At 51.8% G+C, this 230,686-nt stretch carries 185 protein-coding genes, 3 tRNA genes, 1 pseudogene, 1 riboswitch and 3 other annotated features (2 of these 193 only partly in view); of the genes and pseudogenes, 31 read left to right on the plus strand and 158 right to left on the minus strand.

What is annotated here, in order from left to right; translation table 11 throughout:
* Together P157_RS0111080 and P157_RS0111085 are read right to left on the minus strand one after the other, a co-directional pair.
* Positions 1–1,147 carry the start of a phosphoribosylformylglycinamidine synthase gene (locus P157_RS0111080; RefSeq protein ID WP_026761047.1) on the minus strand. Its footprint begins 2,633 nt before the window's first position, so the window shows 1,147 of its 3,780 coding nt (coding positions 1–1,147); its start codon is at positions 1,145–1,147; its stop codon lies off the left edge, out of view.
* 103 nt (positions 1,148–1,250) lie between these two features.
* The gene (locus P157_RS0111085; protein ID WP_026761048.1) at positions 1,251–1,727 is read right to left on the minus strand and encodes a YhcH/YjgK/YiaL family protein; all 477 of its coding nucleotides are present in this window, start codon (positions 1,725–1,727) and stop codon (positions 1,251–1,253) included.
* A gap of 279 nt (positions 1,728–2,006) precedes the next feature.
* On the opposite strand from P157_RS0111085, the gene P157_RS0111090 reads away from it, so the two are divergent.
* From P157_RS0111090 to trxA, 4 genes are all read left to right on the plus strand, one after another.
* Positions 2,007–2,486 carry an Lrp/AsnC family transcriptional regulator gene (locus P157_RS0111090; RefSeq protein ID WP_026761049.1) on the plus strand — a complete coding sequence of 160 codons (480 nt, stop codon included), beginning with the start codon at positions 2,007–2,009 and terminating at the stop codon, positions 2,484–2,486.
* A gap of 11 nt (positions 2,487–2,497) precedes the next feature.
* Positions 2,498–3,670: an aminotransferase class I/II-fold pyridoxal phosphate-dependent enzyme gene (locus P157_RS0111095; protein WP_026761050.1), complete on the plus strand. Its 1,173-nt coding sequence runs from the start codon at positions 2,498–2,500 to the stop codon at positions 3,668–3,670.
* 69 nt (positions 3,671–3,739) lie between these two features.
* Positions 3,740–3,816, plus strand: a tRNA-Pro gene (locus P157_RS0111100).
* Between the two features lie 164 nt (positions 3,817–3,980).
* Positions 3,981–4,289: a thioredoxin gene (gene trxA, locus P157_RS0111105; RefSeq protein WP_026761051.1), complete on the plus strand. Its 309-nt coding sequence runs from the start codon at positions 3,981–3,983 to the stop codon at positions 4,287–4,289.
* 63 nt (positions 4,290–4,352) lie between these two features.
* Here the strand turns inward: trxA and P157_RS0111110 are convergent, their stop codons facing one another.
* From P157_RS0111110 to ispE, 5 genes are all read right to left on the minus strand, one after another.
* Positions 4,353–5,045 carry a Crp/Fnr family transcriptional regulator gene (locus P157_RS0111110; protein WP_230578480.1) on the minus strand — a complete coding sequence of 231 codons (693 nt, stop codon included), beginning with the start codon at positions 5,043–5,045 and terminating at the stop codon, positions 4,353–4,355.
* A 79-nt stretch (positions 5,046–5,124) separates the two neighbouring features.
* Positions 5,125–6,072 (minus strand): ribose-phosphate diphosphokinase, encoded by a 948-nt coding sequence (locus P157_RS0111115; RefSeq protein ID WP_026761053.1) that lies wholly within the window; start codon positions 6,070–6,072, stop codon positions 5,125–5,127.
* 148 nt (positions 6,073–6,220) lie between these two features.
* Positions 6,221–7,585 (minus strand): bifunctional UDP-N-acetylglucosamine diphosphorylase/glucosamine-1-phosphate N-acetyltransferase GlmU, encoded by a 1,365-nt coding sequence (gene glmU, locus P157_RS0111120; protein WP_026761054.1) that lies wholly within the window; start codon positions 7,583–7,585, stop codon positions 6,221–6,223.
* Positions 7,586–7,616: 31 nt separating this feature from the next.
* Positions 7,617–8,330, minus strand: a complete 714-nt coding sequence (locus tag P157_RS0111125) for a GntR family transcriptional regulator (RefSeq protein WP_026761055.1) — start codon at positions 8,328–8,330, stop codon at positions 7,617–7,619.
* A gap of 25 nt (positions 8,331–8,355) precedes the next feature.
* A complete protein-coding gene (gene ispE / locus P157_RS0111130) occupies positions 8,356–9,225 on the minus strand; it encodes a 4-(cytidine 5'-diphospho)-2-C-methyl-D-erythritol kinase (protein ID WP_026761056.1) in 870 nt (289 codons plus the stop codon).
* A gap of 148 nt (positions 9,226–9,373) precedes the next feature.
* On the opposite strand from ispE, the gene speD reads away from it, so the two are divergent.
* Positions 9,374–9,838, plus strand: a complete 465-nt coding sequence (speD, locus tag P157_RS0111135) for an adenosylmethionine decarboxylase (protein WP_026761057.1) — start codon at positions 9,374–9,376, stop codon at positions 9,836–9,838.
* A 43-nt stretch (positions 9,839–9,881) separates the two neighbouring features.
* Here the strand turns inward: speD and P157_RS0111140 are convergent, their stop codons facing one another.
* The 14 genes from P157_RS0111140 to glmM form a co-directional block, all read right to left on the minus strand.
* Positions 9,882–10,841 carry a TIGR01212 family radical SAM protein gene (locus P157_RS0111140; RefSeq protein ID WP_026761058.1) on the minus strand — a complete coding sequence of 320 codons (960 nt, stop codon included), beginning with the start codon at positions 10,839–10,841 and terminating at the stop codon, positions 9,882–9,884.
* 31 nt (positions 10,842–10,872) lie between these two features.
* Positions 10,873–12,684 carry a B12-binding domain-containing radical SAM protein gene (locus tag P157_RS14510; protein ID WP_037368341.1) on the minus strand — a complete coding sequence of 604 codons (1,812 nt, stop codon included), beginning with the start codon at positions 12,682–12,684 and terminating at the stop codon, positions 10,873–10,875.
* Positions 12,685–13,408: 724 nt separating this feature from the next.
* On the minus strand, positions 13,409–14,857 hold the full coding sequence (pepD, locus tag P157_RS0111150; protein ID WP_026761059.1) for a beta-Ala-His dipeptidase: 1,449 nt from the start codon (positions 14,855–14,857) through the stop codon (positions 13,409–13,411).
* 91 nt (positions 14,858–14,948) lie between these two features.
* Positions 14,949–15,512 (minus strand): cell division protein SepF, encoded by a 564-nt coding sequence (locus P157_RS0111155; protein ID WP_026761060.1) that lies wholly within the window; start codon positions 15,510–15,512, stop codon positions 14,949–14,951.
* Positions 15,513–15,645: 133 nt separating this feature from the next.
* The gene (locus P157_RS0111160; protein WP_026761061.1) at positions 15,646–16,275 is read right to left on the minus strand and encodes a redox-sensing transcriptional repressor Rex; all 630 of its coding nucleotides are present in this window, start codon (positions 16,273–16,275) and stop codon (positions 15,646–15,648) included.
* Positions 16,238–17,947 (minus strand): O-antigen ligase family protein, encoded by a 1,710-nt coding sequence (locus tag P157_RS0111165; RefSeq protein ID WP_026761062.1) that lies wholly within the window; start codon positions 17,945–17,947, stop codon positions 16,238–16,240. Before P157_RS0111165 ends, P157_RS0111160 begins: the two co-directional genes overlap by 38 nt.
* A complete protein-coding gene (locus P157_RS0111170; protein WP_026761063.1) occupies positions 17,944–19,257 on the minus strand; it encodes a bifunctional folylpolyglutamate synthase/dihydrofolate synthase in 1,314 nt (437 codons plus the stop codon). Before P157_RS0111170 ends, P157_RS0111165 begins: the two co-directional genes overlap by 4 nt.
* Positions 19,258–19,275: 18 nt before the next feature.
* Complete coding sequence (locus P157_RS0111175; RefSeq protein WP_026761064.1) at positions 19,276–21,942, minus strand: valine--tRNA ligase; 2,667 nt, start codon at positions 21,940–21,942, stop codon at positions 19,276–19,278.
* 49 nt (positions 21,943–21,991) lie between these two features.
* Positions 21,992–22,226, minus strand: a binding site (T-box leader).
* A 200-nt stretch (positions 22,227–22,426) separates the two neighbouring features.
* Positions 22,427–22,585: a hypothetical protein gene (locus tag P157_RS15585; protein ID WP_155266749.1), complete on the minus strand. Its 159-nt coding sequence runs from the start codon at positions 22,583–22,585 to the stop codon at positions 22,427–22,429.
* 192 nt (positions 22,586–22,777) lie between these two features.
* A complete protein-coding gene (locus P157_RS0111185) occupies positions 22,778–24,664 on the minus strand; it encodes a glutamine synthetase (RefSeq protein WP_026761065.1) in 1,887 nt (628 codons plus the stop codon).
* Between the two features lie 170 nt (positions 24,665–24,834).
* Positions 24,835–25,965, minus strand: coding sequence for a sodium ion-translocating decarboxylase subunit beta (locus tag P157_RS0111190; RefSeq protein WP_026761066.1), 1,131 nt, complete (start codon positions 25,963–25,965; stop codon positions 24,835–24,837).
* A gap of 21 nt (positions 25,966–25,986) precedes the next feature.
* Positions 25,987–26,340, minus strand: a complete 354-nt coding sequence (locus P157_RS0111195; protein ID WP_026761067.1) for an OadG family protein — start codon at positions 26,338–26,340, stop codon at positions 25,987–25,989.
* A 149-nt stretch (positions 26,341–26,489) separates the two neighbouring features.
* Positions 26,490–27,266, minus strand: coding sequence for a sirohydrochlorin cobaltochelatase (locus P157_RS0111200; protein WP_026761068.1), 777 nt, complete (start codon positions 27,264–27,266; stop codon positions 26,490–26,492).
* Between the two features lies 1 nt (position 27,267).
* Entirely contained in the window at positions 27,268–28,617 is a 1,350-nt protein-coding gene (gene glmM / locus P157_RS0111205) for a phosphoglucosamine mutase (protein ID WP_026761069.1), read from the minus strand.
* Between the two features lie 166 nt (positions 28,618–28,783).
* Between glmM and P157_RS0111210 the strand changes: the two genes are divergently transcribed.
* Together P157_RS0111210 and P157_RS0111215 are read left to right on the plus strand one after the other, a co-directional pair.
* Positions 28,784–29,038 carry a DUF4160 domain-containing protein gene (locus tag P157_RS0111210; protein WP_026761070.1) on the plus strand — a complete coding sequence of 85 codons (255 nt, stop codon included), beginning with the start codon at positions 28,784–28,786 and terminating at the stop codon, positions 29,036–29,038.
* Between the two features lie 13 nt (positions 29,039–29,051).
* The gene (locus P157_RS0111215; RefSeq protein ID WP_026761071.1) at positions 29,052–29,309 is read left to right on the plus strand and encodes a DUF2442 domain-containing protein; all 258 of its coding nucleotides are present in this window, start codon (positions 29,052–29,054) and stop codon (positions 29,307–29,309) included.
* A 110-nt stretch (positions 29,310–29,419) separates the two neighbouring features.
* Here the strand turns inward: P157_RS0111215 and P157_RS0111220 are convergent, their stop codons facing one another.
* The 27 genes and pseudogenes from P157_RS0111220 to P157_RS0111355 all read right to left on the minus strand — a co-directional run bounded on the left by P157_RS0111220 (position 29,420) and on the right by P157_RS0111355 (position 68,610).
* Positions 29,420–33,253 carry a PolC-type DNA polymerase III gene (locus P157_RS0111220; RefSeq protein ID WP_026761072.1) on the minus strand — a complete coding sequence of 1,278 codons (3,834 nt, stop codon included), beginning with the start codon at positions 33,251–33,253 and terminating at the stop codon, positions 29,420–29,422.
* A 98-nt stretch (positions 33,254–33,351) separates the two neighbouring features.
* On the minus strand, positions 33,352–33,963 hold the full coding sequence (locus P157_RS0111225) for a lytic transglycosylase domain-containing protein (RefSeq protein ID WP_026761073.1): 612 nt from the start codon (positions 33,961–33,963) through the stop codon (positions 33,352–33,354).
* Complete coding sequence (gene coaE / locus P157_RS0111230) at positions 33,947–34,555, minus strand: dephospho-CoA kinase (RefSeq protein WP_026761074.1); 609 nt, start codon at positions 34,553–34,555, stop codon at positions 33,947–33,949. Before coaE ends, P157_RS0111225 begins: the two co-directional genes overlap by 17 nt.
* Complete coding sequence (gene mutM, locus P157_RS0111235; protein WP_026761075.1) at positions 34,555–35,385, minus strand: bifunctional DNA-formamidopyrimidine glycosylase/DNA-(apurinic or apyrimidinic site) lyase; 831 nt, start codon at positions 35,383–35,385, stop codon at positions 34,555–34,557. The genes coaE and mutM overlap by 1 nt, the downstream gene beginning before the upstream one ends.
* A 1-nt stretch (position 35,386) precedes the next feature.
* Entirely contained in the window at positions 35,387–37,993 is a 2,607-nt protein-coding gene (gene polA / locus P157_RS14515; protein ID WP_037368344.1) for a DNA polymerase I, read from the minus strand.
* Between the two features lie 30 nt (positions 37,994–38,023).
* Positions 38,024–39,325, minus strand: coding sequence for a L,D-transpeptidase family protein (locus tag P157_RS0111250; protein WP_026761076.1), 1,302 nt, complete (start codon positions 39,323–39,325; stop codon positions 38,024–38,026).
* 154 nt (positions 39,326–39,479) lie between these two features.
* Positions 39,480–40,511, minus strand: a complete 1,032-nt coding sequence (locus P157_RS0111255) for a LacI family DNA-binding transcriptional regulator (RefSeq protein ID WP_026761077.1) — start codon at positions 40,509–40,511, stop codon at positions 39,480–39,482.
* A 21-nt stretch (positions 40,512–40,532) separates the two neighbouring features.
* Complete coding sequence (galT, locus tag P157_RS0111260; protein ID WP_026761078.1) at positions 40,533–42,038, minus strand: UDP-glucose--hexose-1-phosphate uridylyltransferase; 1,506 nt, start codon at positions 42,036–42,038, stop codon at positions 40,533–40,535.
* Between the two features lie 14 nt (positions 42,039–42,052).
* A complete protein-coding gene (gene galE, locus P157_RS0111265) occupies positions 42,053–43,042 on the minus strand; it encodes a UDP-glucose 4-epimerase GalE (RefSeq protein ID WP_026761079.1) in 990 nt (329 codons plus the stop codon).
* A gap of 80 nt (positions 43,043–43,122) precedes the next feature.
* Positions 43,123–44,316, minus strand: a complete 1,194-nt coding sequence (locus P157_RS0111270; protein WP_026761080.1) for a galactokinase — start codon at positions 44,314–44,316, stop codon at positions 43,123–43,125.
* A 177-nt stretch (positions 44,317–44,493) separates the two neighbouring features.
* Positions 44,494–45,930: a glycoside-pentoside-hexuronide (GPH):cation symporter gene (locus P157_RS0111275; protein WP_230578481.1), complete on the minus strand. Its 1,437-nt coding sequence runs from the start codon at positions 45,928–45,930 to the stop codon at positions 44,494–44,496.
* Between the two features lie 18 nt (positions 45,931–45,948).
* Positions 45,949–46,548, minus strand: a complete 600-nt coding sequence (locus P157_RS0111280; protein ID WP_026761082.1) for an AAA family ATPase — start codon at positions 46,546–46,548, stop codon at positions 45,949–45,951.
* 825 nt (positions 46,549–47,373) lie between these two features.
* Positions 47,374–49,623, minus strand: coding sequence for an alpha-galactosidase (locus tag P157_RS0111285; RefSeq protein WP_026761083.1), 2,250 nt, complete (start codon positions 49,621–49,623; stop codon positions 47,374–47,376).
* Positions 49,624–49,635: 12 nt separating this feature from the next.
* Positions 49,636–52,773: a glycoside hydrolase family 2 TIM barrel-domain containing protein gene (locus P157_RS0111290; protein ID WP_026761084.1), complete on the minus strand. Its 3,138-nt coding sequence runs from the start codon at positions 52,771–52,773 to the stop codon at positions 49,636–49,638.
* 287 nt (positions 52,774–53,060) lie between these two features.
* Positions 53,061–55,628 (minus strand): heavy metal translocating P-type ATPase, encoded by a 2,568-nt coding sequence (locus tag P157_RS0111295; protein ID WP_026761085.1) that lies wholly within the window; start codon positions 55,626–55,628, stop codon positions 53,061–53,063.
* 7 nt (positions 55,629–55,635) lie between these two features.
* Positions 55,636–55,956 (minus strand): metal-sensing transcriptional repressor, encoded by a 321-nt coding sequence (locus P157_RS0111300; protein WP_037368346.1) that lies wholly within the window; start codon positions 55,954–55,956, stop codon positions 55,636–55,638.
* 183 nt (positions 55,957–56,139) lie between these two features.
* The gene (locus P157_RS0111305) at positions 56,140–56,658 is read right to left on the minus strand and encodes a phosphatase PAP2 family protein (RefSeq protein WP_026761087.1); all 519 of its coding nucleotides are present in this window, start codon (positions 56,656–56,658) and stop codon (positions 56,140–56,142) included.
* Positions 56,659–56,766: 108 nt separating this feature from the next.
* Positions 56,767–58,410 carry a cation:dicarboxylate symporter family transporter gene (locus tag P157_RS0111310; RefSeq protein WP_026761088.1) on the minus strand — a complete coding sequence of 548 codons (1,644 nt, stop codon included), beginning with the start codon at positions 58,408–58,410 and terminating at the stop codon, positions 56,767–56,769.
* An 11-nt stretch (positions 58,411–58,421) separates the two neighbouring features.
* Positions 58,422–59,624 carry an anti-sigma factor antagonist gene (locus P157_RS14975; RefSeq protein WP_051598607.1) on the minus strand — a complete coding sequence of 401 codons (1,203 nt, stop codon included), beginning with the start codon at positions 59,622–59,624 and terminating at the stop codon, positions 58,422–58,424.
* Between the two features lies 1 nt (position 59,625).
* Positions 59,626–61,830, minus strand: coding sequence for a SpoIIE family protein phosphatase (locus P157_RS14980; RefSeq protein WP_051598608.1), 2,205 nt, complete (start codon positions 61,828–61,830; stop codon positions 59,626–59,628).
* A gap of 12 nt (positions 61,831–61,842) precedes the next feature.
* Positions 61,843–62,139: an STAS domain-containing protein gene (locus P157_RS0111325; RefSeq protein ID WP_026761089.1), complete on the minus strand. Its 297-nt coding sequence runs from the start codon at positions 62,137–62,139 to the stop codon at positions 61,843–61,845.
* A 301-nt stretch (positions 62,140–62,440) separates the two neighbouring features.
* Complete coding sequence (locus tag P157_RS0111330) at positions 62,441–64,003, minus strand: methyl-accepting chemotaxis protein (RefSeq protein ID WP_026761090.1); 1,563 nt, start codon at positions 64,001–64,003, stop codon at positions 62,441–62,443.
* Positions 64,004–64,132: 129 nt separating this feature from the next.
* A complete protein-coding gene (locus P157_RS0111335; protein WP_230578482.1) occupies positions 64,133–66,406 on the minus strand; it encodes a molybdopterin-dependent oxidoreductase in 2,274 nt (757 codons plus the stop codon).
* A 12-nt stretch (positions 66,407–66,418) separates the two neighbouring features.
* Positions 66,419–66,946, minus strand: coding sequence for a cytochrome c3 family protein (locus P157_RS0111340; RefSeq protein WP_026761092.1), 528 nt, complete (start codon positions 66,944–66,946; stop codon positions 66,419–66,421).
* A gap of 27 nt (positions 66,947–66,973) precedes the next feature.
* Positions 66,974–67,720, minus strand: coding sequence for a 4Fe-4S binding protein (locus P157_RS0111345; RefSeq protein ID WP_080695482.1), 747 nt, complete (start codon positions 67,718–67,720; stop codon positions 66,974–66,976).
* An 84-nt stretch (positions 67,721–67,804) separates the two neighbouring features.
* Positions 67,805–68,287, minus strand: a pseudogene (locus P157_RS0111350) (4Fe-4S dicluster domain-containing protein); the annotation flags it as partial.
* 92 nt (positions 68,288–68,379) lie between these two features.
* Positions 68,380–68,610: a chaperone NapD gene (locus P157_RS0111355; RefSeq protein WP_196243121.1), complete on the minus strand. Its 231-nt coding sequence runs from the start codon at positions 68,608–68,610 to the stop codon at positions 68,380–68,382.
* Between the two features lie 184 nt (positions 68,611–68,794).
* Between P157_RS0111355 and P157_RS0111360 the strand changes: the two genes are divergently transcribed.
* On the plus strand, positions 68,795–69,181 hold the full coding sequence (locus P157_RS0111360; protein WP_026761096.1) for a methylglyoxal synthase: 387 nt from the start codon (positions 68,795–68,797) through the stop codon (positions 69,179–69,181).
* Positions 69,182–69,237: 56 nt separating this feature from the next.
* On the opposite strand, the gene P157_RS0111365 is transcribed toward P157_RS0111360, so the two are convergent.
* Complete coding sequence (locus P157_RS0111365; RefSeq protein ID WP_196243122.1) at positions 69,238–69,456, minus strand: hypothetical protein; 219 nt, start codon at positions 69,454–69,456, stop codon at positions 69,238–69,240.
* Between the two features lie 144 nt (positions 69,457–69,600).
* On the opposite strand from P157_RS0111365, the gene P157_RS0111370 reads away from it, so the two are divergent.
* From P157_RS0111370 to P157_RS0111380, 3 genes are all read left to right on the plus strand, one after another.
* Positions 69,601–70,293, plus strand: a complete 693-nt coding sequence (locus tag P157_RS0111370) for a response regulator transcription factor (protein WP_026761098.1) — start codon at positions 69,601–69,603, stop codon at positions 70,291–70,293.
* The gene (locus P157_RS15770; RefSeq protein WP_051598609.1) at positions 70,290–71,822 is read left to right on the plus strand and encodes a sensor histidine kinase; all 1,533 of its coding nucleotides are present in this window, start codon (positions 70,290–70,292) and stop codon (positions 71,820–71,822) included. Before P157_RS0111370 ends, P157_RS15770 begins: the two co-directional genes overlap by 4 nt.
* A 143-nt stretch (positions 71,823–71,965) precedes the next feature.
* Complete coding sequence (locus P157_RS0111380) at positions 71,966–72,703, plus strand: DUF134 domain-containing protein (protein ID WP_026761099.1); 738 nt, start codon at positions 71,966–71,968, stop codon at positions 72,701–72,703.
* A gap of 75 nt (positions 72,704–72,778) precedes the next feature.
* Here P157_RS0111380 and P157_RS0111385 read toward each other — a convergent pair whose 3' ends face one another.
* The 3 genes from P157_RS0111385 to P157_RS0111395 all read right to left on the minus strand — a co-directional run bounded on the left by P157_RS0111385 (position 72,779) and on the right by P157_RS0111395 (position 77,784).
* Positions 72,779–73,726, minus strand: coding sequence for a hypothetical protein (locus P157_RS0111385; protein WP_026761100.1), 948 nt, complete (start codon positions 73,724–73,726; stop codon positions 72,779–72,781).
* 105 nt (positions 73,727–73,831) lie between these two features.
* Entirely contained in the window at positions 73,832–76,747 is a 2,916-nt protein-coding gene (locus P157_RS0111390) for an insulinase family protein (protein WP_026761101.1), read from the minus strand.
* Positions 76,748–76,803: 56 nt separating this feature from the next.
* Positions 76,804–77,784 (minus strand): bifunctional heptose 7-phosphate kinase/heptose 1-phosphate adenyltransferase, encoded by a 981-nt coding sequence (locus P157_RS0111395; protein ID WP_026761102.1) that lies wholly within the window; start codon positions 77,782–77,784, stop codon positions 76,804–76,806.
* A gap of 162 nt (positions 77,785–77,946) precedes the next feature.
* Here P157_RS0111395 and P157_RS0111400 point away from each other — a divergent pair, with 162 nt between their 5' ends.
* On the plus strand, positions 77,947–78,300 hold the full coding sequence (locus P157_RS0111400; protein WP_014424653.1) for an ASCH domain-containing protein: 354 nt from the start codon (positions 77,947–77,949) through the stop codon (positions 78,298–78,300).
* 47 nt (positions 78,301–78,347) lie between these two features.
* On the opposite strand, the gene P157_RS15590 is transcribed toward P157_RS0111400, so the two are convergent.
* The 21 genes from P157_RS15590 to ylqF all read right to left on the minus strand — a co-directional run bounded on the left by P157_RS15590 (position 78,348) and on the right by ylqF (position 99,732).
* Positions 78,348–78,506 carry a FeoB-associated Cys-rich membrane protein gene (locus P157_RS15590; RefSeq protein WP_155266750.1) on the minus strand — a complete coding sequence of 53 codons (159 nt, stop codon included), beginning with the start codon at positions 78,504–78,506 and terminating at the stop codon, positions 78,348–78,350.
* 14 nt (positions 78,507–78,520) lie between these two features.
* Positions 78,521–80,416, minus strand: a complete 1,896-nt coding sequence (gene feoB / locus P157_RS0111410) for a ferrous iron transport protein B (protein ID WP_026761103.1) — start codon at positions 80,414–80,416, stop codon at positions 78,521–78,523.
* A gap of 47 nt (positions 80,417–80,463) precedes the next feature.
* Positions 80,464–80,688, minus strand: a complete 225-nt coding sequence (locus P157_RS0111415; RefSeq protein WP_026761104.1) for a FeoA family protein — start codon at positions 80,686–80,688, stop codon at positions 80,464–80,466.
* A 200-nt stretch (positions 80,689–80,888) separates the two neighbouring features.
* Positions 80,889–81,668 carry an ABC transporter ATP-binding protein gene (locus tag P157_RS0111420; protein WP_026761105.1) on the minus strand — a complete coding sequence of 260 codons (780 nt, stop codon included), beginning with the start codon at positions 81,666–81,668 and terminating at the stop codon, positions 80,889–80,891.
* Positions 81,669–81,670: 2 nt separating this feature from the next.
* Complete coding sequence (locus tag P157_RS0111425) at positions 81,671–82,624, minus strand: FecCD family ABC transporter permease (protein ID WP_155266772.1); 954 nt, start codon at positions 82,622–82,624, stop codon at positions 81,671–81,673.
* A 57-nt stretch (positions 82,625–82,681) separates the two neighbouring features.
* Positions 82,682–83,629, minus strand: a complete 948-nt coding sequence (locus tag P157_RS0111430) for an ABC transporter substrate-binding protein (protein ID WP_026761107.1) — start codon at positions 83,627–83,629, stop codon at positions 82,682–82,684.
* A 14-nt stretch (positions 83,630–83,643) separates the two neighbouring features.
* Positions 83,644–84,345, minus strand: coding sequence for a precorrin-2 C(20)-methyltransferase (gene cobI, locus P157_RS0111435; protein WP_026761108.1), 702 nt, complete (start codon positions 84,343–84,345; stop codon positions 83,644–83,646).
* A 167-nt stretch (positions 84,346–84,512) separates the two neighbouring features.
* On the minus strand, positions 84,513–85,505 hold the full coding sequence (locus P157_RS0111440) for a sirohydrochlorin cobaltochelatase (RefSeq protein ID WP_026761109.1): 993 nt from the start codon (positions 85,503–85,505) through the stop codon (positions 84,513–84,515).
* 138 nt (positions 85,506–85,643) lie between these two features.
* A riboswitch (cobalamin riboswitch) is annotated at positions 85,644–85,839 on the minus strand.
* Between the two features lie 83 nt (positions 85,840–85,922).
* Positions 85,923–86,666: an ABC transporter permease gene (locus P157_RS0111445; RefSeq protein WP_037368349.1), complete on the minus strand. Its 744-nt coding sequence runs from the start codon at positions 86,664–86,666 to the stop codon at positions 85,923–85,925.
* A 2-nt stretch (positions 86,667–86,668) separates the two neighbouring features.
* Positions 86,669–87,547: an ABC transporter ATP-binding protein gene (locus P157_RS0111450; RefSeq protein ID WP_026761111.1), complete on the minus strand. Its 879-nt coding sequence runs from the start codon at positions 87,545–87,547 to the stop codon at positions 86,669–86,671.
* A gap of 82 nt (positions 87,548–87,629) precedes the next feature.
* A complete protein-coding gene (locus tag P157_RS14985) occupies positions 87,630–89,657 on the minus strand; it encodes a PAS domain-containing sensor histidine kinase (RefSeq protein WP_051598610.1) in 2,028 nt (675 codons plus the stop codon).
* Positions 89,658–89,734: 77 nt separating this feature from the next.
* Positions 89,735–91,051 (minus strand): YjiH family protein, encoded by a 1,317-nt coding sequence (locus tag P157_RS0111460; protein WP_051598611.1) that lies wholly within the window; start codon positions 91,049–91,051, stop codon positions 89,735–89,737.
* Between the two features lie 178 nt (positions 91,052–91,229).
* Positions 91,230–91,973 carry a PrsW family glutamic-type intramembrane protease gene (locus tag P157_RS0111465; RefSeq protein ID WP_026761113.1) on the minus strand — a complete coding sequence of 248 codons (744 nt, stop codon included), beginning with the start codon at positions 91,971–91,973 and terminating at the stop codon, positions 91,230–91,232.
* A gap of 213 nt (positions 91,974–92,186) precedes the next feature.
* A tRNA-Thr gene (locus P157_RS0111470) sits at positions 92,187–92,262 on the minus strand.
* 104 nt (positions 92,263–92,366) lie between these two features.
* Positions 92,367–93,521, minus strand: coding sequence for an exodeoxyribonuclease VII large subunit (locus P157_RS0111475; protein ID WP_026761114.1), 1,155 nt, complete (start codon positions 93,519–93,521; stop codon positions 92,367–92,369).
* A 96-nt stretch (positions 93,522–93,617) separates the two neighbouring features.
* Positions 93,618–95,141 carry a YifB family Mg chelatase-like AAA ATPase gene (locus tag P157_RS0111480; RefSeq protein ID WP_026761115.1) on the minus strand — a complete coding sequence of 508 codons (1,524 nt, stop codon included), beginning with the start codon at positions 95,139–95,141 and terminating at the stop codon, positions 93,618–93,620.
* A gap of 12 nt (positions 95,142–95,153) precedes the next feature.
* Positions 95,154–95,519 carry a YraN family protein gene (locus P157_RS0111485; RefSeq protein WP_026761116.1) on the minus strand — a complete coding sequence of 122 codons (366 nt, stop codon included), beginning with the start codon at positions 95,517–95,519 and terminating at the stop codon, positions 95,154–95,156.
* Between the two features lie 24 nt (positions 95,520–95,543).
* Positions 95,544–95,876 (minus strand): EscU/YscU/HrcU family type III secretion system export apparatus switch protein, encoded by a 333-nt coding sequence (locus P157_RS0111490; protein WP_026761117.1) that lies wholly within the window; start codon positions 95,874–95,876, stop codon positions 95,544–95,546.
* Between the two features lie 83 nt (positions 95,877–95,959).
* Positions 95,960–98,008 carry a hypothetical protein gene (locus tag P157_RS0111495; protein WP_155266751.1) on the minus strand — a complete coding sequence of 683 codons (2,049 nt, stop codon included), beginning with the start codon at positions 98,006–98,008 and terminating at the stop codon, positions 95,960–95,962.
* A 37-nt stretch (positions 98,009–98,045) separates the two neighbouring features.
* Complete coding sequence (locus P157_RS0111500; RefSeq protein ID WP_230578483.1) at positions 98,046–98,864, minus strand: ribonuclease HII; 819 nt, start codon at positions 98,862–98,864, stop codon at positions 98,046–98,048.
* Complete coding sequence (gene ylqF, locus P157_RS0111505) at positions 98,827–99,732, minus strand: ribosome biogenesis GTPase YlqF (RefSeq protein WP_026761120.1); 906 nt, start codon at positions 99,730–99,732, stop codon at positions 98,827–98,829. Before ylqF ends, P157_RS0111500 begins: the two co-directional genes overlap by 38 nt.
* Before the next feature lie 162 nt (positions 99,733–99,894).
* Between ylqF and P157_RS0111510 the strand changes: the two genes are divergently transcribed.
* Together P157_RS0111510 and P157_RS0111515 are read left to right on the plus strand one after the other, a co-directional pair.
* A tRNA-Ala gene (locus tag P157_RS0111510) sits at positions 99,895–99,970 on the plus strand.
* A gap of 438 nt (positions 99,971–100,408) precedes the next feature.
* Positions 100,409–101,917, plus strand: a complete 1,509-nt coding sequence (locus P157_RS0111515) for an IMP dehydrogenase (protein WP_026761121.1) — start codon at positions 100,409–100,411, stop codon at positions 101,915–101,917.
* A gap of 63 nt (positions 101,918–101,980) precedes the next feature.
* On the opposite strand, the gene ftsY is transcribed toward P157_RS0111515, so the two are convergent.
* Positions 101,981–102,898, minus strand: coding sequence for a signal recognition particle-docking protein FtsY (gene ftsY / locus P157_RS0111520; RefSeq protein ID WP_026761122.1), 918 nt, complete (start codon positions 102,896–102,898; stop codon positions 101,981–101,983).
* 10 nt (positions 102,899–102,908) lie between these two features.
* The gene (gene smc / locus P157_RS0111525) at positions 102,909–106,454 is read right to left on the minus strand and encodes a chromosome segregation protein SMC (RefSeq protein ID WP_026761123.1); all 3,546 of its coding nucleotides are present in this window, start codon (positions 106,452–106,454) and stop codon (positions 102,909–102,911) included.
* Between the two features lie 133 nt (positions 106,455–106,587).
* Here smc and P157_RS0111530 point away from each other — a divergent pair, with 133 nt between their 5' ends.
* Complete coding sequence (locus P157_RS0111530; protein WP_026761124.1) at positions 106,588–107,208, plus strand: flavin reductase; 621 nt, start codon at positions 106,588–106,590, stop codon at positions 107,206–107,208.
* A 678-nt stretch (positions 107,209–107,886) separates the two neighbouring features.
* On the opposite strand, the gene bioD is transcribed toward P157_RS0111530, so the two are convergent.
* The 4 genes from bioD to thrS all read right to left on the minus strand — a co-directional run bounded on the left by bioD (position 107,887) and on the right by thrS (position 112,614).
* The gene (bioD, locus tag P157_RS0111535; RefSeq protein ID WP_026761125.1) at positions 107,887–108,573 is read right to left on the minus strand and encodes a dethiobiotin synthase; all 687 of its coding nucleotides are present in this window, start codon (positions 108,571–108,573) and stop codon (positions 107,887–107,889) included.
* A complete protein-coding gene (locus tag P157_RS14540; RefSeq protein ID WP_037368352.1) occupies positions 108,570–109,160 on the minus strand; it encodes a biotin transporter BioY in 591 nt (196 codons plus the stop codon). The genes bioD and P157_RS14540 overlap by 4 nt, the downstream gene beginning before the upstream one ends.
* A 27-nt stretch (positions 109,161–109,187) precedes the next feature.
* Positions 109,188–110,390: an adenosylmethionine--8-amino-7-oxononanoate transaminase gene (gene bioA, locus P157_RS0111545; RefSeq protein WP_026761126.1), complete on the minus strand. Its 1,203-nt coding sequence runs from the start codon at positions 110,388–110,390 to the stop codon at positions 109,188–109,190.
* A gap of 304 nt (positions 110,391–110,694) precedes the next feature.
* Entirely contained in the window at positions 110,695–112,614 is a 1,920-nt protein-coding gene (thrS, locus tag P157_RS0111550; RefSeq protein WP_026761127.1) for a threonine--tRNA ligase, read from the minus strand.
* Between the two features lie 430 nt (positions 112,615–113,044).
* Here thrS and P157_RS0111555 point away from each other — a divergent pair, with 430 nt between their 5' ends.
* Together P157_RS0111555 and P157_RS0111560 are read left to right on the plus strand one after the other, a co-directional pair.
* Complete coding sequence (locus P157_RS0111555) at positions 113,045–113,425, plus strand: PH domain-containing protein (protein ID WP_026761128.1); 381 nt, start codon at positions 113,045–113,047, stop codon at positions 113,423–113,425.
* 36 nt (positions 113,426–113,461) lie between these two features.
* Positions 113,462–114,253 carry a VWA domain-containing protein gene (locus P157_RS0111560; protein ID WP_051598613.1) on the plus strand — a complete coding sequence of 264 codons (792 nt, stop codon included), beginning with the start codon at positions 113,462–113,464 and terminating at the stop codon, positions 114,251–114,253.
* 105 nt (positions 114,254–114,358) lie between these two features.
* Here P157_RS0111560 and P157_RS0111565 read toward each other — a convergent pair whose 3' ends face one another.
* The 6 genes from P157_RS0111565 to P157_RS0111590 all read right to left on the minus strand — a co-directional run bounded on the left by P157_RS0111565 (position 114,359) and on the right by P157_RS0111590 (position 119,619).
* A complete protein-coding gene (locus P157_RS0111565; RefSeq protein ID WP_026761130.1) occupies positions 114,359–115,255 on the minus strand; it encodes a prephenate dehydrogenase in 897 nt (298 codons plus the stop codon).
* Positions 115,256–116,269: a 3-deoxy-7-phosphoheptulonate synthase gene (gene aroF, locus P157_RS0111570; RefSeq protein WP_026761131.1), complete on the minus strand. Its 1,014-nt coding sequence runs from the start codon at positions 116,267–116,269 to the stop codon at positions 115,256–115,258.
* Between the two features lie 60 nt (positions 116,270–116,329).
* Positions 116,330–116,573 (minus strand) — a binding site (T-box leader).
* 93 nt (positions 116,574–116,666) lie between these two features.
* The gene (locus tag P157_RS0111575; protein WP_026761132.1) at positions 116,667–117,119 is read right to left on the minus strand and encodes an N-acetyltransferase; all 453 of its coding nucleotides are present in this window, start codon (positions 117,117–117,119) and stop codon (positions 116,667–116,669) included.
* Between the two features lie 68 nt (positions 117,120–117,187).
* Entirely contained in the window at positions 117,188–117,835 is a 648-nt protein-coding gene (nth, locus tag P157_RS0111580; protein ID WP_026761133.1) for an endonuclease III, read from the minus strand.
* A gap of 128 nt (positions 117,836–117,963) precedes the next feature.
* The gene (locus P157_RS0111585) at positions 117,964–119,325 is read right to left on the minus strand and encodes a PFL family protein (protein WP_026761134.1); all 1,362 of its coding nucleotides are present in this window, start codon (positions 119,323–119,325) and stop codon (positions 117,964–117,966) included.
* A gap of 24 nt (positions 119,326–119,349) precedes the next feature.
* Positions 119,350–119,619 (minus strand): ACT domain-containing protein, encoded by a 270-nt coding sequence (locus P157_RS0111590; RefSeq protein ID WP_014424149.1) that lies wholly within the window; start codon positions 119,617–119,619, stop codon positions 119,350–119,352.
* A gap of 430 nt (positions 119,620–120,049) precedes the next feature.
* Between P157_RS0111590 and P157_RS0111595 the strand changes: the two genes are divergently transcribed.
* Together P157_RS0111595 and P157_RS0111600 are read left to right on the plus strand one after the other, a co-directional pair.
* Entirely contained in the window at positions 120,050–121,438 is a 1,389-nt protein-coding gene (locus P157_RS0111595) for a pyruvate carboxylase subunit B (protein WP_026761135.1), read from the plus strand.
* 152 nt (positions 121,439–121,590) lie between these two features.
* Complete coding sequence (locus P157_RS0111600; protein ID WP_026761136.1) at positions 121,591–122,826, plus strand: LL-diaminopimelate aminotransferase; 1,236 nt, start codon at positions 121,591–121,593, stop codon at positions 122,824–122,826.
* A 66-nt stretch (positions 122,827–122,892) separates the two neighbouring features.
* Here P157_RS0111600 and P157_RS0111605 read toward each other — a convergent pair whose 3' ends face one another.
* The 4 genes from P157_RS0111605 to pheS all read right to left on the minus strand — a co-directional run bounded on the left by P157_RS0111605 (position 122,893) and on the right by pheS (position 128,466).
* On the minus strand, positions 122,893–124,614 hold the full coding sequence (locus P157_RS0111605) for a methyl-accepting chemotaxis protein (RefSeq protein ID WP_026761137.1): 1,722 nt from the start codon (positions 124,612–124,614) through the stop codon (positions 122,893–122,895).
* 104 nt (positions 124,615–124,718) lie between these two features.
* Positions 124,719–124,982 (minus strand): cell division protein ZapA, encoded by a 264-nt coding sequence (locus tag P157_RS0111610; RefSeq protein ID WP_026761138.1) that lies wholly within the window; start codon positions 124,980–124,982, stop codon positions 124,719–124,721.
* Between the two features lie 12 nt (positions 124,983–124,994).
* Positions 124,995–127,424, minus strand: a complete 2,430-nt coding sequence (gene pheT / locus P157_RS0111615; RefSeq protein WP_026761139.1) for a phenylalanine--tRNA ligase subunit beta — start codon at positions 127,422–127,424, stop codon at positions 124,995–124,997.
* A 16-nt stretch (positions 127,425–127,440) separates the two neighbouring features.
* Complete coding sequence (pheS, locus tag P157_RS0111620; protein ID WP_026761140.1) at positions 127,441–128,466, minus strand: phenylalanine--tRNA ligase subunit alpha; 1,026 nt, start codon at positions 128,464–128,466, stop codon at positions 127,441–127,443.
* 63 nt (positions 128,467–128,529) lie between these two features.
* Positions 128,530–128,724: a binding site (T-box leader), on the minus strand.
* A 153-nt stretch (positions 128,725–128,877) separates the two neighbouring features.
* On the opposite strand from pheS, the gene P157_RS0111630 reads away from it, so the two are divergent.
* Positions 128,878–130,827 (plus strand): peptidase U32 family protein, encoded by a 1,950-nt coding sequence (locus P157_RS0111630; protein ID WP_026761141.1) that lies wholly within the window; start codon positions 128,878–128,880, stop codon positions 130,825–130,827.
* Between the two features lie 25 nt (positions 130,828–130,852).
* A complete protein-coding gene (locus P157_RS0111635) occupies positions 130,853–132,151 on the plus strand; it encodes an aspartate aminotransferase family protein (RefSeq protein WP_026761142.1) in 1,299 nt (432 codons plus the stop codon).
* Positions 132,152–132,261: 110 nt separating this feature from the next.
* Here P157_RS0111635 and P157_RS0111640 read toward each other — a convergent pair whose 3' ends face one another.
* Positions 132,262–132,528, minus strand: coding sequence for a hypothetical protein (locus P157_RS0111640; protein ID WP_051598614.1), 267 nt, complete (start codon positions 132,526–132,528; stop codon positions 132,262–132,264).
* Between the two features lie 95 nt (positions 132,529–132,623).
* Positions 132,624–133,340: a hypothetical protein gene (locus P157_RS14545; RefSeq protein ID WP_051598615.1), complete on the minus strand. Its 717-nt coding sequence runs from the start codon at positions 133,338–133,340 to the stop codon at positions 132,624–132,626.
* A gap of 179 nt (positions 133,341–133,519) precedes the next feature.
* Here P157_RS14545 and P157_RS15315 point away from each other — a divergent pair.
* A protein-coding gene (locus P157_RS15315) for an IS3 family transposase (RefSeq protein WP_155266752.1) occupies positions 133,520–134,919 on the plus strand; the annotation gives its coding sequence in 2 pieces (ribosomal slippage) (positions 133,520–133,988 and positions 133,988–134,919; 1,401 coding nt in all).
* Positions 134,920–135,093: 174 nt separating this feature from the next.
* On the plus strand, positions 135,094–135,300 hold the full coding sequence (locus P157_RS0111660; protein ID WP_026761146.1) for a hypothetical protein: 207 nt from the start codon (positions 135,094–135,096) through the stop codon (positions 135,298–135,300).
* A 53-nt stretch (positions 135,301–135,353) separates the two neighbouring features.
* On the opposite strand, the gene P157_RS0111665 is transcribed toward P157_RS0111660, so the two are convergent.
* The 9 genes from P157_RS0111665 to P157_RS0111705 all read right to left on the minus strand — a co-directional run bounded on the left by P157_RS0111665 (position 135,354) and on the right by P157_RS0111705 (position 143,578).
* Positions 135,354–136,652, minus strand: coding sequence for a DUF445 domain-containing protein (locus tag P157_RS0111665; protein WP_026761147.1), 1,299 nt, complete (start codon positions 136,650–136,652; stop codon positions 135,354–135,356).
* Positions 136,649–137,884: a DUF445 domain-containing protein gene (locus P157_RS0111670; protein WP_026761148.1), complete on the minus strand. Its 1,236-nt coding sequence runs from the start codon at positions 137,882–137,884 to the stop codon at positions 136,649–136,651. Before P157_RS0111670 ends, P157_RS0111665 begins: the two co-directional genes overlap by 4 nt.
* 1 nt (position 137,885) lies before the next feature.
* Positions 137,886–138,764: a UTP--glucose-1-phosphate uridylyltransferase GalU gene (gene galU, locus P157_RS0111675; RefSeq protein WP_026761149.1), complete on the minus strand. Its 879-nt coding sequence runs from the start codon at positions 138,762–138,764 to the stop codon at positions 137,886–137,888.
* 145 nt (positions 138,765–138,909) lie between these two features.
* Positions 138,910–139,263, minus strand: a complete 354-nt coding sequence (rplT, locus tag P157_RS0111680; protein WP_014424100.1) for a 50S ribosomal protein L20 — start codon at positions 139,261–139,263, stop codon at positions 138,910–138,912.
* A 50-nt stretch (positions 139,264–139,313) separates the two neighbouring features.
* Positions 139,314–139,511: a 50S ribosomal protein L35 gene (gene rpmI / locus P157_RS0111685; protein WP_026761150.1), complete on the minus strand. Its 198-nt coding sequence runs from the start codon at positions 139,509–139,511 to the stop codon at positions 139,314–139,316.
* A 31-nt stretch (positions 139,512–139,542) separates the two neighbouring features.
* Positions 139,543–140,094, minus strand: a complete 552-nt coding sequence (gene infC, locus P157_RS0111690) for a translation initiation factor IF-3 (RefSeq protein WP_037355992.1) — start codon at positions 140,092–140,094, stop codon at positions 139,543–139,545.
* A 182-nt stretch (positions 140,095–140,276) separates the two neighbouring features.
* Entirely contained in the window at positions 140,277–141,032 is a 756-nt protein-coding gene (locus P157_RS0111695; protein ID WP_026761152.1) for a response regulator transcription factor, read from the minus strand.
* A gap of 5 nt (positions 141,033–141,037) precedes the next feature.
* A complete protein-coding gene (locus P157_RS0111700; protein ID WP_026761153.1) occupies positions 141,038–142,570 on the minus strand; it encodes a sensor histidine kinase in 1,533 nt (510 codons plus the stop codon).
* Positions 142,571–142,573: 3 nt separating this feature from the next.
* Positions 142,574–143,578, minus strand: coding sequence for an extracellular solute-binding protein (locus P157_RS0111705; protein WP_037368355.1), 1,005 nt, complete (start codon positions 143,576–143,578; stop codon positions 142,574–142,576).
* A gap of 169 nt (positions 143,579–143,747) precedes the next feature.
* Here P157_RS0111705 and P157_RS0111710 point away from each other — a divergent pair, with 169 nt between their 5' ends.
* Positions 143,748–144,839 carry a haloacid dehalogenase-like hydrolase gene (locus P157_RS0111710; RefSeq protein WP_026761155.1) on the plus strand — a complete coding sequence of 364 codons (1,092 nt, stop codon included), beginning with the start codon at positions 143,748–143,750 and terminating at the stop codon, positions 144,837–144,839.
* A gap of 162 nt (positions 144,840–145,001) precedes the next feature.
* On the opposite strand, the gene P157_RS0111715 is transcribed toward P157_RS0111710, so the two are convergent.
* The 9 genes from P157_RS0111715 to P157_RS0111760 all read right to left on the minus strand — a co-directional run bounded on the left by P157_RS0111715 (position 145,002) and on the right by P157_RS0111760 (position 156,661).
* Positions 145,002–145,856, minus strand: coding sequence for a shikimate dehydrogenase (locus P157_RS0111715; protein ID WP_026761156.1), 855 nt, complete (start codon positions 145,854–145,856; stop codon positions 145,002–145,004).
* Entirely contained in the window at positions 145,856–147,313 is a 1,458-nt protein-coding gene (locus P157_RS0111720; RefSeq protein ID WP_026761157.1) for a nicotinate phosphoribosyltransferase, read from the minus strand. Before P157_RS0111720 ends, P157_RS0111715 begins: the two co-directional genes overlap by 1 nt.
* A 133-nt stretch (positions 147,314–147,446) precedes the next feature.
* Positions 147,447–149,921: a leucine--tRNA ligase gene (gene leuS / locus P157_RS0111725; RefSeq protein WP_026761158.1), complete on the minus strand. Its 2,475-nt coding sequence runs from the start codon at positions 149,919–149,921 to the stop codon at positions 147,447–147,449.
* A 72-nt stretch (positions 149,922–149,993) separates the two neighbouring features.
* Positions 149,994–150,923 carry a YitT family protein gene (locus tag P157_RS0111730; RefSeq protein ID WP_026761159.1) on the minus strand — a complete coding sequence of 310 codons (930 nt, stop codon included), beginning with the start codon at positions 150,921–150,923 and terminating at the stop codon, positions 149,994–149,996.
* Positions 150,924–150,948: 25 nt separating this feature from the next.
* Positions 150,949–151,752 (minus strand): Nif3-like dinuclear metal center hexameric protein, encoded by an 804-nt coding sequence (locus P157_RS0111735; protein WP_026761160.1) that lies wholly within the window; start codon positions 151,750–151,752, stop codon positions 150,949–150,951.
* Positions 151,746–152,435: a tRNA (adenine(22)-N(1))-methyltransferase gene (locus P157_RS0111740; protein WP_026761161.1), complete on the minus strand. Its 690-nt coding sequence runs from the start codon at positions 152,433–152,435 to the stop codon at positions 151,746–151,748. The genes P157_RS0111735 and P157_RS0111740 overlap by 7 nt, the downstream gene beginning before the upstream one ends.
* A gap of 69 nt (positions 152,436–152,504) precedes the next feature.
* Positions 152,505–153,647 carry an RNA polymerase sigma factor RpoD gene (gene rpoD, locus P157_RS0111745; RefSeq protein WP_026761162.1) on the minus strand — a complete coding sequence of 381 codons (1,143 nt, stop codon included), beginning with the start codon at positions 153,645–153,647 and terminating at the stop codon, positions 152,505–152,507.
* 41 nt (positions 153,648–153,688) lie between these two features.
* Positions 153,689–155,491 (minus strand): DNA primase, encoded by a 1,803-nt coding sequence (gene dnaG, locus P157_RS0111750; protein WP_026761163.1) that lies wholly within the window; start codon positions 155,489–155,491, stop codon positions 153,689–153,691.
* Between the two features lie 153 nt (positions 155,492–155,644).
* Complete coding sequence (locus P157_RS0111760; RefSeq protein WP_026761164.1) at positions 155,645–156,661, minus strand: deoxyguanosinetriphosphate triphosphohydrolase; 1,017 nt, start codon at positions 156,659–156,661, stop codon at positions 155,645–155,647.
* A gap of 122 nt (positions 156,662–156,783) precedes the next feature.
* Here P157_RS0111760 and P157_RS0111765 point away from each other — a divergent pair, with 122 nt between their 5' ends.
* Positions 156,784–157,320, plus strand: coding sequence for an LptA/OstA family protein (locus P157_RS0111765; RefSeq protein WP_026761165.1), 537 nt, complete (start codon positions 156,784–156,786; stop codon positions 157,318–157,320).
* 268 nt (positions 157,321–157,588) lie between these two features.
* Here the strand turns inward: P157_RS0111765 and P157_RS0111770 are convergent, their stop codons facing one another.
* The gene (locus P157_RS0111770; protein WP_026761166.1) at positions 157,589–159,004 is read right to left on the minus strand and encodes an alanine/glycine:cation symporter family protein; all 1,416 of its coding nucleotides are present in this window, start codon (positions 159,002–159,004) and stop codon (positions 157,589–157,591) included.
* Positions 159,005–159,221: 217 nt separating this feature from the next.
* Here P157_RS0111770 and P157_RS14550 point away from each other — a divergent pair, with 217 nt between their 5' ends.
* Positions 159,222–160,442 carry an HAD family hydrolase gene (locus P157_RS14550; protein WP_051598617.1) on the plus strand — a complete coding sequence of 407 codons (1,221 nt, stop codon included), beginning with the start codon at positions 159,222–159,224 and terminating at the stop codon, positions 160,440–160,442.
* 180 nt (positions 160,443–160,622) lie between these two features.
* Here P157_RS14550 and P157_RS0111780 read toward each other — a convergent pair whose 3' ends face one another.
* The 6 genes from P157_RS0111780 to rny all read right to left on the minus strand — a co-directional run bounded on the left by P157_RS0111780 (position 160,623) and on the right by rny (position 165,699).
* A complete protein-coding gene (locus P157_RS0111780; protein WP_026761167.1) occupies positions 160,623–161,456 on the minus strand; it encodes an Asp23/Gls24 family envelope stress response protein in 834 nt (277 codons plus the stop codon).
* Positions 161,457–161,471: 15 nt separating this feature from the next.
* The gene (locus P157_RS0111785) at positions 161,472–162,308 is read right to left on the minus strand and encodes a PHP domain-containing protein (protein ID WP_026761168.1); all 837 of its coding nucleotides are present in this window, start codon (positions 162,306–162,308) and stop codon (positions 161,472–161,474) included.
* Between the two features lie 32 nt (positions 162,309–162,340).
* The gene (locus tag P157_RS0111790) at positions 162,341–162,601 is read right to left on the minus strand and encodes a stage V sporulation protein S (protein WP_014423788.1); all 261 of its coding nucleotides are present in this window, start codon (positions 162,599–162,601) and stop codon (positions 162,341–162,343) included.
* 144 nt (positions 162,602–162,745) lie between these two features.
* Positions 162,746–163,525, minus strand: a complete 780-nt coding sequence (locus P157_RS0111795) for a TIGR00282 family metallophosphoesterase (protein WP_026761169.1) — start codon at positions 163,523–163,525, stop codon at positions 162,746–162,748.
* 12 nt (positions 163,526–163,537) lie between these two features.
* A complete protein-coding gene (locus P157_RS0111800) occupies positions 163,538–164,080 on the minus strand; it encodes a hypothetical protein (protein WP_026761170.1) in 543 nt (180 codons plus the stop codon).
* 71 nt (positions 164,081–164,151) lie between these two features.
* Positions 164,152–165,699 (minus strand): ribonuclease Y, encoded by a 1,548-nt coding sequence (gene rny / locus P157_RS0111805; RefSeq protein WP_026761171.1) that lies wholly within the window; start codon positions 165,697–165,699, stop codon positions 164,152–164,154.
* A 174-nt stretch (positions 165,700–165,873) separates the two neighbouring features.
* On the opposite strand from rny, the gene P157_RS0111810 reads away from it, so the two are divergent.
* The gene (locus P157_RS0111810) at positions 165,874–166,164 is read left to right on the plus strand and encodes a hypothetical protein (RefSeq protein ID WP_026761172.1); all 291 of its coding nucleotides are present in this window, start codon (positions 165,874–165,876) and stop codon (positions 166,162–166,164) included.
* Between the two features lie 87 nt (positions 166,165–166,251).
* Here P157_RS0111810 and P157_RS14555 read toward each other — a convergent pair whose 3' ends face one another.
* Positions 166,252–167,277, minus strand: a complete 1,026-nt coding sequence (locus tag P157_RS14555) for a nucleoside/nucleotide kinase family protein (RefSeq protein WP_230578484.1) — start codon at positions 167,275–167,277, stop codon at positions 166,252–166,254.
* A gap of 178 nt (positions 167,278–167,455) precedes the next feature.
* Between P157_RS14555 and P157_RS0111820 the strand changes: the two genes are divergently transcribed.
* Positions 167,456–168,529 carry a M48 family metallopeptidase gene (locus P157_RS0111820; RefSeq protein WP_026761173.1) on the plus strand — a complete coding sequence of 358 codons (1,074 nt, stop codon included), beginning with the start codon at positions 167,456–167,458 and terminating at the stop codon, positions 168,527–168,529.
* A 17-nt stretch (positions 168,530–168,546) separates the two neighbouring features.
* A complete protein-coding gene (locus tag P157_RS0111825) occupies positions 168,547–169,602 on the plus strand; it encodes an AI-2E family transporter (RefSeq protein ID WP_026761174.1) in 1,056 nt (351 codons plus the stop codon).
* A 63-nt stretch (positions 169,603–169,665) separates the two neighbouring features.
* Here the strand turns inward: P157_RS0111825 and P157_RS0111830 are convergent, their stop codons facing one another.
* From P157_RS0111830 to thiT, 4 genes are all read right to left on the minus strand, one after another.
* Positions 169,666–170,157, minus strand: a complete 492-nt coding sequence (locus tag P157_RS0111830) for a hypothetical protein (RefSeq protein WP_026761175.1) — start codon at positions 170,155–170,157, stop codon at positions 169,666–169,668.
* Between the two features lie 144 nt (positions 170,158–170,301).
* Positions 170,302–172,266, minus strand: coding sequence for a molecular chaperone HtpG (gene htpG, locus P157_RS0111835; RefSeq protein ID WP_026761176.1), 1,965 nt, complete (start codon positions 172,264–172,266; stop codon positions 170,302–170,304).
* Between the two features lie 193 nt (positions 172,267–172,459).
* Entirely contained in the window at positions 172,460–173,029 is a 570-nt protein-coding gene (locus P157_RS0111840) for a flavodoxin family protein (RefSeq protein ID WP_026761177.1), read from the minus strand.
* A gap of 710 nt (positions 173,030–173,739) precedes the next feature.
* On the minus strand, positions 173,740–174,348 hold the full coding sequence (thiT, locus tag P157_RS0111850; RefSeq protein WP_037368357.1) for an energy-coupled thiamine transporter ThiT: 609 nt from the start codon (positions 174,346–174,348) through the stop codon (positions 173,740–173,742).
* A 225-nt stretch (positions 174,349–174,573) separates the two neighbouring features.
* Between thiT and P157_RS15320 the strand changes: the two genes are divergently transcribed.
* Positions 174,574–175,575, plus strand: coding sequence for an endo alpha-1,4 polygalactosaminidase (locus tag P157_RS15320; RefSeq protein ID WP_051598618.1), 1,002 nt, complete (start codon positions 174,574–174,576; stop codon positions 175,573–175,575).
* Positions 175,576–175,632: 57 nt separating this feature from the next.
* Here the strand turns inward: P157_RS15320 and P157_RS0111860 are convergent, their stop codons facing one another.
* The 28 genes from P157_RS0111860 to trpD all read right to left on the minus strand — a co-directional run bounded on the left by P157_RS0111860 (position 175,633) and on the right by trpD (position 214,816).
* Positions 175,633–177,849: a hypothetical protein gene (locus tag P157_RS0111860; protein WP_026761180.1), complete on the minus strand. Its 2,217-nt coding sequence runs from the start codon at positions 177,847–177,849 to the stop codon at positions 175,633–175,635.
* The gene (gene pelG, locus P157_RS14565; RefSeq protein ID WP_051598619.1) at positions 177,833–179,326 is read right to left on the minus strand and encodes an exopolysaccharide Pel transporter PelG; all 1,494 of its coding nucleotides are present in this window, start codon (positions 179,324–179,326) and stop codon (positions 177,833–177,835) included. The genes P157_RS0111860 and pelG overlap by 17 nt, the downstream gene beginning before the upstream one ends.
* 6 nt (positions 179,327–179,332) lie before the next feature.
* Entirely contained in the window at positions 179,333–180,757 is a 1,425-nt protein-coding gene (gene pelF, locus P157_RS0111870) for a GT4 family glycosyltransferase PelF (protein WP_026761181.1), read from the minus strand.
* Positions 180,754–182,580: a DUF2194 domain-containing protein gene (locus tag P157_RS0111875; RefSeq protein ID WP_026761182.1), complete on the minus strand. Its 1,827-nt coding sequence runs from the start codon at positions 182,578–182,580 to the stop codon at positions 180,754–180,756. The genes pelF and P157_RS0111875 overlap by 4 nt, the downstream gene beginning before the upstream one ends.
* Positions 182,573–183,484, minus strand: coding sequence for a hypothetical protein (locus P157_RS14570; RefSeq protein WP_051598620.1), 912 nt, complete (start codon positions 183,482–183,484; stop codon positions 182,573–182,575). Before P157_RS14570 ends, P157_RS0111875 begins: the two co-directional genes overlap by 8 nt.
* Complete coding sequence (locus tag P157_RS15325) at positions 183,484–185,586, minus strand: NAD-dependent epimerase/dehydratase family protein (RefSeq protein ID WP_051598621.1); 2,103 nt, start codon at positions 185,584–185,586, stop codon at positions 183,484–183,486. Before P157_RS15325 ends, P157_RS14570 begins: the two co-directional genes overlap by 1 nt.
* A gap of 20 nt (positions 185,587–185,606) precedes the next feature.
* Complete coding sequence (gene holA / locus P157_RS0111890; RefSeq protein ID WP_026761183.1) at positions 185,607–186,650, minus strand: DNA polymerase III subunit delta; 1,044 nt, start codon at positions 186,648–186,650, stop codon at positions 185,607–185,609.
* Between the two features lie 127 nt (positions 186,651–186,777).
* On the minus strand, positions 186,778–188,127 hold the full coding sequence (gene gdhA, locus P157_RS0111895; RefSeq protein ID WP_026761184.1) for an NADP-specific glutamate dehydrogenase: 1,350 nt from the start codon (positions 188,125–188,127) through the stop codon (positions 186,778–186,780).
* A gap of 146 nt (positions 188,128–188,273) precedes the next feature.
* Positions 188,274–190,862, minus strand: a complete 2,589-nt coding sequence (locus tag P157_RS0111900; protein ID WP_026761185.1) for a 3'-5' exonuclease — start codon at positions 190,860–190,862, stop codon at positions 188,274–188,276.
* Positions 190,855–191,049 carry a hypothetical protein gene (locus P157_RS0111905; RefSeq protein WP_026761186.1) on the minus strand — a complete coding sequence of 65 codons (195 nt, stop codon included), beginning with the start codon at positions 191,047–191,049 and terminating at the stop codon, positions 190,855–190,857. Before P157_RS0111905 ends, P157_RS0111900 begins: the two co-directional genes overlap by 8 nt.
* 119 nt (positions 191,050–191,168) lie before the next feature.
* Positions 191,169–193,559, minus strand: a complete 2,391-nt coding sequence (locus P157_RS0111910; protein ID WP_026761187.1) for a DNA internalization-related competence protein ComEC/Rec2 — start codon at positions 193,557–193,559, stop codon at positions 191,169–191,171.
* Between the two features lie 16 nt (positions 193,560–193,575).
* Positions 193,576–194,169, minus strand: coding sequence for a helix-hairpin-helix domain-containing protein (locus tag P157_RS0111915; protein ID WP_026761188.1), 594 nt, complete (start codon positions 194,167–194,169; stop codon positions 193,576–193,578).
* Positions 194,170–194,282: 113 nt separating this feature from the next.
* Positions 194,283–194,636, minus strand: a complete 354-nt coding sequence (locus P157_RS0111920) for a hypothetical protein (RefSeq protein ID WP_026761189.1) — start codon at positions 194,634–194,636, stop codon at positions 194,283–194,285.
* Positions 194,637–194,838: 202 nt separating this feature from the next.
* Positions 194,839–196,425: a phosphoglycerate dehydrogenase gene (gene serA, locus P157_RS0111925; RefSeq protein ID WP_026761190.1), complete on the minus strand. Its 1,587-nt coding sequence runs from the start codon at positions 196,423–196,425 to the stop codon at positions 194,839–194,841.
* A 135-nt stretch (positions 196,426–196,560) separates the two neighbouring features.
* Positions 196,561–198,702 carry a SpoIIE family protein phosphatase gene (locus tag P157_RS14995; protein WP_196243123.1) on the minus strand — a complete coding sequence of 714 codons (2,142 nt, stop codon included), beginning with the start codon at positions 198,700–198,702 and terminating at the stop codon, positions 196,561–196,563.
* Positions 198,703–198,740: 38 nt separating this feature from the next.
* Positions 198,741–200,876, minus strand: a complete 2,136-nt coding sequence (locus tag P157_RS0111935; RefSeq protein ID WP_026761191.1) for a SpoIIE family protein phosphatase — start codon at positions 200,874–200,876, stop codon at positions 198,741–198,743.
* A 40-nt stretch (positions 200,877–200,916) separates the two neighbouring features.
* Complete coding sequence (locus P157_RS0111940; RefSeq protein ID WP_026761192.1) at positions 200,917–201,246, minus strand: STAS domain-containing protein; 330 nt, start codon at positions 201,244–201,246, stop codon at positions 200,917–200,919.
* 67 nt (positions 201,247–201,313) lie between these two features.
* Positions 201,314–201,541: a hypothetical protein gene (locus P157_RS0111945; RefSeq protein ID WP_026761193.1), complete on the minus strand. Its 228-nt coding sequence runs from the start codon at positions 201,539–201,541 to the stop codon at positions 201,314–201,316.
* Between the two features lie 84 nt (positions 201,542–201,625).
* Positions 201,626–202,180, minus strand: coding sequence for an RNA polymerase sigma factor (locus P157_RS15000; protein ID WP_026761194.1), 555 nt, complete (start codon positions 202,178–202,180; stop codon positions 201,626–201,628).
* Entirely contained in the window at positions 202,177–203,538 is a 1,362-nt protein-coding gene (locus P157_RS14590; RefSeq protein WP_051598623.1) for a TolC family protein, read from the minus strand. Before P157_RS14590 ends, P157_RS15000 begins: the two co-directional genes overlap by 4 nt.
* Positions 203,539–203,584: 46 nt before the next feature.
* A complete protein-coding gene (locus P157_RS14595; RefSeq protein WP_051598624.1) occupies positions 203,585–206,347 on the minus strand; it encodes an NHLP bacteriocin export ABC transporter permease/ATPase subunit in 2,763 nt (920 codons plus the stop codon).
* Between the two features lie 14 nt (positions 206,348–206,361).
* The gene (locus P157_RS0111965; RefSeq protein WP_051598625.1) at positions 206,362–208,593 is read right to left on the minus strand and encodes an NHLP family bacteriocin export ABC transporter peptidase/permease/ATPase subunit; all 2,232 of its coding nucleotides are present in this window, start codon (positions 208,591–208,593) and stop codon (positions 206,362–206,364) included.
* Positions 208,594–208,597: 4 nt separating this feature from the next.
* Positions 208,598–209,614 carry an HlyD family secretion protein gene (locus P157_RS0111970; protein ID WP_026761196.1) on the minus strand — a complete coding sequence of 339 codons (1,017 nt, stop codon included), beginning with the start codon at positions 209,612–209,614 and terminating at the stop codon, positions 208,598–208,600.
* Complete coding sequence (locus tag P157_RS0111980) at positions 209,614–210,783, minus strand: efflux RND transporter periplasmic adaptor subunit (RefSeq protein WP_196243124.1); 1,170 nt, start codon at positions 210,781–210,783, stop codon at positions 209,614–209,616. The genes P157_RS0111970 and P157_RS0111980 overlap by 1 nt, the downstream gene beginning before the upstream one ends.
* A 245-nt stretch (positions 210,784–211,028) precedes the next feature.
* Positions 211,029–211,802: a tryptophan synthase subunit alpha gene (gene trpA / locus P157_RS0111985; protein ID WP_026761198.1), complete on the minus strand. Its 774-nt coding sequence runs from the start codon at positions 211,800–211,802 to the stop codon at positions 211,029–211,031.
* On the minus strand, positions 211,795–212,985 hold the full coding sequence (gene trpB / locus P157_RS0111990) for a tryptophan synthase subunit beta (RefSeq protein ID WP_026761199.1): 1,191 nt from the start codon (positions 212,983–212,985) through the stop codon (positions 211,795–211,797). The genes trpA and trpB overlap by 8 nt, the downstream gene beginning before the upstream one ends.
* A complete protein-coding gene (trpC, locus tag P157_RS0111995) occupies positions 212,982–213,788 on the minus strand; it encodes an indole-3-glycerol phosphate synthase TrpC (protein WP_026761200.1) in 807 nt (268 codons plus the stop codon). The genes trpB and trpC overlap by 4 nt, the downstream gene beginning before the upstream one ends.
* Positions 213,785–214,816 carry an anthranilate phosphoribosyltransferase gene (gene trpD, locus P157_RS0112000; RefSeq protein WP_026761201.1) on the minus strand — a complete coding sequence of 344 codons (1,032 nt, stop codon included), beginning with the start codon at positions 214,814–214,816 and terminating at the stop codon, positions 213,785–213,787. The genes trpC and trpD overlap by 4 nt, the downstream gene beginning before the upstream one ends.
* 569 nt (positions 214,817–215,385) lie before the next feature.
* Between trpD and serC the strand changes: the two genes are divergently transcribed.
* Positions 215,386–216,477: a 3-phosphoserine/phosphohydroxythreonine transaminase gene (gene serC, locus P157_RS0112005; RefSeq protein ID WP_026761202.1), complete on the plus strand. Its 1,092-nt coding sequence runs from the start codon at positions 215,386–215,388 to the stop codon at positions 216,475–216,477.
* A 719-nt stretch (positions 216,478–217,196) separates the two neighbouring features.
* Here the strand turns inward: serC and P157_RS14600 are convergent.
* The 9 genes from P157_RS14600 to P157_RS0112050 all read right to left on the minus strand — a co-directional run.
* Positions 217,197–218,726: a bifunctional metallophosphatase/5'-nucleotidase gene (locus P157_RS14600; RefSeq protein ID WP_037368840.1), complete on the minus strand. Its 1,530-nt coding sequence runs from the start codon at positions 218,724–218,726 to the stop codon at positions 217,197–217,199.
* Positions 218,727–219,311, minus strand: coding sequence for a class I SAM-dependent methyltransferase (locus P157_RS0112015; RefSeq protein WP_196243125.1), 585 nt, complete (start codon positions 219,309–219,311; stop codon positions 218,727–218,729). It lies immediately after the preceding gene.
* A gap of 337 nt (positions 219,312–219,648) precedes the next feature.
* The gene (uvrA, locus tag P157_RS0112020; protein WP_026761204.1) at positions 219,649–222,477 is read right to left on the minus strand and encodes an excinuclease ABC subunit UvrA; all 2,829 of its coding nucleotides are present in this window, start codon (positions 222,475–222,477) and stop codon (positions 219,649–219,651) included.
* A complete protein-coding gene (gene uvrB, locus P157_RS0112025; RefSeq protein ID WP_026761205.1) occupies positions 222,477–224,519 on the minus strand; it encodes an excinuclease ABC subunit UvrB in 2,043 nt (680 codons plus the stop codon). Before uvrB ends, uvrA begins: the two co-directional genes overlap by 1 nt.
* A gap of 108 nt (positions 224,520–224,627) precedes the next feature.
* Positions 224,628–225,704 carry an HD-GYP domain-containing protein gene (locus P157_RS0112030; RefSeq protein WP_026761206.1) on the minus strand — a complete coding sequence of 359 codons (1,077 nt, stop codon included), beginning with the start codon at positions 225,702–225,704 and terminating at the stop codon, positions 224,628–224,630.
* A 279-nt stretch (positions 225,705–225,983) separates the two neighbouring features.
* Positions 225,984–227,987: a transketolase gene (tkt, locus tag P157_RS0112035; RefSeq protein WP_026761207.1), complete on the minus strand. Its 2,004-nt coding sequence runs from the start codon at positions 227,985–227,987 to the stop codon at positions 225,984–225,986.
* Positions 227,988–228,147: 160 nt separating this feature from the next.
* Positions 228,148–228,510 carry a chorismate mutase gene (aroH, locus tag P157_RS0112040; RefSeq protein WP_026761208.1) on the minus strand — a complete coding sequence of 121 codons (363 nt, stop codon included), beginning with the start codon at positions 228,508–228,510 and terminating at the stop codon, positions 228,148–228,150.
* Between the two features lie 12 nt (positions 228,511–228,522).
* Positions 228,523–230,121, minus strand: coding sequence for an ABC1 kinase family protein (locus P157_RS0112045; RefSeq protein ID WP_026761209.1), 1,599 nt, complete (start codon positions 230,119–230,121; stop codon positions 228,523–228,525).
* Positions 230,122–230,161: 40 nt separating this feature from the next.
* On the minus strand, positions 230,162–230,686 hold the final stretch of the coding sequence (locus P157_RS0112050; protein WP_026761210.1) for an ABC-F family ATP-binding cassette domain-containing protein. 1,098 nt of this gene lie beyond the right edge of the window; the window shows 525 of its 1,623 coding nt (coding positions 1,099–1,623); its start codon lies off the right edge, out of view — the gene reads right to left on this strand; it ends in the stop codon at positions 230,162–230,164.

Consider the following 230,686-nt stretch of genomic DNA (forward strand, 5'->3'; position numbering starts at 1 on the left):
GGGGCAGCTTGCCCGGCAGGGTGTCTTTGAGCAGGCGGCGCGGGTCAGCAGCACCGGTGACGCGCATGGCCTGATAAACATAGGAACGGCCGGACAGCGGGTCGCGGATAGCACCGCCCAGACAGGTAGCAGCACCGCCGAACGGCTCGATTTCCGTAGGATGGTTGTGGGTTTCATTCTTGAACATCACCAACCAGTCTTCTTTTTTGCCGTCGATATCTGCTTCCACCACGATGGAGCAGGCATTGATTTCCTCGGATTTATCCAAATCTGCCAGCTTGCCGTCCTTGCGCAGGGCCTTCATGCCGATAACCGCAATATCCATCAACGTCACATCACGGTTTTCCCCAGCATAGAGTTCTTCCCTGTCCTGCAAGTATTTCGTATAAGCCTTGGCAATGCTCGGCGTATAATAGCCTTTAGCAATCTGCACTTCATCCACCGCCGTAGTAAAGGTGGTATGACGGCAGTGGTCGGACCAATATGTATCAATTACTCTAAGTTCTGTAATGGTAGGAGGACGCTTTTCCGTATCCCGGAAGTAAATCTGACAGAACGCCATATCCGCCAGACTCATAGCAAAGCCCTTGGACTGCCAAAAATCCTGCAAAGCTTCGGCATCCAGATTGTTGAAGTTTTCCAACACTTCAACATCAGCAGGCTCCTCGTATTCACTAATCAGGGATTCCGGCTTCTCAAGGCTGGCCTCACGGCTTTCCACCTTGTTGATGCAGTAATCCTTTATTTTGCCAAAGGTTTCTCTGTCCACATCACCGACAATGACGATAACCTTGGCCACCCGGATTTCCGGGCGTTCCTTCTGGGTAATCAGCTGCACGCACTGGGCTGCCGAGTCCGCCGTCTGGTCATACTGCCCCGGTAAAAATTCCACCGCAAAGACCCGGGAATTGGGGAACTTGGGCAATTTTTCCTCATAGACAACATCTACCGGCGGTTCGGAGAAAACGACATTTTTCACCGCAGCGTATTCCTCATCGCTAAGGCCTTCAATGTCATAACGCCGGATAATGCGGACGGCCTTCAGCTCGTCCAGGCGAAATGTCTCCTTGAGGTCATCGCACAGCTGCTGGGCAGGAATATCAAAATACCCCTGTCGTTTTTCTACGAAAATTCTTCTCACAGTCATGAATCTTCTTTTCCTCCAGACACTAAATAGAATAAATACATAAAGCTATATAGACAAACAGGCATAGAGACACCTACGCAAATAGGGTCTCTATGCCTGTATATCACAAACTGTCAATGGCGACTTTCACAACTACCTTGGTTACCTTGCCCGGCGCGTCCTCCACGACCGACGCCTGCGGACGGTGTACGTCCTCAGGATAAAGCACGGCAAAGCAGCCCGGCGAGAGCACAATGCTGCTATCGGGAACCAGGGCTTTATAGAAGGTTACATCCCGCTCCGCATCATAGGGAGCTTCTTCTTCCAAATCGGGGCTTAAGGGGCACCAGCCCATAAACTCCTCGCCTTCCGCTATAAACTGAATGTCCACGAATTTTCGATGGGTCTCCGGCTTACAATCTTTCTCCGGACGCGTCGTATAGCGCTGCACATTAGCAAAACACTTATCCCCTGCAATAGGATATTTGCCATCTGCCATCTGGGTGAAATCATGCTCACGCAAATAGTCAAGCGCCTTTTGGATAATCGCCGGATAATCTACATGATTTTCGTCCAATGTATCCATACTGCCGATAATCATTTCGTAACCCTCTCCTGTCGTACATTCTGTAAAAAACAACCGTTCATACACATTTTACCTAAAACTACTGTATTATGCAAGGAAACATCCTCACATTTCTAAAAAAAAGCTAGGGAACATTGCAACTCATTTGTTTGCCGAGGCTGGACAGAATGTAATTATCCCTTGTTCGCCATGCGGCAATATGATATAATTGTTGCGTGTGAAAATCTGGTAAGCAGTCCTCGTCCATTGCCGGACGAGGATTTTCCTGTATTTAGTGTGGAAAGGGGTTTATATATGCGAGAACTTTTGGAACTTTTGGAGCATGATGCGCGCCGTCCTGTAGGAGAGCTGGCAGCCATGCTCAAACGCAGCGAATACGAAGTCGAAAAAAACATCAAGGATTTGGAGAAGAACAAAATCATTCTCTCCTATAACACCCTGATCAACTGGGAAAAATTCGGTGACGACACCGTGACCGCCATTATCGAAATCAATTTGACACCCCAACGGGAAGTCGGCTTTGACGCCATTGCCGAACGCATATACCGCTTCGACGAAGTACGCACGGTATATCTCATGAGCGGCAGCTTTGACCTGCTGGTTATCATCGAAGGCAAGTCCCTTAACGACGTAGCAAACTTCGTAGCAACCCGTTTGGCTACCATTGAGGGGGTTACGGCTACCCGCAGCCACTTCATGCTGAAACCCTACAAAAAAGACGGCGTCATCATCAATGATGAAGAACGCGACCGCAGATTGGTGGTGTCTCCCTGATGGCTGATAACATGAATTGGCAGCAGCGCCTTTCTCCGGGAGTAAACGCCATTGCGCCTTCGGGCATCCGCAAGTTCTTTGACATCGCCGCCCAGATGGACGATGTAATTTCTCTGGGCGTAGGCGAGCCGGACTTTGTAACGCCCTGGTCCATCCGTGAAAGCTGTGTCTATGGTCTGGAGCAGGGCTACACCTCCTACACTGCCAACCGGGGCATGCCGGAGCTGCGTCAGGAAATCGTCAATCTCTTCAAGCGCCGCTACAATGTGGACTACGACGCCAACACCGATGTGCTGGTGACGGTAGGCGTCAGTGAAGCACTGGATATTGCCATGCGTGCCGTGCTGGCTCCCGGTGATGAAGTGCTGATTCCTGAGCCTTGCTACGTTTCCTATCAGGCCTGCACCATTCTGGCCGGTGGTGTGCCGGTAGCCGTGCCTGCCAAAATCGAAAACGAATTCCGCATCACGCCGGAAGAACTCGAAGAACATGTCACCGACAAGACCAAGGTACTCTTGATTGGCTACCCCAACAACCCCACCGGGGCCATTATGACTCGCAAGGATTTGGAAGCCGTGGCCGACTTTGCCGAAAAGCATGACCTCATTGTCATCTCGGATGAAATCTACGGCGATTTGACCTATGGCGGCGAAGAGCATGTCTGCTTCTCCTCCCTGCCCCGCATGAAGGACCGCACCATTCTCTTAAACGGCTTCTCCAAGGCCTATGCCATGACGGGCTGGCGCATTGGTTATGCCCTGGGCAATCCCACGGTCATTGCCGCTATGACGAAAATCCATCAGTACACCATGCTCTGCGCTCCCATCACGGCACAGGTCGCTGCCGTAGAAGCCCTGCGCCATGGCGAAAAGTACATGAAGAAGATGGTTGCCGAATACGATAGACGCCGCCGTCTTATCTACGATGGACTGACCAAGATGGGTTTGGAATGCTTTGAGCCGAAAGGTGCGTTCTACATTTTCCCGTCCATCAAGTCCACTGGCTACACCTCCGACGAGTTTGCCGAAAAGCTCCTGACCACGGAACATGTGGCGCTTGTGCCCGGCAGCGCCTTCGGTGCCTGCGGTGAAGGTCATGTGCGCTGCTCTTATGCCACGGCCATCGACAAGATTTCCGAGGCTCTGAGCCGCATTGAAAACTTCCTCAAGAACCATCGCAAGTAAGACTGTGAAAAATTTATAAAAAAGTGTTGACAAGAAGCTGTTATATCCGTATAATATTTCTTGTGACTGCGGGATGTGGCACAGTTTGGTAGCGCGCTTCGTTCGGGACGAAGAGGCCGCAGGTTCGAATCCTGTCATCCCGACCATTGAGATTTTAAGCCAGTGACTTTTTGTTGCTGGCTTTTTTGCTATGAAAATTTCCTGCATATTTTTATCAGCCGTGTTCGTGAGTCGGTTACATAAAAATTGACATGTCAACTGCTATAATAAGAGCACAAAGAAAAACTTAGCAGCATTAGGAGGAAACACTATGGCAACGACAGTTATTACCAAAGATAATTTCCAAAGCGAGGTATTGGATTATTCCGGCACGGTTCTCATCGACTTCTGGGCTGACTGGTGCGGCCCCTGCCGCATGCTCTCCCCTGTCATCGACGAGGTATCAGCGGAAAATCCTGCCATCAAGGTCGGCAAGGTCAATGTGGACGCGGAACAGGAACTGGCTGCCCAGTTCGGCATCATGAGCATTCCCACCCTGCTGGTCTTTAAGAACGGCCAGAAAAGCGGCGAGTCCGTGGGCCTGATTCCCAAGGAACAGGTCGAAAAACTCATCGGCTAAGGAGCACAGACAAAAAGCCCGGAGTATCTTTTCACCAAAGATGCTCCGGGCTTTTCCATTTCTCTATTCTTCTTTTTCTCCGGCCAGGTCAGACAGGGCTTCCCTGTCGATGATTTTGATGCAGCCCCGGGAGTTCTTGATGAAGCCCTCCTGGTTGAAGTACTTCACCAGACGGCTCACCACTTCGCGTGCAGTGCCCATATAGCGGGCAATCTGCTCATGGGTCAGATGGATTTCATCCGCGCCATTTTTCGCGCTTTCCTCCAGCAGGAAGATAGCCAGCCTGCGGTCAGCGGAGAAGAACAGCACCTGCTGCATCTTCCAGAGCATATCCGACAGACGGCTCGTAGCCATCTGATAGCCATAACAGCGCACGTTGATATTGCCGTCAGACAGTTTGCGGAACGTCGGCGATTTTATAAGCAGTGCCTCCGTATCCTCCTCTGCATCTACGTGGACATCAAAGGTCAATGATTCGAGCACACAGGGCGCCGACAGGATCCCCACATCATCCGCAAAGAGCCGGTACAGTGTCACCTCACGGCCGTCCTCGGACATGGTATAAACTCGCAGCTGGCCCTTTTTCAGCAAATGCACGCCAATGCAGTCCAAGGTTCCCTGATGGACATGCGTTCCCTTGGGATAATGTACCAGCTGAGTGCCCTCCATCAGGAGTTCCTTTTCAGCCGCCGACAACTGCGCCCAAAAATCAAAGTGCTGAATAAATAAATCCATCATGGATGATTCTGAAGCCAAGCTAATCCCCTCCCCTAATCGTAAAAAAAGCCCCCCAAAAGGGGGGCTTTCACTTGCTTCTTCCCAATCCCTGTAAGACTTAACGGAAGAGCTGGCTTACAGAGCGATGGCTCTGAATACGCATGATTACATCACCGATAGCATCTGCCAGAGACAGGGTAACAATCTTGTCGGACTGTTTTTCCGGCGGCAGCGGAATGGTGTTGGTAATCACCAGCTTTTCAATGCAGGATTCGTTGATGCGCTGTACAGCAGGGTCGCTCAGGATAGCATGGGAGCAGGAAGCGAACACGCGCTTTGCACCACGTTTTTCCAGGGCCTTGGCACCTTCGCAGAGGGAACCTGCCGTATCAACAATATCGTCAATGATGATGGCCGTCTTGCCTTCCACATCACCGATGAGATTCATAACCTCAGCACAGCCCGGTTTCGGACGGCGCTTTTCAATGATGGCGATGGGAGCCTGCAGGTGGTCAGCGAGAACGCGGGCACGGGTTACACCGCCCAGGTCTGGGGAAACCACCACGACATCTTCCAGCTTCTGCGAGCGGAAGTAGTTGGCAATAACGGGAGCTGCTGCCAGATGATCCACGGGGATATCAAAGAAGCCCTGAATCTGGCCAGCATGGAGGTCAACGGTAACAACACGGGTAACACCAGCAGTCGTCATGAGGTTAGCAACCAGTTTTGCGGAAATGGGCTCACGGCCGCGGGTCTTGCGGTCCTGACGGGCATAAGCGTAGTAAGGAACAACTGCCGTTACGCTATGAGCGGATGCACGCTTGCAGGCATCTGCCATAATCAGGAGTTCCATCAGGTTGTCGTTTACCGGGTAAGACGTCGGCTGAATGATGAAAATATCCTTGCCGCGGATGCTTTCGCTGATCATAACCTGCGTCTCACCATTGTTGAAATGACCGACATATGCATCGCAAAGATTTACACCGATGTGGTCAGCAATCTCTTTTGCCAGCTCCGGGTTAGCGTTACCGGTCAGGATGCATAAGTTTCCAGTGTCTAAAGCCATTTTGTAAAAATCCTCCAAATCTTTCTTTTCCTACAAATTAACTCATCTCGGGGAAGTGACATGCGTCACTCTCTATCTACAACAGTATAACACTGATTGTATGTAACATAAAGCCTTATTTATGATTGTTTGCACAATTCATTAGGAATTATTTGCGCTTGTCCACCCAGCCTTCGATATTCGTCTGGCGGGCACGGGCAATAGCCAAATTGTTGCTGGGCACTTTCTTGGTAATGGTGGAACCGGCACCGATATATGCACCATCCTCTACTTCCACGGGCGCTACCAGATTGGAGTTGCAGCCAACGAAGACATCGTTGCCAATCTTCGTGCGGAACTTGGTCTTGCCATCATAGTTGACCGTAATCGTACCGCAGCCCATGTTGACGCCAGAGCCCATGTCCGTGTCGCCGATATAGGACAGATGCGGCAGCTTGGAGCCTTCGCCAATCACGGAGTTCTTGACTTCCACGAAGTTGCCCATCTTGACACCAGCCATCAGGTGGGAATCCGGACGGATGTGATTGAACTGGCCGAGAATTACGCCATCATCAATCACACAGTCATGGTAGTAGCCAAACTGACCCATAACCTTGTTGCCCATCTTGACATTCTGCAGACGGACGCAGGGGCCCACTTCGCAGTCTTCACCGATTACCGTATTGCCTTCAATCCAGGTCTGCGGATAGATAACCGTATCGCGGCCAATTTTTACATCCGCATCCACATAGGTGGTATCGGGGTCCATAATCGTAACACCTTCCGCCATGAGTTCTTCATTCTTGCGGCGGCGCAGGATTTTTTCGGCACCGGAGAGCTGCAGGCGGGAGTTGATGCCCAGCGTGGATTCATAATCGTCAGCTGCTACAGCCCAAATCTTTTCGCCCTGCTTCTGGAGAATTTCCAGTACGTCCGGCAGGTAGTATTCGCCCTGGGCGTTGTCATTGGTAACCTGTTTCAGGGAGTCAAAGAGCGCACGGGCATCAAAGCAGTAGATGCCGGAATTTACTTCCTTGACTGCGCGTTCTGCTTCCGTGGCGTCCTTATGCTCCACAATCTTGAGCACGCTGCCGTCTTCGGCACGAATGATGCGGCCATAGCCCGTAGCATCCGGCATGATGGCCGTCAGCACCGTAGCCTTGGCCTGGGCTTTCACATGGGATTCGTAGAGGTTCTTGAGCAAATCCCCGGTCAAAAGCGGCGTATCGCCGCAGAGAACCATAACTGTGCCCTGCTCGTCCTTTAAGAGCTCTGCCGTCTGGAGTACAGCATGCCCCGTGCCCAGCTGTTCCTTCTGCTCGGCAAACTCGATTTCACTGCCCAGAGCCTGGCGCACTTCTTCACCGCCAAAGCCCGTGACCACAATATTGCGCTTGGCACCGGCAGCCTTGGCGGCATCGATGACATGCTGCACCATGGACTTGCCTGCAGCCTTGTGCAGAACCTTCGGGAGTTTGGATTTCATACGGGTGCCCTTGCCGGCGGCAAGGATTACAGTTACTAAATCAGACATTTTATCTGTGTCTCCTTAAAATTTATTTCTTTTATTTTTTCGCTTTTTTTGCCTTGGACTTTTTTTCGCGTTCGAGTGCTTCCATGGCTTTTAAGAGAGTCTTCTCCGAATTTTCCATATGGCGCTCTGCTGCCTTGCTGGCCGCCTTGCGGTCACCATTGGCAATGGCTTCCACAATCAGGCGATGTTCATCCAGAGTTTCCTCCAGACGGCCGGGATAGGACATGGACAGCGTGCGGAAACGGGTGAGCTGGTCACGCAGATTGGAGATAATCCCCACCAACCGCTCATTGCGGGCCGCATGATACATGAGGTCATGGAACTCAATATCCGTTTCCACGATTTTTTCGATATTGCCTTCTTTGATATAACCGCCGATAATCACCAGCAGACGCTGCAAGTGCTCAAGTTCATCATCGGTAATATGGTCAGCAGCCAGCCCATTGGACAGGGATTCGAGTGCCGTGCGGATTTCAAAAATCTCATTGATATCCCGGATGGACATGCTGGCCACATAGGTTCCCCGGCGGGGCATCATCACCACATAGCCCTCAAGTTCGAGCTTGCGAATGGCTTCCCGCACCGGAGTACGGCTGACACCTAATTCCTCAGCCAGCTGGATTTCCATAATTCGCTCACCGGGCTTCAGCACACCATTGCGAATGGCCTCCCGGAGGGATTCGCACACCACTTCCCGCAAAGGCTGGTAGCTGTCAAGCTTTATCGGGGCTAATCTGTTTGTCATATAGGCCTACCTCTTTTGCAAAAAATTACGCTTTCCTTCGGTTCATCTGAAATGTACGGGTGACAAAGACATCCGCATTGGTATTCTGCCGCAGGACGTTGGCAATGGCTTCTGCCTGTTCCCGGTTGCGGGCCAGACCAAATACGGTAGGGCCGCTACCGGACATCATGCTGGCCATGGCGCCCTTGTCGAGCATCATCTGCTTGTAGTCTGCTATCACGTCATACTTCTTTATAGTAACACTTTCCAGCACATTACACAATAACCCGGCCACGGCTTTTCGGTTGCCGCGGGCAATGGCTTTCTTGATGGCCTCGTTGTCCGGATGGCGCTCGGCCCCCTGCTCATCATAATTCTGATAAGCCCAGGCCGTGGACACGGAGATGCGGGGCTTGGCGAGCACCACCCAGGTCTCCGGCATATCGGCAAGGCGCGTCAAAACTTCCCCGCGTCCCGTGGCCAGCATCGTGCCGCCCATCAGGCAGAAGGGAATATCCGAACCGAGCCTTGCGCCCAATTCGCAAAGTCTTGCCTCGCTCATCTGCAAATTGTAAAGCTCATTCATGCCCTTGAGCACCGCTGCCGCGTCGGCGCTGCCTCCGGCCAGGCCTGCCGCAATGGGAATGCGCTTGGTAAGCTCCATGCGCACGCCCCCCGTAAGGCCGTATTCCTGACGTACAAGTTCCGCCGCCCGCCAGGCCAGATTCTTTTCGTCCGCCTTAAGCCAGGGCACGTTGATGGACAGCGCAATCTCCCCATCCGTCTTTTCCATGGTCAAAGTGTCGTGCAGGCCAATGGACTGCATAACCATGGCCACTTCGTGAAAACCATCCGGACGCTTGCCCAAAATATCCAGCGTCAAATTTATCTTGGCATTTGCTTCTACTGTTACCATCTGCACACTCCCATTCAATCAGCTTCTAATAGAATAACAATTTTTCACCCATAACGCAAGAAATCCCCCACCTCTAGGCAGGAAAATTTGACGAACTGTCTAATTATCAATTATAATATAGTTTATGACGTAAAAAGGAGAAGACAATATGAAAATCTTAGCCCGCCATTTGACCGCGGATTTATTTAATTGCCAGAACCACCAGTTAGACGATAACGAACTCATTTTAGATATGCTCAAAAAAATTCTGCAGGATTTGGAATTGCAGCTGATGAGCTTCTCCGCTGAAGCATTGGACAACGGCCACAATGCTTTGATGCTGACTCTCGCTGACGGTCACATCACCCTGCACGTTTATCCCGAAATGAAATATGTCGCTTTGGATGTCTTCCTCTGCCAGGAAAATGCCGAGCCGGATAAATTAGGGCAGGCCATCCGCGCCTTCTTTAAGCCCGACAAAACCAAGACCACTGTCTTAAAGCGTGGCGACTTCGGTGCTCCTAAGGAAATCAAACCCAAGGTGAAAACAAAAGTTGCGCCCCTGCGCAAGATTCATAACACCGGCGCCAAGGTCATCCGCATCCTGGCCCGCCGCAACAACAACCAGCAGTAAAAAACAGCGTGTACGCTCACCACGAGCAGTACACGCTGTTTTTTTAACAAAATTTACGCACGGCCTTGCCGTTCAGATAATCGCAGAGCCGTCCCTGATAGCGCCCCTCCTGCCGCATCACGTTGATGATATGGTCGCGGATTTTCCACCAGCCCGTGTGCCAGTTGGAAAAGAGCGTGTTCTCCTCCGGCGCCCGGCCGATAATCCGCTGCAGGACAATCTCCGGCGACAGATGTTCCAAAAACTTTATGACCCTATCCTCATACTCCGGCAGGGTAATCATTTTGATTTTGCCCGCTTCATAGTCTTTGGCCATGGCTGTGCCCTTGACGATGTAGAGGGCATGCAGCTTCACCTGGTCAACGCCTAAAGCCGACAAAATCTTGGCATCCTCAATCACGTCCAGCTCATCATCCCAGGGAAGATTGAGAATCAGATGGACGCAGGACTGCAGGCCGAATTTCTTAATGCGCAAAATGGCATCGATAAGTTCAGCCAACGTATGACCGCGGTTAATCTCCACAAGTGTGTGAACATTGGTACTCTGCAGCCCCAGTTCCACGCAAATGTCAATATTGTGCTTCTCCTTCTGTGCCTGCAGAACTGCCAGATGCTCGTCACTTACACAGTCGGGACGGGTGGCAATATAAACCGCCACTACATCCTCCGGCGCCCCGGCTTCATCCACCCAGGCCGCCAATTTTTCCGGCGTGGTGTAGGTGTTGCTGAAATTCTGCAGATAGGGAATAAACTTCTTCGCCTTGTACTTCGGCACAATATGCGCCCTGTTGGCCTCCATCTGCTCCGTAATCGTCATCGACGCGGGCAGGTTCTCATAGCCCGTGCCAATCTCCCCGCAAAACGTACAGCCTGCCCCGCCATTTCCACAAGTGCCGTCCCGATTCGGACAGGTCACAGGCAGTGCTATCGGCAGTTTATAGACCTTCTCGCCGTAGCGGTCTTTTAGATAATCGGAAAATGCCCGATATATTGTCTGTTCCATTTATAGCCTTTCAAATATCTTATATGCTTTCTTATACACCATCTTGTGCCGATGAACCAATTTCCAGCTCAATCCGCTGGCATACTGGCTCATCGGCGGTATAGTCAAACAACAGGGCGGTCGGTTGACAAGTCAGTTTTTGACATGTCAAATCTTGACTTATCAACATCATGTTATAGGCAAAGACCTCAATATGGTATTTCTTATTCACATCCCGCCAGTTGGTGAATTCGTAATCCGGCAGATAGGCCCGCACGCGGCTCGGGGCGCCCTTCCAGAAGTCGGCGGTGATATCCTGATACTGCAGGCGGTTCCAGTTGAGGTTTTCGGGGCGGATTTTACCGCCGTCGGAGAGCAGGGCATCATAGCGCAGTAAATTATCCATAAGCTCTGCTGACAGTTCATACGCCGCTAACGCAAAATCCCGCAGATAGCCGTAGAGATTTTTCGTACTATGGCCGATTTTATGGAAGCCCTGCTCCTCCCACCAGTCAGTAAACTTCTGCCAAAAGACAAAAGCATCGCCCTGCTCACATTCCCTGATGAGATAGTTTGCCGTCTGACGGCAGCGCCCTGCATTGTAATAGAGTTCAAAGACCTGTTCAAAACTGTGGAACCAACGGATTTCACCATAGCTCAAAGCATCACTTCGCAGCACTTCATAGGGCGCCATAGGCATATAGCGGTAATGATAGGGCTGAACCAAGTTCATCATCGCGGCCCCTTTGAGGAATTTCAAAAAGCCCAGCTGCAGCATATCCGTCTGCAAAGCATAAACATCATTAAAGGATTTACGGAAGGATTCCATGCCTTCACCTGGCAGGCCGATAATCAAGTCCACATGCAGGTGCATATTGTGAAAGCCCATTATCCTTTTGATATGGTCAGCAATATCCTGCCAATGATTTACGCGGGAAACAGCTTTTAGCGTCGCTGGATTGGTAGACTGAATGCCGATTTCGAGCTGCACACGTCCTTTGGGCAGCTGCGCAAGCACCTGCATGACTTCTTCATCCAGATAATCAATCGCTACCTCAAAATGGAAGTTCGTGCGGCAGTCAGCCGGCAGCTTGAGCAGATACTGCAGGATAGGCAAAAAATGGGATTTCTTGGCATTAAACGTGCGGTCAACGAATTTCACCTGCCGCACATCATGGGCAACAAAGAAATCCAGTTCCTTAAACACCCGCTCTAACGGCAAAAAGCGCACGCCCGCCGTGGCACAGGACAGGCAATAGGCACAGGAAAAAGGACAGCCGCGGCTAGTTTCATAGTAGAGAATCCGCTCCTTGATATCTGCCATTTCCTCTGCCCGATAGGCAAAAGGCACCTTGCCCGCAAAGTCAGCCACCGTCACATCCTGCCCCTCATTGATTTGACCTGACAAACTGCGCCAGGCAATGCCAGGAATATTTGACATATCAAGCTGACTGTTGACTTTTGACTGGTCAAAAGCGGCCGTCTGGAGCTGCTCTACCAGCTTCGGCAAAGCCTCCTCTCCTTCCCCACGGCAGACAAAATCCACCATGGGAAAATCCGTCATAAAATCTGTTACGCCATAGGAAACCTCTGGCCCACCACAGATAATGATGGTGTCCGGCAAGGCCGCAGGCAGAAGTTTTAACAGCGATTTTACCAGCTCAATATTCCAGATATAACAGGAAATCCCGAGCACCTTCGGCTGGGCACTATAAATTTCCCCAAGCATCGCGAGCAGCTGATGATTGATGGTCAGCTCCATGATTTCCGACCCCGGCACCGCCTCGCGCAGATAGCGGACAGATAACGATGTATGGGAATACTTGGCGTTAAGAGCCAGCCAAAGAATTTTATTTTCGTCCATGTACAAGTCTCCTAATTGAATAAAGATGCTGTGAAATTGCAGTTTGTTTGTTAGTTCGTGGTAAAGGTATCTTGTTCATACGTAGTTTGGGACGGACGGGGAAGTAATTTTTCTGTTTTCCGCTAAACGACCCCTTCGCAAAGTAGAGCTGTCCAGTTACTCGCGCTGGGCAGGCCAACGGCGCTGCTTTCAGCGTATTTGCTTAGCTGGGGACTACATGGGGCCGGCCTTCACTTCGTTCAGGCAGTCGCTCCCTACAGAAAAATCACTCCCCCGTCCGTCCCAAGTTACGCCCTATACTATTGCCACGAACTCGTCTCTCCCGTAACAAGAACATCGATGTACTTGACGCTTATCAGCGAGAAAAATACATTTAATGCAGATGCAACTTAGGGCGGAGGTGGTGATGCTTTTCGCCGTGGAACGACTGTCCGAACGCAGTGAGGACTGGCCCACAAACGGCATAGACTAAATACTGCGTTGAACATACGCGCCGCCGGTCTTGCCCGGCGCAGGTAACTAAAAAGCCCATACATTTACTTGTGGGTCATTCAGTGCAACGGCGAAAAGTATTACCACCTCCGCCCAAACTGAGCTGTAACAAATTAGTTCAATCTCGTAATAACATCGATAAACTGCAATTTGCAAAAAGTGCGTTGATAATTTATGTCAACGCACTTTCTGCTAGGTAAAGGGATATTTCACAGCCCCTTCTTATGTTCTCTTACATTTTTGCAATCTCGTGCAGGGTTTCCACAATCAAATCCACCTGTGGTTTTACGGTTTCGAGCAGCAGGCGTTCCTTCGGGCTATGGATATCCATGGTCGTTACGCCGATGGACACCATATCAAGCTGCGGATTCTTGCGGAAATGCCAGCCACATTCAAGGCCTGCGTGAATGGTTTCCACCTTCATATCTTTGCCATTCTGCTTCTTGAAGGTATCGGCCATGATTTTAGCCAGCTTGCTGTCCTTGTTTTCCTTCCAGCCCGGGGACTGCGTGCCGATATGCGCCGTAAAGCCGGTGAGTGCGCCCCATTCTTCAGCCATAAAGCGGAATTCGTCGAGCTTCTGGTCTACAGCAGAACGCGGGAAGTACTGCACCTTGACTTCCGTATCCGTGGTTTCGACTACGCCAAGGTTGGCAGACGTTTCCACAAGGCCCGGAATCACCGTGGACATCGCAAAAGTTCCCGTATGCAGAATCGTCATCAGGCGAATCAGGCGGGTCATGTCACCTGCATTCATTACGTGTTCCGGCATATCTACGTTTTTCAGTTCAAAACGGGCATTGGGGTCAACACTGCCATACATCTTATTAAAGCGTTCGAGCTGATCATTGAGCACTTTTTCGATAGCCGCCTTGTCCAAATCCGTCACGATGGTCATACGGGCATCGTCGGGGATAGCATTGCGAGCCTTGCCGCCGTTAAATGCTGCCAGTTCCACTTCGCCTTCAGCGGAAAGTGCCGCCAGCGTCATGGCCAGCGTGCGGATGGCATTGCCGCGACCGTCACCAATGCGCTCGCCGGAGTGGCCGCCCAAAAGGCCCTTAACTTCAATCTGCCAAGCCGACGTCATTTCCGGCTTCACCCATTTGATTTCGCGAGAGAAATCGAGGTTAACACTGCCGGCACTCCCCACCGTCAGTTCATCATAATTTTCCGAATCGCAGTTAATCAGGAACTTGGCATCCTGCAGATGTTTCGCATCGAGATGAATCGCACCTGTCATGCCCTGCTCTTCGTCTACCGTCACAATCATGCGCAGCGGGCCATGGTCCTTGGCATTTTTCATGATGTAGATGGCTTCGGCCACACCAATACCATCATCCGCGCCAAGACTCGTGCCGTCAGCGCGCAGGAATTTTTCATCCCGCACGAGCTTGATGGCATCCTTAAGCGGGTCAAAAGCTACGCCTTCAGCGGCCACGCAAACCATGTCCATATGGCCCTGCAAAATGGTCAGCGGCGCATTTTCAAAGCCTGCGCAGGCCGGCTTATCGGCAATGATATTATTCTTCTCGTCCTGGGTTACAGCAAAGCCCAGCTCCGTCAGATATTTTTTCAGAAAATCGCTGACAGCCTGTTCGTGCCCGGACTTGCGGGGAATTGCCGCCAGTTTTTCGAATTCGCTTAATACGCCTTCCAGTATTTCATTATTCTGTGCCATACTATCTCCATCCTTTACAAAACAAATAGACCAGACAATCCCCGAAGAGACTGCCTGGTCTAACTAAATCAAAATTATCTGCGGGCAGCTGTCAATCCGTAAGTGCCATGGTCATGGCCTCTGCCACATCCACCCCATTGGGCACATAAAGCATAATCTGATTTGAAACGCGTTTTGCCGAGCCATCCAAAACATAGCAAACGCCGTTTACGAAATCACAAATGCGACGCTGTTCCAGCGCTTCAATCTGCTCATAATTGACCACGCAAGCCTTGCCAGCTTTAAGGTCATCGGCAATGGCCGTCACCTGTTCAAAATTGCGCGGTGCATAAATCTGCATCTTGAGCTGTGGCTGTTTCGTGGTATGTACCGTCAGCTGAGGCTGGGATTTTTTCTGCCGGAAGGCACCTTTTTCATTCCCCAAAGCTGGACGCTCCACCCGAATGGAATCACCATTGGATACCTTGTACTCCGCAGCGTAGCTGGCACTGGCCATGCTGCTTCTGCGGCTGGACTTCATAGCAGATTTCTGTTTCTTCTTCTCTGCCAGTTCCTCTTCCATTTCATCCATCTCTTCTTCGTACTCATCATTTAAAGGCATGATGACATCAACCAAGCCCGAAAATTTGTCAGCAATCTTTGCAAATGGCCCCATTTTCAATCGTCCTTCCAGTAGTAATTCAATTTATCAATAATTTCACTGATTCCTAATCCCATTTTACTTTTCTTATGATAACACAGTTCCACAGAAAAAGCAAAACTCCTGCAATAAAATTTTCATATTTTTTTCATTGACGGGTGATGTGATAGGAAAGACTGCTGAGGCCAACGGACAAGTCTTCGTTGACGATATGCATCCCTGCAGGCACTTCCATCTTGATGGGGGCAAAATTCCAAATTCCCTTGACCCCCGCAGAAACCAGTTTATCAGCCACGCCCTGGGCAAAGGCTGCCGGCACGGCGATAATGCCGATATGAATCTGCCGCTCCTTTACAATCTGTTCCAGATTGGCAATGTCCTCCACCTTCACATGATTCACAGTGGTACCAATGACCTCCGGGTCCTCATCAAAGAGCGCCACGAGGTTAAAGCCCAAAGTCACAAAGTTATGGAAGTTGGCCAGCGCTGCACCCAAATGGCCAATGCCGATAATGGCAATGTTCCAATGGTTGTCCAGCCCTAAAATGCCACCCACATTGCGCTTGAGTTCGTTGACGAAATAGCCTACGCCCTTCTTGCCAAACTGGCCAAAGGAGGCCAGGTCTTTGCGAATCTGCTCCGGGGTAATCCCCAGGCGGCGGCCCAGTTCATCGGAGGAAATAATATCCAAGCCCTCGTCCTGAGCTAGCCGCAGGGTGCGAAAATACAAAGGCAGGCGGTCAATGGTCGCCTTTGATATGGTTGTCGGACTTTTCATCTGTTCCCGCCTCCTCTTTTTCGATAATTTCTTCAGCTTCTGCTCCGTCCGTTTCCGTGGATTCTTCCGGGGCAGCTTCTGCTTCTGTTTCTGTTTCTTTTTCAGCGCTTACCGGTTCGCCTTCTTGTTCTTCTGGCTGCACTTCCGACTGCACTTTCGGCAATTCTTCTGCTTTCAGCTCAGTTTCCAAAAACGCCGGTACTTCCCGGGTTGCATCCGCTTCTTTCTCCGCTTCCGCGGCGCCTTCTGCGTCCTTTTCCCGCTTGAGCTCAGCCACGGCTGCAATAAAGGCCAGCATGAGCCAGAGGAACATGGAAGAAGGAATGTTAAAGAGCAAATGGTCCGTCAAGCCGTTCAGCGCAATGGAGATTAACGCCAGCCCCAGACCTGCCGAAGCGCCTGCCAGCAGCCGCCAATCCGGCCACTCGATAAAGTCCTGCCAGATGGGCGTTTCCGTTTTTTCTTCCTCCACCTGCACGCTGTCGGCCACTTTTTTAAGTTCCACATCCGCGGCCGCATCCTCATTATAATCGAAGGGTGTCGGCGCCGGAATCACCGGCTGCGGTGCAGCGAACTTCTGCCGCAGTGCCGTAAACAGGGAACCAAAGAACAGCCACATAAAGGCCAGCATTCCCGGCACGCCGATTTCTGCCGCATAGTTCAAGTACATATTATGGGCATGGACGATACGGATATCGGCCCCCTGCAGATAGAAATCGTATTCGGGGTACACCATCCAGTAGGCGCCCCAGCCAATTCCCAGGAATGGATGGTCCTGAATCATGGCCACGGTGCTTTCCCAGAAGGCCAGCCGCATTTCCGAAGAGGTGTCCACCTTGGTGAACACAGAGGTCAGGCGCTCATAGAGCACAGGGTCAGCCACCAGCAGCAGCACAGCCACGCCAACGCAGGCTGCCAGTACCCGCCAGTCCTTAAGCATACCATAGACGGCAAAAATCACGGCAATAACGAGGCACGCTCCGCGGGCATAGGTCATGGCCAGACAGGCCGCACCTGCCGCCAGCAGCACGCCCAGCACAATGCGCTTCTGTTTGGTTCCGGCCTTGATGAACAGGCCAAAAGCCAGACAGATGATAATATCCAGATACCCGGCCAGAATGTTGGGATTTTCCCAAGTGGAAAACACGCGCTTCCGCAATTCGGGGAAGGCGTCGCCGTCCACCCACTTCATGGCGCTGATATCAATGCCGAAGATGAACTGATAGAAGCCGTAGAGCAGGACGAACACCGCCGCCATCCCAATGACCAGCAGCAGTTCCTTCACCTGCCGGACGCTGCGCACATTCTGTCCTACGACAAAGTAGGTCAGAACATACACGCCCACCAGATTGTACCAATTGTAGAAACTAAAGCCCTTGTCCGGCGAAACCATAATGGAAACGCCGCTCAAGAACACAAAGAGGGCCACAGGCACATCAAAGGGCAGCTGGCGGAACTTAAAATCATCATCCGTGCGAAAATGCAGTACCGTCAACACCGTTGCAATCAGCAAAGCGGCGGTAGCTGCCGGCGGGTGCAGGGCCAGCAGAAAAGCCTCTGCCAGCACGAAATTCCAGGACCATTTGGCAAACCGTCCCCGCCATTTCGCTCTGGATGCCTCCCTCCGCTTGGCTTTCACCATTTCCATTTCCGGGGAAATATTCTTGCTCATGCTTCTCCCCCCTTCTTATCCATCAGGAGCTTGCGCAGGCCGCCCACAAGATAAAGGGAGCCGGCCATAATCAGGAGCTTTTCTCCATTGGCCAGTTCAAGGGCCCGGTTCATGGCTTCATTATTATCGGCAATGGCCTCCACATGCTGCACATGAGCCGCCACCTTCCCCGCCAAAATCTGCGGGTCAGATGCCCTGTCCGAATGCGGTACTGTAACCACCACGGTATCATTGGGACGCAGCAGGATATCGAGCATGGTGTCGATATCCTTGTCCTTCAGAATGCCCAGCAGCAGTACGCGCTCCGGCGCAGGGAAATACAAATCAAGGCTTTCCCGCAGCGCCGTCATGCCAGCGGGATTATGGGCGCCATCGATGATGATTTTCTGCCCATTGTAGTCCGCCTGTTCAAAACGCGCAGGCCAGCTCACGAGCGTCAAGGCATCGTCAATGGTCTTATTCGTAATGCGGCTGTCCAAATTGGAAATGAGTTTAGCGGCCATCACCGCTACGGCTGCATTTTCAATCTGATGTTTGCCCAAAAGATGCAGGGTATAGGGTTCCTTCACCGCTCCCAACAGACCAGAGGAGAATTCCAGCCGCTGGAAATTGCCTTCGTAGCTGATAAAGTCAGCGCTGAAGTCCTCCCCTGCCACAAAGATATCGGCGTTTTTCTCCTCCGCCTGCTGACGGATAATATCGAGGGCAACACCCTGCGCTGCGGTGACCACCGGCACATCATCTTTGATGATGCCCGCCTTATGGTGGGCCACACCTTCCAAGGTGCCGCCGCAACGGTCAGCATGCTCCAAGGTCACGTTGGTAATAACGGAAACCTCGGGAACAACGACATTGGTGGAATCCAGAAGCCCCCCAAGTCCCACTTCAATAACGGCATATTCTACATGCTTAATCGCAAAGTAGAAGAAAGCCAGTGCGGTGAGCACCTCAAACTGGGTTGGACATTCCTCCCCGTCTGCAATCATCTTGTCGATATAGACCTTGATGGAACTCAGGCAATCGGCAAATTCCTGCTCACTGATGGCCTGACCGTCCACCCTTATCCGCTCCGTATAGGACACGAGATGCGGGGAACTGTAAAAGCCCGTATGGATGCCCGAATGGCGCAGGATGCCCGCCAGCATGGCGGACACCGAACCTTTGCCATTGGTGCCGGTTACATGAATCGTGCGATACCGTTCCTGCGGCAGTTCCAAACGCGCCAGCAGTTTTTGAATGCGTTCCAGACCGAGTTTAATACCAAATATATTGAGACTTTCTAAATATGCCAGCGATTCCTGATAATTCATATAGGGTTCTCCTAACGATTATTTCAGTTTGGCCAAATCCTGCATACGGCCTTCCACAGATTTTTTCTTTTCTTCATAACCAGCCAGTTTTTCCTTCTCACCGGCTACCACATCAGCAGGAGCCTTGGCGAGGAAGCCTTCGTTGCCCAGTTTCTTGGCCAGGCGGCTGATTTCCTTGTCGAGTTTTTCCAGTTCCTTCGTGAGACGGGCCGTTTCCTTATCCACATCAATCAGGCCCTTGAGCGGCAGGAATACTTCCACGCCGTTTACCATACCGGCCATGGCATTTTCCGGCTTGTCGGCACCGGCAGGCAGAATGGTAATCGGGTCAGAAGATGCCAGCTTGTCGAGATAGCTCTGATTTTCCGTAAATACGGCACGCAGGGATTCATCCGTGAAGTTCAGAATCAATTCGCTCTTTTTGCTCGGAGCCGCGCCAACTTCCGCACGCATATTGCGGACGGTCTTGATGGTTTCCATGATGGCCGTCATATCGGCTTCGATTTCGTCGCTGATGCACGCAGCCATAACATCCGGCCAGCTGGTTTCCATAATGCTCTTGAGCGCATCATCATGGGGAACCTTCTGCCAGATTTCTTCCGTGAGGAACGGCATGAACGGATGCAGCAGGCGCAGCGTGCCTTCGAGCACCGTGGAGAGCACATACAGTGCCGTATTACGGGCACGGACATTTTCCTTGTCGTAAAGGCGTGCCTTCGTAAGCTCGATATACCAGTCGCAGAACTCATTCCAGATGAATTCATAAATCATGCGGCCAGCTTCGCCGAGCTCAAACTTGTCCAGATTTTCCGTAACGTCACGCACCGTACGGGCATAACGAGACAGAATCCACTTATCGGACAGCGTATAATCTTCCTCAGCCGGCTTGAAGCTCTTATCAAAACCTTCGAGATTCATGAGCATATAGCGGGAAGCGTTCCAAATCTTGTTGGCAAAGTTGCGGGCGCCTTCCACACGTTCCCAGTAGAAACGCATATCGTTGCCCGGCGTGTTGCCCGTAATGAGCATGAAACGCAGGGTATCGGCACCGTATTTTTCGATAACTTCTACCGGGTCAATGCCGTTGCCCAAAGACTTACTCATCTTGCGGCCCTGGCTGTCGCGAACCAAACCGTGGATAAATACATGATGGAACGGAATATCCTTGCCGAATTCCAGGCCCATCATAACCATGCGGGCTACCCAGAAGAAGATGATGTCATAACCGGTTACGAGCGTAGCCGTCGGATAGAAATGTTTGAGTTCTTCCGTCTCGTTCGGCCAGCCCATGGTTTCAAACGGCCAGAGGCCGGAGCTGAACCAGGTGTCGAGTACATCTTCGTCCTGATGGATATGCTTGCTGTGGCAATGCGGGCATTCCGTCAAATCCGTACGGGAAACGCTGGTTTCACCGCAGTCATCGCAGTACCAGGCAGGGATACGATGGCCCCACCAAAGCTGACGGGAGATACACCAGTCGCGGATGTTTTCGAGCCACTGCAGATAAATCTTGCTGAAACGTTCCGGCACAAACTTGATGCGGCCGTCCTTAACAGCTTCCATAGCCGGCTTGGCAAGGCTTTCCATCTTGACAAACCACTGCTTGGATACCATCGGTTCAATCGTGCTATGGCAGCGGGAGCAATGACCAACAGCGTGTTCATGTTCTTCAACGGACACGAGTACGCCGAGTTCTTCGAGCTCTTTGACGAGCGCCTTGCGGCATTCGTAGCGGTCCATGCCGTTGTACTTACCAGCGCCCTCGCCCATCGTGCCATCGTTGTTGATGACCTTAATCTGTTCGAGGTTGTGACGCTGACCCATTTCAAAGTCGTTGGGGTCATGAGCCGGCGTAACCTTAACGGCACCAGTACCGAATTCCTTATCGACATATTCATCGGCAAACAGCGGAATGCGGCGGTTCACAATCGGCAGAATCAAGGTCTTGCCCACGATATCCTTATAGCGTTCATCTTCCGGATGTACCGCTACACCCGTATCACCGAACATCGTTTCGGGGCGGGTCGTGGCGATTTCCACATAGCGTTCCTCACCCTCTACCTGATAGCGCAGATGCCAGAGATGGCCGTTTTCATTTTCATGTTCCACTTCGATATCGGAAATCGCCGTGTTGCAGTTTGGGCACCAGTTGGTAATGCGCGTGCCCTGATAGATAAGGCCCTTGTCGTAGAGGCTTACGAACACCTCGCGGACAGCCGCCGAGCAGCCTTCGTCCATCGTAAAGCGCTGGCGGTCCCAGTCACAGGAGGAACCCAAAGAGCGCAGCTGGGACATGATGCGGTTGCCATACTGTTCCTTCCAGTCCCAAACGCGTTCGAGGAACTTTTCGCGGCCCAGTTCATAGCGGTTCGTGCCCTCTTCGCGCAGGGAAGCCTCAACCTTGGCCTGCGTAGCGATACCGGCATGGTCACAGCCCGGAATCCAAACGGCATTGTAGCCCTGCATGCGGCGGAAACGAATCAAGATATCCTGCAGCGTGTTGTCAAGCGCATGCCCCATGTGCAGCTGCCCCGTGACATTCGGCGGCGGGATAACCATGCTGTACGGCTTCTTGCTCTTGTCCACTTCGGCGTGGAAGAGTTTGTTATCCTCCCAGAACTTATACCATTTCTTTTCAAACGACTGCGGGTCGTAAACCTTCGGAATGTTGTTTTCCTGCGTCATTTCTTCGCTCATCATTATCCTCCTCAATAAACTAAAAAGCGCCTTCGCCCCAAAGGACGAAAGCGCATACTTTCGTGGTACCACCAATGTTTTCTGACCCGTCAATTTGACATGTCAACTTGACAAGTCAGCTCTAAGCCTTAACGCGGCCAGACGTCTGCACCTACTCCATTCAGCACAGAAGCTCCTAAGCGACCTTCAAACCTGCCATGGGGAAACTTCCACCAACCGTTTCCTCTCTATGCCACAGCTGCAGCCCTACTCCTCTTAGTCATTGCCCTGCTATATTTCTAATACGGCGTTAATTCTACCACAAAATCAAGCACTTGACAATGACCCACCAACAATTTGCTCAATCAGCCTGGATTTCTGCTTTCTTAACGCAAAGACAACGTCAAAGTCTCCATCTTCCCCGCTGTCTTTGTCTATCGGCGCTAATTCATCATAACATTTCCATAAAACAGGTATCCCATTTAGGCTTTCTTCAAAGAATTGGCAACCCCACCAACACCTGCGATACTACACCGGCGAAAAACCAGGCCATGGCTTTCCGCAAACTGTGAGAGTTCATATACGCATCATAACCTATACAGAGGTCAACAATCAGCGGCAGCAGAAACAATACAACATACAGGGCTTCCATCGTCAGCATCCTCCTTTTATAAAGTCAGAAATCCAAGCTATACAAAAGTTATTCGTCAGACGAATATCAAATACCTGCTGTTTCTTATGTATACATAGAGATAATCTTAGAATTATTTTCATATATGGTCGAGAGGCAAAAAACTCCCGCAAATCAACTGCCTGATTTGCGGGAGTTCCCTTTAGCCACATATTAAATCATATTTTTGACATAGGAATCGTAAAGGGCTTTGAGCTCTTCCATCTTGTCATACATTTCCACCTGCAGACCGGAAGCGGCGGCGTAATCGCCTTCGTTCAGCGCATTGATAAGCAGGGTGAACAGGGATTTTTCATCGATGCTGTCCTTGGCCAGGTAAGAACGGATGCCGTTAATCTTGTTCCAGTTGTAGGAATCCAAATCCGTCACGAACTCAGCCTTGATTTCCTTGGCAGCGCGGACGATGTCGCGGTTTTCCGGAATGATGCGGGCAATGAGTTCCGTCTTCCAGCGCAGCAGCGCACCGGCACGGAAAGCATTGATAATCGTGTCATTAAGGGCACCGCCAGCCGTGATAACGGCCTTCTTATCCGCATAGTTCTCGAAGTTCTGCATGTTTTCCCAAACCGTTGCGGGAGGTGCACCGAACAGGCGGTCGCGTTCTTCATCCGTGTAGTCTTCGAACACATCATTTTCACTGCGGTAAGCACGGTTCTTCTCCAGATAGAAGCCTTCTTCCCCAGCGTCCTTGGAAAGTTCCGTAAGGAGTTCCGCCGTGGTGTGGTTAACAGCAGTCTTGATGCCGTCAAGGCAAGCGGAGTAAATGGCAGCCAGCACCAGATACGTGTTAGTGTACGGGTTGCAAGCGCGCAGCTCGAAGCGGGTTGCATACGGATTACCCAGGTCGCGAATCAGGCCGGCCAGAATCGTACGGTTACGGGACGGCTGGTCCGGACGATGGCCCAGGGACGTAACGATACATACCGGTGCTTCAAAACCGGGTTTCAGACGATTCAGGGAGTCATTGGTAGCTGATACAAACGGATTGATGGCTTCGTAGTTCTTGAGCATACCCATGAGGGAGCCATAACCGATAGCGCTCATGAAATCCTTATGCTGGTCATCTGCAGTAAAGAGGTTGTGGAGCTTGCCATCTTTGGTGACAGCAGCCATGCCGATATGGGTGTGTTCACCGTTACCAGCCAGACCAATCATCGGTTTTGCCTTGAAGCTTACTTCGAGACCAATGGAACGGAAGGTTTCCTTAACCACCGTGCGCACGAAGATTTCGTTATCAGCAGCCTGCAGGGCATCGGCAAACTTCCAGTCGATTTCCAGCTGTTCGCAAACATGGGTCATGTTACCGCTGCCATCAATCTGCGCTTTGAGTCCGCCGACTTCCTTATGGCCCATTTCGACCTTGAAGCCGTATTTGTCAAGTTCGAGCAGGCAGTTTTCCATTGCCGTGCGCACAGCGCCATGAGTACGTTCCCAATACTGTTCCTGCATGACCTGAGAAGCGGACATTTCTTCGATGGCTGCTTCTTCGAGCGGCGTCTTAACCCAGAATTCCAATTCCGTAGCGGAAGTGAACTGAATGTCAACAACATCATTGCCGTTGATGCTTTCAAGACCGGAAATCTGCGGATGCTTCTTGAAGGTGTCCAACAGTTCCTGCTTTACAAAGTTCAGCGTGTCAGCCAACACAGCACGGGAGTCAACGCGCTTGCCTTCATGCACGAGGAAGGACGGAATGCGCAGGGTACCGACCGGCTTGCCCGTTTCTTCATCGTAGAATTCCATGTTGTAATCCACGAACCAGTTAACGGAGGGGTCAATGGGCATATCAACCTTGGCGTTGTTCAGAGTGGCAATACCCGTCAGCACAACGGAGGAACCGTCAGTCTGTACTGCAGTGCCGGCATAGAAATCATCAATGTCCTTGATGAAGATGCGCACGGGGATTTTTTCATCCGTATCGTTACCGGCCATATCCACACCCACGAGGGATACGAATTTAATTTCCGGATGAGCTTTCAGCTGCTCGATAATATCCTCTTTTTTCGAATTCGCCGGAATCACATACAGTAAATTTTCCACGTAAAACCACCCTTTCAATAATTAAATACGAAAAAGCCATGCAAACACACCCCAAACGGGGATAACGTCTGCATGGCTCCATTGCCAAAAAATATTTTTCTTTACGAGAAAGATATTACCATAGCCAAAGCCTCTTGTAAAGACCTTTTCTATGTATTTTTATGTATACTTTACTTAAGCATGGCGAGCATCGTACCAGCAGCTACTGCCGTACCGATAACACCAGCCACGTTCGGGCCCATAGCATGCATCAGCAGGTAGTTGCCCGGTTTTGCCTTCATGCCGACCACCTGGCTTACGCGGGCAGCCATCGGCACAGCAGATACACCAGCGGAACCAATCAGCGGATTGATCTTCCAACCGGACAGACGGCACATGAGCTTACCAAAGAGCACACCACCGGCCGTACCGGACATAAAGGCAATCAGACCAAGGCCGATAATCAGCAGCGTTGCCGGCTGCAGGAAGTCGTCAGCATTCATGGTCATGCCCGTACCGGTTGCCAGGAAAATCGTTACGATATTGCAGAGAGAATTCTGGGCCGTATCGGAAAGACGGTCCATAACACCGGATTCACGGAAGAGGTTACCCAGCATCAGGCAGCCAAGCAGAGCGGCAATCGGCGGCAGCAGCAGGCTGATGATGATAGCAGCTACAATGGGGAAGCAGACGCGCTCGAACTTCGTTACGGGGCGGAGCTGTTCCATAGCGACTTCACGCTCTTTCTGCGTGGTCAGCACTTTCATAATCGGCGGCTGAATCAGCGGCACCAGAGACATGTAGGAGTACGCTGCTACAGCGATAGCCCCCAGAAGATGCGGAGCCATCTGAATGGACAGGTAGATAGCCGTCGGGCCGTCAGCACCACCGATGATGCCGATAGCACCAGCTTCCTGTACCGTGAAGCCCAGGAGCATAGCCCCCACGAGGGCCACGAACACGCCAATCTGAGCAGCTGCGCCCAAGAGCAGGGTAACCGGACGGGCCAAGAGCGGACCAAAGTCCGTCATAGCGCCGATGCCTAAGAAGATCAGCGGCGGGAAAATTTCATTGGCAATACCATAATGGATGGCCTGCATAAGTCCCGGTTCCTCTAAAAATCCCGTGCGCGGGAAGTTAGCCAGGATACAGCCAAAAGCAATCGGCCCTAAGAGCAACGGCTCAAATTCCTTGACGATTGCCATGTAAAGAAGTACAAGACCCACGAGAATCATGATGCCATTGCCCATGGTGAACGCGGAGAAACCGCTGTCAGCCCAAACGGCCTGCAGGGAAACGGCAAATGCGTTGAATAATTCCATAATAAATCCTCCTCCCCTGCTTTAACCCCGGCTCTGAATTGCCTGACGGCCGGAATTCTTCCAGTTGTTGCGCTCCAGAGGACGAATAGCCCGGACGCTGTCGGCGCCATAACCCATGCTAGCTACGGCAGCGGCAATAACAGCAACCACCTCGGGAGAAATCCCCTCTTCCACAGGTGCAGCCGCTACTGGCTCAGGTTCAGCTACAGGAGCTGGTGCCGCAGGTGCTTCTTCCTTCGGTGCAGCCTTCGGCTTCGTGGGGTCAATATAGTGAATAATATTAATCACCACACCCAAAGCCATCAACACCAAGAACACAACGGTCATGTTGATCAGCATAATAATCAGCGGATTGGTTGTTACTGGTTGTGACATACACTCACCTCATTCATTTTTTAGGCATCCCTTGCCTATTCTCACCTAATATAGACACTTACACTAGGTTATTATAACTCATATTTATAAAAATAGAAATACCCTTTATGTGAATATTATTCATAGCAGAAAGTTATGCAAACGCCGCCTTAAAAATCCCACTCCTGCAGACGCTTGACATATAACTTCTGAAAGGCCGGATATTCGCCCAGACCTTTCAGGCTCACCCGCACGGAAAAACCGGCGGCCTGCAGACGATTAAGCCAGGATTCCGGCTCAGAACCTGCAATATCCTCATTGACATGGGCACCGCCGGAAAGAAGCAACGGGGCAAGAAGCAGTTCTTTTGCGCCCTTGTCCTGCAACCTTGCCAGCACCGCCGCAAAGTCCGGCGTGTCCGTCGGCTCAATCACACCGATATGAACCGGGAAACATGCCGTATCGGCATCCGCCTGCAGATTTTCATAAGCCGGATTATGCCGATGCGGGGAACCATGCCCCACGAGCACCAAATCCTCGCCTGCTTCCAGCGGGAAAATTTCCTGCAATACGGCCAGCATGTCGGCACCATCAGCAGGACGCTCCATCAACGGACGGGAAATCACCAGCCGGTCAAACTTCTGCCGATAAGGTTCTACAACCTGCAAAACCTTCTTCTCATATTCTTCACCGGCTGTAAGATACCCCGGCTGAATGACGACTTCAGCAAAACCATCGGCCAGCAGTCCATCCAGTGCTTCGGTCAGGGAATCCACATGCACACCCTGTTCCGCAAGTTTTTTGCGGATAAACACTGAGGTATAGGCCTGCCGGAGCGTAAACTCCGGATAGGCCGCCTCTATCTGCCGAGCAGCAGCATCAATACAATTTTTGCGTGCCTGCTCATTAATGACACCAAAGCTGGCAAATAAAATGGCTTTTTTCATATCAGCCCTGCTCTTTTTTGACAACATCGGCAATCTCATTGCAGATTCTGTCGAGCTGTGCCTGGTCCGGGCCTTCTGCCATTACACGGATAAGAGGCTCCGTACCGGACGGACGCACGAGAATACGGCCTTCGCTGCCCAGTTCAGCTTCACCCTTGGCAATGGCAGCAGAAATGGCTTCGTTCTTCTCCCAGCCTTCCTTCGTAGCTACGCGTACATTAACCAGAAGCTGCGGATAAGTCGTCATGAGTGCCGTCAGCTCGGAAGCCTTGCGACCGCTGCGCTTCAGGGAAGACAGAACCTGCAGAGCCGTGATGGGGCCGTCACCCGTGGTGCTGTAGTCCGTGAAAATGATATGACCGGACTGCTCGCCGCCGATTTTGTAACCGCTCTTGAGCATGTTTTCCAGTACATAACGGTCGCCAACCTGCGTTACTTCTACGCGGCCGCCAGCTTCCTTGATAGCCTTGTGGAAACCGATGTTGGCCATAACCGTGGAAACAACCGTCTTATGCGGCAGGGTGCCCTTCTTAATCATATCCTGTGCGCACATAACGAGGATGTGGTCACCGTCGATAATCTGACCCTTTTCATCCACGCAGAGGCAGCGGTCAGCATCACCATCGTGAGCGATACCGAAGTCTGCATTGTTTTCCACAACAGCCTTCTGCAGGGATTCCATATGCGTGGAACCGCAGTTGTCGTTGATGTTTACGCCGTTGGGCAGAGCATGGATAACCTTGACCTTGGCGCCCAGTTCACGCAGAACCTTGGGCATCACTTCGTAAGCGGCACCATTGGAGCAATCGAGCACAACCTTCATGCCGTCGAAGCGTTCCGAGCAGGTGCTGATGACAAATTCGATATACTGGTTCAAAAGGTCCGTGCGGTACTCGATATGACCGATTTTTTCACCCGTCGGACGAGCCAGATTGTCGTCATTTTCGAGCTGATGCACGATTTCTTCGAGCTCATCTTCCACAGCATCCGGCAGTTTGTAACCGTCGCCGCCGAAGAACTTAATCCCGTTATCATGGAACGGATTGTGCGAAGCGGAAATCACGATACCAGCCTTAGCCTTATGACGGCGTGCCAGATATGCGATTGCCGGGGTCGGAATTACACCAGCCAGCATAGCACGGCCGCCCGCAGAGCAGATACCAGCCGTCAGTGCTGCTTCAAACATTTCACCGGACAGACGCGTGTCACGGCCAATGAGAATCAGCGGCTGTTCCTCGCTGTCGCGGCCAAAGTAAATCGTAGCTGCCCGGCCCAGGCGGTAAGCCAGCTCCGGCGTCAGGTTGACATTAGCCTCGCCGCGTACACCATCTGTACCAAATAATCTTGCCATAATTAGAAAATCCCCCTAATAATAGCGATTTTTATCGCTGAATTTACACATGCTATTTATATTATCATATTTTTTTCAGAAAATCCACGCTACCACCATTTTCCGCAAAAATTATTAGCCATTACCATAAAGTATGATATAATCTAATTGAGGAGCGTGATGTGTTATGCCAGAGATAACACGTTTTTACGGTATCGTTATAAAAATGTTCTTTAAGCCTAAGGAGCACGAACCTAGCCATATTCATGCACTATATGGCGAATATATGGGAGAGTTCAACATCCTTACCTATGAAATGATTGAGGGTGATTTGCCACCCAAGGCTCAGGAATTAGTAACCGAATGGCTACAAACCTATCAAAAAGAGCTTCAAGAAATGTGGGATACACAGCTAATACGCAAGCTTCCCCCGCTAAAATGAGGAGGTGTATGCAATGATTCCGCGTATAAAACACATTGAATCACAAAACGATTATATTTTACAGGTTGTATTCGATGATGGTAAAATCGTTCGCTATGATGTAAAAGATGATATACGCACGCTACCATCCTATCGCAGCCTCATGACCGAATATGGACTTTTTCAAAACTTCCAACTTGATGCCAGTAGAACCTGTATTTCTTGGAATGATGAAATCGATTTACCCAGCGACATTATTTATGAATATGGCGTACCTTGCTTTGCTAAATAAGGTTTTTCGATGCTTGATAATATTTCAAAAAAATATACAACCAAAACAGGCTGGAGACAACGTGTTGTTAACACATGTCTCCAGCCTGTTTCATTTATCCAACCACTAACCTAGCCAAACAGAGAAATCTGGTCGGATTCGCCCATGCCGTCAAGACAGCCATGGTCACGCAGGATTTCGATATTGGTTTTAGAGATCCCTGTGCGGCGGCGCAAGTCTTCGATACTGGTAAAGATACCATCCTTGCGGGCTTCCACAATGCTTTGGGACGCTTTGGTTCCCATGCCTCCCAAGCTTGCCAACGGCGGCAGCAGGGATTTTTCGTGGATAATGAATTTTTCTGCGTCAGAGGTATAGATATCCACATTCTCGCAGTCAAAGCCACGCAGGTACATTTCCCAAGCCAGCTGCAATACAATCAGGGTTGCATTCTGCTTGGCATCCAGTTTCTTTTCCTTGGAAATCTCCTCAAGTTCGTGAATTTGCTGCCCCACATATTCCTGCCCTTTGGCAATGACGTTGGCATCGAATTCATCGGCGCGGATGGAAAAATACGCCGCATAGTAAGCCAGCGGATAATGCACCTTACAGAACGCAATACGGTAGGCCATCATAACGTAAGCTGTAGCATGGGCACGCGGGAACAGGTATTTGATTTTCTGACAGGAGTCAATATACCACTGGGGAATATCGCCGTCCTGTAATTTTTTGACAACATCTGGGTCAATGCCCTTGCCCTTACGCACCTTTTCCATGGTCTTAAAGGAGAGCAGCGGGTCAATGCCGTGATGAATCAGATACATCATGATATCGTCACGGGCCGAGATGGCGTTTTTGATGGTACACTGGCCGCTGCGGATAAGATCCTGGGCGTTGCCCAGCCACACATCTGTACCATGGGAGAAACCGGAAATACGCACCAGGTCCGAGAACACGTCCGGATTGGTATCGTCAATCATCTGCCGGGTAAACGGCGTACGGAACTCCGGAATACCGAATGTTCCCGAAGTTGCTCCAAGTTCCTCTGGCGTGAGTCCCAAGGCATCCGTGCAATTGAACAGGGACATCGTGGCCACATCATCAAAAGGAATGGTCTTCGGGTCACGGCAGGTCAAATCCTCCAGCATCTTGATTACCGTCGGGTCATCGTGGCCCAGAATATCGAGCTTGACCAGACGGCTGCTGATGGAATGATAATCGAAATGGGTGGTAATCGTACCACAGTTCATATCGTTGGCCGGGTGCTGAATAGGCGTAAAGAAATGCACATCCATATCGCGGGGCACAACCATGATGCCAGCAGGATGCTGGCCGGTCGTGGACTTCACGCCCATACAGCCATGGGCCAGCCTGTCGATATAGGAGATATGTTTCTTTATCCCCTTTTCCTCGAAGTATTTTTTCACATAGCCAAAGGCCGTCTTATCCGCTACAGTCTGAATGGAACCGGCACGGTATACGTTGTCCTTGCCAAAGAGGATTTCTGTGTACTTATGCGCCACCGGCTGATAGGTACCGGAGAAGTTCAAATCGATATCGGGAACCTTATCGCCATCAAAGCCCAGGAATACGGCGAACGGAATATCGTGGCCGTCCTTAATAAGCGGCGTGCCGCAGACCGGACATTCCATATCAGGCAAGTCATAGCCGCAGCCGTAGGAACCGTCGGTGATGAACTTACTATACTGGCAATGCGGGCAGCGCCAATGCGGCGGCAAAGGATTAACCTCGGTAATACCTGTCATAGTAGCGATAAAGGACGAACCTACGGAACCTCGGGAACCTACCAGATAGCCATCGTCATTTGATTTTTTTACGAGGCGCTGGGCGATAAGATAAAGCACCGAGAAACCGTGGCCGATAATCGGCTTGAGTTCCTGCTGCAGACGCGCTTCCACGATTTCCGGCAGATTTTCGCCGTACATGGATTTTGCGCGGTTGTAGGACATGGATTCAATTTCCTCGTCCGCCCCCGGAATCATCGGCGAATACAAATCATCCGGAATGGGCTTGAACTTCTCAATCATGTCGTTTATCTTCCGGGGATTGGTCACCACGGCTTCATAGGCCGCTTCTTCGCCCAGATATTCAAATTCAGCCAGCATTTCCTCGGTGGTGCGCAGGTAAAGAGGCGGCTGCATGTCCGCATCGTCAAAGCCCTTGCCCTTCATCAAAATGGCACGGTAGATGCTGTCCTCAGGATTAAGGAAATGCACGTCGCAGGTAGCCACCAGCATTTTCCCAAGTTTCTTAGCCAGTTCTGCCACCTTCAGGTTGATGTCAATCAAATCCTGGTCCGTGGTGATATGGGGGAATTTATCGCTGCGCTTCAAGAAGTCATTGTTATGGATGGGCTGGATTTCCAGATAATCATAGAAGGAGGCAATCTCGATAAGCTGCTCCTCGCTCTGCCCTTCCACGATAGCTCGAATCAGTTCCCCCGCTTCACAGGCAGAACCAATGATGATGCCGTCCCGGTACTCCTCAATGATTTTCTTGGGCAGGCGGGGCTGACGGTGGAAATATTTGACATGGGACAGGGATACCAGCTGATAGAGGTTGCGCAGACCGTTGGGATTTTTCGCCAAAAAGATGATATGGTTAGCCCGCTTCTGCTCGAAATCGTCACCAGTGAGGTAACCTTCCATGCCGTAAATGACCTTGATATTGAGTTTTTCGGCAGCCTTAGCCGCATCCGGGTAGGCCTGCACCACACCGTGGTCGGTGATGGCAATAGCCGGCCAGCCCCAACTGTCAGCAGTCTTGATGAGGTCTTTTACGGACACTACAGCATCCATTGCACTCATGGTCGTATGGGCATGAAGCTCCACGCGCTTGACTTCGGCATTATCCTCGCGCTTCTTGATTTCTTTCTTGGCTAAAGAATCCACAAAGACCACATACTCATTCATGTAGGTATCAAAGCGCACGGAACCTCGGATGCGGACGGCCATGCCCTCCTTGAGCTTGCCCATGATTTCGTCGAAGTCCTCTTCCTGCCCATTGCGACCCTTGCCGGGCTTAAAGAACTTCTTGCAGGCAATGCCGTCCGATTCATCCGACAGACAGAACGCCAGCATCTTGGTGCCAGTCTTGAATTCGATGGTCTTGAGACCGGAACCGGCACCTTCGCCGATAAAACCTTCCAGAATAACGCTCTTGGTTTCCCCTTCCAAATCGGCAATCAACTGGCGCTCGCCCATGATGCTGCGGCCAAAGATGGTATTGCCCGCACCCTGCACCACCACCGGCTTGGAAAAGTCTTCCCGCTTCTTGGGGGCAGCCTTTGGCTTGGCCTCTTTTTTAGGTGCTGCTGCAGGCGCCAGAGCAGCATCGGCGTGGGTACTCGTCTGCTTTTCCGCCACGCGTTCCTTGTGAAGCGCCGCCTGATATTCCGGCGTATTGAAGCTGTCATCCACAGAAAGATTCTGCAAGACCTCGTCGCTGGCCTCACAGGTTACGGGACAGCGATAGCCCAGCATATCCTTGATGGCCCGACCCATAAGCTGTGTCACCGCATGGGCCCGCATGATTTCGCCGCCGAGTTCCCCGGGAACCTTAATCAACAGTTTGCTGCCGTCTACCACATACTTGGAACGCTTCAAGAGCTGGAACACCGTAGGATTATCCTCGGCCACCGTCGTAACCAGCTGGGGCCAAACCTTGCTGATGCCATCTTCGATATCGATGATATCCTGATAGAAGATAACCTTCTGCAGGCTGCACTTGCCCTTAATCTGCTCCGCAGCCCGCTGCAAGAGGCTGTCCGGAATAAGGGTCTGACTGGTCAGAGCAATCTCCCAAATGCCGGCCTTCACGCTGACTTCCACATGGCGGATGACAGCATTTTTCAGCAGGGTCTTCTCCTCATCATCCAAGGTCATCCCCTGCACCAGATGCCAAAACATATTCTCTTGTTGCGGAACAATGCGATACTTCTGCATAAACTACGCTACACCTCATCCGTCAGCCCCACGAGCTACCACCGTCCGGGGTGTCCACTGGACACCCGCGGCTACGCCGCCCCCTCAAGGGGAAGGCTTCATTCTGGATACAACTCTCTATACTTCTTGCGGTCCCCAATAACCTGTCTTACGTAATCCCGCGTTTCCTTATAGGGAATCGCGTCTATATCATGGAAGGAATAACTCCAATTATTCTCATCCATCCACGCCTTCACATTACCGCGGCCAGCATTATAGGCCGCCAGCGCCAACACATCGTTGCCCTTGAACTCCCGCTGGAGTTCGGCAAGATACCAGGTGCCATAGCGGATATTCCGGTCCGGTTCGTGGAGGCTTTCCACATTGTAACTCTTGTCCCCTATCTGCCCGGCAATCCACTCGGCCGTCTCCGGCATCAGCTGCATAAGCCCCACAGCCCCGCGATGGGACAGAGCCGTATGCTTGAACTTGCTCTCGCTCTTGATGACGGCGGCGGTAAGGTTGCTGTCCACATGGTAGATTTCCGCATACTTCATCACCGTATCATGATAGGGATAGACATAAAAATACTTCCGCTGTACCGGCTCAAATTGCAGTACAAAAAACGCACTGAGACTTACGATTAAAATAAATAAAGCAACGCAAAAGCAGGTTGCCATGCGTCGCTGAATACGCCGATTCTGCTGGACCCTGTCACGAAATCCCTGCATGGGTCCACTCCTTCCAAAGTTTTTCTGCCTGCAGGAAACTCTCCTCCAGGCTGCCATTATTATCAATAAAGGTGTCTGCCCGCTTTTTCTTTTCCGAAAGGGGCATCTGGGCGGCAATGCGCGCCCGGGCCTCGGCCTCCGTGTAGCCATTGCGCCGCATCAGACGCGTGAGCTGGGTGGCCTCATCCACAAACACCAAACAATTCTCCTCTGTCATTTTATCCCATCCGGCTTCAAAGAGCAATGGCACATCCAGGATTATTACGGGAAAATTTTTTGCCTGCTTCACCGCAATCTGCCGGCGCATGGCCCGCTCCAAAATGGGATGGGTCGTTTCGTCGAGCCACTGACGCTCGGCGTCATTATCGAACACAAGACGGCCAATGGCCCGGCGGTCCAAAGTGCCATCCGCCTGCAAAATTTTCTCGCCAAAATGCGCCACATAGAGCCGGTAGAGAATCTGTCTAGGCTTTGCCAGCGCAAAGGCAATGGTATCGGCGCTCAACACCGCCGCACCCTTATCCCGGAAAAATCTTGCCATGGTGCTCTTGCCGCTGGCAATGCCTCCGGTAAGACCGATAACCCGTGCCATCACTCAGCCTCCTGACATTTGGGACAGAAATGTGTTCCCCGTCCCCCTACGGTAATGCGTTCAATGGGACGGCCACAGCGGCGGCAGGGCTCGCCCTTGCGGCCATAGACATAGAGATGTTCCTGATGGCTTCCCTGACCGCCCTCACCATTCTGGTAATCACGAAAAGTTGTGCCACCGTCTTCAATGCCCGCCGCTATAACCTTGTTGACACTTTCCCAAAGGCGCTCACACTCTTCCCGGCTCAAAGACTGGGCCGGACGCAGCGGATGAAGCCCTGCCAAAAACAGCGCCTCATCGGCATAGATATTGCCAATGCCGCCGATATATTTCTGATTGAGCAGGAAGGACTTAATAGCCACCTTGCGCTTACTAGCCGTCTCGTAAAGATAAGCCGGCGTAAATTCTGCCGACAGAGGTTCCGGCCCCATTTCCGCCAGACCTTTGAGCATGGCCCGCTCCTCGGGGCGGATGCCATGAATGGTTCCGAGCGTGCGGGTATCCCCATAGACGAGGCTCGCACCCCCCTGCAGATGGAAAATTACTCGTGCATGGCTGTCGCTTGTCTTTCCTGTGGGTTCATAAACCAGCCGTCCCGTCATGCGCAGATGGAACACCACTTCACTACCGTTATCGAGTTCCAGCAAGAGATACTTGCCCCGGCGGTTCATAGCCTTGATGGTACGGCCCGTGACGAGGGCCCGAAATCCCTCGGTATCCGGCCACTTAATCATGCGGGGCAGGCGAATATCCAAATCCATGATTCTTTTCCCCGCCGTCATCTTGTCGAGATAACGGCGGATGATTTCTACTTCCGGCATTTCCGGCATCTTACTTCGCCTCCGCCCAGTTCTTCCCTGCGTGCATATCAATGAGCAGCGGCACGGAAAGTTTCACGACGTTTTCCATGGTCTCCTTAAGGATAGCCTCCACCTGCTCACGCTCACTGTTTACCACTTCGAGCACCAGTTCATCGTGTACCTGAACCAGCACACGACTCTTGACACCCGCCGCCTGCAGTTTATGATATACCGCAATCATGGCCAGCTTGATGATATCGGCAGCCGCCCCCTGAATCGGGGTATTCATGGCCATGCGCTCTGCCAGAGAACGCTGCATGAAATTGCGGCTGTTGATGGCCGGCAAATCCCGACGGCGGTTGAAGATGGTGGTTACAAAACCGTCCTTATGGGCCTTTTCCACCGTGTCATCAATAAATTTCTTAACCCCGGTATAGCGGGCAAAGTAATTATCAATATAACTCTTGGCGTCCTTGCGGGCGATGTGCAAATCCTTGGCCAGACCGAAGTCGCTGATGCCATAGACGATGCCGAAGTTTACCGCCTTGGCATGGCGGCGCTGCTCCCCGGTCACCTGTTCCAAGGGTGTGCCAAAGACTTCTGACGCCGTGCGGGCATGGATATCCTGATTCTGCCTAAAGGCATCCATAAAGAGCTCGTCCTGCGACACATGCGCTAAGATGCGCAGTTCAATCTGGGAATAATCCGCCGACAGCAGGCAGTCATAACCTGCGCCCGGCTCAAAAAGTGCGCGGATGGTCTTACCCTCTTCGGTGCGCACAGGAATGTTCTGCAGATTGGGGTCCGAACTCGAAAGGCGGCCCGTTGCCGTAACCGTCTGATTAAAGCTCGTATAGATGCGGCCTTCTGCTCCGATCAACTCCTGCAAACCGTCAATATAGGTAGATTTCAGCTTGCTCAACGTGCGGTAATGGAGCACCTGCTCCACCACAGGATGCTTATCCCGCAGAGATTCCAAAACCTCTGCGTTGGTAGAATAGCCTGTCTTGGTCTTTTTCACCGGCGGAAGTTCGAGCCGTTCAAAGAGCACTTCGCCGAGCTGCTTCGGCGAGTTGATATTAAACTCCGTACCAGCGAGCACATAGATATCCTGCTGCAGGGACTGGAGGCGAGCCTCTAGTTCCTCGCTCTTCTTCATGAGTTCTTCCCGATTGATATAAATGCCGTTCTGCTCCATGGCCGCCAATACTTCCACCAAGGGAAGTTCAATCTCCTCATAGAGCTTATCCATCTGCAATTCTTTGAGCTTTGCAGCCAGTACCGGCTGCAGGCTGGCCAAGGCATACGCCTCCCAGACAAACTCTGCCTCAGCACCGGATAAATTCTCCGGCTTGCGCAGCGCGGGCAGATATTCCTGCACCAGACGGTCCAGTTCATACTTATTGGCTTCGGGGCTTAAAAGATAAGCTGCCAGTTCAATATCAAAGAAGCTATCCGCAGGCTTCACACCTGCCTGATAATAAGCCTTTAAGCCTTTTACAACAGCAGGCTTTTCCGCCATAACCTCCTGCAGTACAGCCAGGCCTTCTGCCTCTGCAATATAGCCCAGCTTTTTTGCAGGCCAGAGGCAAACTGCTGCCCCAGTAAGCTTTACAAAAGGCGCCTTGCCGCTGAACAGGCCGCAGACGGCCACGGACTCTGCCGCTGCCAGTTCCTTTGCCGCAGTCTCCTTATCCCAAACCGCATAGGACAAATCTACGTCAAGAGCAGGAGCCGAAAAATCCAATACAAGCTCGGCTTCTCCTTCGCCGTAAATCTTCACGAAGTTTTTCCAGACAGCCTTGAGTTCATAGCCGTCACAGAACGACTTCATGCGTTCATGGTCGGGGGTAATGCCGTAGCTTTCCCATTCCAGTTCCATCTCCGGCACGTTGAGTTCAATGGTGGCCAGTTCCTTGGAGAGAATGGCCTGCTCCTTATTTTCCGTCAAGCGCTCCTTGAGCTTCTTGCCGGAAATATTTTCAATATTGTTCAGAACTTCTTCCAACGAGCCATACTCCAGCAAGAGTTTACTGGCCGTCTTTGGCCCCACCCCGGGCACACCGGGGATGTTGTCGGAAGTATCGCCCATAAGCCCCTTCAAGTCGATGAGTTTAATGGGCTCGAAGCCATATTCTTCCTGAAAGGCTGCCTCATCATATTCCTTTAACTCGGAGATGCCTTTCTTCGTCAGTAACACCTTTAGATTCGGCCGCACGAGCTGCAGGGCATCACGGTCCCCCGTGACCACCATAACCTCATGACCTGCTCCTGCCGCCTTTACCGCCAAGGTGCCAATGATATCATCAGCCTCATAGCGTTCCTTTTCGATAAATGAGATACCAAAAGCTGCTGCAAATTCATGCAGCAGCGGAATCTGGGCGAGGAGCTCTTCCGGTGTTTTGTCACGGGTTCCCTTGTATTCGGCATACCGTTCCGTGCGGAAAGTGGTTCTGCCCTTGTCGAAGGCAATGACCAGTTTATCCGGCTGCAGCTCTCCCAACAGCTTCGTGAGCATATTGGAGAAACCGAAAATGGCATTAGTCGGCCGACCTTGGGAATCCGTCAGAGGCGGCAGTGCATAAAAAGCACGATACATCAAACTGCTGCCATCCAAAATTACAAAACGCTGGCTCAAGCGAATTCCTCCCTATTTTGTTCGTCTAAATTACTTCTGTTTCGTTTTTTCCTGTTTGCCCGTTTTATCAGCTTTGTCAGCCTTGCCCTGGCCGGCTATCTTAGCCACTTCGGCGGCCTCGCTCTTAGCTTCATTCTTATGCTCTAACTTCTTGGTGGCATCCACCTTTTCCTCACGGGCTTCCAACTTGGATTTTTTCTCCTCAGGGATGGTCTTCATGACGAAGCTGTTCTTCTCCAAAGTTCCATCGAGTCTGAACAAAGCCTTAGCATCAGCCAGCTTGCAGTAAAGCACATCCTTCTTGTCCACGCCGTCAGCTACGCCAATGGTGCTGACGAGTTTCCTCGTCTTAGCATTCCAGCCCAGGTCCACATGCGCAGCATCTGCCAAATCAATGGCAGGCAGATACATGGTGCCGCCCTGCTCAATAGCCTTGTTCTTCAATTTCACGCCATTGACATAGAGCGGATAAACCTTGGCTACATAAGTGGGTTCGCCATCCGATTCATTGATTTTCTTTTCGATTTCCTCGTTGCTGACAAAATTAGCCACGCCATAACCGGCCAGCCATTTGTTCACATCTTCCACCGTCAGCTTCTGCCAGCCATAACCGTCGGGATAGATATAGTAAGCCACCGTGTTATCCGCCAGCTTTTCTACCACCACGCGATTGTATGTGATTTCCACCGGCGTGCCGATTTCCACCAAATCAAAGAGGGCTTCCACATCCGCTTCATGCATGCGGATACAGCCATTGGAAACATAATGACCGATGGAATCCGGACGGTTGGTACCATGGATGCCATAGTTGCCCTGAATCTCCATCCAGCGATAGCCCAGCGGGCACTGCGGGCCGGAAGGAATCGTTTCCCCGGTACTCGGGTCCGTCCAGGAAGGGTTCACATCCTTGGAACGAATCTTATAATAGCCCACTGGTGTCGGCGAACTGGTCTTGCCGGGTCCAATGGGATACAGACGGATTTTTTCCGTGCCTGCAAAGAGGGCCAGGGAGCGTGCCGCCAGATTAATGGAAATCTTCTTTTCCAAAGATTTCTTCTCCGTTGCGGGAGCTTCCTTCGCTTCCTGCTTTTCTGCTGCCGGCGTTTCTGTCTTCTGCGCCTTTTCCGGTTCAGCTGCCGGAGCCACGGGCGCAGACATAACTGTCTTGCCCGTTTCCTTGGCCAGTTCCTGTTCCCGTACAGTCGGTTCCTTCACCTGCACGGACATATCCGCCAGGGTTGGCACATGCATGGGTGCAGCCCCTGCATAGGAAGCTGCCCCGCCAGTTAACAATGCGGCCGTCACCAGGCCAGCACAAATATTCTTGAGCATACCTAAAATCTCTTTTCTCTCCAAAATTTGACATGTCAATCTGACTTGTCAATTTGACATGTCACTTCTATATCCTATCATTTAAGCAGGCAATTTTCAATACACAAGCAGGGGATTTTCCCACCTAAATAGTATAAGGATAACCTCTACGCAATCAGAGGTTATCCTTACATACGCCAGTGGTATCCCGGCTTACCAATACATTGTCCAGCATAATGCGCTTGCTCTTGCCCCCGCGAATCGTTTCAATCAGCAGCTGGGCTGCACTCTTGCCGAGCTGGAACATATTCTGGTCCATGGTGGTGATTTTAGGTTCCACCAAACGGGACAATGCAATATTATCATAGCCCATGATGGAAATTTCGTCCGGCACGGCCAGCCCCAAACGCTTACAAGCATTCATGGCACCTACCGCCATCAAATCGTTACAACAGAATATCGCCGTGGGCTGCAGCTGTGGCAATTTGAGTTTCAGCGTCTCCGTGGTGGCATCCACGGTTTCCACACCATTACCTTCACCGATATTCAAAATGTAGTCCTCGCTGAAAAGTTCCCGCTTCGTCATAAACTCCCGGTAAGTATCTTCTTTGATATCGTAGGAATCGGAATTGCACCCGCGCACAAACAAAATTCGCTTATGCCCGAGGCCTGCCAGATATTCGAGCGCCGTCTGCGAGCCCATCTGCTCATCATTGCCCACATAAGACACGCCCCGTATACGATGATAACCGTTGATGAACACGAGCGGCACCCGCTGTACAAGTTCCTCATAAAAGGATTCGCTTATGTTCTTGGTATTGGGGCTGATGACGATAATTCCCGACACATTGCGGGCCACCAATGTATTGATGGCCTGCATTTCCTGCACGGGGTCGTTCTGCGCGCAGTTCAGCAGAAAGGAAAATCCATCCTGCCGAACGGCATCCTCGATACCGTCAATAACTTCCGCAAAGAACATATTGTGCAGGCCCGGCACCACGACACCAATGGTCGAAGACCTGCGGGTATTGAGTTCCCGGGCCTGTACATTGGGCACATAATTAAGACTGCTGATGGCCGCCTTAACCTTTTCCTTGGTTTCTACTTTCACGGGGTAATTCCCGTTGACTACACGGGATACGGTCGCAACAGAAACACCTGCCGCTTTGGCCACATCCACGATGGTAGCTTGTTTCTTTTCTTCCATAAAAACCTGCTTTCTTCGGCATTAGTCCTCAGAAACAGTCTGCATAAACTTATCAAAGGCCGCCATGCCTTCAGCATCGCGCTTATAGACACCGGCATGTGTGAGCACGGTTGCAAAGACCTTGCCGATTTCCTCTTTCAGGATGTCATGGACCTGATTTTCCTGCACATGCGGGTATTTTTCCCGCAGCATCTTATACCAGTCACTGTGTTTGGCCAGTTCTTCGCTAGCGGAGATATCTTCCGTCCCGCGCACGAGTTCCTCGCCCAAAAGATGCATTTCCTGCTTCAGACGGGCCGGCAGTACAGCCAGTCCCATGACTTCAATCAGGCCGATATTTTCCTTCTTGATATGATGCACTTCGGCATGGGGATGGAAAATGCCCAGCGGATGCTCTGCACTCGTGCGGTTGTTGCGCAGAACCAAATCCAGCTCATAGGCTGCGCCCCGGCGGCGGGCAATCGGCGTGATGGTATTGTGGGGCTGACCGTCACTTTCGGCCAGAATCCCGACGCTTTCATCACTGTAATTGCGCCACTTGTCCAGAATCTTTTCTGCAAGGTCAGCCAGTTCTTCCCGGTCATCCCCCGTCAGGCGGATAGTGGACATAGGCCATTTGACTCGGCCAATTTTTACATGCGGAAAGCCTGCTGCACTGTACGTCTTTTCTACAGGGGCCTTGGCCATGGCAAAGTCATAGCGCCCCCCCTGATAATGGTCATGGGAAAGAATAGAACCGCCCACTATGGGTAAATCCGCATTAGAGCCCAAGAAATAATGGGGGAAAATCGTCACGAAATCCAAGAGGTTCTCGAAACTCTTGCGGTTTACCTTCATGGGAATGTGTTTTCGGTTCAGGACAATGCAATGCTCATTGTAATAGGTATAAGGGGAATATTGCATAAACCAGCGATGGGAGGCCAGCCGCAAGGGGATTAAGCGGTGGGTCTGCCGTGCCGGATGTCCTGCATGACCAGCAAAGCCTTCGTTTTCCCGGCAAAGAAGGCACTTCGGATAAGAACTGGACTTAACGAGTTTTGCCTTGGCGATATCCCGCGGGTCCTTTTCCGGCTTGGACAGATTGATGGTGACATCCAAATCACCATACTCTGTAGCCGTCTGCCAAACGATGTTTTTATCGATTCTGTCCTTGCGGATGTAGTTGGAGGCAATGCTCATCTTGTAGAAATTGTCCGTGGCCGCCTTGGGTGCGCGGGCATAGTCGCTTTGGAATCTGCGCACCACTTCCGAGGGGCGGGGCATGACACAGTTCATGATGCGGGTATCAAACAAATCCCGTTCACTCGTCGTGCCTTCGATAAGTTTTTCCTGCACCGCATAATCAAGCATCTGCTCTAAAATGGGGGCAGCTGTTTCTAAGGTTTCGTTTATCTCTTCGGGCTCAAATTCACTCACCTGTAAAACATCAATGAGCAAATTGGCACTGTAGTAGTAATCGTCTTCGCTGATAAGTCCGCGCTGCTTAGCGAAATTCAGCAGGCGGTTGATTTCTGTGTTGATGTTCATTTCTATTTCACCGCTTATTTTTCATAACCATTGGGATGTTTCTGATGCCAGTTCCAGGCTGTGCCAATTACCTGCTTCACATCGGTGTAGCGGGGATTCCAGCCCAGAATCTTTCTGGCTTTTTCACTCGAAGCAATAAGCTGTGCCGGGTCACCAGCGCGGCGGGCACCCATTTCCACCTTGATGTCCTTGCCCGTGGCTTCTTTGGCAGCTTCAATCATTTCCTTTACGGAGAAGCCCTGACCATTGCCCAGGTTAAAGATATTGCTGTCGCCGCCCTTGCGCAGATACTCGAGCGCCAGTACATGGGCATCGGCGAGGTCGATTACATGGATGTAGTCGCGCAGGCAGGTGCCATCCGGCGTTGCATAATCATCGCCAAAGATGGTGATATGGTCACGCTTGCCCAGCGGAACCTGCAGGATGAGCGGAATCAGATGCGTTTCCGGATGATGGTCCTCACCGATGGAACCATCGTCCAAAGCACCTGCGGCATTGAAGTAGCGCAGGGACACATAGCGGATGCCATCGGCCCGGCTGACCCACTTCATCATCTTTTCCATGGTGAGCTTGCTCTCGCCATAGGTATTGGTCGGGCAGGTTTCATCATCTTCCATGATGGGGATTTTCTTGGGTTCGCCATAGACAGCAGCTGTCGAGGAGAACACAATCTTATCCACATGATGGCGCACCATGGCTTCGAGCAGCACCTGCATACCATAAACATTATTATTGAAGTATTTAAGCGGCTTTTCCATGCTCTCGCCGACCAGCGAGTTGGCTGCGAAGTGAATGACCGCTTCAATTTGATTCTCGGTAAAAATCTTGTCGAGAACCGCTGCTTCACGGATATCCCCTTCGTAGAATTTTGCCTTGGGATTCAGGGCATCACGATGACCAGTCTGCAGGTTATCCACGATAACCACATCTTCGCCCTTTTCCACTAACTGATGTACGGCATGGGAGCCGATGTAACCGGCACCGCCGCAAACAAGAATTGACATGTCAATGCGCTCCTTTATCATCAAACAGAAATCGCTTTCTATTTTAACATCTTTTCTATGGATTTACTATGCGTTTTCTATCATTTTACCCGATGGGTACCATCTGCAATGTTAGCCACGTAGAAGCTCGGTGCATAGCCGATTTTTTCCGTGTACACCTTACCTACTTTTTCCTTGAAGGCTTCTATGGCTTCATTCTTGACGAGGCTCACCGTGCAACCGCCAAAGCCGGCGCCGGTCATGCGGGAACCGATTACACCATCCACCTGCCAGGCAAGCTCTGCCAGCGTATCGAGCTCTTTGCCCGTTACATCGTAATCATCACGCAGGGAATAATGGGATTCATTCATCAGCTTGCCAAACTTAGCTACATCATTTGCTTCCAGAGCCTCAACGGCTTCCAGCGTGCGGTTGTTTTCCAGTACCGCATGACGGGCACGCTGACGTTCCAATGGTTCGGAAATGGCACCGGCCAGCTGATTGAACTCTTCATTGGAAAGCTCGCCCAGAGCATTCAATTCCGGCTTTACTTCCTTGAGTTCATTCAGCGCATGCTCACACTGGGCACGGCGTACATTGTAGGCGCTAGAAGCCAGGCTGTGCGGCTTGTTGGTGTTGGTAATAACGATGCTGGCACCGTCCAGAGCGATTTTGCTGTAACGGTAGGAAAGCGTGTTGCAGTCGAGAAGAATTGCGCAATCCTTCTTGCCCATGCCCACAGCGAACTGGTCCATAATGCCGCAGTTGACACCAACAAAGGTGTTTTCGGCTTTCTGGGAAAGTTTTACCATTTCGACCATATCCAGACCGAAGTCAAAGGCATCGTTCAGGATAAGGGCCGTCAGCACTTCGATAGAAGCCGAGGAAGAAAGACCGGAGCCATTGGGCAGCGTGCCGAAAATCAGAATATCAAAGCCGTGACCAGCCTTAAATCCTGCATCTTCAAAAACCTTTACCACGCCCATGGGGTAATTGGCCCAATCCTTAGCCTTGTCATAGCTCAGGCCGCTCATCGGGAACTCGATTACGCCCTTGTCTGCCATATTCATGGAGTAAATCTGCGTCTTGCTGTCCTGACGGTCAGCCACCAGTGCATAGGTTCCCAGCGAAATTGCACAGGGGAATACATGACCACCATTGTAGTCCGTATGCTCACCGATTAAGTTCACACGGCCTGGTGAGAAATAGCTGCGCGTCTCTCTGGCAGCATCAGCACCGAATTTAGCAGCAAACTCTGCCTGCATTTTCGCGAGAATTTCATTTTCTTTTTCCATGTTCAAGGCCTCCTATATATGTAAACGTTTTCTTTTGTTTTGAAAAATTAAGGCGCAACTCTGTGCTTCGCTTACAAAGTTGCGCCGCATTTCCCTTTGTTATCTCTAGTTTACTCCTGAACGCCGGGAATGTCAAGATTTTTTGAAAACGTTTTCTTTGACATTTTCTTACGTTTTTTACTTATTCATGTCTTCCCATTTTTCTTCCAGTTCTTCCACAATGCGGGCATGTTCTTCTTCCGTCAGCGTCACCTTGCCACGATAAACGAAGGCAGCGATAACCAGCAGCAGTACCGGAATAGCGAACATGATGAGCTGGAATTTCAGCAGGCCGCCTGCCGTGATGTCAGCAGCCGTTGCACCACCGGTCATGCCAACCCATACAGCTGTCAGACCAACGATACCGCCCGTAATGGCACCAGAGAGTTTATCCACCAGCGGACGCACGCAGAGGCAGACCGCTTCATCACGATGGCCGAGTTTCAGCTGGCCATATTCAACAGAGTCTGTAATGGTCATGAGAACCACGAGGAAGATCAGCGGCTGCGGCAGGTTGAAGAGACCAGCAGCGACCAGTGCCATCCAAACATTGGTACCGGAAACCGCATAGAGAATCAGAGCAGCCGTCATGATAGCCAAAGAGCTGAAAAACAACTTGCGGCGGCTGAATTTCGTCGTGAGTACCGGGAACAAAGCCACAGCCATCAGACCGATAACCACGTTGATTATACCTAAGATGGAGAATTTCGTTGCATCACCGATAACATAGATGAAATAGTAAAGATTGAAGTTATTTACAATATTCTGTCCTAAACCCAAAATCAAATAAGCGCAGGCTATCCACAGCAGCTGGTCATTCTTGGCCAGAACTTTGAATACATCTTTGAAGGACGTTTCCACCTTGTTTTCACGCAGAGCAGATTCCTGTTCCTTGGTGCCTATGCCCAGGATAATTGCGCCCAGCGTTGCGATACCGCCGCCGATGCAGGCAAAGGCAAACCAGCCCTGCGGGTCACCAGCACCGCCATTCTGATTAACGGAGAAATAGAGCACAATCGGCATAACCATGATGGTTACGAGCTGGCCGCCGAATACCGAACCGATACGGGCAACCGTAGCCGTGATTTCACGTTCGTGAGAATCAAAGGAAAGCGCCGGAATCATGGACCAGATAGCTACGTCCTTAGCGGAGTAGAACACATCCATGATAAAGTAAACGATTGCGAAAAGAATCAGATAAAGGGTCGGATTCGTTACGGTAAGACCGCCAAAATCCGTAAAGAGTGCTGCCAGCGTAATCGCTGCTACAAACGCACCTACGATAACCCAGGGCTTAAACCGGCCCCAACGAGTTTTCGTCTTGTCGATGATGTTGCCCATAAACGGGTCAATGAAAAGTTCTGCCACACGCAGTACCATGATGATGGTCGTAACTACACCAATCATGTACGCATCCCGGCTGGGATTATTGGATGAAAAAAGATTACTGGTAACAAAAATCATAAAATACGTTGCCAGCATGGCGTAAAATACGTCATGTCCAAAGGTACCGCAAGCATAAGCGATGCGCGGCCACATGCTGCTTTTCTTCTCTGCCACTGCTACTGCCTCCATTGTCCGAGCCTCCTAAAATCAACCTTTAATCGTCCGCATATAGGCGATTAAGCCATCAGCAATTTTTTCCAAATCTCCGGAGCTGGTATTGACAACCAAGTCGTAATTTTCACCAGCGCCCCAGGTACGTCCCGTGTAGTAGTTGTAGTAACGGGCACGCTTTTCGTCTTCCTTGTCCAGTTCCTTCAGGCTCTTGCCGTCATAGACTTCCTGACCACGTTTCTCACGGAAATCATCGTCAGCGCAGACAAAAATTGAGAAAACGTTATCTTTTTTCCGCAGAGCATAATCGGCGCTGCGTCCCAGGAAAATACAAGGAGCATCCTCCGCCAGTTTGCGGATGGCAGCCGACTCGCTCATAAACATTTCCTGACTGCTGCTGCCCATATGAGTACCAAAGGAATGGAACGGAATAAAGCTCATGGACAGGGGCTTAACCTGATTTTCCATTTCTAACAGCTCTTCTTCACTCAAATCATCAATCCCCAGCTTTGCTGCGGCGATGTGGACAATCTGGCGGTCATAAAGCTTGATGTCTAATTTCTTCGCCATAATCTCCGCCAGCTCACGCCCGCCAGCACCATACTGACGGCTGATGGTGATAACCGTATTTTCCATTAATAGTCCCCCTTGTTTTGTGTGGAAAATAATGTAAACGTTTTCTTTAGATCTAAAAAATAAATATCGACTTACTATCGTTACTCAAACAATAGTAAACGATTTCCTTATCTATTATTATAGCGTGTTTTGTAGATAATGCAATATGTTTGGTAAAAATAGTAATTTTCAGTTTATTTGTTGGTTCGTGCTGAAATCGTTTTGTTACAGCTCAGTTTGGGCGGAGGTGGTAATACTTTTCGCCGTTGCACTGAATGACCCACATGCAAATTTATAGCTTTCTAGCTACCTGCGCCGGGCAAGACCAGCGGCGCGTATGTTCAGCTCAGTGTTTAGTCTGTGCCGTTTGTGGGCCAGTCCTCACTGCGTTCGGACAGTCGTTCCACAGCGAAAAGTATTACCACCTCCACCCTAAGTTGCATCTGCATAAACTGTATTTTTCTCGGCGATATGCAACAATTACATCGATGTTCTTGTTACGGGAGCAACGAGTTCGTGGAGATAGGCTAATTCGTAACTTGGGGCGGACGGGGAGTGCTTTTTCTGTTAGGAGCGACTGCCTGAACGTAGTGAAGGCCGGCCCCTGTAGGAAGCCGCTAAGCAAATACGCTGAAAGCAGCGCCGTTGGCCTGCCCGGCGCAGGTAACTGGACATCTCTCTTTATCGAGGGGGTCGTTTAGCGGGAAACAGAAAAAGCACTCCCCGTTTGCCCCTGACAACGTATGAACTGGATACCTTTACCACGAACTGAACTCCCCAACAAACTGCAATAAAAAGCCCGCTGACCTATTCGTCAGCGGACTCTTTAGAAAGCGAAAGCATAGCTTATTTTTTTGTCAGCACCCACATATAAGCTGCAAAGTCCGTGTCAATCTTCTCCACGCCCAATCCGTTATACATGAGCTCATCCCCATAGAAAACCTGCCCTTTCATATCCAGGGATTTTTCCCCGCCAAAGTCCATGCTCAAACGCTGGGCGGGCAGGTAATCGGTCAGTTCATATTCCGCATCTGCGTCCAGTTCCGTCAACTGCAGCTTCCGAATCGGCGTAGCCGGTTCGGCCAGAGTCTTGAAGTAGAGCACGACCACTTCTTTACCATCTTCGCTGACAAACTGCCAAGCCGTTTCGTTTTTCGTCCCGGCAAAGGGCGTCAGCAGGCGGTAGAACTTACCAAGCTGCAGGGTCGGACGCAGTTTCTTATACAGGGCAACATGCTTTTTGACCTGTTCCTTTTCTGCGGCGCTCATGCGGGTAATATCAAGCTCGTAGCCAAAATCTCCCGCAAAGGCACAGAGTGTTCTCGTCTGCAGGCTCGTCACACGGCCCACCTGATGATTCGGTGTCACTGATACATGGGCGCCCATGCTAATCGGCGGGAACACCAGGCTCGTGCCGCTCTGAATGGACAGGCGGCAGATGGCATCGGTGTTGTCACTCGTCCAGGTCTGCGGCATGTAGTAGAGCATGCCCGCATCAAAGCGGCCGCCGCCGCCGGAGCAGCTTTCAAAGAGTACCTGCGGGAATTTTGCCGTCAGGCGTTCGAGAACATCATAAAGACCGAGCACAAAGCGCGTCTTGGTTTCGCCCTGACGTTCTGCTGGCAGTGCTGCTGAAAAAGCCTCGCTCAAATGGCGGTTGAAGTCCCATTTTACATAGTCGATTTCTGCCGATTCCAGTACATCACCGACGGCTTTCACCACATAATCACAGACCTCCGGGCGGGACAAATCCAGCACGAGCTGATGGCGGCTGAAGCTGTTCTTGTAATCGGGCACATGCAAAATCCAGTCCGGATGCGCGCGGAAAAGCTCGGAATCCTCGGAAATCATCTCCGGCTCGAACCACAGGCCGAATTTCAGCCCCCGCTTATGGGCAGAAGCCGACACGCCTTTTAAGCCCTGCTTTAATTTATTCGTATTGACAAACCAATCCCCCAGACTGCTGTTGTCGTCATTGCGTTTGCCAAACCAGCCGTCATCGAGAACTAAGAGTTCCAGTCCCAAATCGGCAGCAGACTGTGCCAGATTGTCAATTTTTTCCTCATCAAAGTCAAAGTAGGTAGCTTCCCAGTTGTTTACTAAGATAGGACGCAGTTCATGCTGATATTTGCCGCGTACAATATGTTCCCGCACCGTCTGATGGAAAACCTGGCTCATGCCGTTAAGGCCCTTATCGCTGTATACCAGCATCGCTTCCGGTGTCTGGAAAGTTTCACCGGCACTTAAATGCCACTTGAATTCAAAGGGATTGATGCCGCCGATAACCCTGGTCGTACCAAACTGCTCCACTTCGGTTACAAAGGATGCTTCACCGCTCCAAATCAGACTGAAACCATAGACTTCACCGCTCGTTTCGCCGGCATCCTTTCTGGCCAGGGCCAGGAACGGGGACTGCTGATGTGAGCTGGCCCCGCGGCGGCTGCCCGTCTCCTGTACACCGCGCATAAGGGGCACGCGTTCCAAGCTGCGTTCAGCGGCATGGCCGCCATAGAGGCTCAAACGGTCAAAGTCATGGTCAGCAAAATCCAGTGCCAAGCTGGCCGCATTGGTCAGGTCAAAGGCTTCACGGCCGCAGTTCGTAATCCTTGCACTGCGGGTCAGCATGGCCGAATCCTGCAGCAGCGTATATAAGAGCTCCACTGCCAGTTTTCCCTGACTGTCCTTCAGGTAGATATGCAGGGTTTCAGCTTCCTTTTCCCCGGCATATACGGCGGGGAGGCCTTTAAGTTTTGGCTTCCCTGCCGTGATTTCGTAATGGTCATAGAAGAGTTCCGTTACGGTCGTGCCGTTTGCCAGGCGCACTTCATAGGCGGGCAGGCGATAGTCCCCATGGCCATAAGCGGGGTATTCCTGCGGCAGGACGTCGAGCGAGAACGTGCGTTCATTTGGCCAGGCCGCCGGCTGTGGCGAAAAGGCGCGGTCAATGGCCTGCATAGGCGAGCTGTCCCGGAACGTCTTCAGGGGACGGCCCCAATAGCGGTGCAGAACATAGCGGTCTCTTACCACCTGCAGCACATAGCTTACCTGCGCATTATGCAGATGAAAAATCCCATTTTCTTTATCAATCGTAATCATGGCATGGCCTCCTTAAATGGCTTTAAGCGAAAATTCCAGATGCATCGTTTCATTCTTCATGCGGTATTCGTCCAGTACCGGTGCGCCCCAGGTATCGTCACCGCCTACGCCGCACTGGCCGGCCGATGCCCGCAGGAAGGTATGATGTACCTGCGGCAGGTCGTAGCTATGGCGGGCGTTTTCGAGTTCATGGGCGCTGTACGGCAGTGCCGAAGCAGCGAGCGGAATATCGCCGCTAATCCGCACGCCCCTGCCCCGCTTGTCGGTAACTTCCAGCCAGCGGACGCCGTTATGGTTGCCGCATTCCTGTGGCAGCAGGTAGTCTTCCATTTCATCCTGCACGGTAGATATATAGAGGCCCAGCTTTGCGCCTTCCTGACGGTCTGCGTAGTTGGCCTGCGGGCCATAGCCGTAGTAGCGCAGCTCGCTGTAATCTGCGGGCAGGGTAAAGAGCATGGCAAAGTCGGGAATCTCCGGCAGGCCTTTCACCTGCTCATAGTCGAGTTCCGTCTTCAGGCTGCCATCAGCACATACCGTATAGGTAATCTGGCAGCTGGACACCGGCTGGGTAGCCAGCTCATAGGTAAAGCGAACCTTGACTTCATCTGCCGCATATTCCTTGATGCCAAGCTGACCGAACCAGTTGAATTCCTGCCATTTGCCGTCTGCCAGCATTTCCTTTTTGACGCAGCGGCGGTAAAGGCTGGCCAGTTTCCACTGGGCTACGGCAAAATCACGGCGGCAACCGTAGTCGTTATCCACCGGTGCCCGCCAGAAGGAAGGTCTGGGCATTTCTTCTAAGAGTTCCACGCCGTTGAACTTATACGAAACGATATTGCCCTGCGCGCTGGAGAACAGGATTTGCCCACCGGCAAACTGCACGCCCAAATTGATATCGCCCTGCACGACATGCAGGGAATCCATCCCGTCCGCCCGCAGTTGGGGTGTATAATGCACAGGTTCGCTGACCTCTGCTTCAGTCACGGCTTCGGCAGGCGTTAAGACATCCACTTCCTCAACCTGCCATACACCCTGCCCAAAGGCCACTTCATGACCTTTTCTGGCCCAGGCCGTATCTTCCTTCATCAGGAGCGAAACCGTCAGGCTTTCCTCACCGGCATCGGTCACCGGCAGCTCGCTAAGTTCTATCCGCAGTTTTTCACCTGGCTTGACACTGGGCGCAGCCTCCGTCTTTTCCCAGATTTTATGGCCGTCCAGCAACAGTTCATAATGCAGGTCATATTCGCTGGCATCCGTGAACAAGCTGATGTTTTCAATGGTCACGGCATCGGCTTCCACCTGCAGATGGAAATTCTGATAGTTGAACTTCACATCCTGCAATTTGGCCGTAAGCTTCCGGTCGGCATATAAAATGCCATCCCCGCTGAAATTATAGTCGCTGGAACGGTCACCGAAATCGCCGCCATAAGCCAAAAATTCCTTGCCATAGCGGTCTTTTTTCACAATGGCCTGATCGACAAAATCCCAGATAAAGCCGCCCTGATACCGCGGTTCGCGTTCCGTAAGTTCCGTATACTTGTGCATGCCGCCGTTGCTGTTGCCCATGCTATGCGTGTACTCACAGCAGAGGAACGGCTTTTCGGGGTGCTCTTTCAGGAACTTTTCAATGTCGGCGACCTTGGTATACATCTGGCTTTCCATATCGCTGGTATCGTTATAGCGTCTATCCCAGAAGATGCTCTCATAATGCACGAGGCGGGTGGGGTCGGTCTTGCGGAAATACTCGCTCATGGCGAAAATATCCTTGCCGCCGCAGGACTCATTGCCGCAGGACCAGATGATGATGGCCGCATGGTTCTTGTCGCGTTCGAGCATGGACTTGGCTCTATCTAAGATAACGGCCTGCCATTCATCGTGGTCATTGGGAACGGTATTCTCATCACGGGCCAGCACGCCATTCTTCTGCCAGGTGCCATGGGTCTCAAGATTCGTCTCGTCAATCACATAGAGTCCATAGCGGTCACAGAGTTCATAGATATAACTGCTATTCGGATAATGCGAACAGCGCAAGGCGTTGATATTCTGCTGCTTCATCGTGATGATATCCTGCTCAAATTCCGCCGGATTCATGGCCCGCCCGCGATAGCAGTCAAACTCATGGCGGTTCACACCCTTAAAGACAATGCGCTGGCCATTGATTTTCATGAGGCCGTCTTCCAGTTTGAACTCACGGAAGCCCACATGATAGGGAATGACCTCCTGCAGATTGTCCGCGTCATCATAAACAGCCAAAAGGAGTTTATACAGATGCGGATGCTCCGCACTCCACAGCTTGGCCTCCTTCACCGACAGGATAAATTCATCCTCGCCTGCAGCCCCGCTGATGTCCTCCTCAGCAATAAGCGCCCCTGCTGCATCGAGCAGGCTGACCTTGACCTTCTTGGCATGCGCCCCTGACCAGCGGATTTCGCCCGTCAGCTCGCCATCATGGTAATCGTTTACCGGAAGTGCCGTAAGGTGCAAATCCTCCACATGGATGCGCGGCTTCGTATAGATACGCACTTCTCGAAAAATCCCGCCAAAGCGCCAAAAATCCTGGTCCTCAATCCAGCTGCCCGAGGAAAAGCGGAACACCCGCAGGGCCAGTTTATTCTCGCCTTGCACCAGATACGGCGTCAGGTCAAAATCCGCCGGCGTAAAGCTGTCCTCACTATAGCCCACGTAATGACCATTCAGATAGACTGCCACGGCCGATTCCACACCAGCCAGCGACAGATACAGATTCTCCCAGCCCTGCGGCAGGCGGAAGTACTTCACATAAGAACCCGTGGGATTGAAATGCTCCGGTACCTGACCGGGAACCACTGCTTCCTGCCCGTCCCACGGGTAAGTCTGGTTGGTGTACTGCGGCACGCCATAGCCTTCCATCTGGAAATGCGCCGGCACGCGGATGGTATCCCAATCATGGCAGTCAAAATCCAACTGCTCAAAGCCTGCGGGCGCGAGCTTCGGATTCTTCGCATAATGGAAATGCCACAGTCCGTCCAGACTGCGCACATAAGAAGATTCGCCGCGCGTAAGCTCGGCCATATCGGCATAATAATGGTGGTCGCTATGGGCTGGCAGACGGTTCTCCTGGAAAAATTCGGGGTCAGCCAGGCTGGCCAATGAAAATCTGGACTCTGACATGTGATTTCCTCCTTAATCGCTTATAGTAAACGATTTCTTTTCTAAACTACGCTCATTATACACGCAAAAACAAGATAAAACAAGGGGCTGTGATAAATAAAGCCGCAAAAAACTGCCTGTAAAAATCACAGACAGTTTTTTGCGGCTGCGGTTATGCCCTCTAGCTTCCCATCATCAGCTCTTTTTCTTCATGGCTGACTGGGTGTCATGCTCGGCACTATTTATGTCTTTACTCATATCGAAAAAAAGATGCGTCACTAGCATAAGCGACGCATCTTTTTGGGGACTCAGCCCACCAGTTCGTAACCAGCTTCGGTAATGACCTGCGCAAACTCCGTTTGGGGAATCTCCCGTTCAGCCGTTACCTTAGCCGTACCGGCTTCCAGATTTACATCCACAGACGTAACCCCCGGCATCTTAGACAGCGCATCCGTTACATGCTTCTGGCAGTGTGCGCACATCATACCTTCGATTTTCAGTTCTTTTTCCATAGCCATTTTTCTCTCTTCCTTTCTGTCCATTGCTGCTTCTTCTGCATTGTCCAGCGAAGCTGCCGTCACGGCGTTCTCCTGCTCCGGCTTAAAATAGCGCAGCCGCAGGGCATTCATGACCACACAGACGCTGGACATGCTCATAGCCGCCGCCCCAATCATGGGGGAAAGCTTTATTCCAAAAGCGGGGTATAAAATACCTGCCGCTAGTGGTATGCCAATAATATTGTAAATAAAGGTCCAGAAGAGATTTTCCTTGATATTGCGGATTACGGCCTTGGACAGTTTGATGGCACTTACGGCATCCAAGAGATTGCTGCGGATGAGCACCGCATCCGCGCTTTCCATCGCCACATCCGTGCCAGCACCAATGGCAATGCCAATATCCGCCCGGACCAAGGCAGGCGCATCATTGATACCATCGCCAATCATGGCCACCTTATGGCCCTGCTCCTGCAGTTTTGCAATATGGGCTTCTTTATTAGCCGGGAGCACCCCGGCAATGAATTTCTGCAGGCCTAACCGCCGGCTGACCGCCTTAGCAGTGCGCTCGTTGTCACCAGTAAGCATGATGACATCCAGCCCCATAGCGGTAAGTTTGCGGATGGCCTCGACACTAGAGGCTTTTTCCTTATCCGCGGCAGCAATAATACCGGCCAATTCTCCTGCCACGGCAAAGAACAGCAAGGACTTGCCTTCAGCCGCCCATTTCGCCACCAGCTCACGATGCGGCGAAATATCAATGCCCTGCTCCAGCATAAAATCTTCACTGCCAGCCAGACAGGGCTTATCCTGAACCTGAGCCTGCAGGCCGCGTCCAACGACCGCCTGAAAGCGTTCTACTTGCAATGGGGAAATCTCTTTACTCTTGGCATAAGCCAGTACAGCCTCAGCCAGTGGGTGTTCGCTTTGCGCTTCCATCCCCGCCGCCAAAGCCAACAATTCCTGCTCCGTTCTCGTAAACGCTGCCACATCCGTCACCACCGGTTTGCCCTCAGTGATGGTGCCGGTCTTATCCATAACCACGGTGTCTACACTCTGAGCTACCTCAAGAGCTTCCCCGGATTTAATCAGGATGCCGTTTTCTGCTCCCTTGCCGGTTCCTACCATGATGGCTACAGGTGTTGCTAGCCCCAGCGCACAGGGACAAGAGATAACCAGTATGGATATCGCAATGGAAAAGGCAAACTCCACGCTTTCGCCCAGGGCCAGCCAGCTGGCACCTGCCACAACTGCCAACAGGATAACCACTGGCACGAAGATGCCGGAAATCTTATCTGCCAGTCGGGCCATCGGCGCCTTGCTGGCGCTGGCTTCATCGACCAGCCGAATTATCTGGCTGATGGCCGTATCGCCGCCCACCTTCTCAGCCCGGAAATGGATTGCTCCGGCCTTGTTCAAGGTAGCAGAGGTCACACGAGCACCTGCCGCCTTGAATACCGGTAGGCTTTCTCCTGTAATCGCCGACTCATCCACGCTGGTCTGTCCCGAAAGTACCACGCCATCGGCAGGAATCCGCTCACCGGGGCGCACGATGATTTCATCCCCCACCTGCAGTTCTGCTGCCGGCACGGATATTTCCCGCCCCTCGCGCAGGACATTGGCCTGCTGCGGCGCCAATTCCATAAGCCTTGCCAAAGCCGTTCCTGTTTTCCCCTTGGCCCTGGCCTCCAGATATTTCCCAACGGTAATCAACGTGACAATCATACCGGCAGACTCAAAATAGAGATTGCGGCTGTATTCTTCCACCAGCGCCCAATCGCCATGCCCCATTCCATAACCAATGCGGAACACGGCAAAAGCGCCAAACAGCGCCGCCGCCATGGAGCCCATCCCCACCAGACTGTCCATGTTGGGCGCACCCTGCAGGAGATTCCGAAAACCATTGATATAGTATTTCCGGTTCTCATACATAATGGGCAGAATCAAAAGAAACTGCGCAAAGGAAAAAGTCAGCGCATTTTCCACACCGTCAAACAATTCTGCCACCAGAGCCGGAACCGGCAGGCCCAGCCATGCCGCATACATTTGATGCATGGCAATATACATAACGGGAAGGAGAAAGAACAACGACCACAGCAGCCGTTTTTTCAAAGCCGCCGCTTCCTTTTCCAGAGGGGATTCTTCCTTTTGGGGAGCAGCATTTTCCTGTCCTTTAACGCTGGCACCATAGCCGGCACTTTCCACCGCCGCAATAATGGTACCTGCATCCAATTTTCCTTCATCATAAGCCAACTGCATGGAATTGGTCAGTAGATTTACGCTGACATCTGCCGTCCCCTCCAGTTTCGTCACAGCTTTTTCGACTCTGGCCGAACACGCCGAACAGGTCATACCGGTTATGGTGAATCGTTCTTTTTTCATAAGCCCATCACCTCACCATCTTGCTGAGCAGCATCACGAGTTCATCTACCACCGCATCGTCCCCCTCGCGAATGTCGTGAACCACACAGCTCTTGATATGCTGGGACAGCAGTTCCTTATTAAAAGCTCCCAAAGCCGCCTGAATGGCGCTGACCTGGGTCATGATATCCACACAGTAACGGTCGTCCTCCACCATACGGCGGATGCCCCGCACCTGTCCTTCAATCCGGTTGAGCCGGGAAACAAGGCTTTTGTATTCCTTGCCATCCTTATCGCGGTGCTTATGCTTTACCTCTCCGCAACAACAACCGCCATCTATTCTATCCATAAATCCACCTCCTGGGAATCTTTCTCAAAAACATACCCCTTATGGGTATACATAATATACCCATAAGGGGTATCTGTCAAGCCACAGCTGACAGAAAAAGACGGCGGGAATCAGGACGCTCATCCAAGTTCCCGCCGTCTTTTCTTGATAAAGTTTCGGCATTTATTCAGTTCAATAATATTCTTAGCTAAGTTTATGTCCCTGCCAGCGCCAGACGATATAGCTTCCCAGAAAAGCCAGCAGCATTCCCGTCAGCACATCCGAGGGATAATGGACGCCCACATACAAGCGGGAGAAGGCCATCAACAGCGCAAAGATAAACACGGCATAGCGGATGGCCTTGCGCTCCCGCGACCACAGGAGAATCCAGGCTACGGAAAAGGAAGATACCGTATGGACAGAAGGAAAGGAATACGACTGTGGCGGCTTAACGAGCGGCACAAGTTCTGCTATATCCAAAAAGGGCCGGGGACGCATCACGAGATTTTTGATGACTTCTGCAACGCCAACACAAAGCAGGAAGGAAAGCCCTGCCACCATTCCCAGCTTGCGGGTTTTCGGATAGATGAGCAACAACAGCAGCAAAACCAGCCAAATAAGCCCATTGTCCCCCATAAGAGTAATGGCGCAGATTATGTCCGTCAGCCAGTCGCAGCGTATCGAATCCTGTATAAACAGCAAAATCATCTGGTCTAAAGTCATAGAAACCTCCCGTAATTTCCTAACGCCATTTTCGAAAGTCATTATTATAGCATGAAAGCGGATACATTTCTATGACAGATGTGACGCAAGCAGGGAAAAACCACCGTCTCAGGCGAAGTATTTCTTTTCGTCCAGCATATTGTTCTCCCTGGCCAGAATGAAGGTGGTGGCAATATTGGCACTTTCATTGCAGACACCGTTGAACATGGCCGCAATGGGCTCGACACAGAGAATGACCGAAATCGCTTCCGCGGGAACGCCCACCACCGTAAACAGATAGGCGATACAGATAATACCGCCGCAGGGAATGGGCGGTTTGGCAATGGCCATAATGCACACGGAAACCCACAAGGTAAGGAAAAGGCTGGTTGACATGTCAATCGCATACACCCGCATCAACATCAGTGTTACCAACGAGAAGAAAATGCAGTTTCCCGCCTTGTTCAGCTGAACGCCTACGGGAATGGAAAAAGCCGCCAGTTTGGCATCAATGCCTAAGTTCTCCGCGCAGAATTTCAATACAAAAGGCAACCTGGCATGGGAACTGGACACTGTGAAAATCAAGGGGCTTAGCCCCATGATTTTTCTGGTCATGGAAAAAGGCGTTATGCGGCCAAACAACAGAATAGTCATGGCGCCCACCAGCCAGACCACGGCAACGCCGATAAACAGACCGCCGAACAAACCGCTAAAGGTCAGCAGGGATTCAATACCGGTGCTGGCCAAAAGCGATGCCATCGAGAGGAACACCACCAAAGGAATGGCCTTGACGATAACTTTGAGCGTGACAATGGCGAAGCGGAACACGAAATCAATGCACTCCACCGCGCCTTTGGCTTTGTCCCCCATCTTATTGAGAATCAGACCAAAGAAAATCGCCAGGAACATGACCTGCAGAATCTTGTCACCCTTGAAGGGTTCCACCAAATCGCGGGGAACAATGTCAAATACCATATCCTTGAGGGAGCCATACTGAACAGCGGCGGCATTTCCTGCCGCCGGCGCAATACCGGCCTGCATATAGGACAGGTCACCAGCAAAAAGCAGCAGGCCAAGGCCTAACCCCAGCAGAGCCGTAATGACCTGCATAAACAGAGAAACGACCACCATCCGCCCCCCAAGTTTTCCGATAAGCGCCGCATCCGAAATATTGGTTATGCCGGCGATAATCGCAAAGAATGTAACCGGCGCCATCATCATATGCAGGGCATTCAAAAATACATTGCGCACCGGTGCGATAAGGCTGTCATTGATTGCCTTGATAACATCCGCTCCGAGAAAAGCCTGCATGAACAGGCCGCAGATACAGCCCAGCACCAGCCCGCTCAGCGTATAAATCAGCTGCCGCTTGGTGGAATCCAGCTCATGCACCTTGATGGTGACGATGTTCAGACCATTCTTGCGGACATAACCCATCTTCTGGCGGTTCGTCTTGAGGATGGCCAGTTGATACGCATCCTCCTCGGCTTCGTCTGTCAGTGTTTCGGTCACGGCAGGAATGGGATTGTACTCTGCCCCTCTTGCCATCAGGCGCAGTTCCGTATCGCCCCACATGCGGCGAAGCGCCATGCGGATGGAAAAATCCGCGCCTGCCTCCATGCCTTTTTGCAGGCGAAAAAACATTTCTTCCAGAAGCAGCTGGGCCAAGGTGATTTCCCTTGCGGGAATCCCGCGCTGCTTCAATTCTTCAGCTAAAGCCTGCCGCCCCTGACGCAGTTCCGGTGCGGTAATGGTACGAATATTTTTTTCCATACAACAACATCCTATTTGAACCATTCCGACAAGCGGCTGGCTGCAGCCAGCGCCTTATCCATATTGGGGAAGAGATATTTCCGGGTTTCCTCCACATGGAAGGCTTTGAGCTCCGAAGCAATCTGCACGTGTTTCATGGGGAAGAGTGCCCCCCGCAACAGGCCGAAGTAATCGCAGAGCGCCTTGATTTCCGCCAGCTTCTGCGCATCTTCCGTCTCGAAGTAAAGGGACAGGAGTTTATCCCAGAAGCGGAGCATATTTTCCTGATTCATGCCATGAACCTGCTGGCGGGTGGCACTGCCACTGTAACGTGCATGGAAGGCACCGGCGGCCAAATCGAAAATCGGATGGCCATAGCCGATATCCGCCATATCAATGACCACGATTTCTCCCTGCTGATACATCACATTGCCAGCATGGAAATCGCAATGCACCATGGTGGAGCGATTGGGAACCGCCGCAATCAGCTTCTTGAGCAGTCCCGTTTCCTCCTGCGTAAAGGAACCATTCGCCTCCATGCCCTCTGCCCATTTATTCCAGGTATCCTTGAGGGAGGTAAAGCCCTTCATGCCCTCAATATCCATGCTATGAATGGTCTTGTAGACCTCTGTGAACTTTTCCATGATTTCAGCAAACTGCTCCGGATGCGCCGTGATGGTCCGCCCTACCGTATCGGCATTATCCAGCATCTCAAAGACTACACCATAGGCTCCATCTACCGTCACCAAATCATAGGAAATCGCGGTAGGCACACCGGCCACGAAAGCCTTTTTGGCCAAAGCCATCTCCTGCTTGATTTTTTCCAGCGGAACACCTGCCGCATACAGCTTGACGATATTTTCAACACCAATGCGGTAGACGGTGCTGCTGCGGCCTTTGCCTACCACAGTGGCTCCCGTCACGTCAATCTCCCGCAGCGCCTTTTCGACCTGCATAAGGTCTGTAAATTTCGTCATCGCAAAGATATCATAGACATCACCAGATACGTTGCGAATGGTAAGCTTGTTTTTCCCCATCATTTTCTGCACACTGAGCAGCAGACGCAGGCCGGCACTGGAAATATAGTTAAGCTCTTTGGCATCAAAAGCAATCTCCATGCCGGGATTCGCGGCCAGAAGTTCTTCCACTTCCGCCTGCAAGGCAGGTGCATTCTGGGCATTTATTTCCCCTTCCAGAAAAATGATGCAGGTATTATTTCCTTTCGCTGTTTTCATATCAATCCATCCTTTCTGATGAACCGTAATAAACAAGTTCCAACATGGTAATATCATCTGATGGAGCGGCCTCGCCAGCGTATTCGCGAACAGCCTGATATACGCTCTCTATCCCCTGTTCCGCACGGCCGCCAGCCGCAGATAATGTCCTGAGCAGACGCTGCTCGCCAAAGAACTTCCGCCCCTCATTTCTAGCTTCTGTAACACCATCCGTATAGAGGAAGATGGCATCGCCTTCTTGCAGATGCAGCCGCTCTGTGCAATATGGCAAATCCTCCAATGCCCCCATAACGGGATGCTGCGCCTTTTCCAGATAACGGTATCTGCCGGATTGGCGGATAAGCGGAGGATTATGCCCGGCATTCACATAGATAAATTCCCCACTAAGGGTATCGAGCACGCCGCAGAAAACCGTCACAAACATGTTCTCCTTATTGCTCCGAATCAGGGAGTTATTCGTCTTGACGAAAACATCGCCCAACCGTTCCGGAGAACCGGCGAACAGAAGATTCTCCTTGAGCATGGTCTTGGCAATGACCATAAAGAGCGCCGCTGGAACGCCTTTATCGGAAACATCTGCCACCGTGATGGCCAGATGGTGCTCATCCAAAAAATAAAAATCGTAGAAGTCCCCGCCTACTTCCCGGGCAGGCTTCATCATAGCCGCCAAATCAAAATCCTTCCGCTTAGGAAAAGGATTCTGCCCAGCGGGCAAAAGTCCCGTCTGAATACGGGTGCCCACGGAAAGCTCCGTCTCGATACGCTCCTTTTGCGCGGTGGTTTTAGCCAGCCTTTCCATGGAGGCCGTAAGCTCCTCCGTCATATGATTGAAGCTTTCCGCCAACGTTTCCAGCTCATCCCCCGTCTTGAGGTATAGCTTGCGCTGCAGATTACCTGCCGCAATCTCCCGGACGCCATCCGTGAGGAAATTAATCGGCACCGCAAACCCTCTGGCCATCTGCACATTGCGCTTTAGAATTAGATACAAAAGCATGACAAAAAGAATTACCACGCCAACCACAATGAACAAAAAATAATCCCGCAGAACCATGCTGTACTGCTTAAAATCAGCCACCACAGCGGCCTCAGCCTGGTCCCCCTTAGCGGTGATTCCCGCCGTGTCGATAACGGTACCCAAGCTCCACTCCGACCCTGGCAAGGGAGCATAGGCCAGATAGTATTCGATGCCGTCAGCCTCCACCAACGCAATGCCCTTCTCCCCGGCTATCATGCGTTCCGCCGTGGCAGCCAGCGCCGAATTTTCAGCCTGCCGGAGATTCTTATTCATGCCATCCGCCGCAAACGCTCCCTCCTGTTTGGGCGAAATGATGACCACACCTTCCTTGTCCATGACAAAGCTGAATTCGGAATCATCCACCTCATCACTCTGCATGCGCCGGCAGATATAATCTGTGTCAACATCCGCCACCACTACACCGGCAATCCCCTCTGCATCATGATAAGGCGCGCAGATGGAGATACATTTCTTGCCATACGAAGCCATATACGGCTCCGTAAATATCAGCTTGCCAGCCTTGACAGTTTCCTGATACCACTCCCTGCTCAGGTAATTGTAACTGCTGCGCAAAGGTTCATGACATAAAAGCCCGCCCATTTTATCCCCATCCAGCATGTCCATGCGAATGAGGTAGCCATGCTTAGATGCAGCCAAAATACTGCCGTAATACCGATGGCTGACATGCTTGAATTCATTCTCAATGGCTGACACCGCAGCAATCTCCTGCTGCAGCTTCGGCGAAATGCCCTGCTTTACCAACTCTGGACTATAGTACACATAAGGGACATAATCCGCAACTTCCTCATCATTGGCCACGGGCAGGGTCTTCGGTATATACGTCTCTCTGTGCTGCAGAATATCCCCCATCTTATTGGCCAAAAGTTCCACACTATACGAGCAGCCTAGCAGCAGTCTCTGTACCAGACGGGCACGCAATACGGTTGTCTCCGTCAGCCCGTCCTTCACTTCCTCCTGCACGGCCGCTTCCACATAGTCCCCTACTTTTTCGGAAAGAGCCCGGTTCTGCTCTTGCAGTTCGCTTTGCAGGACAAATATACTGGCCAGGAATATTCCGCCCATGACCACGAATGTCACACAGCTGCCCCAAAGAGCCGTGCGCAGAATACGACGGTAGATGTTCATCTTCCGCTGAAAAATCAGTTCCAGAAGTATCTTTATCTTCTTCATTGCCAGCCGCTCCTAGACGCCCTTAACTTCCATCAGATACTGAAAGCCTGCCATCCGAAAAATTTCCAGCACTTCAGGAGAAAGATTGATGATGGAAATTTTACGGTCTGCCTCTTTTTGTACCGTAAGCATGACACGCAGTCCGGCACTGGAAATATACATTAGCTCCCGGGCATCGAACACGAGTGCAGAATCCGCTTGGCACTTTACGATTTCTCTGATTTCCTGCTGAATATCTGCCGCATTCTGCGCATCAATATCTCCCGCAAGAAAAATGGTAAGGATGCCCTCACTGTTCTCACTTCGCAAAGCCTCTCTCTCCTTTCCGTCAAAGTATAATATCTGGCCCCGCTATCAGCTAACAGGACCTGCACCTTCCTGTATCATAAAACGCTTAACTAAAGAATTCTCCCCGATAGCAGACGAATCCCCCTTGCCCCAAAAATTATTTTTATTTATCTATTGATTTTCATTCTCAATGATGCTATATTATATACAGGCTTTCGTTAAAGCTCTCCTAAAATATAATACACAGCAAAGAACCGGACGTACTGCTCATACGTCCGGTTCTTTGTCTTGTCATACAGGAGATGAAAACTCCTGTTCCATATCAATTTGTGCGGAACTTGTTCACGCTTTCTTTCAGGGAATCCGAGAAATTGGACAGCTCCGTACTGGAAGCGGCACATTCCTCCGATACGGCGCTGTTGTCCGTAACCACGCCCAAAATATCCGTGGACAGGGAATTGACAGCTTCCATCTTCACCTGCTGAGCAGCGCTCTGTTCTTTCAATTTGCGGAAGGCTTCGTCAACCACCTCTGTATTCTGACCGGTGCTGGCTAGGGATTCGGCAGCGGCATTGACCACTTGCGTGCCTCTGTCAATCGCCGACAGGGCCCGGCTGATGAGCTGCTGAATATTTTGCGTAGAATCCGCCGACTGTTCTGCCAGCTTTCTGACATTTTCTGCTACTACCGCAAACCCCCGGCCAGCTTCCCCAGCCCTGGCTGCCTCAATGGAAGCATTCAGCGACAACAGCGCCGTCTGTCCGGTGATTTCATCCAACGTGCCCAATATGGAGCGGATTTCATTGGAAGCATCACTGATTTCCTGCATGGCAGTAACCACATTATTCATCTGTTCCTGCGTTGCCGCAATGCTGTTCTTTGTCTGCATACGAGCCGACAGAGCATTGTCCACCAGCGTATCCACTTTGGCATTTTCTTCTATGGCTTCGCCAATCTTATTCTGCAAATCCTGCACCGTTTCATTCTGGCTCATGGCACCTTCCGCCAGGCTCTGGGAAACCTTGGACACTTCCCCAGCACTAACGGCCACCATGCTGGCCATTTCCCCCATGTTCTGCATCTCCTGACAAAGGGTCTGGCGAATATGGTTGATATTCTGCTGAATCGGTGCGTAATCCCCAATGTACTGCATATCCGTAGTGCTGACCAAATCGCCGCCCGCCATGGTATCCAGATTTTTTTCGATATCCTTGACATACCCTAGAATTTCCTGACGCATTTCGTTCAAGAGTTTGTACAAAGCACCAATTTCATCCTGACGGGGATAGCTGAATTTCTGCGACATATGGCCCTGTGCCAGTTGATTGACGCTGCCTTCCAATGCAGACAGGGGCTGTACCACCCGTTCTTCAAACGTATTCGTCACCCGCTTGAGAACCAGATAAACTGCGGCAATGAAGGCCAGCAACAGAATGTAGAGAATCACCGCCATCACATCCACCATAGTCTGGGCCGCATCCACCATGGCATTGGTCTTGTCAAAATAAGTCTCACTGACTTCCAGCAGATGGGCTGGATTCTTCGACTGCTGATATTCGGCAATGGCCGGTTTCACCTCACCCTGCCAATATTTTTCCACCTCATCCCGCTTGGCAGGAAAACTGCCAATATGCATACGGCTGCCCATCCCGGAAAGCAGTCCTTCAATCTTGGCGGTAGTCTTGCTGGCATCCGCTCCGGCTAAAACCTGCTTCACAATACGCTGACTACCGCCACGCACAACACCGGCATCATTGACCAGTGCCACATAGCTGGTGAACAGGTACAGGCTGAAGCCCACAATGGCCACCACAGCCACCACCATGATGAAAACCCGCTTTAAGAGCGTACGAATCACTCCAGCAATTGTTTCTTGTCCATTCAATTTTCACACTTCCTTTTCATCCAATTTATCCTTATCATCTTATAAAATCCCCATTTTGACATATTATAGCAGGAAAAATCTCACCATGTTGTGACTCATGTTACATTCATGGTGAGATTTCATTGCTGTTTACGAAGCCTTGCTAATCTGTACCGCACATACCTTATATTCTGGTTGTTTGGAACCAGGGTCAAAAGCATCCAAGAGTACCTTGTTAATCAAGCGGTCATCTTCTTTATCGTGGAAGGACACATACACCAGCCCTGGCATAGGCTTGCCGCGTCCATTGATTTTCGCCTTGAACTTGCAGGTTGCCCGGCGGGAGGTAATGTTGACCAAGTCGCCATCGCTGATACCTAAACGCTTGGCATCTTCTTCGTTGATTTCCACGTACATCTCCGGTGCCGCGTTTTTGAGTTCCGGCACATTTCCTGTCATGGTGGCGGTGTGCCAATGCTCCAGCATGCGGCCTGTGGTCAGGAAGAAGGGATATTCAGCATCCGGCATCTCCTGTGCATCAATCTGCGGCCGTGCATAGATAACCGCGCGATTGTTCTTCCGGCAGTAGAACTTAATGCCCTCACCCTTTTTCACATAAGGGTCATAACCTTCGGCGTAGCGGATATAGGTCTCCGGCGAATTGTCATCCGGCACCGGCCAGGTGAAACCGTGACCTTCCCGCAGACGCTTGTAGGACGCCATCTGCATATCCGTGCCTGCCTGGCATTTCTGATATTCTGCCCATACCTCTTCCGGGGTCTTAAAGGGCACCAGTTTTTCAAAGCCCATGCGTTTGGCAAAGTCAATGATGGTATCCAAATCCGGCCGAGCTTCTCCTGGCGGGTCCACCGCTTTGGCGATATGGTTGGTACGGCGCTCGCCATTGCCGTAAACGCCTTCCTTTTCCATCCAAAGAGCTGCGGGCAACACCACATCCGCCAGTTCCGAAGTACGGGTGGGATGATAGGTTTCCGACACCACCAGGAATGTCTTTTCCATGCCGGGACGATAGTAATTGAGATTGGGCAGGGACTGACCAGGATTGGTGGTCATGACCCAAAGGCATTTGAGGTCGCCGGTAACCGCCGCCTTGAACATTTCCAAAGTATGGTATCCCGGCTTAGAGGGCAGCGTTCCCTTGGGTACCCCCCATATTTCTTCCAATTCGTTGCGGTGCTTTTCATTGGCCACAAAGCGATGCGCTGGCAGGATATGGGATAGACCGCCGGTCTCACGGACACTGCCACAGGCACTGGGCTGCCCGGTAAGTGAGAACGGCGTATTGCCCGGCGTACAGATTTTACCCGTCAGCAGGTGAAGATTATGCACCAGATTGTTGGCCCATACACCACGGGTACGCTGATTAAAGCCCATGCACCACATGGACATGGTCTTTCGGTTCGGGTCAGCAAACAGTCTGGCCACTTCGCGAATGGTTGCCGCCGGAATTCCGCAAGCTGTCTCGACCTTTTCCGGCGTGTAATCCTGCAGGAACGCCTTGTATTCATCATAGGTCAGCTTATCACTGGCCCCCTTCATAAATTCCGTATGGTCGGCAATGAATTTCTCATTGGTCAGCCCTTCCTCAATGATGACATAAGCCATGGCATTCATCAGCGCCAAATCACGGCTCGGAATGAAGGGCAGATAATAGTCCGCAATATCAGCCGTACGGGTCTTTCTGGGGTCAGCTACGATAATCTTGACATTTGGGTCGCTATTCTTCCGGTCAATAATGCGGGAGAACAGTACCGGATGCGCTTCGGCAGAATTAGAACCAATCAGGAAAAAGGTATCTGCCGCCTCAATGTCAGCATAAGTACCCATGGGTTCATCAGCGCCGTAGGTAGTCACAAACCCGGCCACGGCACTAGCCATACAGGTACGCGGATTGCCTTCCACATTATTGGTGCCGATACCAGCACGGAATATCTTCTGCATGGTGTAAGTTTCTTCGGCATAAGTCTGACCGGAACCATAGAATCCCACAGAGTCCGGTCCATACTTCTCAATGGATTCCTTGAACTTCGATACCACCAGATTCATGGCTTCATCCCAGCTGGCCTCCACCAATTTGCCGTCTTTCCGAATCAGCGGATGCAGCAGTCTGTCCGGGGTATTCATAATCTTGGGCAGCAAGATGCCTTTAACGCAGAGTCTGCCCTTATTTACCGCACAGTCCGGGTCACCCTTTACGGCCACAATCTTGCCGCCGGTAACCCCTGCCAGCACACCACACCCGGTGCCGCAATAGCGACAGACACCTTTGACCCATTTTTCCGCATCTTTCTGGTCAACCGGGCCTTTATGGGTATCCCGCTTCGTTCCGCAGCCTGCTGTAAACATGGCCGCTGAAATAGCCATGGCCTTCAAAAAATCTCGTCTGGTAAACTTCATATCCATAATCGACCCTCCTTAAAGCGACCCCATGGCATCAAGATGACAGGTATAGCAGCGTTCACGGCTGGGCAGCGTCTTGTTCACAGCGTCATTATGCACAATACCCGTATGGCAGGTAACGCAGTTCATACCGTTCTCAAAATGCTTGGCCGTATGTGGGTCTTTGCGTGGCCCTGCAATTTCTGCATCCTTGATTTTATCCTGATGGCATTGGTAGCAGTTCACCTCATTGGTGTTATGCACCTTAATGGGGTCGGGAATATTGCCTGTCACATGCAGGAACAGTTCCTTGGTGCCCTTCATCTTGGACTGTACCATTCCGGTAAAGCCCGGCTGTTCATGGCAATCCGCACAATCCACATTCTTGTGGTTGGAATGCTTCCAGGTCACATACATAGGGTCCATCTCATGGCAGGTCTCTCCACAAAAAGGGCTCTGATTGGTGGCCTCAATCATGCCGTAAGCCCCTGCAAAGGCGGCAATGCAGACAAAGCCCGCTATGGCTAGATGTTTCAGTTTAATCTTTTTCTCTCCTAAACTCATAGTTCTCCCTCCTCCTTGGTTATCGGCCTATTTCTTCGTTTTCCCTTTTAACGTATACCCAATTGCTCCTTCTTGGCAAACATCTATGCAATCACCGCAATTTGTACAGAGCATAGAATCTTCCCACTTGCCTCTCTCTGGAGCAGTTCCCATGGAACATACGGCTGCACACTTGCCGCAATGGGTGCATTTTGACGCATCCACCTGAACGGCCAGCAGCTTCCTGCTGCCTAACACCCCGTAAAGTGCGCCTAACGGGCATAGCGTACGGCACCAAATTTTCTGCCCCCAAAGAAAGGCTGCACATACGACAAAAAGCAACAGCACAATTTCCATTCCCACGCCAAAGAGCAGCATCCGCATCAAGGCAAAAACGGGTGACACCGTATTAAAAACCGGCAATGCCGTAACGAGTGACAATAGCAGCGTGATTCCCAAAGCTGCTAAAGGATATTTCTTTTCCTGCAGTGGCTTCTTTTTCTTCACCGGAATCAGCTCTAAGAGAAAATTCAGCGGACAGACAAAGCTGCAAAACAATCTACCGCCCAGCACGGCTGCCACGGTCAAAGGCAGTGCCGATACCATCAGCGGCATCCAAAGACTCCTGCCCGCCAGTGTAATTTCCAGTGCCGTCAACGGGTCAGTCAGGGCCACCCCCAGCAAATCCGCCGAAATGTACGTACCATACCAAAAAAGGTCCACATACCAGATAGGCAGGAGCAGTACAATAATAAAGAAGATTTGGATAATTTTGCGAATTATTTTTACTGGCATCTTCATCCTGCCCCCTTATTCTTTTCTCGGCTTCACGGTTGCCGCCTTTTGCGGACTGGCAATGCAAACGTATTCGCAACGCCCGCAGCCGGTACAATAATCCGGGTCCACCGTGGGGTACTTATAATTCTCCAGCTTTATGGCTTTGTCATAAAACGGACAATTCGCATGACATACCCGGCAATCTTCCCCTTTTCTGGCTAGGCAGATATCTTTGTCAATCTCTGCCAGCCCCATGCGTACCTTTTCCTTGGCGACAGGCTTCAAGGCGCCTGTCGTACAGACCTCCGTACATTTCATGCAGAGGTCACAGTAGCCTTCCACAGGCACGATATAGGGGGTACCAATGGCCAGCCCCTGTTCCCCATGCGCTATCTTGATGCAGCCCAACGGACAGACTTCCGCACATTTCCCACAACGGGCACAAGTTGCCAGAAACAGTTCTTCAGGTTCAGCTCCTGGGGGACGAATCAAGCCTGTTTCTGCCTTTCCTGATTTGCTGTTTTCCAGGAAAAGCCCCAACAGACCGCCGCCCAGCAGCATCTTGATAAGAGACCGCCTCTCCATAAACGCCCTCCTTTATGTGATTTTTGTCACCATTACTATTATTATATCTGATTTAACCACCTGCTTATGTTGCCAGAGTCACCAACCACAAATTATTTTTCTGCCGCCATGGCTTCATCTTCTGTTGTGATATAACTCGGATATACCCCCAGCACCCCTTCCATGCCTTCCATCTCCATGCATTGCTTGTGTAGCTCATTGATATCAGCACTCTCCACCAGTACAATCAGTTCACCGCTCGGTGCCTTGCTCTCCACGCTGACACCTGGAATCTTCGCCAAACTCATGCACAGATTTTTCTCCGCACCATCCTTCATTTTCAATAAAACACTTCCCATGGCCATAAACAATCATCCCTTCACTTATTATTGCAAAAATAGTCAAACTCTTCCTCCCATTCTATGCTATTTCCCATCATTTGTCACGCGGAAAAATCCCCTCCCACTGACAGCAGGAAAATTTACAAAAATGCGGAATAATTATAACCGATAGAAAGGAGATGCTAGAATGCAGACGATAGCTTTAATCGCTCATGACAAGAAAAAAGATGAGATGTTGGATTTTGCCTCCCATCATAAGGAACTGCTGTCAAAGTTTCATCTGGTAGCTACCCGCACCACGGGAACCCTGCTCAAGGAAAAGCTGGGACTCAACGTGGAAACCATGATGTCCGGCCCCTTGGGCGGCGACCAGCAGATTGGCGCCCTGGTGGCAACGGAAAAGGTACAGTATGTTATCTTCCTGCGTGACCCGCTGACCTCTCAGCCCCACGAACCGGATATCAACGCTCTGCTGCGCCTCTGTGATGTCCACGACATCCCCCTGGCCACCAATCGCAAGAGTGGCCACATCCTGCTGGAATATGCCGCCAAAAAATTGCCCAGCAACTCCTAAAACGAAAACCGCTGACTCGTTGTGAGCCAGCGGTTTCTTTTGGTCAAGCCTGACGCTTATCGGTTGTTTTGCTGATTGCCCCAGTAGCAGCCACCGTGTCCTCCACGGTGACGACGGCCGCAGTAATAGCCATCATCGGACTGGCTCCCATCTGCCTGCCAGCAGTAGCCGGGACGATAATTATCGGAACCTGCGCCCGTTTCTGCGGCCATGGCGGGCACGGCACTGGCGATAATCAAACCGGCGGCAAGGGATGCAAATATCTTTTTCATCATGAAAACCTCCTACATAAATCTGTTTGTTGATGGTTTCATTATGCCATACATTTGTGACGAAAATGTTACGATTTTAGAAAAAATATTTTTTGCCGCAAGGGATTTTTTCTGCTAAACTGTAGGCAATCACGAGGAGGGATGTACATGACACGGCTTTTGATTGCAGATGACAATGCTGCCATCCGGGAGATACTCAACATCGCCGCTAACGCGGCAGGTTTTGATACCGTTCCTGCCATCGACGGTGCGGATGCCTGGCAGAAATTTTCCAGCGAAAACATTGACCTGATTCTGCTGGATGTGATGCTGCCCAAAATGGACGGCTTTACCCTGTGCCGCAAAATCCGTCAGGAATCGGCGGTGCCCATCATCATGATAACCGCCCGCGGTGACGATTATGACCGCATCATGGGGCTGGATTTAGGCGCCGACGATTATGTGGTCAAACCATTTTCCACCGCCGAGGTCATGGCCCGGGTCAAGGCCGTGCTGCGGCGCTGGCAGAAGGACGCTACAGCTAACGATACACTTACCTGCGGCAATCTTTGCCTGCATGAACAGCAGGGACGAGTAGAGATTGAAGGTTCCCCCCTGCCCCTCACCCACAAGGAATACGACCTGCTGCATTTATTTCTGACCCATCCGCAGCAGATTTTTTCCCGAGAGCAGCTGCTTGATTTACTCTGGGGTTATGACTACAGCGGCGACACCCGCACCGTGGACACCCATATCCGCCGCCTGCGGGCCAAGTTGGATAAAGCAGGACTTCAAGGCGGCAGCATCGCCACCGTCTGGGGCCGTGGCTATCGCTGGGAGCTTGGAGGCAGCAAACCATGAAACAATCCCTGCTAAAAAAAATGCTGCTGTATTTTTCCGCGGTGCTGTTATTGTTCTCCCTGCTGATGGGCGTTCTCTTTTCCCTGCTATTTGCCCGGCACAGCCAGGAAATCCATCAGGAAGAAATGCAAAAACGCGCTTTGGCGCTGGCGGCGGCGATTCCTGCCATGGAAGAAGCCACGAAAATTTTGCAGGCCGAAGATGACAGCTCCGCCAATACCAGCAGGCCGGCCGTAAATTTCTCCGGCCGAGGCCACGGACGTCATGGTTCCATGATGCAGCAAGGGCAGGGCTGGTGCCGCAGACAATACAGTGAACCAGACAACAACGCGACGGCTTTTTTCCAACAGCTCAATGAACTCGGCGAAGGCGAGGTCTGGCTGGTATCAGCGGGCAGCCATATGATTCGTTCTTACGGCGCTGAAAATAAAGATATCCTGACCGACCTGCCGCCGGAAGCCGAAGAACTTATCGCCGAAGTGCTGCAGGGTCAGGCCGTTCATAGCCGGGCCTTTTCCCCGCTTCTCGGAACTCCCGCCATAACCGTTGCAGCTCCCATCTACCAGAATGGCCGGATAAGCGGTGCCGTACTATTGCATCACTCCCTGAAAAATATGGAAGCCAGTCAATGGCAGGGCATACGGCTTCTGGGGATTTCCCTGCTGCTGGCGCTATTGCTCACAGCCGTGCTGGCTGCGATTCTGGCCAGACACTTCACCCGTCCCCTGCTAAAAATGCAGCAGACGGCCCGCGCCTTTGCCAGCGGAGATTTGACAGCCCGCACGGGCATCCATCAGCAGGACGAGATTGGCCAGCTGGCCGCCGACCTTGATACCTTGGGCACGGAACTGGAACAATCCCGCACCGAACGGCAGGATTTCCTGACTGCCATTTCCCATGAACTGCGCACGCCGCTGACCGTTTTGCGGGGAACCCTCGAACTTCTCTGGCAGGATTTAACGTCCACACCAGAGCAAAAAAGCCGCTGCCAAGCGCAGGCCATGAGCAGTCTGACCACTTTGGAACGGCTGGTAGGGGATTTATTGGAGCTCACGCGGCTGCAAAATCCCGGTTTCACCCTGCAAAAGGAAACACTTGATGTCACCGAGGCTTTTCAGGACGCCGTGCGGCAAATGCAGATTATGGCAGCAGCCAAGCAGATTAAAATCGTCACGGATTTTCACCAGCCCCAGATTATCGAGGGCGACTATGGACGTCTGCGGCAGCTGCTTGTCATTTTGCTGGATAACGCCATAAAATTTTCTCCTGAAGAAACTTCCATCACTGTTGCGCAGGAAATCACGCCCCAAGGCTGGCAGTTCAGCGTGACCGACCAGGGCTGCGGTATCCCACCGGAGGAACTGCCCCATATCTTTGCTAAGTTCCGCAGCAGCCGGGGACAAGCAAACCGGCAGGGCACCGGCCTTGGCCTGGCCATCGCGCAGGAGATTGCCCAGCGCCACGGGCTACAGCTGACCTGTGAAAGCCAAATCAGCCAGGGCAGCAAGTTCATCATCATCGCGGAATAAAAAAATTTTAGTACAAAGGCAATATCTTTTTGACATGTCATTTCATTTTCTTACTTCAAACCATTTCTCATTTTATTTGACATATGTCTAAAACATGTTATAATCTGATTAAGACATATGTCAAAAACTATGGAGGTTAGAAGATGAGCAGGCCATTGAAGAAACGGCGTGTCTGTGCCCTGCCGATTAGTTCCTGCTTTAAGCCGGAAATTGACACAGAGCATCCACCCGTATACATTTCTCTGGAAGAATATGAATGCATTCGTCTCATGGATTATGAAGGCATGGGACAGGAGGAATGTGCCCAAAGCATGGGCGTTGCCCGTACAACCGTACAGGCACTCTATGCTGCAGCCCGCAAGCGGATTGCCGGCTGTCTGGTCGAAGCCCGCCCGCTAATCATTACCGGCGGTAACTTCGAATTGTGCCCCGCTTATCAGCATAGCCGCCATCCCGTGAGATTTGCCAGACAGAAAGGAAGTAACACCATCATGAAAATTGCCGTTACCTATGAAAATGGCCTTATCTTTCAGCACTTTGGTCATACCAGCCAGTTCAAAATCTATACTGTAGAAAACAATCAGGTTCAGGAATCCCATATTCTGGACAGCAACGGTGCCGGTCATGGCGCTTTGGCCACACTGCTGCAGGAAGAAAAAATCGATACCCTCATCTGTGGCGGTATCGGTGGCGGCGCCCAGAATGCACTGGCTCAGGTTGGCGTAACCCTCTATGGCGGTGTACAGGGCGAAGCCGATAAAGCCGTAAGTGATTTCCTGGCCGGCAATCTTGCCTATGACCCGGCTGTACATTGCAACCATCATGGCCATGGCGAAGGCCATACCTGCGGCAGCCACGGCTGCGGCGGTCATCACGCATAAACCGATAAAAATAAAGCACCTGCTATCCAATGGTTCGTCATTGGTATAGCAGGTGCTTTTATTTGCTTATTTAGCTTATTTAGCTTTCTTGTTTTTTTCTGCTTTGGCCGCTACCGTGTCATACCATTCCTGCACAACAGACAATGCCTCAGCATGCTCTTCTACCGGCGTGGCCTTGTAAAGATTACTCTGCTGGCCCTCGCGTTTTTCGAGCACATAGGTTGTCCCTTTGCGCTGGAAGAAGTACAGCTCTGTTTTATCCCTTGGAATCGTCAGTTTTACATAATCGCCTTTGAGCGTCGTATCGCCCTTGACCATCTCATAGGTATTGCCATAGAGAAGTTTTTCGCCAAAGGGCAGCGACCAGACACCCTCCCCGGAACAATCTGCCGCAGACTTCTTCCCCAGCGAATATTTCGTTCCTGACCGGTAACTGAGGTTGGCCAGACAGATGCCAATATTGCTATTGTCAGCAGTCAGCGGCGAAAGCCCCGGATTATCCTTCAGGAAATTCTTCCGCACATCAGACCAGGCCCAGGCAGATAGCTTGCTCCACTGCTCCTGGTCCCGCTTCATGGCTTCTGGCGTCTCCCGCATATAGCGCACATCCGTGGGATGCTCGAAAATGAAATAGCCGCCTTTATCATCCCGGGCAAAGAGCGTTCTGCCCGACATATCTCCACAAAGCATCTGCTTGAGCTCGGCTTTATTCACCTTGCTGATGGCAAAGAGCCAGCCCGCTCCGGAACATTCTCCGGCCGCCTTGTGGGACGCTTCTATTGAAGCTTTTTCTGCAACGGAAAAGAGCCGCTTGCCATCCTGGAATTTTGTCTGCGTCAGCACAAGCTTGGCATATTTTTGCGGCAGGCGCAGGCGGTACTCTGCATGTTCAAACACGCGGGGTACCGGATAGAACTGCACAGTTTCTGCAGCTGCCTTGACCGCGGCCTCGCAGCCTCCCCAAGAGCCCATTAAAACACAGGCTGTCAAAGATGCTGCTGTGGCCATTTTGCCATATTTCATCTGTCCTCATCCTTTCCATAAAATAACCCATAAGCATCTATATCGGTTATTCTACAAAGGATGTTTTTTCCCTGCCACTTTTTTACGGGCGTAAATAGTTTCAGGTTAAAGTGCCGGACGGACTTCGCCAAACACGTCTTTATGTTCGTTGATTTTCTCCTGCCCGCCGAATACGCAAATCACATTCTGTTCCATGCAGTCTTTGACCATGTCGGCCAGCTTCTGCACATCCTTCTGCCGGGTATCGAGGATTTCATCCCGGGACTTCTGACGGTCCGCTTCGGTAATGCCCCGCAGCCAGCAGGTGGCCGCGGCACTGCCCTTCATCTGGGGCGTCAGCGGCGTATCGATATTGCTCATCGTGCCGATGATGTACTTGTCCATCTCCCGCTCGGAAGCTGCAAAATTTCTGAGGTAATCCGCTGTGCCGTCAAACACAGCAAGCGTCTCCGTCAAATTCGGGTCGCGGTAGGAACCGAAATACATCATGCCGTTGCGGTTGAAGCTTGTGAACGCGCCATAGGCACCGCCCTGCACGCGGATTTTCGTCCAGAAGTAATCGTAGCGCAGAATGGTTTCCAGCACATGCATGGTCCCCGTAAACGCATGGCCCAGTTTCAGGAAGTTCGCGCCCTTGCCGACATACTGCACGCGGCTGGAGGATGTCAGGCCTTCATTCTTAGCCTGCAAATCCCACTGGTATTCCTGCGCCGGATAACTTTCCGTCCCCAGTTTCTGCTGGAACTTGTCAAATTCCGCTGCGAATTCATCATAATGCGCAGCCCTGTCCGTTACGCTGACAATGAGATTGTTGCGGGTAAAGAGCATCTTTGCCAGCTCGCTGAGCTTGGCGCTGATGGTGGGCAGATTGGCGGGGAAGTCAGCCAGCAGTCCCTTGATAAAGGGATAGAATGGCAGTCCGCCTTCGTCAGCATAGCGGCCGGCAGGCGTCAGATAACCAGCTAGACGAGCGCTGACCACCTGATGCGCACTGCGCTGCAGATTGAGTTCAATCGTGGCCTGTTCCTGTTCCAAGAGCTCCCGCATACGCTTTTCATCGCTGAACTTGCTGGTCATCAGAATTTCCTGCAGGAGTTCCAGCAGCTGCGGCAGTTTTTCCCGCAAAACCTTCGCCTTGACCTTGAACTTCGGCGTTGACGAATCCGGCTCATTCTTCTTCGTATAGGTCACGATATCATAGGCAATACCACCGGTATGAAGGTTCTTGCGGTTAGCCAGCTCTCCATAGGTGCTTGTTTCCGTATCCACATTGCCGATAAGTTCACTCAGCAGGAACGCATAAGGAATATCCTCCTGCGGCACCATCTGCGCATCAAATAGCAGACTCAAATAGGTAATACCGCTGGTTTCCACATCGCTGAACAAAATCTTTGTTCCCGCCAAATCCTTTTCTTCCAACGGAAGTTCATAAGCCTTGCGGCGGATATCACTGAGTTTCAGAAGAGGAATCGTCTTTAAGGCTTCTTCCGTATCTTCACTCTGCTGACGTTCCTTCAGCGCCTTATTATCGGCAATAAGCTGCTGAATTTCCGCCGCGCTGAGTTTTTCCTTGCAGGCGGCCAGTTCTTCCACCTGCTTTTTCTCACGCTCTGCCGCCATGGTCTTGGACGGGGCCATGGTGATGAGCGCTGCATGATTGTTGTTCAGGAAGTAACGGCGGATGAGTTCTTCAAAATAGCCATTATCAAGGCCTTCCTTCATGGCCTGAATGGCCTCTTCATAGCCAAGTACACTTTCCGGTGCACCGTCATAGAGCCAAGTCTTCATCACGCGGATACCATAGATAAGGCCCTTGGGCGCAGAACCGAAGTCGGATTCGCGCAGGCGGAACTCGAGCAGGTTAATGGACGCTTCCAGCAGCGTGCGGTCAATGCCCTTATCGGCAAGCTGCTGCAGGGTATCCTGCACAATGCTGTAGAATTTCTCGACCCGGTCGGCCTCGGAATTGCTGATGACAATGCTGAAGAAGGGCTGCAGCATATCATCCTCGAAGGAAGAATCCACATCCTTGCCCAGCTGGGCATCAATCAGCGCCTTGCGCAAAGGAGCCGCCGGCGTTCTGAGCAGGGCATGCTCTAAGATTTCCAAGCCCATCATATCGACGGGATTCAAAGATTCTCCCGTGACCCAGTTCAGGGACAGGAAGGTCTTTTCTGCCGTGTCCTCATCCGGGCTGGCCGGATATTCCAGCGCCTGACGCTGCAAGCCGGCAAAAGGTGCCTGCTTTTCGATATGGGAGTCAATGGCAATGCGGTCAAAATGGGACAGATATTCCTCGTCCAGATAAGCCAGCTTTTCTTCAATATCCATATCACCATAGAGATAGATATAGCTGTTGCTGGGATGATAGTAACGCTGATGGAAGTTCTTGAACATCTCATAGGTCAGCTGCGGAATGGCCTCCGGGTCACCGCCGGACTCATAGCCATAGGTCGTATCCGGATAGAGCGCAGCCATAATGCGGCTTTCAAGCAAATCATCCGGTGCCGACAGCGCACCCTTCATTTCATTATAAACGACACCACTATATACCAGCGGCGCATCAGCGCTGTCAATTTCGTAATGCCAGCCCTCCTGCATCAGAATCTGCGGATTTTCCAGCATGGCCGGATAGAATACTGCATCGAGGTAGACATCCATGAGATTCTGGAAGTCCTTGTCGTTGCGGCTGGCCACCGGATACATGGTCTTATCGGGATAGGTCATGGCGTTGAGGAACGTATTTAAGGAACCCTTCACGAGCTCCACAAACGGTTCCTTCAAGGGATACTTGCGGCTGCCGCAGAGGGTGGAATGTTCCACGATATGGGCCACGCCGGTATCATCAAAGGGCGGCGTGCGGAAGCTGATGGAAAACACCTTGTTATCATCATCATTCTGCAGGAAGAAAAGGCGGGCACCGCTCTTTTCGTGCTCCATCGTCCAGGCAATGGAGCGGGTCTCCTTGCTTTCGCTGCGATTTATAATCTTAAATCCATGAATATGGTCATTCACCTTCACAAAATCACTCCTGTAATTGGCATCAAAATCTACTATATAAACAACATAATATTATATCACTGTGAGAGCATGCTCTCAAGTTCCTCACGGGTAACGGCATAGGTACCCAAGCGGGTCACTACGCGGCTGGCAGCCAGATTTGCCATATAAGCGCCCAAGGCTGGCGGCAGCCCGCCGGCGAGCGCCATGCCAAAGACAGCCGTCACCGCATCCGTTGCCCCCAATACATCGAAGAGTTCCTGGGCGGTCGTGGGAATATGCACCGTTTCATTTTCCCGTACCAGTACCATGCCTTTCTGCGAACGGGTGGCAATGATGTTCTTGATATGGAACTTGCGCATGAGATAATGGCAAGCCTTCTCTACGGCGGCATCCTCGTTTTCAATGGGCTGCAGCAGAGCATTGTTAATGCGCTTGAGATTGGCCACCACATAATCGGCATTGCGGTAGTTTACCCAGCAGGCGGAACTTAAATCCACCACCACCGGCACCCCGTGATTATGGCACTTTTCGATAATCCAGCTGCAGGAAGCATCGGTGCAGGCGCCGTTCGCATGGTCGGAAATGATGACGCAATCCAGACTTTCGCTTAATTTTTCCCCGATATACTGCTCGAAGCGGGCCATGTCCTGCAGTTCCACCGCCTGATTCGCCTCAAAGTCCAGACGGAACATCTGCTGGTTGTTGCTGACAATACGCACCTTGGTCGTCGTGGGACGGCTCGTGTAGATGAGGCCGCTGGCATCAATGCCATAGTGTGCAAATTTTTCCACCAGACTCTCGCAGTGAGAGTCCTTGCCCACGAAGCCGGCAATGCTGACCTTGCAGCCGAGCACCGCCAAACTGTAAGCGATGTTGGCGCTGCCGCCCAGCTTTTCCGATGATGAGTGCACCCGCGTGACGGGCACCGGCGCCTCGCCGGATATACGGGTAACCTCCCCATAGTAATACTTATCCAGCATGATATCTCCGACCACCAGCACCTTGCACTGACTCGGTTTCGTGGCCAAAAATTCCCGTAATCGCTGCCCTTCCATACTGCCGCCTCCTTATATTCTGTAACATATTCATACATTCGCGGTGAAGCAGGAAAATCCTCCTATACAACTTTACACTTATCTACTATCAAAAGACAGAGATTCATGCTATAATGATAGACAAGCAGTTATTATACATAAACAGATAGGAGATGTTGCGCTATGATGGCTTTGAACTTTCAAGCCGCCAAGCATAAGAAAATGTTGATGGAACGCACGAAAAATTGCACCGTGCGCTTAGGCGATGTCAGCCAGCTTTATCCCGAAGGTTCCATCGTCTGGATTACCACCGGCGTCAAGGGCGAACCCAAGCACAAGCTCTATCCTGCTTATCTGGACAAAGTCCGGGTAAAAACCATGGGCACCCTTACCTCCAATGATTTGGGCCATCAGAACCCCGAAATCAACTCCCAGGAGGAACTGGTAGCGGATTTTGAAAAAATCTACAAGCGCCGGATTCTCATGGAAGATACCGTAACGGTTATCTACTTCACCGAAGTCCACGAGGATTTGTAAAAAAATACGCTTGGCTCATGAGCCAAGCGTATTTTTGTGCCTAAATGTCAATGTTTGGCGCTATGACAACCAGAACAGCCGCAACCGCAGCCGGAGCTTTCATTGCCACAGCAGTCATTGTGCCCCGTGCGGAAGTTGTTGTACACATGCCGCAGGGCGAAGAACAGGGCAACCGCCAGGATTGCTCCTACCACATAAGTTGCCATAAGGATTCCTCCAATCAGAAGCCCAGGAGGCGGCCAATCTGGTAAACCAGCAGGGATACTACCCAGGCAATCACAAACATGTAAACAGCGGAGAAGCCCATCCACTTCCAGCCGCCAGCTTCTTTCTTAATCGTACCCAGAGCCGTTACGCAAGGCGTGTAGAGCTGGGAGAAAATCATGAAGGCGAAGGCGGACAGAGCCGTAAAGCTCGTTGCCATGCCCGTCTGCAGCAGAGTGCCAGCCGTTTCCACAGCTTCTTCCGCTTCCGTGGACACATCAGCAGCACCATAGAGCACACCGATGGTTGCTACTACGGTTTCCTTAGCCATGATACCGGAGAGCAGAGCGGCGCCGGCTTCCCAGGTGGCAAAACCATGGAAGACAAAGAGCGTGCTCATCCAGTTGCCCAGCGTAGCCAGGATGGATTCGTTGATTTCGCAGGGGCCTTCGAAGTTGTAGTTGGACATAACCCAGAGAAGAACGGAAGCGGCAAAGATAATAGTACCGGCTTTAATGAGGTAGCCCTTGCCCTTATCCCAAGTTTCCAACAGAACCGTCTTCATATCCGGCATACGATACGGCGGAAGTTCGAGCAGGAACGTGGAACCGCCATCCTTAAACACAGAGCTGCCGAGGATTTTAGCAGCAACAATCGCCATGACTACACCGATGATGTACATCGCAAATACCACATTTGCAGCATTATCCGGGAAGAACATCGCCGCAAACAGCGCCATAATCGGCAGTTTTGCACCACAGGTCAAAAACGGCGTAACCATGATGGAAACCATGCGGTCTTTTTCCGAATCCAAAGCGCGCGCACCCATAACGGCCGGCACAGCGCAGCCAAAGCCCATCATCAGCGGCATAACGCCTTTCCCCGTGAGGCCACAACGGCGCATAATCGGGTCCATGATGAAAGCGATACGGGCCATATAACCCGTGCCATCGAGGAAGGACAGGCAGAAGAACAGCACGAAAATCAGCGGTACGAAGGTCAGTACGGCGCCCACACCGGCAATAACACCATCGCAGACGAGGGATACCATCCAGTCAGCCACACCGGCTGCTTCCAGAGATTCCTTGGCAAAGTCGAGGAAATCTTCATTGATGGCTGCATCCAGAGCATCGGCAATGGGCTGGCCAATCCATTCAAAGGTGATGTTGAACACCGCATACATGATGCCGAGGAAAATCGGCAGCGCCAGAATGCCGTTGGCCAGGAACTTATCCATCTTCTCGGACATATCCGAGCCGACGCTATTAACGGTAACGGCATCGGCCATAACCGTGTCAATCAAAGCATAACGGGCTTCGATGATTTCTTCATTCTTCTGGTCATCGCTCTTGCTGCTGGCTTTGATTTCCTCCACCTTGGCGATATGGGCTTTGACCCTATCGCTGGGCTCGTAGTTGTCCATCACCGTGCTGGTGAACACATCCAGCAGTTTCTTGGTGCTCTTGCTGCTGCGGCCAATGCTTTCTACAACCGGCATGCCGAAGGCATCTTCCATCTTGCGGCAGTCCACCTTGATGCCGCGGCGTTCTGCATCATCTTTCATGTTGAGGTCGATGAGCACAGGAATCCCCTGCTCCAACAGCTGCACCGTCAGGAACAAATTACGCTCGAGGTTGGAGCTGTCCACCACATCCACCACAAGGTCAAGTTTATTGTTCAGAAGATAGTCGATAACGATTTTTTCTTCCGGAGAACGGGCATTGATGCTGTAGGTACCCGGCAGGTCCACAATGGAAATGGCTCTATCGTTATGACGGGTATAACCGACCTTCTTATCGACCGTAACCCCCGGCCAGTTACCGATTTTCTGACGGGCGCCAGTGAGTTCGTTGAAAATCGTGGATTTACCGACGTTTGGATTGCCGGTAAGTGCTACTGCTAATGTTGACATTGTATTCACTACATCTCCTCTATCCATTTTGTCAATCTCCATGACGATTAATTTACCTGCTGCACCTGAACTTTGGCTGCATCATCACGACGCAGAGCCAGATTGTAGGAACGAACACCAATCGCAATCGGGTCGCCTAAGGGTGCACTGCGGAGTACCTTTACCTTGGTACCAGGAGTGAGGCCCATAGTCATCAGTCTTTCCTTGAGGTCGGAATCGCCAATCTGCTGAATCTTCAGCGTCATGCCGGTCTTACCGTCTTTCAATGTCAAAATCAACGCCTCCTAATGAGTTCTCGAATAATAATGATAATGATAATGAGATTATTTCTACTTAATTTATGATAACGCATATCAATCACACTTGTCAAGGATTCTCATTTACAAATGGAAAATATTATCTTTAGCAAATTTTATGACAACTTATCAAGACAAAAAATTGACAAGTCAAATTTGACTTGTCAATCTGCATGCTATTTCACAAGCTCAATCGGTGACAACACCGTCTTGCCCTGACTGTTAGTGAAGATGTCCGCCCGGACGCCGAAGGTGTCCGCCAAACGTTCCACGGTCATTACCTCCTGGGGCATCCCCTGGGCTTTCAAGCATCCGTCCTTCACAATCATGATTTCATCGGCGTATTGCAAAGCGTGGTTGATATCGTGAAGCACCATGATAATGGTCATCTTGTACTCGCTATTAAGGCGCGCCACAATATCCATAACCTCCAGCTGATGAGCGATGTCAAGATAAGTGGTCGGCTCGTCCAGCAGCAAAATCTCCGGCTGCTGAGCCAGCACCATGGCCAGAAACACCCGCTGCCGTTCACCGCCGGAGAGTGTCTGCACCTGACGCTGCGAGAGCGCCTGCACATGTGTAGCCTGCATGGCCCACTCCACCACTTCCCGGTCGGTTTTGGCATCCCGCGAAAATAGACTGCGATAGGGAAAGCGGCCGTAATCTACCAGCTGCTGTACCGTGGTATCGGGAGGCGCTGCCGCCCCCTGCGGCAGAATGCCGATTCGCTTGGCGATTTCCTTGCGCCCCAGCTCACGGATTTCCTGCCCGTCCAGCAGGACTTCGCCCGCGTAATCCGTATTGATAGCCGCCAGCGCCTTAAGGAGCGTAGACTTACCTGCGCCGTTTGGGCCGATAATGGCCGTGCGCCGCCCCGCAGAAAAAGTGGCCGATATGCCATGGAGGATTTCCTTGCCGTCAATGGCCACTTTTAAGTTGGCTGTTTTCAGTTCCATCCTCAAAGCTCCCTTCTCAGCAAATACAGGAAAAAGGGCGCGCCCAGCACGGCCATGATGATGCCCACGGGCAGTTCCACCGGCGCCACAATGGTACGGGCAATGGTATCACAGAACGTCACCGTTCCTGCACCTAACAAAAGTGTAGCCGGCAGTAATACGCGATAGTCCGAGCCGACTAAAAGACGTGCCGTATGCGGAACAATCAAGCCTACAAAGCCCAACAGACCCACCACGGACACGGCGCTGGCTGCCAGCAATGCCGCCAAAGCCGAGAGCATAATGCGCGTTAAACCCACACGCAGCCCCAGCCCCTTAGCCAATTCATCCCCTAACTGCAGGATGTTCAGATGACGCGCGGCCAAAAGTGCCAATACTGCACAGATAAGCGTATAGGGCCAGAGCATTTCCACCTGGGGCCAGCTGCGGGCCGACAGGCCGCCCACCATCCACATCAAGGCGCTATGTACACGGTCACTGTAGAAAATCAGCAGCGCAGAAATGCCCGCGCTCAAAAACGCTGACACGGCCACACCGGCCAAAATAATGCGGATGGGACGAATCCCATTTTTCCAGGCCAATATGTAAATAAGCAAGGCCGCTCCCATAGCGCCGATAAAGGCCGCCGGCGTCACCAGATAAGCAAATCCCGGGAAAGCCAGCATCACGAGAATACCCAGAAGCCCTGCCCCTGAGGATATGCCGATGATATGCGGGTCGGCCAGCGGATTTTTCATCACAGCCTGCAGGATTGCTCCGGAGAGCGCCAGATTGATGCCCACCAATGCCGCTACGATACTGCGGGGCAGACGGATATTATAGATGATTTGTCCATGGGGACTGCTGCCTGCGCTGGTGAGAAACTCTGCGATTTCCGTAAGCGGAATATCCACGGAGCCTTTCACCATGCTGACGAGCAGCCCTAAACAGGCAAAAGCGGCCAACGCTAAGAGCATTAGCGTCCGCCGTTTCCTGCCTGCAGAAAACTCTGCTTCCTTCATTATATTTTTCCTTTACTTTGCCTGCGGATAAACACATTTGGCCATTTCAGCCACAGCCTCGGGATAATGAATACCGGGGCTCAGCAGGAAGAGTTCCTGGGGCAGATAATAAACTTTCTTATCCCGCACAGCCGGGATACTCTGCCAGGCCGGGCCTTGCATGGTTTCCTCCATGCTGGCCTTGATGGCCGAAAGCTTGCCCATGCTCGTGACAAAGATGATTTCCGGATTCTGCTCCACTAAAGTTTCCATGCTGTAAGGTGCCGCATCGGGATTTTTCTCCAAAGGCTTGCTGCCGCTGGCCACATTCTCCCAGCCGAGCATTTTCGCCACAGAACCTGCAATACTGCCATCGAGCTGTACCGACAGGCCCTGACTCGTGCTATGGATGATGGACACGCGCCGCTTGTCTGCAGGAATGCTGTTTTTTACGGCCGCAATCTTTTCATCCATGTCCTTAATCAGCGCTTCGCCCTTTTCCTTGTTGCCGGTAACGGCAGCGAGCGTATTTACTTCCCGCTTCACATCCTCGTAGCTTTTCATATCGAGCACCAAGGTCTTGATGCCGCTTCCTTCCAGCGCTTCCACGAGCTTTTCATTCATGCCCTTGTTGATGATGACCAAGTCCGGCTGGCAGGAGAGCACCTTTTCCGTATCAATCTGATAAACCTTGCCGACGCTGGTAATGTCTTTGGCATAATCCGGCATCTTCGTCTTGGAATCCGGACGGCCCACCACTAAATCGGCACCGCCCACAGCTTCCAAGGGTTCCAAAAAGGAAGCCGAGGTCACCACAATGCGGGCAGGTTTCGCCTTGAGTTCTACCTGACGGCCCAAATCGTCCGTTACCGTAACAAACGCTGACTGGTCAGCGGCCTTCTGCTGCTCACTGCCACAACCGGTCAGCAGGAGTGCCAATACCATAACTGCCGCCAGCAATACGCACAGCTGACGCTTCATAATATCATCCCCTATTATTTTTTGCGCGTCAAAATCGTGGAGAGATAGTTCAGCTTATCCTTCTTATGGGCCAGGACATCATAGATGATTTTCTCATCATCGAGACCGGCACGGCTCACGAGTACAGCCTGTTCAGCCATTTCGTTTTTGTCCAGCATGTCGGCCACTTCTTCGAAGTTCTTGTAGACCTTCATGAGCACCACATTATCCGCTGCCTGCATGGCTTTTTCCACCTTTTCGGGGCTGGCGGTTGCCGGAATGATGGAGAGCACATCGTCCCCTTCCACAATGGGGTAACCGAGCTGGCTGCCGATAGCGGCAAATGCGGGAATGCCGGGAATGGTCTGAATGTCCACACCCTCATTTTCGAGCAGGCGGAACACGTAGATATAGGTGCTGTAGAACATGGGGTCACCGATGGTCAGGAAGGCCACGTTCTTACCAGAGCGCAGCAGTTCCAGAATCTCCTGCTTGTTGGATTCCCAGGCATCCGTGCTGTTTTCCGCAAAGCCCTTCACCATGGGGAATACCTGATAGACGATTTCCACATCCTTCTTGAGATAGGGTTTGGCTACCGTCAGCGCCACGCTGCCGTCTTTCTTCTCCGTCTTAGGAGCGATAAGCACGTCCACCTGTTCAATGGCCTTAATGGCCTTCACCGTCAAAAGTTCCGGGTCGCCAGGGCCCACACCGATACCATAAAAGATTCCACTCATGAATCATTAACCTCCATACAATAGTGTCTTAGCCTATCATACTATGCTGACTATCACCTGTCAAATAAACCTCTAAGTGTGTTTAAGCCGCCCGCCCCAATCTCAGGCAGGGCAGACGGCTTAACACAGCGATGAATATAGATAAAATAGATGAATATGGTGAAATCTTATTTTTCGAGAGCGTTCCAGGCATCTTCCGCACGTTTTACGTAGAGGTCGCGGATAGCCTTGTTTTCGCCAATACCGTGAATGTAGGCGTTAACCTTGTAGCCGGCTTTTTCCAGAATGGATTTATGGGAATCTTCTTCCTTACCAGCCATATCGTTGTTGGCATGGTCACCAGCAACCATCATCATCGGCATGAGCGTGATGTTCTTGATGCCGTTCTTCTTGAGCTTGGGCATAACCGTTTCGAGGTTCGGCCAGCCTTCTACCGTGTAAACGTAAACATTCTTGTAACCGGCTTCGTCGAGCTTAGCCTGAATTACGGAATAGTAAGCGTTGGAAACCTGCGGCGTACCATGAGCCATAATCAGGATGGCATCATCCTTGCCCTGTTTCGGGAACTGGGTGGACAGCGCCTTGATGGTTTCAGCCACATCATCAGCCTGTTCTTCCTGACCCTGCCAGTACATCAGAGAAGTGCCCAGCGTCATCTTCTTGAACTGGTCTTTGTAATTGTGATATACGCCGATATCATAGTTGTATTCCATGCCCGGAATAACATCGAGAGATGCCAGTGCTACGCGGGTGTAGCCTTCTTTTTTCAGCTGTTCCAAGGCTTCTTCCGGCGTCGGGAAGGTAATGCCTTCGTTTTTCTTCACGCGGTTAATGATGATATGGGAAGTATACGCTGTTACCACCTTGGTATTCGGATGCTTAGCCTGAATGGCCTTTACCGTAGCATCGATGGTCTTAGCGCGGGTATCTTTGAACGTCGTACCAAAAGTCATCACCACAATGGCGTCCTTGTTGGCCTTGTTAGCCATAGCCGGGTTTTCGTTCTTGAGCACGCCGATTTCCGAAGCCTGCTTGAGCGCCTTGGTCGGAGCCTTGACTTCCTCGTTGAGCTGATAAGCTGCTTCTGCCGGTACATAGCTTGCGGAGAAAGCTGCCCCGCAGGCGATAGCTGCTGCTAACATTTTCTGCCAGTTTTTCATAAATAAAAAACCTCCCTAAATACTCCCCTGCATCAGAAAAAGCACCTCTCTGCAAAAAAGCGCAGAAAGATGCTCCCATCTCAAAAGACGAAATCCCCTTCCCATCGCTCGCAGGTTCAGCAGCCTCCCAACAGCTGCTACGGTGATTGTCAAACAGGCAGTTCTCCTGGCTCGGTTCATCGCTTACCTGCGCCTTCCCAAAAGCTTCGCTTTCAGTGACTTAACTATGCAGGCTTACTCCCCTTACAGTGGCGGGACCGCGCTGGCCTTTAACCAGCTTCTCTTTTCAGCAGCCGGATGTGCGCCGGCTTGCACCTGTTCCTCTTATGCAGTTTATAAATAAATGTGAAATCACTCACATTTTTAATTATAATCACTAAGATATATGCTGTCAATCACAGCATAAAAGAATTTCATTTATGCGGCCAGCTTGTCAAAGGCACGGCGGCTCAGATAGAATCCTACCAAGGCATACGCAGCCAGTACGAGCAGGGATAGGATTTGCCCTTCGCCACCACCGGCCAGACTTCGCAGCAGCATGCTCGTATGCGTCAACGGCAGGGCTTCAATCACCCAGCGCAGAACAGTCGGCAAGGCCTGTGTGGTAAAAAAGGTGCCACAGAGAAAGGACATGGGCAGCAGTATATAAGTGTTCACCTGACTCATTTCCTCATAGGTGCTGATTTTCATGGCAGCAAAGAAGCCTACCTCCGCAAAGATAACGGCATTGAGCACCAGCACCAGCAGCATCTGGCCGGAAAGCTCCAGCCGGGCGCCAAAACCATAGGCCAGTACCAGAATGATGGCGCTGGAGATAAGGCTGCGGAGGACCGCCGCCAAGACCTTCCCCAACACATAGGCGGAAGGCTTAATCGGAGCCAGAATGTATTCTTCCAAACTCTTATGGTAAATGCGCTCGGCATGCACCGGCGTGATGCTGTTGAAGCTGATATTCATGGAATTAAGCGCCAGAATCCCCGGCACGAGAAAGTCCAGATAACTGCCGCTGCCCACGTTGATACTGCGCCCCAGCCCCCAGCCGAAGGCCACCAAATAAAGCATGGGCGCCACCATACGGGCCAGAATGAACTTGGTCAGACGCCGCTTGAGTACCACCCAGTCCCGCCAGAATACCGTCCAGGTATCGTATAAAACTTGCAAAATCACAGGCCTCCTTTATGCCCGGTAAGTTCAATAAACACATCTTCGAGATTCGTGGGGCGGATAAGGATGCCGCCAGCCGCCTCCTGACTGCCGGCAAAGGCCGCCGCCTCCTGTTTTTCTCCGAAGAAGCGGTATTCCCGCCCCTCGCTGCCATCCCATTCCACGGTGAATTTTCCGAGCCGTTCCTTGAAGTTTTCCGGCGTGTCAAGTGCCGTAAGTTTCCCCTTGTTTAAGATGGCCACCCGCTGGCAGAGATTTTCCGCCTCCTCGATATAATGCGTGGTCAAAAACACTGTCACGCCGTCCCGGGCAAGGCCGCGTACCAAGTCCCAGATGCGCCGCCGCACCTGCGGGTCAAGGGCTACGGTCGGCTCATCCATAAAGAGAATCTTGGGCTTATGAATCAGCGCCCGGGCAATAAGCAAGCGCCGCTTCATTCCCCCGGACAAGCGGCGCACATTGTCGTTTATGACCTCGGTCAGTTCCACATAGTTCAAGAGTTCCGCAATCCGCTGCTGGCGTTCCCTTTTTTCCATATGATGCAGGCGGGCATGGAGCTCCATGTTCTCCCCCACCGTCAAATCCTGGTCAAAGTTCACATGCTGGGGCACCACGCCAATCAAAGACTTGACCCGCTGGGCTTCCCCGGAACTGAAGATATCCCGCCCGCCATAGGCAATTTTACCTGCGGTGGGCTTAAGCTGCATGGTCAGCATGCGGATGGTCGTGGTCTTGCCTGCCCCATTGGGCCCCAGCAGGCCAAAGACCTCTCCGGGACGGACATGCAGGGACAGCGCATCGACGGCAGTCTTTTCCGTCTTTTGCCCCTTCTTATCCTTATGCGGAAATTTTTTGGTCAGTTTATCAATAACAATCATCGGGTCTAATTTCTTCCCCCTCGTTATTCGTGGCGTTCATTCACCCATTAGTATAGCATCATTACGTCCTTTTGGCGAACCTTCAGTGTGTTTCCGCCTGTTCGCCCCTGACTGCTTTCCGCTGTACATCATACGCGCCAATCTGCTGCCGCATACTGGCCAGCAAAAGTTCCGGCTCCACCGGCTTCGTCAGATGGTCATTCATCCCCGCCTTCCGGGAATCCTCTACATCCTCCTGGAACGCATTAGCAGACAGGGCAATGATGGGCACAAGCCCCGCATCCTTCCTGTCCAGCTGGCGAATCTGTGCCGCCGCCGTCAAACCGTCCATCACCGGCATTCGGATATCCATCAGAATCACATCAATGCTATAGGGCGGCGACTCCAAGAACTGCAGCACGCCCTGTTCGCCGTTTTCAGCGGTAATGACCTGCAGATTATTCATTTCCAAAATGGTGGTCACAATCTCCCGGTTCAGCTCATTATCCTCGCAGACGAGAACCTGACGGCCTTCCAAATCGACCGCCTCACTATCCGGCAGCTGCTTTTGCTGCCCCTCATCACTGGCCCTTTCTATCTCCAGTTCCACCGTAAAGGTTGTGCCCTTCCCCAGTTCACTTTCCACCACCACAGTACCGCCTAAGATATCCAGCAGCCCCTTGGCAATGGAAAGCCCCAACCCTGTGCCCATAACGCCCTGCGCAGACAGAGCATCTTCCTGCTCAAAGGGTTCAAACAGCTTGGGAATGAAATGGGCGGATATGCCCCTACCGGTATCCTTTACCATAAAGCGGCACTTACAATGGCAGTCATCGCTTTCAAGCACCTTGCCCTCAAACCATACATCCCCGCCTGCCTCCGTGAACTTCACAGCATTGGACAGGAAATTCAGCAGGATTTTGGAAAGCTTCAGCCTGTCCAGCCGGACAAAGCCCACCTCTGCAAAATCCATATTGACATGAAAATTGACCCCCTTCTGCTCCGCCGTTGGACGGATGGAGGCAATCAAGCGGTCCAGCATATGGTTGGCTTCCACCACTTCATAATCCAGCTGCTTTTTCGCGGAGCCTATCCGGGAAAGCTCCAATGTATCGTTAATCAAATCCTTCAGCAAAGAACCGGCCGTCATAATCTTCTGCAGGTATTCATGCACCTTGTCGATTTCCTGACATTGCAAGGCCAGCTCTGCCACACCCAAAATACCGTTCAAGGGAGTCCGCATATCATGGCTTACATTGGAGAGGAACGCCGACTTGGCCCGATTGGCACTTTCAGCCTTCTCCAAAGCCTGCCGCAGCTGTTCGTTGAGCTTTTCCATTTGCTCCTGATGGCGAATTTCATCTGTAACATCCTCAAAGCTGCCCACCAGCCCCACAATTTCGCCATTTTCAATCAGTGGCCGTTTGCTGGCCACAATATCCCGCATTTCGCCATGACTCATGCATTTGCCACGGACGCGGTAAGTCGATTCTCCCTTATGCAGAACGCGCCACTCATCACTTTTGAACGGCTCTTCCTCCGCATGCCAGCCCATTTCCTCATCGGTTTTCCCTAAGATGACCTGCTCCGAAGGAAAATCATAATAATCCAAAAAGGCCTTGTTCGCTCCCTGAAAGCGCCGTTCCTTATCCTTCCAGAAAAGCGCCGTCTGCGTGGTATCCAAAATCCGTTCCAAGAGCGCATTCGTATGGGTAAACACTGCCGCCTGCTTTTCCTGTTCTTCCCGTTCGGCCGTTATATCCATGCTGGCAATATACTGCAAAACCGAACCATCAGCCAATTTTCTGCCATAAATGGTCGACATCAGCCAGATAAATTTATCCTTTTCTTGCGGCAGAAACATGCGGTAAGTAAACTGCAACAGCTCCTCCGGATTATGAAAAACACGCTGTACCATACGCAATACGCGTACCAAATCATCCGGATGAATCTGTTCATTTATCGGCAGCATAAAGAAATCATAGAGTTCTTCGCGGCTCATTTTGAACATACGACAAAGTCCTGCAGAAATATGCAGGACTTCAAGGGCGTCAGGATACCTCCGGCAAACCAAAACCGGCGCATAGGCATCATCAATATTAGCAAATTTATATTTCGAATCGGCTAACATTTGCGCTCCCTCCAGCAGTGACTTAATCTTTCACTAGATATTCTGTAAGAAGCGTCAATTTTCCTTCTATAAAATGGTTAACCAATAAAAAATTTTGTCACCATCCAGAGAAGCGGAACGGCCACCAAGGTGCGTTCCAAAAAAATCACAAACAGGCGCTTGATATCCAAGCCTACATCACTCTTGACGATGATGCTGCCCACCTCGGTCAGATAGATAATCTGCACCAGCGACAATGCCGAGATAAAGAAGCGAATCTGTTCCGGTGCTTCGGGATTCGTGATGAGCGCCGGAATAAACATGTCGATAAAGCCCACCAACGTAGCCGGTGCCAGCGTGAAAGCATCGGGAATACCGATAGCCCACATATAAAGTCCCATGGGATAGGCAATCCATTGGAAGATGGGCGTTTCATTGACGAGCAGTGTGCCGATGGTTCCCCACGCAATGACGATGGGAATCAGGTCAAAGAGAATGCCAATGGCCATCTCGAGGCCCACCTTCACCGCTACGGACAGACGGAACTTTGCCGCCCGTTCCAAGGCCGCGGCAATGGCCCAGCTGACGAGGGAATTACCTTGCGGCACTTCTTCTTTTAGCTGCGGCTCACCGCGATAATCCTCGGCCACCGCAGCCAGAGGTGGAATGCGCACGGCAATTACCGCCAGCAAGAGGCCCACCACCGTTACCGTCAGATAGAGCAGCGGAAATAAATGCTCCACATGGAGCGTGCCCGCTACCACCATGCAGAAGGGAATGGACACCAAAGAGAAGTTCGTCATAATGGTGGCTGCTTCGCGGCGGCTGTAGTAACCGCTGTTGTACTGACCGGCCGTTATGAGCACCGCCGTGTTGGACGAAGCCAGCCAGGAGGCAATGAGGTCAACCGATGCCCGCCCCGGCACATGAAACAGCGGACGGATAAGCGGCTTTAAGAGCACACCCGTAAACTCCATAATGCCTGTATCCGTCAAGAAGGGCAATACAAAGCTCAACGAAAAAGCCAAAGCCACCAAGGTCTGGGAAAGTCCCACCATGCTGCCGCCCACGTCAGCGCCGCGAATCCATTCGGGGCCTATTTCACCGCCCACGGCAATGACAACGAGCAATGCCACCAGCCGCGTAAGCAGATAAGGCCAGGACACATTGAAAAGCCCCATGGCCCACTTGCGCGTCGTGATAAAAGACGGCTGACAGAACCGGCAAGCTAGCGCACCCAGAGCAGACAACGCCACCAAGAGATACAAGAACCAGGGAACATTGGCGGTAATGAGCTTCTCCAGCCACTCCGTCAGCATCCCCACGGGAGTTGAAAAGCCCTCCCCGCCCCCAACAGGCAGGAGAAACATGCCCATGCCAAACAGGGCACCAACCACAAACTTAATCCATGTCATGTATTTTTCCTCACTTTTAATGCATAAATTTACAACAGCACCTATTTTACACGGTTTTTGTCCTCTTGTCACGCATTTTTTTGCCCGATTCTTATAGCCCAGCCCTTGTTGACAAGTCAATCTGACAAGTCAAATGTCAGGGCCAATTCACTCCCCCCGGACGATTAAAATCTGCGGTTCACTTCGTCAGCAACATTTCAGAAAGCCTTGGCGCCTCCCGCTTCATGCCTTTTATGATGACGATTTGGAAGACAAAGGCACAAAGTATGACGATAAGTCCCATTATTATCCAGAAGGCCATGCTTTCATCATCCATTCCCACAGCCGCTATGGCCGGATTGTAGACCGTCAGGGCATCGTAGATGGTATGGATGAGTACAGGAACGGCCAACGCGATCACATAGGAGGACTTATATAGCAAACCGTTTTCCCTGTTGTATTTTCCCAGCCCAAGATATTTGCCCATGATGATGCCCATTGACATATGCATCGCTACATCGGTAAGGCGGAAAAGCGTCATGATACTTTCTCCATACACCATCTCTTCGAGCAAGGTGAAGCCAAAACCTGTCGCGCCGCCTATCAGGGCGTATTCGTAGACATTTTTCGGCTTCAGCATGCAGATGGCCCAGAGTATCATCAATAGCTTGGCAAATTCCTCAGTGAGCCCGGCCCGCAGAAAAGCTGAGACAAAAGCTTTCAAAAACGGGTCCTGTATATCGTTTAGGCTATAGCCCTCCACCGTCAAGCCATAGCCGATGGCCAGCGTAACAGCAAAGGCCAGGATGGTTGAAAGCACCCCCAGGCCGATAGGAAGCAGGGCCTGCTTTTTACCGATGGATGCGCCGACCTCCCATTTGCGCATTTTCTTGTAGATTATGCCTAGTATAATTGCGGCTAAAAGCATCTGAATAAGTTCCATGATACGTCCCCCCTTTCGTCACGGAATTACAACGACCAGCCTATACCTATGCATTTGCGCAGGTAGTTCTTTATATATTTCCCGCTATGTTTAAAAAATCCTTTTCCCAGACAAAAATACCCCGCAGAGCCGACATCTTTGCAACTAAGGCAAACGTGCCAACCCCACGGGGTATCTAAAAATCGAACCTGCCATGCAGGATATATTCAATTATGGAGCTGATAACCAGGATTGAACTGGTGACCTTATCCTTACCAAGGATACGCTCTACCGACTGAGCTATATCAGCAACAACTCGTATAATATAGCATTTAACAGGGTATCCTGTCAACACTTTTTTTAATCTTCGGCGGCGAGTCTAAAACGGAACATTGACATGTCAAATTCCCCTTCCTACTTGAACAGGTCCCAAACCTTAGCCAGGAATCCTCTGTCTTCATAGCGCCTTAACTTCTGCTGCAGATTATGGATTTCATCCTCCAGCACTTTTATCTTATCGCTATCCGAGATATTGGTATTGCGGAAGTACAACGCGTTTATCCCCTTGATGGCATCGGTCGGCGTCAGCCAGGTTTCACTGGCTACCTTGGCGGCATAATGCATATCATAGGCATGCCCTAGTGCCAGCGTCACAGGTGTTTCACTTTTGGCAATCGCTTCGATTACCTCCGGATGGTAAAAGGGCGTAAAATCTGCCCTATCCCCGCCGCCGCGCACGATACAGATAAAATCATACTTATCCGCTTCATCATTTATCGCTTGAATGGTTTGCACGATTTCCTCTGGGGAACTTATGGTGATATCATAGGATTTTATGCTGTAATTGCCCTTGCGCAAGGCGTAAAAGTCAGCCTTGCCGGCACTGCCGCCAGCGGTAATCAAAGCCATCCGATTTTCTGTGATTTTGATTTCCGGCGGCGCCGCATTCGTCCATTCATCCTTGTATTCAGCCTGCCACTGCTTGAGCTGATTTATCCACTCAGATTCCCGTGCCTCGCCGTTTTCCAGACGGGACAGGCCGATATATTCTGCCTTGATTTGAAATTCGTTCTTGCGTTCATGCCAAATCTGCAGGATACCGCGGACATCCACCACCGCACCTTCGACGATCGCATCCCTATCTGCAATTTCAATATGTGCCGGTATCCAGACGGAAAGTTTCTTCTTTTCCTCGATGCCGCAGGTCATGATCATAAAGGTCTTTTTCTCATTTATGTAATGAACGGTTCCATACAGCGTACGGACTTCCTTGAGCTCATCCCCCAATTCCACGTTGTCATATAGCAAATCCAGATAATCATCCATGGGGATAGGCTTTCGCTTATTGTATTCCTGGATGATGTAGGAAACCGCCTCCGGAAATTCTTTTTCATGTTTTTGGCGCAGCTGTTCTGTGTTCAGCTTTTGGGCATCAATGCACCACATCCAATTATGGTTAACATTTCCCACATTAATTCCGGGAAATCTTTCCGTTTTCAGCGTCTCCCAAAAGTTGCGGTTCTGATAAGGGTCTTTCTGGTTCTCTTGTTGCTTAATCTTAAATTCCATGTATCTTCCTTCATCAATGAGCAGAGTTTCAAACATCTATTGATGATATAGCATATCGTCTGGAAATACAATTAAAGCAAGATTAAAAATTGCTCCTTAATCCGTCCCGAGCCCCTTATCGTTGCGCAGCTGTATTGCCTCGGCAATATGCGGCGCTGCGATATTTTCCGCCCCGGCCAAGTCTGCTATGGTTCTGGCCACTTTGATAATCCTATCATAGGAACGGGCGGAAAGATGCTTCTGCCGGAATGCCTGCTCCAACATGGCTTTTGCCTGTGGTTCCAATGGACAGAGCTTCTGCAGCATGGCATGATTCATCTGGGCATTGCAAAAGATATGATAGTTTTTGAGCCGCTGCAGCTGTATCTTTCTGGCTGCTGCCACCCGCTGACGGATTTTCGCCGACGATTCCGCCCGCTTGGCTGAGGAAAGCTCCTCATACTTCACCTGCGGCACCTGAATGTGAATATCGATTCGATCGAGCAGCGGCCCGGAAATCCGCTGCGTATAGCGCTTGATTTCATAAGGCGTGCACTTGCATTCCCTGTCCGGAGAACCGGCATAGCCACAAGGACATGGATTGGCCGCAGCAATCAGAATCAGATTGGCCGGGAATGTCATGGTACCATGTGCTCTGGCTATCGTTATCTTCCTGTCTTCCACAGGCTCGCGGAGAACTTCCAACGACTTCTTGCCAAACTCCGGCAGTTCATCGAGAAACAACACGCCATTATGCGCCAGCGTCACTTCCCCGGGCCTTGGCACACTGCCACCGCCAATCATGGCCACCATCGATGTCGTATGATGGGGACTGCGGAAAGGACGTTCCTTGATGAGTCCGCCTCCTTTGAGCAGACCTGCCACACTGTATATCTTCGTCACCTCAAGGGCTTCTTCCGGCGTCATTTCCGGCAGGATGGAACTCATGCGCCGCGCCAGCATGGTCTTGCCAGCATCTGGAACGCCGACCAGCAGCACATTATGACCGCCGGCTGCGGCAATTTCCAAGGCTCTTTTCGCCTGAAACTGCCCCTGCACATCGGCAAAGTCATCGCTAAAAACACCTTCCTCTTCAGCAGCCACTTGCGGTTTGGCAGGCACGAGTCGTTCCTGACCGGTCAAAAAGCCCACGAGCTGCGCAAGGTTATCCACCGCATAGACTTCAAGCCCCTCCACCAACAAGGCCTCATTGACATTATCTCTGGCCACAAACATGGCGGTAAAGCCCTCTTCCTTGGCCTTTACCGCCATGGGCAGGATGCCGCGAATCCCTCGGCAGTCACCTTCCAATGACAACTCCGCCGCAAAGAGGTACTTGTCCAAGGTCGCGGCCGACACCAATCCATACGCCGCCAACAGTCCCACCGCAATGGGCAAATCCAGCCCGGAACTGTCCTTGCGCACATCGGCAGGCGCCAGATTGATGGTGACTTTCTCCTGCCGCAGTTTGATGCCCGAATTGCGGATGGCCGTGCGCACCCGCTCCTTGGCTTCCTTAACCAAAGCATCGGCCAATCCCACAATATCAAAGCCTGGCAACCCCGCCGCTGAATCCACTTCCACATGGATAATCAGCCCGTCAACGCCCAAAGTTGTCGCCCCAAAAGTCCGCGCAAACATCCAATCCCCTCCCTAACATTCAAAGGCCCCCGGCAGATGGTGCACCTGCCATTTCCCCTCCGGCAGGGCATAGACCTCCACCACATCAAAACGGCAGAAACACTTATCCTCCGATAAACGTTTCTGCCGTAAAAACCATTGAGCGGTCTGAATTATTTTCTTTTGTTTGTGAAAATTCACTGCCTGCGCAGGAGTTCCATAGCGATTGCCATGACGTGTCTTGACCTCGACAAAGGCCAACACATCCCCCTTTTGGGCAATGATGTCAATCTCTCCTACCGGCACCCGAAAATTACGGGCACAAATCCCATAGCCCTGCCGCTGCAAAAATTCAACAGCTACCTGTTCTCCCTGACGGCCAAGAATCTGATTACGCATAGACAGCCCTTCTTTAACCTGAAATTAAAGTTTAGGCCCAGGCTGATTCTTCTTCGCTTTCTTGTCAATACGATAGACATAGGCCATGACTTCTGCAATGGTGCGATAGAGCTCCGGGGGAATCTCCCGGTCAATCTCCAAGGCCATGAGCATATTGACCAGCGTCTTGTTCTGGTAAACGGGAACGGCATTTTTCTGAGCAGCAGCCAGGATATTTTCCGCCACATGACCGCGGCCCTTGGCTACGACCTTCGGCGCCGTATCGCGCTCCATATCATACTTCAATGCCACCGCCTGCTGGGGGACATTGGGGTCCGTTTCCGGTTCTGTCTTTAGTGGTACCCGCTGCTTCTGCATTCCTGTTCACCTGCCTGAGTGTTCCTTCACCATTAATATTTTATGCCACAACCGTCCATGTGTCAAGGACATTATTGTATCATTTACATAAACCGCCGCTCTCCTACAGCCCCTACTTTCAGTTCTTTGAGCTTTAGGCTGCTGTCCCGCAAAGAGCTCCGCAAAGCATCCACCTGCGAGCGGAATTCGTTGGCAATTTCCGTATTAGAGAAAAAGAGCCGCATATCGAGCTGATTTTCATGATAGACCCTGCAGGTCAGCTCCACCGCCCCGATATTATCCGTAAGCACACAGAGCCGCAGCCAGGTTTCCTTCTTCATTTCGCCCGTTTCGGGGTCCGGCTGTTTTTCATCGTATACATGGATATAAGCGGGATAGGTACTCTCCTCCCCCATATACATGGGCAACATGAAATTCAGGGAGCGCTGGCCGGGAACAATGCTGTTGTCCCCTTCCATGGAGCCCCGCATGGAGAGCACAAAGGTCGCCACATCCTTGCCCGCCTTCTTTAACTGCCGGGCCGTCATATTCCTGGTATAAGTCATATCGCAAAGCTGCATAAAGGCCCAAAGCCGTGGCAAATCGGGAATATTCTGCTGCAGCGCCGCCTGTTGGATGGTGGCCGGCACATTGGCCTGACAGAGGCGAATCAGCTGCTGTAACTGCTGGGTTTCCTTGGCGCTTAAAAGTGCCTCCTTGCCGTTGACAAAACTCTGCATGAGCAAGGCATCCTTTTGGGTCAGATTGCCATCTTTCAGGAGCAGCTGCGCCAAATCCCGCATGACATTCATGGTTTGCGGCGTATTTTCCATCACCTGATTCATCAGCTGGTTCTTGGCCTGCTGCATAGCTGTCTGCTGCGGCCGCTGTACCACTTCCGACTGTACCATACTTTCCCGGGCCATACCCTGACCGAGATTTGCCCGGACATCCTGCAAGTGGCCAGATTGGCTATTAGGCGCAGCGGGCTGATTTCCGCCAGACTGCTGTACGGTGTTTCCCAAAGCCGTGTTTCCCTGATCGGGGCCCTGTGCCTGTGAAGCCGTTTGACCGGCACCGGCTGAAACATTGCCGGCCTGTCCGCCTGCTGCCTGTCCTGCAGGATTGGACGAAAGGCCTGACTGATTGGCCTGTGCCGGCTGTCCTCCACTTTGTGGAGCACTTTGACTTGTCAGATTTTGACCGTTCGCCGCATTTTGACTTGTCAATTGGTTTTGACTTGTCAAATTTGCCTGCCCGGCTGGCTGGTTACCAGCCATGGTATTGGCATTCAGCGGCGCATTCTGTCCGGCAGCGGGATTGCCGCCCGCCGATGCATTGGCGGTCTGTCCTGGCTGTGTAGCAGTGGTATTCGGTTGTGTTGCAGCATTGGCATTTTGTCCCGCTGCATTCTGCGCCATTGGCTGCCCCTGCTGACCTTGAGCGGCAGCCTGTCCCGGCGGATTGGCCTGCGGCTGCGCCCCACTGCCATCACTAGCTGGCCGCGGCATAAAGTACTGCACGAGCTGTTTCAGGAAGTTCGTAGCCGAGCCTTCCCCTGCAGGCAGCGGCTGAACCATACCTTGTGGCTGCATGGTCAGGAGCAGCTGCTGAACATCCTTGGGCAGTTCAGCAAAGGGTTTGCCATCGAGCAGTTCAAAGGCCGCCTTGGTCAGGAGAACCGGCTCCAAGGCCGCTCCCTGCTCCACACTGGCCAGATTCTTGAGATTGGTCAGCAAAGCCTGCATGGTATCGCTGACTTCCATGGTCATGCCCCGGTCCATGAGCTTACCCATCTGCGTCAGCATGCGGGAAAAGGAACTTAACTGCTCCATGGAAAAGCGCTGGCTTTCCAGAGTACTCCCTAGCCCTTGCGCCAAAGTCTCTTCTAACGAGAAGGCCTGCTTCATGACATTTTGAATGAGTTTTTGCAAATCCGCGGGCATCTTTTCCACAGCGTCAGTTTGGTTGCTCGCGATTTTGGCCAAAATGCCTGCCATATCATCCACGGCATTTTGGATGGCCACATTTGTTTTGGGACTAAATGCCGCCGAAGAGCCACCGCCATCACCACGACGGCCGACACCTTCCCCCGCACTGGGGGCCTGGGGTCGTTCTACGGGGCGGATTCCCACATTCATTGAGGCTTCCATTGGCATTTCCCATCACAACCTTCTCTAAAATAAAGTCCTAAAACGGAACGTTCATCTCAATATCCACCATGGAGCGAATCGGTTCAAAAGACTGACGATGTATGGGGCAAGGTCCATACTGCCGCAGGGCGGCGATATGCTCTGCCGTACCATACCCCTTATGGTGAGCAAATCCATACTGCGGATATTCCTTGTCGTATTTATCCATCAGCCGGTCACGGTTGACCTTGGCGATAATCGAGGCCGCCGCAATGGAAGCGGACTTGGCATCCCCCTTGATGATGGACAGGGAGGGCACATTGAGGTTCTCCAACTTCACAGCATCGATGAGCACGGCATTTGCTTCCTGCTCCAACCCAAAGATAGACTCGTACATGCCATTGATGGTGGCCTGATAGATGTTCACCCGGTCAATGGTCTTGGCATCCACAAAGGCCGCCTTCACCGCAATGGCCTTGGCCATGATTTCATCGTAAAGCTCTTCGCGGACCTTGGCGGAAATCTTCTTGGAATCGTTGATTTTCGGCAGGTACAAATCATGGGGCAGAATCACTGCCGCCACGGACACCGGCCCGGCCAGCGGTCCACGTCCTGCTTCGTCCACACCGGCCACAAACTCGCAGCCCTTGGCCCAGAACTCCCGCTCAAAGCTATAGAGTTCTGCCACCCGCTTTCTGTCTGCCTGCTCGCGCTGATAACGGCGCAGAAGCGTGCCCACAGCCTTTCTTGTATCATTCGCGCAGGCGGACAGAAATTCCTCCGTCACCTGTCCCTGCGCGAAAAACTCCTCTACTTGTTTTATCGTATATTTGCTTAAATCATTCACTACTTTTTTCACCATCTTCTGCGGAATCATCTGCAGGCACTTCATCCAGCGTCACAAGCCCGAGTTTGCCTGCCCGGAATTCATTCAGTACGATGTTCTGGGCCTTTTCCAAATCCACCAGCCCGCCTTTGACAAGGCAGCCACGCTTGCGGCCGATAAGCTCGAGAATTTCCAGACCGTCTTCCGGCACATCCCCCGTGAGCTTAAAGCGTTCAGCCAAACGCTCCGGATAATCGCGGCGCATGATGCCCAACAGCAGTGCCGTGACCTTTTCGCGGTCATAGATATCATCGTTGATGGCGCCCGTAAAGGCGAGCTTTAATCCAACCGTCTGGTCTTCAAACTTCGGCCAGAGAATCCCCGGCGTATCCAAAAGATCAAGATTCGTACCAATCTTAATCCACTGCTTGGCGCGGGTCACACCGGGCTTATCGGCAGCCTTGGCCTTTACGGCACCGGCCAGACGATTGATAAGCGAAGATTTGCCGACATTTGGGATGCCCAGAATCATGCAGCGGGCAGCCCGCGGCTTTGCTCCCTTGCTGACAAATTTTTCCGTCTTGGGACGGGCCAAATCTTCAGCCACCTTCACGAGCTGCTTCATGCCCTTGCCCTTCATCGAGTCAATGGCGACTGCCGGTACATTCTGGCTCTTGAAATAATCCAGCCACTTTTTCGTACTGGCACTGTCAGCTAAGTCCGCCTTGTTCAGCGCAATCATGCGAGGCTTGCCCTTGATGATTTCCGCCAGCATGGGATTGGCACTGCTCAGAGGAATCCGCGCATCCAAGAGCTCGATGACCACATCCACCAGTTTCAAATTTTCCTCAATCAGCCGCTGGGCTTTCTTCATATGCCCCGGGAACCATTGCAAATTGGGAATATCCTGTTTTTCCATTAATATAATTCTCCTGTCTTACATAAATATCTGTGCTTACCATTGTATCATATTTCCCCGCTGAAAAAAATTCAGCAAAAAAATTAAAAAAGCTGTTGACAAGGATAGCATTATCCCGTATACTGATATTCGTTGATGACACACGAGGTCACAACAACCCATGGGGGCATAGCTCAGCTGGGAGAGCGCTTGCATGGCATGCAAGAGGTCAGGAGTTCGATCCTCCTTGTCTCCACCATAAGAGAATGTTACGGTCGCTGTTCGCGGCCGTTTTATTTTTGTCCGTCCGTGTCAGAAAATTATTGACTTTGTGTTTATTCTGTGTTATTATTACTTCAAGCTAAAGGTTGAACCAACCGGAAAAGGTAATAGCTAGCCGTAGGGGAAGTTCAAACCTGATGTTGTTACATGGCTCGTGAAGGAGGGGAGTCCAATGGGCCCGTAAGATTGGTACCCATAAACAAGATGAAAATAGAATATTTGAACATAAACTAGCAGCTTGACCGAAAAAGGCAAGCTGCTAGTTCTTTGTATAAGTGTAAAGTTGTAACATAAATTTTAATTTCTGATTGACACAAGCCCTATCCATATATTAATATATTACACAATATACACGGCGGCTGACGCCTGTAAAGCTATATCGTAGATTATCAGTATCAAGAAAGAAGGGGTTACGTTGGCATTCTATTTTGAAGAACCATCACACACTTTTGGCGAGTATCTTCTCGTTCCCGGCTATTCCTCGGACAAATGCATCCCAGCAAATGTCTCCTTGAAGACGCCGCTGGTCAAGTTCCGCAAGGGCGAGGAGCCGAAGATTTCCATGAACATCCCCATGACCTCTGCCATCATGCAGGCGGTTTCCGATGACAACATGGCGATTGCACTGGCCAAAGAGGGCGGTGTGTCCTTCATTTACGGCTCCCAGAGCATCGAAGACGAAGCTGCTATGGTTTCCCGGGTAAAGCATTACAAATCCGGTTTTGTCAGCAGTGACTCCAACATCAAGCCCTCCACCACTCTGGGCGAAATCTTAGACCTCTTGCAGGATACGGGCCACTCCACCATGGCAGTAACGGAAGACGGCACGGCTAACGGCAAGCTGCTGGGTATTGTGACCAGCCGTGACTATCGCGTTTCCCGCATGTCCATGGACACCCCGGCCAGCGAATTTATGACGGCATTCGAAAATCTCGTTTATGCCAAGGCCGAAGAAGTAACCACCATTGGTCAGGCCAACGATATCATCTGGGAAAACAAGCTCAACATGCTCCCGATTATCGACAAGAACCAGCGCCTGCGCTACATGGTTTTCCGTAAAGACTACAATGCCAACAAAGACAATGAGCTCGAACTCATTGATGACAACAAGCGCTATATCGTCGGCGCCGGTATCAACACCCGCGACTATGCAGAACGTGTTCCTGCCCTCATCAAGGCTGGTGCTGATGTTCTCTGCATCGACTCTTCGGAAGGTTTCTCCGAATGGCAGCGCATCACCCTCAAATACATCCACGAAAACTTCGGCGAAGATGTCAAAGTCGGCGCCGGCAACGTGGTTGACGCCGAAGGCTTCCGCTTCCTGGCTGAAGCTGGCGCTGACTTCATCAAGGTCGGCATCGGCGGCGGCTCCATCTGCATCACCCGCGAAACCAAGGGCATCGGCCGCGGTCAGGCTACGGCTCTTATCGATGTCTGCCGTGAACGCGATAAGTATTATGAAGAAACGGGCATCTACATCCCGGTTTGCTCCGACGGCGGTATCGTTCACGATTACCACATGACGCTGGCTTTGGCTATGGGCGCAGACTTCCTGATGCTTGGCCGCTACTTCTCCCGCTTTGACGAAAGCCCGACGGACAAGGTTAAAGTCAACGGCACCTACTACAAGGAATACTGGGGCGAAGGTTCCAACCGTGCCCGCAACTGGCAGCGCTACGACTTGGGCGGCTCCAAGAAGCTTTCCTTCGAAGAAGGCGTGGACTCCTATGTTCCGTACGCCGGCCCCCTCAAGGACAATGTGGGCACGACGCTTGCCAAAATCCGCAGCACCATGTGCAACTGCGGTTCCCTGTCCCTCCCCGAATTCCGCGACAAGGCAAAACTCACGCTGGTTTCCGCAACCAGTATCGTGGAAGGCGGTTCCCATGACGTAATCCTGCGCGACCGTCTGGGCAGAGATTAATAAACATATCGGACAATAAAAATCCGCTGAAGCAGCTGCTTCAGCGGATTTTTTGTTATCCTCTTATTCCTTGGCAAAGAGTGCCTTGGCAAAGTCCTCTGCTACAAAGGGACGCAAATCCTCAATGCCCTCACCTACGCCAATCCACTTAACCGGCATGGAAAGCTGGCTCTTGATGCCAATAACCACACCGCCCTTGGCCGTGCCATCCAATTTCGTCAGCACTACGCCGGAAATCGGGGCAGCTTTCGTGAAAAGTTCGGCCTGACTGATGGCATTCTGCCCCGTGGTGGCATCGAGCACCAACAGGGTTTCATGGGGCGCACCGGGGATTTCACGGCCGATGACGCGGTTGATTTTCTCCAATTCCTGCATGAGGTTGGACTTATTCTGCAAACGGCCGGCGGTGTCGATAAGCAGAACATCGATATTGCGGGCCGTGGCCGCCTTCACCGCATCATAGGCAACAGCTGCCGGGTCAGAACCTTCCTCGTGCTTGATGAACTGCGCACCGCTGCGCTGCGCCCATACTTCGAGCTGGTCAATAGCTGCCGCACGGAAGGTATCGGCCGCTGCCAACATAACGGTTTTACCCTGTGCCTTGTAATAAGCTGCCAGTTTGCCAATGGTCGTAGTCTTACCGGCGCCGTTTACACCGATAACCAGATGCACCGTGGGGCCATTTTCAGCCGTGCGGGTAGTATCCTCACCGGCATTGAGAATTTCGGCGATTTCCTTTTCCAGGAAGGGCTTCAAATCTTCGGGGCTGTTGATTTCCTTTTTCTTAATGCCCTTGCGCACAGCCGTCATGAGCTTTTCGGTGGTCTGCACGCCCACATCAGCCATAATCAGCGTTTCTTCCAGTTCATCGAGGAAGTCATCATCGATATCGGCATAGCCGATAACCAGCTTTTCAATCTTATTGGTCAGGTTTTCGCGGGTCTTATTCAGGCCCTTTTTCAATTTATCAAAAAATCCCATCGTTTACTCCTTATTCTACTTCGTCTATTTTTACGGACAGTATCTTGGACACGCCGGCGTCCTCAATGGTGACACCGTAAAGGGTATCCACAGCTTCCATGGTTCCCTTACGGTGGGTTACCACGATGAACTGGGTGTTCTCGGCAAATTCCTTGAGGAAGGAGCCAAAACGTACGACGTTGGCTTCATCCAAAGGCGCATCGATTTCGTCCAGCACCGAGAAGGGCGACGGACGATAGCGCAGGAAGGAAAAGAGCAGCGCGATAACCGTCAGCGCACGCTCGCCGCCGGACAGGGCCGAGAGGTTCTGCCGCTTCTTCTGCGGCAGGGTCACGAGAATATCCACACCGGAGTTAAGCACATCCTCTTCATCCAGCAATTTCAATTCCGCCTTGCCGCCGCCAAAGAGCCGCACAAAGATATCGGCAAAATACACCTGAATCTGGGCAAAGGCCTCCTTGAACTGCTTGGTCATGGCTTCATCCATATCCGCCAGGATGCGTTCCAAATCCTCCTTGGCACTATTGAGGTCGCCTGCCTGCTTTTCCATAAAGTCATGGCGCTTGGAAAGTTCCTCGTATTCTTCCAAGGCGTTGGGGTTGACCGGCCCGAGTTCCTTGAGCTTGCGCTCTAAGGTCTGCATCTGGCTGCGGATTTCTGCCGGCTCCCCTTCCATGGCTTCCTCGGCCGCCCGCTCCGGGGTCAGGCCGTAATCTGCCAGAATGGTTTCCTGCAGCTGTTCTAAGTGCATCTGCAGCTTGTTGTCCGCCACCTCATGCTTTTGGATGGCTTCCTGCAGGCGGTTGCGCTTCTGCGCGACCTCATGTGCCTTGCGGTCTGCCGCCTGGCCAGCTTCCAGCTTGTCCATGCGCTGTTTATACAGCCCGTCATGACTGACCTGGCCTTCGTCATAAACATCCTGCCAAGCCCGCTGCTGGTCCTCCAGCACCTTCAAACGGTCTACACTGTCAGCCAGACTGCTGTCCAAATCCCGTTCTTCCCGTTCATTGTCCCGCAGGGCATTTTCACTGTTGGCCTTGGCTTGCTGCCGCAGTTCGAGGAACTGGCGGTTGCCCATGGCCTCCTGCTCCAAAGTAGCCCGCTTGACTTCCCTATCGTGAATGTACTGGGCCAAATCGTCTGCATCCTGCTCAATATCCGTAAGCCCCTCGCGGATTTCTGCTTCCTGCCAGGCCAGCTCATTGTACTGGGCTTCAGCCGCTGCCGCTGCCCGCTTGGCCATCACCTTCTTCTCCTGCAGCTTCGCAAAGGTCTCCTGCATGGCCGCCATAGCCTGCTCCAAGTCGCCAATCTGCACCTTCTGTTCGGTCAGATTTTCGCCCAGACGCTCCAGATTGGTGCTAAGCTCCGCCTTGCGGATATGCTGCGCCTGCAGTTCCTTCTGCAGTTCGAGCTGTTTGTTTTCCGCCGCCGTCACCGCCTGTTCTCTAGTAGCGCGGCTCTGTTTGAGCTCCTGTTGTTTTGCCGTCAGCTCCGCTAATTTTGCTTTCAGTTCTTCAATCTCGCCGCTGCGGTTTAAGAAGCTGGCTTCCGCATGCTGGCGGCTGCCGCCGGACAGCGAACCGCCGGGATTTAAGAGTTCACCAGTCAGGGTCACGATGCGCAGCCGCTGTTCATGGGCCTTGGCAATCTGCAAGGCATTATCCAGCGTATCCACCACCAGTGTCCGAGACAGTAAAAAGTCCACGGCTTTCTCGTATTGGCTGTCCACCTTCACCAGAGTATTTGCCCAGCCAATCACGCCGTCACTTTTTCCTTCCCGGATGCTCTGGGGTTGCCGCACCACCAAGGTAGACAGTGGCAAGAAAGTCACACGGCCCTGCCGTTCCCGCTTCAAGTAAGCGATGGCGGCTTTGGCCGTATCGGTGTCCTGCGTCACCACATTCTGCAGATTGCCCCCCAGGGCCACTTCTACGGCGGTGATGTAATCCTTGGGCACATCAATGAGTTCGGCCACGGCACCGGCCACACCACTGCGCCATTTTTCATTGGCCTTCAGCACAGCCTTAACGGCCTTGCCGAAACCTTCATAGGCCTGCTGCATTTTCACGAGGAATTGCAGCTTGCTCTCGCCGCTCTTTAACTGCTGTACCGTGTCATTAAATTGGCGGATTGCCGCCTGCTGCGCTTCCACAGCAGCATTCTTCTCTGCCTCGGCATCCTTTGCCTGGTGCTGGCCTGCCTGAATGGTTTCCACCGTTGCCTGCAGTTCCGCCGTGAGCCGGGTCTGCAAGTCCTCCAATTCCGCCAGCTTTTCCTTGGCCTGCGTCAGCTCCCGTTCCCGGTCTTCCTGACCATCCGTGCCGTTTTGCAAATCACGTTCCGCCAGCGCAAATTCCTGCTGTTTGGCATTCCAGATAGTTTGCTGTTCTTCCCGCTTTTTTTGCAAGGCCCGGGCCTTGTCTTCTTCTTCGTGAATCCGCTTGGCCAGTTTCTTTTCCTTGGCCCGCTCAGTCTGCAGAAGTTCATCCAAGAGCGCCAAATCCTGCTTATGCTGGCTGGCCTGCTCCGTAAGCCGGGCAATATCGGCAACAGCCTGAGCAATCTCATGGTTGAGTTCCTGCCGCCGGTCCAAAATCTTCTGACGGGCGCCATCACTCTGGTCCTGCCGCTCATGGAGCTTCGCCAGTTCCTGGGCGGCCCCTTCCATTTTCTGGCGCAGGGCTTCATTCTTTTCCGCCTGCTCTTTAAGCGCCCGCTCCAAGTCAATGATTTCCTTGCCCAGCCGTTCCTTTTCTGCCGCCACAGCCTGCACGGCCGTTTCCGCCGCCAGAGCATCATCACGCAGGGAAGCCAATTTTTCGTCATTTTCCTGCTTCTGCGCCGCTTCCTTGGCATAATCATGCGCCAGACGGGTCAGCTTGCACCGCTGATATTCCTCGTTGAGGCCATTGTAAATCCGCGTCTTTTCCGCATGGCGGGCCAGAGGTTCAAGCTGATTTTCAATCTCGTGGATGATATCCTGCACACGCACGAGGTTGTTTTCCGTATCCGTAAGCTTTCTAACCGACTCGCGCTTACGGTTGCGGTACTTCGTAATCCCTGCCGTTTCCTCGAAGAACGCCCGACGGTCTTCGGGACGGCTGTTTAAGATATCGTCAATGCGGTTCTGACCGATGATGCTCATACCATCATGGCCGATGCCCGTGTCAGCAAAGAGGTTATAGATATCCTTCAACCGGCAGCGAGAGCGATTGATGTAAAACTCGCTCTCCCCACTGCGGTAAAGACGGCGGGTCACAACCACTTCGCGGAAATCCACAGGCAGGGTGCCGTCATTAGCAAAGAACAGGGAAACCTCCGCTACGCCCAAGGGCTTACGGGAGGCCGAACCGGTGAAGATGATATCTTCGGCCTTGGTGCCGCGCAGGTTGCGGACATTCTGCTCCCCGAGCACCCAGCGGATGGCATCGGTAATATTGCTCTTGCCGCTGCCGTTCGGGCCGACGATAGCTGTTATCCCCTGGTCAAAATCTATGGTTATCTTATCTGCAAAGGACTTAAATCCATAAGCCTCCAAGCGTTTTAACTGCAAAATCTACACCTCATTCACGATTCACACATATCCTATATCATACCATATTTACGTCTATTGCGAAACCGTGTATAATAGATGGCAGATATATCTGAATTTTCATCTATTATATTATCCATGAGGAGGAGAGCTTATGAACCCCAAGGCCATGTTCAACATTTCCTACGGTCTTTACGTCCTGACCGCCAATCTGGATGGCAAGGACAATGGCTGTATCATCAACACCGTCACGCAGGTAACCTCCGACCCGAATCAGATAAGTATTGCGGTCAATAAACTCAACCACACCCGCGATATGATTGCCGCCAGCAAAAAATTCACCGCCTCCATTATCAGCCAGAATGCGAACTTTGAGTTGTTCAAGCGCTTCGGTTTCCAATCCGGGAAAAACGTGGATAAATTCGCCGGCTTTACGGCCGCACAAAGAGGGGCCAATGAGGCCATGATTATCAATGAAGGCACCAATGCCTATATTGCCGGCTGGGTCACGCAGGAAATCGATTTGGGCACCCACAGCCTCTTTATCGCCAGAGTCACCGATATGGACGTGCTGAATGATACGCCTGCTGCAACCTATGCCTACTACCATCAGAACATCAAACCGAAACCACAGGCCCCCGCCCCCAGCAAGAGCGGCAAAACCATCTGGCGCTGCAAGATTTGCGGTTATGAATACGAAGGCGATGAACTCCCCGCAGATTTCATCTGCCCACTCTGCAAACACCCGGCTTCGGATTTTGAACGCGTGAACTAAACCGCCAAAATAGGCTGAAAAAAACTTAACCTGAAAAGCCCGCTGACAAAAATGCCAGCGGGCTTTTGCGTAAATTACAGTTTGCCAATACGTGCTAATTTTTTTTGTTACAGCTCAGTTTGGGCGGAGGTGGTAATACTTTTCGCCGTTGCACTGAATGACCCACAAGTAAATGTATGGGCTTTTAGCTGCCTGCGCCGGGCTAGACCGGCGGCGCGTATGTTCAGCCCAGTATTTAGTTTATGCCGTTTGTGGGCCAGTCCTCACTGCGTTCGGACAGTCGTTCCACGGCGAAAAGCATCACCACCTCCCCCCGAAGCGATGTCCGTATAAGACGGCATTTTCGTAGTGACAAGCAACAAGCACATCGATGTTCTTGTTACGAGAGCAACGCGTTCGTGGCAATAGCATAGGCTGTATCTTGGGGCGAACGAGGGAGTGATTTTTCTGTAGGGAGCGACTGCCTGAACGCAGTGAAGGCCGGCCCCTGTAGGACGCAGCTAAGTAAATACGCTGAAAACAGCGCCGTTGGCCTGCCCGGCACGAGTAACTGGACAGCTCTCTTGTACGAAGGGGTCGTTTAGCGGAAAACAGAAAAATTACTCCCCGTTCGCCCCTAACAACGCATGGACGGGATACCTTGCGCACGAACTAACGAATTAACCTACAAGCTGCGATTCATTCAAACAATGCCGCCAATTCTTCTGCCGTAAGTCCTGTGATAGCCTTATCCCCTTTGGCAATGCACCCCAGAACCGGCAGTCCGGTCATTTCCTCACACATGCGCCGATTGTCCTCTTCCATCACATCCCCTTCATGGAAATGATTGAAGAGGATGCCTTTCAGTGGCAGTCCCTTTTGCCCCATATAGGCATGGGTAAGGACCACACCGTTGATGGTTCCAAGCCCGGCGTCTGCCACTATGACGCTGGGCAGGTGCAAACTGCTGACGATATCCTCTAGCTGGATGCGTTCTTCATCATAGCCAATGGGGCAGGTAATGCCGCCGCTGCCCTCCACCACTACATAATCATGCTCCCAGTTGAGCGCCTGGAATTTTTCTTCCACCACGGCCATGCGCACGGGATTGCCTTCGATGCGTGACGCAAGATGCGGAGAAACCGCATGTTCATAAACATAGGGGCACATGCTCTCAAGACTCTGGGAAATCCCGGCAAATTCCTTGACAAACAGGGCATCACCGGGAATCAGCGTGCCGTCTGGCCGACGCTCATTGCCGCTCATGGCGGCCTTATAATAAGCCACATCCATCCCGGCATCATGCAGCATCTTCACGATAAGTCCCGCCACATAGGTCTTGCCTATCTCGGTCCCCGTCCCTGTGACAAAAAGATTCCGGCTCATGCGCACACCTCCTTATGCAGGGCAGTATGCTTTTCCTCCACTATCCAGACACCGCTCCGATAGCAGCGCAAACCGATGCCCGCTGCCGCCAGACACAGCAGGAAATCCGGCGGCGCCTGCAGGATGCCGCAGTAAAGTATAGCCGTCCAGAGGGGAATCGGCGCAGCAATTACATAATTGGAAACCAGATAAAACCAGGCTATGCCAATCAGGTAGACGATAACCATGCCGCCTAAATTGGCCAACAGCAGCCGCCCATAGGATATGGCCGCCCCACGGCGGGCATAGTAACCGCCAAACCAGGCCTGCAGAATAAACGCCAGCAGATAGCCAAAGGTGGGCTGCAGCACATAGGCCGGGCCGCCGCCGGAAGCAAAGACCGGTACGCCCAAAAGCCCCAGCAGCACATAAGCCGCTACCGCCACCGCTCCCAAACGGGCGCCGAGCACCAGCCCTGCCAGCAAGGTGAACAGGAATTGCAGCGTATAGACATCCGTTCCCACCGGAATGCGAATAAAAGTTCCCGCCGTAATCAGGGCGATAAACAAACCACATAGCACAATTTCACGAACCGTAAGATGTTTCATTGACATTTTCCTCCAAAAAGCCACCGCTTACCCGCACCGGAACCATTCCTTCATGACCGCAAAGATATGGACAAGCTCATCATCCGTAAGGATATAGGGCACCATGGAATAAAGATAATTCAGGAAGGGCCGCGCAAAGACGCCCCGTTCATAGGCAAACTGCTGATAGCCTGCCAAAGTCTGGGCATCATATACTTCAATGCAGGCACAGCCGCCCATGATGCGGACTTCGCGGATACGCGGGTCGGTAAAGCCCTCAAGTTCCCGCCGTGTAATCTCTTCAATATGCGCAACCCTTGCCATGACATCGAGCTCGTCAAACAGTTCAATCGAGGCCTTGGCCGCCGCACATGCCAGAGCATTGCCCATAAAGGTTGGGCCATGCATCAAGGCTTTTTCCGGTGCATCATCATAGAACGCCGTAAAGACCTTCTTATTGGCCACAGTAACCGCATGACCAATATGACCGCCGGTAAGCCCCTTGCCCAGTACCAGAATATCCGGCAGTACCTCATCTGCCACAAAGCGATGCCCCGTCCGGCCAAAGCCTGTTGCCACCTCATCAAAAATCAACAATACACCGTACTTATCGCAAAGCTCCCGCGCCCGCTTGAGGAAGGCCATATCGTACATCCGCATACCGCCCGCCCCCTGCAGCAGAGGTTCCACGATAAAGCAGTTCAGCTCATCCTGATAACGGGCAAAGGCTTCCTCCAACGCAGCAATCTCCGTGGGGATATGAATGACATAGGGATTTTTGCCATAGACCTGCAGGACGAAGTGATAGTCCTCATCATCTCCTACCGCCATGGTTTTGAAGGTATCCCCATGATAGGCATGTTCTAGCGCCAATACCCGCGTGCGGCCGTTCTCTCCCCGATTCACATAATACTGCAGGGCCATTTTCAGCGCGACTTCTACCGCCACACTGCCTGAATCGGAGAAAAAGCAGTAATCCAAATCCCCCGGCAGCCAGGCGGCCAGTTTTTCGGACAATTCCTGCGCGGGCTTATGGGTAAGGCCGCCCAGCATCACATGAGAAAATTTATTGGCCTGCTGACAGATAGCTTCCGTAATCTTGGGCTGATGGTAACCATAGATTACACTCCACCAGGAGGAAATCGAATCCAGCAGCTTCGCATCCTTTGTGTAAAGATAAGGGCCTTCTGCATCGACAATTTCGTAAGGTGCTTTCATGGTCTTCATCTGTTCGTAGGGGTACCAAATCATTGGCAGTACCTCCCTTTTGACTTCGTATTTTTTTGCATCGTCATAGCTCCTTTCCCAATCATCACGGTTAACACGATACTCCTCTCCGCCCTTATTGTCAACCTATATTTTGTAATAAGTTAACCAAACTATGATAAATGCGCACGAAACTTCGTGCGAAACAGTGTTTCGCACTTCGCCCTTACACGAAATCTAAGCAATTCTGCGCCCTACGGGTTTGACTTGCAAAAATTTCATAGTAAAAACAGGCCTGACTTGTCAAAAATTGACATGTCAAGCCTGCTTCCTTTAGGTCGCTATGAAATTAGAATTCTTCGCTCTTGCTGGCGATTTTTTCCTGAACGTATTTAATGAAGTCGTCAACCTTCATGGTTTCGCTGTCCTTCACGCCGCGTTTGCGGACAGCTGCCGTACCGTCAGCCATTTCCTGGTCACCAACAACCAGCGTGTACGGGGTCTTCTTGACCTGACTTTCACGAATCTTGTAGCCCGTCTTTTCGTTGCGGTCATCCACTTCAACGCGCAGGCCGAGGTCAAACATTTTCTTCTTGAGCTCGTAAGCATAATCGGCATGTTTGTCCGTAATCGGCAGGATGCGAACCTGAACCGGAGCCAGCCAAGTCGGGAACGCACCGGCATAGTTTTCAATCAGGATGCCGATAAAGCGTTCAATGGAGCCGTAAACCACGCGATGCAGCATGACCGGACGATGCTTTTCGCCGTCTTCACCAACATACGTCAGGTCGAATTTTTCCGGCATCAGCATATCGAGCTGAATCGTACCGCACTGCCACGTACGGCCGATGGAATCGCGCAGATGGAAGTCAATCTTTGGGCCGTAGAACGCGCCGTCACCTTCGTTGATGACATACTTGAGACCGCGGTGTTCCAAAGCATTGCGCAGAGCATTCGTAGCATTTTCCCAGATTTCGTCAGACCCCATGGAGTCCTCCGGACGCGTGGAGAGTTCTGCCGTGTACTTCAGACCAAACGTGCTGTAGACTTCATCGAAGAGGTCAATCGTATGCTGGATTTCATCCTCAATCTGTGCCGGCGTGATGAAGAGATGCGCATCATCCTGCGTGAAGTTGCGGACACGGAACAAGCCGTGGAGCGCACCGGAGAGCTCGTGGCGATGAACAAGACCAAGCTCGCCCATACGCAGCGGCAGGTCACGATAGCTATGCTGATGGGATTTATACACCAGCATACCGCCCGGGCAGTTCATGGGTTTTACTGCATAATCTTCATCGTCAATCTTCGTGAAGTACATGTTTTCTTTATAATGATCCCAGTGACCGGAAGTCTCCCAGAGCTTGCGGTTCATGATCATCGGGGTCTTGATTTCCTGATAGCCATAACGGCGATGTACTTCGCGCCAGTAGTTGATGAGCTCGTTGCGGACAACCATGCCATTCGGATGGAAGAACGGGAAGCCCGGACCTTCTTCGTGCAGGCTGAACAGGTCAAGTTCCTTGCCCAGTTTACGGTGGTCGCGCTTAGCTGCTTCTTCGAGCATATGCAGGTATTCATCGAGGTCAGCCTGCTTTTCAAAAGCCGTACCATAGATGCGCTGCAGCATCTTGTTCTTCTCGCTGCCGCGCCAGTAAGCACCAGCTACGCTCTGCAGTTTGAGTGCCTTAACCTTGCCCGTGGATAATACATGAGGGCCAGCGCAGAGGTCGGTGAATTCTCCCTGCGTATAGAGCGTAATCAGCGCATCTTCCGGCAGGTCGTTGATGAGTTCCACCTTGTAGCTTTCGCCCATTTCCTCAAACATCTTGAGGGCATCGGCACGGCTGACTTCCTTGCGTTCAAGCTTGAGGTTTTCCTTGACGATTTTCTTCATTTCCTTTTCGATATCCTTGAGGTCAGCTTCGCTGAGCTGGCGGTCCATGTCGATATCGTAGTAGAAGCCATTGTCAATAGCCGGGCCGATAGCCAGCTTTACATTGTCTTCCTTGTAGAGGCGTTTTACAGCCTGTGCCAGGATATGGGAAGCCGTGTGTCTGAGTGCCCAGCGGCCATCTGCTTCTTCAAACGTCAGAAACTCTACCGTGCAGTCCTTATTAAGAACAGCCGTCAGGTCCTTCGTTTCGCCGTCAACCTTAGCAGCCAGTACCTTCTTGGCCAGGCTGTTGCTGACCTGTTTTACAAAATCCAAAATGCTCGTGCCGGCCTCAACCTCGCGCAGAGCACCGTCCTTCAACGTAATCTTCAGCATTGTATTTCCCTCCTAAAACTAAAAAAACTTCGTCCCTGAATAGGGACGAAGCTATAACCTCGTGGTTCCACCCTGATTGCCACAGACTATGCCCATGGCCACTCAGCGCTTGTAACGATAGCGTAACCGTCTGCCAATACTGATGGGCCCAGCCCACGTTCCTGCCAGCAGCTCCAAAGTGGTAACAGCAACAACTAACCCAGAACCCTTGCACCATACAGGTTCCTCTCTAAGAGCCGTTTCCTCACTGTCATGTCTTTGTCTTTGCCTTTAACTGATAGACATATTATAGGTTGCCCAAGTTGACATGTCAAGGGATAACATCAAATTCCCCTGTAAAAAATTCCCCTGCCCTTTTCACTTGCCATGGCAGGGTTATGAGCTGCCAAAGTTGAATAAGTATAGCATAAATCTAAAGGAGGCAGTAAAAATGAGTATTATCAGCGGACTAATCGGCAATGCGGCGGAAACGGATATCGAAGATGTAAAAAAAGACTACGGCAAACTATTGGGCATGAGTGAACAGGTAATCCAGGCCTACCAATGGGTGCGTGACCTGCTTATCTTCACTGACTACAGGCTGATACTGGTGGATATACAGGGTGCTACCGGCAAAAAAGTCGACTACCACTCCATTCCCTACAAGAGTATCCGCCACTTCGCCGTAGAATCCACCGGACACTTTGACCTGGAGGCGGAACTCAAAATCTGGGTAGCCGGTCTTGGTGCTGAACCACTGGTCTACACCTTCAGCAAGGACGCCGACGTCTACCGCGTACAAGCCCTGCTGGCAGAATGCGTCGGCAAATAAGCAAAAAGAACGGATAAAAAACAGGAGCTGATTCACGTGTATAAAACTTTAATATCACTGGCAGCGGTGCTCGTCATGAGTACCAGCCTGTGCTTTGCCCGGGAACTGCCAACGGATAAACTGGTGGAAAAGCCGTCCACAGAAGTACAGCAGCCGCTGTTCCTGCAGCATGAGCATACATCTAAATGTATTCTTACCTCTGCCGAACCCGTGCAGATAATCTGCATTCTTGACCGTTCCGGCTCAATGCGCAAGGTAGCCGAAGATACAATCGGCGGCTATAACACTTTCATAGAAAAACAGAAACAGAAAAAAGGACGCGCCGAAGTTACCACCGTCCTTTTCGATGACAGATACGAAAAAATCGTGGACGCCAAAGATATCCAAAAAGTGCCGGAACTGACCAATAAGAATTACTACCCCCGTGGCATGACGGCCCTGCTTGACGCTGTCGGCCGCACCATCACCGGCACCATGGATAAAATGAATCAGAACGGCATCTGCCCGGCCAAACGGCGCGTGCTGTTCCTCATTATGACCGATGGCAAAGAAAACAACAGTGTAGAATACACCAAAGCTGATGTAAAAGCCATGATTGATACGGCCTCTAAAGAATATAAATGGAATTTCATCTTCATGGGAGCCAATATCGACTCTGTATCTGAGGCCGCAGCCCTAGGTATCGGCGCTAACCATGCCGTGAATTATAAACACGACGCCGGCGGCGTAAGACAATCCTTCTCCCGCATGGACGCCGCCGCCAGCGAAATGCGCGACAAAGGCAGCGTCGGCGAAAGTTGGAAACAAGCCGGCGAACAGCCACAGTAAATCCTTTAAACATCTCCCCATCGCTTACTGACAAAATTTTCATAGCAAAAGGCAGTGACAAAATGCTTGCGCATCTTGTCACTGCCTTTAGGTTTTTATATGCAGTTAGTTCGGGTCGAATTTGTTTTGGGCGTTTTCGAGCAGGGCGTCACGGCGTTTCTTGGAGGCTGTGAAGTAGTCGTAGACGGCCTGTCTGTCCTGATTTTCGCAGGCTGTAATCACGCTGCCGATAATTTCCTGCAAGGTCCTGAGGTTGGCGGCAATGGCCTTGCCGTTGGTCATGCAGATATCTGCCCACATATCGGCATTGGACGAGGCGATACGGGTGGTATCCTTGAAACCGCCGCCAATGAGTTTGATACAGGACTCCATATCACCGCCGGACTGGTTGAGGAGTGTTACCAGCGCTGCCGCCGCTACATGGGGCACGTGGCTGATAACGGAGGCACAGCGGTCATGTTTGGCGATATCGAGCGTTGTAAAGTTGGCGCCGGTATGCTTTAACAGCGCCATAAGCTTTGCATGCGCCTCAGGCGGTGCGCCTGTGTCCTCCACGATGACGTAGGCCTTGCCCACGAACAAGTCTTTTTTCGCTGCGGTTACGCCGCTTTTTTCCCGGCCGGTCATGGGGTGGCCGGCGATGTAGTAGATATCCGGGGGCAGAATCTTTTGCAGGTGCTCCCAGATATACTGCTTAGTACTGCCGGCGTCGGTGATAATCGCGCCTTTTTTCAGATAGGGCAGTATCTTTTCCACCATGGGCACGATTTGCAGCACCGGCGGACTCAAAAAGATGATATCCGCCTGCTCCACAACGGCTTTTACGTCCGGTGAGGCAAAGTCCACAGCTCCGAGTTCCATAGCCTTGTCCATGGAGGCCTGGCTGCGGCACAGGCCGGTGATGTAGATATCATCGCCGAGCTTGTCCTTCAGGCACAGCCCCAAAGAACCGCCGATGAGGCCTACACCGATAATGGCCAGCGTTGTTTTTTCCCGTGCCATTTATACAGTGCGCTCCATTACCGCCGCAATTTTGCCCAGGTCCTCCATCAGGCGGTTGAAATTCTTCGGCGTCAAGCTCTGGTCGCCATCGGAAAGCGCCACCTCCGGATGAGGATGTACTTCGATGATAAGGCCGTCACAGCCGGCAGCCACAGCCGCGCGGGCCATGGGCTGAACCATCTGCCAGCGGCCGGTGCCGTGGCTGGGGTCCACGATGATGGGCAAGTGGGAAAGTTCCTTGACGGCGGCTACCGCACTAAGGTCAAGGGTATTACGCGTAAAAGTTTCATACGTACGGATACCACGCTCGCAGAGAATGACCTGCTCATTGCCGCCCGCCATAATGTACTCGGCAGCATTGAGCCATTCGCTGATGGTAGCCGACAGTCCGCGCTTGAGCATGACAGGCTTATTGGCCTTGCCCAAAGCCTTCAAGAGCTGGAAGTTCTGCATGTTGCGGGCGCCGACCTGATAGAGGTCAGCGTATTTGCCCACCAGTTCCAAATCGTCCTTGTCCACGATTTCCGTCACGACCTTGAGGCCTTCCTCGTCCGCTACTTGACGCAGCATCTTGAGGCCGTCTTCGGCAAGGCCCTGAAAATCATAGGGGCTGGTACGTGGCTTAAAAGCACCACCGCGCAGGAACTGCGCACCGCCAGCTTTCACAGCCTTAGCTGCTTCCCTAAGCTGCTCGATGCTTTCCACCGAGCAGGGACCTGCCATAACCACAATCTGCTTGCCGCCGACCTTCACGCCGTCCACGTCCACGATGGTATCTTCCGGATGGAAATTGCGGCTGACCAATTTATATTTTTCCGTGATGCGGACGGTCTTTTCCACGCCCTCCATCATATTCATTTCCAAGTTTGCGATTTTCTTCTGATCGCCAATCACACCTACGATGGTTACTTCCTCGCCTTCTGATATATGGGTTCTAAGTCCAGCGGATTCCACTTTTTTGATGACTTTTTCTAAATTTTCTTTTGTAGCACTGGGGCTCATTACGATAATCATGTTCATTCCTCCATAATAACATAATAAAGTCAAAGTTCAAATAGAAAAAGCCCGCCCCCTCACAGGGACGAGCTGTTATACCCGTGGTACCACCCTGCTTGCTGATGCAAGCCTCTCTATTCGGATACATACATATCCTAGCCTCTGATAACGGTGGCATTCCGGCGCGGCCTACTAATCTGTACATCAGTTGTTCAACCGGCTGCTCAGGAGTGTATTTCAAAGGTTCCATCTGCGGCGTTACACCAGCCCGCCGCTCTCTGTAAGACTTCTGCCTCTTACTTCTCTCCGTCTTTGCATTTACTCTTGTTGCTTGATACTATAGCAGTTTGTAGCCATATTGTCAACCGCAATTTGTAAAATCATACAGTATTTCCACCACAGAAAAACTTTTTCTTCAGACTTTTACCATGGCGATTTCATCACAGTTGGGGAATTTGGGGCAGTCGATACATTCCTTCCAAACTTTATGCGGAAGTTCTTCCTTATTGATGACCTCAAAGCCTAAAGCCTTAAAAAACTCCGGCTGATAAGTCAGGGTAAAATACTTTTCAATACCTAAGACTTCGCCATCTTCTATCAGACGGCGCACAATCTCGGCACCAATGCCCCGGCGGCGCTTGTCCGGCGCTACCGCCATGGTGCGCACCTCCGCCAGCCTGTCCCAGATTATATGGAGCCCGCCCACACCGGCGATACTGCCATCATCATCCACGGCTACCACCATATCCCGCAGGGTTTCATAGAGCGTATTGCGGGAACGGGCCAGCATTACCCCCTGTCCGGCGTAATCGGCCACCAGTTCATAAATGGCTTCCACATCTTCAAATTTTGCTTTCCGGTAAATCATGCTCTCATCTCACTTGCTCTATATTAGGTATTTCCACCTCATCCGAGCGCTTCGCGCCCACCTTCCCCTCAAGGGGAAGGCTGAAAATCTATTGCTGTTGGGCACACATCTGCTAAAGGACACTTGCTACACAACGGCTTGCGGGCTTTGCAGATATTCCGTCCATGCCAAATCAGCCAATGATGGGCTGCGGACCATTTATCCTTGGGGATGGCCTTCATGAGGCCCTGCTCCACCGCTAAGGGCGTATCCCCTGCCGCCAGTTTCAGCCGGTTGCTGACCCGGAACACATGGGTGTCCACCGCAATGGCCGGGGCATTAAAGCCCACACTCATGACCACATTGGCCGTCTTGCGCCCCACGCCGGGCAGTTCCTGCAGTTTTGCAAAATCAGCGGGGACCTCCCCGCCATACTGCTCGCAGAGAATCTGGCAGGTCGCCATGATGTTTTTAGCCTTATTACGAAAGAGCCCGCAGTCCCGGATTTCCTCCTCCAAAGCCGCCAGTCCCAATGAGAGAATAGCCTCCGGCGTGGCCGCTTTCTGAAACAGCCGGGCCGTAGTCACATTCACCCGCTTATCGGTACATTGAGCCGACAGAATCACCGCAATCAAGAGTTCAAAGGGATTGCGGAAAATCAAAGCCGGCTTGGTATCCTTATAGACTTCCCCTAAAATGCGTATCTGTTCTTCCTTAATTTTTTTCGTAACACGCATAATGCTCTCCTATACATAAGCCTTCCCCTCTGGGGAAGGTGGGCGCGCAGCGCTCGGATGAGGTCGTTCTTTCGCTATACCTCATCCGCCCCTAACGGGGCACCTTCTCCATAGGAGAAGGCTGTTTTTTAGTTCGTCAAGCTCCGAATTGGCGCTGGGATACGGCCGCCGCGGGCAATAAAGGCATCCGAGCTGTACTGGTTGCGTACCGGTACAATGGGGCAGTAGCCCAAAAGGCCACCAAATTCTACCATGTCTCCGACTTTCTTGCCCGGCACAGGGATAACACGTACCGCCGTGGTCTTGTTGTTAATCATGCCGATAGCCGCTTCATCGGCAATAATGCCGGAAATCGTTGCCGCACTCGTGTCGCCTTCAATGGCAATCATATCGAGGCCCACAGAGCAGACGCAGGTCATGGCTTCGAGTTTCTCCAAGGACAGGCTGCCGGTCTTGATGGCGTTAATCATGCCTTCATCTTCACTTACCGGAATGAAAGCACCGGAGAGGCCGCCGACATGAGATGAAGCCATCAGGCCGCCCTTCTTCACCGCGTCATTAAGGAGTGCCAGAGCCGCCGTCGTGCCCGGAGCACCGCAGCTTTCAATGCCCATTTCCTCGATAATGCGGGCCACACTGTCGCCTACTGCCGGCGTGGGTGCCAACGACAGGTCGATGATACCGAAGGGTACGCCCAGACGCTTGGACGCTTCACGAGCCACCAGTTGGCCTACGCGGGTAATCTTGAAAGCCGTCTTTTTGATGGTTTCCGCAATCTCCGTGAAATCAGCGCCTTTCTTGGCTTCCAGAGCATGTTTTACCACGCCTGGGCCGCTGACGCCGACACTTACGACTTTGTCCGCTTCGCTGACACCATGGAAGGCACCAGCCATAAAAGGATTATCCCCGGGAGCATTACAGAATACGACGAGCTTAGCACAACCCAGCGCGTCATTATCGCGGGTAAGTTCTGCCGTACGCTTGATGACCTCGCCCATTTCCCGGACGCAGTCCATATTAATACCAGTCTTGGTGGAACCAAGATTTACAGACGAACAGACGACATCCGTCGTTGCCAGTGCCTGCGGAATCGAGTTAATCAGAATGCGGTCACCGTTGGTAAAGCCCTTTTCCACCAGAGCAGAAAAACCACCGATGAAGTTGACACCGATTTCCTTGGCGGCCCTGTCCATGGCTTCTGCCACCGGCACATAGGAATCCGTCTTGCAGGCATCCGCTGCAATGGCAATCGGCGTAACGGATACGCGCTTATGGATGATGGGGATACCGTATTCCGCTTCAATATCCTCCCCCGTCTTTACGAGGAACTCCGCCGACTTGGTAATCTTGTCATACACATTGCGGCAAAACTGGTCCATATTCGGATGCGCACAATCCCGCAGGGAAATGCCCATGGTAATGGTACGCACGTCCAGTTTGTTCTCAGTAATCATCTCATTTGTTTCAATGATATTGTCTATGCTAATCAAAAACTTATCCTCCTAAAGGTCACATCAGATGTTGTGCATTACATTGAAGATATCGGCATGCTGCGCCTTGATATCCACGTTGATTTCCTGACCGCTTTCCTTGAGCTTCTTCTGCAGATCCACCAGCTTAATCTTGCTGCTGCTGATTTCCGCAATCAGAATCATATTAAAGTAGCCATCCAGGATGTTCTGATTGATAGACAGAATGTTGACATTGTTCTCGGCGAGAATCTGGCTAACCATGGCGATAATGCCTACACGGTCTTTGCCTACAACGGTTACTACAAGTTTCATTTACACATTTCTCCTTCAATTCCAAATTCACCTGCACATTGTGTAAATATAGAACAATGTGTCAACACAAACAAACTCATAAAACTACATTTCCAATTATATCAGTGTCTGCACCAAAAACCAATAGCTCATAAAAAAAACTTTAACGCCTGTTCCTGTCAATTCAACCATGCCTAAATTGTATACATTTTACGATAATCTCCATCTATTATTCCAATTAGTTATAGTTTGAGAAAAAAATCACGCTTTACATTGACAAAGCAATAATTAGCACCTATACTATGCTTGTGATGTTAAATCTTGTGATGCTCCAAAAACCTAGTATTTACGCCGTTCTACAAGGCTTTATTATTTCGTTTTTCCAGCTCGTCACGAGTTAGTACGCATAATCGTTGTTTATGCGTTAATAATTTAGAGGAGAGTGTTAGTTATGGCAAAGAAACCTGTCAAAATCATGGAAACCGTTCTGCGTGACGGTCATCAGTCTCTGTGTGCTACCCGCATGCGCATTGAAGACATGCTTCCCCAGCTCAAAGCCTTGGATTCCGTAGGCTACAAAGCATTGGAAGCATGGGGCGGTGCTACTTTTGATACCTGCCTGCGTTTCCTGAACGAAGATCCCTGGGAACGTCTGGACACCCTGAAAGCTAACCTCAAGACTCCGATTCAGATGCTGCTGCGCGGCCAGAATCTTCTTGGCTATAACCACTACTCCAATGACGTGGTAGAAAAATTCGTCCGTCACGCTTCCGCCCATGGTGTTGGCGTATTCCGTATCTTCGATGCCCTCAACGATGTACGCAATCTGAAAGTTGCCATTGAAGCTGCACTGGCTTGCCCGGAAAAACCGGAAGTTCAGGGCTGCCTCGTATACACCATCAGCCCGGTTCATACCAATGAAAAATTCGTAGAATTGGCCAAAGAACTGCAGGATATGGGTTGCCATTCCGTCTGCATCAAGGATATGTCCGGCCTCTTGAAACCGTATGTAGCAGAAGACCTGGTTAAGAAGCTCAAAGCTGCTCTGGACATTCCTGTGGAACTGCACACCCACTGCACCTCCGGTTTCGGCCATGCTACTTATCTCAAAGCTATTGAAGCTGGCGTGGACATCATCGACACGGCTTTGGCTCCCTTCTCCTCTGACACTTCCCAGCCCTGCACGGAAACCATGGTTCGCGCTCTCGAAGGCACGGAATATGATACCGGCATTGACGTTCAGAAACTCACGCCGATTTCCAAACACTTCCTCGAAGTTAAAAAACGCGTTATCAACGAATTCAACCTCAAGGGTTATTTCGATATCAACCCCAACGTACTGGACTTCCAGATTCCGGGCGGTATGCTCTCCAACCTGGCTAACCAGCTCAAGGAAGCTGGCATGGAAGACAAGTATCAGGACCTCTTGGATGAAATGCCTCGCGTTCGCAAAGACCTGGGCTATCCTCCTCTCGTTACACCGTCCTCTCAGATTGTCGGCACCATGGCAACCTTCAATGTCATGAGCGGCGAACGCTACAAGATGGTACCGAAGGAATTCAAAGACCTTGCCCGCGGCAAATTCGGCCGTACGCCGGTTGCTATCGACCGCGATTTCCTGACTAAGACGCTGGGCATTGCTCCGGAAGACATCATCGAAGACTGCTCCATCGAAGATGCAAAGGCTAAGACCTTCGCAGAATTTGAAGCAGAACTCAAGGAAAAAGGCTATCTTAATCCTTCCGAAGAAGATGTCCTCTCCTACGCTCTGTTCCCGCAGGTTGCAGAAGAATTCTTCCAGAAACATTATCAGAAGGTAACGGCTTACAAACGTTCCTGAGCTGCTTCGCCCACCTGAATATCACTAAGTCAAAGATGACTACGCTTCGCTGTGCGTAGTCATCTTTTCTTTTTCTCCCTATTGATTTGTTATAGAAACATGGTATAATATACCCAAAAGTTATATTGAGAATAATTCTTTTGGAGGTTTATATGGCTACAATCAACGACAACTACCTGAAACTCCCTGGCAGCTATCTCTTTGCCGAAATCGCCCGCCGGGTGGCAGCCTTTAAGGAAGCACATCCTGAAGCAGACATCATTCGCCTGGGCATTGGCGATGTGACCCAACCTCTGCCCCCTGCCTGCATCGAGGCCATGCACAAAGCTGTAGATGAACTGGCCAGCGCCGATACCTTCCGCGGATATGGTCCGGAACAGGGCTACAGTTTCCTCACCGATGCCATCATCGAGCACAACTACAAGGCCCGCGGCATTGAGATTGCCAGTGACGAAATCTTCATCAGCGACGGCTCCAAGAGCGACTGCGGCAACATTCAGGAAATCTTCGGTACCGATAACAAGGTCGCTATCACTGACCCGGTTTATCCGGTCTATCTGGACACCAATGTTATGGCAGGCCGCACGGGCACACTGCAGGAGGACGGCCACTTTGCAGGTGTCACCTACCTGCCCTGTGATGCCAGCAACAACTTCGCACCGGAACTGCCTGCGGAACGCGTAGACATGATTTACCTCTGCTGCCCCAACAATCCTACGGGGACGACCCTTTCCCGCGCAGAATTGAAGAAATGGGTGGACTACGCCCGCGAAAATCAGTCCGTCATCCTCTTTGATGCAGCTTATGCCGCCTATATCACCGAAGAGGATGTGCCCCGCTCCATCTACGAAATCGAAGGAGCCAAGGATGTAGCCATCGAGTTCCGTTCCTTCTCCAAGACCGCGGGTTTCACGGGTACCCGCTGCGGTTACACCATCATCCCCAAAACTGTCAAAGGCCGTGCCGCTGACGGCAGTCTGGTGGAATTCAACAAACTTTGGAACCGCCGCCATACTACCAAATTCAACGGCACCGCTTACATCGTTCAGCGTGGCGCTGCCGCCATCTACACGGAGGAAGGCCAAAAACAGGTCAAGGAAACCATTGCCTACTACATGGAAAATGCCCGTATCATCCGCGAGGGGCTGCAGGCGGCTGGTATCGAAGCCTACGGCGGCATCAACGCCCCCTATATCTGGCTCAAAACACCAAACAACATGCCCTCTTGGGATTTCTTCGATAAACTCCTGACCGAAGTCCACATCGTGGGCACCCCGGGTGCCGGCTTCGGCCCCTGTGGCGAAGGCTACTTCCGTCTCACCGCCTTCGGTGACCGTGAAAACACACTGCGGGCTGTGGAGCGCATCAAGACTAAACTACATATCTGATTGTAAAATCGCACATACAAAAGTGGAGAGCTCTGGGCCCTCCACTTTTTATTTGCCTGTAAAATTTTAGAATTTGAATTTCCGCAGGGAATTCTGCAAATCCTGTGCGAGATTTGCCAAGGCCGTGCTGGCATCGGCAATCTCAGCAGCGGAAGCAGACTGCTCTTCGGAGGCAGCGGAAACGCTTTCCATTTCCGAAGCCACCATGCCGCCCTTCTGCAGAATACCGCTGGATTTTTCCTTGATATTCTGGGTATCCTGTTCCACAACATGCAGTTCCTTGGTCATTTCTTCAGCCTGTTTAGCAACTCCTAAAGCGGCATCGTAAATGCTCTTAAAGGTATCACGAAGCTGTTCAACGGATGCAGTGCCTTCTTTCACTGCGGCACTACCCTTTTGCATGGAGGAAACGGCCTCGGCGGTTTCCGACTGAATCCCGCTGATAAGACCAGTAATCTGCTTGGCTGCTTCCTGGGAAGCCTCGGCGAGCTTACGGACTTCATCAGCAACTACGGCAAAGCCACGGCCATGTTCACCAGCACGGGCTGCTTCGATAGCTGCATTCAAGGCCAGCAGATTGGTCTGTTCGGCAATCGAAGAAATCGTCTCCACAATCTGACCGATTTCCTGGGAACTCTGCCCCAGCTTATCGACGGTCTCGGCGGAGCTGTTGACAATCTGCGCCACACTGTTAATCTGGTTAACGGCCAGTTTCACCGCATCATTGCCTTCCACTGCCGCCTTATTGCTGGTGTTGGCATGTTCCGAAACCATATTGGCGGTACGGCTCAGCCGCTCGATAGCCTGCACGGCATTCTCAATGGAATCCATGGCACCGGTGACATCTACCTGCTGTTCCGCTACAGCACCGGCTGCGTTGGTGACAGACTGTGCCACCTGTTCCGAAGCCTGTGCCGACTGCTGGGAGCTGGCCGTAAGTTCTTCGGAGGAAGCCGCCAGCTGTTCGGCAGTAGCACTGGTACTGCGCATGAGCTTATTCAAGGTCATACGCACTTCTGCAACTTTATCGGCCATTTCACCGAATTCATCACCACGGATAATCGTACGGGGATGTTCGCTGAAATCACCACCACGCAGACGTTCCAGGGAACGCATCATAGCCTGAACAGGGTTAACCATTTCGCGGGTAATCCACATTGCTACGGCAACCATAATAATCAGCCCCAGCAAAAGCTGAATAATCATATTGCGGATAGCAGCTTCCGTGTCCGCATCATTCTGCGTATTGAGTTCTTCCGCATGGCTGTTTTCCAGTTCCGTCATCTTATTGATATGCGGGCGCATCTGATCCAGCAATTTGGCGCCTTCACGATTATAGAGCGCCCTGCCTTCTTCCATCTGGCCGGCCTGACAAAGTTTTACCGCATCGTTCAGATTTTTTCGCAGCGCTGCCCAGCTACTTTTATACGATTCGAGTTCTTTCTTAATCACGTCCGGCTTACCTGGTATGGCTTCATAGTTTTTGATTCCATCATCCACAAATTGCAAACCTTCCTGGAATTTCTTGTCTAAATTCTGCATGCGCTGTGGGTCATCCTTTACCGTAGTCATGATAATCATCATGCCCTGCGCATAGCGTGTACCATAGCGCATATCGCTAAGATAACCGATGGATCTGACCGAGCTGGAATACATTTCTTCCATATCGACCTGTGCTTTTTTTGCCGTGGAATAGCCCTGATAGCCGATAACCAGCATACCGATTACGGCAAATGCTGCTAGTATCAGCATCTTATAGGCTACCCGCAGGTTTTTAATAAATCCCATTCTTTACCCACTCCTTTGAAGTAAAAATATAACCCGTAAAGTTAATACCTATATCTTTACGGGTTATATTCGTGAGCAAAGGAAATTTTCCTGCTATTATTCAGTTATTTTTCATCCAGAAGGTCTACAAGTTCGTCGTAGTCTTTCTTGAGCTTATAATATTCCTCTGCGATTTGCAAAGTGGTGAGCACGGCAATCTTGCGCTCATCAAAGCTGCGCACCGAGCGGGACATGGCTTTCATCTTCTTGTCCACCGCTGCCGCCAGCATCTTCATGTGCTGCGGGTCGTCGGTTTTCAGCGGATAGCTGTTGCCGTAAATCTCCACCACCACGCGCTCAGCGGGGCGGTTATTTTTTTCTTCTGCCATACGATCACCTGCTTATGCACGCAATTCGGCACCGAACTGTTTTTCCACAGATTTGAGGATATTATTGAAGGCCGTATCGGCTTCCTCATCGGTCAGTGTCTTGTCCTTGGACTGGAACTGCAGGTTGAAGGCAAGGCTCTTCTTACCTTCAGCTACATGTTCGCCGGTGTACACATCGAAAAGCGTTACGGACTTGAAGTGCTTGCCGCCGTTCTTCGTGATAACCTGCTCAATCTTGCCAGCTTCGGCATCTGTATCCACCACAATAGCCAAATCGCGGGAAGTTGCCGGGAACTTGGGCAGGCTATCGAAATGGAAGTTCTTGGCGGTGTACTTCATGAGCACTTCCACGTCCATCTCAAAGAGATAAACTTTCTGCTTGATGCCGAAGTTTTCGGCAGCCTGCGGATGCAATTCGCCCAGGGTGGCGATGACTTCACGGCCCTTCTTGAAGAGTGCGGTCTTGCCCGGATGCAGGGCGAAGTGTTCACCGGCTTCTACAGTATACTTGGAGATGGAAAGGCTGGCGAGCAGTTCTTCGACCAAGCCCTTCATATCGTAGAAGTCAATCATGTCATTTGTCTGGTTCCAGCCCACCGTATTACGGCGGCCCGTCATCAGACCAACGAGTTTTACGACTTCTTCCGGCTGTTCCGTTACGGGCAGCTGTTTCGGGAAGAATACGGGAGCTACATCAAAGAGACGCAAATCCATATTCTTGCGGGAGAAGTTGCGCACAGCATTTTCCATGATGGAGGTCAGAAGGCTCGTGCGCACGAGCGGATAGTCATCTGTCAGCGGGTTCATGATGGGCACAGCCTTGCGCAGTTCGCTGTCAGCCGGCACCAGCATCTTGTCCAGCAGGTCGGTATTCGTGAAGCTGAAGGACAGCTCCTCGGTCATGCCCAGACCGACGAGGATTTCCTTAATCTTGTCGATGAAATCCTGACGAGGGCTCTGCTTGCCCTGCATTACAGCACCCCAAGGCAGGGTCGGCGCGATATTGTCAAAGCCGTAGATGCGGGAAATTTCCTCAGAGAGGTCTTCCATGCAGGTGCAGTCATTGCGCCAAGTGGGAACCTTAGCCACAAAGCCTTCGCCTTCCGTCCGTACGGCAAAGCCAAGACTCGTGAGGATTTCCATCATCTTGCTGGCACTGAGCTGCGTACCCAGACGAGCATTAATCTGCTCGGCCGTATAATGGATTTCCGTCTGTTCTTTCGGTGCCGGATATACATCCACCATGCCCTGCGTTACCGTGCAAGCACCCATTTCCTGCAGGAGCTGACAGGCGCGATCGAGCGCGCGGGGAATTGCCGTCACGTCTACGCCGCGTTCAAAACGTCCCGAAGCTTCGGAGTGCAGACCGCAGGCACGGGAAGTGCGGCGGATGCTGGCACCATTAAAGGAAGCTGCTTCGAGCACGATGGTCGTGGTCTTTTCCGTCACTTCGGATTCAAGGCCGCCCATTACACCGGCAAGGCCAGCTGGCTTTTCGCAGTCGGCAATGACGAGTTCCGTGCCCTTGGCAATGCGGGAGCTGTCATCCAAAGTATGGAGGTTTTCGCCTTCTTTAGCCAGACGGGCCGTCAGGCTGTGACCGGCGATTTCATCATAATCATAGGCGTGCATGGGCTGGCCCAGTTCCACCATGACAAAGTTGGTCACATCGACCACGTTGTTGATGGCACGGATGCCTGCACCTTCGAGACGCTGCTGCATCCATTCCGGAGATGGACCAACCTTGACATTCTTGATCACGCGGGCAGCAAAACGGTCGCAGAGGTCGCTTTCAATGCCAATCTTAATCATATCGGCAGCCTTGGCTTCGTCATCTTCCTTGACGGAGATTTCCGGATAGTGCGGCTCATTCCCCGTGAGCACTGCGGCTTCACGCACAAGACCGACAACGCTGAAGCAATCGGCACGGTTAGCTGTCAATTCAAATTCGAGCACGACATCATCAAGGCCGAGCACATCCTTGGCGGGCACACCGACCGGCGTATCAGCAGGCAGGATGTAGATGCCGTTCTTTTCTTCTTCCGTCAGCTTGGTGAGGTCCATCTTGAGTTCTTCCGCGGAGCACAGCATACCATTGGACGGCAGGCCGCGCAGCTTGCCCTTCTTGATGTGGAGGCCGTTAGGAAGATGCGCACCAACCATAGCCACCGGCACCACCTGGCCTTCGGCCACATTCTGCGCACCCGTGATAATCTGAATGAGTTCCGGCTCGCCCACATTCATCTGGCAAATCTGCAGATGGTCGGAATCCGGATGGGCTTCGAGCTTTTCAATACGGCCCGTTACCACTTTATCAAGTCCTTCGTCCGCGCGGATAACATTTTCCACGGGAACACCGGACATTGTGTATTTGTCGGCCAATTCCTCAGCCGTTTCGTTGAACTTTATATAATCGTTTAACCATTTAATGGAAACCTGCATATGTAAACCTCCCTAATCAGAACTGCTGCAAGAAACGCACGTCATTATCGTAGAACAGACGCAGGTCGTCAATGCCGTAAGACAGCATGGCGATACGTTCCACGCCCAGACCGAAAGCAAAACCACTGACCACCTTCGGGTCGTAGCCGCTCATTTCCAGCACATGGGGATGAACCATGCCGGCGCCCAGGATTTCGAGCCAGCCCGTGCCCTTGCAGACCTTGCAGCCTTCACCGTGGCACATCACACAGGAGATATCCACTTCGGCAGAGGGTTCCGTGAACGGGAAGAAGCTCGGACGGAAACGCACGCCTACATTTTCGTTGAAAATCTGATGCAGGAAGAGTTCGAGCGTACCTTTGAGGTCAGCAAAGCTGATGCCCTTGTCGATAACGAGACCTTCCACCTGCGTGAACATCGGCGAATGCGTCGCATCGTATTCGTCACGGCGATAAACACGGCCCGGCGCAATCATGCGAATCGGCTTGTTCGGCTCGTTAGACTGCATCGTGCGGGCCTGTACTGGCGAAGTCTGGGAGCGCATGAGGATTTCGTCCGTGATGTAGAAGGAATCCTGCATATCGCGTGCCGGATGATCTTTCGGCAGGTTCAGTGCTTCAAAGTTGAAGTAGTCGCGCTCGATTTCCGGGCCTTCTTCTACGCTAAAGCCCATATGTACGAAAATATCTTTAATACGCTGCATCGTCAGCGTCAGCGGATGCAGATGGCCCTGCGGCACATTGCGGCCCGGCAGAGTAACGTCAATCTTTTCGCTAGCCAGGCGTACGGAAAGTTCCTTGGCTTTAAGCTCACCAGTCTGCGCATTGATGGCTTCTTCCACTTCTGCCTTGGCTACGTTGACAATCTTGCCGACTTTCGGACGTTCCTCAGCGGACAAGTTGCCCATACCACGCAGGATAGCCGTGAACTCGCCCTTCTTGCCCAAATACTTTACACGGATATCGTTAAGTGCCGTCATATCGCTTGCGGCTTTGACTTCAGCTACGGCAGCTGCCTTCAGCTCCGAAATCTTTTCTTCCATTTATTTACCTCCTGCCTTATGAAAAGCAAACTATAAAAGCCCTCGCCCCCGCACAATATGTGCACGAGGGGCGAAGGCTGAATTTCGCGGTACCACCCTGATTTATCACTTGCATCTTCTTAACGCGAAGCACACGTCCGGCATTTCCTCCGAAAAGCTCCCAAGCGAACTTTCAAAATCCGGCATTATCTCCATCCCAGCAGCGGAGACTCTCTAAAAATGCCCGCGAAGTTTACTCTTCTTGTTCATCGCCACAATACATAGAATTGTAGCATAAAGACCGCGGGATTGCAAACAAAAATGCTGCAAAGTGAAGGAGGATGAAATATTGATAGCCCCTGCAATCTCTGTTATACTTATAGATTGGGACTATATAATAAAAAATCATATCCAAAAGGAGTTTGTTTTTAGATGTTATTAAATCGTAAATCCGTAGAACTGCTGGCACCTGCCGGCACCTGGGACGCCCTGGTGGCTGGTGTGGAATCCGGCGCTGATGCCTGCTACCTCGGCGGCAAACATTTCAATATGCGCATGCATGAGGGCGATTTCAACTTTGATGACGAGATGCTCAAGAAGGCCATTGCCTACACCCATGAGCATGGCGTTAAGCTCTACATCACACTCAACAACCTGATCAGTGACGAGGAAATTCCCGCTCTGCGTGAATACCTCACCTACCTCAACGAAATCCGCCCGGATGCTATCCTCGTACAGGACTTTGCGGTACTCGAACTCATTCACGAAATGGGCATCAAAATTCCAGTGCACACCTCCGTTATGATGAATACCCATAACGAGCACGCTATCGAAAAGCTCAAGGAATACGGCATTACCCGCGTTGTTGTGGGCCGCGAGATGACGCTCTCCGAGCTCTCCCTGTTCCGTGAGCGCACGGGTATTGAAGTGGAATACTTCATGCACGGCGATATGTGCATCAGCGAAAGCGGTCAGTGCATTCACTCCGGCGTGGTCTTTGGCCAGAGCGGCAACCGTGGCCGCTGCCTGAAACCATGCCGCTGGGCTTATCAGCTGATTGATGAAAAGACGGGCGAAGTGCTCGACAAGGACAGCGACGGTGCCTATAAGCTGGCGCTCAAGGATATGTGCATGTACCGCCATATCCCCCAGCTCATTCAGGCTGGCGTGTTCTCCTTCAAAATCGAAGGCCGTATGCGCCCCGCTCCCTTTATCCGCCGCATTGTCAGCACCTACCGCAAGGCCATTGATGCCTATATCGCTGACCCGACGGGCTGGCAGCCGGATGAAGAAGGCTGGAAAAGCCTCTATGAAAACCGTGCCCGCGACTTTACGACCACCTTTGCCTTCGGTTCCCCGGATAAAAAGGACATCGGCTTCGATGGCACGCGTGAACCGCGCTTCTTCAGCGATGCCGTGAAGGAAGCCGGTTTCCAGGACGAAATCCTAAAGCAGGAACGCGATATTGACAAGTCAAATCCCGACCACCGCACATTAAGCGTCCGCGTAAACACCGTCGGTGCAGCCTGCGCCGTTATTGACAATGGTGCCGATATCGTCTATGTCGGCGGCGAAACCTTCCGCCCCAACAAGCCTTGGAGCCTCAAAGATTTTGCTGAAGTTATCGCCTACAACAAGGGCCGCGCCAAAATCATCATCAACACGCCGCGCACGACCATGCGCCGGGAATGCGGCGAACTGGAACAGTTCTTCACGGCGCTGAAACAGCGTGAACTCAAAGCCGACGGCATCATGGTCAGCAACCTTGGCTCGTTGAAGCTGGCCAAGCGTCTGACGGATTTACCAGTGCAGGCGGATGTGTCCTTTAACCTCTTTAACCATCTGGCCGCCAAGTTCCTCAAGGAAAATGGCCTGACCATGGGTACGGCTTCTTATGAGCTTTCGTTTGAGCAGCTGCGCGAAATCGTCGAAAGCTCCGAGCTGCCCATCGAAGTTGTGGTACACGGTTCCTATGAATCCATGATTTGCGACCACAATATTCCGGGCATGAGCCTGCCATTCTTCAACGAACTCAACAATCCCGAAGTTCTCGACCGCCGCTATGCCCTGCTCGACAAAGCTGGCGAAAAGCATTCCCTGCGCGTTGACCAGTTTGGCCGCAACCACATTTACTTTGCCAAGGACCTCTGTCTCTATCCGTACCTTGCGAAGTTTAACGGCTTGGGCGCTTACCGCATTGAGGCGCAGGATTACGCACCGGAATTTGCCGGCATGGTCACCCGCATTTACCGCACGGCTTTGGACAACCTCACGGCAGGCAAAGAGGCCTTCCACGCCGATGACCTCGAAACGCTCAAAAAAGGCCCGCGGCAGCTTGGTCTTGGCACCTACCGTTTCCGCCGGAGCCGCAACTCCATCTAATCTGTTTATATTTTAGGGGGAAGTTATGGAAAGCAAAAAATTCATCGGCCCTGAGGCCATTATCGAAAAGAAGAAAAAATACATCATGCCCTGCTTAGGTCATTTCTACAAGGAACCGGCCCAGATGGTCAAAGGTTCCATGCAGTACCTCTGGGACAGCACGGGCAAGAAATATCTGGATATGTACGCCGGCGTGTCCGTTATGAACTGCGGCCACTGCAATCCGGAAATCCTGGAGAAGATGAAGGCTCAGATTGACGAGCTGCAGCATGTCTGCAACATCTACCTCACGGAAAACTTCGTGAACCTGGCAGAAAAGCTGGCCCAGGTCACTCCTGGCGATTTGCAGAAGTCCTTCTTCTGCTCCACGGGTTCCGAAGCTACGGAAGGTGCCTTCCTGCTGGCTTCCGTCTACACAGGCAACAGCGAAATCATCGCCCTGCGCCACGGCCTGCACGGCCGCACAAAGCTGGGCATGAGCGTAACGGGCCTTACCATGTGGCGCACCGACCCCAATCCCGTTGGCGGCATTCACTTTGCCCCCAACCCGAACTGCTATCGCTGCCCCATGAACAAAAAATTCCCGGAATGCGATTACGCCTGCGCCAATGCCATCGAGGATTTGATTAAATCCTCCACCTCCGGCCATCCCGGTGCCTTTATCGCCGAAACCATTCAGGGCAACGCCGGCTGCGTAGTGCCGCCCAAAGGCTACTTCAAGCGCGTCAAAGAAATCCTTGACCAGTACAATACCCTGCTGATTATCGACGAAGTACAGACGGGCTTTGCCCGCAGCGGCAAGATGTTTGCCATCGAAAATTACGATGTCGTCCCCGATATCATGTGCATGGCCAAAGCCTTGGGCAACGGCGCCCCGATTTCCGCCTTTATCTCCACGGCTAAGATTGCTGATACCTACACCCGCCCCGGCGCTTCGACGCTCGGCGGCAATCCGGTATCCTCCACGACAGCCATGGCGGTTCTCGACTATATCGAAGAACACAAGCTTATGGAAAATGCTCAGGCACGCGGTGAGCAACTTAGAAGCGGCCTGCGTGAGCTGCAGCAGAAACATCCCGTTATCGGCGATGTGCGTGGCCTCGGCCTGATGGATGGCGCAGAATTCATCCATGCGGACGGCAGTCCTGCTCCGGAAATCCTTGACGATGTACTCGAAGTCCTCAAAGACCGCGGCTTTATCATCGGCAAGAACGGCGTAGACCGCAACGTCATGGCCTTCCAGCCGCCTTTGGTGATTACGGAAGAAAATGTCAACGACGTACTGAACGCCCTGGACATAGTCTTAACCGAAAAAAATCTCTAAAACAATAAAACAACAAAGCCCGCCCCGCTGGGTATATCTTCCTGCAGCGTTTGACAAGCTTGCGCGCAAGAAAGATATCCCCCGCGGGGCGGGCGGCTTACTATAAAGCACTATTTCACTGGTGTATTGATTTCTTTGACGATTTTTGCCTCTTCGCGGCCCAGACACCAGCCCAAGGTCTTGATTTCCGAATACAGCATCACGCGCTGTTCCCGGTTGTCCACCTGCGCCTGCATCAAATCTTGATACTGGCTGATGGCTTGATTGTAGCGGGCCAGTATGGCCTGCACCGTTCTGGGCTTTTCCGGACGCTGTTCCTTGTGGCGGCGGATCAAATCTTCGGCAGCATTTACCGTTTCGTTGTCCGTGATAATCATAGCGGTCTTCCTTTCTGCAAATATCTTCTTAAAGAAGCATATTCGCCCTTTATCGGGAAAATCCTCTATTGACCATGAACCGCCGTCAAAAACCTTTAGCCCTCGGCACCGAAAGCTGCTTCAACAGGAGGCGGTCCTCCCTGCGGGCCACCATGCTGGCCGCCCTTTTTGAAATCCGGACGCAGTTTGCTCGCGTCTACGCCCAATTTCTTGGCGATATCGCTCCAACGGTTATTGATTTTCTTCATATCCAGGACCGCCTGCAAATCCTTGCCGCTGAGTTTGGCAATCTTGGCAGCCATGCTGATATCCTGAGCCCGATAGCCGTTGTTAAGAAGCGCCAAAGCCTTAGCCTTGTCAATATCGCCGCGCTTAGCCATGCGATCGGCCGTCATCTCGTTCATCTGCTTGCGGAACTGTTCCGGCGTAACCCCCAGAGCTTTGCCCACATCCGGCCAGCGCTTGTCTGCCGTCTTCATGGCCAGCACATCCTTAAAGGATTTGCCGGAAATCTTGGACAGCATCGCCGCCTGACCGATGTCCTGGAAGTCCCGCTTGTTGTTGACGGCCTCTTTCACCTCTGCTTCGCTAACGCCGAAGGCCTCATGCAGTCGTTTGGCCACATCATCAGCATTCATATTCATCATGGGGTGCTGGCCACCCTTATGCCCCTGCATCATATGCGGAGGAGCCTGACGTTCGCCGCCCTTGGCCACCGTCTCCGCAGCCTGAGCCTGACCGCTCAGCAGGCCAAAGCCCGTACCAACCATCAGAGCGCCGGCCACAATACCAGCTAACATTTTCTTACGCATAATATATACCTCCATTCAACATTAGAACCTATTTCGTTATCCTGCTTATACTATATCGCATGATTCTTATAGTTGCTTTAGATTACCATTAATTTTTCGTAAAAAATCGCTGAAATTAAGCTGAAATGTAGAGACCCCCATAAGTTAGACCAAGAAATCTAACTTATGGGGGTCTTTTTATGGCAAAATATAGTGCAGAATTTAAATTTGAAGTAGTCCAAGAGTATTTGAACGGACATATAGGATATACTGACTTAACAAAAAAATATGACATCCCTTCAAAAAAATGTATTCAAGAATGGGTCGGAAAATATCGTAGAGTGGGGAAAGATGGACTTCAACGGTCAAGAAAAAATGGAACCTATTCTTTCCAATTCAAGGTAAATGCTGTAGAGTTATATTTAAGTACAGAGATTTCTTACCAAGAATTGGCACTTCGACTAAATTTGAAATCTGCGGGCCTTTTAGCTAACTGGGTTCGACGCTATCGTGCTGTTGGTATAGAAGGTCTCAAACCGCAACGGAAAGGCAGGCGGCCAAAGATGCCAGATAAAGCCAGTATTACACCAGAATGCAATATAAATCAAGATGAGAAGCTTAAACAGCTGGAAGAAGAAAATCTCAAGCTTCGTATTGAGGTGGCTTATTTAAAAGGACTGAGGAGATTGCGCCTGGAGCAAGAGGCGCAGAAGCGAAAGCAAGGATCGCCCACAGTCTCCGAGGATCATTCAAATTAAAAGACATCCTTGCAGTTATAAAACTCCCTAAAGCCACTTACATGTATTGGCAACAGCGATTCGACCGCCAAAATCCGGATGCTGAGTTAGAATCAAAAATCAAAGCTATTCGGCAGAACAACAAGGACTTTGGTTATCGTCGAATCTGGGGTAAGCTCCGCAAAGAGGGCCTTTTAGTCAATCGCAAGAAAGTTCAGCGACTTGTCCAGAAATTAGGGCTACAGGTAAAAGCTTTCTCTCACAAGAGCCGCAAGTACAGTTCCTACAAAGGTACTGTTGGGCGTATTGCACCCAATCGGCTGCGTCGCCGCTTCGATACCTGTATCCCACATCAAAAAATCACCACAGATACCACTGAATTTAAGTATTATGAAATGGACACCAAAGGGAATATTCTTACACGCAAGGCATATCTAGACCCGTTCCTTGACCTTTATAATCGTGAAATCATTAGCTTTAGTATCACCAAACGGCCATCATCACAAGGCATTATGTCTGCTTTGGATAAGGCAATTGCCATTACCAGCGACTGCCCTTATCGTCGAACGTTCCATTCCGACCAGGGATGGGCTTACCAAATGGGTAGCTATGTAGGTCGATTAAAGGAAGAACGAATTTTTCAAAGTATGTCTCGCAAAGGTACTTGTCTGGATAATAGCGTGATGGAAAATTTCTTTGGCCTGCTAAAACAGGAAATCTATTATGGGCATACCTATCACAGCTTCGAAGAACTTGAACGAGCTATACGGCATTACATCACATATTACAATAAGCACAGAATCAAAGCTAAGCTGGGGTGGCTCAGCCCAGTAGATTACCGATTACGTCATGCCGCAGCGTAAAAAAACCGGTAGCAGCAAATAATTGCTACTACCGGTAAGGTCTAACTTTATGGGGTCACTACAAAATAATGCTGATGATAAATATATTTTATTTTCTTTGCGAAAAAAAGAGGAAAAATCGCCGCACATGTAGTATTATATGTTATGTGATAATTATGGAAAGAGGTGTATTCGATGACAGATCAGGAAATCGAGAAACTCGTTCAGGATAAACTCAACGAGGCTTATCAGGCAGAGGAACATCCCAAGAAGTTCTTCGTCACGGAAAACGGACGCGGTGTTTGCGATGGCGGCGACCTTTACAACGCTCTCCTCGGCGACATGATGCGCATTTCCCAGAAAGCTCTGACGGAAATTCTCAAGGAAGCACTGAAGAAATAAGCAAAGTGTCAAATTCCCGGCAACAGATGGTTGCCGGGAATTTTTCTTTTTATTCACATCGTTATCTGCAGACAGGCAAAGAGCAGCAGACCAATGCCCGCCCCCACAATGGAACCGTTCATGCGTATCCAGAGCAAATCCGGTTCAACCTTGTCATAGACCAGATGATTGAGCTGCTCATCGGTAAGCCGGGAGAGTACATCGGTGACGATAACCCCCACCAAAGTCTGGGCATGCAGGGCAGAACGCCCCAGCAGGTCGAAGAGGAAGCTATCCACAGTCTCGTGGAGCAGCTCATCATTTTCCACCAGATACAGCATGCGCCTGTATTCTTCACGAATAAGTTCCTCCAGCCGGGAACGCAGGGCCGGCAGATGCTCTGCCAGCGGGTCCACATCCCGCGCCTTATCCTCCAGAAAGTGCAGGCGCAGATGGTCAAACATCTCCACCACTGCCGTTTCCAAAGGCAAATCCTTGAGCAGGCTGTCCTTTAATTCATGCGTCAGCTGATGGAACTGCGGCTCCCGATTGAGTTCTGCCGCCTTTTCGTAGAAGAGGGCCAGCATTTCCTGCTGCAAGGGCGAATCCTGTGTGCCCAGCTCGTCCAGCATGGCCAGCAGCTGCCGTTGAATCAATTCGGCAGCCTCCTCGTAGTTAATCAAATCCACAGCCTGAGCAAAGCCAGCCAGCAGCTGCGCAAAGACATTCTCGCCGGTCTTTTCCTCCTCGTAGGCTTCGAGCAGGGCCTTGATTTGCTGGCGGGCAGCAGCCGTAGAGGCCTGTGCACGCCAATAGGCGGCTATCCGCTGGACAAACTCCTTATCCTTGCCGGTCTTCTGCAGCCATTTTCCCCAGAGGGCAAAGAAATCCTCCGGCTCGACTTTTGCCAGAGCTTCCCGCATCTTCGAAGCGATAACGCCAGCCTGCGCCTTAGACTGCTGCATCAGAAAATCCCGTACATAATCCACGAGCTGGCCTACCAGCCGAGCTTCGTTAGCCGGTTCCCTTAGCCAGCCCAACAGCATGGGCATGATATGCAGCCGCTCCAAATGGCGGAAAATCTTGCGCTTGGAGAAAAACTCCTTCTGCACCAGCGTAACAGATGCTTTGATAAAGGCATCCCGCCGCCGGGGCAGAATCGCCGTGTGATAGGGAAAGCCCAACGGCTTGCGGAACAAAGCCGTCACGGCGAACCAGTCGGCAATGCCCCCGACCAAAGCCGCCTCGCTGGCAAAGAGCAGCGCGTCACTAACCAGACTGTAAGGATAGCGCAGATGAAGATACAAAGCCAGCAGGAACAGGCCAAAGACAATCAGCAGGGTTTTGTCCGCCTTGTTTAAGCCACGCTTCACAGCCCCCACATCCTTTCTGTCAGGGTAATGAGCACATAGAGGCCCATCCCCACCAACGCCCCCACTACCGAGCCATTGATACGAATCATCTGCAGATCATCCTGTACCTTGTCCTCCACAAAAGTCACCAGTTCATCATCTGAGAATTCGTCCAGCCGCTCGCGGATAATGCCCGGAATCAGTCCATGATGCTTAGTCAATTCATCCCGCAGGAAATCCTTGACGGAGCGGTCAAATTTTGCCTGCCACTGCGCCGAGCCGATAAACTTATCGATGAGGCCATCCACATAAGCCTGCACATGCGGCAGCCAAAAGGGCTCCTCCCCCTTGATATTCTCTTCGAGCCAACGGGCTATCATGCTGGTCAAATCCACCTGCTCCAAGAGCTTTTCTTTCTTATCCCGCAGTAAATCCCGCAGCCGTTCATCCTGACTGAGGCTGTAGAGCATGGTCACAAGCCCGGTATGCAAATCACTGCCTGCCGTCACACCATGCTGCTGAAGCTGGGCGAGTCTTGCCTTGACCCGCGTCACGAGCATGGTGAGAATCTTTTCATCCGTCACCCCCATGGAGGCCAATACAAAGGCCCGGCCTGCCGAATCCTTCTCATAGCTTTCCCGCAGCACGCGGATATGAGCCAGCAGGGCCTGCCGCAGGGCAGGCGAGTCAATGACCTGACCACTGATGGCGGCCAGACTATTTACCAGCTGCTCCGTATGTTCCTTTTTCGTCAGGAGGTGCAGGATTTCCGGCAAAATATCCTCAAAGGCAAAGGAACTCAGCCCCTGATGAATCGCAGGCGCCAATTCCTCGGCTATGCGGCAAGAATCCAAATCGTTAACGGCCTTCAACAGCACACCTTTTACCACCTGATGAACCCGCTCCCGGCCTCCACGATGGATAAAATATTCTGCCAGCAGCTGGGCAGTATTCTGTTTTTCCAGCACACTCATAATATTTTCCGTGCTCAGCAGGTCCTCACTGGCATAGACGACCAGGGCTTCCATGATACGGCTGCGGTTGCGCCGCAGGATGTCCGTACGATAGGCGATGCCCAAGGGCTTACGAAAAATGGCGGTCACGGCAAACCAATCTGCCAGACCGCCAATCGTTGCCGCCAAAAAGCCATGATGCACCATGCCGGCCACAAAACTTTCCGGCAGGGCAAAGGTGCCCAGAAAACCTGCCGCACTGAGCCCTAATGCCAGATTGGCTTTATTTTTTTTCTGCATGTCAATTCATTTTCCCTATAAGTTCCTTCAGATAGGACTGGAAGCTTGCCCCCAAATCCTCCCGGCGCAGGGCAAATTCCACCGTGGCCTTCAAAAAGCCCAGCTTATCCCCCACGTCATAGCGCTGACCTTCAAAGTCATAGGCATAGACCGCATCCTGACGAGCCAGCACCTTCAAGGCATCGGTGAGCTGAATCTCGCCGCCCTTGCCCGGCTGGGTCTTTTCCAGAATGTCAAAAATCTGGGGCTTGATGATATATCGGCCCAATACAGCCATCTGGCTGGGAGCTTCTTCCACGGCCGGTTTTTCCACCATGTCCGCTACGCGCATCAGACGGCTGTTATCCGTCTGCGTGCCCGCTACGATACCATAAGCTGAAACTTTCTCCTGCGGCACATTCTGGCACCCCAACACCGAACCGCCGGTAGCTTCGTAAATATCAATGAGCTGCGCCAGCGCCGGCTTAGCGGGATTGTAAACCACATCATCACCCAGCAGCACCGCAAAGGGCTCACTCCCCATAAAGGAGCGGGCACAGAGAATGGCATCCCCCAGCCCCCGCATATAGCGCTGACGGATGTAATGGATATTGATGTCTGCCGTTTCTCTCACGATTGCCAGCAAATCATCCTTGCCCTTTTCCTGCAAAGCCATCTCCAATGCCGGAGCACTGTCGAAATGGTCCTCGATGGCGCGCTTGCCATGACCGCTGATAATCAGAATATCTTCAATGCCGCTGGCCTTGGCCTCCTCCACGATGTATTGGATGGTCGGCTTATCTACAATCGGCAGCATCTCCTTAGGCGTTGCCTTGGTAGCGGGCAAAAATCTCGTCCCGTAACCTGCTGCCGGAATTACGGCCTTTTTGATCTTCTGCATTGCTAAATCCCCTTACTGTATATATTTCGTCAATTTATTATTATTATACACAAATTTGTAAAATCCTGCCACAATTCCATATGAAAAGAGCAGCCTCTTGCGAGACTGCTCCCTAATGCCGCATAGTGCAGCGAATACTCTTTAATTAGAGGTTTTCTTTAGCAACAGCAACGAGCTGAGCGAAAGCCTTCTCATCGGAGATGGCCAGATCTGCCAGCATCTTGCGGTTAACTTCAACGCCAGCCTTGGTCAGGCCGCAAACGAGACGGCTGTAGGAAATGCCGTTTACACGTGCAGCAGCGTTGATACGAGCGATCCAGAGACGACGGAAGTTGCCCTTCTTCGCACGACGGTCACGACGAGCGTAGTAGAGAGCCTTCATTACGGTCTCGTTAGCTTTCTTAAACTGTTTGCTCTTGGAACCTTTGTAACCCTTAGCGAGCTTCAGGATTTTCTTATGACGTCTATGTGCAGTCACGCCTACTTTTACTCTTGGCATGGTTTCATCCTCCTAAAAAATCAAATTAAACGATAAAATTACGGTTTAGCTTATGCGTAGGGAAGCATGTTCTTTACGCGGCCGAAATCAGCAGCGGTAACGAGAGCTGCCTTGCGCAGGTTGCGCTTGCGCTTCGGAGACTTCTTCTCCAGAATGTGGCTCTTGAAAGCCTTGTTACGTTTGAATTCACCACTACCAGTTGCGGTAAAGCGTTTAGCTGCTGCTCTGCGAGTCTTAATCTTTGGCATTACATTTTCCTCCTTAAATTAGCCTTTGCACTTAGGATTCCTGTGCAGGCTGTTTGGGCTTCGATGCTTTCTGCACTTTCGGTGCAACAATCATCGTCATATTTTTTCCTTCAAGTTTGGCATTGCGTTCAATGGAAACACGGTCGCCCAGTGCTTCTGCCACACGGCCCAGGACAGTTTTGCCCAGTTCCGGATGGGAGAGCTCACGGCCACGGAACATAATCGTCACTTTGACTTTGTTCCCTTCCTCTACGAAACGAAGTGCATTCTTCAACTTGACGTCAAAATCGTGTTGTTCAATATTGGGGCGAAGCTTCACTTCTTTGATGTTAATGACCTTCTGCTTCTTCTTCGCTTCCTTTTCGCGCTTCTGCTGCTCATAACGGTACTTACCGAAGTCCATGATGCGGCAGACCGGCGGCTTAGCCTTCGGGGCAATCTCGACGAGGTCAAGATGCTGTTCCTCAGCCATGCGCAGTGCGTCCCGGGTAGCCATGATGCCCAGCTGTTCGCCTTCGGCACTGGTTACGCGCACTTCGCGGATGCGAATCTCCTCATTGATGCGTAAGGATTCTCTGCTAATAGTAAAACACCTCCTGCTTAAAGTCTACATCTCTTATCTAAACAAGAAAGAGGCGGCACAAAGCCACCTCTAAAAACTCAATGCTATAAACCCGTCTGACTCATGTTAACCGTCAGCAGGTGAGAAGCGGTGGCTTCTTCTTGTTCACGACTTTGATAGTTTAGCATAGAATTTCCCGGCTGTCAAATATTTTTTCCAATACTTTCCTGAATAACGGCCGAAGGTGTGGTATCCAGATAGCGGCGAAAGACCTGACAGAAATTCTTGTAATCGCCAAAGCCCGTCTGCTCCGCCACCTCATATACCCGCCAGGTGCCCGCCCGCAGGAGCTTCACGGCCTGCTGCAGACGGTACTTGGCCAGAAGTGTGCCAAAGGTCTGGCCGGTTTCTTCCTTCAACTTGCGGGAAATATAGCTTAGTGAAACAAGCTGGTCTGCGGCTATCTGCTCCAAGCTGATATGCTGCCGGTAGTTTTCCACCACAGCCTGCCAGACCGCCTGCACATAGGGATTCCGGCTCTCCTTGGCCGCAGACAGTTCCTCGGCAAAGGGCAGATTATCTTCCGCCGCCTCGCTGCCGCCAATTTTTTGCAGCAATCTTGCCAGTTCCTCATCATCCACAGGCTTCAAAAGATAATCCGCGGCCTGCAGGCGCAGGGCCTCCCGCACATAGTCAAAATCAGCAAAACTCGTAAGGTACACCAGCTTGGGCAGGATGTTTTCCTCCTGCAGCACTCTGGCCAGTTCCAGCCCATCCATATTGGGCATGCGGATATCCGTGAGCAGCACATCCGGGTGCAGGCTGCGAATAAGTGGCAGAGCCTCGGCGCCGTCAGCAGCCTCTCCCACGACTTCGGCGCCTACCGCTTCCCAGTCAAAGGTGGCGATAAGTCCCTGCCGGATGATATCCTCGTCTTCTACAATCACAATGCGCAACATGAATCCTACTCCCCTTTTGCCCTTTGATATGGCAGGCAGATGGTCACGCAGTTCTGCCCAGCCTCCTCCCGGATGCTTACCCCATAATCCCGGCCATAGAGCAGCTGTATCCGGCGGTGAATGTTAAAGAGCCCTGTATGCTCCGTAATGTTTTCCTCCATCTGCAGCATTTTCTGCCAATCGGCCAAGGCCTCTGACGAAAAGCCCGGCCCCTTATCGCAGACAGCGACCTGCAGATTTTCGCCCTGCCGGGAAATGACCAAACGGATATGCTTTATTCCGCTTTTATCGGCGCCATACTTTATGGCATTTTCCAATACCGGCTGGAATAGCAGTTTGGGTATCTCTGCCTCCCAGACCTCCGAGTCAATCTCCTCGGTAAAATCCAGCCGCTTGCCAAAACGGTACTGCTGAATTTCCAAATAGCGGTGAACGTAATCCAAATCATCCGCCAGACGCACCTGCTGAACGGAATTGTTGATGCTGTAGCGCAGCAAAGCCGACAGGGCCATCACCATTTTCACCGCCGCTGCCGGGTTCAGCTTAACCATATACTTGATGTTTTCCAGCGTATTAAACAGAAAATGCGGATTGAACTGGGACACGAGTTCCCGCATCTCTGCTTTCGAGGTGAGTTTTTCCACGGTCTGAGCCCGCAGGCGGCTCTCGCGCTGCACACTCCAAAAGATGACCGGCAGCAGCACCGCCAGCAGGATGAGTAGCAGCATACCGCCCATAAAGTAGCGCACGAGCAGGCTGCGCACCGGCGTGATGGCGAGCACCCGCACGCCATAGGGCAAATGGCTCTGCGTCACATAGTAGACCTCCTGCTCCACTTCCGCCAGACCACCATTCAGCCCACAGACCAGCGGCAGCAATTTTCCCTGACCGTCCACTGGCACACTTCCCTGGGCAGCTGCCTGATTGTAATATGCATCCGTCACCACCAGCTTGATGCCCGGCTTTTGTCCCTGCGCCAGCATATTTTCTCCGGCAATAGCCAGCAGGAGATAGCCTTGCAATTCATTGTTCTTATAGAGAGCCTTGCCCCGGACAAAATCCTGCTGGCGCTCCCCCATGCGCACAAATTCTGCCACTGGCTCCTGCCTTTGCCGCAAGCGCTCCATAAAGCCCCAGTTCCTATCCTGCAATGGCAGGGGCAGCTGCCTGCGGCTGCCCAAAAGCAAATTGCCCTCTGCATCCGTCAGATAAAATTCCAGCGGCAGGCTGCTCTGATTGACCGTTTCATAAACCACACCATAGAGTGCTGCCCGGGCTTCGACGTCCTGCACCTGCCCCGTTAAAGGCAGTGCACTGGCATTGATGCGGTTTTCCAGCTGCTTCATGATTTCATCACTGTCCACCAGCAGGCGCTCAATGCGCTCAGCAGCCCCCTGACGGGCCGTATAATTTCCCGTCAGCACGTAATGATGCCAGCTGTAGACGATTAAGAGCAGGCTGATAAGGGACAGCAAAATTGCCGGCAGCAGCGCATATTTCAGCAGTGCCCGCCGCAGTTCATCCTGAAAGTTATACATCTATTATTCCCGTCCTTCTGACACCGCTTCGTAATACTGCCGGAATCTGGCCAGCAGTTCTCCCTGCACTTCCCAGCCCGCCTGTTCACCAATGGATAACAGGTCCGGGCCGCCCGCAGGGACCGCCACATCCTGCCGAACACTACGGCGGCGGAGATGATTTACAATATACTGCTGGGTCCTGCGGCTCAGCATAAAATCCACAAAAGCCTGCGCCGCCTGCTCATGGCGGGTATTCTTTAAGATGTAGATACCGTCCGGCTCACTGACCACACCTTCCTGCATGTAGACAATCTTCACCGGTCGTCCCTGGGCAGTTTCATAAAGCGCCGCTTCCTCAAAGGTGCAGCCCGCCACACATTTTCCCTTGGCCACCGCTTCGCTGACCTCCTGACTGTCCGCCAGCAGGCGGCCGTTCAGATTCCGGCAGAACTTGCGGATGTACGTCCAGCCATCTTCCGGCTCCTCCTTCCCCATGACCGCCAGCATATTCAGCAAATGGGCATAGGAAGAAGAGGATGCCGCGGGGTCTGCAAAGGCGATGCGCCCGGCCAAGGACTTGTTGAGCAAATCCTTATAGCCGCGGATTTCCATATTTCCCAGCAGATTGGTATTCACCAGCAGCACGCTGGGCACATTCGTAAAAGGAGTCATCCGGCCATCTTCGTTGCGGAACTGCGGCAAAAGCATCTCCTCCTCGGGAGAGTGATAGACCGCAAATAAATCCCGCTGCTCTGACACTTTGGAAATGGAACCGCCCCAGAGGACATCGGCCTGACCGGGTTGTTCCTGTGCAATCCGCTCCAACAGTTCTCCGGTTCCTCCAGTCACTATCCGCACGGAAATCCCTGTCTGCCCCTCGAATTCATCCACCAATGGCTGGATAAAACTTTGCGGATGCGGTGAATACACCACCAGTTCCTCTCCTGCTTCATCCGCCGCTTGCCCGCAGCCGTCCGCCCACAGGGCGCAGCATAATATCATTATATAACAAATTATTTTTCGCATATCCCAGCCTCCTTCCCTATAGTACCATAAACTCCTCCCGGATGATACCAATCCAGCCCAACTGTTCAAAATCTAGGATAATTATCCGTTTTTCACGATTGTAAAAGCAAGAACAACTCGTTATAATCAATACGTAATCATTCAAAAAGCCAAAGGGGATTGATGAAAAATGATGAAACTGAGCAAGAAAAAAATTCTGGCCTGCGCGCTGGCCGCTTCCATGAGCTGGGGATTTGCTTATCATGCAGACGCTGCCACCCGCAGCGAAATCGCCGCCATCCATGTGGAAAAGGCCAAGGACTTCAAATATTGGAGTGACAACGCACCGGCTAAGAAGCAGCTCATTGAATATGTGCAGGACGTTACCAACAAGAAGAGCCCCAACTACATTCCGGTTGAAGACCGCATTGCCGTCTTCGACTGTGACGGCACTCTGATGTGCGAAACGGCGCCCTTCTACTTCGACTGGATGCTCTGCCTCCACCGCATGCAGAACGACCCGACTTATAAACCCTCTGCCGAAGAAAAGAAACTGGCGCAGGAATTTGCCACCGCCATTGCCAATCACAAAGTCACCGACGAAATGGATGAGCTGAAAAACAACAAGATTTTCCCGAAAATCTTTGCCGGCATGACGCCGGAAGCTTATCAGGCTTACGTGGACAAATACATGAAGAACAGTAATGTGCAGGGCCTCACCAACCTCAAGACCGGTGAAGCCTTCTATCTGCCCATGGCCGAAGTGGTTTCCTATCTGGACAAGCATAACTTCACCGTCTATGTCGTGTCCGGCTGCGAGCGTGATACCGTCCGCACCTTGGTCAAGGACATCATGCCCATCCAGCCCAACCATGTGATTGGCTCTGACCACAGCTACCGCATGGAAAAACAGCCGGAAAATGTTCGGGCTGACTTCTATCAGTACACGCCTGGCGACAAACTGGTACGAGGCGACAAGCTCGTCGGCATCAATGTCAAGAGCAACAAGGTTGTCCTCATTCACCGCGAAATCGGCAAGAAACCAGTCCTGGCCTTCGGCAACAGCTCCGGTGATGCCAGCATGTTCGACTACACCATCACGGACAACAAGTACAAGGCTGCTGCCTTCACCCTGCTCTGCGACGATACGGAACGCGAGCTGGGCAACAAGGCCAAAGCAGACAAGATGAAAGCCTCCGCTCAAAAACACGGCTGGACTTCCATCTCCATGAAGGACGACTTCAAAACCATCTATGGCGACAACGTAAAACGTTCGAAATAAAGCAAGATGAAAAATCATTCGATTTTTCATCAGCCCTTACACGAAATCTAAGCGATTCTACGCCTTGCAGGCTTGACTCGCAAAGATTTTGTAGTAAAAACTTCCCCAATGAAAAGAGGATGTGGCGAAATCACTTCGTTCACATCCTCTTTTATTATAAAATCATTTATCCGTCAACGCCTGGTGCAGGGCTTCCTGCATGCAGCTCAGGTCCGGCTCAATGCCAGTCCACATTTTCAGCGCCGCAGCTCCCTGCCCGGCCAGCATTTCCTCGCCATTCACCGTCTTATGGCCATGCTCACGGGCTTCCCGCAGGAAGCGTGTCTCTGCCGGCGTATAGATGATGTCATAGACAAAAGCATCGGCTTTGACTTTTGACCAGTCAACCGGCGGGCATTCCTCCACCTTGGGCGTCATACCCAAAGGCGTAGTGTTGACCAGAAGGTCTGCGGCTTGCAGCTTTTCAGCAAAAGCAGCATCTTCCCAATGGCAGACCGTCACCTTGCCATAAGCGGAAAACTCGTCTGCCAAGGGCTGGGCCTTGGCAGGATTGCGCACACCGAGCACCACTTCGCCGGCACCGGCCTTGATAAGCCCCCAGATAACGGCACGGGCCGCGCCGCCTGCCCCTAAGAGCACGGCCAGCTTATTTGACATGTCAATTTTACGGGAAACGAGTGCCCCCATAAAGCCCAGACAGTCCGTATTATACCCCGTCAATTTTCCCTTATCGTTGACCACGGTATTGACAGCCCCGATAATCTTCGCCGCCTCGTCAATCTCGTCCAGCAAGGGCATAATGGCGGACTTATGGGGAATGGTCACATTCCAGCCCCGATAATGCAAGGCTTTAAGTCCGGCCACCGCCGCCGGCAAATCCTCTGGCTGCACAGGCAGAGCTGTATAATTATAGTCAAGATTTGACTTGTCAATCGCTGCATTCTGCAGTACGGGCGACAGGGAATGGGCAATAGGCCAGCCGATAACGCCTAGGTTCTGGGTGGTTCCGGTAATCATCAGGCATGCTCCTCACGGGTTTTGGACAGAAGTTCCATCTTGAGCTCATAATAATCCGGTGTCATATCGAGATAATGACGGTGCGGATTTTCAAAGCGCTGCTCCTCTTCCCAAATCTCGCCATCGAGCTGTGCTTTTACATAGTCACGAATTTCATCGAGATTTGGCAGTTCTTCTACACGCTTGCCCTGACGCACATAGAGCTTGCGCAGGTTTTTGAGCGTGCAGTTTTCAAAGGTGCGATTCTTCCAAGGTTTCTGCGGGTCCACATAGCGGAAAGGCTCGCTCATGTCAATCGGCTCACCGCAGATGGCCATCATATCCGCCACAGCCTTGCCATCGGCATCATAGACACGGTACAAATCCTTCAGTCCCGGATTCGTAATCTTCTCCACGTTTTCCGAAACCTTGATGCGCGGCGCAAACTCACCGTTTTCCCCGACTGCCGCGAGTTTATAGACTGCACCAAACACCGGCTCGGACTTGGCCGTAATCAGGCGCTCGCCGATGCCGAAACTGTCAATGCAGGCACCCTGATTCAGCAGAGAAGCCACGGTGAATTCATCGAGGCTGTTGGACACGACAATCATGCAGTCCTCAAGGCCTGCCGCATCGAGCATCTTGCGGACTTTCTTGGAGAGATACGCCAGGTCACCGGAATCAATGCGGATGCCCTTGAGGCGTTTGCCCATGGGCTCTAAAATCTCATGCGCCACGCGGATGGCATTGGGAATGCCGGAGTGAATGACATCGTAAGTATCGACCAAGAGCACCGTGGCATCCGGATAGGTTTCTGCATAGGTCTTGAAGGCCGTGAACTCATCCCCGTAGAACATCACCCAGCTATGCGCCATCGTGCCGGAGATGGGAATGTTAAACATCTGACCGGCAGATACCGTAGCCGTTCCCACTACGCCGCCGATATAGGCCGCACGGGCACCATACGTTGCCGCATCCATGTTATGGGCACGGCGGGCACCGAAGTCTGACACCGCCCGGCCCTGCGCTGCTTTGACAATGCGGCGCGCTTTGGTCGCAATCAGCGACTGATGGTTAACCTGTGCCAGAATAGCCGTTTCCACCAGCTGGGCATCAATCAGCGGCGCTACGACCGTAATGCAGGGCTCGTTTGGATACATAATCGTGCCTTCGGGCATAGCATAGATATCCCCGCTGAAGTGGAAGTTTTCCAGATAGTTCAAGAACTCTTCCGAAAACATTTTCTGCTGACGGAAATACTCTACATCCTCCTTGGAGAACTCCATGTTCTCCACATACTCAATGACCTGCTCCAGCCCGGCAAAGATGGCAAAGCCCCCCTTGTCCGGATTGGCCCGGTAGAATACATCAAAGGCCACCTGTACATCTTTATCGTGGTCCTGAAAATAACCATTGGCCATGGTCATTTCATAGAAATCCATCATCATGGTTATATTGCGTTTATCAAACTGTGTCAAAAGGACACCTCCAGTATGCGGCAAAGCCGTTATCGATTAAATCATACCTTTGTATTATACCATTTTAAGACCAGGTAAGCAAAAGCAAAAAGCACATGTTCCTCGCGCAAAGGAACATGTGCTTTTCTAACGCTTATTTCACAACGATATTTACCAGTTTCTTGGGTACGCAGATAACCTTGACGATGGTCTTGCCTTCGGTGAGTTCTTTTGCCCTAGGCAGTTCCTTGACGGCTGCTTCCATGGCCGTCTTGTCGATGTCAGCCGGCAGGGTGATGCGGTCTCTTACCTTGCCGTTAATCTGCAGAACGATTTCGATTTCCGCAAGTTTCGTGGCTTCTTCTTCGTATTTCGGCCACTGCTGCTGATGAACACTGCCTTCGCCGAAGAGATTATGCCAGAGTTCCTCGGTGATATGCGGCGCAAAAGGAGCGAGCATCTTGATAAGTGCTGCGGCAAATTCTCTTGCCAGACCGGCATTGAGTTCCTTGTCCTGGAAGGCATAAGCGGCGTTCACAAGTTCCATAATGGAGGAAATCGCCGTATTGAACATGAAGCGGTCGCGAATGTCTTCGGTAACCTTCTTGATGGTTACATGGAGAACGCGGCGCAGTTCTTTTTCTTCCTTGGTCAGCGCGGACACATCATAGCTGTCCTTGCCAGCCTTGACCATATCTTCGAAGTGGTCGAGGATACGCCATACACGGCCCAGGAAGCGGAACGCGCCTTCTACGCCCTGGTCGCTCCACTCAAGGTCACGGTCAACCGGAGCGGCGAACAGGATGAAGAGTCTTGCCGTATCCGCACCGTATTTGCCGATGATTTCTTCCGGCGAAACCACATTGCCCTTGGACTTGCTCATCTTGGAGCCGTCTTTTAAGACCATGCCCTGCGTGAGCAGGTTGGCGAACGGTTCGTCAAAGTCTACGAGGCCGGCATCATGGAGCACCTTGGTGAAGAAACGGGAGTACAGGAGATGCAGGATGGCATGCTCAATACCGCCGATATACTGGTCAACGGGTGCCCAGTAGTTGACTTTATCTTTGGCAAAAGGTGCCTTATCGTTTTTCGGGTCGGTGTAGCGCAGGTAATACCAGGAGGAGCAGATAAAGGTGTCCATGGTATCCGTTTCGCGCTTGGCATCGGCACCGCACTTCGGGCACTTGCAGTTGACGAACGCTTCGCTCGTAGCGAGCGGAGACAGAGCGCCGCTGTCGAAAGAAACATCTTCCGGCAGTCTAACCGGCAAATCTTCTTCCGGCACGAGCACTTCGCCGCAGTGCGGGCAGTGGATAACCGGAATCGGTGCGCCCCAATAACGCTGACGGGAAATCAGCCAATCGCGCAGACGGTAGTTGACCTTGCGCTTACCAAAGCCCTGTGCTTCGGCTTCATCAATGATGCCGCTCATAGCCTTGTGGATTTCCATGCCCGTGAACTTACCGGAGTTGACCAGTACGCCGTCCTTATCCGTGTAGGCAGCGTCCATTTCCTCGAGTTTGAGTTCCTTGTCCTTCGGCTGCAAAGTCAGGATAATCGGCAGGTCATACTTCTTGGCAAACATCCAGTCGCGCTGGTCGCCGGAGGGCACACCCATAACGGCACCCGTACCATAGTCAGCCAGTACATAGTTGGTCACCCAAAGCTGTGCCTTGTTGCCGTTGAACGGATTGATGGCGTAAACGCCCGTGAAGATACCTTCTTTTTCCGATTCGCTGGAGGTACGCTCCATTTCGGACTGGTTGCGAACCTTGTCGCAGAACGCCTTGATTTCGGCGGCTTTCGGGTTGTTCTCGCAGATTTTTTCCACGAGCGGATTTTCGGCAGCCAGAGCCACGAAGGTGATACCATAAGCCGTATCGGGACGGGTCGTGTAGACGGAAAGCTTTTCATCCATGCCCTCTACAGGCATCTCGAATTCGAGGCCTTCGCTGCGGCCAATCCAGTTGTCCTGCATGGTCTTAACGCGTTCCGGCCAGCCCTTGAGCTTGTCGAGGTCTTTCAGGAGCACATCGGCATAGTCCGTGATTTTGAGGAACCACTGGGAGAGGTCTTTTTTCTGTACTTCGGAGTCGCAGCGCCAGCATTTGCCGTCGATAACCTGCTCATTGGCCAGTACCGTACCGCAGGTGTCGCACCAGTTAACGGAGGCCTTTTTCTTGTAAGCCAGGCCCTTCTTGTAGAAGAGTTCAAAGAGCCACTGCGTCCACTTGTAGTATTCCGGCGTGCAGGTGATGGCTTCTCTGTCCCAATCGTAGGACAGGCCCATGGAGCGCTGCTGGCGCTTCATGTTTTCGATATTGGAGAACGTCCAGTCCGAGGGTTTTACATTGTTCTTGATGGCGGCGTTTTCGGCCGGCATACCAAAGGAGTCAAAGCCCATGGGATGAAGCACATTGAAGCCCTCCATGGTCTTGTAGCGGGCCATAACATCACCGATGGAGTAGTTACGGACATGGCCCATATGCAAATTGCCCGAGGGGTACGGGAACATCTCCAGCGCGTAATATTTCGGGCGATTTTCGTCCATCTCCGTCTTAAAGGCAGCATCTTTTTCCCATTTATCCTGCCATTTTTTTTCTATCTCCTGGGGTGAGTATTTATCCAAAGCAATCTCCTCCTACGTTGTTTCACAATTAGATGTATTATAGCGCAATATTACAAAAATCGCAACCTATGCTTAGAGTTGTCCACTCTCAATTTCCTTTTGTCTTTCCTGTTCCTCCAGCCATCTGGCCCGCGCATCCTGATAAGTCTCGCAGGCCAGCGTAAAGCCCTTGCCGGACACTTCGGAAGTATCGGAGACAATCATAAAGGCCTGCGGGTCGTAATGGTCCACAATGGCCTTAACCCGGCTGACCTGTGTCAGCCGCACCACAATGAACAGCACTTCCTTATGCTCCCGGGCAAAGCCGCCCTTGCCTTCGAGATAAGTCACGCCGCGATGGACGTTTTCCATGATTTCCTGACAGATTTGCTCCGCTGCCGGAGACACGATAAAGATGGACTTTTCACGGTTAAGGCCTGCGGCTACACGATTGGTAAGCTCCGCCGTCACATAGATGGACACGAGCGTGTAAAGAGCTTCATCCATATTGAACATCCAAGCCGAGGCCATGACAATGACGAAGTTCATCACAAAGATGCAGGTTCCCATGTCCAGCGAGTAAAACTTCTTGGCCACGGCGCCCAGCACATCCAGGCCGCCGGTGTTGGCATTGGCCCGGAAGATGATACCAAAGCCGATACCGGCCATCACGCCGCCGAAGATGGCGTTGAGCATGCCATCCTGGGTGACATTCCAATCCACCATAAAGTGCGTGGCATCGAGAATAATCGAGAGCACCACCGTGCCCACAACAGTATCCCAGGCGTAAAGGCGGCCAAAGACCCGATAGGCCAGATACAAAATCGGCAGGTTGTAGACGATATTCTGCATACCGACAGGCAAATCGGTCAGATAGTAGATAATCAGCGCAATACCGCTGAGGCCCCCGGTCAGCAGATGGGCCGGGATGATAAAGAGATTGAAACCCAAACAGACAATCAGCGCCCCCAGGGTAATCTGCAGGTAGCGCTTGGCCTGTTTTGCAAATTCATTTCTCAACATACATTCATTCCTATAATTTATTTTCTTATATTACGGTAAAGAAATCCTGGGAGGACTGGTCGGCGATAACCTCCATCTGATACTCCGCCAGTTCCTCGGTCAGACGCTTCCGCAGGACTTCAACCACCGGGAATTCCGTGGCAAAATGGCCCGCATCAATCACATGCATGCCCAGTTCCACAGCCGTCTGTGCTTCGTGATACTTCACATCCCCCGTCACATAGACATCAGCCCCCATAAAGGCGGCCTTCTGGATGAATTCCGCGCCACTGCCGCTGCAAAGTGCCACCTTGCGCACAGGACGAGCCCCGGCGTGAACCAGCCGCACATGCTCGGCAGGCAGAGCCTCCCGCACCTGTTTGGCAAAATCTTCCACTGCCATGGGCACAGGCAGACTGCCGATACGGCCCAGACTTTCCACCGTGCCATCTTCCTGTTGGGAAGTTATCACGAACGTAGACAGCTTGCTCAGGCCAATGGCTTCTGCCAGTACATCATTGACACCGCCCACGGCAATATCAAGATTTGTATGGGCAGCGGCCACGGCAATATCATGCTTTAAGAGCTGCTGGAGTCTCGCCCCCAAGGGCAAATCCGTACGAATTTTTTTGAGGCCTTTGAATATCAGCGGATGATGGGCCACAATCATATTGGCCCCGGCCGCAATGGCCTGCTCCACTACGTTATCGCTGACATCAAGGCAGACGAGAATCTTGCGGATATCCTGATTGAATGCCCCCACGAGCAGACCGGGATTATCCCAATCCTCGGCCAGCCGCTTGGGCGCAATGCGCTCCAGAGCATCCATAACCACCTGGCATTTTACCATTTCAACCGTTCCTCCAATGCTCTCACCCGGCGTTTTATCTGGCCGAAGCGCTTATCGCCCTTGGCCCGTTCACTCTTTTCCATACCGCTGAGTATCCGCCGCTGCTGAAACAGCAGGGCCTCGATATGATGTCTTAAGAGCGGCGGTTTCTTCTGCCAAAGTTTTGGTCCCACCAGCAAATCAAGGCCCGACGGTTTCCTGCGGGAACCTTTTTCGGCTTTGATGATTTCATAGATACGGCCGTCATCAATGACCAGATTTTCATCCACGATATGCCAGTCATGTTCATAGAGCCATTCCCGCAGTTGCGGGGCACCATTCATGGGCTGGAGCACCAAGGTTTTAAGCTCTGCTGTGATTTCCGGGCTGGCCTCCAGGATGTTGTTCATCAGGATGCCGCCCATGCCGGCAATGCAGACGGTATCCACTTCACCAGGCTGCAGAACCTTCAGGCCATCACCTATGCGCACGGAAATCTGTTCTTCGCCGATGGCGTTTTCGTGGACGGTACGCTTCGCGGCTTCATAGGGGCCGCGATTCAAGTCACCGGCTACCACAAAATCGGCTTTGCCCTGCTGCAAAAGGGCAACGGCCAGATAACCATGGTCGGTGCCGATATCTGCAGCCCGGCTGCCTTCCGGCACGAAGTCAGCCAACGCCTGTAATCTGTCATCTAAATGCATAAGGATGCCTCCTTTTCATTGCAATAAGAAAAGGGTGCAACACAAGTTACACCCTTGATATTCATGGTCTTAGTCCAGGAAATCCTTGAGCTTGCGGCTGCGGCTGGGGTGACGAAGTTTCCGCAGCGCCTTGGCCTCAATCTGGCGGATACGCTCACGGGTAACGCCAAAGTTCTGGCCCACTTCTTCCAGCGTCCGTGCCCGGCCATCATCAAGGCCGAAACGCAGGCGCAGGACTTTTTCCTCACGCGGTGTCAAGGTATCGAGGACTTCTTCGAGCTGTTCCTTCAAAAGCATGAAGGAAGCGGCATCTGCCGGTGCCGGAGCATCCTGGTCTTCGATGAAGTCGCCCAGATGGGAATCTTCCTCTTCGCCGATTGGCGTTTCCAGGGATACCGGCTCCTGAGCGATTTTCATAATCTCGCGGACGCGTTCCACGCTGATGTCCATCTCCTTGGCGATTTCCTCCGGAGACGGTTCACGGCCCAGCTGCTGCAGGAGCTGGCGGGACACGCGAATCAGCTTGTTGATGGTTTCCACCATGTGCACCGGAATACGGATGGTACGGGCCTGGTCCGCAATGGCGCGGGTGATGGCCTGACGAATCCACCAGGTAGCATAGGTACTGAACTTATAGCCCTTGGTGTAATCGAATTTTTCTACGGCCTTGATAAGGCCCAGATTGCCTTCCTGAATTAAATCCAAGAACAACATGCCACGGCCCACATAACGCTTGGCGATGCTGACTACCAATCGCAGGTTAGCTTCCGCCAGACGCTTCTGGGCGATTTCGTCACCATCCTGCATGCGCTTGGCTAGCGCCACTTCTTCATCAGCCGTGAGCAGAGGTACGCGGCCGATTTCCTTGAGGTACATGCGAACGGGGTCATCAATGCTGATGCCTTCGGGAACGGAGAGGTCAATCTCCACTTCCTCCGTGTCCTTGTCGTCCACATCAATATCTTCATCCCCTACATCAGTAGTAGAGGAATCGTCTACGATTTCAATGCCCTGCTGGCTGAAGGTGTCATACATGCGGTCAATTTCATCAGGGGTCAGGTCTTCCTGCTGAAGAGCTTCCACAAGCTCTCCATATGTCAATGTACCACCGTTTTTATTTCCTTTGGACAAAAGATTTTCCACAATCTCCGAACTGTGGTTTTTACTTCCAGCCTCAGCCTGTGCGACTTTCCTCTTTTTCGCCTCAGCCATTCAGCATTCCCCTTTCCTCGACCTCGATGTTCGATACAAATTCATTCAAACTGTAATTCTTCCATTTCACTTTTTATTTTTTGCGCCTGATTGAGTTCTGCCACATAGGCACTATCCCCGGCCCGGGCAAGGCTTTCCGCCCGCTGGGAATGTTCGATATAGCACCTGTTCAAATAGGCCTTGCGCAAAACCCGCAATGCGTTATCATACGCTTCGGTTTCACTGAGAACGCCCAGTTCCTCCACCATGGCCCGGGATAATTCCGCCACAGCTTCCTCACTGAGTTTGCTATTTATCTCAGCATCATTAATTTTCTGCCCTTGGGCCGCTATCTCCTGCAAGATAAGCAAAATTTCCCGCTGGGAATTGTCGCCAATGCTTTCCAAAGGCACCATCGTGGCAAAATGCTGCAATATGCCGCTATCCTGCCAGGCCAGCCGGATAACAACCCGGCCTGCCCGCTGCAAGGCAGTATCGGTACGCCGCACAGCCTGCCTTATGGGCTCGCGTTGTGCGGGGCCACTGTCCTCCGGCAGAGACTGATGACCAAACCGCCGCAGCTCATCCCGCACAATGCCTTCATCAAGAAGCAGACTCTGAGCCAGCCGCTTGATGTACTCGCCCAGCACCGCCGGTTCCCGAATCCCGGTAAGCACCGGCAGCATGGCATGCAGGGCTTTGACCTTACCCTCCAACGTAGCATGGTCATAATTCTTCAGCACATACTGCAGACGGTATTCCACCAAAGGCAAAGCCTTCTTCACCAACTGCTGAAACGCTTCCGCGCCATGCTTGCGGATATACTCGTCTGGATCCTTGCCATCGGGCACCACAATGACCCGCACCGCAGCTCCGGTGCCCTGCACAATCGACAGCGCCCGGATGGTGGCCTTCTGCCCGGCATCATCACTGTCATAACAGAAGTAGATAGCCGGAGCATAGCGCAGCAAGAGCTTGCAATGCTCTGCCGTAAAGGCTGTGCCCAAGGATGCCACGACATTTTTGACCCCCGCACTGAACACGGAGATGGCATCCATATAGCCTTCCACCACAATGGCATAGCCTGCCTGTTTGATGGCCCGGTGCGCCCTGTCCAAACCGAACAGGATGCGCCGCTTATTAAAGAGCACGGTTTCGGGTGTATTCAGATACTTGGGTGTGCTGTCATCCAGTACCCGGCCGCCGAAGCCAACCACCCGGCCCCGCTCGTCGGCAATGGGAATCATGACGCGGTTGCGGAACCGGTCATAGATACCCCCGCCGTTTTGACGCTCGGCTGCCAGCCCCCCAGCCAGTAAAAATTCCTGCTTCACTCCACGCTTCAAAAAAGCGGTGGACAACTTATCCCAAGCCTGTGGGGCATAACCGAGCTTAAATTCTTCAATTGTCTCAGCCGAAATGGCCCGGCCTGCAAAATAAGCCTTCCCCGGCTCGCCCAGACGCGTCAGCGTCAGGCAGTTATGAAAGAAGTCCCGGGCCATCTCGTTAACCTTACGCAAGTCTGCAATTTCCCTGTCCCTGGCGATTTCCTGAGGCGTCTTCTGCCGTTGCGGCATAGGAATGCCCAGCTTCTCTGCCTGCAGCTTAATCGCTTCAAAATAGGAAATGTTTTCCATCAGGGATATGAACTTAAAGACATTTCCTCCGGCGTGGCAGCCAAAGCAATAGAAAAAGCCCTTGTCGGGAACCACAGAAAAAGAAGGGGTCTTTTCGCCATGAAAGGGGCAACAGCCCCAATACCTGTTTCCCTTGCGTTTCAAAGGAACATAGCTTTGCACAACTTGCAGGAGGTCGGACTGGGCAGTAACCTGCTCCACAAATTCATCCATATCCTCTCTGTGCATAAAAATCCCCTTACCTGCGTTGTTAATATAAAAGACACTTGTATACAATTCGCTACTTTTTTGCGATATCCTTCTTTTTTACAAAAATTTCTACATAAACTATAACATTTTTTGCATACAGTTCTTTTACATTATAGTATTCTACTCTGTTTGTCAATATCCTTTTTTATTTTTTTCTAAGGCACGGCCCATGGGAGGCATGAAAATTTCTTCAAACAGGGCCACTGCATAACTGTCGGTAAGCCCCGCCACATAGTCCGTGACAATCTTCTGCCGGCCCCAGCAGGGCTCCCTGTTAATGAATTCCTGCGGCAGCTGGTCAAAGTTCTCCAGGAAGTAATGGTAAAGCTCTCGCAGCACAAAGGAAGCCTGCTCACGCTCGCGGAAAAGTTTATCCGAGTGATAGATATGCGTGAACATAAATTCGCGGAATACATCCATTGCCTGCTTTATCACCGCCGACTGCAAAATATCATCCGCATCCTGAGAAGTGACAATCATATCCGCGACCATGCTCGTAATCATCTGGGAGGTATCGTGACCGAGCTTGTCATAAACCTCCTGCGGCAAATCGCCGGGCTTTAGGAGGCCTGCGCGCAGACTGTCATCATAGTCGTGACAGAGATAGGCAATGCGGTCTGCCGTGCGCACAATGCGCCCTTCCAAGGTCTGGGGCAGATTTTTCCCCGTGTGGTTCACAATGCCGTCCTTGACCTCATAGGTCAGATTGAGGCCCTGACCGCCACGCTCCAGGAATTCCACCACCCGCAGGCTCTGCTCGTTGTGGGTGAAGTGCCCCGTAAGCTCATCCATCACCGACTCACCGGCATGGCCGAAGGGCGTATGGCCCACATCATGGCCCAGAGCAATGGCTTCCGTCAAATCTTCATTGAGCCGCAGCCCTCGCGCAATGGTGCGGGAAATCTGGGAAACCTCCAGACTGTGGGTCATGCGGGTGCGGTAATGGTCACCGGCCACGATATAGACCTGGGTTTTATGTTTCAGGCGGCGAAAGGATTTAGAATGAAGAATCCTGTCCCGGTCACGCTGGAACTTCGTGCGGAAGGCGCACTCCTCCATGGGATATTTTCGCTTAGCTTCCCGGCTCTTGGCCGCAAAGGGCGAAAGGATTTGATACTCCTGTTCTTCAATTCTTTCTCTCACGTTCATCATCACGCCACCTCCATGTTCACATCTTATCTATAAGTATAACCCATTTAAGCAATTTTTGCCAAACAGACAATTTTGCGGTAAAATAAAAGCAAGCAATAAATAAAACAGGGAGTGATTTTATGAAATGTATACGCATACCCTTGTTGTTGATTGGTATGTTTTTCAGCCTGCTCACCCTCTGCTATGCCAAAGACATAGAAGGCGGGCACACCCTCAATGCCGACATGGCCAAAAGCAAGTATCAACCTGTGGTCAGCGCAGACCACAGCCAGTATAACGAAGACAATGGACTCTACGAACTCACCGGCAATGTCCGCATCCAATGCCAGGACCGGCTGATTACCGCCGCCAACGCCAAAATCAACGCCACTACCCTGCAGGTCTGGGCAGATGGCGGCACCGCCATCCATGAAGGCGAGCTGACCTTCACCGGCGATGCCCTGTATGCTGAACTGACCGAAAGCACCGCCTGGTTCTTCGGCACCCGCTGCGGCTGTGAGCGTCCCGGTCTGGCTATCCACAGCGACAACATGCGCTACAACTGGCAGACCCACATTGTGATTTTTGATGGCCATGTGCTCTGGGTGCAGAAAGGCAAGAGCAATACCTCCAGCCATTTGGAATTTGACCTCAATAAAAACGACGTCGTAAGATAGTACGCACCATTTTAGGTTCGTTTACATCGTAACGGAAAAGCCCGGTACAACTATTTCTTCCGCTTAGACAAGCTTGTCAAACGCTACAGAAATAGTTGTACCGGGCTTTTTTGTCAATTTCGAGGTATTTTACTTTTCATATTACTGCTAAAACCAAGCCCGCCCCGCTGATGATGTTTTCCCGCAGCTTTTGACAAGCCTGTCTATGGCGAAGGGAAAATATTATCAGCGGGGCGGGCGTCTTAGCATTACGATGTAATCTAAAAAATTATTCGCAGCTCATATCCACAACTTCACCCTTCTTCTCCTTGACCACTACCTCACGCTGGAATTCAAAACATTCATCAGCGATATCCTTGTTGAGCCACAGGAGGCAGATAAGGTTCGGGATAGCCATCAGGCCGTTCATGGTGTCGGAGAAGTTCCAGACCACTTCGAGCGCCGTGGTAGCACCTACGAAAGTCACAAGGCCGAAGAGGATGCGATAGCCCATGATGACGGGGCGCTTCTTAATCAGATATTCCAGCGCTTTTTCACCGTAGTATTCCCAACCCAGAATGGTGGAGAAGGCAAAGAGGCTCAAAGAAATCGAAATAATCAGCTTGCCGTAATCACCAAATACCGTGCTGAACGCTGCAATGGTGAGCTCAGCTCCGGAGAACAATTCACCAGTAGCCGGATTGATGGTGCCCAGCACACCGGAGGAACAAATCACAAGTCCCGTCAGCATGCAGACAATCATCGTATCGAAGAAGGTGCCCGTCATGTTAACGTAACCCTGACGGGAAGCATGGTCGGTCCGGGCTGCCGCTGCCGCAATCGGAGCAGAACCTAAGCCTGCCTCGTTGGAGAACACGCCGCGGGCCACACCCCAACGCATGGAGGTCAGCATGGACGCCACAATGGAGCCGCCTACACCACCGGCCACCGAATCAAAGGAAAAGGCCATGCGGAACATTTCTACAATACCGGCGGGCACAGCTGCGATATTGACCACAATCACGATGCCAGCTGTCACAAAATAGAATGCCGCCATTGCGGGAACGACCACGCTGGACACCTTGCCAATACTGCGAATGCCCCGAATGAGAACAGCCAGTGCCAAAACCATAATCACAGCACCAGTGACATAGCTGGGCACGCCATAACTATGGGACAGCGCCGCCGCAATGGAATTGGCCTGCGTCATGTTGCCGATGCCGAAAGAAGCCAATGTCACGAACAGCGCAAAGAGAAAGGCCAAGGTGCGGCCGGCAAACTTATTCTTGATGCCGTACTTCATGGCATACATGGGGCCGCCGGACATTTCACCTACAGAGTTGGTTTCCCGATACTTCACCGCCAGAACAGACTCTGCGTATTTCGTGGACAGGCCGAAGGCGGCGCTAATCCACATCCAGACCAGGGCACCAGGTCCCCCCAGTACCATGGCCGTGGCCACACCGACGATATTACCGGTACCCACCGTAGCCGACAAAGCTGTCATCAGAGACTGGAAGGGCGAGATATCGCCTTCATGCTCATCCCGATGACGGAAAATCATGCGAATGGCATAAACCAGATTGCGCCAAGGCAAGAAGTGCAGGCGCACCGTCAGGAAGATACCCGTTCCCACCAGCAGAGCCAGCATTACCGGCCCCCAGACAAAATTATTAATGTCCGCCATTAATGTTGCAAAATCCATAAATCCACACATCCCTTTTAAGCATAAGAAAACTCTTCTGCTGTAAAGCACGCAGAAGAGCGTCTTTCGTTGACGTCTATGTGTAGTATTATAATCGACTCTTGTTAAGTTGTAAATAAACGCGGCAAAAAATTCCCTTCTACATAAATGTATACATTTAACAGGAAAAACTTTTTCGGATGACGAATATCCTAATTAAGAAAACGAGGAGATGCCTATGAAGAAAAATTTTAGCAATCTTTATTTATTCCTTCCAACGGTCGCCCTCGCGGGTGGTATCGGTTATTACTGGCACACGACAGGCCTTGAGGACACGCTCGTGCTCAACGCAGCCGCGGCGGTTTTCATTGCCGCCCTGCCCTTGCCCTACATGCTGGGAAAAATTCTGCCCTATGCCCGCGGTGCCCGGCAGGCGAAAAAGCAGGACATCGAGCTTGCCAGCGACAGCCAGCTGCAGGAAATCAGCAACATTGATACTCTGATTTTGGCCCGCCATGGAGTTGTCACCGAAGGCCATCCCTATGTGGCCAACCTTTTTCCAGCAGGAGTCAGCCAAAACGCCCTGCTTTCCCTGGCCGCTTCGGCAGAAAAACAGGCCAACCATCCTTTGGGCAAAGCCATCTACGAAACCGCCAGCCAACGCGGTCTGCAGTTATTGGAGGCCAGCACCTTCACGGAAATTCCCGGCTGCGGCGTGGAAGCCATCGTGGGGCGCAACTCCCTGCGAGTGGGCAGCCTTGCCTGGCTCAAACGGGAAGGCATTGACATCAGCGCCGAGCTCGTCACCAAAAATGACCAACTGACCCAAAGAGGTCACAGTACCGTCTTCGTGGCCAACGGCAAATACTGCCGCGGCATCATCGCCATTGATGATGCCCTGTCCGAAGATACCTTAAAGGCCATTCGCAAATTACAGCGGCAAAAAATCCAGACCGTGATGCTGACCCGCGAGAACAAACGCACAGCTGCCGCCATTGGCAAGGAAGCCGGTATGAGCGCGGCTCACGGCCAGCTGACCACCGAAGGCAAGCTGCGGGAAATTCAACTGTTAAAGGCTAGAGGCACCGGTACAGCCATTGTGGACCGGGAAAAGGTCGATGACTCTCTGGCCAGTGCCGTAGATGCCGTCATCGAGCTGGCTCCGGTGAAGAACGAAAAGGATCCGCAGCCTGACCAACCGCTTCAGCGGCATAATCCCCATGCCATCTTCCTAAAAAGCGGCCTTCTCTGGGATTTTGCCGCCCTGCAGGAAATCGGCCAGCAGACCATCGCCCGCATCAAGCTCAACATCGCGATTTCTCTGGTCACCTTCGCGCTGGTGCTCCCGCTCGCCGCCGGAGCCCTCTATCCCTTCGGCCTCCCCTTCCTCCCCGCCTGGGGCGCATTGGCAGGCCAAGGACTGGCCCTGATACTGGTGACCGTCAACTCCCTACGCTGATTGACAAGTCAAATTTGACATGTCAACTCCCCTTGGAATCAACATATAGCAGCTTTTAGAACTATTGCTAATGAAAACAGCCCGGTGGCTGATGATTACTTTCCGTAGCGTTTGACAAGCCTGTCTAAGCGAAGGAAAGCAATTATCAGCCACCGGGCGTCTTACTGCCACGATGTAAACTTATGCTTTAACGTATAATGTTTTCACCTGGATGTTGACTTCATGCACAATCATCCCCGTCATAAACTCCACCGCATCCCGCACATCCTTCTGTGCCTGGGCCAGCAAAGTGGGAATATGATTGCCATACGTGAGCACAACCCCGCAGACGATTTTCAGCCCCAGGTCCTCATCACCCTGCATAAGATGTTTCACCTGCAGGCCATCGACCTTGGTAATGGCCTCGATTTTCTTCAACGCCGCACCGACAATGGACTTGATGGCCATATCGTCAATGGACAGCTTACCATAATAGCTGAATACCGGCCGCACAATGGACTTTTCGCCCAGACGGCGGCGCTTGGTAGATGACCGCTTGAACAGCGTCTGCAAGGGGTCAACCAGATAACCCGAAAAATGCGGTTTGAGCTCAATGGTGGGTACAGGAATGATATGCTTGCCCTCTTTCAGGCGGTGAAACTGGGCCATAGCCATTTCCTGTTTGGTTGCCACGTCCTCAATGTGAATGATTTTGGCAATCTGCGGCAGATGCAGCGCCTTGGCAATCTTAAACACCATGTTCTCCGAAGTGCCTAAAATTAAAATGCGGTGAGGCTTTGCCTCCTTGATGGCCGCCTGCACCTCTTCGGCATGTCCCGGCAGGACAAAAATCGCCCGCCGTACCGCCATGATTTTACTTTGTTCTTTCTTCGCGGAATGACCGCCCACTATCTTGCCGTCCTTAATCAGGATTCCATCATCGATAATGGCGTCCGCCTTATGCTTATGCGCCACAATCAGCGCGTGGTGACTTTTGCCGGTGCCGCTGGGCCCGACCAAAGCAATCACATCCATATACAGCTCTCCTGACTAACTATTAAACTTGCCTAAAGGACGATAAAAAGCCTCTGCCCACTTGTCCTCCATAGTGAATACGCCCACCTCCGAAGGATAGCGGGTCGGATAACCATGAAAATCGGAACCACCTGCAGGCAGCAGGTTAAACTCTTTGGCCATCATGTAATAACGGGCCGTATCATCAGCATCATGACGGGGATAGAATACCTCTATCCCCTCAATGCCGCGCTGACAGATATCCCGCACCAGCTCATCATCACCCACCAGCTTTGGATGGGCCAGAACCGGCGTACCGCCAGCGTCCTTGATGAGCGCAATGATTTCCTCCACTTCCAGATGGTAATGGGGCACATAAGCCGGCTTGCCCTTTTCGAGCACGGCCGCAAAGGCATCCCGCACAGAGGGAAAGAAGCCCTTCCGCACCAAAATCCGGGCAATATGGGAACGACTGATGGATTTGCTGGCACCAGCCAAAGTGAGCACTTCCGCTTCGGTAATAGGATAGCCCAATTCCTGCAGCTTGCCCACCATATCGCTGAAGCGTGTCCAGCGTGCCTCCGTTACATCATTCAGCTTATCAATCAAATCAGGATAATAAATATCCACATTATAGCCCAGAATATGAACTTCATGCACCGGATGATGGGCGCTGAATTCAATCCCCGGAATTAGATGTATCCCCCGCGTGGGGTATACTCCGTTCTCGTAGAGATAGCTCACCCCGTCCACCGTATCGTGGTCGGTGATGGCTATGTATTTGAGACCGGCAGCTTTTGCCGCTGCCACAAGCTCCTCCGGCGTAAGTTTTCCGTCTGAGAAGGTCGTGTGCATGTGCAAATCACTTGCCATTTATTGTCACTCCTATGCCGAATCAGCGACACTCAACGAGGTTCCACGATAAGCTTAATCGCCGTACGCTCTTCCCCCTCGATATTGATATCGGTAAAGGCCGGAATGCAGATGAGGTCAATGCCATGAGGAGCCACAAAACCGCGAGCAATGGCTACCGCCTTGACCGCCTGATTAAGGGCGCCGGCACCAATGGCCTGCATTTCTGCACTGGAATGCTCCCGGAGCACACCAGCCAATGCACCAGCTACTGAATTCGGATTCGATTTGGCAGATACTTTCAAGATTTCCATGACTTTACACGTCCTCTCTTGCAACAAAACTGCAACAATGTTCTACATTTTCCTATGACATATCTAACTGATACTAAGTTAGTATTCTGCACATAAGGAAAAATTCCTGCCATGAGAAAAAATCTTTAAAAGTAATGCCTGTTATTATTCTTTTATCAGGATGCGCTCCACATTGGTGGTGCGGTTCGTGCTGTCGTCAATGTCCACAATCAGCGCCGAGTACACCATGGGGCCGCTTTCCTCCAAGTCAAAACGGCAGGGCATGGCCGTGGTAAACTTCTGCAGAATGATTTCCGTCTTGACGCCCAGAATGGAATTCCAGGGCCCGACCATGCCCAAGTCGGTGATGTAGGCCGTACCCTGCGGCAGTATGCGCTCATCTGCCGTCTGGATATGGGTATGAGTGCCTACTACGGCATTGACCCGACCATCCAGATACCAGCCCATGGCCATCTTTTCCGAAGTGGTCTCCGCATGGAAGTCCAAAAAAATAACATCGCATTCCTTGTTGAGTTCCCGCAGGATTTCTTCAATCTTCTGGAACGGGCAGTCCAGTGCCGGCATAAAGGCCCGGCCCGAAAGATTTACCACGCCGATGTTCTTGGCCTTGAAGGGGTAGATGCAGTAGCCCTTGCCCGGCGTTCCCTCGGGATAGTTGGCTGGACGAATCAGGAAAGGCTCCTGGTCGATAAACTCAAAGACATCCTTCTTGTCCCAGACATGATTGCCGGAGGTGATGATGTCTGCCCCGCCATGGTAAAGACCATCCAGTGACTTTCTCGTATAGCCCTTGCCTCCGGCCGAATTCTCTCCGTTGACAATGACCACGTCAATATTCTTTTCGGCCTTGAGCTGGGCCGTGAATTTCTGAAACGCCTTGCGGCCGGGCTTGCCCACAACGTCCCCTGTCAGCATTACGCGCATATTTTACTCCTCTCAGCGGTTGTAGACCACAACCTTGTCCTTATCCCGCATACCAATCATCTTTTCGCGGATACGGCTGCTCTGAGCCATATCAAACATCTGGTCCAGTACATTGCTCTGCATGGTGGAAAAATCCGGCTCCAATGAATCCAATGTGTGTACATCAATCTGCAGGTCGTCACCGAATTTGTCACAGAACAACTCTGCCAATAAGTCCAGCTCGCCCCGCAGCATGGTGGCCAGCTGACGGCGCACGTGCACCGTCATGCGGGAGCCGTTGACATCAGCGTCCAGCGCCAGCCACACAGGGCCGCTGCCATGCAAATCATGATAGGTCTGCACGCTCTTGTCCACCAGATTGGCAAATTCTTCCATTTCCTCATGGGCAATCTTCTTCTTCACCACAAAGTCCAGAGTTATCTCCGTATCCTGCGGCTCATAGGCCACGGCATAGAGTTCGGGATAACATACGAGCATCGAGGCCAGCAGCTGTACCCCGGTGTTCATTTCCTTGCGGCTGCCGGAAGTTTTCCCACTAAGATTAAATCCTAACATAGTCGATTCCTCTCATGTACGAAGAGGGCGCAAGGCTCACGCCCTGCACCCTCCTAACATGCGCTTTCACATTATTTTGCATAATCGACGACGCGGGTCTCACGGATAATCGTGGCCTTAATCTGACCAGGATATTCGAGTTCGTCTTCGATTTTCTTGACAATGTTATGAGCCAAAGCTGCTGCTTCAGCATCGTCCACCTTGTCCGGTTTAACCATTACGCGGATTTCGCGGCCTGCCTGAATGGCAAAGCAGCGCTCAACACCGTCGTAGGACTCGGCGATTTCCTCCAGGCTCTTAAGGCGCTTGAGGTAGGATTCCAGGCTTTCACGGCGGGCACCGGGACGGGCTGCCGATACTGCATCAGCGGCTGCGACAAGCACTGCTTCAACGCTGGTAGCTTCCACATCACCATGATGGGCGGCAATGCAGTTGATGACGTCCTTGGACTCCCGGAACTTGCGGGCGATATCCGCACCAATGGTGGTGTGGCTGCCTTCCACTTCATGGTCAATGGACTTGCCGATGTCGTGGAGGAGACCGCCGCGCTTGGCCAGCGTAACATCACAGCCCAGTTCAGAAGCCATGACACCAGCCAGATGGGAAACCTCAATGGAATGATTCAGCACATTCTGCCCGTAGCTTGTACGGTAACGCAGACGGCCCAGAAGCTTGATAAGCTCCGGATGGATACCGTGCACACCGGTATCGAAGGTTGCCTGTTCACCGGCTTCCTTGATGCGCATATCCACTTCCCGCTTGGCTTTTTCCACCATTTCTTCGATGCGGGCAGGATGGATACGGCCGTCCTGAATGAGCTTTTCGAGTGCGATACGGGCGGTTTCGCGGCGTACCGGGTCAAAGCCCGACAGGATAACGGCTTCCGGCGTATCATCGATGATGAGGTCAATGCCCGTCAGCGTTTCGAGCGTCCGGATATTGCGGCCCTCACGGCCGATGATGCGGCCTTTCATCTCATCGTTGGGCAGGGCCACCACGGATACGGTGGTTTCTGCCACATGGTCAGCGGCGCAGCGCTGGATGGCCTGGCTCAGGATATCCCGGGCCTTCTTGTCGGACTCATCCTTAATCTGCTGCTCGTACTCTTTGATTTTCATGGCCTTTTCGTGCTTCAGTTCTTCCTCGGCTTCGGCCATGAGCATTACCCTTGCTTCTTCAGCAGTCAGGCTGGAAATGCGTTCCAGTTCCGATTTCTGCTGTTCGTGCATCTCATCAATCGCCTGCTGGGTCTTGTCGATGCGGGCCTCCTTGCGGGAAAGGCTCTCTTCTTTCTTCTCCAGAGAATCCAGCTTGCGGTCAAGATTTTCTTCTTTCTGTACTACGCGGCGTTCCTGACGCTGAAGTTCGCTGCGACGTTCTTTCGTCTCACGGTCAAGTTCCTGACGCTGGCGATGGATTTCTTCCTTCGCTTCGAGCAGGGCTTCCTTCTTCTTCGTCTCGCCTTTTTCTTCCGCGTCCGCTACAATGCGTTTTGCTTCTTCTTCAGCGGAGCCAATCTGGGCTTCAGCCGTGCGCTTGCGCATGGTATAGCCTAAGCCGGCACCGATGACTGCTGCGATTATTACCGCTACTACTATTTCGATAACGATAATACTCACCCCCTTGTTACTTATTTGCGTTCATGCATGATTTATTTGTCTGGATAGTTCTTCAACTATACCCTACTATTTTAATGTTTTTCTCCATAAGTGTCAAGAAATCCTAGCCAAAACGACCTAAATGAAGTAGAATGAATAAGGTATTGATTTTTGGACTTATTTGGGGGTAATGATATGTTGAAATGCTCAGAGTGCCAGCGCGATTTGCCGGAAAAAGAGGCACTTGTGAATAAAAACGAAGAAGGAGAACAGCGGATTATCTGTCCCGAGTGCTTTCAGAAGCTCACCGGCGTGGATTACAAGACGTTTGCCTTCCGCAAGGAAAATGCCAAGCAGACCTTCTGGGCTGTGCTCTTCTGTCTGGGCGCTACGGTTTACGCCTTTATGGAGAAAGGCGTAGAGTGGGGTATCGGCGGCATTGTGCTGACGGTGCTGGTTTACTTGTTCTCCAGCAAAGTAAAATAACTGCGAATTACAGTTTACATCGTGGTGCTAAGACGCCCGGTGGTTGGTAATATACATCACCAGCCACCGGGCTTTACTTTTACACCATCACTTAATGATATCCTTGAACTCCTCCGCACTCACCTGGAAGGTATCCAAAATGGCTTTGCTGCTCATGGTGCCGCTTTCGTAGAGTTTCTTTAGGATGACTTTTCTGGCCTCCTCCATGCCTTTGGCATATCCTTCATCATAGAGAGGCGGCTGCAGTCCCTGTTCGGCATTGCGCGTGTTGAGTCCACCGAGCAGGGTGTTTCTTATCTGCACATCCGGCTTCTTCCAAAGTGCATCCCGGTCCACCATTCTAGTGGGCATAATCTTATTCTTGAGCTGATAGTCGCCGTCCGCGAGCATCTGCCAGGTTTCATCGGCAGGCCAGGATTTTTTGAGGCACCGCTCCACGTTGAGCCGGTCGCTTTTCTGATAGAACTTCTTGGCCGCTTCCATGGTGCTGCCGCCGGCAATCTTGCGGCGAATCAGACGCTCTTTCAAATCCTGCGGCTCGGCGCTGACAAAGAGACTGTAGTCGGCAAAGGAGCGGACATTCTGCCACTTGTCCTCGCCTAAGAGCAGCCAGTTGCCCTCCAAAATCACGATGGGCCGCTTCACCGTCACCATATCCTCCAGCACATCATGGATGGTCCTATCGTAAATTGGCCAGCGCACATTGTTCTTGCGCGCATCCGTCAATTTGCCCATGAGCTTTTCCACGGCAAACGTCTCAGGCGCTCCCTTGATGGCACTTAGGGGAATCACTTTGCCATCCCGTTCAATGCTATGGGATGCCAGATACGAATTGGGATAATGAAAACCATCCAACCCCAGAGCCTGCACCGGCACGATTTCCTCATCGGTATTGGACAGCCGCTCCAGAAACAAAGCCAACGTGGACTTGCCTACGCCCGGCGGCGCCGCTAGAAAAACAATCATCCGCCGGCCCAATTTTTGCTGCATCTTGCTCATGCGCCGCAAAAAGGGCAGGAACAATGTGTCAATGGTTGCCTGATTGTACTGTACTTTATGCGCCAGGCCGTTAATCATCAGCCTGCAGGTGCGCCAAACTTTATCATTCATCATCTTGCCTCCCTGCCTTTCTCTAAACAGAATAACAGTCTTTCCCTGACTGTGCAAGCTAAGCCTCACATCTTTATTATCGTTAAATTTCTATTAAAAATTAAGGAAGATTAACACAATGTTGATTTTTTTCGCTATAATAATGATAGATAAAAAATTTGACCGATGGAGGATTTTGACCATGAATAACAAGACTTTGAAACGCAAGATACTCACCGGACTCACAGCCCTCTGCCTTTCCCTGCCGCTGGCCTATGTTCCCTCTGCAGCTCCGGCGGCAGAAGCCAGCACTGCCAGCATCATCGGTGCCGTAATCTCCGGTGCCGTTGCCCACAGCCAGCTGGACAGCACCATCCGCAAATACAACAATGACCCGCAGGGCCGTCAGCAGCTGTTTCAGCAGATGAAGGCACAGTACGGCGTCAATGAAGACCCTTATCTGAATGCGCAGCTCGACCGAATCATGCAGAATCTGACTGCCGGTATCGGCGCTGTTGACTCCTCGATTTACGATAAACCCTATAATTATTTCATCAACAATCAGGGCAGCTTCAATGCCTTCTGCACGCTGGGTCACAACCTCAGCGTCAACACAGGCCTATACAAGATGCTGACCAACGAAGATGAAATTGCTGTCGTGTTGGGCCACGAAATGGGCCACGGCCAGAAGGACCATCCGGCCAAAGGTGCACGCCAGTCCTTGAACATGCAGATTCTTGGCGCAGCTACCGGTTCCCAGCTCGGCGTCATCATGGCCAACGTCGTCAACAACCGCCATATCACCAAACCCATGGAACGCGAAGCCGACAAGCTGGCCTTTGACTACATCACCCATACCAATTACAATCCCGGTGCCTGTGCCGCCGTTTGGCAGCGCGTTATGGACAAGTCCAAGAGCCGCCCCTCCGACTTCCAGCAGTTCATGTCCGACCATCCGGCCAACGATGACCGCCGCGATACTTACGCCAAACTGCTGAACCAGTACAGCGGCGGCCATGTCACCAACAAGGACGGCACCATCAAAATCAACACCAAGGACTTCTGCACCCCCGCAGCCCACGGTGACATGAGTGCCAAGGAACGTGCCTACTTTGTCATGGGCAATCTGGCTGCCGCTTACCATAACGGCCACAACAAAGCCAATGCTTATGCTGACGGCAACACGGTAATGATGGGCCAGCAGCCCATCATCACCTGCAACAGCAGTGATGAAAGCGCCAGCGTTCTGGCTGACCGCCTCAATAAAATCAAATAATAAGGAGAGAAGTCTCCATGGCCTTCAAAAAATACCGCACCTCTATCCTGCTGGCCGTCACCTTTACGATACTGCTGTCCACCTTCTGGTATATGCCGCAGCTGGCTTTTATCATCTTTATTTCGTTACTTCTGCAGCTGCTGCTCCTGCCGCTGACGAACAGACTGGCCCGCAAAATTCCGCGGGCTCTGGCGGCAGGCTTGGTACTGTTGGGCTTTCTAAGCCTTGCCCTGCTGCTTATCGGATTGGTGTCCAAGAGTTTCATTCCGACATTCAGCCGTTTCGTCACAGATTTTCCGCAGCTTACGGAACAGATACAAAACATTCCCTGGCTGCGGGAATCTGACTTTCTACAGGGGCAGCTCTCGGACATCTGGTCGGAAATGAAAAATGCCAGCACCGAAGTGCTCAAATCTTCGCTGACCCTGCTGCTGTCCTTCTTCAGCAAGGCCATTGATTTGGTGATTATCCTGTTTGTGACCTTCTACCTGTTAAAGGACGGCGAGCAAATCCAAAAATATCTCGCGAGCCTCTTCCCCGCCCGGGACTATGAACGGGTCATGCATCTTTTTGACAAAATCTTAAGCGCCCTGCGGACTTACATCTGCAGCCAGCTGGTCATCTGCTGCATCACCGCCGTGATTGTCTTTCTCTACTTCACGATTCGCCACCTGCCCTATGCTTCGGTCTTCGCCGTCGTATCCGGCATCTGCGAGTTCATCCCGGTGCTGGGGCCGACGGTGGCTTCCGCCTTCGGTACCCTGTTAACGGCCACCGTCAATCCCATGGTAGCCCTGCAGACTGCAGGCTTTTACCTCCTGCTCACGCAGGTCAATCACAACTTCGTCTATCCAACGCTTATCGGCAAATCCTTAAATCTCCATCCCATTGCCATCATCCTTGGCATCGTACTGGGTGGCGAGCTTCTAGGTGCCGCCGGCATGTTCCTGGCCGTGCCCTTCATCGTCATCTGCAAGCTGGTAATCGAGGATATCTATAAAGACCGGATGCTGACCCGCGAAAAAGAACAGGCCTCCCGCTGGCTGGCCAAGAAAAGTGAACAGGCAAAATAAAAAAGTTGACATGTCAGATTTTGACATGTCAACTTTTTTATTTCCATCCGCCCCCAGCACTATTCATTTTGTAAATAAGACTTCTATCATTTCATTTTCAAATTCATCTATCTTTTCTTGACTTGAATAATAATACCGCTCAAACTCCTCCGGCCTAACTTTACAAAAATAAATTTTAGCATCACAATACTCATCTAATGACACACTTAAAATAATACATATTTTTTCCAGAGGATACTCCTTACGCAATCTCATTCTAAGACAATCGGCTATACGTCTGGCGACATACACTTTTTTCCCAAGATTTTTAGTCTTTATATACGTCTCCACATATATTTCATTTTCATATAATTCAAAACCAGTTTTGTTTTCATATTCCTGGATTATATATTCCCAATCAAGATTTTTCGTTTCTATTTCATGCAACAATATGCATCCGGAATCGCTTTTAATTTTCAAATTCCAAAAGGATTTTTTTATCATCTTGGCCACATTCAGCTCATCAATATATATCTTTTCTTTTATGTAATCGGCCATTTTTTTATTAATCCACACTTTGTTTCCTCTTTCTGATTATTGCCCTGTTCGCTCTAATATCTTTGGTAGCATTTAATTTAATAAAAAGATACTTTCACCTGTACCTAGGATACGAGATGAAAGTATCTTTTTCAATAGGACTTCGGTCCTTTTTATATGAACTTATTTTGCCATGAGCTTAGCTACCTTATTGGCGAAGTCCACCGGGTTCTCCGGCAGGATGCCTTCGATAAGGAGGGCCTGAGTGTAAAGCAGGTCGCAGTAATCCTTAAAGTCAGCGCTTTCCTTGCCGCCATCATGGAGGCTCTGCAGACGCGTGAAGAGTTCATGGTGCGGGTTGATTTCGAGGATGCGCTTAGCCTTGAACATCGGATTGTTCATTTCGGCAAAGGTCTGTTCCATGGAAAGGGACGGGCCAGCTTCGTCAGCTACAAGGCAGACAGCGCTGGATTTCAGACGGGCCGAAACTTTAACGTCAGCTACCTTTTCGCCCAAAGCTTCCTTGATGTCCTTCAAAAGGTCATCATTCTTCTTCTGGATGTCTTCCGTTTCCTTCTTGACTTCCTGGCTTTCGGCATCGTCGAGGTCGAGGTCGCCGCGGCTGATGGAATGGAAGCTCTTGCCCTCGTATTCACGCAGGGTTTCAATGCAGAATTCGTCTACCGGGTCAAGGAGATACAGCACTTCGAGGCCCTTATCGCGCAGGGTTTCCATCTGCGGCAGATGCTCGATGGTTTCCTTATCCTTGGCCGTTGCATAGTAGATTTTCTTCTGACTTTCCGGCATACGCTCTACATATTCCTTCAGCGTAACCAGTTTGCCTTCCTTGGAGCTCATGAAGAGCAGCAAGTCTTTGAGTTTGTCAATGGTATCGCTGCCGGCATACATGCTGTTGTAAACGCCAATCTTGAGGGATTTGCCGAACTCGTTCCAGAATTTTTCATAGTCCTCACGCTTGTTCTTGAGCTTGCGGGCCAAGGACTTGAGGATATTCTTTTCGAGAGCCTTGCCGATAACCTTGAGTTCACGGCTCTGCTGCAGAAGTTCACGGGAGATATTCAGGGAGAGATCCGGAGAATCCACAAGGCCCTTCATAAAGCGCAGGTAATCCGGCAGCAGGTCCTTGCATTTGTCCATGATGAATACATGACGGGAATAGAGTTGTACACCCGGTTCATAATCCGTATGATAGAGATTGAACGGTGCGCGGGAAGGAATGGCGAGCAGCGCCGTGTATTCCACGGAACCTTCGGCCTTGGTATGGAATACTTCCATGGGCTTTTCCCATTCATGGAACTGATTCTTGAAGAACTCATCGTATTCTTCCTCTTTGATGTCGGACTTATTCTTCGTCCAAAGCGGCTGCATGGAGTTCAGCGTGCGGCATTCAATGGTCTTAACCTTCTCTGCGCCTTCGATTTCCTTGCCTTCATCATCCTTCGGCGTTTCTTCATGCTCGAAGTTCATCTTGATGGGGTAGCGCACATAGTCGCTGTACTTCTTGACCAGACGTTCAAGCGTGTAATTTTCCGTGAAGTCATTTTCGGCGTCATCACCGAAGAATTCCTTGCCCAGCGTAATCGTGATGCTCGTGCCGCGCTTGTCACGGTCGCATTCTTCAATGCTGTAGGAACCGTCGCCCGTGGATTCCCAGCGGGTGCCTTCCGTTTCACCAGCCTTGCGGGTTTCGATAACCACCTTTTCGGCTACCATGAAAGCGGAGTAGAAACCTACACCGAACTGACCAATAAGTTCCTTGTCGGTATTGCCCTCAGCGCCTTCGCTGGCTTCCTTGGCCTTCTTGAGCTGTTCCATGAATGCCTTGGTGCCAGATTTAGCGATGGTACCAATGTTTTCAATCACTTCCTGACGGCTCATGCCGATACCATTATCGCGAATGGTCAGCGTATGGTTTTCCTTGTCCGGTTCGAGGAAGATTTCGTAGCTGTCATCCCCTTCGAGGATGTCGCGATTCGTCAGGCTGGCAAAATGCACCTTATCAATCGCATCGGATGCGTTGGAGATAAGCTCCCGCAGGAAAATCTCATGATTCGTGTAAATGGAATGAATCATGAGGTCTAACAGTTGTTTGGTTTCCGCTTGAAATTCATGGGTTTCTTTAGCCATGTGTTTACGCCTCTCTTTATGTAAAATATTGAGTTACCTAAGATTTAGCACTCTTTCACTCGGAGTGCTAACGTACATGGCTTAGTATACGCTAAAAACGGCAAAAAGTCAAATTTGACATTTCGCACAGAAAAAAGCCAGGGAGCAGCTTTGACTTGTCAAAATTGACAAGTCAGCCGCCTCCTGGCGTCAATTATTCTTCTTTCTGCAGGGCCGCTAATTTGGCCGCCTGTTTGGCTAGAAACTTTTTCTTCAATTCCAATTTGCGCTCCATGCGGGGCACCAACTCCCGGGCGTTTGCCAAATCCTGTTCATTGGGATGGCTGGCGGCCTGCTGCCAGCGTTTCTGACTTTCAGCACCGCCATGCGGATCATCAGCTCCGGCATGCTTGCGCTTTTCCAGCAAGGCCGGATTGATTTTTCCCTGACAGCCGAAGGTTCCAAGAATCTCACAGCCCGGCCCGAGGTTATAACCCGCCCGGGCAAAAGAGGTAATGGCATGTTCACTGGTTGGTTCCGCGCCGTGGGTCTGGAAGAATACCACCTTGCTGTCCTGAACCTTGGCCAGATACTTCAACGTCAAAGGGTCCGGCTGGCCCAGCCGCAGCCAGTAACCAATGGCCACAATGTCATAGGCTGACAAGTCAACAGGAGCATCCTGCACCCGAAAGATATCCGCTTCCTCTGCCGCCTGAGCAATAGCCTCCGCCACCATTTTCGTATTGCCTGTCACCGAGGAATAAATCACTGCCCATTTACTCAAAATACCGCCTCCAAAAATTTATTCCCGTTTATTGTAACAGAATTCTACGGACTCAGCTGTAATCATTGTTACAAGAATAAGTTGTGAAATTGCATTTTGTTGGTGCGAGCTTAAATTAATCTGTTACAACTCAGTAGGGCGGAGGTGGGAATACTTTTGCGCCGCTCGCTAAAATGCCCCGCCAGCATAAAAAGCGCTTTCTAGTCACCAGCGCCGGGCAGGCCGGCGGCGCATATGCTCAGCTCAACATCCAGTAACAAATGTTTGCGGGCCATCCCTCACTGCGTTCGGGCAGTCGCTCGTTTGCGCCAAAGCATCCCCACCTCCGCCCAAAGTTACGGTTATATATGTTTGCCACGTTTCGGCTGAAAGCCACAATCACATCGATGTTCTTGTTACGAGAGCAACGAGTTCGTGGCAATAGGCTAATCCGCATCTTGGGACGAACGGGGAGTGATTTTTCTGTAGGGAGCGACTGCCTGAACGCAGTGAAGGCCGGCCCCATGTAGAACGAGGCTAAGCAAATACGCTGATAGCAGCGCCGTTGGCCTGCCCGGCGCAGGTAACTGGACATCGCTATTTAACGAGGGGGTCGTTTAGCGGAAAACAGAAAAATTACTCCCCGTTCGTCCCTGACTACGCATGAACGAGATACCATAAGCACGAACTGTCAAACTGGAAATATACGAAGGGATTTCCCTATTTGTTTCTTACGAATGAACCGGCATCATTTTTTCCACCAATCGCTTGACGGGCAATACTTTCAGAATCAGACAGCAGATGGCAAATTCCGTCAGCAGGAAGGAGCCATTAAAGGTCAGAGAGTACAACACGGGACTCATGCCCTCCGGCGCATAGCTGCCGAAGAACACCACGCCGGAAATGAAATGGCACAGAAACCGCCCGCCGAAGGCCAGCGCCGTTCCCCCATACAGATGATTGCGGCAGAGACCTGCCAGCCCCATGGCCATAAAGGGCAGCGGATAATCAAAAAGTACCTGCACCGGATGGAGGATAAAGGGGTCCTGTATGATATTAATCATGCCATAGACAAAACCTGCCAATACTCCAGTGCCCACACCAAAGCGATAGGCAATCAGAATCAACGGCAGCATTGCGCCCGCCGTCACACTTCCCCCCTGCGGGAGATGAAAGATATGCAGCTGGTGCAGAACCACCGCCAGCGCTAGCAGCAGCGCCGAAGTAACCATCGTGTGCGTGTCAAAGGACTCATGACGGACACGCATAAGGCCAATGGCCAGTATCAATACGCCCAGCAGCGCCAACAGCACCACTGGCTGTGCAACAATTTCCAACAAAACTTTTCCCTGCCTTCCCCAACCATATACAATGAACAACTGCGCCCATCTAGGACAAGTTGCCCCGTCAATATCATCATAATACATACATTTATGATTATAAACCACTCACCGTTATTTTTCTACCGCAATCTCAACAAAACCTTTGACCAAAGGCATCTTGCTCCTGGCGGGCAAACATGCTATAATTGCTCATCACTAAAATATCATCAAGGAAAGGCAATCATGATGAACAATGACAAGACCTGGTGGCAGCGTTTATTTTTAGGGCTCGGAATCCTGGCTGCCAGTACAGCAACCCTGTCGGGCAGCGAAGCCTCTGCTCCCGCCCGCTATGACACCGCCATGGTAGGGCTTCTGGGGGAACTCCACGACTACGCGCACAGACACAATCCCCGGTTCCAGCTGCTGGCCAATGGCGGCTCCTCCTTATATCTGCCCATCGATGGCAATACGCCTGCCAATGTCGGCAAGATGCTGCAGGTTGTGGATGGACAGCTGGCAGAATCCGTCCATTATGGCTTTGACATGAAAGATGGCGAGAAAACGCCTCCCGAGGAAAAGGAATTTTTCCTGCAAACCTTGGATGCCGCCAAAGCAGGCGGCCTGCCCGTATTCGTGCTGGACTATGTAAAAGACGCCCCTCAGGCGGCAGATGCTGCGCAGCAATGCCTAACCAAGGGCTACATTCCGCTGGCCACCCCCTATCGCGATTTAGACCAACTGCCCCCGTACCCATCTGCCAATATAAATACGGCAGATGTTACTCGGCTGCAGGATGTCAAAAATTATTTGATTCTCCTCAATCCCGGTAAATTTTCTTCCCGCGAAGAATACCTTTCCCAGCTGCAAGCTACCGACTACGATATGCTGATTATCGACCTCTACGCCGGCGATACATTGCTGACTGCTGGTGAGGTGGAAAAACTGAAGCACAAAGCCCAAGGCGGGCGCCGCCTGGTGCTGGCCTATATGAGCGTCGGCGAAGCGGAAACCTATCGTCACTATTGGCAGCCGGAATGGAAAAAGAAGCGGCCCCATTGGCTGGACGCCCCCAACGATGACTGGGAGGATAACTACCGCGTAAAATTCTGGATGCCGGAGTGGAAACACCTGCTCTATGGCAATCCTAATGCCTATCTGGATGAAATTTTGGCCGCCGGCTTTGACGGCGCTTTTCTCGATGTCATTGATGTCTACCAGTATTTCAAAAATGGAAACGAATAAAAATAATCCCCTTGGCGGTTCTGATATACCTCCAAGGGGATTATTATATATATGCACTTAAAAGGATTGATTCCACATCAGGCTCATCTTCCAGCCCTGGTATGAATCTGTCGCACTGCCCTGGATATAATAGCGTTCGACTTTGGCCCGCAGTTCCGAGGTATCATCGATGCGATACGCATAGCCAAGCGTCAACGCATACAAATGACGATTGCCCCGCCAGGTATTCGTGCGCCAATTGTAGCTTTGTCCGTAGCTTCCGCCACCGTTAAGGAGTACATAGCCCCGCTGCTTTTCATCAAACTGATGTGTTAAGCCCCAACCGCCATAATAGCGATAGATGTCCTCGACATCACCCGCCTGATAATTTCCCCATAGGTAATACTGCCAGGAATTGCGCTCGTCGATATTCTGACTACCGTAAAGCTGTAAAGTCCAATCCTCGCCATCTTCAAAGCGCCCGCTGCTATATCGGTTGCGATAGTAAGCGCTAACGGCATTTACATGGGTCAGTTTCGCCGAAAACTGCTGCTGCTCGCCGATATGACGATATTCGATTTCCTGCTGGAACTTATTGCGGGGAGATATTTCCATGGCAACATCCGGGTCATAAAGTCCTTTCTCTGTATCTTCATATTCTATCCGATAACTGTAATCCCGCCTAATCGTGTAGCTTAACCTGCCTGTCAGACTGTCCCTTTCCGTAATTCTATGGGTTGCCTCAATTTCCGGCGTAAACTGCCAGCCTTCACTGAAAGAATTAAAGGCCGCCAAATTGTCCGCCATCATGGCATTTTGATGCGCATTTTGCTCTCCTGTCGGCGCGTTGACGGTCAGCTTATAATGCACATCGTTGATTTTATGGTCATTTTTATAGGTAAGGCCCAGCTGCGTATCCGTCCAGCCACTGACGCGGCCATGCGGAAGGCCGGTATCGGAAACCAGCCAGCCGGTAGACAGGGAAACATCCCATTTTTTCTCCGTCGCATAAAATTCAACAGGCTGATACAGCTGGTATCCTCTGGGCAAACCAGCCCCATGCCAGGTGTAATATTCAAAGCCGGTGCTAATCCCCTTGCCTTCCCCAAAGTGCGCCAAATCATAATCGGCTTTTGTCTTCCAGTTTTGGGTTTCTGTTAAATTATTTTCCGCAATTGCAACACCGCGTATGGCTTCCTCATGCCAGTTTTCAGCCTCCGTTACATCATTGGTACTTTCCTTCACATCTATTTCTGCTTCGGCCTGCTCAGCCGTTAAATCCCGCACCAGTTCCCGGGCATCCTGTTCGGCATCTTCCGCAGCCATACGGGCATCCTGCAGGTCATCGAGCTGGCTGTTCAGTGCATCCAGCAAGGCCTCGGCATCATCCACCTCAGCATCCAGGGATTCCAGCTGCTTTTCATAGGCCTCCCATTGGGCTTCTTCAGCCTGCCGCTCCGGTGCAGCTGCCTGTGCCCCATTCACCATGGCCATAACATCGTTCAGCCGGTTTTGTGCATATCCCACACTTTCCCAAGCCTGACGGATACGTTCTTCCAGTCCATCGTTTTCCGTCCGCAGATGCCCCAGTTCCCTGCCGAGTCGTTCATAGGCTGCCTGTGTGCTGTTGCGGCGGGACTGCGCCTCTGCCACAGCCCCCTCCTGCGCCCATACCTGCGGGGCAAAATCTGCCACCGCCTGTTGGGCGGCAATGGCCTCCCGAGTGCGCTGAGCACTTTCCAGCTGCGCATTCGCCAATTCCTGAGCGATACGCTGCAGATTCAGGCTGGCCTTCTCCAAATTCTGCTGTGCTTCCCGAAGGGCGCTGGCCGCATTTTCCTTATCTGCTTTTGCCTGCTGCAAATCAGCTTTAGCCTCGAGCAAGGCCTGGGCCGCTTCTGCAGCATTCTGCTGCGCCTCCTTGAAATCCCTTATTCTGTCCCTGTCATTGCGCAGGGATTCCAAAGCCGCCGGAATATCATTCATGGCATTGCTGATACCTGCCGCTTCCCCGGCCATAGGCGGCAATAAAGCCAAAGCACTGATGGAAGCCGCTTTCGCGGTCTGCCGCAGGGCCGCCTCCTCCCGCATCTTCCGCTTACGGCTGCGAGTCATGCGCATTTGCTGCAGAACAAATCTTTTGAGGCGGGGTTCTTCCCCCACTTGTGCCTTAGCCAACCTTTTACGGCGCTTGCGGCTCATGCGAAAGGCCACTGCGCCCCAGCGCTTCCGGCCCTCCTCTTCCAGCTGAGCTGCTTCTGCCAGCCGCTGTCTTGCCCTACGGCTTGTTCTCATGGTTATCGCTCCTTGCCGTTTCCAGATTTACATACTTATCCCCGTAAAGCCACAGAGTGAACCTCGTCAGAATCCCGCTGGTGGAACGGTAAAACACCGGCTGGGAACAGAACACCAGATAATTAATCCGCTGCGCAAAATGATTCAGCTTGACAAAGGCCCAGATAAACGACAGCGCCGCCGCCAAAAAGAAAGTGAACCCGTAACTGTAGCTGCCGCCATAGTAGAGTCCCCAGAGCCCGAGCAGCAGATTGGACAGAAAAAACACTGCCGACAAACTCTGAACGCTTTTTTGATAGTCAAAGTAAACCAGCAGAATATACACCAGCTGCAGCAATCCGGTAAAGAAGGCCCCAAAGAGCAGTACATTATACATATTCACCTGATTGTAGGTAATACCCGACCAGCTCAGAAGATAGTTGCCCACTGCCAGCGCCACCAGCGTGAACACCAACTGAAACTCCGTAATATGCCGCAGCTCAAACCAGAGTGTATGCAGCAAATCCTTCCGGGCATCATCAATCTCCCGAAAGTTGCCCTTCTGGGTAATATAAGCAAAGTAATGCGCATAGCGCTCATAAAAATTCGTCTCCACCGTCACCACAAACATGGTCATGAGCGGCAAAATGGACAGGAAGGCGTAAAAGGTCACCACATCATAGATGGGTGAGTAAAGATACGTACCACCTACCATTACACCCCAATCCCCCTGCCAGATGATGATATTGGGCAAAAAGAGTCCCAGCATATAACAGGTTGCCGTAAGAAAGAGCCGCCAATGACGTTCAAAATACGGCAGAAAGGCAAAATTCTGCCCACCTTTGTTCAGGCCAAAGTAACTGGTAATGTGCAGCAAAAAGAGCAGATTGATAAGCCCCATCCCTATATCCATGGCGAGCAGCCCGGACTGTTCCGGCTGCAGGCTGGTCTGGCTCAAAAAAATCCAGACCAGAAAAACACTCACGAGCACACCGGCCAAATAGCTGATGAGCAGGCGGGAATATCGCTTCACTGCCGACAGATAAACGCTTTCCGTCCAGGCCAGCAATAGTTCCGCAAAAAAGAGATACCCAAGCCACTTGGTCAGAAGCGGCAAGGGCTTATCCCAAAAGAAAATCCCCGCAGCCACAGCTCCCAGCACCGTGATGATAGCCCCCATGCCAAAGAGGGACGCAGTCACATTTTCAAAGCGGCCCAAGGACAGGGAATCGGCCAAATAACGGGTCAAAACCATGATAAAGCCGGCCGATAGAATCTGGGAAAACACAAAGGCGTATACCACCGAAGCCACAAAGACCTGACTGGCTTCCCCCTCAATGCCATAATAGGCAAAGAGGCTCTGCACGGCCAAGACCATACTGGTCATCAGGGCAAAGGGGCCGGCCGTGATGATGGCCGAATAGGAATATGCTTTTATATGGCCTGCCGCCGTGCGGGCCGTAAACAATTTCTTTAACTCAAAACCTACGCCTGCCACTTTCCCTTATGCCTCCTGCACATACATCTGATAAATCTCCCGGTACCGTTCGATGAACAGCTCATAGGTATAGCCGCGCCGGGTGCGCTCATAACCAATGTTGCCCATTTGCCGCCGCAGCTTAAAATCCTTGCCCAGACGAATCATTTCCCGAGCCATGGCTTCAAAATCCATCGGGGCCACCACAGCTCCTGCCGTGCCCAAATCATCCTGACTGTCCCCATAGATAAGTTCCCGGCAGCAGCCCACATCCGTAGCCACAAAGGGACGATGCGCCGCAAAGCCCTCCAAAATCGCCAATGGCTGCCCCTCACTGATGCTGGACAGCATTAAGAAATCCATTTTAGGCAGATACTCTGCCACATTGACGGAGCCCGCAAACTCCACATGATTTATGCCCAACATGGAAACCGTCTGCTGGCATAATTCGTAATATTCCTTGTCCTCCCCATAGCCCCCCATAATCACCAGGCGGGCATCGGGAAATTCTTCCTGAAACAGGAAAAACGCCCGGAGCAAGGTCACAATATCCTTAATCGGCACGACCCGCACCACCGCACCGATGGTTAACGGCCCCTCATGGGGCTGCAACTCCCCGATTCCGGCGAAGCGCTCCATATGCACACCATTGGGCACAATGCCAATCTTATGCGGGGCACAGCCCAAATCCTGCTCAATTTCGGCATTGTGTTCAAAAAGGGTATACACCCTGTCCGCCGTCTTATACGACAGCTTTGCCAAATTATAAAAATACTGAATCCAGACGGACTTAAAATCCCCCTGCGCCCAGTCACTTTTGATGATTTCCACTTCCCGCTCCCGGGAGTAGATGCCATGCTCCGTGATGATAAAAGGTTTATGGTAAATTTCGGCCGCCATGGCGCCAATCACGCCGCAGTACCCTGTAGCCACACTGTGATAGACATCTGCTTTCGGCAGTTCCTGCTGCAACAGATAAAGCAGGGGCAGCAGCATGGAGCGAATGGTCCAGAAAAAATCCGTAAAGGGCAGATAACTGTATTTTTCCATATAGACCCGCTGAATGATGTCAAAGAAATCACTGGACATAAATATATCCAGTGAGCTGGCAAAGCGGCGGCGCTCACGGAAAATCGAAGCCAGCTTATGGATATCGAGCGGCCTGCCACCCATAACCAAATCATAGATGGCTTCCCGCTCTTCTGCCGTCAGGATATTCTCCAGCATATCCTGCGAACGCTGGTTCAAAATCTCATCGAGAAATTCTTCCTGTATTCCCTTTAAGTTGGGTGGAAACTTATACTTGAAAGCGCCTCTATCCTTGGATTCAGCCCCGATGGAATAGATGAAGAATTCATGCTGGGGAAGCCCCTGAATGAGCATCTGGCACCAGGAGGACACGCCCCCCACCACATAGGGATAGGAACCTTCCGTCAACAGACAGATTCTCATTTGGCTTTCTCCTTCCATTGAATGATGGTTTCCGGTTTTTCCGTTTCAATCATATAGGCATCATCACCGATTTTACGGACACTTCCCCCGGTAACTTCTGCAATCTCTCTTGAAGAACGCAGCACAAACCGCAAGGGATAATGATAATTCCAGCAGTTCAGTATCAGCTTATCCTGTTCCCGCGTCACCCGGTAATCCATGTCCAGATAATCGGCAAAATAAGCCACACATTCAGAATCTGTTACAGGGCGCAGCCAGCCAAAGCGGTCATTTATCTCCGCCAGGAAGTTATGGAAGCCCTGCACCATCATCGCCCAAGTCAAATCCTTGCTTTCCTCGTAGAATAGTTCATCGGGATGCACAAAATGCGAAAAAACGCCAATGTAATTAATCACGCTGATATTTTCCCACATGTTCTGCCTATCTGGCGCATAGCCGGAGGTAAACCGGGGAATCTCATAGGTTCCATCCGCATTGCGCCCAAAGTCCTGATAATAGCCCCGCTCCGAATAAAGGCCATCAAAGAGAGACGAATACACTTTAAGCTCTGGAAATACTTCCTTTACTGCTTCGTGGCCCTCAGGGCTTAAAATATCCGAAGGCGGCACATAGGACTGAAAATCGTAGTCCGGATAGGCGCTCTTGATATAACGGCGCAATTCCTGCAGGCTCTCCACCATATCTTCCTTGCTTTCCCAAGGCACATAATCCAGTTCGTCCTGATTATATCCTGCAGGTGCCAGCGACTGATGATTGTAGCCATGCAAGCCCAATTCGCCACCCATGTCGAGAAGTTCCCGGCCATAGACGATTAAGTTGTCCCGGGCCTGTCTTCCCTGCGTCGGCACAAACGGCCCCTTTACCTGGTCCCCATAGGACTCAATAATCAGCCCGGTATACTTCAAGGAATACTTATCTGCACACTCCCTCATAAAGGGCCACCAGATATGACGAAAAAAATCGGCCGTATCTACATGCAGTTCGTCATATATCTTATCAAAGTTGCCCTCCGGCACAGGCGCAGGAAAATCGTCGATAAAAAACAGCTTGGTGCCCACTACGGGATAAATGCTATCTTCACCGCAATGAGCCAGCATTGCCGTCAGCACGCCAATATTGGTCTTGTCATCCCGCACAGCGCCATTGTAGAACAGGCATTTTCCCTGACCATAAGCATGCTCCCATAACAAGGGACTGCCATCCAAGGCAGCTATATGCACCACATCATCATCCTGCAAGGTTACCGACAGGGTATCCGTATGGTACTGCGTCCCCTCGCCAAAGGAAAAGCCCTTACCCGCAAAGAGAAAATCTGTATGCAGGCGGATGCCCAGAACACTCTTTTGCCCACCGGCCACCGTAAAGCCTGCCATTTCCTGGCAGATATCCGGCACGCCCACGCCAGCCTCCACTTCCGGATGCATCATAAAGGCCACCGTGCCGCCTTGGGCCGCATAGTCTGCCAGCTTAGGCAGAACGACGGTTTTATTCCAGTTGCCGGCAGCCAATAATACGCCGCGATAGGAGGCATCCACCGCTGTATCCTCGTAGATGGAGCAGGAAACCGCTTCTTTCTTCTGCTGTTCCAGGAGCCAAGCCAGGCGGTGATTGGCAAAGACGCTGGGCACATCCCGCGGGTCATAGAGGATAAGGTACTTCTCTTTCTCTCCTTGCGTATGCGTACCCTGAAGGATATTCTGCGGCACGAAATTCAGATTACGGAAATAATCCAGTTTCAAAAAGCCATCCATTCTGCTGAACTGAAAGAAACAGCCCAACAGGATAACCAGGACAATAACGCCTGCAATACCGCGCTTATCCATGGATTGCCTCCTCCTGTCTGTGTCCATCTTTGTCCCAATAGCGTATAGCCCGCAAGGCCTCCTGCGACAACTCAATCGGGCAGGCCTTTAGTTCCCGGATTTTCTGCTGTAATTGTCGGGGCTTACGCCAGCTCTGATAGAGCCGGATATACATCATATAGCTTTCCTCGTTCTCTGGAAAACGTTCCTTCAATTCCGCACAAACCAGCTCTGCCTCCACATAATTCTTCGTAGCCAAAAGATGGTCTATTTCTTCAATATAATATTCCATCTTATCCGGGCAGGCTTTTTTCAAATAATCCAATAAACCGATATAATCTCCCTGCTTCTTGGCATAGGTTACATGGTCGATAAATTTCTCCTGTGCCAGATAGTTCTTTAGCAGCTGGGCGTATTCCTCCAGCCGGGGCACATTCTCCTGCCCTTCACCACTTACCATCATGGTTTCGCGGGAAAACAGTTCATTTTCCAGTTTTTCCATGCGGGCCGTCAGCAGTGCCACCGCATAATAGGCGATTTCCCTGTCCCGGTCGTGCATGGCCATTTGCAAAATGCTTTCATTATCCACCACAGCCTGCTTGATGGCTCCGGTAAAAAACTGGCGCTTCTTCTGGACATCATCCACCAGAAAGGCATCGTTCAAAGGAATGATATCCGCATTCAGATGGGTTCCCTGAAAGAACGCCTCTCCCTCCTGCTCTGCTTCAGCCTGGCGGCCTCCATTCAACGCCAGCAGCAGGCAGCAAAGACGATAGCTCACCATCAGCAACACACCAAAGAAGGGAATGGCCAAAGCGATTACCGTTTCCGTCACCACCTGCAAGCGGGGCTTGCGCCATGAGTTCCCGAGAAAATAAATCAAGGTCACAGCCAGATGCAGCAATAAAATTGCATAAAAATCCATCAGCCCACCGCCTCACAAACCGTTGTTGCCACACCAGCTCCCTGCAAGCGCTCCTGCACCATGGCTGTAATCTTCTTATCCGCATCCGGCAGCAGGATGTAGACACCATCGCCGCCTACCCCCACAAAATCCTCGTTACGGATAACATGCCCCAGGCGTCTGTCAAGGCCTTCGTAATCCAAATCTCCCATAACCACTTTCAACACGGCCACAGTCAAATCCTCCTGCAGCGTACGCCGGTTTTGCAGTTCCTGAATGATTTTCCGGAACTCTTCCGCCTGCAGGATACGGGTTCCTGCCACGAAGCGCTTCTCCTGCACCTCCTGCTCATAGCGGTAAGCTCTGGCCATAGACGCCGAAATCAGGCGCGTGGTAATGGATAACAGATTCTGCTGATAAAGGCTCCACTGCTCGAAGCCCAGACCAAAAATGGTAATAACGGCAATGACCTTATCCTGATATACGATGGGAGCGGCCAAATCCGGTGTATCCTTGAGCAAATCCTTATTCACAAAAATCGTCTGTTCCTGTAACAGAACCTGCAGATAGGAATAGTCCTCCACGCGCAAAGAACGGGGCTGACGTCCGGCCAGCTTGCCCATGCGCACCTTTTGCCGCAAAAAGTGGCCGTCTGTTCCCACCACATAGATGGCAATATCGTCCACATTGAGGATTTGCGCGGTTACCGCCGTTGCCTGCGTGAAGATATTTTCCTGCTCCACACTGTCGAGCTGCTTGATAATGCGGTACAAGCGTCCGATACTGTCATCAGTATTGACAATCTGCCGATAGAGCTTATCCTTTACCGCCAGATTATCCTCATAGAGCTCCTTCATAAAGGACTGGCGCTCCTGACTCTGGCGCTTCTGCCACTCCACAGCCTCTCGCTCAAAACGCCGGGCATCGGCAAAGTATCCGGTCAGGGCCGCCGTAAAGAGATAGGCCGTCAGATGCAGGATATTTTCCGGTACATAGGTAAGGGAAATAAGCTCCCCGCCACGAGCCAGGGAGCCCATAATAAAGATAAACGCCGCCGCCACCATGGCGATAAAGGACTGTCTCTTGCCGTAGAGCAGTCCCATGGCACCGATATAGACAAAATTCAAATCCAGCTGCGTCTGCGGATTTACCGTGGTCCCCTGCTGCCAATAAGCAATACCTGCCATCAGAATTGCTCCTACGGCATTTTCCACATAGGGAATGATTTCCCTGCCCAAAACCCGCCATTTAATCCGCTGCTTCCGGGCCTGTGCCTCCAGCTGGTCAGCTTCCACCTTGGCCTGAATATAGTCCCAGGTTTGGGCCAGGCCGGACTTCCGGTCATACTTTAACCGCCAGCCCAATTCATGCTGAGCCTTTTTACTCTCCAACACCGGCTGCACATAGGAAAAGGATTTGAAGCTGGCCGCATCATCATAAATATCCGGGATTTCCGTTACATTTCTGACCCAATCCGCAAAGCCTCTTGCCGACAGGCCTTCCCCCGTGCCAAGGTTCAGTTCCTCCCCCTGGCAGCCACGGGCCACCGCCCGATAGATGCCGTATACGGCATCTGCCGAATACAAAAAGTCGCGGGGTGTTGTTTCATCATCCATGCGCGGCAGGACTTTCTTTTTCAAGCTGGCATAGAGTGTACGCGCCACCAGTCCGTCCTGCGGGCCACTGTCCGGGCCATAGACCTCCGGCAGGCGGATAATGGTCAACGGAATAACGGCCCACTCCGACCAGACCTTAACAGCCTTTTCCGCCACCAGCGCCATGCCATCAGCCGCCCGTTCAGACGTTTCACCTCGTACAGCAGCTGCCGTGGAAATAAAATACACCGCTTCCACCGCATACTCATAGGCCAGTGCCAAGACATCCGCCAGCCGCTGCAGGGCATTCATGCGCTCAGCTGCCTGCCGTTCCGCCGGCCACACATAAATGAGCACAGGTATATTGTAAATGCGCAACATTTCCCGAGTCTGTTCCAGACTATCCGTGCCCCGGAAAAATTCCCAATTTTCCTTGATGAACAGCCGTTCCAGCTGCTCATCCCAGAAAGGTTTTACACCTGTCAGGATAACTCTGCGTTTTAGCTGATTAACCTTCTCCTCAGCCATAAAAACATTCGCTCCTTTTCCTATGCCTCCCCACGGCATAAGTCAATCACTATGTGCTCTAAAACTTCGTCTCCTGCTTGTCCTGTTTTCAAAAAATAATCTGCGTCTATTAGTTCTAACATATTGCGTTTGAGCACGGCAGCGGGAAACTGCATAGCCGCCCGCCCCAACTTCTCGGCAATAAAGGGATTCAGCTCCAAAGGCTTGGCCAATGCTTTTCCCCGGATGCCCTGTTGCTGCAGTACCTGCGCCTGCCAAAGCTGCCGCACATGGCGGGTAAGCAGTGCCAGAATCACCGTAAAATAAGTGCCATCATTTAACTGCCGCCGCAAAAGCTGCAAGGCCTTTTTCGCCTTGCGCTCGCTGATGGCATCCAACAGGGCAAATACCGACACCTCTGGCAACCCCGCAAAGACCTTTTCCAAAAGCGCCCGGGTGATGCGCCTGTCCTGGGAAAACAGCGCCAGCTTGTCAAACTCCCTGTCCAAAAATTCCAGGGAAATCGTCTGCATGGTGCTGACGACACCACTGAAATAGGCCATGGCCTCTCCATCCATATCCTTGTTAATGGTTTGGAGCTTGCCTTGCAGCCAGTCATTGATGTTCCAAGCCCGGATAGCTTCTGCCTCCAGCACCATGCCATTTTTTTCTATGGTCTTGTAAATTTTCCGCCGCTTATCGGCCTTGCCATTCTGGACAAAAATCACATAGCTGAACTCCGGCATATCCGCCAAAGTGGCCAGCAGCCGTTCCAGCTTTTTGTCCTTGCCAGCTTTTTTCTCCTCCCCCTCGTTCTTATCCTTGAACAAGCTCGTGTCCTGCAGCAGCAGCACATTCTTGCTGGCAAAAAAAGGCGCGGTCTCGATAAGCCCCACTAAATCATCAGAGTCAACAACCCCCGATATTTTCTGCATTGCCTCACCCTGCTCCTGCGGGTTGGCAAACAATCGTGAAAGAATTCGCTCCTGCGCCTTTTCAATATAATAATGTTCCTCGCCTGCCAGTAAATAAACGTGTTTCAGTTCACCCCGCTGCAGGCTGGCCATAAAATCGCCAAATTTCAACGTTTCTACCTCAACATTAAGATTATCTTAGTATTATAGCGTAGTCTGAGAAGTTTTTCCATTAAAAAAAGATTAAAAAATGACCGGCCAACAAATTGACCGGTCAGAGGAAAATCACGTATTACTATCAGACTAACCCATGAGCCAGCATAACATTAGCCACCTTGACAAAGGCGGTGATGTTGGCACCGGCTACCAAATCGTCGGGGTCAGCATATTTTTCAGCATTGGCCTTGGCATTCTTGTAGATGTTGGCCATGATGTCCTGCAGCTTGCCATCAACTTCTTCAAACGTCCACTGGAGTCTTTCGGAGTTCTGGGCCATTTCGAGAGCGGATACGGATACGCCGCCGGCATTGGCTGCCTTGCCCGGTGCAAAGAGCACCTTGTTCTGCTGGAAGTAAGCGATAGCATCCAGCGTGGACGGCATATTGGCACCTTCACCAACAGCGATTACGCCGTTAGCCACAAGGGCCTTCGCACTTTCGAGGTCGATTTCGCCCTGGGTTGCACACGGCAGAGCCACATCGCATTTGACCGTCCAAACGCCCTTGCAGCCTTCATGGTATTCAGCCTGCGGATGCGTTTCCACATATTCCTTGATGCGGCCGCGGCGAACCTGCTTGATTTCCTTAACGGCATCGAGGTCAATGCCATTCGGGTCATAGACATAGCCGTTGGAGTCGGAGCAGGTAACAACCTTGGCACCGAAAGCCTGTGCCTTTTCGATGGCGTAGGTTGCCACGTTACCGGAACCGGAAACTACAACCGTCTTATCCTTAAGGCTGATATCCTTGGCATCGAGCATATTCTTGACGAAATAGAGCAGGCCGTAACCGGTAGCTTCGGTACGGGCAAGGCTGCCCCAATAGTCCACGCGCTTACCCGTCAGGACGCCTGCATCATAGCTGTCGCGGATGCGCTTGTACTGACCGTAGAGATAGCCGACTTCACGGCCACCTACGCCGATATCACCAGCCGGAACGTCCACATCCGGGCCAATATGGCGATAGAGCTCGGTCATAAAGCTCTGGCAGAAATGCATGACTTCATTGTCGGATTTGCCATGCGGGTCAAAATCCGAGCCGCCTTTGGCACCGCCAATCGGCAGACCGGACAGGGCATTCTTGAACACCTGCTCAAAGGCCAGGAATTTCAAAATATCGAGATTTACGCTGGGATGGAAACGCAGACCGCCTTTGTAGGGGCCAATGGCGCTGCTCATCTGCACGCGGAAGCCGCGGTTTACATGAACTTCGCCCTTATCGTCCTGCCAGGGTACGCGGAAGGTAATCACGCGTTCTGGCTCGATAATACGTTCCAAAATCTTCTGTTCCTTGAATTCAGGATGTGCTTCCAGCACAGGAATAACGCTTTCCAGAACCTTCGATACCGTATTTTTGAACTGCGGCTGGTCCGGGTCGCGTTTTGCAATCAGGTCTAATGTGTCTTGTACATACTGTTTCATGTCTGCCAAAGTAATCGCTCCTTTGTCATTTGCCTATAAAACTCATACAATCTTACCAACAAACAATAGTATACTACAAACCCGCCTAAATGTACATAATTTTGTCATAAAAGAGAAAATATCCAAAACACTGTATACAAGGCAGAATATTTGTATCAGCCATTTTGCAGATATTTCCGCGGGATATTCTTCACGAGTCCGCTCATATGGCGATAACGGCCATAAAGAGTCTGCGACCAGGACAGGAACAGACGCTTTTTGGCCCGGGTCATCGCCACATAGAAGAGGCGAGATTCCTCGGCCAGCCGCCCGCTTTTCTCCGCCTGAAAGCCCGGGAAGGTTCCTTCCTGCAGCCCTGCTAAAAACACGTAATCAAACTCCGAGCCCTTGGCCTGATGAATGGTGATAATGGGAATCTGCTGGCGGCGGGTCAGCGTATCCAGCTCCGTATTGGACAAGGTTGTATAACGCAGGAACCGCTCAATGGCATCCAAGGGACGGATGGCTTCATCATCAAGCTCCTTGGCCTGCCGGAATAAATCCCGCAGATGTTCTACCCTCTGAGGCTCCTTATGGGCTTCGTAATAATCCTTCATGCCGCAGTCGAGCACAATCTGCCCTAGCAGCTGCCAGGGGCGAAGCCGTCTTGCCTCACGGCGGATAACGGTCAACTTCTCCCCCCACTCGCTAAACAGCTCTTGATACTTTTCCATGATTTCCCGCCGTGCTTCCACCTTGGGCCGCAAATCCCGCTCCACCGCATAGAGCAAAATTTCCGCCGTGGCCAAAATATCATCCAGCGCATCATGGGAGGAAGGATGGCTGACCTGGCAATACTTGCCCAAAAATTCCAGCTTGTGATTGGGCAAATTCGGATAGAACCGCCGGAAGATATCCAAAGTATCATAGAACTGAGGATATTCAAGCGGCGGCATCTCCAGCCGCGAAAGCTCGCTGCCCAGAATCCGCAAGTCATAGGTCACATTATGCCCCACCAGCACAGCACCGTGTGCAAAGGCACAAAACTCCTGCAAAACCTTGCGCGGGTCGTCCCCATTTTCCGCCAGAAATTCATCGGAAAGGCCATGAACATGCACAGAATCGCCCACTTTGGAGAGGGGCTTAATGAGCCGTACGAACTCTTCCTTGACGCCGCCGTTTTTATCCAGCCGAATGCCGGCAATCTGGATGATTTCATCCCGCGTGGTGTCAACACCGGTGGACTCCACATCGAAAACCACCACATTTTCAGCCTCCAGTGCCGCAAGCAGCCCCGCATAGGGGTCGCCGCTCCTGCGGGCATCTTCATCCACAAAATCCGTCAGCCGAATACCCACACCGCGGATTTCATCGCTGGAGAGTTTCTTGATGGTGGCAGGGCCAATGCCCTTGGCATAGCGGTTCAGCACCCGCACCAGACTCGACACATCATGCTTGTTCACCGCTAATTTGAGCACCGCCAGCGCGTCCTTTATCTCCTGCCGCCGGAAGAACTTCTGCTCGTCAATGAGCATAAAGGGCAGACGCTCATTTTCCGGCAGCAGCCGCCCCAAAGAGCGGAACTGCGCCGATAAATCCTTGTTATAGCGGTTGCTGCGGGTCAAAATGCAGACCCGGCTGTAATCGGTCACCGGCAGCTGCTGGATGGCATAGTAAATCCACTGGGCCTCCTCGGCAAAATCCATGGCGCCCTTCAGCACGATAGGTTCCCCATGGTCAGGACTCACCGCCTGCAAACCGTCCGGATAGAGCAGATTCACCCGCTCGGGAAAGGAATTGCGCAGCCAGTCAAAGGAAGCGTTCAACAGCACCTGCGTAGCCCGGTAATTCTCGTGCAGCACAATGCGCCGGGGATTGTAGTCCTGCTGATATTTGCGCAGCACGAGCTCCGGATGGGAGCCCCGCCATTCGTAGATAGTCTGGAAGTAATCCCCGCACAACAGCAGATGGCTGGCCCCAAAAATCTGCGAGATTATGCGGTATTCCAAAAGACTGGTATCCTGCACCTCGTCAATATTGATGTAGACAAAACGCCTAGCCCATTTGGAAGCCACACTGTCCTGACGAAACAGTTCATCCACCTGCACCAGTAAATCCGCAAAGTCCAAACCGTGGAGCTCATGCAGCCTTTCATCATAAAGGGCCGCCGTCTGCGGCCCCCACTGCTGCCAGCCCTCAAACAGCCGCTGATGGAATTGGTAGCTGTCATCCAAGGCCAAGGCCTTGACACTTTGCCCATCTTCCTTTAGCAGGCGCTTCAAGGTATCTTCGTAATCCTTAACCAAATCCCCACTGTTTACGGCAAACTCCGCCTTTTTCTCCTTGAGTTGGTTCACCAGATTCTGCACCGCCCGCAGCGGCCACTCCTCGGCCACGATTTCCTTCAACAGCCCCTGACAGTCCGTCTCATCAAAGATGGTAAAATCCGTAAACAAATCCGAATGGCGCTTGGCCTCGGTCTTAATCACCTCATAACAGAAGCCATGAAAGGTCTTGACCATCACCTGGCTGCCATTGTCCCCGGCCCGGGCCTCCACCCGTTCCCGCATCTCGCGGCAGGCCTTGTTGGTAAAGGTCAGACAGAGAATTTCCTCCGGCAGCGCGCGATTTTCGGCGATAATATGTGCAATGCGGCAGGCCAGGGTATTGGTTTTGCCCGTCCCTGCGGGAGCCAGAAGCAAGATATTTGCCTCCAGCTCCTCCACTGCCTGCCGCTGTTCTTTATTCAGTTCTATCTCAGCCATTTACGCCCAGCGCCGCCTCGAACACTTCCACACAGGATTTCTTCTGCTTCGCTGCCAGTATCTCCTCATAGCTGGCCGGAGTCATGCCCATGCGCAGAAACTTCTCGTGCAGTTCAATGGCCTGGTCAGCTGCCGCTTCCGTAATGCCCAGCTTTCTAGCTTCATCTTTGAATTCTTCTGCTGTCATAAAAATCATCCCTTCTGCTGTTTCATACTAACACTATTTTTAACAATTCCACATTCTGAGGCAAAATCCTGCCCGTTCCCCGCAAAAACTTCATACCACCATGTTTAGCATCTTTGGTGTCAGTTATAGGTTTCCACCCGCATTCTCTCCCCATCCGTATAAAACACCACAGCACCATCTTCATCCGTGCGGTATGTCTTGATTCCCAGCTGGCGGAAGCGCTTGACAATCTCCGGCTTTGGATGGCCGAAGGAGTTATCGGCACCCGCGCAAAAAATACCGAACTTAGGGTGGACGGCCTCTAAAAATTCCGGCGAACTTGACGTATCACTGCCATGATGGCCTGCCTTCAACACAGTGCTTTGCGAATTTATTCCTGCCGCCAAAAGTTCTGCTTCCCGTTCTTTGGTCAAATCCCCGGTAAAGAGAAAACTGGCTTTTCCGTAGCTCACGCGATAGACATTCGAGGCTTCGTTGCCGGTCTTGTTTTCTCCGCCACTGACACTTGGCGCATAGAGGACTTCAATCCGCACACCATCAACCGTGAGTTCCTCCCCCTGCCGGGCAGTATGGAACTTATGCAACAGCGGGTCATTGTCCCCCAACCGCATACTGCGGGCATAATCGCTAATTCCCTCATCTGCCGTGACCACCTGCTTCACCGGGATTTTTTTCATCAGCGAGCCGCAGCCTGCCGCATGGTCCTCATGGGCATGGGTAAGGAATACAGCATCCAGCTTCAAAACACCATAATGCAGCAGATAGGGCACATCCACCTTGGCTCCCACATCAAAGGCCCCATCTCTGGTGCCGCCACAGTCAAACATAAAAGCATGACCATGCGGCGTGATGAGAAGCGCCGCATCTCCCTGCCCCACATCGATAAAATGCACCTGCATTTCCTTGGGTCTTGCCATTTGCCAGCTGACGACAAAGACCAATAAGACCAGCGCCCCCATCCCCAGCACTTTACGCCGGGCTTTCAGTCCCTCCCATAATTTTTCCCGCTGTTCTGCCGTCAACAAAAACAGCCCCAGCCAAACGTAGTAAAGCAATCCCCCGCTGAAATGCAAAGAAGGAATCCAAATGGCACTAGCTGGCAGAGCCGCGATTAGGGCGGTCAATTCTTCCACAACACCTAGGAGCAGACTGTCACAGGCAAAGACCACACTGCCAGCAAACGGCAGGACGAAGGCCAACATGCCGGCAAAGAGTCCTAGCACAATCAAAATCTCCACCAAGGGCACCACCACCAGATTGGCCAGCAATGAGGACAGGGACAGCTGATTGAAATACCAGGCTAGTATAGGCAGGGTAGCCAGCTGCGCCGCTAGCGTAATCGAAAGCCCCGCCGCCACAAAAGAGTTTACGCCGCGCTCCCGCAGAAAACTCTGCCATTTCGGTGCCAAATACAACAAGCCCGCCGTAGCCAAAAAAGACAGCTGAAAACTGATATGAAAGAGCAATAACGGCCAGATTACGAGCATCACCAACCCAGTTACGAGCAAAATCCGCTGGGCATCCCGTTCCCTGTCCAACGCCAAAGCCACAAAGGCCAGTCCGCCCATAATCGCAGAACGGATAACCGGCGGTACCGCCCCAGCCAGCAGACTATAGATAACGATAAGCCCAACCACCAGCACTGCCGTTGCGGCTCTAGGCAGGCGCAGCAATGTGCCCAGCCCTGCCATCACCGCCGCCAGCAGACTGATATGCGAGCCGGATACCGAAAGCAGATGAATGAGTCCTGTGAGCGTAAAATTCTGCACCAAATCTTCATTAACACCATCATAGCCGCCAAAGAGCATGGCAAAGATAGCCGCCACATCCTCTTTGGGCATGACCGCCTGCATTCGTTCCCGATAATGGCTGCGCACTTCTGCCAGCTTGCGAGCAAAAGCGGCGGTTTCCACCGGTTCTACTTTGATGCCTTGCTTGCCTGCTGACAATGAAGCCGTTATTCCCTGACTCTTGAGCAGCAGTTTCGTATCCAGCTGGCCGGGATTTTGATAGCCATGCGGCGAGCGCACCTTTCCCGCAGCCGTCACCTTATCGCCAATGCGCACGGCAGGCGCCTCACGATGGCGGGCATAGACATAGATTCCCCCGCTGGCTTTCTGCCATTCCTGCCCTTTAAGTCTTACCCGCGTCACATCCAGCAGATAACGCTGCTTCTTCTGTCCCTGATTGTCTTCCGTCAGCCGCGGTTCCTCCCGCAGAATCCCCTCCACCTTCACCGTCTCTCGCGCAAAATTGCCGATATCCTGCTCCGACAGATAATCCGCCGCCATAAAGCGCAGCATACCCACGCAAAAAAACGCAGCCAGCACGGCTAGCCACGTCCATTGCCGTCCCTGCCAAGCGCCAAAGATAGATAAGCTCAATGCCAAGAGCAGCAACGGCAGAATGATGCTTCCAGGCAATGTCAGCAGGCTCGCACAACCAATCCCTGCACCCAAGGCTACGAGCAGTCCCGCTAAAAATATCTCCTGCCCCTGACCGATTTTCATGGCCTCACATCCCACATCAAATGCAAATCTTATCCTTCAGCTTCTCGAACTTGGCATCGCCAATGCCCCGAATCTTTTTGATATCCTCGATGGACTGGAACAGACCTTCCGTCTCCCGGTACTCGATAATCCGTTTGGCCATGGCAGGGCCAATGCCCGGCAGGGTGTCCAAAACCTTTTCATCCGCGGTATTGATGTTGACCAGTTCGCCGCTGCCGCCATTCTTTGACATGTCAGCTTTTGACTTGTCAATTTTTGACTTGTCAACATTGCTATTTGACCGTTCTTTTTCCGGCACTTTTAACTGCTGGCCATCCTTCAGATTCTGGGCCAGATTGATTTTCTCGCTGTCCGCGATGGGCAGCAGTCCCCCGCAGGCATTGATGGCATCAGCGGCCCGCGCACCTTCGGCCACTTTCACCAATCCCGGTTTATTGACCGCCCCTGTGACATAGATGGTTATTTCCTTAACAGGCAATGCATTCTCAGCAGGCGGAGATGATTCCAGCACTGCAGACTGCTCCTCGCTATACAAGCCGTAATAAGTGCCGCCAATAGCCGCCAGCAGAATAATTATTAAGACAAACAGCTGCTTCTTGTACATTGGCATAATACAACCACCATCCTTTATCCCCTGTCATTATACATCAATGCTTCGCGGGCAATAAAAAAACTCCTGCTAACTGCAGAAGTTTTTGCATAAAATATAATGATTGCTTATGATTACGCGATTTCCGTGCGGAAGAAATCTTCCACCCAGCTGTTCCAGCCCAAATCGTAGATATTATCCTCGCCCAGTTCGTTCTGGTATTCTGCCAGAGCAATGGACATCAAAGAGTCTGCCACGCAGCCATCGTCAGCATTCCCCGCTTCGGCGTAGCCGTCATAGACAGTCGTTACTACCTCCGCCAGACGCTCCGGACGCATGTAGGAAATCCCCTCATACATGGCATCCAGATAGTCCCGCGTATCCTTGCGGAAATCGCCCGGGCTTTCCAGCACCGCCTCCCCAATCTGACGAATCCGGCTCAGAGCAATCAGTTTAATTCTCGTTATATAAAGTTCTTTTGTATACATACACAGCACCTCCTACCGTGGATATATAATAGCACAAGTTTACACTGTACGCAAATTGTATGCATGTATACTTAAAATTTTGTTTACTGAATTGTGTGAATGTTAGCGATGCGTATACATAATGCAAACCTTCCCAAACAACAAAGCTCTGTGTCCATTGAACACAGAGCTTTGTTTTAGCTTTATATACAGTTTTGACTTGTCAAATGGCGTAGAAATTGACCAGCTTGGCATCAATGATGCCGTCAATGCCCTTGACATCTTTGAGCACACTTGCCGGAATGTCATGGTCAACGGTCAGCACCATCAGGCTCGTGCCTTCGACTTCCGTCTTGCCCACCTGCATGCCGGAGATGTTGATGCCATGCACGCCGAGGAAGGTACCAATCGTACCGATAACGCCGGGCTTGTTGATATGCGGGCACACGAGAATGCGAGCCTGCGGGTCAACATCCACACGGAACTTGTTGATGCGCACAATGCGGGCTTCACTGCCAAAGAGTGTGCCCTGCACTGTGAGGTTCTTGCCACCGCCAATATCGGCTTTGACCGTAATGAGGTTGGCAAAGTCTTCGGCTTCTTTCTTCTTGACTTCCGTCACTTTGATGCCGCGTTCTTTAGCCAAGCCAGGAGCGTTGACGTAGTTCACATCGTTTTCCATAATGGGATTCAAGAGGCCTTTGATTACGGCCGTGGTCAGCATGCCCGTGTTGACTTCCGTAATCTCGCCGTTGTAGGTAACCTCCACCTTCTTGACGGGAGCTTCAGCCAAAGATGCCACAGTGCCGCCCAGGCGTTCAGCCAGCGTAAGATACGGCGCAATAACCTTCATAACCTGCGGGGAAACCGGCGCCATATTGACTGCCGTTGCCACCGGCTCACCCTTGAGGGCTGCCAAGATACCTTCGGATACATCCAGAGATACACCGACCTGCGCTTCTACCGTGGATGCACCCAGATGCGGCGTCAGCACAATGCCCGGCACACCGACGAGCGGATGGTCAGCACCGACAGGCTCGCTGGTGAATACGTCGATGGCTGCACCGGCCACAATCCCCTGCTTCACGGCTTCGGCCAAATCTTCCTCGACGATAATGCCGCCACGGGCGCAGTTCACCAGACGCACGCCCTTTTTCATCTTCTTCATCTGTTCCATGCCAATCATGCCCTTGGTGTCAGGCGTCAGCGGCATATGCACCGTGATGAAGTCCGACTGCGTGATGACATCGTCGAGCGTGCCGACCGTCACACCCAAATCTTTGGCACGGTCTTCGTTGATATAGGGGTCATAGGCGATGACATTCATATCGAAGGCCATGGCGCGTTTGGCCACCCCAGAACCGATACGCCCCATGCCGATAACGCCCAGCGTCTTATTCCGCAGTTCCACACCCACATACTGCTTGCGATTCCACTCGCCCTTCTGCATGGTTTCATTGGCAATGGGAATATTGCGGGACATGGCCAGCATCATGGCCATGGTATGTTCCGTAGCGGCGATGGTGTTGCCGCCGGGAGAGTTAATAACGATAATGCCCTTGGCCGTAGCTGCCGGAATGTCGATATTATCCACGCCAACACCAGCACGGCCGATTATCTTGAGCTTCTCTGCCCGATTGATGACTTCAGCCGTCACCTTAGAGGCAGAGCGCACCATCAATGCATCATACTGCGGAATTACTTCCAACAGTTCCTCAGCGGAAATCTTGTCCCGCACATCTACTTCAAACTCCTTCTGCAAAAGCTCAATGCCCTTGGGCGAAATGCCATCAGCAGCCAAAACCTTCATGTCCATCGCTCCTTATAATCAAAATAACACTATTCCATTATAGTTTATCCACTTTATATCAGCAAGTGTATTTTGCAGAAAAACAAGATTTATTTTTTGTTTTAGTCTTATGCTATTAATTTATTCTTTATGTAACTATCCCCTGCCCGCATAATTCAGCGCCACCATGGTGATATCATCCGACTGCTCCGCCGCCCCTGCATGACGCTGAACCTCCAGCAGCACATCTTCTATGACTTCACCTGGCTCCGCCTTGACAGATAGCAGGGACAGTTTCCTTTCCAGACGCTCCTTGGTAAACATCTGCCCACTCACATCCATGGCCTCTGTCACACCATCTGTATAAAGGAAGAGCCGGGTGCCTTTGCCCAGGCACATCTTTTTTTCCTCGAAGGGAATTCCTTCCATCATGCCCAGAACAGGACTTTTCTTGGTCAGAGGCAAATAGGACAAAGCATCTCCCTCCAACAGCAATGGCGGATTATGACCGCCATTGACATAGGTAAAATCTCCCGTGTTCAGCTCTAAAATGCCCGCAAACACCGTCACAAAGAGTCCCTCTTCATTTTCGGCCGACAGTTGGTCATTGGCCAGAGCCACAGCTTCAGCCAAACTGCTTTCCGTCTTGCCCGACAAGATGGAATTTTTGAGCACCGTTTTGGCCACGGCCATGAACAGGGCGGCTGATACGCCTTTATCCGACACATCCGCAATGATTACTGCCAGATGATTCTGGTCAACGTAAAAGAAATCATAGAAATCGCCGCCCACTTCCTTCGCAGGATACATGGCCGCGGCCAGCTGAAACGCCTCATTTTTTGGCAGCGGTGCCGGCAGCAGACTGATTTGAATTTGAGCTGCCGCAGCCAGCTCTGCCTCGATGCGGGAAGTTTCAAAGGATATGCGGGCAATTTCATCTTCGTAGCGTTCCAGCTCATCCGTCATGCCGTTGAAGCAGGCGGCCAGATGATTGATTTCATCCCCCTCGGGTATCACATCCAATTTATGCGAAAAATTCCCCTTAGCAATTTCTTTGGCCGCCTCCATTAACTTGCGCAGCGGGCGGCAGAAGAATTCCGATGCACGGGCACTTCCATAGGATACCAAGGCTACAGCCAGCATTACACTGATAATCAGCAGCCCGGCGAAAAGCGCCACCATTCGCTGCAACGAGGCATTCAGTTCATCCATCTTGCCCATCATCCGTCCCTGGGCATCCTTAGCTGCCTTTGTCACCCTGGCTTTCTCCATCAAGGTGCCTACACTCCAAGTCTGCCTTGGCACAGGTGCATACGAAAGATAATATTCCTCCCCCTCAAAATTTAATTTTCGATAGCCAATATTGCCCTTCACCATACGGCGGGCTGCAAAGGACAAACTGGTGATATTGCTTTTCTGCAAATCCTGTCCCAAGGGAAAGTCCGCAGTAAATTTCTCTTCTAACTCCTTTAATAGAACTTCGCCGTTGCTCCCCAAGGCAAAGAAATTAATATTGCCTTCCTCTTCAACCGGCAGAAAGTTGTCGGGTTTGCAATCCACGCCTACCACACCTGCAATACCATCGGCATCATAATAAGGCGTGACGCAGGGCAGCACCAACTCGCCATCCGTCCCCAGGTAACTCTCGGTATACGCAGGTGACGAATGTTTTAAGCCGCTGCTATACCAATTTCCCTTTCTGGCATCATACGTATGCCGCCAAGGTTCTTTACTCAGCTGCGAAATAGCATCTGCTTCTTTTTTCGCATCGAAGCGGATAATATAACCATGTTTGGAAACCACAAATACGCATTGATAATATTCGCCCAGTTTGGTCATGGTCGTCGCGATATTGGCGACTCTCCGTATTTCCTGCTCCAACTCCGGCGAAACACCTTTCTGTACCAGTTCGGGGCTAAAATGGACATAAACCGTCCCCCGCGGAACCTCCTCATAAAGTGCATTGGGAATTGTCTTGGGCGAATACTTGCCGGGTTCCTGCAGAATGCTGTTCAATTCATCGCAAATATACTGCACATCTGCCTGCACCATCCCCGCTTCATACCCCATTATGCCGGCACGGATTTCCGCTTCCCCCTCAATCTGTTCCTGCGCCTGCTCCTTGGCAAAATCCGTTGTATAGTAGGAAACGGCGCGTGAGATAATCTCGTCTTTCCCGCTAACCAGGGATTGCATTTCATAAATGCCATAAAGCATAGGCATTCCCAAAAAGAGAATGCCCAAAGTACACCCCAATAACATGAGCAGGAACAGCCGCTTTCTTATGCCCGGCCTCATTGTCAACACATCCTTTTCCCACCAGTCTGTCATGATTTTCACCCGTTCCAGCGCAGTACCATCAGGGCAATATCGCCTTCCTGCCCGGACTTCTGCCGATAAGATTTCATGGCCGCTTCCATGGTAAGCGTAATATTCTCGGCAGATTCAGCGGCAATCGGCGCCATTATCTTTTGGAACCAGGCCAAATCCAAATGGCTCCTGTCCGCTCCGCTATGGCTCCATACATTGTCCGTATAGAGGAAAAGTACATTGCCCTGCGCAAGAACTGCCCTGCCTTGCTTTAACTCGCCCACATCTTCCCGCTTAGCCAGTTCCTCAATATCCTCCCCATGACATAAGAGCGCCGGCGTCGGCGAAGTATTGGCATATGAAAGCTCGCCTGTCCCGGTATCGAGAATCCCGACAAAAACATTGACGGATAATTTTTCCACATTTTCCTCCGCCAGCCGTTCCATGGCCTGCTGCAAGGCAGCCGCTGGATTTTTTCCCCGACTCGTATTCAGACAATTTCTGAGAATATTCTTTGCTACCGCCATAAAGAGTGCCGCAGGTATGCCCTTCCCCATATCATGGGAACTGCTATCGACACTGGCCATAGTCAGAACCAGACGATTTTTGTCCAGATAGTAAAAATCATAAAAATCCCCGCCCACTTCTTTAGCCGGTTCCATGCGGGCAAACAAAGAAAATTTTTCGCTTTTAGGGAACGCTTTAGGCAGCAGGCCCTTTTGAATGCCAATGGCCACGTCCAGCCCTGCTGCAGCCTGGGCCTTTTTCGCCTGTGCCTCAGAAAGCTCCTGCATATATACGTTCAAGTCATCTGTCATGGCATTGAAACTATCTGCCAATTTCTCGATCTCATCCCCGGTGGAAATATGGATTTTCTCATCGAAATGACCACCTGCCACCCGGCGCATACCTTCTGCCAGTTCCGTAAAGGGCCGCGTAAAATTCTTTGCCCAGCGCCAGCTCACCCAAAATAATACCACAAGCAAAATGCCCATAGCGCAGAATAAATAAATGCGAATTTTTTCCAGCAACGGCGCCGCTATCCCCTGCAGTTCCTGCAGTTCCTTTTTCGTCGAAAGGCCAATGAACTGCGCATCCGACCGGACTTCCTCCAGCTTCACCAGTTCCCCATAACTCCAGCCCTTATCGCCCACATGGGCATATACGAGATAACAATCTTCCCCGTCAACCTGCACACGCTTTGAATTATTGTTCCCGGCAATCATATCCTCTGCTGCCTGCGAAAGCGCCTGATTATCCGTTTTCCGCAAGTCAAAGTCGGGACGATTCGGTGCAAAGGTTCCCTCTTTTGCGGAGGATAAGACAATCTGCCCTTGAGGATTTATGAGAAAACTGATATTGTCCTCAGTGAGTACCTCTTTTTTTATTTCCTGCTGCAAAACAACAGGTGCGATGGAAATACCCACCACACCGGCAAAGCCGTCTGCATCCTCATAAGGCATGACACAGGCCAGCAGTGTCTCACCACCCAGAGACGCGTATATGGGAATAATCTCCGCCACATCTTTGCCCACGGCTTCCTTCCCCAGCTTATACCAATACCTGTCTCTGGTATCATAAGCAGGCGTAAGAGCCTCCGCAGGCAGAACAATCAATTCATCCGGATTCGACATAAAATCCATGCGCAGGCTCCAGCCATCCTTGGAACCAATATAGAACAGCATGGGAGCTGCCTCATAACTTTTGGCCAAGCGATGCATAACATCACCAATATTGGCACTTTGCAAGGCCTTTGGTGAAGGACTGCCTCCGGAAGCGCCTGCGAGAAAATACAGCTGCCCGGAGCGCACATTCTCCTGTCGCGGGTCATAGATACGGTATGTGGAAGCAGCGCTATTCTCCTGCGTAAGATTTGTCATGCTCTTGGCCAGGATAGCGACATCGCCTTCCAGTTCCTGCATAAATATTTCCACATAATAGGCCTTTTGCAAAATGACAGATTCCATGCGCTTCCGCACTTCGTCTTCGGCAAAGTTCTCTGCTTCCTGCGTAATATTCCCCGCCAGAGTGACCACCTGACGGTCGAGCAGATTCTCCGCTTCTTTCAGCCCTAGGAAGAACATACTCCCCAGCAACAAGGAAGTGGAAATACCTGCCGCACAAATAAAGAGCAGGGCCTTGCCGTGGATATTCATCTTCATCGCCCCTGCCCCCTATCTTTTAATAGTTTCTGCCCTATGTTCAGGCCAATTCATCCAGACTATCATAAACTTTGACCAGCATATCCATATTGGAATCTTCCAGCACTTCTTTCACAAAGCCGTCCCCGCAGCAAAGAGCAAATTCCTTGCCCTCCGCTTTTGCCTTTTTGGACAGGCGCAGCAAAATCCGAATGCCCGCACTGGAAAGATAATCCATTTCGGAAAGCTCCAGAACCATTTTCTGGCTTTCTTCCTGAATCTTCTCCCACTCCACGCTGACATCGGCAGCGTTCAATCTGTCCAGCCGCCCCTTGGCTTTCACCACTACCCAATCGTTCTGCTTGCCCGTTTCAAATTCCAGTGTATCCATCTTCATTTCCTCCGTTCCAAAAGCAGAGCCAATTTGCTATTTGGCTCTGCTTTTTATCCTATTCATTTTATTTTTCCTTCTTTTTTTCCTGACATCCAGGAGTGCCTGCAGCTGCTGCATAGTCCAGTTCGTCCTCGCTGAGTCTCTTATCGTTCCACTTGGAGCGGAAGGACAGGACGGTTTGATTATCCCGGCGGTGCATGGCCAGAAGTTTGTCTTTCAGATTATCTTTAACAGTATCCAATGTCGTATAATCAAAGGCTCTCAGTTTCTGTTCCAGTTCCATTTCGTTCATCTTTCTCCCTCCTTTGCTTGTTCTCTATCTTTCTTGTCCTTTATATCCCTGGCAGCAAAAACTGTGAGGGGTTTTCAAAAAAAATTAATTTTCTTTCGCCGACAATAGCACCCGCAGCTTCTTCCGGGCCTCCATGAGCACATGCCGCACGTTATCCGGGGTCATGCCGAGCGCTTTGGCCACTTCTCCCGACTTCATGTCCAGCCAGTAGGTCATCTCCAAAATTCTCTGTTCGCGCTCAGAGAGCTGCATAATGGCCTCGCGCAATTCCGTCATTTCCTCCGTGTTAAGCGTCTGCTGCTCCGGGGTAGCCGTATCTGCGGCCGGGTCGAAATTATCTTCCCAGGTAGCGTGCATGGTGACAGCCTTGCTACCAAAATGTTTGTTCAGCGCATTCTGGGCAATGCGGAAAAGCCAGGTAGAGAAAGCGCCCTTGTCCGGGTCGTACTGGGAGAGTTTCTCATACATGCTGATGAAGGTTTTTTCCACCAGTTCGTCTGCCAGATGATGGTCACAGGTTTTCTTCAAAAGATACTGGTAGACTCTGGGGAAATAATGCTCATACAGCTCCGTGAAGGCCTGCTCATCCTTGACGGCGTTCTGGGCCACCTGGCTCCAATAAGCAATATCCTTGGTCATGTATGTTCCTCCTTTGCCTGGATGTCCTCTGTCCGGTTTCTCTCCTTATCAGAGCGTATCACAGGGATTCCCATGGCCTTTTCCAACGTCGCACGGTAGAGATTATATTGATAAAGAGCTGTGCTGTAGTTTGACCGGGCCTGCGTGAGCTTTTCCTGCGCATCTGCGACACTCAGCAGGATGTCCACACCTTCTTCATAGCGCACCTGCGCTATGGTATAGCTTTCTTCAGCCTGCTTCACTGCTGCCGCCGCCGCTTTTATATTATCCTCCGCCGTCTTCATCTGAATGTAGGCCGAGCGTGTTTCGAGCTGAATGGTCTTTTTGATGCGGTTGGCCTCAGCCTGATATTGGTTAACATCGGCCTTGGCCTGCTGTACCTTCGCTGCCGTGACGCCGTTATCAAAGATGTTCCAGGACAGGGTAATCCCCGCCTCCCAGCTGTCACTGCGCTCATTTTGGAAAGCATTGGTGCCGGTAATGCTCTTGCCTGCCACACCATTGACTCTGGGGCGGTAGCCGGACTTGGCCGCATCTTTTTCCGCTTCGGCACTCTTGACTGCCAGTTCAGCTGCCTTGCCATCCGGACGGTGCGCCAGCGCATATGCCTCACAGGCTGGCAAATCTTTTTCATACGGCTCATAGGAAAAGACATCCACGGCTTCGATATCTGTATTCTGGGGCAGCCCCAGCTTGCTGGCCAGAGTTGACTCTGCCACTTCCAAGGCCGCCTGGGCTGAATTGAGATTCTGCTGGTAATTGGCCAGCCGGACCTGCATCAAGAGCACATCAGCCTTGGCTACCGCCCCTTCGGTGTACTGATCGTTGATGAGTTTCAGCTGGGCGCCCCCCATGTCCACCGCCTTTTGGGCAATGCGTTCCAGATTGACCCGATGAACCAGATTGGCGTAAGCCTCCGCCGCCTGAAAGCGCACGGTCTGCCGGGTATTCTCCAGCGTCATGTCCGCCCGGTTCAGCGCATAGCCCTTGGCTTCCTGCTGATTTTCCAGCTGGCCGCCGGTATAGAGGGGCACCGTGAGGTTCCAACTGTTGGCAAAGGTGCTGCGAAAGCCGGAAAGCCTGTAGTTTTCGCCGCCGATGCGGTAGGCCTGGCTGTTCCATGTGACACTTGGCCCTGTGGACCGCCGCGTGGCCGACAGGTTCCACTTGGCAGCATCCCTGCCCGCCTGGGCCGCCTCAATGCGCTCATCCGTTGCCAGCGCCATCTCGATGGATTGGGCCAGAGTCAGCTGCACCGGCTCATTGTTCTCCCCGTACATCTCCCCGTAGGGTACGGCACTAACCGGAGTCATAACACAGGACAGCGCCGTCAATGTCAGTAAAATCGTCTTTTTCATGGGAAGTCTCACCTTCTAAATCTATCTGCTATAACTTTTGTGTCAATCATGCTACCTGGCGTTTTACCAATTCTGAGAACAGACCGCCCTTTTCCAATAGCTCATTGAAAGTCCCCTGTTCGGCTACCTTGCCATCATCCATGACGATGATGCGGTCACAATTTCGGATGGTAGAAAGACGATGCGCCACGATGATGCGGGTTGCTCTGAGGCGGTCCAGACTCTTGGTAACAATGGCCTGCGAGCGGTTGTCCAAAGCACTCGTTGCCTCATCAAAAATCAACAGGCGGGGTTTTCCCACCAGAGCACGGGCAATGAGCAAGCGCTGGCGCTGACCGCCGGAAATATTGCTGCTGCCCTCGCTGATGACCGTCTGCATGCCCATGGGCATCTCGGCGATGTCCTCGGCAATGCCCGCCGCTTCCGCTGCCTGCCAGGCATCTTCCTGCGTCAGCAGCCGCGTCCCGACAATATTGGTATAAATATCTCCTGTCATGAGCTGGCCATTCTGCAGCACTACGCCCATCTGCGAGCGCACGGAGGGCAGGGACAGTTCCGATAAATCCTGCCCATCAAAAGAAACGCTGCCCCGCTTGGGTTCCTCGAAGCCCAGCAGCAGACGCACCAAAGTGCTCTTGCCACTGCCGGATTTGCCCACGATGGCCACGTTTTCTCCTGCCGCCACAGAAAAACTCACATCCGAAAGCACTTCCTTGCCCTCGACTTCCTTGACGCCGCCCTTATCATCAGGCACCATATGGGTATAGGCAAAGGAGACATGGCTGACTTCGAGAGCGCCGGTAAGGCGGCCGGCCTCATGCTTTTCCTCACCGCTTTCCGGCACGGCCTCCAAAATGGGCCGCAGGTTCTCCAGCTGTGGCTGGATGGCAAAATACTGGCTCACGAGGCCAATCACACCGCCTACGACTCCGTTGAAGCTGGAGTAAGCGGCGTTAAAGGCGATGAACTGCGCATAGCCGATGCCCTGCTTCACGGTCCTGCCGTCCGGTCCTACTTCATTCATGCCATAGACGGCGATCCAGTAGAGAATCAGGGTGAGAATAAAGGGCTGGATGCTGGAAATTATGCTCGTGTAATTGTTCTGCCAGCGCAGCTTGAGGCTCCAATTCCAGTGCTCACCAAAGGCACGCGTCCAGAGATTGTACGCCTGTTCCTCGGCCCCCTGCACCCGGAATTTGGACAGTCCGGCGAAAATCTGCTGCACAGTGCCCGCAGACTTGTTGCCCGCCTCGATAATCTTCCGCTGGAAAAACAGCACCCGTCTGAGCACCAAGGCCACGAACAAGCTATAGACAATCCAGACACCAATGGCCGCCGCCGTGAGCTTCAGGCTGTAGTAACACATGAGGAAAATGCTCCAGAAGGAGAAGATAAAGCTGAGAATGGAGCCTACAAACTCTCCAGAAGCCAGATTCTTGGCGATGCCAATACCGGCCATGCGGCTGGCCAGTTCTCCCACGGTGAACCGGCGGAAGAACTTCGTCGGCAGACTCATGAGCCTGCCCCACATGGCAGCTTCGGCGGAAATCTCAATGCGGCTGGATATGCGCATCACCGCCACGGAGCGCACGATGCCCAGCGCCGCCGTGGTGAAGCTCGTCACCATCAGCGCCTGCGTGACTGTAGCAAGTCCCTGCCTGTCTAAAATCGGTATAATGTCCTGAAATATGGTTTCCGTGATAATCGGTGTCGCCAAAGGAATAAGTCCCGCAAACAGGCTGCAAATGATAATCGTGCGATAGTCTGCCTTCCAGCACTGGTGAAACATGAACTTCACCAAATCCCACAGTTTCAGCGCACGGGACGGGAAGCCCGCATAGCATTGGAAGGCATCCTTGGCTATGTTCTTCACCTCCGCATCCGTAAGCGGGATGCCCTCCGGCTTTTCCCGCAGCAGAATGTGATAGCTTTCCGGGCTGTCGGGAATAAAAGCCGCCAACAGCTTCTCATGATGCCCAGGCGGAGTGTAGAAGCCAATCATGACACCTGTGTCCTTCTTGTACCAGCCCTCGGGCAAGCTCACCAGGCGCATCTGCATATTGCCCTGTTGGATGAAGCGGCGCAATAGCGCTACAGGCTCCTTGTCCTGCACCTTATCCTTCATATTGCCCAGAAACGACGTCGGCATGGAAAGGGCCTTGGCGACCTGCTCCACCACATATTCCACTTCCGAAAGCAGATGGTTGCTGCGGTTTTGCGCCCACGTCCCGGCAAAGAGCTGTTCCTCTCCCAAAAGACTCCGGATGCCGTTTTCCACCATCGTCTTCTTGGCATTCTTCTTCTGCAAAATGCGGCGGGAGTGACGCTCATCCTCCGCTCCGAAACGCATTCCAAGCAGCGTGGATAAAAGCTCCTCATGCTGGACGAACTCCTCCAGCAGGGATTCCCTGTCTGTAAAGTCTGCCAGCATATCTGCCTGCTGCCACTGCCGGAGCATATCATCGCCCTTGTCGGCGATAAGACGCAGCCAGGGAATACGCACCAGACTCCTGAACCAGTGCTCCATCAGCGGGCGAAGTTCAGCGGGCTCTGCCCCGGACAAGGTAGTGCAACTCAGCACAGCGTCGTTTACGGCATAAATCTGTATACGGACTTCCTCGAACTCATCCATGGCCGGAAATACTGCTTCCCCAGAGGTCAGCTCCATCAGATAACAGCGGCGGAAAGAAAGCTTGCCGCTGCTGGGCACCGCATAGACTTCCACCTGTCCGGAAAGCACCTGCCAAAAGCTCTTATCATCCTCAAGAAGAAAGCGCTGCCCTGCTAATAAACGCATATTTTCCTTCATGGGCATTACCTCCTTCATTCATCCATAGTTTCCATTTCTTCTTTCTCCCGCTCCTCGATAAGCCTACGGTAGGGGCCGTCATGCTGCACCATTTCCCGATGGATGCCACGCTCCACTATCTTGCCATGGGAGAGGACGATGATTTCATCGCAGTCCCGGATAGTGGACAACCTGTGGGCCACAATCAGACAGGTGCAGCCACGATGCCGGATATTTTCTAGCACCTTCTTTTCCGTAATGGGGTCGAGGGCGCTGGTGGCCTCGTCCAGCACGAGAATCGAGGGATTCACGGCTAACGCGCGGGCGATTTCGAGCCGCTGGCGCTGACCGCCGGAGAAATTCACGCCGCCTTCCGCCACCTGGGCCTCATAGCCACCATCCAGCTGCAGGATATCCTCATGTATGCAGGCATCCTTGGCCGCCGCGATGATGTCGCTCTTGCGCACAGTGCTGTCAAAGAGGGCAATATTTTCTGCCACCGTGCCGGTAATCAGAAAGATGTCCTGGTCTACTGCTGCCAGCGAGCTCGTGATAACCTGCCGCGGCACCTGCCGCCGAGGTGTGCCATCAAAGGCCAGCGTGCCAGACCATTCCTCATAAAGTCCCGTGATGATTTTCGCAAAAGTGGACTTCCCGCTGCCGGAGGCACCCACAACCGCTACCCAGTCGCCAGGGCTGGCATGGAGGTTAAAATGTTCCAGCAGGGGCGGCTCCAACGGACTGTAACCAAAGCTCACATCATCAAGGGTTACCTCCCCCGAAAGCCTATCCATGGGAAATTTTTTGCTCTTTTCTTCCTCATCTGCAGGAAAGTTCAGGCTGTCCACTTCATAGCAGCGCACATCATTGAGCCTCTGCATCTGCATTTCTGTGGTCTGCAGGGTGCTCCCGAGCCCCACCAATGCATTGACAGGAGCTTCAAAGCTGCGCATGAGATGCTGGAAAGCCATAAACATACCGGCAGTCATGGCGCCCTCCATGATGGAGAAGCCACCGATGGTCATGATGAGGGCACCGTTGATACCCGAGAGCAATGTGGGCAGCATCTTCACGGACATGGCCCAAAGAGCCGTCTCCTGGGAGGCGGTAAGGACTTTCGTCTGATAGCCTGCCCATTTAGTGAAGAAGTCCGACTCATCACCATTGGCCTTGATGGTCTCAATCATGCGCAATCCATTCATGGCCACACCATAAGCCTTGCCTGCATCCTGCTGTATACGCATATTGAGGTCGGTCAGATGCCGCCGCATAGCCAGGAACAACACGATTTCCACCGAGCTGAAGAGTACGCCGATAATGGTCAGGGTCACATTGTACTGCAGCAGCAGCAACAGATAGAATAACGCTACGAAAAAGTCCAGCACAGCCGTAGCTGCAGGCCCTGAAAGGACACCAGCAATGGATTCATTGAAACCCACACGACCCGCCACTTCAGCAGCATAGCGCTGATGAAAAAATTGCATGGGCAGCTTCAACAGATGCCAGAAATAGCTGGAAGAATCCGCCAGTGTCAGCTTTCTCTGCCACTGGGTGAGCACAACCGCCCGCAGCCAGGTCATGATGCCCGACAGAATAAAGGAGGCCGTCATGGCCATACAAAAACTCGTCATCCAGTTCAGATGCTTCCGTGTCAGAATTTCATCCAGAAAAATCTGGCTCATGACCGGCCCGGCCAGACCGGGAATAATGGCGCAAAATTCCAGTATGAGAATGAACAGGGCTGCCCAATGGTCCTCCATGAGCTTTTTGCCCAAGTCTTTAAAAACATTGTAGCGGTGACCGGCTTTTACAAAGTCCTCTCCCGGCTCGATATAGAGAGATACGCCCGTATAGGAGGTACGAAACTCCTCTAGTGGCACGGTACGCCGCCCCATGGCGGGGTCGTTGAGATAGGCTTTGCCGTTTTTGATACCTTCCAGCACCACAAAATGATTGAATTCCCAATGAATAATCAAGGGAAAGGGATTTTCCGGCAGGAGCTCCAACAGGTCATCCGTTGACCAGCGGTAACCATCTGCCTGACACTTTCTATTCCGTGCCGCCCGTATGACACAGCTGGCTTTCGAACCATCGCGGTTTACACCGCACTCAGCCCGAAGCTTTTCCAGCGGTATCCAAAGGCCGTAATGAGCCAGCACCATGGCCAGAGCCGCCGCGCCACATTCCGTAGCCTCCATCTGCAGGATGGTCGGAACTTTTACCCGGCTGCAGTCCCTTGTGAATATGCGTTTCACTTTCTCTAACATGGCCTCACCTGTTCCTCAGCCATTGGCTCAATTTATAGAAAACCTTCTCGATGGGCGGACGCCGCTCGATGATGATGGAACCGGTGCAGAAACTGCCCGGCGTTATGGGCTTATGCTCGCCTACGGAAGAAGTCCAGAGATAACCCGACTGCGAACCAGGGTCTTTTACCAAATCAAAGTTCACTTCCATCACTGCACTCTGCTGACTTTGGAGAATCCACTGCGCCAGTTGTTCATTGCCGAGTTCCTTCTGCATGGCCTGCGGCGAAATGGGATACTCGGAGACGGAGCGCACAATGCCCAACAGGCTGCCCGACTGGGAAACATCCACGCCATTGGGGGCCAGCTGTATTGTCTGTCCTTTCTCCACCCGTTTGCCGCCCTTGTCCACGGGGATATAGAGCACGCCTCGAAGGTCGCCGCTGGTATTTTCCACGCGCACGTTGACGATGGGCACCCCGCCGCCTACCACAGAACCGGCAGCCACGAGGACTTCACTCACTGTCCCGTCATAGGGGGAGTGGATATACTCCGCCGCCTCCTTCTGATTGCGCCGCGAATCGAACTCATGCACCCGATTCACTGCATCCCGGCTGTTGGCAGCCAATTCCGGCCCATACTGGGCCATGCGGGCAGCCGTTGTCTCCTGGGACTGGTAAAGATGCGCGACAATCTCCCCTTTTTTCACCTTGACACCGGGACGGACAAAGAGTTCATCAATGGTGCCGCCGGATACCGTGGAAATCTTTGCCACGCCGGAAACATCCATGATAAGCCCCATGCCGTCAGCCTTGACGGTAAAGGAACCAAAAACAGACCAGATAACCACTGCAAAAACCATTACTGCTACTGCCACCAGTCCCATCCAACCGAGTGGAGTGGTGATGGGCAGCACTGTATCCAGTTTCTCCGGGGAGCGCATCTTGTCTAGCGCCTCCTGGCTGAAAATCTGATTGTTGCTGCGCGTCCAGCGCTCTGCTGCGCCCTCTGGGGATTTATTATCCTTTTCCTGCTTGTCCATCAGCTATTCTCCCCTTCCAGCACAATTTCCGCCTTCATGCCATCCTCCAGGCCCTCGAAGTTGCCCACTAGCACGATATCTCCTTCAGACAGGCCCTCGCGTATCTCGATATACTTGTCATCATCCGCTCCGGTCACCACGGAACGCAGATGGATAATGCCGTCTCCATCCACGACAAAAACCGCATTGCGCGCGTTGTCATACATGGCACTTAATGGCACGGTCAGGCACTTATAAGGATTAACAGCCTGCATAATGACGCCCGTATAGGTCAATGGCTCCAACAGATGCGTGCGGTTGTCCACTTCCCATACGGCCCGCCGCACATCAGCAGGCTCGGACAGCGGCGGCACGATTTCCCGGAGCGTCGCCTTCACCTTCTGATTCCAGCCCTGATTGCCAGCGCCAAACTCCGTATCATAAGCCTTGCCCATACTCCAGCGGTTGGGGAATTTCAGTTCGAAAGACTCTCCCAGCTCCATCCGCCGGGTACTGCTGTCTGCTACCGTCAGTGCAAAGGTCAACCGGTCGAAATTGCCCACCAGCGCCACGGGCGTGCCCGCCTGTACATAAGCACCTTCCCGCTGATAGATAAGGAGCACATCCCCATCCACCGGTGAGGTCACAGAGAGCCAGTTCTTCTGCACCAGATACTGATCCCGCTGGCTTTCAGCCTCGCGCAGAGCCTCCTTGGCAGCCAGGTAGCGGGCCTCTGCCTCCTCATATTTCTCATGGGAAGTAGCGTCCTTGGCCATAAGCCGTTGCTGCCGACGGTATGAGCTATTGGCCTGCGCCAGGGCTGCCTCGGCGCGGCTTACCGCACTGGTAGCCTGCTGTATCTTCAGCGGAATCTGGTCATTAGCCATGGAGAGCAATACCTGCCCCTTATTCACGTTGCTGTTCTTCTCCACATACCACTGCAGGATACGTCCATCCGTGAGGGCCACCGCATCCGTCATACGCTCACTGACAAAGCGCACCGTCTCCATGGTAATGCTGGGCTGCATCTCCCGAACTTCCGCCTTGGCCGCCTTGAGCTGCAGCGTTCTGTTGTCCATGCGACTGGCTATCTGATTCTCATCACTGTAATTAAGCCATGCCCCATAACCAACAATAGCCAGAGATATCATGAGGATAACGACAATACCAATATAAAAATATTTTTTCATAATCATCTATATCCTTTCCCAATCCATTTCTCCGCGGTGTTTCCCCTATTCTATAAAAATATAAAATTATCTTTATTAGTTAATAATTTTCTCTTTAATTCGTAAAATTCCTGCTTTTAGGACATCATTCCAGATTCCTGCACATAAGAAAAACCCGTTGACAAGTCAATTTGACATGTCAACGGGCAGCTCAGCCTAGCCAGCTAATCCCAGTGTGATTCTATCTTCTGGCTACCATTTTGAACTTACAGCAGATTTCGCGGATGCATAGACTTCACATAAGCTCCCACATACTCCGGCGCATCCTTCCCGTATTTTTCGAGCAATTTCACAATTGCCGACCCCACAATCACGCCGTCGGCAATCTGTGCCATGCGCTTAGACTGGTCGGGATTGGCAATGCCAAAGCCAATGGCACAGGGCACATCCGTAACCTTGCGGATTTCCTCCACCATTTCCGTCAGATTCGTGGTGATTTCCTTGCGCACACCAGTAACCCCCAGACTGCTGACCACATAGATAAAGCCCGTGGCTTCCTTGGCAATCATGGCGATGCGCTCATGAGACGTCGGCGCAATCATGGAAATCAAATCCACACCGTACTTTTCGCTGAGTGCTGAGAATTCCTCTTTTTCCTCATAGGGCAAGTCCGGCAGGATAATGCCATCAATGCCCACTTCCTGACATTTGACAAAGAAATCCTCCCCGCCATAGGAGAACACCACATTGGCATAGGTCATAAAGACCAGCGGAATCGTGACGTCCTGCCGCAGTTCCTTGACCATTTTGAAAATCTTGTTGGTATTGACACCATTTTTTAACGCGCCCAAAGTGGAACGCTGAATCACCGGCCCTTCGGCAGTCGGGTCAGAGAAGGGAATCCCCAGTTCGATAAGGTCAGCGCCGTTATCCACAGCCGCCTTAATCGCGGCCTTGCTCGTTTCCATATCGGGGAAACCGCAGGTAAAAAAGGGTATAAAGGCTTTGCCGTTCTTGAATGCATTTGCAATATTACTCATGAATATCCTCCCCCCGATAGCGGGCAATGGCGGCACAGTCTTTGTCGCCCCGTCCGGATACCGTTACAACGATGATTTTATCCTTGTCCAACTGCGGTGCCAGTTTCATGGCATGGGCGATGGCATGGGAGGACTCAATCGCAGGGATAATGCCCTCCGTCCGCGAGAGGTATTCAAACGCCTCCACCGCTTCATCATCGGTAATCGCCACATACTCTGCCCGCCCGATATCGTGCAGGTGGGCATGTTCCGGGCCGACACCGGGATAGTCAAGCCCTGCTGAAATGGAATACACTGGTGCAATCTGACCATTTTCATCCTGACAGAAATAGGATTTCATGCCATGGAAAATCCCCACACGGCCTGTATTGATGGTCGCCGCCGTTTCAAAGGTGTCAATGCCCCGGCCGGCAGCTTCACAGCCAATCAGCCGTACCTGCTCATCCTCAATGAAGTGATAGAAACTGCCGATGGCGTTGGAGCCGCCGCCCACACAGGCCAGCACCGCATCCGGCAGGCGGCCTTCTTTCTCTAACATCTGACTTTTGATTTCCTGCGAGATAACCGCCTGGAAATCACGGACAATCGTCGGGAACGGATGCGGCCCCATAACGGAACCCAAGCAATAATGCGTGTCGCTGATACGGGTCGTCCATTCGCGCATGGCTTCGGATACGGCATCTTTAAGCGTTGCCGTACCGGAAGTAACCGCTACAACCTTGGCACCGAGCAAACGCATGCGGTAGACATTGAGCGCCTGCCGCTCCGTGTCCTCCTTGCCCATAAAGACCACGCAATCCATACCCATAAGTGCGGCCGCCGTAGCCGTAGCCACACCATGCTGACCCGCGCCGGTTTCAGCAATCAGGCGAGTCTTGCCCATCTTCTTGGCCAGGAGTGCCTGCCCCAGCACATTGTTGATTTTATGGGCGCCGGTATGGTTTAAGTCCTCACGCTTGAGGTAGATTTTGGCGCCGCCCAAGTCACGGGTCATCTTCTCTGCATAATAGAGCCGTGACGGACGCCCGGCATAGTCATTTAAGAGTTCCGTGAGTTCCTTCTGGAACTGCGGGTCATTTTTATAGTGGTTATAGGCTTCTTCTAATTCGATAACGGCATTCATCAAGGTTTCGGGAATATACTGCCCGCCATGAATGCCAAATCTTCCCTGAGGATTGGTCATTGCAAACTCTCCTTTACTCTATCCGCAGCGGCATAAAACTCCGCTAGTTTTCCATTCTTATCTTCCGCCCGCATCAGGGCTTCTCCCACCAACACAGCGCTGGCGCCCATCTTCACAGCGGCTTTGACATCTTCTGCATCTTTGATGCCGCTTTCGGCTACAAAGATGATATCTGCAGGCACCAGTTCACGCAAGTTGGCACTATTATTGAGGTCTACGGAAAAATCCTTGAGATTGCGGTTATTGACGCCGATTATCCGCGCCCCCGCATTTAAGGCCATCTTTACTTCTGCTTCATCATGGACTTCCACCAGCGCCGACAGCCCCAGCTTATCGCAGATGGCCAAGTATTTCCGAATCTGCTCCTCCGTAAGCAGGGAGCAAATCAAGAGCACCGCTGCCGCGCCCAAAAGTTTGGCTTCATAAATCATATATTCATCCACAGTGAAATCCTTGCGCAGACAGGGAATATTCACCGTCGCCGCAATCTCCCGCAGATAAGCATCACGGCCTAAAAACTCGCGTGGCTCCGTCAATACGGAAATTGCATCCGCGCCAGCAGCCTCGTATTCCTTGGCAATCTGCAAATAGGGAAAGTCCGGAGCAATCAGACCCTTGGACGGCGAAGCCTTCTTGCATTCGCAGATAAAGGACATGTCCTTTTTCCGCAAAGCCTGTTCAAAGGCAAAATCCCCTTTGGGCAAAGCCATTGCCTCCTCACGGATTTGCGCGAGCGGCTTTTCTGCTTTCGCTGCCTCCACCCGTTCGCGGGCGTAACCTGCTAATCTCTCTAATACATTCATGCCACCGCCTGCGCTTTCTGGCTTACTTCAATGAGTTTCTCCAATGTTGCCATGGCCTTGCCGGAGTCGATAAGCGCTGCCGCAAGTTTTATGCCTTCCGCCAAAGTCGGTGCTTTGTCGTTAATATAGAGCGCCGCTCCGGCGTTTAGGAGCACGGCATTGCGTTTATGCCCGCGCTCGCCCTGCAAAATACTGCGGGTAATCGCGGCGTTTTCTGCGGGCGTGCCGCCCACCAAATCATCCTTCGTGCATCGCTCCATGCCGAAGTCCTCCGGTTTAATGGTATACGCCTTGACCCAGCCATCGCGGATTTCACAGACCGCCGTAGGCGCTGACAGGGAAATCTCATCCAATTTATCCTTGCCGTAAACCACCATGCCCCGTTTAACACCAAGACTGCTGAGCACATGCGCGAGCGGTGCCACGAGGTATTCATCATAAACACCTAAAAGCTGGCGGGTCGGACTGCCGGGATTGGTCAGCGGGCCTAAGATATTGAACACCGTCCGCACACCGAGTTCCTTGCGGATAGCGCCGACATATTTCATCGAAGTATGATACTTCTGCGCAAAGAAGAAGCACATGCCCACTTCATTGAGAAGTTTCTTGCACATCTCCGGGCTTTGCTCGATATTGACGCCCAGCGCCTCCAGACAATCTGCCGTGCCGCATTTGGAGGATGCTGCCCGATTTCCATGCTTGGCGACTTTTACCCCGCCCGCAGCCGCCACTAAACTTGCCGTCGTGGAGATATTGAAGCTTTGGGAATGGTCGCCGCCAGTGCCGACAATATCGCAGATATCCATGCCCGTGTCCACTTTTGTCGCATGGTCACGCATGGCCGCCGCACAGCCGGCGATTTCTTCGGTAGTTTCCGCGCGGGCACTCTTAGTGGAAAGTGCCGCGAGAAACGCCGCATTCTGCGTGGGTGAAGTCTTGCCGCTCATAATCTCATTCATCACAGCGTAAGCTTCATCATAAGTCAAATCCTCTTTGCTGACAATCTTTACAATAGCCTGCTCAATCATGGTAAATCCTCCTTCGATACAAAAACTCCGGCACGGTTCTGCCATAACTCAGGCAATAGAAAACGCCCTTGACAGAACAATCCATTCTATCAAGGACGAAAAGCTTTCACACTATCCGCGGTGCCACCTTGTTTTCATGGCTTTCAGCCATGCGCTTTGCAGGATACAACCATATCCCCGGAAACTCACGCGTTCCTCACGTTGCAGAATACTCTGGCCTGACAGGTCAAACCATTTGACTGCACCCTCGGCGGTCCATTTGACAATTCGTTTCTTGCCTGACTTCCAGCAACGCAGGCTCTCTGTAAAGGCGTAAAAGCCGTTATCTCCGCTTCATCGGTTTTATATTGTTTAATTTTGAAATTGATGTAAGCTTATCATTATTCCGCAGGTATGTCAAGATATTTTTCGTAAATCTGTAAAATTTATCTTTTCAGTTTCGCCATCTGTATTTTATAGAGGAACAATATTTGTTTTTGCCCTTGCTTTTATAAAAAATTAGGGGTAAAATAGAGAAAAATATCCGCTATATGTAACATTGTAAGTTTTTTACTTTTAGGAGGTACTCCATGGAAGCAAATCGCGTATATAACTTTAACCCCGGCCCGGCAACCCTGCCCCTGTCGGTACTCAAAGAAGCTCAGGCTGAATTTCTGAACTTCGGTGACAGCGGCATGTCCATTCTGGAAATCAGCCACCGTGCTAAGCCCTATGCTGCTGTGCACGCGCAGGCAAAAGCCGACATCAAGGAACTCATGGGCCTCGGTGATGATTACGAAGTCCTGTTCTGTCAGGGCGGTGCCAGCCAGCAGTTCGCCATGATTCCGCTGAACTTTGCAAGCAAAGACCATCCCGGCAGCTATGTCCTGTCCGGCAGTTTTGCCTCCAAGGCCTACAAAGAAGCGGAACTCTTAGGGGTAGGTGAAATCGCCGCTTCCAGCAAGGACCGCGACTTCAAGCACATTCCCATTCAGGAAGAACTCAAAATCAATCCGAATGCCGCCTATGTACATCTTTGTTACAACAACACCATTTACGGCACGGAATATCACTACATTCCCGAAACCAATGGCGTGCCCCTTTTCGCCGATATGTCCTCGGACATGCTCTCCCGCCCGCTCGATTTCAAGAAGTTTGACTTCATCTATGCCGGCGTGCAGAAGAACTTAGGCCCGGCTGGTGTCGTGCTCGTCGTTGCCAAAAAAGAACTGCTCGCCAAGAGCCCCAAGACTCTGCCGACCATGTTCCGCTACAGCACCTTCCTCGAAAAGGATTCCCTCTACAACACACCGCCTGCTTTCTGCATCTACATGGTCGGTAAAGTTGCCGCCTGGATTAAGGCTGAAGGCGGCCTTGAGGAAATGGCTAAACGCAACAAGAAGAAAGCCGCAGTAGTCTACGATGCCATCGACAATTCTGACGGCTTCTACAAAGGCCATGCCGACAAGGACAGCCGTTCCTTCATGAATGTCACCTTCCGCCTGCCCTCTGAAGAACTCGAAGCAAAATTCGTAAAAGAAGCTTTAGCGCAGGGCCTTAGTGGTGTCAAAGGCCACCGCAGCGTTGGCGGCATGCGTGCCTCCATCTACAACGCCATGCCGTATGAGGGTGCTGAAAAACTCGCCCAGTTCATGGATAATTTCCGCAAAGAAAACGCATAAGTTCCCTTTTTTCATAACTGACTCGTCAATTGACGGGTCAGTTTTTAAGTTGCAATTGCAGTTTGTAGGAGAGTTCAGTTCGTGATAAAGGTACCCTGTTCATACGTTGTCAGGGGCAAACGAGGGAGTAATTTTTCTGTTTTCCGCTAAACGACCCCTTCGCAAGATAGAGCTGTCCAGTTACTCGCGCCGGGCAGGCCAACGGCGCTGCTTTCAGCGTATTTGCTTAGCTAATTTCTACAGGGGCCGGCCTTCACTGCGTTCAGGCAGTCGCTCCCTACAGAAAAATCACTCCCTCGTTCGCCCCAAGTTACGGATTAGGCAATTGCCACGAACTCGTCTCTCCCGTAACAAAAACATCGATGTACTTGCTGCTTGTCACTACGAAAATGCCGTCTTATACGGGCATCGCTTAGGGCGGAGGTGGTGATGCTTTTCGCCGTGGAACGACTGTCCGAACGTAGTGAGGACTGGCCCACAAACGGCATCAGCTAGACACTGAGCTGAATATACGCGCCGCCGGTCCTGCCCGGCGCAGGTAACTAAAAAGCCCATATATTTGCTTGTGGGTCATTCAGTGCAACGGCGAAAAGTATTACCACCTCCGCCCAAACTGAGCTGTAACAAAAAATTTCAGCACGTACTGGCAAATTGTAATTAACGCAAAAGCCCGATGACTGAAAAACTCTTCAGCCATCGGGCGTCTTAGTATATAAATGTTACTTCATTGTAATGCGTCCAAGCTCAATCCCCTGCAACCCATTTTTCTGCAAATACTCCACAAAAATGCTTTCCAGCGGACCAAAGTCACCTTTCATCTGTGCGCCCTTCAGCATATCATAACCATCGCCTCCGGCCGCGGTGAAATCATTAAGCGCCAACGTATAGATTTTGTTCTCCTCTAACGGCTGTTCCTGCACCTTGATTTCACTGACACGCTTACCTGCAGGTGCCTTGGTATCTACCGTAAAGGTCATGCCGCTGACATCCAAAAAGCCACCAAAAGTCGCCGGCAGATACTGCACGGATAATTCCAGCATGGACTTGAGCGTTTTGCCATCCACCGCCAAGGTTATCACCCGATTGTTAAACGGGAAAATATTCAGCACGTCCCCCTTGGTAATCTTTCCTGCGGGAAGACTGGTACGCAGGCCACCGCCATTGACCACAGCTGCATCCGCGCCCGTTGCCTGCCGCAGAGCATCCGCCGTAAGGTTGCCCAGTTCCGACTCCTGCGTACGCACAAGCTCCCGCGCACCGTTAAGTTCCCGCGGACTTTCAGCCACTACAGTTTCGGTTTCCATTTTCACCTGCGTATTGATTTCCTGCAAAGCCTGCGCTACACCTTCATCCGGCTTTTGCGCCAGTTTTTCTACGCCCTGACGATTTAACAAGGAAGCATGTACCTTACGCAGTTTATGGTCTTTTACCACCAGTTCCACTTTGCCCAGGGCATGACCATGCCAACCGGTCTGACAAATCAACGTCTTACCCACCTTCATACCTTTGGGCAGGCTCGTATGACTGTGGCCGTCAATGATGACATCAAAGCCCGGCACCGCCTTAACAATCTGGTCCGTAGTCACCACGGAGCTCTTATCAATCCCGATATGCACAAGGCCGATTACCACATCATGCGTTGCCCGCAGCTTCGGCACCAGCTCTTTGGCCACCGCAATAGGGTCAGCAAAAGCAACATCTTTTACATTGAACGGGTTGGTCTTATAGGCAGTTTCCGGCGTCGTCAGTCCCACCACCGCTACCTTGACGCCATTAAACTCATAGCTCTTATAAGGGCGGAAGACATACTGCTTCTGCTCCTTATCCATGAGGTTTGCACTCAACACAGGAAAATTCAACATACTGGCCAATTCCACCAGCCGCTGGCTGCCAAAGTTAAAATCGTGATTTCCCGGCGTCATGGCATCATAGCCGGACAGATTCATCAGCATGGCCATATTGCTGCCCCGGCTTAGGTTGATTAACGTCACACCATGAAAAGTATCTCCGGCATCGAGCACCAGCGTATCCGCATCGGCACCCTTCTGGTTCCAAATTGCACCGGCCAGCCAGTCCATACCAATGGTCTTGCCCTCATCATCCGAACTCTGTACACGGGCATGCATATCATTGGTGTGGAGCACCGTGATATGAACCCCATCCTTCTGCACCGATGCATAGGCCGGCAACGGCAAAGCCAGCACCATGCTCAGCAATGTTGCCGCTAATTTCTTTCTCCAGTTAAACATTTAATCCTCGCTCCTTTTGCGCACTTTTTCCACCACATAGGCGTAAGGGGCCGTCCTGCTATGGTTGAGCAGTCGGTAACAGCCCACCGTATAATCCTGCTTCGCCAAAGCAGACAGATAATCCTCCAACATTGCCGCTTCCTGTTCCCCTGCTTCATGGCCGGGATAAACCACCAGCACGCAGACACCATTTAGACTCAATTTCGCCAGCACCTGCCGGAGCGCTTCCTTGGTACTTTCAACCTGGGTGGTAACATTATGCCCCTCACCCGGCAGATACCCCAGATTGAACATCGCCAAGTCAATATCTTCCGCCACAACACAATCAAGCTCCGCATGACTGCGCAGCACATACACAATCCTCTGCGCATAAGCTGCCGTCTTCATCCGGGTATTATCCAGCGCCGCCTGCTGAATGTCAAAGGCATAAATTTTTGCCTCGTCACCAGTATGCTCGGCCAAAAACAACGTATCGTTGCCATTGCCCGCCGTAGCATCTACCACCACCTTAGCCTTAGCCAAAGCCGGTAATATTGCCGCCTTAACCAAATTCAGCACATTGCTGACTGTTTGCACATACCTCACCGTCCTTTCCCTCACCTCTCCTATTCTAACAAAAAATAACGATTCCGCAACTACATAAAAGCGTAAAGCTTTAAGATTAGTCATTAATCATTAAGCATTGCACATTGAGCGGGGCCAGGGCGTTGACTGTCCGCAGCGTATGGCGCTTAGCGTAAAGAAACCGATTTTTGCCTACATCCGTTATATCTGTAAAAGTCTACTGTCTGAGCACAGCGAGTTTTGACTTTTACAGATACATAATTGAAAGGCAAAAATCGGTTTTAGCTAAGCACCATAGCGAAGGACAGCCAATGCCCCGGCCCCGCGTCAACTGCCGCGAATCCAATGGTGCGTATTATTATTCGTTCTTTTCTTCCAAGAGCGGCTTCAAGAACTTCCCAGTATACGAAGCCGGAACCTTCACAATATCTTCAGGTCTGCCAGAGGCCACAATAGTACCGCCCTTGTCGCCGCCTTCCGGCCCCAAATCGATAATATAATCAGCCGTCTTAATCACATCGAGATTATGCTCAATGACCACGACCGTATCGCCACCATCGACCAGCCGCTGCAAAATGCCCAGCAGCTTATGAATATCCGCTGAATGCAGACCTGTAGTCGGTTCATCCAAAATATAAAGCGTCTTGCCCGTACTGCGGCGGGAAAGTTCCGTAGCCAATTTTACGCGCTGCGCCTCACCACCAGACAGCGTAGTTGCCGGCTGCCCTAGCTTGATATAACCTAAACCCACATCCTGAATCACCTGCAGCTTGCGGGCAATCTTCGGCACATTGGCAAAGAACACCACGGCTTCATCAATGGTCATATCGAGCACATCGGCAATGGTCTTGCCCTTGTAGCGGACTTCAAGCGTTTCGCGATTGTACCGCGCCCCTTTGCAGACTTCGCAGGGCACATAGACATCCGGCAGAAAGTGCATTTCAATCTTCAAAATGCCGTCGCCCTTGCAGGCTTCACAGCGGCCCCCCTTGACGTTAAAACTGAACCGTCCGGCTTTATAGCCGCGCACCTTGGACTCACTGGTCTGACTGAACAACTCCCGAATCGCATCAAAAACGCCGGTATAGGTGGCCGGATTGGAACGCGGCGTGCGGCCAATGGGCTGCTGGTCGATATCGATAATCTTATCGATATGCTCCAAACCCTTGATTTTCTTATGTTTGCCCGGTTTGCCCTTGGCATGGTAGAGCCGTGAGGCAATGCCCTTGTAGAGGATTTCATTGACCAGCGTACTCTTGCCCGAACCGGACACGCCCGTGACCAGCGTCAGCGTTCCCAAGGGGAACTTCACATTGATATCCTTGAGGTTGTTTTCCGCAGCCCCTACAACTTCCAGACATTTGCCATTTCCCGGACGGCGGCGGGAGGGAACGGGAATATACTTCTTGCGGGAAAGATACTGCCCCGTCACCGATTCGGGCACCTGCATGATTTCCTGCGCTGTTCCCTGCGCTACCACCTGCCCGCCATGTTCACCGGCCCCTGGGCCGATATCGATGATATGGTCAGCGGCATACATCGTGTCTTCATCATGTTCTACCACGAGCAGGGTATTGCCCAAATCCCGCAGATTTTTGAGCGTTTCAAGCAGGCGGTTGTTGTCCCGCTGATGCAGGCCGATACTGGGCTCGTCGAGTACATAGAGCACGCCTTGCAACCCCGATCCAATCTGCGTAGCCAAACGGATGCGCTGGGCCTCGCCGCCAGAGAGCGTACCTGCCGCCCGCGACAGCGTCAGATAATCCAGGCCGACATTTAAGAGAAAGTTCAGCCGCGCATGGATTTCCTTCAAAATCTGTTTGGCAATCTTGGCCTCCCGCGGCGTCAGTTCCAAATTCAAAAAGAAACTTTCTGCCTCGCGGATATTCATATCCGTCACTTCATGGATATTCTTGCCGCCGACTAGAACCGACAAGGTTTCCGGCTTTAAGCGCGCCCCATGGCAGGCCGAGCAGGGAATCTCGGTCATGTAATTCTCATAGGACTCCCGCATTTCATCCGAATCCGTTTCGTGGTAACGGCGGGCCAGCAGAGGCATAACACCTTCAAATTCCACATTGTATTCCTTGTTTTCACCAAACATATTGGTGTAATGGAAGCGGAATTTTTCGTCCTTGGAACCGTAGAGCAGTACCTTCTGCGTCTTTTTGTCCATATCCTTCCACGGCGTATCGAGATCATAGCCATAATCCTTGAGCACAGCTCCCATAGCACACATGGCATAGGAATGGACGTTCTTCGACAGAGGCGCAAAGACACCGCCACCCACCGACAGCTTCGGGTCGGGAATCACGAGTTCCTCGTCAAATTCCATATGGCTGCCGAGCCCCATACACACAGGACAGGCACCGTATGGATTATTGAAGGAAAACATGCGCGGCGTGATTTCCGGCAGGCTGATGCCGCAGTCCACACAGGCAAAGTTTTCGCTGAACATCAAGAGTTCACCGTCCACCACCTGCACATAGACCACACCTTCACCGAGTTTAAGAGCGGTTTCGAGGGAATCAGCGAGCCGCTGGTCCATACCTTCCCGCACGACCAAACGGTCAATCACGACTTCAATGGTATGTTTCTTGTTCTTCTCCAAATTGATATCATCGTTGATATCGAAGATTTCCCCATCAATGCGCACGCGCACATAGCCCTCATGACGGATATGGTCGAGAATCTTGCGGTGCTCGCCCTTCTTGCCCCGCACGACCTGTGCCATGATGAGCAGCTTCGTGCGCTCGGGCAAATCTTTTATCTGGTCCACCATCTGGTCCACCGTCTGCTGGGTAATGGGCTTGCCGCACTTGGGACAGTGAGGCCTTCCCGCCCGCGCAAAGAGCAGGCGCAGATAGTCATAGATTTCCGTAACCGTCCCCACCGTGGAGCGCGGATTATGGCTCGTGGTCTTTTGGTCAATGGAAATTGCCGGCGAAAGGCCGTCAATATTATCCACATCCGGTTTATCCATCTGCCCCAAAAACTGCCGGGCGTAAGAGGACAGCGACTCCACATAACGCCGCTGACCTTCCGCATAGACCGTATCAAAGGCCAGCGAGGACTTCCCCGAACCGGACAGGCCAGTGACGACCACTAATTTATCCCGCGGGATATCCACATTGATGTTTTTTAAGTTATGGGCTCTTGCCCCCTTGATTCTGATATATTGTTCCATTATTTGACTCCTTGTTTTGGCAGCGTGCCATCGAGTTCCAATATCATATCCCTAAGCTCTGCCGCCCGCTCAAATTCCATAGCACGGGAGGCCTGCTGCATTTCACGCAGCAGCGTCTTGACGAGATTTTCCTTGTCCTTCTTGGAAAGTTTTTTCTTCTTTTTGCCATTCTCCGCAGTATAACTTGCCGCCGACTCCGCAACCAACGTGGTTTCAATCAGCGGTTTAATCGGCTTGATAATCGTCTTAGGCACAATGCCGTGCTCTTTGTTGTAGGCCTGCTGGATTTCCCGGCGACGTTCCGTCTCATCCATGGCCCGCTTCATGGAATCCGTTATCCGGTCGGCATACATAATGACCCGGCCATTGGCATTGCGGGCGGCACGGCCGATAATCTGAATCAGGGACGTATCGGAACGCAGGAAACCTTCCTTATCCGCATCCAGTATGGCAATCAAAGACACCTCCGGCATATCCAGACCTTCACGCAAGAGATTGATACCCACCAGCACATCAAATTCCCCGGCCCGCAAATCGTGGATGATTTCCGCGCGCTCAATGGTCGCAATATCGGAATGCAGATAGCGTACCTTTACGCCTGCCTCTTTCAGAAAATCGGTGAGATTTTCCGCCATCTTCTTGGTCAGGGTCGTGACGAGCACACGCTCATTGCGCTCAATGCGCAGACGGATTTCCGACAGCAAATCATCAATCTGCCCCTCCAACGGCCGCACTTCGATTTCTGGGTCAATGAGTCCCGTCGGACGGATAACCTGTTGGGCCACCTGCTGGGCCTGTTCCTTTTCGTACTTGCCCGGCGTAGCCGACACATAGATAATCTGATTGATGCGGGCCGCAAATTCCTCAAAGGTCAGCGGCCGGTTGTCAAAAGCGGACGGCAGGCGGAAGCCATTTTCCACCAAGGACACCTTGCGGCTTCTGTCACCGGCATACATGGCATGCACCTGCGGCAGAGTCACATGGGACTCGTCCACCACAATCAGGAAATCTTCGGGAAAGTAATCGAGCAGGGTATAAGGCGCTTCGCCCGCCTTGCGGTGCGTCAAATGACGGGAGTAATTTTCAATGCCCGAACAGTAGCCCATTTCCTGCATCATTTCCAAATCGTAGTTGGTGCGCTGTTCAATGCGCTGAGCTTCGAGCAATTTGCCATTTTCACGGAACATTTTGAGCTGCACATCGAGCTCATCGCGGATATCCTGCATGGCAATCTTCATATCCTCGTCTTCGGTGACATAATGGGACGCAGGGAACACCATCAGATGGGTGCGCTCGCCATAGACCTCGCCTGTCACCACATCGAACTCCACCATGCGGTCGATTTCATCACCGAAGAGTTCAATGCGCACCGCCCGGTTATTGTAGCCTGCGGGGAACACTTCGATGACATCGCCCCGCACGCGGAACCGCCCGCGTTCAAAGGCAATGTCATTGCGCTCATAGCGAATCTGCACCAGCTTGTGCAAAATATCCTCCCGCGGCACCTCCTGCCCCTTGTGCAGGGACAATACCATTTCATGGTAGCTTTCCGGCGAGCCCAGGCCATAGATACAGGACACGGACGCGACGATAATCACATCCCGCCGCTCAAACAGCGAGCAGGTAGCCGAATGACGCAGTTCATCAATCTCATCATTGATGGACGAATCCTTTTCGATATAGGTGTCCGTAGAAGCAATATAGGCCTCCGGCTGATAGTAGTCATAGTAGCTGACAAAATAGCCCACATAATTTTCCGGGAAGAAGGCCTTGAACTCACTGGCCAGCTGTGCCGCCAATGTCTTGTTATGGGCAATGACCAGTGTGGGCTTCTGCACCTTCTCAATGACCTTGGCAATGGTGTATGTTTTGCCGGTGCCCGTCGCGCCCAGAAGCACCTGCGCCTGTTGGCCGTTTTCGATGCCTGCCGCCAAATCCTCAATGGCTTTTGGCTGGTCGCCCATGGGCTCGAAGGGAGCCACTACCTTGAAGGGTATCTCTTTATCAAACTGCATCGTATTTAATTTCGGCACCATAGCCATAGTCCATCCTCCCTGCTGATTTTCTTGGATTCTTTCATTATAACGCAAAGATTAAAAGGGCTCAATGGAATTCCATTGAGCCTCAGTCATTTTCTCTTTTCGCCAGCCTCACACTTCGTTGGCCGTGAGAATGCACTCTACCTTGATATCCCTGTTCTTGTTCAGGTCGATGAACTCGCCCTTTTCCGTCTGCACCACGGGCAGGGAACGCACACGGCTTTCATCGAGATAAACAATCTGCCCCTTCTCGCCATTGCTTAAGCGCACCCAGTTGCCATTCAGGGCATGACAGAGATGCTTGATGAAGAGTACACCGTATTCCGTATCCAGCTTGCCGTCCAGAATATCATCATAAAGGGTGGCAAACACATCAAAGGGAGAACGGCGTTTGGCAAAGACACGGTCGCTGGCCATGGCATCATACATATCCAAAATGGCCAGAATCCTGCCGAAGCGGGAAATGGTTTCCTTCTTAAGATGCAGCGGATACCCGGAACCATCACAGCGCTCGTGATGCTGCAGGATACCCTGCATGATATCCTGATTGGCATTCAGCGTGGTACCGGCCAGCAGGTCATGACCATACTGGGAATGACGCTTGACCTGTTCAAACTCCTCATCGGTAAGTTTGCCCTGCTTCTCCAGCACTTCTTTCGGCACCTGCATCTTGCCGATATCGAGGAACAGACCGGCAATGACCAAATTGTACTGGTCGAGCATCGACCAGCCCAGCCAGCGACCCATAAGCCCGGCCAGAATCCCTACATGGAGACAGTGATGCACCAGATAAGAGCCCTCCTGTCCCATATTGTGAATCTGTGACACCGCCTTGGCACCATCGCAAAGCTCGTTAAAATTCTTCTCATCCATGATGCGCTGCAAAGCATTGGCACTGAACTCGCCCCGCTGCACCAGCCCATCAAAGATAACTTCCAGCTGCTGATAAACCCACTCATAGCAGTTGAGGTAATCATCATCCAGCAAGTTTTCCTTGCTCGGAACTCCAACCACTGGGTCCTCTTCTTCCACATACACGGAAAAAATCGGCCTGTCCAGCAGCCCGTAAATCATTTCCTTCGTCAATGTGGTTCCCGTACTGATGAGGGCATTTCCCTGTTCATCCACAATATCCCGGCCGACAACCATGCCAGCCCGCAAGCCTTCCACTGCATATACCTTCAACACTCGTCCTCATCCTCTCCCACTAAAATCCGATTCTATCGGTATTATTCTTCTTCGATTATAGCGCATTCCCTGCCGTATTGCCACAAAAATATTTAGGCAGCGGGATTTTTGTCCTAATATTTTGCGGGCACCTTAGCATAATAGATATGTAATGCACGAAATAAGCCCGGGGGCTGATGATACTTTTCCGTCGCGTTAGGCAAGCCTGCATAAGCAAAGGAAAAGTATTATCAGCCCCCGGGCGTCTTATTCAATCAGATGTAAACCAACACCTGAGTCTTATTTATTGTCGCTGACAACCTTGCGCACAACTTCAGCCACATGGTCAACCGTGAAGCCGAACTTCTCGAAGAGCACAGCTGCCGGAGCGGAAGCGCCGAAGCCTTCCATGGAAACCGTTGCACCATCCAGGCCAACGTATTTGCCCCAGCCAAAGTCGCTGAGAGCTTCCACAGCTACGCGGGCGCGAACCTTCTTGGGCAGGATGCTTTCCTTGTAGTCAGCACTCTGCTTCTCAAAGAGGTCCATGCAGGGCATGGAAACAACGCGGACATCCACGCCTTCGCCAGCCAGTTTAGCCTGCGTATCAACAGCCAGGGAAACTTCGGAACCGGAAGCGATGATGATGCCGTCCATCTTAGCAACATCTTTTGCTTCGGATACCACATAAGCACCCTTGAGGGCTTCCTTGGAGGAACCAGCCAGCTGCGGCAGATTCTGACGGGTCAGTACCAGAGCCGTCGGCGTCTTTTCGCTGGTCACAGCCAGATACCAACCAGCAGCCGTTTCCGTAGCATCTGCCGGGCGGAATACGTTGATGTTCGGCTGGGAACGGAGCATAGCCAGCTGTTCAATCGGTTCATGCGTCGGGCCATCTTCGCCAACACCGATGGAGTCATGCGTGAGGACATAAGTCACAGGCAGACCCATCAGAGCAGCCAGACGAGCCATCGGTTTGATGTAATCGCTGAACACGAAGAAGGTTGCGACATAGTTACGCAGACCGCCATGGAGAGTGATACCGTTAGCCATAGCTGCCATAGCCAGTTCACGTACACCAAAGTGCAGGTTGCGGCCAGCATAGTTAGCCTTGGAGAAATCACCGGCATCCTTCATGTCCGTCTTGTTGGACGGAGCCAGGTCAGCACTGCCGCCGAAGAGGTTCGGCAGGATATCCTTGAGACGGTTAATCATCGTGCCGGAAACAGCTCGCGTTGCCTGAGCCTTATCTTCATAAGCCCAGAAGCTTTCATCGTTCAGCAGAGCCTGCGCGTCAACCGGTGCATGGAACTTATCCCATTTTGCCTTGAGTTCCGGGAACTTAGCGCAGTAATCTGCAAAGAGCTTATTCCAGGCAGCTTCTGCTTCTGCACCCTTGGCAGCCTTTTCCTGATAATGGTCATAAACATTCTGCGGAATGTTGAAGGTTGCTTCCGGTTCCGGCCAGCCCAGGTTTTCCTTGAGGGCTTTGACGTTATCCACGCCCAGCGGTTCGCCATGAGCGCTGGCCTTGCCCTGCTTAGCCGGGCAGCCGTAACCAATCTGAGTCTTAACGGTGATGAAGGACGGATGTTCCTTATCTGCCTTAGCAGCTTCGATAGCCTTGCCGATAGCATCGAGGTCGGTACCATCTTCAACCGTCAGCGTCTGGAAGCCGAAAGCCTGCATGCGTTTTTCCACATTTTCCGTGAAGGCGATATCCGTGCTGCCTTCGATGGAAATGTTGTTGGAATCGTAGAGGATGATGAGTTTGGAGAGACCCAGCGTGCCGGCCAAAGAGAACGCTTCGGAGGAGATACCTTCCATCATGCAGCCGTCGCCGCCCAGGGCGAAGGTGTAATGGTCAACTACATCGTAACCGGGCTGATTGAATTCAGCAGCCAAATGTGCCTCTGCCATAGCCATACCAACAGCCATACCCATGCCTGCACCGAGGGGGCCAGTGGTAGCTTCTACACCGATCGTATGACCGTACTCCGGATGACCCGGCGTAAGCGAACCATCCTGACGGAAGTTCTTCATGTCATCCATGGTCAGACCATAACCGAAGAAGTGCAGCAGAGAATACAGCAGCGTAGAACCATGACCACCGGACAGAATGAAACGGTCGCGGTTAGCCCACTGGGGGTTCTTCGGATTGTGGTTCATATGGTTAGCCCAAAGCTCATAAGCCATGGGAGCACTGCCGAGCGGCAGGCCGGGATGACCGGAATTTGCTTTCTGAACAGCGTCAGCTGCCAGAACGCGGATAGCATTTACACAAGTGGTATCGATGTTACTCAATGTGTATCTCTCCTTACCTGAAAAAAGATTCTTTTACATACAAACACCATTCTACAAAAAAAAATGGGAAATGTACAGACCCTTTGCGCATTTCCCATTAATTTCTTTTATAATATTTTAACAAACGATTATTGATAATTACGTTTTCAAAAAACGAAACTTAGAAGTTCCGCAAATCCGGGCGTAATTCCTGTGCTTTGCCCATATAAACATGCTGAATATCTGCCTGCTTGATGTCTGTATCGACCAACAAAAGTACACGGATGCAGCGCTCCATGGATTCATCCACCTCCGGCACGCGAGTGTCAAACAGAGGCACTTTATCGAAGCCATCCATCTGGCGTGCTCCCGTTGCGGGGAAACCAGCCGTCAAATCGCTGGTGGAACTGAAAATGCAAGCCCCAATATCCTCCGGCTTCACCTTGTTGCGCCGCAAAATCTGTGACAACAGCATCTTAGCCGCCTGCCAAATCTCTTCCTTTTTGTTTTCACCTACGACAATCGCGCCGCGAATACCTCTCATAAGTCATTCCTCCTATGCTCCCTTATGAATTTCCCAAATAATTCTTAGACTGAGTACAAATGCTATCAAATATCCTAAAAAGCCCAATAGAGGGATTTCCATGATTTTCGGTGTCATCTGGGTGGTACATATGGTACTGGACCCCAACAGCAACGCTGCCACCAGCACCGCGAGTATCACCTTGTTAATCATACGGTCGAGATGCCGCAAGGGTTCTTCCGAACCGGTCACATCGAGATTCACCTTGGTCTGACCGCTCATGGTCATCTTGAGGATATCGGAAATCTGCTCCGGCAGCTGGGCTGATTTTTTGAGCAGCATCAAGCCCTCCTGCTTGGCCTTTTCGATTTCGTCCTTCCAGTCAAAATTCTTCTTGTAATCCACCGCCAGGCTCCGGGCAAAAATCTCCACAAAGCTGACCTTGGGGCAACAGAGTCGCATGACCCCTTCGACCGTCAGCACACCCCGCGCAAACATGGAGAGTCCCTGCGGGCAGGCGATTTTATGCACCCGCATGAGGTTCATAATCTGACGGGTCAGAACACCCATCTGGAGTTCGCTGAAATCCAGACTGCTGTACTGGGCCAGCATAGCATCAATATCCTGATAGAGGGCCGTATGGTTGATTTTCCCCTTGGCAATCCCTAAGGAAAGCACCGCTGCCTTCATCTCGAATGTATCGTGGTGGGCCAGCGAATACACCGCCTTGCGGATAGCCGCCCGGTCACGGCCGGAAAGCCTGCCCATCATGCCCAAGTCCAGCCAGACAATGCGGCCATTGCGAATCCAGATATTGCCAGGATGCGGGTCAGCGTGGAAGAAACCGTCCTCGATAATCTGCCGCACGTAATTTTCCCCCAAGCGGCGGCCCAGGGTATTGATATCATAGCCCCGTTCCTTGAGTTTGGCAAAGTCATCAATGCAGATACCGTCCACATACTCCATGACCAAAATATGCTGCATGGATAGATTGCGGAACACCCGGGGACATGTCACATAGTCCACATCCCGATTGAGGTGGGAAAATTCTTCAATATGGTCAGCCTCCATGAGGAAGTCCATTTCCTGTTTGGCAATGGTCCACATCTCATCGAGCACCATATTGAAGTCGATAACATCCTGAGAACGGCTGACCACCTTTAGCAGTGTGGCCGCCCGCTTCAAGAGGACGATATCCTTGCTCATGATTTCGTAGATTCCCGGCCGCTGCACCTTCACCACTACTTTTTCGCCTGTGGTGAGCACCGCCCGATGAACCTGGGCAATGCTGGCAGAACCAATGGCTTCCTCGTCAATAAAGGAGAACACCTGATTCCAGCGGCGGTTGTATTCCCGCTCAATGACCTCCACCACGGTGGAAAAGGGCATGGGCTTGGCCTCAGTCTGCAGCTTCATCAGTTCATCGCAGTACTCCGGCGGCAAAAAGTCCGGACGCATACTCATGACCTGCCCCAGCTTCACATAAGTCGGCCCCAGGTCCTCCAGAATCTGCCGCAGCTTTTCAGGAGTTACCCCCTTGACCACATCCCGCTTCCGCAGGACCGCCACCATTTCCTTCAACCGATTGGCGGTACCAGCATCTTCACTTTTCTTAAAGAATTGTCCCAGCATAGCACTGGCTCCTTTAGTCGTAGATCTGATTGTATGTTGCTTACTTCTTGCCGTATTTCTCTGCTAACTGCTGTTTTACCGTTTCATTAGCCAGGAAGTCATCATAAGTCGTTACACGGTCTACCACACCATCCGGCGTAATGTCGATGATGCGGTTGGCAATGGTCTGCACGAACTCATGGTCATGGGATACGAACAGAGCCGTGCCGCCGAAGGCGATAAGGCCGTTGTTGAGTGCGGTAATGGATTCCAAATCCAGATGGTTGGTGGGCTCGTCCATCAGCAGGACATTAGCGCCGGAGAGCATCATCTTAGACAGCATGCAGCGCACGCGCTCACCACCGGAAAGTACCGATGCTTTCTTGAGGCTTTCCTCACCGGAGAAGAGCATACGGCCTAAGAAACCGCGTACAAAGGTTTCATCCGGGTCCTTGGAATACTGACGCAGCCAGTCCACGAGCGACAGGGACACGCCGTCAAAGTAAGCAGAGTTATCTGCCGGCAGATAAGCCTGCGTAGTCGTTACGCCCCATTTGAACGTACCTTCATCCGGTTCTTCCTCGCC

Source organism: Selenomonas ruminantium AC2024 (assembly GCF_000687995.1).
GTDB classification, from domain to species: domain Bacteria; phylum Bacillota; class Negativicutes; order Selenomonadales; family Selenomonadaceae; genus Selenomonas_A; species Selenomonas_A ruminantium_B.

Excerpts from the sequence above, each read along its gene's own strand:
- P157_RS0111085 (WP_026761048.1), bottom strand. The coding sequence starts at position 1,727 with ATGATTATCGGCAGTATGGATACATTGGACGAAAATCATGTAGATTAT.
- P157_RS0111090 (WP_026761049.1), top strand. The coding sequence starts at position 2,007 with ATGCGAGAACTTTTGGAACTTTTGGAGCATGATGCGCGCCGTCCTGTA.
- P157_RS0111095 (WP_026761050.1), top strand. The coding sequence starts at position 2,498 with ATGAATTGGCAGCAGCGCCTTTCTCCGGGAGTAAACGCCATTGCGCCT.
- trxA (WP_026761051.1), top strand. The coding sequence starts at position 3,981 with ATGGCAACGACAGTTATTACCAAAGATAATTTCCAAAGCGAGGTATTG.
- P157_RS0111115 (WP_026761053.1), bottom strand. The coding sequence starts at position 6,072 with ATGGCTTTAGACACTGGAAACTTATGCATCCTGACCGGTAACGCTAAC.
- glmU (WP_026761054.1), bottom strand. The coding sequence starts at position 7,585 with ATGTCTGATTTAGTAACTGTAATCCTTGCCGCCGGCAAGGGCACCCGT.
- P157_RS0111125 (WP_026761055.1), bottom strand. The coding sequence starts at position 8,330 with ATGACAAACAGATTAGCCCCGATAAAGCTTGACAGCTACCAGCCTTTG.
- ispE (WP_026761056.1), bottom strand. The coding sequence starts at position 9,225 with ATGGTAACAGTAGAAGCAAATGCCAAGATAAATTTGACGCTGGATATT.
- speD (WP_026761057.1), top strand. The coding sequence starts at position 9,374 with ATGAAAATCTTAGCCCGCCATTTGACCGCGGATTTATTTAATTGCCAG.
- P157_RS0111140 (WP_026761058.1), bottom strand. The coding sequence starts at position 10,841 with ATGGAACAGACAATATATCGGGCATTTTCCGATTATCTAAAAGACCGC.
- P157_RS14510 (WP_037368341.1), bottom strand. The coding sequence starts at position 12,684 with ATGGACGAAAATAAAATTCTTTGGCTGGCTCTTAACGCCAAGTATTCC.
- pepD (WP_026761059.1), bottom strand. The coding sequence starts at position 14,857 with ATGGCACAGAATAATGAAATACTGGAAGGCGTATTAAGCGAATTCGAA.
- P157_RS0111155 (WP_026761060.1), bottom strand. The coding sequence starts at position 15,512 with ATGGGGCCATTTGCAAAGATTGCTGACAAATTTTCGGGCTTGGTTGAT.
- P157_RS0111160 (WP_026761061.1), bottom strand. The coding sequence starts at position 16,275 with ATGAAAAGTCCGACAACCATATCAAAGGCGACCATTGACCGCCTGCCT.
- P157_RS0111165 (WP_026761062.1), bottom strand. The coding sequence starts at position 17,947 with ATGAGCAAGAATATTTCCCCGGAAATGGAAATGGTGAAAGCCAAGCGG.
- P157_RS0111170 (WP_026761063.1), bottom strand. The coding sequence starts at position 19,257 with ATGAATTATCAGGAATCGCTGGCATATTTAGAAAGTCTCAATATATTT.
- P157_RS0111175 (WP_026761064.1), bottom strand. The coding sequence starts at position 21,942 with ATGACGCAGGAAAACAACATTCCGAAGGTTTACGACCCGCAGTCGTTT.
- P157_RS15585 (WP_155266749.1), bottom strand. The coding sequence starts at position 22,585 with ATGGAAGCCCTGTATGTTGTATTGTTTCTGCTGCCGCTGATTGTTGAC.
- P157_RS0111190 (WP_026761066.1), bottom strand. The coding sequence starts at position 25,965 with ATGGAATTATTCAACGCATTTGCCGTTTCCCTGCAGGCCGTTTGGGCT.
- P157_RS0111195 (WP_026761067.1), bottom strand. The coding sequence starts at position 26,340 with ATGTCACAACCAGTAACAACCAATCCGCTGATTATTATGCTGATCAAC.
- P157_RS0111200 (WP_026761068.1), bottom strand. The coding sequence starts at position 27,266 with ATGAAAAAAGCCATTTTATTTGCCAGCTTTGGTGTCATTAATGAGCAG.
- glmM (WP_026761069.1), bottom strand. The coding sequence starts at position 28,617 with ATGGCAAGATTATTTGGTACAGATGGTGTACGCGGCGAGGCTAATGTC.
- P157_RS0111210 (WP_026761070.1), top strand. The coding sequence starts at position 28,784 with ATGCCAGAGATAACACGTTTTTACGGTATCGTTATAAAAATGTTCTTT.
- P157_RS0111215 (WP_026761071.1), top strand. The coding sequence starts at position 29,052 with ATGATTCCGCGTATAAAACACATTGAATCACAAAACGATTATATTTTA.
- P157_RS0111220 (WP_026761072.1), bottom strand. The coding sequence starts at position 33,253 with ATGCAGAAGTATCGCATTGTTCCGCAACAAGAGAATATGTTTTGGCAT.
- P157_RS0111225 (WP_026761073.1), bottom strand. The coding sequence starts at position 33,963 with ATGCAGGGATTTCGTGACAGGGTCCAGCAGAATCGGCGTATTCAGCGA.
- coaE (WP_026761074.1), bottom strand. The coding sequence starts at position 34,555 with ATGGCACGGGTTATCGGTCTTACCGGAGGCATTGCCAGCGGCAAGAGC.
- mutM (WP_026761075.1), bottom strand. The coding sequence starts at position 35,385 with ATGCCGGAAATGCCGGAAGTAGAAATCATCCGCCGTTATCTCGACAAG.
- P157_RS0111250 (WP_026761076.1), bottom strand. The coding sequence starts at position 39,325 with ATGCTCAAGAATATTTGTGCTGGCCTGGTGACGGCCGCATTGTTAACT.
- P157_RS0111255 (WP_026761077.1), bottom strand. The coding sequence starts at position 40,511 with ATGGAAGAAAAGAAACAAGCTACCATCGTGGATGTGGCCAAAGCGGCA.
- galT (WP_026761078.1), bottom strand. The coding sequence starts at position 42,038 with ATGAACATCAACACAGAAATCAACCGCCTGCTGAATTTCGCTAAGCAG.
- galE (WP_026761079.1), bottom strand. The coding sequence starts at position 43,042 with ATGTCAATTCTTGTTTGCGGCGGTGCCGGTTACATCGGCTCCCATGCC.
- P157_RS0111270 (WP_026761080.1), bottom strand. The coding sequence starts at position 44,316 with ATGGAAAAAGAAAATGAAATTCTCGCGAAAATGCAGGCAGAGTTTGCT.
- P157_RS0111275 (WP_230578481.1), bottom strand. The coding sequence starts at position 45,930 with ATGGAGGCAGTAGCAGTGGCAGAGAAGAAAAGCAGCATGTGGCCGCGC.
- P157_RS0111280 (WP_026761082.1), bottom strand. The coding sequence starts at position 46,548 with ATGGAAAATACGGTTATCACCATCAGCCGTCAGTATGGTGCTGGCGGG.
- P157_RS0111285 (WP_026761083.1), bottom strand. The coding sequence starts at position 49,623 with ATGATTACGATTGATAAAGAAAATGGGATTTTTCATCTGCATAATGCG.
- P157_RS0111290 (WP_026761084.1), bottom strand. The coding sequence starts at position 52,773 with ATGTCAGAGTCCAGATTTTCATTGGCCAGCCTGGCTGACCCCGAATTT.
- P157_RS0111295 (WP_026761085.1), bottom strand. The coding sequence starts at position 55,628 with ATGAAAAAAGAACGATTCACCATAACCGGTATGACCTGTTCGGCGTGT.
- P157_RS0111300 (WP_037368346.1), bottom strand. The coding sequence starts at position 55,956 with ATGGATAGAATAGATGGCGGTTGTTGTTGCGGAGAGGTAAAGCATAAG.
- P157_RS0111305 (WP_026761087.1), bottom strand. The coding sequence starts at position 56,658 with ATGACTTTAGACCAGATGATTTTGCTGTTTATACAGGATTCGATACGC.
- P157_RS0111310 (WP_026761088.1), bottom strand. The coding sequence starts at position 58,410 with ATGGAAAAAAATATTCGTACCATTACCGCACCGGAACTGCGTCAGGGG.
- P157_RS14975 (WP_051598607.1), bottom strand. The coding sequence starts at position 59,624 with ATGAAAACAGCGAAAGGAAATAATACCTGCATCATTTTTCTGGAAGGG.
- P157_RS14980 (WP_051598608.1), bottom strand. The coding sequence starts at position 61,830 with ATGAAGAAGATAAAGATACTTCTGGAACTGATTTTTCAGCGGAAGATG.
- P157_RS0111335 (WP_230578482.1), bottom strand. The coding sequence starts at position 66,406 with ATGGATATGAAGTTTACCAGACGAGATTTTTTGAAGGCCATGGCTATT.
- P157_RS0111340 (WP_026761092.1), bottom strand. The coding sequence starts at position 66,946 with ATGAGTTTAGGAGAGAAAAAGATTAAACTGAAACATCTAGCCATAGCG.
- P157_RS0111345 (WP_080695482.1), bottom strand. The coding sequence starts at position 67,720 with ATGCCAGTAAAAATAATTCGCAAAATTATCCAAATCTTCTTTATTATT.
- P157_RS0111360 (WP_026761096.1), top strand. The coding sequence starts at position 68,795 with ATGCAGACGATAGCTTTAATCGCTCATGACAAGAAAAAAGATGAGATG.
- P157_RS0111365 (WP_196243122.1), bottom strand. The coding sequence starts at position 69,456 with ATGATGAAAAAGATATTTGCATCCCTTGCCGCCGGTTTGATTATCGCC.
- P157_RS0111370 (WP_026761098.1), top strand. The coding sequence starts at position 69,601 with ATGACACGGCTTTTGATTGCAGATGACAATGCTGCCATCCGGGAGATA.
- P157_RS15770 (WP_051598609.1), top strand. The coding sequence starts at position 70,290 with ATGAAACAATCCCTGCTAAAAAAAATGCTGCTGTATTTTTCCGCGGTG.
- P157_RS0111380 (WP_026761099.1), top strand. The coding sequence starts at position 71,966 with ATGAGCAGGCCATTGAAGAAACGGCGTGTCTGTGCCCTGCCGATTAGT.
- P157_RS0111385 (WP_026761100.1), bottom strand. The coding sequence starts at position 73,726 with ATGAAATATGGCAAAATGGCCACAGCAGCATCTTTGACAGCCTGTGTT.
- P157_RS0111395 (WP_026761102.1), bottom strand. The coding sequence starts at position 77,784 with ATGGAAGGGCAGCGATTACGGGAATTTTTGGCCACGAAACCGAGTCAG.
- P157_RS0111400 (WP_014424653.1), top strand. The coding sequence starts at position 77,947 with ATGATGGCTTTGAACTTTCAAGCCGCCAAGCATAAGAAAATGTTGATG.
- P157_RS15590 (WP_155266750.1), bottom strand. The coding sequence starts at position 78,506 with ATGGCAACTTATGTGGTAGGAGCAATCCTGGCGGTTGCCCTGTTCTTC.
- feoB (WP_026761103.1), bottom strand. The coding sequence starts at position 80,416 with ATGTCAACATTAGCAGTAGCACTTACCGGCAATCCAAACGTCGGTAAA.
- P157_RS0111420 (WP_026761105.1), bottom strand. The coding sequence starts at position 81,668 with ATGGAACTGAAAACAGCCAACTTAAAAGTGGCCATTGACGGCAAGGAA.
- P157_RS0111425 (WP_155266772.1), bottom strand. The coding sequence starts at position 82,624 with ATGCTCTTAGCGTTGGCCGCTTTTGCCTGTTTAGGGCTGCTCGTCAGC.
- P157_RS0111430 (WP_026761107.1), bottom strand. The coding sequence starts at position 83,629 with ATGAAGCGTCAGCTGTGCGTATTGCTGGCGGCAGTTATGGTATTGGCA.
- cobI (WP_026761108.1), bottom strand. The coding sequence starts at position 84,345 with ATGAGTGGAATCTTTTATGGTATCGGTGTGGGCCCTGGCGACCCGGAA.
- P157_RS0111440 (WP_026761109.1), bottom strand. The coding sequence starts at position 85,505 with ATGAAAAACTGGCAGAAAATGTTAGCAGCAGCTATCGCCTGCGGGGCA.
- P157_RS0111450 (WP_026761111.1), bottom strand. The coding sequence starts at position 87,547 with ATGATTGTTATTGATAAACTGACCAAAAAATTTCCGCATAAGGATAAG.
- P157_RS14985 (WP_051598610.1), bottom strand. The coding sequence starts at position 89,657 with ATGTTAGCCGATTCGAAATATAAATTTGCTAATATTGATGATGCCTAT.
- P157_RS0111460 (WP_051598611.1), bottom strand. The coding sequence starts at position 91,051 with ATGACATGGATTAAGTTTGTGGTTGGTGCCCTGTTTGGCATGGGCATG.
- P157_RS0111465 (WP_026761113.1), bottom strand. The coding sequence starts at position 91,973 with ATGGAACTTATTCAGATGCTTTTAGCCGCAATTATACTAGGCATAATC.
- P157_RS0111475 (WP_026761114.1), bottom strand. The coding sequence starts at position 93,521 with ATGGAATTTAAGATTAAGCAACAAGAGAACCAGAAAGACCCTTATCAG.
- P157_RS0111480 (WP_026761115.1), bottom strand. The coding sequence starts at position 95,141 with ATGTTTGCGCGGACTTTTGGGGCGACAACTTTGGGCGTTGACGGGCTG.
- P157_RS0111485 (WP_026761116.1), bottom strand. The coding sequence starts at position 95,519 with ATGCGTAATCAGATTCTTGGCCGTCAGGGAGAACAGGTAGCTGTTGAA.
- P157_RS0111490 (WP_026761117.1), bottom strand. The coding sequence starts at position 95,876 with ATGCAGAAGCAGCGGGTACCACTAAAGACAGAACCGGAAACGGACCCC.
- P157_RS0111495 (WP_155266751.1), bottom strand. The coding sequence starts at position 98,008 with ATGGAAGCCTCAATGAATGTGGGAATCCGCCCCGTAGAACGACCCCAG.
- P157_RS0111500 (WP_230578483.1), bottom strand. The coding sequence starts at position 98,864 with ATGATTCCGCAGAAGATGGTGAAAAAAGTAGTGAATGATTTAAGCAAA.
- ylqF (WP_026761120.1), bottom strand. The coding sequence starts at position 99,732 with ATGGAAAAACAGGATATTCCCAATTTGCAATGGTTCCCGGGGCATATG.
- ftsY (WP_026761122.1), bottom strand. The coding sequence starts at position 102,898 with ATGGGATTTTTTGATAAATTGAAAAAGGGCCTGAATAAGACCCGCGAA.
- P157_RS0111530 (WP_026761124.1), top strand. The coding sequence starts at position 106,588 with ATGAACCCCAAGGCCATGTTCAACATTTCCTACGGTCTTTACGTCCTG.
- bioD (WP_026761125.1), bottom strand. The coding sequence starts at position 108,573 with ATGAGCCGGAATCTTTTTGTCACAGGGACGGGGACCGAGATAGGCAAG.
- P157_RS14540 (WP_037368352.1), bottom strand. The coding sequence starts at position 109,160 with ATGAAACATCTTACGGTTCGTGAAATTGTGCTATGTGGTTTGTTTATC.
- bioA (WP_026761126.1), bottom strand. The coding sequence starts at position 110,390 with ATGATTTGGTACCCCTACGAACAGATGAAGACCATGAAAGCACCTTAC.
- thrS (WP_026761127.1), bottom strand. The coding sequence starts at position 112,614 with ATGCTGAAGATTACGTTGAAGGACGGTGCTCTGCGCGAGGTTGAGGCC.
- P157_RS0111555 (WP_026761128.1), top strand. The coding sequence starts at position 113,045 with ATGAGTATTATCAGCGGACTAATCGGCAATGCGGCGGAAACGGATATC.
- P157_RS0111565 (WP_026761130.1), bottom strand. The coding sequence starts at position 115,255 with ATGGCACGGGAAAAAACAACGCTGGCCATTATCGGTGTAGGCCTCATC.
- aroF (WP_026761131.1), bottom strand. The coding sequence starts at position 116,269 with ATGATTATCGTAATGAGCCCCAGTGCTACAAAAGAAAATTTAGAAAAA.
- P157_RS0111575 (WP_026761132.1), bottom strand. The coding sequence starts at position 117,119 with ATGATTTACCGGAAAGCAAAATTTGAAGATGTGGAAGCCATTTATGAA.
- nth (WP_026761133.1), bottom strand. The coding sequence starts at position 117,835 with ATGCGTGTTACGAAAAAAATTAAGGAAGAACAGATACGCATTTTAGGG.
- P157_RS0111590 (WP_014424149.1), bottom strand. The coding sequence starts at position 119,619 with ATGAAACTTGTAGTAACCGTTGTAGGCAAAGACCGTGTAGGCATTATC.
- P157_RS0111595 (WP_026761135.1), top strand. The coding sequence starts at position 120,050 with ATGGCAAAGAAACCTGTCAAAATCATGGAAACCGTTCTGCGTGACGGT.
- P157_RS0111600 (WP_026761136.1), top strand. The coding sequence starts at position 121,591 with ATGGCTACAATCAACGACAACTACCTGAAACTCCCTGGCAGCTATCTC.
- P157_RS0111605 (WP_026761137.1), bottom strand. The coding sequence starts at position 124,614 with ATGGGATTTATTAAAAACCTGCGGGTAGCCTATAAGATGCTGATACTA.
- P157_RS0111610 (WP_026761138.1), bottom strand. The coding sequence starts at position 124,982 with ATGGCAGAAGAAAAAAATAACCGCCCCGCTGAGCGCGTGGTGGTGGAG.
- pheT (WP_026761139.1), bottom strand. The coding sequence starts at position 127,424 with ATGCAGGTTTCCATTAAATGGTTAAACGATTATATAAAGTTCAACGAA.
- pheS (WP_026761140.1), bottom strand. The coding sequence starts at position 128,466 with ATGGAAGAAAAGATTTCGGAGCTGAAGGCAGCTGCCGTAGCTGAAGTC.
- P157_RS0111630 (WP_026761141.1), top strand. The coding sequence starts at position 128,878 with ATGTTATTAAATCGTAAATCCGTAGAACTGCTGGCACCTGCCGGCACC.
- P157_RS0111635 (WP_026761142.1), top strand. The coding sequence starts at position 130,853 with ATGGAAAGCAAAAAATTCATCGGCCCTGAGGCCATTATCGAAAAGAAG.
- P157_RS0111640 (WP_051598614.1), bottom strand. The coding sequence starts at position 132,528 with ATGATTATCACGGACAACGAAACGGTAAATGCTGCCGAAGATTTGATC.
- P157_RS14545 (WP_051598615.1), bottom strand. The coding sequence starts at position 133,340 with ATGCGTAAGAAAATGTTAGCTGGTATTGTGGCCGGCGCTCTGATGGTT.
- P157_RS0111660 (WP_026761146.1), top strand. The coding sequence starts at position 135,094 with ATGACAGATCAGGAAATCGAGAAACTCGTTCAGGATAAACTCAACGAG.
- P157_RS0111670 (WP_026761148.1), bottom strand. The coding sequence starts at position 137,884 with ATGCAGAAAAAAAATAAAGCCAATCTGGCATTAGGGCTCAGTGCGGCA.
- galU (WP_026761149.1), bottom strand. The coding sequence starts at position 138,764 with ATGCAGAAGATCAAAAAGGCCGTAATTCCGGCAGCAGGTTACGGGACG.
- rplT (WP_014424100.1), bottom strand. The coding sequence starts at position 139,263 with ATGCCAAGAGTAAAAGTAGGCGTGACTGCACATAGACGTCATAAGAAA.
- rpmI (WP_026761150.1), bottom strand. The coding sequence starts at position 139,511 with ATGCCAAAGATTAAGACTCGCAGAGCAGCAGCTAAACGCTTTACCGCA.
- P157_RS0111695 (WP_026761152.1), bottom strand. The coding sequence starts at position 141,032 with ATGTTGCGCATTGTGATTGTAGAAGACGAGGATATCATCCGGCAGGGA.
- P157_RS0111700 (WP_026761153.1), bottom strand. The coding sequence starts at position 142,570 with ATGTATAACTTTCAGGATGAACTGCGGCGGGCACTGCTGAAATATGCG.
- P157_RS0111705 (WP_037368355.1), bottom strand. The coding sequence starts at position 143,578 with ATGCGAAAAATAATTTGTTATATAATGATATTATGCTGCGCCCTGTGG.
- P157_RS0111710 (WP_026761155.1), top strand. The coding sequence starts at position 143,748 with ATGATGAAACTGAGCAAGAAAAAAATTCTGGCCTGCGCGCTGGCCGCT.
- P157_RS0111715 (WP_026761156.1), bottom strand. The coding sequence starts at position 145,856 with ATGATTACCGGAACCACCCAGAACCTAGGCGTTATCGGCTGGCCTATT.
- P157_RS0111730 (WP_026761159.1), bottom strand. The coding sequence starts at position 150,923 with ATGTTGAGAAATGAATTTGCAAAACAGGCCAAGCGCTACCTGCAGATT.
- P157_RS0111735 (WP_026761160.1), bottom strand. The coding sequence starts at position 151,752 with ATGGTAAAATGCCAGGTGGTTATGGATGCTCTGGAGCGCATTGCGCCC.
- P157_RS0111740 (WP_026761161.1), bottom strand. The coding sequence starts at position 152,435 with ATGCATTTAGATGACAGATTACAGGCGTTGGCTGACTTCGTGCCGGAA.
- rpoD (WP_026761162.1), bottom strand. The coding sequence starts at position 153,647 with ATGGCTGAGGCGAAAAAGAGGAAAGTCGCACAGGCTGAGGCTGGAAGT.
- dnaG (WP_026761163.1), bottom strand. The coding sequence starts at position 155,491 with ATGCACAGAGAGGATATGGATGAATTTGTGGAGCAGGTTACTGCCCAG.
- P157_RS0111760 (WP_026761164.1), bottom strand. The coding sequence starts at position 156,661 with ATGAACGTGAGAGAAAGAATTGAAGAACAGGAGTATCAAATCCTTTCG.
- P157_RS0111765 (WP_026761165.1), top strand. The coding sequence starts at position 156,784 with ATGAAATGTATACGCATACCCTTGTTGTTGATTGGTATGTTTTTCAGC.
- P157_RS0111770 (WP_026761166.1), bottom strand. The coding sequence starts at position 159,004 with ATGGATTTTGCAACATTAATGGCGGACATTAATAATTTTGTCTGGGGG.
- P157_RS14550 (WP_051598617.1), top strand. The coding sequence starts at position 159,222 with ATGAAGAAAAATTTTAGCAATCTTTATTTATTCCTTCCAACGGTCGCC.
- P157_RS0111780 (WP_026761167.1), bottom strand. The coding sequence starts at position 161,456 with ATGGATGTGATTGCTTTGGTCGGGCCCAGCGGCACCGGCAAAAGTCAC.
- P157_RS0111785 (WP_026761168.1), bottom strand. The coding sequence starts at position 162,308 with ATGGCAAGTGATTTGCACATGCACACGACCTTCTCAGACGGAAAACTT.
- P157_RS0111790 (WP_014423788.1), bottom strand. The coding sequence starts at position 162,601 with ATGGAAATCTTGAAAGTATCTGCCAAATCGAATCCGAATTCAGTAGCT.
- P157_RS0111795 (WP_026761169.1), bottom strand. The coding sequence starts at position 163,525 with ATGCGCGTAATGCTGACAGGGGACGTTGTGGGCAAGCCCGGCCGCAAG.
- P157_RS0111800 (WP_026761170.1), bottom strand. The coding sequence starts at position 164,080 with ATGTTAGGATTTAATCTTAGTGGGAAAACTTCCGGCAGCCGCAAGGAA.
- P157_RS0111810 (WP_026761172.1), top strand. The coding sequence starts at position 165,874 with ATGTTGAAATGCTCAGAGTGCCAGCGCGATTTGCCGGAAAAAGAGGCA.
- P157_RS14555 (WP_230578484.1), bottom strand. The coding sequence starts at position 167,277 with ATGATGAATGATAAAGTTTGGCGCACCTGCAGGCTGATGATTAACGGC.
- P157_RS0111820 (WP_026761173.1), top strand. The coding sequence starts at position 167,456 with ATGAATAACAAGACTTTGAAACGCAAGATACTCACCGGACTCACAGCC.
- P157_RS0111825 (WP_026761174.1), top strand. The coding sequence starts at position 168,547 with ATGGCCTTCAAAAAATACCGCACCTCTATCCTGCTGGCCGTCACCTTT.
- htpG (WP_026761176.1), bottom strand. The coding sequence starts at position 172,266 with ATGGCTAAAGAAACCCATGAATTTCAAGCGGAAACCAAACAACTGTTA.
- P157_RS15320 (WP_051598618.1), top strand. The coding sequence starts at position 174,574 with ATGATGAACAATGACAAGACCTGGTGGCAGCGTTTATTTTTAGGGCTC.
- P157_RS0111860 (WP_026761180.1), bottom strand. The coding sequence starts at position 177,849 with ATGAGAACAAGCCGTAGGGCAAGACAGCGGCTGGCAGAAGCAGCTCAG.
- pelF (WP_026761181.1), bottom strand. The coding sequence starts at position 180,757 with ATGAGAATCTGTCTGTTGACGGAAGGTTCCTATCCCTATGTGGTGGGG.
- P157_RS0111875 (WP_026761182.1), bottom strand. The coding sequence starts at position 182,580 with ATGGATAAGCGCGGTATTGCAGGCGTTATTGTCCTGGTTATCCTGTTG.
- P157_RS14570 (WP_051598620.1), bottom strand. The coding sequence starts at position 183,484 with ATGGATTTTTATGCAATTTTATTGCTGCATCTGGCTGTGACCTTGATT.
- P157_RS15325 (WP_051598621.1), bottom strand. The coding sequence starts at position 185,586 with ATGGCTGAGGAGAAGGTTAATCAGCTAAAACGCAGAGTTATCCTGACA.
- P157_RS0111900 (WP_026761185.1), bottom strand. The coding sequence starts at position 190,862 with ATGGCTGAGATAGAACTGAATAAAGAACAGCGGCAGGCAGTGGAGGAG.
- P157_RS0111905 (WP_026761186.1), bottom strand. The coding sequence starts at position 191,049 with ATGACAGCAGAAGAATTCAAAGATGAAGCTAGAAAGCTGGGCATTACG.
- P157_RS0111910 (WP_026761187.1), bottom strand. The coding sequence starts at position 193,559 with ATGAAAATCGGTCAGGGGCAGGAGATATTTTTAGCGGGACTGCTCGTA.
- P157_RS0111915 (WP_026761188.1), bottom strand. The coding sequence starts at position 194,169 with ATGCCAATGTACAAGAAGCAGCTGTTTGTCTTAATAATTATTCTGCTG.
- P157_RS0111920 (WP_026761189.1), bottom strand. The coding sequence starts at position 194,636 with ATGTATACAAAAGAACTTTATATAACGAGAATTAAACTGATTGCTCTG.
- serA (WP_026761190.1), bottom strand. The coding sequence starts at position 196,425 with ATGAAGGTTTTGGCTGCTGATGGCATTTCGCCCAAGGGCATTGAGCTT.
- P157_RS14995 (WP_196243123.1), bottom strand. The coding sequence starts at position 198,702 with ATGAGGCCGGGCATAAGAAAGCGGCTGTTCCTGCTCATGTTATTGGGG.
- P157_RS0111935 (WP_026761191.1), bottom strand. The coding sequence starts at position 200,876 with ATGAAGATGAATATCCACGGCAAGGCCCTGCTCTTTATTTGTGCGGCA.
- P157_RS0111940 (WP_026761192.1), bottom strand. The coding sequence starts at position 201,246 with ATGGATACACTGGAATTTGAAACGGGCAAGCAGAACGATTGGGTAGTG.
- P157_RS0111945 (WP_026761193.1), bottom strand. The coding sequence starts at position 201,541 with ATGAACGAAATGGAACTGGAACAGAAACTGAGAGCCTTTGATTATACG.
- P157_RS15000 (WP_026761194.1), bottom strand. The coding sequence starts at position 202,180 with ATGACCAAGGATATTGCTTATTGGAGCCAGGTGGCCCAGAACGCCGTC.
- P157_RS14590 (WP_051598623.1), bottom strand. The coding sequence starts at position 203,538 with ATGAAAAAGACGATTTTACTGACATTGACGGCGCTGTCCTGTGTTATG.
- P157_RS14595 (WP_051598624.1), bottom strand. The coding sequence starts at position 206,347 with ATGAAGGAAAATATGCGTTTATTAGCAGGGCAGCGCTTTCTTCTTGAG.
- P157_RS0111965 (WP_051598625.1), bottom strand. The coding sequence starts at position 208,593 with ATGTTAGAGAAAGTGAAACGCATATTCACAAGGGACTGCAGCCGGGTA.
- P157_RS0111970 (WP_026761196.1), bottom strand. The coding sequence starts at position 209,614 with ATGGACAAGCAGGAAAAGGATAATAAATCCCCAGAGGGCGCAGCAGAG.
- P157_RS0111980 (WP_196243124.1), bottom strand. The coding sequence starts at position 210,783 with ATGAAAAAATATTTTTATATTGGTATTGTCGTTATCCTCATGATATCT.
- trpA (WP_026761198.1), bottom strand. The coding sequence starts at position 211,802 with ATGAGTAATATTGCAAATGCATTCAAGAACGGCAAAGCCTTTATACCC.
- trpB (WP_026761199.1), bottom strand. The coding sequence starts at position 212,985 with ATGACCAATCCTCAGGGAAGATTTGGCATTCATGGCGGGCAGTATATT.
- trpC (WP_026761200.1), bottom strand. The coding sequence starts at position 213,788 with ATGAATGTATTAGAGAGATTAGCAGGTTACGCCCGCGAACGGGTGGAG.
- trpD (WP_026761201.1), bottom strand. The coding sequence starts at position 214,816 with ATGATTGAGCAGGCTATTGTAAAGATTGTCAGCAAAGAGGATTTGACT.
- serC (WP_026761202.1), top strand. The coding sequence starts at position 215,386 with ATGGAAGCAAATCGCGTATATAACTTTAACCCCGGCCCGGCAACCCTG.
- P157_RS14600 (WP_037368840.1), bottom strand. The coding sequence starts at position 218,726 with ATGTTTAACTGGAGAAAGAAATTAGCGGCAACATTGCTGAGCATGGTG.
- uvrA (WP_026761204.1), bottom strand. The coding sequence starts at position 222,477 with ATGGAACAATATATCAGAATCAAGGGGGCAAGAGCCCATAACTTAAAA.
- uvrB (WP_026761205.1), bottom strand. The coding sequence starts at position 224,519 with ATGGCTATGGTGCCGAAATTAAATACGATGCAGTTTGATAAAGAGATA.
- aroH (WP_026761208.1), bottom strand. The coding sequence starts at position 228,510 with ATGAGAGGTATTCGCGGCGCGATTGTCGTAGGTGAAAACAAAAAGGAA.
- P157_RS0112045 (WP_026761209.1), bottom strand. The coding sequence starts at position 230,121 with ATGCTGGGACAATTCTTTAAGAAAAGTGAAGATGCTGGTACCGCCAAT.